Source organism: Bacillus cereus group sp. MYBK101-2 (assembly GCF_051918845.1).
In the GTDB taxonomy this organism is placed as follows: Bacteria; Bacillota; Bacilli; order Bacillales; family Bacillaceae_G; genus Bacillus_A; species Bacillus_A paranthracis.
Genome location: NZ_JBQAIE010000001.1, coordinates 346029 through 572360, shown reverse-complemented (window position 1 = coordinate 572360; position 226332 = coordinate 346029). Strand labels below are relative to the sequence as shown.

Below are 226332 nucleotides of genomic sequence, written 5' to 3'. Positions count from 1 at the left end.
ACTGCTAATGTGCCATTTTCATGCAGAAGCAGTAATACTTGTGTATGTGATGGCGGCATATGTCTTTGAGAAGAAAATTCTCCAGGAAGCATAAATTTGCGATAAAAAAGAGGCACTAGCGAAAGAAGATGATCAACAATACGTTCCCACTCGCGTGATTCCATATAAAGGCCCCCTTCCACTCTCATTGTAACAAAAAAGACATGTTATAAAAATAGAATTGTTTCATGCGAATTTTAATATTTGTAGGCCAACACTTTTTTTGTAAAGGAATCGGCAATAATAGAATAGCCTTTATCATTTGGGTGTACTTGGTCAAAGAGTAAATCTTTCTTATCATTCGATATTAATTTGCGGATTGGTAAAACGATAGATGGTTGATTTGCTTTTGCAATGGAATAAACGGATTCATTCCATCCGTCTAAAAACATATCTGCATAACTTGCGATGGAGTCATCGAGTTGTAACGGGTTATAGAGTTCAGAAAGAATGAGTAAAGCATCCGGATTTTGATCTCGGACTGTCTTTACAATATTTTTTACATCCGCTTCAAAATGAGCTTTTTCTTTATTTAACATTTTAATACCGTCTATAACACCGACATCACGATTTAAGCGAAACAAATTATTTCCCCCAATGTTAATTGTAATAATATTGGCTGCTCTAATTTTTTGCTTTACATCTTCTGAGTCAACCTTTTTAGCGAGACGATCGGTTGTAAGACCGTTTATCCCAAGGTTTTCTACAGTAATTGGTTTATGAATTTGTGCCTCTATTTGTTTAGAGGCTAATTCAGCAAATCCACCTTGTGTCGATCCATATCCTTTGGCGAGCGAATCACCTAGTACGAGATGATAAAAGGAATCGTTTGTTTGCTTATCAATCCAACTTGGAGTAGATGTTTTTTCTGTTTTTTCTTCGGGTTCATTTTGTTTTGTCTCATCGTTCTTTTCAAAATAAGAATAAGAAATGATTAGAAGGAGGAGACAAACAATTGTTAAGATGACTTTTTTCATAAATTCATCCTCCTTGTAATTGGTAATTGTATCATATTCAGCAGTATTAACAATGTAAGGGCATATTATATGTTTATGAAAAGTTTACAATAACTTTACAGAAAATTTGTAGAAGTATGTCAAAAAATATTGACGATATGAAAGTACATTATATATGATAATGTCAGATAAGGTGAAATTTTAATTAGTAGGGCTTTATTTCCCGATGAGTAAAATCTCACCAATCGAGCGTTTAAGAGGACTACTCATTAACGCAGGATGAAATGAAAATCTTATCTCCAATAGAAGAAAAAAGGTATGTGATTAGAGACAGATTCATTTCATTATTTTTGGTAATTGTATAAGGGGGATTTTTTGTGAAAAAGTCAAAAAAAATGCTAGCTGGAGCAACTCTTGCTATTGGTGTTATAGCGCCGCAAGTATTGCCAGCAACAGCTCATGCGGATGAGCAAACTGGGGAGAGTACGGTTAACTTACGAATTCTAGAAACATCAGATATTCACGTTAACTTAATGAATTACGATTATTATCAAACGAAAACCGATAATAAAGTAGGTCTCGTACAAACTGCAACACTTGTGAATAAAGCACGTGAAGAAGCGAAGAACTCTGTCCTGTTTGATGATGGGGATGCATTACAAGGGACACCGCTTGGAGATTATGTAGCGAATAAAATAAATGATCCGAAGAAGCCTGTGGATCCTAGTTATACGCACCCATTATATCGTTTAATGAATTTAATGAAGTATGACGTCATCTCTCTTGGGAATCATGAATTTAACTACGGTTTAGATTATTTAAACAAAGTAATTAGTAAAACAGAATTCCCGGTTATTAACTCGAACGTCTATAAAGATGATAAAGATAATAATGAAGAGAATGATCAAAATTACTTTAAACCATATCATGTTTTTGAAAAAGAAGTAGAAGATGAATCAGGTCAAAAACAAAAAGTGAAAATTGGCGTAATGGGATTTGTTCCACCTCAAGTTATGAACTGGGATAAAGCAAATCTAGAAGGAAAAGTGAAAGCAAAAGATATAGTTGAAACTGCGAAAAAAATGGTGCCAAAAATGAAAGCAGAAGGTGCCGATGTTATCGTTGCACTAGCGCATTCAGGTGTTGATAAGAGTGGATACAACGTTGGCATGGAAAACGCATCGTATTATTTAACAGAAGTTCCTGGTGTAGATGCAGTATTAATGGGACATTCACATACTGAAGTGAAGGATGTATTTAATGGTGTTCCAGTTGTAATGCCTGGTGTCTTTGGAAGTAACTTAGGTATTATTGATATGCAATTGAAAAAAGTAAATGGAAAATGGGAAGTACAAAAAGAGCAATCGAAGCCGCAACTTCGTCCGATTGCTGATAGTAAAGGAAACCCACTCGTACAATCTGATCAAAATTTAGTTAATGAAATTAAAGATGATCATCAAGCGACAATTGATTATGTGAATACAGCTGTAGGAAAAACGACAGCGCCAATTAATAGTTATTTCTCATTAGTACAAGATGATCCTTCTGTACAACTTGTGACAAATGCACAGAAATGGTATGTAGAAAAGTTATTTTCTGAAAATGGGCAGTACAGCAAATATAAAGGAATTCCAGTTTTATCTGCAGGAGCACCATTTAAAGCAGGTGGCCGAAACGGTGCTACATATTATACCGATATTCCAGCTGGAACGTTAGCAATTAAAAACGTGGCAGATTTATATGTATATCCAAATACGTTATATGCTGTAAAAGTAAATGGGGCACAAGTAAAAGAATGGCTTGAAATGTCTGCAGGTCAGTTTAATCAAATTGATCCAAAGAAAACAGAAGAACAGCCGTTAGTAAATATAGGTTATCCTACATATAACTTCGATATTTTAGATGGCTTAAAATACGAAATTGATGTAACACAACCGGCGAAATACGATAAAGATGGAAAAGTTGTAAATGCAAATACGAATCGTATTGTAAATATGACATATGAAGGGAAGCCAGTAGCTGACAATCAAGAATTCATCGTCGCTACAAATAACTATCGCGGAAGCAGCCAAACGTTCCCGGGTGTAAGCAAAGGGGAGGTTGTATACCAATCACAAGATGAAACGCGTCAAATCATTGTGAAGTATATGCAAGAAACGCCAGTTATTGATCCAGCAGCAGATAAAAATTGGACGTTTAAACCGATTGTTGCCGATAAATTACATACAACATTCGATTCTTCACCAAATGCACAAAAGTATATAAAGAAAGATGGAAACATATCATATGTTGGACCATCTGAAAATGAATTCGCTAAATATGCAATTGATATAACGAAGAAGAAGAACGATGATGATAAGGAAACTGGTGGAGAGAACCCGACAACACCGCCAACAGGTGAAGGAAATAATGGAGAAAATCCAACGACACCACCAACAAGTGAAGGAAATAATGGAGAAAATCCAACGACACCACCAACAGGTGAAGGAAATAATGGAGAAAATCCAACGACACCACCAATAGATGAAGGTAATAATACAGGATCTGGACAAACTACAACGGATAATCAAAACGCAAAAGAAACAACAACTGTAAGTGAAAAGAAAGAAGAACGTGATTTACCGAAAACAGGTACAAGTGTTGTTTCTACAATTGGAGCAGGTTTGGCGTTTGTTGGAGCAGGATTCCTTCTGTTATTTAGAAGAAAGAAAGCAAATAGATAGTGGAGAAATATAAAAAGGATTACCGATTCAGGTAATCCTTTTTCGTATATTATGAAATTGTTACTGCTTTTTCTTTCTTCCATGAAAGGCCAAATCCTGTGAAACCAACAATAATTGTTAAGACTGGGCAAGCTAAACAGAAAATTGCGAATGGAAGGTAATCAAATGTCGGAACGCCAAGGACGTTCGATAAGAATACACCACTTACTCCCCATGGTACGAGCGGGTTAATAACTGTACCTGCATCTTCTAGTACGCGTGATAAATTACGACGTTCTAAACCGACTTCATCGTATTTATTAGCAAATGCTTGTCCCGTTAAAACGATGGATAAGTATTGCTCCCCAAGTAAGAAGTTTACACCAATTGCAGTTGAAGCAGTAGAAATAATTAAGCGTGTGCTATTTTTAACGAAGCTAGAGATGATATTCATTAGCTGCGTAATAATACCCATTCCTTGTAATAATCCTCCCATACAAAGAGCTAGGAAAATAAGGGCAATCGACATCATCATACTTTGTAGACCACCGCGAGATAGTAAACTATCAATGTCTTTAATACCAGTTTTAGAAACGTATCCGTCTTGCATAATTTTCATTAAATCAGCTAAAGAAGTGCTAGGTTTAAAAATAAAGAGAATAATAATTCCTACCACGATTCCTGCAAGCAATGTTGGTACTGCTGGGACTTTTTTAAATGCGAATAGGAACAGTAATAAAATTGGGATTAGTGTAACGATAGAAATCGTTGTATTTTTCTCTAATGTACTAATAAAGTTTGTGAAGTCAACGTCTCCACTCGTACCTCCTCCTAAAATGAAAAAGGCGATAAAAGCAATAATGAATGCTGGAACTGTTGTCCAAAGCATGTTACGAATATGCTCAAATAGATCTACACCTGTTACAGCAGGAGCTAAGTTTGTTGTATCAGATAAAGGAGACATTTTATCTCCAAAGAATGCACCAGAAATAATTGCGCCAGCGATTAGAGCTGGATCGTATCCGAGAGCACTACCCATACCCATAAAGGCAAGTCCTACAGTTGCGGCAGTTGTAAAAGCACTACCGATACTCGTTCCAACAATTGCACAAACAACGAAAACAGTTGGAATGAAAATTTTAGGAGATACAAGTTGGAAGCCGTATACCATTAAAGTTGGGATTGTTCCAGCGGCGATCCAAACACTAATTAATACGCCTACAAGTAAGAAAATAAAAATAGATGGAATACCAGCTGAAATACTACTAATCATCCCTTTTTCCATCGTAGACCAAGAGATTTTTTTTATAAATCCAAATGCTAATAAAAGCACGATACCAAATAAAATTGGGATGTGTGGTGAAACTTCTAATTTGATAACACTAAAGCCAATGCAGAAAAAGATAAAAAATGTTAATAGAACAGATTCAATTTTTGAAACCATTGTTTTTCCCTCCTAAGTAATCTAAAATAGCTCTTTTTTATATAAAATTCGCCAATATTGTTTATTTCCTTCTAAAATTTAGAATTTTGTGACAAATTACCGGTAATTGTTAATCCTTCAATATGATACGGAAATGTTTGGATAAAAAAACGTCCCTGCATATAAATATGCAGGGACGAAGAAATCGCGGTACCACCCTAGCTTGTGAAATGAATGTATCACAAAATAAAGGGTCGTATGATATGCGCTAATAAAATAAAAACGCCCCTGCAATATATGCAGGGACGAAAAGTTCGCGGTACCACCCTAAATTGTGAAACAGTATCGTTTCACCACTCTTTAGATATAACGGTCTATAACCGTCTTTCACTACTCCTTACGTTTCGCAAAAGAAGCTCCAGGGGGTAATTCATATTCGCTCTGTACTGGTTCGCACCGACCACCAGCTCTCTGAAATCAGAAATCGAAATACTACTAAATCCTATCAATGCCGATTCATATGATGTTAGTTAAATTTTTATCATATATTCATCATACATGTCAATGAAAATGTGTAATATTTTTTTAGGGAAATAAAGGAGATAGGTTTTAACACCGAAAAATGTGCGTTATAATGAATTTGAAAGGGGAGGAAAGAGTGAAGAAAAAAATAATTCTTTTTACCACCTTACTAGTCATTGGCGGAAGTGCTGGAATTTACACAGCTTTTGCAGCTGAATCAGAGCAGGCGAAGCAAAAGCAAATGCAGCAGTCAGAAGTGAAGAAAGCGAAAGAAACTGAAGAGAAGAAGTCGATGGAGAAAGCAGCTACGAAACTAGGAGTTTCTACTGATGGAAAAACAAAAGAAGAAATCACGAAAGAAGTAAATAAGGCTAGATTTGAGCAGCGTCATGATTTATTAATTGAGCATGCGAAGCAACTTGGAATTGATACAGAAGGAAAAAAGGATGAAGAGATTATTTTAGAAATCGGAAAGATACAACATGGAAAGTAGAACAACTTATCGTATGATAAGTTGTTCTTTTTTAAGAACTATTTGATTTAAAAATAATTGACAGTCATATAAATTTAATGTTAACTATATTTATAAACTAGTTAACATTAGGGGTGACAATTGTGACTTTTAGTAAGAGTACGACTGACAAACCATCTTATACATATGAAGAATTATCGGAGAAAAACAAAGCCTACGTATGGCACCCATTTACACAAATGAAGGATTATTTAGAAGAAGATCCTGTCATTATTGAACGTGGAGAGGGAAGAAAGCTATACGATGTAAATGGAAATGAATATTGGGACGGTGTTTCGTCTATTTGGTTAAATGTTCATGGGCATCAAGTGCCGGAACTAGATGAGGCAATTCGTAAACAATTAAATAAAATTGCCCATTCTACTATGCTAGGACTTGCTAACGTTCCATCTATTTTATTAGCAGAAAAAATAATTGAAGTTGTACCAGAAGGTTTGAAGAAAGTATTCTATTCCGACTCCGGTTCTAGCGCTGTTGAAATTGCAATTAAGATGGCATTTCAATATTGGCAGCATAAAGGAAAACCGAAGAAACAAAGATTTGTAACATTAAAAGAAGCGTATCACGGTGATACAATTGGGGCTGTTTCAGTAGGAGCAATAGACTTGTTTCACCAAGTGTATAGTTCACTTTTATTTGAGGCAATTAAAATGCCTTATCCATATACATATCGTTCTCCTTATGGAAATAATAAGGAGGAAATTGTAAAAAAACATTTAGAAGAAATGGAAGAGCTGCTGAAAGACAAACATGAAGAAATTGCAGCGATAATTGTAGAACCTTTAATGCAAGGTGCTGGCGGTATGATTACAATGCCAAAAGGATACTTAAAAGGGCTACGTAATTTATGTACAAAATATAACGTTTTATTTATTACAGATGAGGTAGCGACTGGATTTGGGCGTACCGGGAAAATGTTTGCATGTGAACATGAAAATGTAACGCCGGACATTTTAACAGCCGGAAAAGGTTTAACGGGCGGATATTTACCAGTTGCAATCACCGTAACGACAGATGAAATTTATAATGCCTTTTTAGGAGGCTACGAAGCACAAAAAACGTTTTTCCACGGTCATAGTTATACAGGGAATCCGTTAGGGTGTGCGGTAGCAATTGCAAATTTAGAACTATATGAGAAAACAAATTTAATAGAAGAGGTGGCACGTAAAACAGAATATGTGGCGACGCAATTAGAAGAACTCTTTGCATATAAACATGTAGGGGATATTCGTCAGTGCGGGTTAATGGTTGGAATTGAACTTGTGAAGGATAAGGAAACGAAAGAAGCGTTTGAATGGACAGAGAGAGTCGGTGTTCAAGTATGTAAACGCTCAAGAGAACTAGGCATGATTATCCGACCGCTCGGTAATACGATTGTCTTTATGCCACCTCTTGCTTCTACAATTGATGAGATTGATGATATGTTACGTATTTTGTATAAAGCAATCTCGGATGTTACGGAGGGAGAATAATGAGCGGTTTTTTTATAACAGCAACGGATACTGAAGTGGGAAAAACTGTCGTTGCCGGTGCATTAGCAGGTGTATTTAGAGAATTGGAATATAACATCGGGGTATATAAACCGTTGCAAAGTGGACATGTTGCATCAAATCCAGAGGGAGATGCAGCAAGGTTAAAGGCATTATCAGGTGTACCGACAAAAGAAGATGAAATTTGCCCATATTCTATTGAAGAGCCGCTTGCTCCGAGACTTGCTATGAAAAGAGCTGGAAGGACAGTAACGTTAAAAGACATTATTCATCACTATAATGAACGATTGAAAGAGTTTAATAGTCTGCTTGTAGAAGGAGCAGGTGGATTAGCTGTTCCGTATACAGAGGACGCTTTAGTAATTGATTTCGCAAAAGAATTACAACTTCCACTTATTGTAGTAGCACGCCCTACATTAGGAACAGTAAATCATACAGTTTTAACGATTGCTTATGCAAAGGCACATGGTTTAACAGTAGCAGGTGTAATTTTATCTGGCTGCAAAGAATGCGAAATAGAAAGAGTGCAAGAAAATAAAGAAATGATTGAAGAGCTAAGTGGGGTACCGGTTTTAGGTTTATTACCATTCTTAGCAGGTGAGTTTACAAGAGAAGAAGTCTTGGAATCTGCTAAAGAATATATAATGATTTCAAAATTAGAGGAGCTTATCCGAAATGAATCAAACGTGGCGCACACATCTTCAATCTAAATTGCAACAATTACATGAGCGAGAGCAGTATCGTAATTTGCATGTAACAGAACAAGCAGAAGAGACATGGCTTATTCGAGATGAGAAAAGGATGCTAAATTTAGCATCAAATAATTATTTAGGGTTAGCTGGAGATGAAAGGTTAAAAGAAGCTGCTATCGCATGTACAAGAAAATATGGAACTGGGGCGACAGCATCAAGGCTCGTGGTAGGAAACTATTCACTGTATGAAGAGGTTGAGAGAAGTATATGCGATTGGAAAGGCACTGAAAAGGCCTTAGTTGTGAATAGTGGATATACCGCAAATATTGGAGTGATCTCTTCATTAGTGAGTCGTCACGATATTGTGTTTAGTGACAAATTAAATCACGCAAGCATTGTTGATGGAATTATATTAAGTGGGGCAGAGCATAAAAGGTATCGTCATAATGATTTCAATCATCTGGAGACGTTGTTAAAAACAGCATCTCCTGAAAAGCGGAAATTAATCGTAACAGATACTGTTTTTAGTATGGATGGTGATACTGCGTATTTGAGGGAGTTAGTGGAGCTGAAAGAGAAATACGGGGCAATTATTGTAGTGGATGAAGCGCATGCGAGTGGAATATATGGAATTGATGGAGCAGGGTTGTCCCATATAGAAAAAGATCTTTCTCAAAAAATTGATATACATATGGGGACGTTTAGCAAGGCTTTAGGGTGTTATGGTGCGTATTTGACAGGTGATGCAATTTATATAGAGTATTTACAAAACATGATGAGAAGCTTTATTTTTACTACTGCTTTACCACCAAGTACGTTAGGAGCAGTGCAAAAAGCAATTGAAATTGTACAAGAAGATCATAAGAGAAGAGAAAACCTTATAGCAAATGGGGAATACTTCAGAAGCAAATTACGAGACGCCGGATTTAATATAGGGAATAGTTCAACTCATATTGTACCGATTGTAGTCGGTTCAAATGAAAATGCTTTACGGTTTAGCAAAAGGTTACAAGAGGCAGGTATTGCAGCTATTGCAATTCGTCCGCCCACTGTACCGGTCCATAGTTCTCGAATTCGCTTTGCAGTTACATCTGAACATACAATAGCTGATTTAAAATGGGCTATTGACCGAATTACCCACATTGCGAAAGAAGAGGAGCTTTTCGTATGAAAGAGCTGAAGATCATTTTTATCCCTGGATGGGGAATGGAAGAAAATATTTGGGATTTAGTACTTCCGCATTTTAAAGGATATTTTGTTCAATGCATTGATTGGCGTAACGTGAAAGAACAAAGTGAATTTGCAGGGCGAATAATAGATGTAGCAAAGGATGAAAATGTAATTTTAGTTGGATGGTCACTAGGAGCGTTAGCGGCAATTCAAGCTTATAAAAAAATTAAGGCAAAGGGTATCGTACTAATTGGTGGTACTGCTAAATTTACAAATGCAAGTGACTATAGTAATGGTTGGAATGCTTTGCATGTAGAACGGCTGAAAAGAAATTTGGCGAGAAGGAAAGAAGATACGCTCAAGCGATTCTATGAAAATATGTTTACGAAAGATGAGTTGAAAGAAAATAAAAGTTTTGAAGACATCGTAAAACATTTTAAAGGTGATTCTATTCAGTCTTTACAATTCGGTTTGGATTATTTAATAGAAACAGATATGAGAGAAGAATTGAAAGAAATAAAAGTACCTATACTGCTTATTCATGGAGAGCAGGATGTAATATGTCCATTGTCTGCAGCGCGTAGTATGGCTGAGAATGAGACTGCTACGCTCAAGGTAGTAAACGAGGCTGGGCACGCATTATGCGTAACGAATTTTGAATATTGTGTAAATGAGATAATTCAATTTGTAGAGGGGATACGACATGATCAACAAAACGTTACTACAAAAACGGTTTAATGTAGCAGCTGTATCCTACGATCAATATGCAAATGTACAAAAAAAGATGGCACATTCATTACTTTCTACATTGAATCGGCGATATAGTGTAAATGCATCGATACGTATTTTAGAACTTGGATGCGGGACAGGATATGTTACAGAGCAATTATCAAACTTATTTCCGAAAGCACATATTACAGCTATTGATTTTGCTGAAAGTATGATCACAGTTGCCAAAACTAGACAAAATGTAAACAATGTAACATTTTATTGTGAGGATATCGAAAGATTACGACTAGAAGAAACGTATGATGTCATTATTTCAAATGCCACATTTCAATGGCTAAATGATTTAAAACAAGTGATAAGAAATTTATTTCATCATTTGTCTATAGATGGGATATTACTCTTTTCAACATTTGGACAGGAAACATTTCAAGAATTGCATGCTTCGTTCCAGCGGGCGAAAGAAGAAAAAAATATACAAAATGAAACATCGATTGGGCAACGTTTTTATTCGAAAAATCAGTTGCGCCATATATGTGAGATAGAAACAGGGGATGTACATGTTTCTGAAACGTGTTACATAGAGAGATTTACAGAAGTTAGGGAGTTTCTACATTCTATTCGTAAAGTAGGAGCGACCAATAGTAATGAAGAATCATATTGTCAAAGTCCCTCACTCTTTCGTGCGATGCTTCGCATATACGAAAGAGACTTCACGGGAAATGAAGGGATAATGGCAACGTATCATGCTTTATTTGTGCATATAACAAAAGAGGGGAAGAGATGAAATGAAACAAGTACAAACAAAAAGGGATTGGAAAAAACTTGCATACGACGTCGTAGAAGAGAAAGTGATTACGAAAGAAGATGCAATAGCGATATTAGAGGCTGACGATACAGAGATTTTAGAAATTATGAATGCTGCGTATATCATTCGCCACCATCACTTTGGTAAGAAAGTAAAATTAAATATGATTATTAATACGAAGTCTGGATTATGCCCTGAAGATTGCGGATATTGTTCACAGTCTATTATTTCAGAAGCACCGATTGATAAATATGCATGGCTAACGCAGGAAAAGATTGTAGAAGGAGCACACGAAGCAATTCGCCGTAAAGCGGGTACGTATTGTATTGTGGCATCTGGTCGTCGTCCGACTGATAAAGAGGTAAATCACGTAATTGGAGCCGTTAAGGAGATTCGTGAAACGACAGATTTAAAGATTTGTTGTTGTTTAGGTTTCTTAAACGAAGATCAAGCAGGACGTTTAGCGGAAGCGGGTGTACACCGTTATAACCACAACTTAAATACACATGCGAATAATTACGAAAGTATTTGCTCCACTCATACGTATGACGATCGTGTTGATACAGTTCAAAAAGCGAAACAAGCGGGTATTTCACCATGTTCTGGGGCAATCTTTGGAATGGGAGAGACAATAGAAGAACGCGCTGAAATTGCATTCGAATTACAACGTATAGATGCCGATTCCATTCCATGTAATTTCCTTGTTGCTGTGAAGGGTACGCCGCTTGAAGGGCAAAAGGAGTTAACGCCAGTAGAATGTTTAAAAGTGCTGGCAATGATGCGTTTTGTAAACCCAACAAAAGAAATTCGTATTTCAGGAGGGCGTGAAATCAATTTACGTTCTGTACAGCCAATCGGTTTATTTGCAGCGAACTCTATTTTTGTTGGAGACTACTTAACGACAGCTGGACAAGAACCGACTGCAGACTGGGGTATGATTGAAGATTTAGGGTTTGAGATTGAGGAATGTGCATTATAAGATGGAAAAAAGCAAACTTGTAAAAGAGTTTGCTTTTTTTGTAAATAAAATGTAATAAATAGTTGTGAACGCTTGATACTAGTGACTTTTGAGCGAAAAAAAGAATTTTGGTGGACGAATTTTCCAAGCACCAATTGTACATAGTAAATATGTAATTTATCCGACTTTAATGGGCAGTAAGACCCACACCTCAAAAAGCAGCGAAAGCAAAGAAGTTAGGTGGGGGATCAACTGCCCATAAAAGTCCGATTGGTTCAACTAATAATCAGTGGGGGATGAAGCCCCCCCACTGATTAAAGTTTCACTTTATATTGGGTTGGAGGATTTTACATGCACAAATATATATTAGCGATTATGACTTGTCTCATTTTACTAAAAGCAATAAGTGCTGATCCAGTTAAGGCCGCCGAAAATCCTGAACAAAAAGAGATGCAACAACGAATTGAACAACATTTTCGAACGAAAGCTGAACATTTTGGATTGAAAACAGAAGGGAAAGATTTAAAGGAAGTACGAAAAGAAATTACTATTATAGAAGAAGCGAAGAAAAGAGAGAATGTATGGAGAACAGCACAAACACTTCGTATACAAACAGAAGGAAAAACAATGGATGAATTAATAAAAGATGTACGGAAAAAAGTAAAAAAATAAAAAGAGGCCGCAGCCTCTTTTTTTTATGCCCATTGTTTTGATAAGTGAGCCATTTCGATTGCAGCAACGGCGGATTCATAACCTTTATTACCAGCTTTCGTGCCCGCGCGTTCAATCGCTTGCTCGATCGTTTCAGTCGTCAATACACCGAAAATAACGGGGATGTCTGTTTGTAGTGATAAAGATGCAACACCTTTTGCTACTTCATTACAAACGTAATCGTAATGTGTTGTAGCACCACGAATGACAGTGCCTAACGTAATAACAGCATCATATTTCCCGCTATTCGCCATCTTTTTAGCGATTAAAGGAATTTCGAATGCGCCAGGCACCCAAGCAACATCAATATCAGTTTCTTCTACACCGTGACGCTTTAATCCGTCTAAAGCTCCGCCAAGTAACTTACTTGTAATAAATTCATTAAAACGTCCAACAACAACCCCAACTTTTAATCCTGTACCAACTAAATGACCTTCGAATACCATAATAAATCTCTCCTTTAATTATAAATTTAGTAAATGTCCTAATTTGTTTACTTTCGTTTGTAAATACGTTTTATTTTCTTCTTTTGTTGGCATTTGTAACGGTACACGCTCGATTACTTCTAAATCGTAACCTTGTAAGCCAGCAATTTTTCGTGGATTATTCGTTAATAATCGTAAATGTTGTAGACCTAAATCTTTCAAAATTTGAGCACCGATACCATAATCACGCAAATCCGCTGGGAATCCAAGCTTTTCATTTGCTTCTACAGTATCGAACCCTTCTTCTTGTAACTTATAAGCGCGAAGCTTATTTAGAAGCCCAATACCTCGTCCTTCTTGTCTCATATAAAGAAGAACGCCTTTTCCTTCACGCTCAATTTGAGCAAGGGCAGCATGGAGTTGTGGTCCGCAATCACAGCGGCACGAGCCAAATACATCTCCTGTTAAGCACTCTGAATGAACGCGTACAAGTACAGGCTCTCCTGTTGAAATATCACCTTTTACGAGTGCGATATGCTCTTTCGAGTCTAATGAATTAGAATAGCCAATTGCATGGAAAGTACCGAAATCTGTAGGTAATGTAATTTCCACTTCTCGCGTCACTAATGTTTCATGGTGGCGGCGATAAGCAATTAAATCTTCTATTGTAATCATTTTTATATCAAATTGTTTTGCACACTGTAGTAAATCAGGTACGCGTGCCATCGTACCGTCCTCATTAATAATTTCACAAATGACGCCAGCTGGTTCTGCCCCGCAAAGCTGTGCTAAATCGACAGCAGCTTCTGTATGACCAGCACGGCGCAGGACACCGCCTTCTTTCGCAATTAATGGAAAGATATGTCCAGGACGATTGAAATCAGCACCTTTTGATGCAGGATTTAACAACTCTCGTATCGTAGTTGCACGTTCGTGAGCACTAATCCCAGTTGTTGTAGAAACGTGATCAATGCTCACTGTAAATGCAGTATGATGCGAATCTGTATTATGAGCTACCATTGGTTCTAATTGTAGACGTTCTGCGTACTCTTCCGTAATTGGTACACAAACGAGGCCGCGCCCATGTGTAATCATAAAGTTAATTGTTTCTGGCGTAATATACTCTGCTAAAGCGATAAAATCGCCTTCATTTTCACGGTTTTCATCATCACATACGATAACGACTTTTCCTTGTTTTAAATCTTCTAGAGCTTCTTCAATACGATGAAACATCATGCTTCCCCCTTATAGAAATCCGTTTTCTTGTAAAAAGCTTTCGGTCATTGAATTTGTTCGTTTTACAGGTTTAGAAATAAAGCGTTCAATATATTTACCAATCATGTCACACTCAATGTTTACGATGTCACCGGCATTCTTTTCTCCGATAACAGATTCACTTACTGTGTGCGGGATGAGTGAGGTTGTAATGGAAGATTCGTCTATATCAAATATTGTTAAACTCGTTCCATCAACAGCAACGGATCCTTTATGCAAACAATAGCGCAATAATTCATCAGCGATAGCTATTTTGTAATAGACGGCATTATAGTGTTGTTTTTTACTTACTATCGTTCCGATGCCATCAATATGTCCTGAAACGAAATGTCCACCGAATCGTCCGTTTGCAGCCATTGCACGTTCTAAATTTACTTTACAGTGCGGTTTAAGCATGCGAAGTGACGTAGATTGCATCGTTTCAGGCATTGCATCCACGGTGAATGAAGTTGTTGTGAAACTCGTTACAGTTAAGCAAATACCGTTAACCGCGATACTATCACCTAAGTGAACATCGGATAAAATTGTATTTGCATGGATCGTTAACTTCATCGCTTCTCCGCTTTGTTGCATGTTTGCAATCGTTCCTAATTCTTCTACAATTCCTGTAAACATTCCGTCACCTCATTTCGGGCATGCGCAACAATTTTTATATCATCGCCAATTTGTTTCATCTCTTGAATTTCCAAGGAAAGCGCATCTTGTAATGTTGAAAAACCATTTCCGCCAAATAAAGTAGGGGCCTTACTTCCACCAATTAATTTTGGACTTATATAAGTTACAATTTCATTGAAATACTTTGTTTGTAAGAAGCTTGCATGAACTGTTTGCCCACCTTCAACGAAAAGAGACAGGATTTGTTTTTCGCCGAGTAAATCTAAAATATCTTGTATTTCAATTTGTTTCGTTTTCATTTGGAATATCACTATATTTTCAGATTCATAAGAAGCTATTTTCTCTTTATTTACATCCTTACCGACAAAAATCCATGTCGGTGCTAAACCATCTGTTATGACATGAGAAGATGGTGGCGTTCGTAAATGAGTATCTAAAATAACGCGTATAGGATGTTTACCCCCGTTAGGAATTCTTGTTGTTAAATGTGGATTATCAGCTATAACTGTATTCACTCCAACGAGAATTGCATCATGTGTATGGCGGTATTGGTGAACATCAGCTCGTGCTTCTTCACCTGTAATCCACTTACTTTCACCAGTGACAGTCGCTGTTTTTCCGTCTAAGCTCATCGCTGTTTTTATTGTTACAAATGGACGTTTCGTTTTCATGTAGTGAAAAAAGTAGCGATTTAATAAAACTGCTTCCGCTTCAAGAACACCAGTCGTTACTTCGATGCCAGCTTCTTCTAATCTCCTTTTTCCATTACCAGAAACGAGCGGATTACAATCAAGAGTAGCAATTACAACGCGCTTAACTTCTTTTTTGATGAGCGATTCACAGCAAGGTGGTGTTTTTCCAAAATGGCTACATGGTTCAAGTGTTACATACACGGTAGCTCCTTTTGCTTTTTCACCAGCCATATGAAGAGCATGAACTTCTGCGTGTTCTTCACCAGCACGTAAATGAGCCCCCATACCGACGATGTTTCCGTCTTTTACAACAACAGCACCAACCATAGGATTTGGACTTGTTTGTCCAGATGTTCCTTCTGCTAACTGCAGGGCAATCCTCATATATTCTTGATCTGTCATTCTTTTCACCTCTCCTGAAAAAATCAAAAAACCTCAAGGACTTAATATCCTTGAGGTTTGGGAGACGTGATTTCTAGAAATATAGTTCGAATACGAAAGCATAGGAAAGAAACCTAACGATGATTGATATTTTTGCATAAGGAAAAATATCAAATTTTTCAAGCGCTAGTCGTCTCTTTTTATTCCAGTATAGAAAGAAAAGTATACAAAATAAAACATATATATAGATTTGAATTGAATCTATAAAAATATGCATACTGAAATAAAAGTGTATTCGCTATATAAAATTACTAGAAAACATATCCTTCTCCCATCCAGACTATACTGTCGGCCCTAGAGTTTCACTAGATCCACCGTTTTCGAGTTGAAAACGGGTCACGGACTTAGAAGTTTGCACTTCATCACCGCCGGTTGGGAATTTCACCCGACCCCGAAGGATGTTGTTTGCTCAAATTATAGCACAAAAAAAATAAAAGGCTAGTAAAAAGTATTAGAATGTGAAGAATTGTGTGAAAATATATGTAGGCTGAGATGGAGACAAAAGTATGAAAAATGTTGTAAGGAGAAGGGATATAACGGAGTTGCTAAAAAGAAAAAACATGCACAAAAAAATGTGCATGTCACATGTGAAATTATTCTGCCTCTGGTGCTCTAACAACAGATTCGAATTTACCTTTATGCGAAGCATCGCAATAAGGCATATTTTTTGATAAACCACAACGGCATAAAGAAAATGCCGGTTTTGCTGGGAATACATTCCCTTGTGAATCAACTAATTCCACGTCCCCTGTAACGCGAAAAGAGCCATTATCATTTACTTTAATTTGTACTTTAGCCAACGCTATCCCTCCTTCCCAAACGCTTAATTTCATCATATAATCAAGAGAAGTACTTGACAATATGAAAAGAGCACTTTCTTTGGAAGAGAAGAGAGTGTTATAATGTTTTTTATAACTGACTAGAGTAAGGTGACGAAAGATGGATAAACAATTACGTACATTACGAAATATTGCAAATGAGCGCACGTGGGCATCATTTTTGAATGATAATCATCCATATAGTTTGTTACACTGGTCCATTGCTGGTGTAGGACAAGAGTCAAAGGATGTTTGGTTACTGCAAGATGAGGTAACATTTCAAACGACAGAATTTCCAACGTTAGATGATGCAATAAAGTGGATTTCTGAAAACATGGAACAAGTTACAGACGTTTTAGCGCAATAAAAAAACAGGCTTATGCAAGCCTGTTTTTTGTTTCTTTTACATATGAGTTTAAAAATTGATCAACTGCTGCTTCATACTCTTCTTTATTTTCGTTATAAGAGCAAGCGTGTGCGCCGTGTTCTGCAATATAAAGTTGTTTATTATTCTCTTTTGCTTCATATAACGCTTTTGTCATATCAGCTAAAATATAATCGTCATCTTTACTATGAATAAAGAGAACGGGATTGTTAATGTTTTTTATACAATCGATTGGTGAAACTTCGCGAATCGTATAACCGTCACGCACTTTTAAGAAAGCATTTGCTAAAGGTAATAAAGGCCATTTCGGTAAATGGAATTCAACCTTTAAACGGTGCTGTAATTGTCCGTAGAAATCAGAGAAAGGACAATCTGCAATATAGAAGTCAGCACCATCTTCTACAAGTCCTGCGTACTGAAGAAGTGTTGCAGCGCCCATCGATTCACCATGAATACCGAGTGTTATATTTGTTCCAAAACGATCTTTTAGCCAGTCAACTACAGATTTTAAATCATGCTTTTCATAGTATCCATAGCTTGTTGTTTTTCCGCCAGTTTTACCATGACGACGATGATCATAAATAACGACATTATATCCTCTGTTTAAAAATAACCTTGCATATTTTACAGAGTTCATTTTATTTACAGTTACGCCGTGACAGAAAATCATAAACTTATTGGAATGACCAGCAGGAATGTAATATCCGTGAAGATCATATCCGAATTGCGAAGGAATATGAATTTCTTCTTTATGAAGAGCTTCAAAATCCTCTATACGAAAATGTTTTTTCGTTTCTCTTTCGAGTATTTCTTCCTCTGTTTTTTTCTTTAAGTACATCACCTTATTTGTAAAGAAAATCCCAAGGGCAGTTATCGCACCTAGTATAGTAAACAATGCTGCAAAAAAACGTTTCATACTTTACCTCATCCTCCAAATACCGTTACATGTGATACACTTATATTGTATCACAAGGATAGAAAAGGGGAGAAATAGGAAATGGTGCATATACAAAAAATTACGCCAGCGATGAAAGAAACAATTCGAATGTTCATGTGTGAGAACTGGGGGAGTTCATTGATGGTTTCACGTGGTAAGGGACATCAGTTAGAAGAGTTGCCAGGATTTGTTGCACTCTCAGAAGACAGAATAATCGGAATTGTAACGTATGAATTGATCAGAAATATGTGCGAAATTGTATCGTTAGATAGCTTTGAAGAAAGAAAAGGAATAGGGACAAAACTTGTGGATTGTGTATTACGAGTTGCAGAAGAAGAACGGTGCAGGAAGGTTTGGCTTATAACAACAAATGATAATATAAATGCGTTACGTTTTTACCAAAAACGTAATTTTTTGATGACGAATTTATATGTAAATGCGGTGGAAGAGGCACGAAAAATAAAGAAAGAAATTCCGCGCATTGGGTATGATAATATCCCGATTTTACATGAAATTCAATTAGAATATAGTTTAGTGTAATGATGTAACAATTTTCAGAAATATAAATTATTAACCTTGACGAATATTGTAATTTAGGTTACCGTAAAATTGTAATCTATTACCATATTAAGGGGTGACGATGTGGCAACTATACGTGATGTTGCAAAATTGGCAGGTGTTTCAGTCGCAACCGTTTCACGAGTTATAAATGAAAAAGGATACGTTCATGAGGACACAGTAAAACAAGTAAAGGAAGCAATTGAGGAATTACGTTATAGGCCAAATAGTGTAGCAAAGCCACTATTTAAAGAGAATTCAACGATAATTGCATTACTTGTAGATAATCTATATGACCCATCAAACATCACTTTGCTACATTGTATTGAGGAAATAGCGTATAAAGAAGGATATCAAATTATTGTTTGTAATATAGAGAATAAAGATAGATACATACATATGTTGAAGGAAAATAACGTTGCAGGTGTTATTTTGACAAGATCCGTTTTTAAAAGTATAGGAGAAATCCCACTTCCGTTTGTTGTGATTGATGAAAAAAAATCTCATGCAAATTATTATGAAAGTGGCCAAAGAGCGGTCTCTTTATTAAAAGAAAAAGGTTGTCACTTTCTTGCTTATTTCGGTGAGGGCGAAGATAGTGAAGAAATGGAAGAGTACATATCAGGATTTTTAGACGCTGTTTGGGAGGAAGGAATCTCTTATCGAGAAGAATGTGTACAAGGGTATACGAATAAACAGTTTGTTACATTATTGCAAACTTATCCGTATATAGATGGAATTGTAACTTCAAGTGATAAGATTACCTTTGAGTTAATTCGAGCAGCAAAAAAATTAAATATCCGTATACCGGATAAATTGAAAATTATTGGACTGAACGGGAGTATAGACAGTGAGTGGGCAGGTCCGTCATTTATGCAAATGGAAAGTTGTATCGAAGAAAATGGGAAAATAGCATTGCAACAATTAAAGGGAAAAATAAAAAAGTAAAAGGTGCGTATAAAACGCACCTTTTATAATGTAATTGCGGCAATAAAGCCGAATATAAGTAACGGTATATTGTAATGTAAAAAAGTTGGTACACACGTATCCCATATATGATGGTGTTGACCATCAGCATTTAAACCGGATGTTGGTCCAAGTGTACTATCTGATGCTGGAGATCCTGCGTCTCCTAGCGCTCCGGCTGTACCGATAATTGCAATGGTGGCCATTGGACTAAATCCAAGCTGAATACAAAGAGGTACAAAAATTGTTGTTAAAATAGGGATGGTTGAAAAAGATGATCCAATCCCCATCGTAACGAGCAGTCCAATTACAAGCATAAGAAATGCAGCGAGTGGTTTGTTATTCCCAATTATATGTGCACTCGTTTGTACAAGAGATTCAACATGTCCTGTTTTTCGAAGAACAGCTCCGAACCCAGCGGCAGAAATCATAACAAATCCGATAAAGGACATCATACGCATTCCGCTTGTTAAAATTGCATCAGCTTCTTTAAGAGGTAGACTACCACTAACTGATAAAACGATAATCCCCGCTAGAGCGCCGAAAATCATTGATTCTGTTGCTAATTGAACAGTTAATGTAGCTAAGATAGATACTAGCCCGAAAGTAATGCTTCGTTTTGTATAGGGAACGATTTCATTTTCAGTAGTATGAATTTGTTCTGTTTCATACGTACGAGGTTTTCGGTATGTAATAAATACTGCCACACATAATCCGATAATCATACCGATTGCTGGAATGGTCATTGCTTTTGGAATAAGTGCGACATCAAATGTAAGACCGCTTTGCGCAGCATTTGTTTGTAATACGTCATGATAAATTTTTCCGAATCCTGCTGGAATCCACATATAAGGAGTAATCAATCCGAATGTAATAATACATGTAACAAGTCTGCGATCCACTTTCAGCTCATTTAATACTTTTAAAAGTGCTGGAATTAAGATGGGGATGAAAGCGATGTGAACAGGAATCACATTTTGTGAGAAACAAGCCATCGTTAAAATGATAAATAGAATAAGTATTTTAGAGTAAACTTGTTTTTTCGTGTCTTGTTCATTGCCAATCCACTTTAATGCAGTTTGAATCATAGCATCTGGAAGTCCGGTTTTGGAAAGAGAAATAGCGAAACCACCAAGCATTGCATAACTTAAAGCGATTGGAGCACTGTTTCCAAGACCAGTTGTAAAAGTGTTAATCGTTTCTGAAATACCGAGTCCACCGATAAGTCCGCCTGTTAAAGCTCCAACAATGATGGCGACAATGACCTGGACACGTAACAAACTAAGCAATAGCATAACTGCTACTGCAATGAGTACAGCATTCATAATAAATGTAATCTCCCCAAAATTTTATTGTGTTAAGGCAAGGAAATATGAATCACCTTGCTAGATTTATACATAGTTGCGACATATTATTATAAATTGTTTTTTATGAAATGTAAAAGAGCCTTTTGTTACTAATGGTGAAAAGCTAGCTCTTGTTTAATGGATTGTAAAGAACGAGCGAATAATTCTGGCTCTTCTAAATCGGGAGAATGTGCTGAATTTGGGAACCAAATCATCTTTTTTATCGGTGCTTCTATTACATCACAATATTCCTGAACGAGTGCATAAGGAGTTTGATAATCATAGCGACCAGAACAAAAATAAACTGGAATAGATAAACTCGTAATAGAAGAAAAGAAATCGACTGTCAACATTTCTTCCCATAAAACGCCAGATTTTAAATTTCCTGCGAGAAACTTGAACCAATCTAATAGTGTATATTCGGGAGAAAAGAAGCCTTTTCGTATGAAAGAAAAGGAAGATCCGTTTTGGATTGCACCTCCGAATGTGCCAAGCCATTTTCTTTGAATAATAAGGCGTCTCGTATCTAAAAATGGCGGTTTTCCTAATTTTAAAAGGGACGCTAATGCTTTTTTATGATTATATTTTTTTGCAGAACGAATTAAATGCTGATATAGTAATTCCTCGTTTTGTTTCATATGTACAATTTGCCCAATACCGATATAAGCCTCGATATATTGTGGATAATAGTGTGCTATGTTAAGCCCGATAATACTTCCCCAAGAATGACCAGCGAGAAATAGTTTCTGTTTATTGAATTTTTTAAGTACATATTGAATCACTTCTTTTGCATCGGAAATGAATTGTTCGATTGTAAAATTTGCTCCGAAATCTTTCATTGAAAAGGATTTACCTGCCCCGCGCTGATCCCAATTAATTACGATGAAGTGTTTCTCCAATTCTTTTTGAAAATGACGAATAAATCCGATTTGTGCCATGCCTGGTCCACCGTGACAGCATAATAAAATAGGCTGCTCTACGTTTTGCCCGCGCATAAGGAGAGTTTGTTTTCGGTTGTTAATCATAACGCTTTCCATCGTAGCGATACTATTAGGAATGAGTTTTTTATTTTCATTATAGAACTGCGGGGTATTGCTACGAAAAAGCATATTGAAAACCTCCTTTTCTAAAATCGTATGAATCGCACAGGCTATTCGTTTTGCATATACTGTTAGAAAATCATTGTAACATACCATACTAGTGTCATTTCAATATGGGAGGAGGGAAATTGTGACGATTGGAGAAATTGTCGATTGTTTAAATAGGCGTGAATCCATCGCTATTATAGCAAAACGCCTTGAAATAAGCCCGTATACATTATCGAAGAAATTAAGGTTGATTGGATACGAATATGATGGAGAACAGAAAAAGCGTATTTTTGTAGGAGATGGAGAAGAACCGCGTCACTTACAACTCCAAGAAGCGACAGCCCTTCAATATGCGAAAACGGATTATCAACTATTAATTTATGAACAATTACAAAGTATTTATGAGTTATTAAGAAAGAAAGAAGAAGTAATTGCGCCCATGATGAATATAAGTACAGAAAAAAAGAAACGTACCTTTTCTATTAATAAAGAAATATTAGCAAAACTAGACGTTATATCAGAATCGAAAGGAATTCAAAAATCTAAACTTGTAGAAGAGGCGTTACAACAATTTTTACAACAATATGATTTTAACAACACATCACATATTGATAAATAAAGAAAAGGATACTATGTTCATTGTAAGAACGAGTATCCTTTTTAGGTTTCACATATATGACGGATAAAAGGTTTATGTGTATCTTTTACGATGAAAAATTAAGATTGTTTATTATGAGTGTACTTAATTTGTTTTTTGAATTCTACCATCGATAATTGGCTGAATAGGTTCTTTTAATTGTTTTACGTAATCGACTAGCGCTTCAAAGTCGTTTGGACCAGTCTCTGGATTTTTACCATTTTTAAATGATACAAATCCATCACCGCCAGAAGCTAAAAAGGCATTTGCCACTACGCTATACGTTTTAGATGGAGATAATTCTTCACCGTTTGTTAAACGTATATTTGTAACTTTTTGACCGTTTGGTTTATTTGCATCCCACGTATATTGAATACCTGAAATTTGAAGCATTCTCGTCGTTCCTTTTTGCCATTGTTGATTTAAAATGTCGCGAATATCTTGACCTGTTAAATCTACTTTAATTAATTGGTTTCCAAAAGGCTGAATGCCGTATAATTCGCCCCATGTAATATCGCCAGCATCTAAGTCATTACGAATGCCGCCCGGATTCATAAGTGCGATTTGAGTTTGCATCGTTTGGCGCTGGGCATCGGCAACTAAATTTCCAAGAGTGGACTCACCAGCATCATTTTGTTTACGGTCGATAGGTGCTGTAGATTTTCCGACAACTTCATTTACAAGCGGTGCAATTTTTTCTTTATATTGATCTAGTTTTTTCTTTACTTGTTTATCAGGTTCTACACCTTCATGGTATGTTGTAACAACTTCAGCTTTTTTCTTTACAATATCTTTTGTTTTACGATCAATTGTTACATCTACATCTGAGAAAGCCATTCCGTAAGAGTTCGCTTGGACGATTAGTTTATTATTTACAGTACCATTTATATACGTGTGACTATGCCCACCAAAAATAACATCAACTTCCGAATCTGTTTCATTTGCAATTCGAGTAAGGTCTCCATTTGTCACACCAGACTCATCTGTTGTTCCACCGACATGAGCAAGGACGACAATGGATTTAACGCCAAGACGCTTTAATTGCTGCGTTGATTTATTAATTGCTTCTACTTCGTCAGTGATTTCTACATTTTTAAGCATAGTAGGCATCACGACATTTGGTGTATCAGTTGTAACTACGCCAATGAATCCTACAGGCACACCATTTACCATTTTTACAGTAAATGGCGGTAAAAATAAGCGGCCAGTGGATTTATTATAGAAGTTTGCAGCGACATAAGGGAAATTTGCACCTTTGAAATTCCCTGTTTTTTCGTGATAGCCACCGTAAATGAGACGTTTCATTTCATCAATACCTTCATCAAATTCGTGGTTTCCGATTGTACCAACATCAAATTTTAAGTCATTTAAAAATTCAATCGTTGGTTCGTCTTGTAACAATGCTGAAACTGGTGGACTAGCTCCGACAATATCGCCAGCGTGTACGAGAAGTGTATTCGGGTTTTGCTTTTTACGTTCTTTTAAATAAGTAGCTAAGTAATCAGCGCCACCAGCTTCTTTGTTATTAATTTTTTTAACAGTATCTAGTTGTCCATGGAAATCATTAATACCAAGCATTTGTACGTCTATGTAGCGGTTTTGTTCAGCTGGAGTCTGGGATGGGGGAGCAGCAAATACGGTTGAAAAAGTAATGGTGCTTAAAACGGCAACAGCAGGAATGATTTTTTTCCACATAATCTAATTCTCCTTTTTTTATAATCTGACATCATACGACATAATTTTAATAGATTCATAGGATTATATCTAGACAAAAAAATGGTTTTTTCGAAAAATTAACATATTTACAAAAAGTGAATAATAGAGTAAAGGACCTTTTTTATTGTCGAGTTCATTGTGTATCTACTATAATGGAGAAAAAAGTAAAAGGTGAGTAGTATGAAGAAAAAGAAACAAAGACAAATGCAAAGACAAGCGCAAGTGAATCAACAAAAGAAAGAGTCGCTTACATTAGGTGATCAATTAAATGATTCACTCATGCAGCAATTAAAGAATAAGAAGAAAGAGTTGCAAGTGAGAGAAGAGGAAAAAGTGGCAGCTGAACAGGAAAGAAAGCGCCAAGAACAAAAAGAACGTGAAAAGAATAAATCATTTGAAGAACTGTTAAGTGAAAGTAACCTTACTTGGAAAGACTTTAAATAATAACGAAAATGATCAGTGAATAACGCTGATCATTTTTTTGACGAGCTTGTAAGAAAAGGGGAGTTAGAATGAGAAAAATTGTAGTTGTTCCGCATGAAAATCATTGGGGTGAAAAATTTCAAATGGAGGCTGAAAGATTAAAAGCGGCGATGCCAGAAAAGGTGAAGGTCCATCATATTGGAAGTACGTCGGTGCCAGGACTGGCAGCGAAACCAATTATAGATATGATTATGGAAGTAGAGAGTATCGACAGAGTAGATAGGTGGAATGAACGTTTTGAAGAGCTTGGCTATATCGTAAAAGGGGAGAATGGTATTTCAAGACGCCGTTATTTTATTCATGGAACGGAGGAAAAACGCTCGTATCACCTACACGTGTTTGAAAAAGGAAACCCTGAGATAGTAAGGCATTTAGCATTTCGTGATTATATGATGGCTCATTGTGAAGAAGCTGAAGCATATGCAACTTTAAAGAAAGAATTAGCTGAAAAGTATACATATGATGGTGAGTTATATTCGGAAGGGAAAACTGAGTTTGTACGTAATGTTGATGAAAAAGCGAAGAAATGGATGGAAAATAATGTGAATGAATGAGTTCGCATTATTTTAGAAAGTATATAAGTTTATTATGTAAACTGTACATATGTTTTGACTTTTTGGTTGAATCTTGTTCAAATAAAGTGGTGGCTTATAAAAAAATGTAATGATGAAAGGGAGACGACTGTGCACATTCCAACAACTACACTTCATAATGGCGTAAAAATGCCGATGATTGGTTTAGGCGTTTATAAAGCGAAAGAAGGCGACGAAGTAAAACAAGCAGTAAAAACAGCGTTAGAAGTTGGATACCGTTCGATTGATACAGCAACTGTATATGAAAATGAAAGCGGTGTCGGAGAAGCAGTTCGTGAATCAGGGATTCCGAGAGAAGACATCTTTATTACAACAAAAGTTTGGAACGATGATCAAGGATACGAGGAAACGCTTGAGGCGTTTGAGAAAAGCTTAAAAAAATTACAAATGGACTATGTAGATTTATATTTAATACATTGGCCAATAAGAGGGAAGTATGTTGATACGTACCGAGCATTAGAAAAACTGTATGAAGAAGGTAAAGTGCGCGCGATTGGTGTTTCTAACTTCCATAAACATCATTTAGAACTGCTATTACCAAATTGCAAAGTAAAGCCGATGGTAAACCAAGTGGAACTTCATCCCATGTTAACACAATTTGAATTGCGTGATTTCTGTCAAGGTGAGCAAATTCAAATGGAAGCATGGAGTCCATTAATGAGGGGCGGAGAAGTATTTCAACACCCGATTATTCAGGCCATTGCTACTAAATATGAAAAAACACCTGCGCAAGTTATATTAAGGTGGGATATTCAAAGCGGGATTGTGACGATTCCTAAGTCTGTTACACCATCTCGCATTCAGGAGAATTTTTCTATCTTTGACTTTTCATTAACAGAAGAAGAGATGACTCAAATTAATACGTTAAATCGTAATTTACATGTAGGAACGAATCCTGATAAATATGATACGTTATAAAAAGACGCTACCAGTATGGTAGCGTCTTTTTATCGGTGTAATGCGTACGTATTACATTTCACGATTTGCTGAAGCTGGATATATTCTTCTGTTGTTAACTGTGTTTGTTTACTAGCTTGTACATTTTCTCGTAATTGCCCAATAGAGCTTGCACCAGGTATAACAGCTGCAACAGTTTCGTTATGTAAGCAATATTGAATAGCTGTTCCAGTTAAGGAGTTTTCTCCAATTATTTCTTTTACATTCGCAAGCGTCGCATATAATTCATCGTAAGAATAAGAAAGGTAATCTTTTTCTTTTACTCTTTCTATCTTTCTTGTATTGTTATCAGTTAATATTCCTTTCGCAAGTGGTCCGCGAGCAATAACGCTAATTTGATGTTCATTAAGAAGCTGGAACCATTCTTCAGGGCGACGATTCAAAAGGCTATATTCCATTAGAACACTAACGATATTTGAACGCTGTGCATATTCACGGATGACATTTGGACGTATAGAAGAAATACCGTAATGGCGAATGATACCTTCTTTTTTCAATTCTTCAAAGGCTTCAATTACTTCATCTATAGGATCTTCAATCGTCCCGCCGTGAAGTTGATAAAGATCAATATAATCAGTTTGAAGTCTACGTAAACTTTCTTTCACTTCAGCCTTTATGTAATTTTTAGAAGGATCCCAAGACCAGCCGTTTTTTTCTTCTGTCCATCGATTCCCAACCTTCGTTGTAAGGATAATTTGGTCTCGTTTTCCTTTTAAGGCTTTTCCAACAAATTCTTCGTTTAATCCATAATCATATAAATCCGCTGTATCAAAAAAATTGATTCCTAAATCGATTGCTTCATGAATAATACGCAGGGCTTCTTTCTCAGATGTACCGAGGGACATACAGCCAAGTCCCATTTCTGTCACAAATAAATCTGAGTTTCCTAATTGACGTTTTTTCATAGTTCAACCTCCTTCTCCTTATTCTTATTGTACGCAAGGGAAAAGAGGTTGACAAACGTTTACTTTTTAGTTGCTGTAATCCACTCTTGTACAGTTGTATACTCTTTGCCATATTGTTTTAGCTTATGGCGAATTTGCCATGCTTTTCCGACTAAAGTGACGCGATTTGGTAAAATATAAACTTTCATTTCTATCACGCTCCTTTCAATGTGGTAAAATGTATGAGGAAAGAATAGGAAATAGAACAGGGAGATGAAGTAGTATGAGTAATCTTGCAGAGAGAACAGTAAAAACTGAGCCGATTTTTGATGGTAGAGTTATAAAAGTTCGTGTTGATGATGTAGTATTACCAAATGGAGCAATGAGTAAACGTGAAATTGTAAATCACCCTGGTGCAGTTGCTATTATTGCTATTACTGATGAGGGGAAAATTGTGCTTGTTGAGCAGTATCGTAAAGCGCTTGAAAAGGCGATTATAGAAATTCCAGCTGGCAAGTTAGAGCCAGGTGAAAAACCTGAGGTGACAGCAGTTCGTGAATTAGAAGAGGAAACAGGTTATGTATGTGAAAATATGGAGCTTATTACTTCTTTCTATACATCTCCAGGATTTGCAGATGAAATTTTATATGTATATAAAGCGACAGGTTTGACGAAAAAAGAAAATAAAGCTGCGTTAGATGAAGATGAGTTTGTGGAATTAATGGAAGTATCATTAGAAGAAGCAACTACTCTTATGAAAGATCTTCGTATTCACGATGCGAAGACGATGTTTGCAGTACAATATTTACAACTACAAAAATAAACACTCGCCAAAGGCGAGTGTTTTTAATTAATTTTTGCATATACGCGTGCATCACGTAAGCTACCATCTGGTGCTATGAAATCATTTTCCATTGTACCTTCTAGAATAAATTCTAAACGTTCTGCTAAGTTACATGCATTTGTATTTGTTGCATCAATACGAATTTCAATTCTTCGAGCGCTTAGCTTATCAAAGGCAAATTGAATGGCACCTTTCACAGCTTCGGTCATATAGCCTTGTTTTGTATAAGCGCTATGTAGCCAGAAGTGAAGTGAAAACTTTGGAATATCCCAGTTTTCAGGCTTGAGCGTTATAGCTCCGATGAATGTACCAGATACTTTATCGTATAAGTGAAAATCAAGTGTTTCACGAAGTAAAAACTGTCCGTGAGCGTTACGAACGATTTCTTCAGCACTTTCTTCTGTTTCAGCGTTAATTGGCATCCACGGTACTAAGTCTTCTAGAGAAGCTTGTATTGCTTCATACACTTCTGCACCATCACCTGGAAATGGCTTACGAACCTGTAAGCGTTCAGTTTGAAATAATGTTGGAAAATCTAATAATAATGGTTTCAAGAGAAATCCCTCCTATTCTCTACTTTTTAGTTTAGCAAAGTAGAGCGGAATTTCAATGTTAATTCGTCATACTTTTTTCTTTCTTTCATACATTTTTAGTAAGAGTGTGAACGGAGGGAAGAAAAATGTGGAGAAAAACTTGGCAAGACCGTGTAATGTCTCACATACAGGAAAACTCTTCATTATATATATTTAACGCTGTTTTGTTATTGATGGGAGTAATATTTGGAGCGATTCTTGTAAATAGTTTACAATTAAATCAAAAACAAGATTTATCATTTTATTTGCAACGTTTTTTTGGACAAGTTTCTAAAGGAGAATTTGCTATTGCAGGCGAAATGTTTCGAGAAAGTTACTTTTCACAATTAAAATACATTGGATTTATTTGGATTTTAGGGATTTCAATTATTGGATTGCCACTCATTTTTATTTTATTATTTGCAAAAGGAGTAGTTGTCGGATTTACAGTAGGTTTTTTAGTAAGTCAGCATGGATGGAATGGATTATTATTAGCATTCGTTTCTGTATTGCCACAAAATCTCATTATCATCCCAGTATTTCTCGTTATGACAACAATTGCCGCAAGTTTTTCCTTACGCATGATTAGGCATCAATTTATCCGAAAAATAACTGAGCCGCTATTACCATTATTGATCCGTTATACATGCTTCTTTCTTGTAATTGGAGCGGTGTTAGCTCTTGCTTCAAGTGTAGAGGCTTATGCATCACCAGTTTTAATGAAAGAAGTCATTGAGGCTATTAATAAACAATAAATACTTTATGAGAATAATTATCAATTTGTTTTTATTGTTTTTCTTTTGACAGAAGCCCTTCTTCTGATATAATGGTGTAAGAGTGGCGAGGAGGGAGTAGTACCGAATGGAAGAAAGAATTGAACGAATTAAGAAGCAATTACATGCAGCGAGCTACAAATTAACACCGCAACGTGAAGCAACAGTTCGTGTGCTGCTAGAAAATGAAGAAGATCATTTAAGCGCAGAAGATGTTTACCTCCTTGTAAAAGAAAAGTCGCCAGAGATCGGATTAGCAACCGTCTATCGAACTTTAGAACTATTATCTGAGTTAAAAGTTGTCGATAAGATTAACTTCGGAGACGGTGTTTCACGCTATGACTTACGCCAAGAAGGTGCGCAGCGTTTCCACCATCATTTGATTTGTACACAATGTGGTGCTGTACAAGAAATACAAGAAGATTTACTTGGTGAAGTGGAAAGGAAAGTAGAACATGACTGGAGCTTTAAGGTGAAGGATCATCGTTTAACATTCCATGGGATTTGTAAAAATTGTCAAGAAAATGAAACGGATGAAAAATAACCTTTTCCTATTTAACTAGGAAGAGGTTTTTTATTTGAATAAGGTATAAATTGGTGAAAGCTTGGCATATGTTGTAATAACTTATATTTTGGAGGAATTTACAATGCGCCGAGCTTTAAAATTAACTTTTGATGGGATAAAAGTATTTTTATTATTTACAAGTTGTACGATTTTGTTTTATTTCGCTATACTATGGATAAATGAAGAATATGAAAGCTATCATCGTTATGAAAAGCCAAAAGAAGAGACTGTAGAAAAAGTATCAGGGAATGAAGAGCCGGCAAAGGATGCTTTCGTAAATAGAATGATGTTTTTCTATGAAAATGGGGAGTAGTGTAGATTGGAAGATCAATTAAAAGATTTTATTCATTATATGGTTGTTGAAAAAGGACTAGCGAAAAATACAGTAGTATCTTATGAACGTGATTTGAAAAGTTATGTAAAGTATTTGCAAAATGTAGAACAAGCGAAAAGCTTTCACGAAGTGACACGCTTGCACATTGTTAACTTTCTGCAGCACTTAAAAGAAAACGGAAAATCTTCGAAAACATTAGCACGTCATATTGCATCGATTCGTTCGTTTCACCAATTTTTACTTCGTGAACGAGCGGTAGAGCACGATCCATCCGTACATATTGAAACGCCGCAAGGAGAACGGAAATTACCGAAAGTATTGTCAGTTGATGAAGTAGAGGCGTTACTGCAGACACCAAAAATGACGAGCGCTTTTGGGGTTCGTGATAAAGCGATGCTAGAGTTATTGTATGCAACAGGACTTCGTGTTTCGGAATTAATTGCATTAAATTTAGAAGATGTACATTTAACGATGGGATTTGTTCGATGCATAGGGAAAGGGAATAAAGAAAGAATTATTCCACTAGGAAGTTTAGCGACGGAAGCGATTCAAAAGTATATTGAAAAGGGAAGAAGAGAATTGATGGGGAAAAAAGTAGTAGATGCACTCTTTTTAAACCATCATGGCAATCGATTATCAAGACAAGGATTTTGGAAAATTTTAAAACGATTAGCGAAAGAAGCAAATATTGAAAAAGAGCTTACACCTCATACATTGCGTCATTCTTTTGCTACGCATTTATTAGAAAATGGAGCAGACTTACGTGCTGTGCAAGAAATGCTTGGACATGCAGATATTTCAACGACACAAATTTATACGCATGTTTCAAAAACTAGATTAAAAGATGTATATAAACAGTTTCATCCGAGAGCATAGGTACTATGCTCTTTTTTCATAGATTCAAAAGGCTATAGCACTTCACAGAAACTTCACAAACATTTCGTACATTGTTTTCAGCAGAAGACTAGAATATTACAATGTATTTCCTCTATACTAAATAAAGTATGAAGGAGGAAATGATGATGAAAAAACTTATTATGACTTTATTTATCGCGATGCTAGCATTGGCTGGCTGTAATACAAACAAAGAAGAACCGAAAAAAGAACAGAAACTAGAAGCTGTAAAAGTAGCAGTTCAAACAAATCCGAAAGAAATTAAACCTGGTGAAAAAACAGAAGTACAAGCACTTGTTACACAAGGAAAAGAAAAGGTAACAGATGCTGATGATGTAAAGTTTGAAATTTGGAAAGCTGGCGACGAAAAGCACGAGATGCTAGAAGGTAAGCATAAAGGAAAAGGTGTTTATGCTGTAGAGAAAACGTTCGAAACGGATGGAGTATACCACATTATTGCTCACACAAATGCACGTGAAATGCATGTTATGCCAGAAGTAAAAGTGGCTGTAGGAAATGCGAAAGTAGAAGATGCGAAAAAAGAAAATAGTGATCATGGTGCAGGACATGGCGATCATAAAAGCGATACAATGATCCACCTTATGGCTGGTGACATAAAAGCAAATGCTGAATCAACAATGAAAGTTCATTTAAAACAAAAAGAAGAAGCTTTAACTGGTGCTGAAGTACAACTTGAGATTTGGAAAGATGGTGTGGAAAAACACGAATTCATTCCAGCAAAAGAAGGAAATAAAGGGGAGTATGAAACGAAACATACTTTCAAAGAAAAGGGTTCTTACAAAGTGAAAGTTCATGTTAAAAAAGGCGAATTGCATGAACATAAAGAAGAAACAGTAGAAGTAAAATAAAAAGGTAGCTCTTTAGAGCTGCTTTTTTTATTTTTGCTCTGAAAATGATTAGTGGGAAAGAAAAAAACCGCCACTGATTAAAATTTCACTTTATATGAAGAAGTAAATCATAAAATGATTAGCACTTCTGTGCATAATGGATTACAATAGAAGTGTGAAGAAAATGAGAAATTCTACGAAAATGTATTAAAAAGAAAGCGTAAACATGTTATGATATCAGTATCAGATGTCTGACATCTGACTTAGAAAAAACTAGAAATGTTTTTGCGTCGTTTCAAGGTAAACGAAATAGGTTAGAGAATGATTTAAAGAAGTACTGTTTGATAATGAGAACGAAAGATAATTCTTATGGAGAACAGTTTCACTTTATAGCGTTTTGAACATACTACAAGAAGTAGAACTGAACTTATAGGAGGTCGCAGTTATGAATAAATATAAACGTATATTCCTAGTCGTAATGGACTCTGTTGGAATCGGTGAAGCACCAGATGCTGAACAATTTGGTGATTTAGGATCTGACACAATTGGTCACATTGCTGAACATATGAATGGGTTACAAATGCCTAACATGGTGAAATTAGGTCTTGGTAACATTCGTGAAATGAAAGGCATCTCTAAAGTAGAAAAACCACTTGGATATTATACAAAAATGCAAGAAAAATCTACTGGTAAAGATACAATGACAGGCCACTGGGAAATCATGGGTCTTTACATTGATACACCATTCCAAGTGTTCCCAGAAGGATTCCCAAAAGAATTACTTGATGAATTAGAAGAAAAAACAGGCCGTAAAATCATCGGTAATAAACCAGCTTCTGGAACTGAAATTCTTGATGAACTTGGTCAAGAACAAATGGAAACAGGCTCTTTAATTGTTTACACTTCTGCTGATAGCGTACTACAAATCGCAGCACACGAAGAAGTAGTGCCGCTTGATGAGTTATATAAAATTTGTAAAATTGCACGTGAATTAACGTTAGATGAGAAGTACATGGTAGGCCGTGTTATTGCTCGTCCATTCGTTGGTGAGCCTGGAAACTTTACACGTACACCGAACCGTCATGACTATGCATTAAAACCATTCGGCCGTACAGTAATGAATGAATTAAAAGATAGTGATTATGATGTGATTGCTATCGGTAAAATCTCTGACATCTATGATGGTGAAGGGGTAACTGAATCACTTCGTACGAAGTCTAACATGGATGGAATGGATAAGCTTGTAGATACATTAAATATGGACTTTACAGGTCTTAGCTTCTTAAACTTAGTTGACTTTGATGCATTATTCGGTCACCGTCGTGATCCACAAGGATACGGAGAAGCTCTGCAAGAATATGATGCACGTCTTCCAGAAGTATTCGAAAAACTAAAAGAAGATGATCTATTATTAATTACAGCAGACCACGGTAATGACCCAGTGCATCATGGTACTGATCATACACGTGAATATGTACCGTTATTAGCATATAGCCCAAGCATGAAAGAAGGCGGAAAAGAGTTACCACTTCGTCAAACATTTGCTGATATTGGTGCAACTGTAGCAGAAAACTTCGGTGTGAAAATGCCAGAATACGGAACAAGCTTCTTAAACGAGCTAAAGAAATAGGGGGATAAACAAATGAATCGTGAACTTATTACAAAATCAGCTTCATATTTAAAAGAGAAATTTCAAGAGACACCACAAGTAGGACTAATCCTTGGATCTGGACTAGGTGTATTAGCAGATGAAATCGAGAATGCAGTAACAGTACCTTACAGTGAAATCCCTGAATTCCCAGTTTCCACTGTAGAAGGCCATGCAGGTCAACTAGTATTCGGTACACTTCAAGGTGTAACGGTAGTAGCAATGCAAGGACGTTTCCACTTCTATGAAGGATATGATATGCAAAAAGTAACATTCCCAGTTCGTGTTATGAAAGAACTAGGGGTAGAAACAGTTGTTGTAACAAATGCAGCTGGTGGTGTAAATACATCATTCGAACCAGGCGATCTTATGTTAATTTCAGATCACATTAACTTCATGGGTACAAATCCATTAATCGGACCAAATGATTCTGAAATGGGTGTACGTTTCCCTGATATGTCTACATCATATACAGTAGAGCTTCGCGAAATGGCGAAACAAGTTGCAGCAGACTTAAATATTAAAGTACAAGAAGGGGTATACGTTGGAATGACAGGTCCTGTATATGAAACACCTGCTGAAATTCGTATGCTTCGTACACTTGGTGGAGATGCAGTTGGTATGTCAACAGTACCTGAAGTAATTGTAGCGCGTCACGCTGGTATGAAAGTACTTGGTATTTCTTGTATTTCAAATATGGCAGCTGGTATTTTAGATCAGCCACTTCACCACGATGAAGTAATCGAAACGACAGAACGTGTTAAAGCTAACTTCTTAGCATTAGTAAAAGCAATCGTAAAACAAATGAAGGGGTGACCTCACAATGAGAATGGTGGACCTAATTGCAAAAAAACGTGACGGACATGCATTAACGACAGAAGAAATTAACTTTATTGTTGAAGGATATACAAATGGTGATATTCCTGATTATCAAGTAAGTTCACTTGCAATGGCAATTTTCTTCCAAGATATGAACGATCAAGAACGTGCAGATTTAACGATGGCAATGGTAAATAGCGGTGATACAATCGACTTATCAGCTATTGAAGGAGTAAAAGTAGATAAGCACTCGACAGGTGGCGTTGGTGATACAACAACACTTGTATTAGGTCCATTAGTAGCCGCTTTAGGTGTACCGGTTGCAAAAATGTCTGGACGTGGTCTAGGACATACTGGTGGTACAATTGATAAATTAGAAGCAGTTCCAGGATTCCATGTTGAAATCGAAAATGATGAATTCATGCGTCTTGTAAATGAAAATAAAATCGCAGTTATTGGTCAAAGTGGAAACTTAACACCTGCGGATAAAAAATTGTATGCACTTCGTGATGTAACGGCAACAGTAAACTCAATTCCGCTTATTGCAAGCTCAATTATGAGTAAAAAAATTGCTGCTGGTGCAGATGCAATTGTTCTTGATGTAAAAACTGGAGCAGGTGCATTTATGAAAACAGATGAAGATGCAAAACGTTTAGCAGAAGCAATGGTGCGCATTGGTAATAACGTTGGTCGTAATACGATGGCTGTTATTTCTGATATGAGTCAACCACTTGGTGAGGCGATTGGTAACGCACTTGAAGTACAAGAAGCAATTGATACATTACAAGGTAAAGGACCGAAAGATTTAGAAGAGTTATGTTTAACGCTTGGAAGTCAAATGGTATACCTTGCTGGACAAGCTTCATCTCTAGAAGATGCACGTGAGAAATTAATTGAAGTAATGAACAACGGTAAGGCACTAGAATCATTTAAAACGTTCTTATCAGCGCAAGGCGGCGATGCATCTGTTGTTGATGATCCTTCTAAATTACCACAAGCACAATTTAAAATTGAAGTGGAAGCGAAGGAAGACGGTTATGTATCAGAAATCGTTGCAGATGAAATCGGAACAGCAGCAATGCTTTTAGGAGCAGGACGTGCGACGAAGGAATCTGAAATTGATTTAGCAGTTGGCTTAATGCTTCGTAAAAAAGTAGGGGACAGCGTGAAAAAAGGTGAATCACTTGTTACCATTTACGCAAACCGTGAAAATGTAGAAGACGTAAAAGCAAAAATTTATGAGAACATGAAGATCTCTAAAGAGCATGTAGATGCACCAACATTAGTGCACGGCATCGTTACTGAATAATAAAGAAGGGCCAGGGAGTATTTCTCCTTGGCTTTTTTTACTATTTTTTGTTTATAATAATAATGGGTGAAAATATGATTAGAATTTGTGCAATAACAAAAACAGATGAAGTATTATATGATGTTTCGCTAGAGGAAACAAAGAAAGACCATATTGTATGGTATTGGCTAGATTTATATAAGCCAACGAAAGAAGAGTATACATACATTTTGCAAGATCATTTTAAGTTCCATCCCCTTGCAATTGAAGACTGCATAGAATATGTACAAAGGCCAAAAGTTGATTTTTATGATGGATATAACTTTTTAGTTCTTCATGCATTTGGTGAGGATGGATTAGAACCGCACGAGATTGATTTATTTATTAGTGATCGTTATATTGTTTCTTTCCACTTTTCTCATAACAATGCAATTGAAAGAGTATGGAAAACGCTTGGAGAAAAGAAGCGTATTAAAAATAGTCCCCTGCACGTAGCACATACAATTATCGATCAAATTGTAGATGACTATTTTGCGCCTGTATATTACATTGAGGATCATTTAAATGCAATTGATGATAATTTAACGGGTGAAACGGCAGGAAGTGTACTAGAAGAAGTATTTGATATACGTGCAGATTTATCGAAGTTAAGACGTACAATTATTCCGATGCGTGATTTATTGTATCGTATTTTAAATTCGACTCGTTTTTACGGTATAAGTGATCATGAAATTTATTTTAAAGATATACATGATCATTTGCTTAAACTGACCGAAATGATTGAAGCAAGCCGGGAGTTAACAGCAGATATTCGAGATAGCTATTTTTCATTAAACTCGCATCATATGAATAACATTATGAAAACATTAACTGTATTCTCGACTATTTTCATGCCATTAACATTTATTGCGGGAGTATATGGAATGAACTTTACGCATATGCCAGAGCTCGGTGGACAATATAGTTATTTTATTTGTTTACTTATTATGGCACTAATTGGCGGCGGCATGATGGCTTGGTTTTATAAAAAAGGATGGTTTAAGTAAAAAACACCGAGGGAAAATTCCTCGGTGTTTTTACTTAACCAATAGCATGTAATACGAACATGGCTAAGAATAAGCATGTAATGATATACATAGACGGTGCGACTTCTTTACGCTTTCCAAGAGCAACTTTTAAGATAGGATAAGCAATAAATCCGAACGCAATGCCATCAGCGATACTATATGTGAGCGGGATCATGACGATAATTAAGAACGCTGGAAATCCTTCTGAAAAATCGTTCAGAGGAATTTGTTGAATGCTTGTAATCATCAGGCCGCCAATAATAATTAAGATTGGTGCAATGGCACTATCAGGAATTAGTTTGACAAACGGAAGTGCAAACAGTGATGCAAAGAATAACAACCCTGTAACGATAGACGTCAGACCTGTCTTTCCGCCTGCAGTAATACCTGCGGCACTCTCTACTGTTGATACGGTAGGGCTTGTGCCAAATAGACCACATGTCATTGCTGAAATTGCATTGGCTTGGTAAGCACGTGGGAATTTACGGTCATCTTCTAATAAACCGTGCAGAAGTCCCATGTTCTCAAAAATAAGCACCATGCTTAAGGAGAATGTTGCAATCCAAAATGGTAAGGAAGAAAGTTTGCCAAATGACATAGCCCCAAACACATCGCCGTAATTAGCGAATGAGAATGAACTATTTCCGATTTGACTTGTATCAACAAGGCCAAACAGCCATGCAATACCAGTTCCTATTGCAATCGTCCATAAAAAGTTTCCACGTACGTTACGAATAAATAATACGAGTGCAACGATAAGAGTAAGCACGGTCGCAAGAACGACAGGGCTACTTAATTTACCCATTGCAACAGCAGTATTTGGATTCGAAACGACTAAACCACCTTTTTGCAATCCGATAAATGCTAAAAATAATCCGATGCCGACAGTGATAGCTTCCTTTAGTGATTTTGGAATCGATACTGAAAGCACGCGAGCGATTGGTGTAAACGCAGCAATTGCAAAAATAATACCAGAGATGAAGACAGCTGCTAATGCTTCCTGCCAAGTTAATCCGAGCGTATGCACAGCAGTGTACGTGAAGAATGCATTTACACCCATACCAGGGACAAGAATAGCAGGTGCATTTGCCCAAAATGCCATGAGCAGACATCCGACAAATGAACTGAAAACAGTTGCTAAAATTCCAGCTTCAAGAGGAATGCCAGCATCGGATAAAATGGATGCATTTACAATCATAATATATACGATCGTAAAAAATGACGTAACTCCAGCTAAAACTTCTTGTTTTGGTGATGTTTCGTGTAAACCTAATTTAAATGTTCTTTCAAGTATTCCTTTCATGTTAAACCTTCTTTTTCATATCCCTCTCCCACCCGTGATATCTCTTTCGTAAGAGCTCACCGTCCTTTATTATATCAGAACATCATGTTTTTACAACAAGGAAAATGATAACGTTTACTTATAAATGAAATTATTTATAAATACGTAAAGATCGCCCTTATTGTAGAAATGATTTCTAGTTCTCCCGATTGAATGGGAGGAGCTGCTTGTGCATGTAAAGTAGCATAGGACGCAACTTCCCGTGGTAATTGAGCAGATTCTTCAACGAATGAGAGTGGAACAGGATTAATGTTTAAATTGTATGTACTCGCAATAGCACGAGCTTTTTCTACCGCTTGTTGCAGAGCTTGAATGAGAGCTTGCTCATAATATTTATTTGGGTGAGATATTCGAAAACGTAATCCTTTTGCTACGTTTGCTCCATTTGAAACGGCTATATCATATACTTCCCCTGCTTTTTGTACATTTAAAACGGTAATTTCATACAAATGTTCCACACGATATCCTTGTAGTAATGCTTTATCATTTACATACTCGTATTGAGGAGTGATCGTATAAGAAATCGTTTCTATATCTTTATCAGCGATACCAAGCTGTTTAAGTGCATCCAGCAATTGTTTTGATTGTACTGCATTTTCTTCTTGCGCTTGTTTCACATTTTTACTATCAGTTCGAATGCCAAGTGTTAGTATAACGACATTTGGTTTCGCTTTAACAACACCTTCACCTTGTACAGTAATAGTCGCTTCTTTACCAGTATTAGCTGTGCGTACATTGTGTAAATAAGGATTCATTCCACCCTGCATTTTCCATCACCATCCTTTTTATATGTATATGTGTGAACAAAAAAGAAATTTGTATGAAAAAAGTTACATAAATGAGAATGTTGAGGAAAGAAAGGATATACAACAAGGGTATTTATAGATTATAATATGTGTAAATATGATAAAAAAGGGACGAGGCTAGTGAACGAAAAAAGAGAAACACTGATTTTAGAGTTATCCGGATCATTTCGAAAGATGATACGTTTATTACAAAATGATATTAATACACGTTTTGCAGAACATATGCCATATAATGAATTTTCTGTATTACGCGCGTTATTTTTAAACAGTCCACAGATGGCTTCGCAAATTGCGAGTGAAGTAAACGTAACCTCCAGTCATATTACAGCTGTTACAGATCGTCTTGTAAGAAAAGGATTAGTAGAAAGAAAACGTTCCAATTCAGATCGTCGTATCGTGTACTTAGAAATTACAGAACACGGAAGAGAAGTAACTGAAAAACTAGAAGCTGTACGAAAAGAATATTATAAAGAGAAATTTAAAGGTTGGAGCGACCAAGAAATAGAAATGGTGTTAGAGCTATTTGGCCGCGTATTATAATAAATGAGGATAGGGAGCGACAGCTTTCCTATCCTTTTTCTTTTGAATAAAAACATTTTGAAACTCCGATACTTTAATTAAAAGATCGGAGGAAAGATTATGAAATATATTGCTGCACTTACCATTTTATTTGGTGGTTTTTTCTATTTTCAAACATTCACGTACGCAGATACGCCTATCCAAGTGGTGCGAAAAGAAGTGAAGTACATTGAAAACGATAATACAGTCTTATATTCAAAATTATGGGTTCGTTCTATGCAAAACACAGTATTATTCCACCATAGCGATAATATTCGTAATCAGGACACATTACGTAATGTAACAAGTTCATCGCTTGTTAAAGCGAAGCAACTATCTTTTCAGAAAGCAGCACTCTATATACCGAGACTATCGCAATACGTATCAAAAATAGGAAAAGAAAATATTCAAGTGTACTACATTGCGATTCACTATAATGTGAAAAAAGAAAATGCATATCAATTAGATGGCATGAACTATTTTCTACAAGTATTTGTGAAAGAGCGTGGGGAATGGAAAATTGCTGAAAGTGTAGTTGCACCGACAGAGCAGATTGTGCAAAATGGTGATGGATTTGGGATGAAAGAAGAGATGGTGTATGGGGATAGGAGAGAGAATGTGAAATAACCTCCTCAATAAGAGGAGGCTATTTTATTTAAAATTCCAAGAGACTTTCCATTTTAATATTTTAGGTAGGAAGAAATACGTAATGAAACTAGTTACTAAAAATCCGATGTAAAAGCTGGACAATGAGTGCGCTCGACTTAGTATTAAACCTCCAACGATCCCACCAAAGAAAATAGCGCATGCCATTACTAACTTTTGTAACTTTGGATATAATAGATAGTTACCATTTCGCTCATTGATTGAACGAGCATATAAATATATACCGAGTGGTAATAAAAGAATAATATGTGCAATAGGTCCAATCAATGTTTTTGCCGGTGGAATTTTTGTAAAGTTTGGTTCGTTATGACGTACTCCATTTTGATCAGTATAAGCGCTCTGTGGATCATAATTAAAGTAAATACGAAAATCTTCTGCTGGGCTAGAGATACGTATGTTTTCCATCACATCATGTATAAGACTGTTGTCTTCATGAAATTCAGTGTTTGAGTGAACAGCAATGACTCCGGAGATAAGTGATGGAAGTAAAGCTGGAAAGATTAATATAGCTGTAGTGAGAAATCCTTGCGATATAATATTCCCTGTCATTGTACCTACACATAAGGTAATTGTATAAATAGCGATTAATACAATTAACATGTATATAAAATAACTATGAAAGGGAGAGAATACTTGATATTTATTATGAAAAGTTAACTTTTTCATAATAGCAAATAGCCCCCAGTTTAAAATGACAACTGCGACGATATTACAGATTCCAAATAACCACTTTGTTATATAAAGGTGCGAACGTTTAAAGGGCATGGACCATAACAAGTCGCTAGCGTTATTTTGTCTTTCCCATCCAATTAACGTACAAGCTAGAACGATAAGTACACTACCTAACAGCAGAACAGGATCTAGAAGTGTTAAATCAAAATGGTAATGATATACATAGTTCCACTTTTTATTGTCATTTAGAAATTGTTGCTCTTGAATAGAAGTCATATAGTATTGATATGACAAAGTATAGAAGCTGACGAGCCAAAATAACCATACAACATATTTACTTTGTTGATACGTTCTTAGCCACAGTGCTTTTTGAAACATAGGATCTCTCCTTTAAAAAACTTTATAATTTGTTAGGCGTGATAATATAACATAAGTAATGATTCCGGTTAGAAACAAACCGATATAGTAACTAGGTAAGAAATTAAAATGGTTTATTTTATAGCCGCCTAGTAATGCAAAGTAAATGGTTGAGCCCCATATCCATATCGGTAAACTCTTTTGGAACATAAATATCTTCTGAGTGTTTTCATTTGGTGATCTTGTATATAAATATGTTCCAAGTAGTAAGTAAACTAATGTATAAAAAATCGGGACTAACATTGATTTGGCTGAATAATATATATGAGATGCTGGATCTCTTAAAGCAGTTGGATTGTTCTCGATCTCACGGGATTCCGGATTATAGTAATAATTGATAGAAAAATGACTAATTGGTGCAGCTGTATTTGTTTTTTGATTGATTTCATAAAGTTGTCGATATAAGTTTTCATTTTTAATATTTGCAGCGTATAAATGGTTAGTTGTAAAAGTGTATAGTAATGTAATAAATGTAACCCCTGCTAGTAACCATGGAATACAAAAAATAATCTGCGAAACGATGCTTCCAGTAAAAGTACCGATACATAAGGCAGCTGTATAGACTGCAACATAAGAAACTATCGCATAAAGAAAGTATCGATGAAACGGACTAAAAGATTGATAATCAAAATGAATAGTGGTTCTATAAATAACATACATAAGAACCCAATTGAAAAGTAATGAGCCCACAATACAAAATGAACCGAAAGCCCATTTAGATAAGAAAACATCTTTTCTTTTAAATGGCATTGTCATAAGTAGTGTATTAGATTGGTAGCTGCGTTCCCATCCTATCAATAAGCAGGCTAAAGCGATAATAAGAACAGTTAACCAAAAACTATTACTTTCTCCTGAAGAAAAAATATAAAAATAATAATACTGTTTCCCTTTTTCTTGTAATTCATAATACGCATCAAGTTGTTGCTGAGCACTTCTATAGTAGCCAAAAGGTAACAAGTAAAGCGAACTAAAGAAGAATAGTAACACAGCATATTTCCCGCGTTTCCAATTCCACATCCACAATGCCTTATGAAACATACCCATCCTCCTCCAGTGTCGTAACGAAGACATCTTCAAGTGACATTGTTAATTCTTCAATGAGTATAGGTTGTTCTTTATAAAACTTCTCCAGTGTTGTAGCCACATTTCCTTCAATTAAGATGGTATATACTTTTCCTGTTTGATTTAATATTTTAATATTGCTCAAGTTTTCTAGTTTTTGAGGTAGTGAACGTTCGTAAGCAACTTGTATTTTAGCAAATCGTGATTTTGCATCGTCTAGTGATGTAATCGACGAGATAGTATGGCCTTTTAATATAATAATTGTATCTGCAATTTGTTCCACTTCATCTAAATGGTGAGTTGAGATGAAAATGGTAATCTCTTTTTCTGCAACTTCTCCAACGAGAAACTGTAAAATCTGTCTTTTTACGATAGGATCAAGTCCATTTGTCGGTTCATCTAAAATAATATATTCTGCCTTTGTAGAAACGGCTAAAATGATAGCAAGCAGTGCTTTCATTCCTTTTGAATAGCTACGAATTCTTTTGTTTGGTAAGTTAAAACGTTCCAACAGTTCATAGAAATATGCTTCATCAAATACGGTATAAACTGCTTTATAAAACTTTACAATTTCTTTTACCGCATAGCCGTTCAGTATGTTAGTAGAATCCGGAACATATACGATTTTTTGCTTTACTTCAGGACACTGATGAATGTTTGTATCTTCATATGTAACAGTCCCTGCATCAGGGTCTAAAATACCGACCATCGTTCGTAATAAAGTTGTTTTCCCCGCACCGTTTCTTCCGAGTAGTCCGGTAATACTTCCTCTTTGTAATGTAAAAGAAACATCATCTAAAATCGTTTGATTATCAATCGTTTTCTTGAGGCTTGTCACTTTCAGCATCCGCATTTCCTCCAATCTCTTTGTAGTATGAATCTATCCAATCATGAATTTTATCTTTCGTAACACCAAGATAAGAGGCTTCTAATAGTAATTGATGAAATTGCTTTTCAACCATAGCGATTTTCCTTTCGTCTAATGTTGGGGTGATCGATTGGGATACAAATGTTCCTTTTCCTCGTAATGTTTCAATAATCCCTTGTCGCTCTAATTCTTGATACGCTTTACTCACTGTATTTGGATTTATAACGAGTAAAGAAGCGAGTTCGCGTACAGAAGGTAGTTTGTCACTTGGAGCTAACATGTTTTTCAATACGAGTTCTTTTATATTTTGAACAATTTGTTCCCATATCGGAGTGTTGCTTCTTGGATCAAGTTGAATGTGCAAGAGCAATGTCTCCTTTCTGGCTTGTATTAAGTGTACTACTATGTGTAATACACTTAATACAATAAAGGTGAGTAATGTATTTGTCAACTGAAAATGTTAGAAAAATATGGTATTAAAAAACGGTGAATTGGAAAAAATAGGTTTGATATAGAATGGAGGGTTAGTCATGAAGCGAGTTTTTGGAATACTTGTTTGTTTCATGTTATTGCTTTCTGGTACTTCAGTTAGTTTCGCACAATCTGAGAAGACGAAGCAGGAGAAAACAGAAGAAACAACGCCGAAGTTAGCGGAACAAGCGTCATCAGCAATTGTAATTGAACAAGATACAGGTAAAGTTTTGTTTGATAAAAATCCAAATGAGAAGTTACCACCTGCTAGTATGACGAAGATTATGACAATGCTATTAATTATGGAACAAGTTGAAAAAGGAAAACTAAAACTGACCGATAAAGTGAGAGCAAGTGAGCATGCAGCTTCAATGGGTGGATCACAAATCTTTTTAGAGCCTGGAGAAGAGATGACCGTAAATGAAATGCTAAAGGGTATTGCAATTGCATCTGGAAATGATGCGTCTGTTGCAGTAGCGGAGCATATCGCTGGTTCAGAAGAAGGTTTTGTAAATATGATGAACAAAAAAGCGAAAGATTTAGGACTGAAAAATACTCATTTTCAAAATCCAACAGGTCTTCCGGCTAAAGACCATTATTCCACAGCAAATGATATGGCTATAATGGCGAAAGAATTGATGAAGTACCCACTTATTCGCAAATACACAGGAAAATACGAAGACTATTTACGTGAAGATACGGATAAGAAGTTTTGGCTCGTTAATACGAATAAGTTAGTGCGTTTTTATCCTGGAGTAGATGGTGTAAAAACGGGCTTTACGACAGAAGCAAAATATTGTTTAACAGCGTCGGCTGAAAAGAATGGGATGCGTGTTATTTCAGTTGTTATGGGAGCACCTACATCAAAAGAACGGAACAATCAAGTAACGAAGCTTCTTGACTACGCATTTGGTCAATATATGACAAAGAAATTGTATACACGAGGCGAAAAAATTAAGACTGTCCAAGTAGGAAAAGGGAAGAAAGAAAAAATAGATTTAGTTGCGTCAGACAATGTATCTCTTCTTATGAAGAAGGGCGAAAATATGGACAAGGTAAAGCAAGAAGTAATTGCTGAAAAGAAAGTGAAAGCGCCGATTAAAAAGGGCGATGCGCTTGGTACACTTGTTATAAAAAAAGATCAAGATGTTTTATTAAAACAAACAATTGTAGCAAAAGAAGATGTTGCTGCAGCGAGCTGGTGGGAGTTATTTAAAAGAAGTTTTGGGATGTTTTCAACATCAAAATAGCGGCAAACATTTTGCCGCTTTTCTATTCGTATGTAAGTAAATAATTGCTGAATGGTTTCACTTTATGGCGAAATAGTTCTTCTTTTGTCAGTAGGAAGGATTCTTATGTTGTATCACGAAAATCTTTATGTATGTAAATGAGTAAAGTTTGAGCATAAGGAGGAAATCGTGTGAGTCTTTCCATGCAATTAGAAGTAAAACGTGACGTCCTATGTGTGAGGCTAGCGGGTGAATTAGATCATCATACTGCTGAAGAGTTGCGAACGAAAGTAACAGATATGATTGAGACACATGGTGTTCATCATATTGTTTTGAGCCTAGAGAACTTATCGTTTATGGATAGTTCTGGTTTAGGTGTTATATTAGGCCGATATAAGCATGTAAAGGGATTAGGTGGAGAAATGGTTGTTTGTGCAATTTCACCGCCTGTTAAACGTTTATTTGAAATGTCGGGCTTATTTAAAATTGTTCGCTTAGAAGAAAGTGAAGCGCATGCGCTCGCGACGTTGGGGGTGGCATAAATGAGAAATGAAATGAACCTTCAATTTTCAGCATTAAGTCAAAATGAATCGTTCGCTCGCGTTACAGTAGCTGCTTTCATTGCACAACTAGATCCTACGATGGAAGAACTTACAGAGATTAAAACAGTTGTGTCAGAAGCGGTTACGAATGCAATTATTCATGGGTACGAAGGAAATGCAGAAGGTGTTGTTTATATTTCTGTAATTTTGGAAGAAGCAATGGTGAAACTCACGATTCGAGATGAAGGGATTGGCATCTTTAATTTAGATGAAGCGAGACAACCCCTTTTTACAACTAAACCTGAATTAGAGCGTTCCGGAATGGGATTTACTATCATGGAAAATTTTATGGATGAAGTAGAAGTTATTTCAAACGAATCTTTCGGGACAACAATCCATTTGACAAAATACTTATCAAATAGTAACGCTCTATGCAATTAAGGAGAATAGCCTATGGACATAGAGGTCAAAAATGAGAAGAAGAAACCTCAGTTAAAGGACCACGAGCTAAAAGCGTTAATTCAAAAAAGTCAAGATGGAGATCAACAAGCAAGAGATACAATTGTTCAAAGTAATATGCGTCTCGTATGGTCGGTTGTGCAACGTTTTCTTAATCGCGGATACGAACCAGACGATTTGTTTCAAATTGGATGTATTGGACTCTTAAAATCGGTAGATAAATTTGATTTATCTTTCGACGTGAAATTTTCAACATATGCAGTTCCCATGATTATTGGCGAAATACAACGATTTTTACGTGATGATGGATCAGTGAAAGTAAGTAGGTCTTTAAAAGAAACAGGAAACAAAATTCGAAAGATGAGAGATGAGCTTTCGAAAGAATTCGGAAGGGCTCCAACGATTAATGAAGTAGCTGAAGCGTTAGAACTAACGCCAGAGGAAGTGGTTCTGGCGCAAGAAGCGAGTCGTGCCCCTTCATCCATACATGAAACGGTGTATGAAAACGACGGAGATCCAATTACTATTTTAGATCAAATTGCAGATCAATCTGAAACGAAATGGTTTGATAAAATTGCTTTAAAAGAAGCAATTAGAGAATTAGATGAGAGAGAGCGTTTAATTGTATATTTACGCTATTATAAAGACCAAACTCAATCAGAAGTAGCAGAGCGAATAGGGATTTCTCAAGTGCAAGTTTCAAGACTTGAAAAGAAAATATTAAAACAGATGAAAGATCGAATAGATGAATAGTTATCTATTCGATCTTTTTTTATGACTTTAATAGGAGGAGATTGTAAACTTTCTTAAAATTAACAGAATTTATTGATAATTTAGTAAATTTAAAATATAATCCAATTATGAACTTGTCACAAAGGGGGAAGGAAATATGGAAACGAGGCAACAATGGGGAACGAGGGCTGGATTCATTTTTGCAGCGGTCGGCTCTGCCGTTGGATTAGGAAACATATGGCGTTTTCCTTATACGGCGTATGAAAATGGAGGAGGCGCATTCTTTTTACCGTACTTATTCGCATTATTAACGACTGGTATTTCATTATTGGCGTTTGAATTTGCTCTTGGGCATCGTCACCGTGGTTCAGCGCCACTTACGTTCTTTCGTATTCATCCGCGTGCTGAATTCATCGGATGGTGGCAAATGTGTGTAACGTTTATCGTTTCAACATATTATGCAGTAATTATTGCTTGGTCTATTTCTTATACGTATTTTGCAATTACTGGCGCATGGGGGAAAGACACGGAATCATTTTTATTTAAAGAGTATTTACATGTTGCAGATAAACCGGGACAGTTTGGAGGGCTCGTACCGGAAGTATTAATTCCACTAGCTCTCGTTTGGATTATTGTGCTTGGTGTTGCTTTTAAAGGAGTTAAAAAAGGAATCGAAGTTGTGAACCGTATTTTCATCCCTTTACTAGTTGTTATGTTCCTTATTATCGTAGTTCGTGCAGTGACGATGGAAGGTGCGATGCAAGGATTAGATGCATTCTTTAAACCAGATTGGAGTCGTATTTTTGACGGAAAAGTATGGCTTGCTGCTTACGGTCAAATCTTCTTTAGCTTATCTTTAGCATTTGGAATTATGATTACGTATTCTAGTTATTTACCGAAAAACTCAGATACAACAAATAACGCTTTTATTACTGGATTTGCAAACTCAGGATTTGAATTATTAGCAGGGATTGGGGTCTTTGCGGCTCTTGGATTTATGGCAAATAATATGGGAGTACCAGTTGATAAAGTGGCAAGTGCTGGTGTAGGGCTTGCGTTCGTAGTATTCCCGCAAATTATTAATGAATTACCGATGTCACCTTTATTTGGCGTATTATTTTTCTTATCATTAACGGTTGCCGGAATTACATCCCTCATCTCGCTTGCGGAAGTATGTTTTGCTGCTGTATCTGAAAAGTTCAGCTTAAGTCGCCAGAAAACAATTGGAATTATGGGGACGCTTCTCGTACTCGTTTCTCTCGTTTTTGCGACACGTGGCGGGCTTATGTTCCTAGATGTTGTGGATTACTTCGCTAATAACTTCGGATTAATTACGATTGCTCTAGCGGAAGTAGTTACGATAGGACTCATTTTACGTCGTTTACCAGTTTATCAAAATCACGCAAACTTCGTATCTGATATTAAGTTAGGGACGTTTTGGAGGGTGAGTTTACTCGTTATTACTCCGCTTATGTTAGGGTACATGTTAATTGATGGTACAATCCAAAATATTAAAAAGAACTATGGAGGTTACTCAACGGAGTTTGTCGTAACATATGGTTGGTCAATTGCAGCAGCGTTCCTTATCATTGCGCTAATCATTAGTTTAAAGAAATGGAATGCACAAATACATTCAGATTCTGCTAAGCTTGAAAAAGAATGGAAAGATCGAGGTGTTTCATAATGAGTGGATCAGCGATTATGATGATGGTTATTGGAATAGTAGTCATTTGGGGAGGGCTCGCATTAAGCATTGCAAATTTATTTAAGAAAAAAGCATAAACTAAAAAACATCTGTACCGAAATGGTACAGATGTTTTTTTATGAAAAAATTGTATTAGAAAAAAATTGAATAACCATACTACAACTACGAGGAAGAGTGAAGAGGTGAATGGAAATTGGAACAAACAATTTATATTAAAATGCGTAATCGATTAAAAGTTTCTCCTACGTATGAAGTAAAGCTGGGAGATGTTGCTCAACTTGCCGGAGATGCTGCAGTAGTTCAGTCGTTACAGGATGAGGTAATTTATAAAATTACAGCGCGTGATAAAACGCATGTTGTAATTGATGTTATGAAAATAATTGAGATTATTAGGCGAAAAACCGCTCATATACAAATTAATTTACTCGGTTCTGGACAAACTCTTGTTGAAATTATATATGAAAAAAAGAAAGTACATCCGATTTTTTTCGGACTTGTATGGTTGTTACTTTTCATTGGAGCAGCCCTTGCCATTATATATTTTCATGAAGATGTAAGCATGCAACAAGTGCACCAACGGTTATATTACATGATTACGGGAGAATTTAAGGCGCAACCACTTTTATTTCAAATTCCTTATTCATTAGGTCTTGGGCTAGGCATGGTTTTATTTTTTAATCATGTATTTCAAAAGCGTATTAATGAAGAGCCGAGTCCGTTAGAAGTGGAGATGTTCCAATACCAGCAATCACTTGACCAATATGTAATTGTTCATGAAAACAAGGATAATATGAAACAACTTACCGATGATTGAGTCTGGATTCGTTATTTTAATTGCTTTAGCAGGAGGAATTGCTGTAGGTAGCGGATATGTTGCGTTTTTAGCTGTACTTGGTATAATCCCTCGTCTAGCTCAATTAACGAGAAGTGGAAAGCACATTCAATATTTTGAGTGGGCAGTTATTGCAGGTACATTAACAGGAGCTTGGTGTAGTTTGAAAAATATTACATTTCAAACATCGCAATATTGGCTTGTTATATTAGGAATATTTTGTGGCACATTCATTGGAATGCTCGCTGCCGCATTAACGGAAGTGTTAAATGTTCTACCTATTTTAGCGAAACGAGTAGGGGTAGAGGGGAAGATTGTTGTTTTACTCGTTGCTCTTGTACTTGGAAAAGTAATAGGCTCGTTGTTTCACTGGATTTATTTCGTAAAGTAGGAGGCAATATATAAATGACAGGGCGAAAACTAAAGGACGATTACGTAAATAAAGTGAAGGAGTACCATCCGAAGCCAAATTATTTTATAAATTGTGTTAAGGCATTTTTTGTAGGTGGATTCATTTGTACAATCGGAGAAGTATTGATGAAATTTTATATACATTATTTTCATTTTAGTGAACAAGAGGCAGGAAATCCAACAGTCGCAACTCTTGTACTATTATCGGCGATTTTAACAGGTTGTGGTGTATATGATAAAATCGGTCAATTTGCTGGAGCAGGTTCGGCCGTACCTGTTACGGGATTTGCGAATTCTATGGCAAGTGCTGCGCTAGAGCATAAGAGTGAAGGAATTGTACTTGGGGTTGCTACAAACATGTTTAAGCTAGCGGGAAGTGTAATCGTTTTTGGTGTTGTCGGGGCGTACATTATTGGGTTAATAAGATATACTTTTAAAATTTTTATGTCTTAAAGGAGGGGCTAGTATGAGGTTGACAGGAAAACAAACGTGGGTATTTCAAAATGATATTTATGTGAATGCAACCGGTACTGCCGTCGGTCCAAAAGAAGCTGAAGGCCCTCTTGGAAAGGAATTTGATATTTCATATGATGATTTACATTGCGGAGAGGAAAACTGGGAGCTTGCGGAACGAAGATTAATGTCAGATTCTATTCAACAAGTCATGCAAAAAGCAAATGTAGAAACATCACAAATTGATTTCTTTTTAGCGGGTGACTTATTAAATCAAACAGTAACAGCAAATTACGTTGCGCGTAAGTGGGGAATTCCCTTTTTAGGCATGTTTAGTGCTTGTGCGACCTCGATGGAGACTTTAGCGGTCGGATCAGCCTTTATAGATGGTGGATTCGCAAATCGTGTTTTAGCGACGGTAAGTAGTCATAATGCAACAGCTGAAAGACAGTTTCGTTATCCAACAGAGTATGGGGGACAAAAACCAGGAACAGCAAATTCCACTGTTACAGGTGCGGGATCCATATTAATTAGTAAAGAAAAAAGTGCCATTAAAATTACGTCGGCTACGATTGGAAAAGTACAAGATTTAGGAATTGCGAACCCTTTAGATATGGGATCGGCGATGGCGCCGGCTGCAGCTCATACAATTCAGCAGCATTTTGAAGATTTGAAGAGAAGTGCCAATGATTATGATGTGATTGTTACCGGTGATTTATCTGCTATTGGGACACCGATCGCGAAACAACTGTTACTGGAAGAAGGTTATGATATTGGGCATATATATAATGATTGCGGATTAATGATTTATGATTCGGGTCAAGAAGAAGTATTTGCAGGTGGTAGTGGTTGTGCTTGTTCAGCTGTTGTCACATATGGTCATTTATTAAGCGAGATGCAAAAAGGGAATTTACAACGAATTTTTGTCGTTGCTACTGGCGCGTTATTAAGCCCGATGATGATGCAGCAGAAAGAAACAATTCCAACAATTGCACATGGTGTCGTATTTGAGAGAGTGAAGGGAGAGTGAATTGTGGATTTTATATATGCATTTCTTGTAGGAGGCGCTATTTGTCTAGTTGGACAAGTATTGTTAGATTTTGCAAAGTTAACACCAGCTCATTTAATGGCTACCTTTGTGGTGATAGGAGCAGTTTTAGATGGATTTGGATTGTACGATAAGCTTATAAAGTTTGCTGGTGCTGGGGCGACAGTTCCTATTACAAGTTTTGGACATTCCCTATTACACGGGGCAATGCATGCGGCAGAAAAACATGGATATATAGGGATTGGTATGGGTATGTTTAGTTTAACATCTGCAGGTATTTCTGCAGCAATATTATTTTCATTTTTTATAGCACTTATATGTAAACCGAAAGGATAAATCAAATGAGACGAAGGGTTGTTTTGGTCACAGATGGAGATGAATATGCAAAGCGAACAATTGAGCTTTTAACGAAGGAATTTGGGGGAAGGTGTATTTCAGCATCACAAAGCAATCCAACCAAATTGACAGGGAAGAAAGTTGTTGAGCTTATTATGCAAACGCCATATGACCCTGTATTTGTCATGTTTGATGACAGTGGATTTATTGGAGAAGGATCTGGTGAAAAAGCTTTAAAATATGTAGCCACGCATAAACAAATTGATGTACTTGGGATTTTAGCGGTAGCGTCTAATACACATCATTGGGAATGGGCACGTGTAGATGTAAGCGTGGATCGAAACGGGAATTTAACGGAATATGGCGTTGATAAGTTTGGACTCCCAGATGGTGAAATTGGCAGAATTAGTGGAGATACAATTTATTGTTTAGATGATTTGAATGTTCCTGTCATTGTTGGAATTGGTGATATTGGTAAGATGTGTGGAAATGATGAATGGGAGAGAGGCTCACCAATTACGAAAAAAGCAATTCAGTTAATTTTGGAAAGGAGTGGGTTTTATGACGAAGCCTAAAAAAATAGATATCCCTATTTCAACTTTCATAAGTGACAATGAAAATTATTTAAAACAAACGGTTGGATTAGGCGTTACATTTGATGTTGGTATTCGTAAATTTCAAATTTTGAATAAAGAAATTGCTGTGTTATTCGTAAATGGACTTTGTGATACGAATTATATTATTCCTATTTTAGAAGAAGCTGTGGATACGAATGAAATAAGGGATGTTGAAGAAGATACAGTAAAGCTTTTAGAGAATCGTTTAATTCATCAGCAAGTAAGTAAAGTGAAAACGATGGATGAAGTAATGGTTCAAGCGTTATCAGGGCTTATTATTATATTTGTGGAAGGCGAAACAGAAGCGTTTGCGATAGATGTTCGTAGCTACCCAGGACGAACACCGACAGAGCCAGATACTGAAAAAGTAGTACGCGGTGCGAGAGATGGATTTGTTGAAAATATCGTTGTAAATACAGCGTTAATTCGTAGAAGAATTCGAGATCCACGTCTTCGAAATGAAATTATTCGAGTAGGGGATCGATCGCAAACGGATATTTGTATTACATATGTACAAGATGTGGCAAATCCAGATTTAGTAAAGATTATAAAACAAGAATTAAATAACATCGATGTCGATGGCATTACGATGGCGGATAAAACAGTGGAAGAATTTGTTGTAAAGCAAAGCTATAACCCATTCCCGCTTATTCGATATACAGAAAGACCGGATGTAGCAGCAAATCATTTATTAGAAGGACATGTTCTAGTACTAGTTGATACATCACCGAGTGCTATGATTACGCCAACAACATATTTTCATCATTTACAGCATGCAGAAGAGTTTAGACAAAATCCAGCTGTCGGAACATTTTTACGTTGGGTACGCTTTTTAGGTGTCTTATTCTCCTTGTTTTTACTACCGTTTTGGTTAGTGTTTGTATTTGATCCAACTCTTTTACCAGAAAATCTTGCTTTTATTGGACCGACTAAGATGACACATTTACCAATTTTATTACAGGTGATAATGGCAGAAGTAGGGCTTGAATTTTTAAGGATGGCAGCCATTCATACTCCAACGCCGTTATCGTCTGCAGCAGGATTAATTTCTGCCATATTAATTGGTCAAATAGCAATTGATGTAGGTTTGTTTGTACCAGAAGTTATTTTGTATGTAGCAGTTTCTATGATCGGGGCATATGCAACACCGAGTTATGAATTAGGACTTGGAAATAAGGTTGGAAAATTGTTTGTTATTATTTTGACAGGTCTCTTTCATGAGATGGGATTTGTAATTGGTATGACGATATTGATTTTATTTTTAACGTCTATAAAAAGTTTGCAAACCCCTTATTTATGGCCGTTTTTACCATTTGATTGGGGCGCATTAACAAAAATTCTACTCCGTCCGACGATGTCTAGTTTAAAAGTACGACCAAGTATTGTAAGACCTCAAAATGTAAAAAGACAAAAATAAACGGGATTATACACCCGTTTATTTTTTTAGCAAAAATTTATTGTTTTTTAACAAAAATCAAACATTTTTTGTGTACACTTAGAGTAGATATTGTGTATGGAAGGGGAAGAGGACATGATTAAATTATTTGTAAGTGATTTAGACGACACGCTCGTTTACAATGTAAATCATATGCAAAAAGAAGATGAACGTGCAATTTGTTGGTTAGCTGAAAAAGGGACAAATATTTGTTTTGCCTCAGGCCGCTTTACTCATCGAATTGATGAAGTCGTAAATAGGTTTGCATTCCCATATTACACAACTGGCTTAAATGGAGCGACAATGTTACTTCCGGATGGGAATTTATTTTATGAATCGAGTTTTGAAAATACGGTTGCCCAGGAAATATATCGATATATACATAAAAAAGGACTAGCGGATATTGTTTGTGCAAATGAGCAGCGATATACAAAAAGGAAGAATGAACATCACCATAATTTTGAAGTGTATATGGGCGTGCATATCGCTGAAATTGAAGCGTTAGAAGAGGAATTTGGTAAAACTGTACATCCTGCGAAATTGTTTGTTTTTGGGGAAGAAGAGACAATTGAAGCATTAGATCAAGAATTACGAGATACATTTCAGAACGAAGCGGAAGTTTTTATGTCTGGTAAACGCTATGTTGACATTATGCCAAGGGGAGTAAGTAAAGGGAGTGCTTTAAGACGACTAATGGAACATTTGCAAATTGAAGCAAATGAAGTTGCATGCATTGGAGATTCTTTCAATGATATTTCTATGTTTGAAGTAACCCCGCATTCATTTACTCTGCACCATGCTCATCCATATGTGAAGGAGAAAGCGAATCATATTGTTCGTTCGGTTGAAGAAGCTATTATGAAATTGCCGTTACTTGTATAAAAAAGAAGCTCGCTACTAGCGAGCTTCTTTTTACTTGAATAACGATTTAACAAAATCAATGATACTTGAGAAGAAATCTTTCACTTTATCTAGGAAACTTTGCCCTTCTTCAGATCCTAAAAAGGCAGAAACGTGTTCTTTTGCTTTATTTAACTGACTGCCAACTTGATTCCAATCAATGTTAAGATTTTTCATTTTATCAAATAGAGCAACTAAGTTATCTAACTGTTCATCCGTTAATGTAATACCAAGTTGATCCGCAATTTTTTTAATTAATGAACGTAAATCTTCAGTCGTTTTTGGCTGCTCTTTGGCAATTTCTTCTTTAATTTTCGCAACAAGTTGAACTGCTTTTTCTTCACCAATTTTATCGCCGAGCTGGGATGTTTGCACCATTTCTTCATTGGCTACTTTTTTTACTTCCTCAGGAATTGCTTTGTTTGATGTTGTTTCATAGGCTTTCATTAAACCAGTTAAAGCAGCAGTTCCAGAAACTTTAAATGGTGCAGTAATTTGAATTTCTGCATCTTTCACACCTGCTGTAATAAGTGCGTTTGTGTACATTGCATCTGTTATTGAATTAATGTTTTTTGAACGTACAATGAGACCAGAACCTGGCTTTGTGTATGTGATCATAGAAGAGGAAATTGCTCTCGTACCAATTTGCGCTTTTGGAACAATCCCTTCTAGAAATTTATGTTCTTCCGCATTAGACACAGTAATAATTGTAGCATCTTTTGGTGCTTTCATTTCTTTTAACAGATCTTGTTTTTGTTGTTCAGACAAGTTTTCTCCTAGTGTAACAATTGATTCTCCTTCGATGATGTCTGCAAACGAAGCTGTTGGCATAATAAATACTGCTACAGCTAATAGCAGAGCTAGTAATTTCGTTTTCACGAAAAATCGCTCCCTTTCTCTTTCTAAAATTTTCGGGCAACACAGTTATTATAGTATATATTTCTTATTTGTCACCTAGCTTTTTCCACATTTCAAAAAAGAAGTATGTAGATTGTCGGATTCTTTTTGTTTCTAGTCATGAATGTGGTAATATAGTGCTGAGATAGTTGAAAGGAGACATATACGTATGAAAACTTTAGGATACATAGTAATGGAAAATGGTGAAAAAATCGATTTGGAATTTTTCCCAGAAGAGGCACCAAAAACAGTAGAAAACTTTAAAAAACTAGCAGAGCAAGGATTTTATGATGGTGTGACATTCCACCGCGTTATTCCTGGCTTCGTAAGCCAAGGTGGAGACCCAACAGGAACAGGTGCGGGTGGCCCAGGTTACTCTATCCCATGTGAAACTGATGGAAATCCTCATAGACACCTTGTAGGATCACTTTCTATGGCTCATGCTGGCCGTAACACAGGCGGTAGCCAATTCTTTATCGTTCATGAGCCACAGCCACACTTAGATGGTGTACATACTGTATTCGGTAAAGTAACAAGCGGTATTGAAACAGTATTAAACATGCGTCAAGGTGATGTAATGAAAGAAGTTAAAGTTTGGGAAGAATAAGTGAATGAGAAAAGAGAGCTATTGCTCTCTTTTTTTAATAGGAATGGGTATTTCGTTTACGGTACATGATACAAGTAGTAATGTGATTGTAGTGAAAATAAGTCGCTTATGAGAACAAAATATTAACAAATTACATAGAATACATTAGATTACACATTTCAATAAAAGTTGTTTATTACATTCATTTTGCTAGAATTCATCTGCTCTAAGGTGATGAATAGTGAAGTGATAATGAGCGGTGGATGTTTCTTTTCACTTTCATATAACAGTGTTTCTTCTTTTATCTACTTAACAAAAATAGTAATGAAACGTATATTTGACTTTCTTCTTTTCGCTTTGTATGATTATCAAGTTGTTTTAAGCTCTTCTCACTCTGTTGAAAATATTGTAAAATGAATGTGATATGAAAAGAGTGATTGAGGGGATTTAATAGTTTGTAACTTTTGTAAGAAGGGATAAGGGTTATGTTAATTCGTTTTAAAAAAAGTTATGAAAAGATTGCAATGGGGCTTCTTTCATTTATGCCAACTGAAAAAGATGTGAAAACATTACAATTGACTATGAAAGATTATGAAGCAAAGGATGATTGGCAATTGTATTTGTGGAAACAAAACGAAGATTTTGTTGGGATAATGGGGATTGTAAAAAAAGAGAATCAAGTTTTGGAAATTCAGCATTTGAGTGTGAATCCATCTCACCGTCATATGGGTATTGGGACGAAGATGGTTCAAGAGTTAAAGAGTAAATTTCTTGAATTTACAATTTGCGGAAATGAGCAAACAGCAAGTTTTTGCAAAAAGTGTAAAGAGCTTGAACAAAATATACATTCGTGAAAGCAGAGATAAGTAGTTTATTATCTCTGCTTTCTTTTTTGTAATTGTTCGTTTCGTTCAGCGATGACTTCTGTTCGATCACGTAATGTGTGCTTATGTATTATAAATTCATTAGAAGTAGCATTCACGTCTTTCCAAGGAAGGTTTTGTTTCTGACATAATTCTATGCAGTACTTTTCTAATGTTGTATCCGACAATGGTAAAAATAACGGTGTAAAACTTTCTTTTTTCTGGATAGATTGCAATTTATCTTTGAGTAAGAACAGAAGTTGTGCCTCATTTATTCCTAAACGAAGTAAATGTGCACTGTTTTTTTCTAAAATCATTATGGCGCTTTTCATCATCTTCTCTGCGCCATTCCAGTTAGAGCGTCTGTGATGGTATAAAGAAACTGCAATTTGAATGAGGCCGACTAAATAATGATCCCGATTTCCTCTCGGTTTTATTTTCCAATATTCTTCCAGTATTTCGTGGCATTCAAAATAATCATAATCTCCGTGAAAATGAATTAAAAACTGTATGTATTCCGTAGGATACATTTTCTTCGCCCCTATCTAACGGTTATAAGTATAAGTTTATCATAGAAATATGAACAATAAACGACTAGGGAATTTCTCCCTAGTCGTTATTGTTCATATTAGCAGAAGCAAGCTGCCCCTACAATAATGAGTAAAATAAACAATACAACAAGTAATGCGAACCCACCGCTAAAACCACAATCAACGTGACCCATAGTTTTTTGACCTCCTACATTGTTCTTACTACACTGTTATCATATGAAGTGGTGGGCATGATGCCATAGGCATAGGTCTATTTTTAATTAAATTTCTTAAAAAGGTTGGATAGAACATGAGTATGCTCTATACTTATGTTGTTATAGAAAAAATGTGGTGGGATGCTTTGTGCAGTATAATTTTAAAGTAGAGGCTTTTGAAGGGCCTTTAGATTTATTGTTACATTTAATACATCGTTATGAAATTGATATATATAATATTCCTGTAGCGGAAATTACAGAGCAATATTTATCTTATGTTCATACGATGAAAGAACTACAATTAGATGTTGCAAGTGAGTATTTAGTAATGGCTGCAACGTTATTACAAATTAAAAGTAAAATGTTGTTGCCGAAACATGAAGAAGATGTACTTGATAACGGTGATGACTTTATAGATGATCCTCGTCAAGAATTGATGGAGAGGTTAATTGAATATAAGAAATATAAGCAAGTTGCTACTGAACTAAAAGAAAGAGAACAAGAAAGAGCACAGCTATATACACGTCCGCCAATTGATTTTACATCGTTGCAACAAGAAGAGGAGACAAGCTTGCCTCTTGATGTTACGTTATATGATATGCTAGCGGCATTTCAAAAATTAATGCGCCGTAAAAAAGCAAAGAAACCTGTGACAACACGTATTACTCGTCAAGAAATACCAATTGAACAGCGTATGACGGATATTTTAAAGCTGTTAGAACTACAAGGTGGTCGTCAAAGTTTTTATGATTTGTTTGTTGATGATGAACGGGAAATCATGGTTGTAACATTTTTAGCGGTTCTTGAGCTTATGAAAAATCAACAAATCGTAATTGAACAAGAACATAATTTTGATGAAATTTTCGTATCAAGCTATACTAAATCTGCATAGAGTTAGTATGGAAAATGGGATAGAAATAGTATATCTCATGCTAGGTTTGAATGTATCGTTTGGAACAAGAGAAAAAATATTGAACCGAACGCATTGATTGTGATTCGGTTTTTTGATGTGTATTTTTATGGAGAAAATAGGAGGAAGGAGCTCGTAAGATGGATAGAACAGAACAGAAATCAATCATTGAAGGGCTTTTATTTGTTTCTGGTGATGAAGGGATTTCTCCTGAACAAATAGCAAAAGTCCTTGAAATTGAAGGAAACGAAGTAATCGATATTTTAGAAGAAATGCAAAAAGAATGTGAAGGTGCACACCGAGGTTTGCAAATTGTACAGTATGCAAAAGTATATCGTTTTGCTACAAAGAAAGAACATGCGTCGTACTATCAAAAACTAATAGATATCCCAACAGCTGCTTCACTCTCTCAGGCTGCGCTAGAAACGTTAGCAATTGTTGCATATCGTCAACCCATTACAAGAACAGAAATGGAAGAGATTAGAGGGGTAAAAACCGATAAGGCGTTACAAACGTTAGTATCACACTTACTTATAAAAGAAATGGGAAGAGCAGAAGGACCTGGGCGTCCGATTTTATATGGAACGACAAAAGAATTTTTAGACACATTTGGATTAAAAACATTAGATGATTTACCTCCGCTTTCTGAAGAAAACGAACAAATGAATGAAGCGGATTTATTCTTCGGTTCTTTACAAGAGATATCGAAATAAAAGCTTAGCATTTTGCTAAGCTTTTTTGTATATCAATTATATACCGTGCCATACTAATTGAAAAAAGGAGACGAGTTATGAGAGGTATACGAAGTGTTTTATTATTAGTTTCTGTTTTGTTATGCTTTTCTTTAAATAGTGCATCTGCCAAAAGGTATATGATGTCTATTCATACCGCGTCTCCTTTACATATGCAGCGGCAACATTTTGGTAAAATGAAAGTGAGTTTCTTAAAAGTTGGACAAGGTGATGCAACACTTATTATATTGCCAAATGGACAAACGATGTTAATTGATGGAGGGCCTTATGAAGCTGGTGAGGTTGTTATCCAAAAACTAATTGAAAAAGGAATTAACCATTTAGATGCTATCGTCAGTACTCATCCGGATATGGATCACATTGGAGGACTCATTCCGATTGTAGAGCAGATGCCGGTATCACTTATATTAGATAGTGGAAAAACATATAGTTCTCTTACTTATCATACGTATCGAAATCATATAAAGAAAAGGGGAATCCCTTTCATTTCAGTAAAAGAGGGACAATACATACCGCTAGATCCGCATGTTTCCATACAAGTATTAAACAATGGGAAGTCCAAAGATGAAAATAATGAATCTTCAATTGTATTAAAGATTCGGTATGGTAAGGCAGATTTTTTACTAATGGGTGATGCTGATGTGCGAACGGAAACTGAAATATTAAAGCAATTTGATGTACATGCAGATGTGTTAAAGGTGGGACATCATGGCTCGTACACTTCAACAAGTGAAAGGTTTATAAAGAAGGTAGAACCACAGTTCGCGATTCTTTCTTATGGTAGCAGAAATCCGTATGGACATCCGCATCAAAGTGTAGTGAGACGATTAAAACAGCATGGTATAATGATGTATGGAACAAATAAGCGTACAGTAGAAATGGAAACAGACGGCGAACATATTACAATTGGGTCTAGCGGATTAATGCCATTACTTAAGTGATTCATACAATAGATGATATTGTTCCTTTTTGGAAAAAATGAATAACATATATTATAATTGCGAGAGACGTACTAAGTTTCCTTTTTGTTAAACAAAGAGGAAATTTCATTAGAATGTATAGACAACTACTCGTGCATATATTAAGATGGAATTAGGCGAATAAGGTAATAATAACAAGTAGGTATTTCATGGGAAAGGATCGATGAAAATGAAAACGCAAGTTGTCATCAATGCCAAAATTTATACAGGTCAAGAAGTAGTGGAAAACGGATTTATTCGTTACACAGAAACAATTAAAGAAATTGGTTTGATGGCTCAATATGTATCACAAGAAAATGAAGCGGTTTTAGATGCGGCAGGGAAAATTGTGATTCCAGGTATGATTGATGTTCATATTCATGGTGGATACGATATTGATGCGATGGATGCAAATAGCGATGGGTTAGTAACTCTAGGTAAAGAAATGTTAAAAGAAGGAGTTACAACTTACTTCCCAACAACAATGACACAAGCTCCAGAAGCAATCGAAGCAGCACTACATGCTGCGAAGGAAGCGAAAGAAAAAGGAGCACATTTCGAATATATTCACTTAGAAGGACCGTATGTTTCAAAGAAACGTGCAGGTGCACAACCACTTGAACATATTGTTCCTGCGAATATTGAACAATTTAAACAATGGCAGGAAGCAAGCGGAAATTTAATTAAATTAGTAACATATGCACCTGAAGAAGAAGGTGCGTTACAGTTTGAGCAATATCTTGCTGAAACTGGTGTTGTTGGCACAATGGGACATACCGATGCAATTGATGCGCAACTAAAAAATAGAAACATTACACATGCAACGCATTTATACAATCAAATGCGTGGATTACATCACCGTGAACCAGGAGTTGTTGGTCATGTGTTATTAAATCCAGATGTAATGGTTGAAGTAATTACAGATGGTATTCACATTCACCCGGATATGGTGAAATTAGCATATAAATTAAAAGGGCCGAAAAAAGTAAGTGTTATTACTGATGCAATGCGTGCAAAAGGTCTTGAAGATGGATTATATGAGCTTGGCGGACAGCCAGTACATGTAAAAGATGGTAGTGCTCGATTAGAAGATGGAACGTTAGCTGGTAGTATTCTAAAAATGGATCAAGCTTTCCGAAATGTAATTGAATTTACAGGTTGTTCAATCGAAGATGCAGTACTAATGACATCAGTGAACCAAGCAGAAGAGTTTGGATTAAATAATAAAGGTGCATTAGCGGTAGGAAAAGATGCAGACTTTGTTGTGATGAATGAAGATTTACATGTATATGATACGGTTCGTTTAGGAATTCATATGAAGGAAGGGAAGTAATGAAATGAATATTCTTGTTGTAAAAACTCCAGAAGAACTAGCAGAAGCAGGTTATAAATTAATTGAAGAAGTTGTAAAAACAAAAGAAAATCCAACATTAGGAATGGCTACAGGAAGCTCTCCATTAGGTATTTATGCAGAAATGCGAAAAAATAAACTTGATACAAGCCGTGTAACCACTGTAAACTTAGATGAGTACGTAAATTTACCACATGAAGATAAAAACAGCTATCACTATTTCATGCAAGAACAGTTGTTTGATCATCTTCCATTTAAACAAACTTATGTACCAAACGGGATGGCAAGTGATTTAGAGGAAGAGTGCAAACGTTACGAGGGCATTCTAGCTGCTAACCCAGTTGACCTACAGATTCTTGGAATCGGTGAAAACGGTCACATCGGATTTAACGAACCAGGAACACCGTTTAATTCTCCAACAAACATTGTTGAATTAACAGAATCTACACGCCAAGCAAACCTTCGCTTCTTCGAAAAAGAAGAAGATGTGCCAACTCATGCAATTACAATGGGAATTGGAAGCATTATGAAAGCGAAACAAATTCTACTTGTTGCTATGGGTTCTAAAAAGGCAGAAGCTGTTAAAGAATTATTGCAAGGTGCATATAGTGAAGCGTGTCCTGCTACAGTTTTACAACGTCATCCGAATGTAACCGTAATCGCTGATCAAGAAGCTCTATCTTTATGCAGTGAGGCGATTGCTGATGAACATCGACAAGTATTCACCATTTCCGATCTATTATCAGATTCAAGAGTGGGTGAAACAGCTAATTGAGGACGGCGAATGGAAGCCGGGAGATAAAATCCCATCTGAGAATGAACTTTGCGATAAGTTCGAAGTGAGTCGTATGACAATCAGACAGGCGATTAATAATTTAGTGGAACAAGGTTATTTATATCGGAAACGTGGAATCGGTACGTTTGTCCAACTTCCGAAAGTGGAACAAAAATTGCAAGGAATGACAGGATTCACGGAAGATATGATTTCTCGTGGGATGAACCCAAGTAGTCAATTATTAAGTTTCCGCCTAGTTCCAGCTACTGCGAAAATAGCAGACCGGCTGAGAATACAGGAGGGAGAGTCGGTTTATGAAGTGAGGCGTATTCGCTTAGCTGACGATGAACCGATTGCTTTTGAGACGACATATTTGTCGCCAGCTCTTGTAAAAGATATTAACGAAGAAATATTGCAACAATCTTTATATGAACATTTAGAGAAAAAACTGGGCTTCAAACTTGTTAGCGCTACTCAATCAATCGAAGCTTCAATTGCAACGGATAATGAAGCGGAACATCTGCATATTCCTAAAAAGGCGCCAGTGCTTGTAATGCGTCAATGGTCATATTCAGAAGGTGAAGTACCGTTAGAGTATGTGAAATGTATTTATCGTGGAGATCGTTATAAGTTTATTACAAACATCGCACGTAACAAATAATATATTTCAGTTTGTGAAGTACAGTAAATGTCAAATTGTTTAACATGTAAAGAAAAAATACGACTCATCCTTACAAGGAGTGAGTCGTATTTTTATTATGAGCAATTACGTGGTTAACAGCATCTTTAACTGTATTTACCACATAGTGAGCGTGTTCTTTTACTGCGTCATCTGCTTGAGCCATAGCAAAACTGTGAGGAGTTAAAGCAAACATTGGAATATCATTATAAGAATCCCCTATGCAAGCAACTTCCTCTGGTTGTAATTGAAACTCTTTTAATAAAACAGAAATAGCAGAACCTTTACTAATATTAGGTGGCATTACATCTAAGCATTGTTCTGCTGAAATGAACGTACTAACTTTTCCATGAAATTTTTCATCAATTTTTTTCTGAAGGAGTTGCAAGCTCTCCTTTGTTCCACCGACAGAAATTTTATTCGGGAAAATTGTATCATCTATTTTCTGTAATAAATTTGGTTCTTCGACAGAAGTCATCGTTACTTGTTGCTCAAGTTCGTGAATAAACGGTGTTTTTTCTTCAATGTAGTAATTATGTTCATCACTAACATAACGGAAATAAGGATCTTCATTCGTCATGTGTAACAATTCAGGAAGAATGCTGGAATCAAAAGTTGCAGATAATAGCTGCTTATTTTCATTTGTATATACAAAAACACCATTCACACTAATGCGGTGGAAATTTGTATTTACAGCTTTCATTAAGTCTGCAATTTCATTATCAAGTCGGCCAGAAGCGAAACAAAGAATCACATTTTGTTCAGCAAGACTACGAAGTGCTACAATATCTTGTTCGTCAATTAAACCTCCGTGTTGCATCATTGTACCGTCGATATCACTTACAAACATTTTAATCATGTTGTTATCTCCTTTCTATGTACAGTTGCTCTTACATTATACGCATCATATATAAACATGTCTAAAAAATGAATTTTTATGAAATGGTAGATGTTTTACATTGACGACAAAGAAGAATGTTCTGTAACATAAAAGCAGGCTATTTAAGTACGAGGGTGGTGTTATATGAGTAATTATCTAGAAATTAAAAAAGTTTTAAATAATAATGTCATCATTGCTAGCCATCCTGAACATGAGGAAGTAGTAGTGATTGGTAAAGGAATTGGATTTGGGAAAAAAGCGAAAGATGTATTGGAGCAAGAACAAATTGAAAAAATGTTTGTTCTAAAAAATGAACGTGATCGTGAACAATACAAACTGCTAGTTCCACATGTGAGTGAAAAATTAATTGAATTAATGAATGATATTATGTTCTATATTCAAGAAAAAGCAAAATCTCCATTGAATGAACATATTCATATCGCTTTAACAGATCATATTTCTTTTGCAATTAAGCGTTTAAAACAAGGGTTTACAATTGATAATCCTTTTTTAGTTGAAACGAAAATGCTCTATCCAGAGGAATATAAAATTGCTGAAGGTGTTGTAAACCTTTTAAATTCTCGTTTGCAAATTACATTGCCAGAAGGAGAAATCGGGTTTATTGCACTCCATATTTACAGTTCACTTACAAATTCAGATTTATCTTCAGTTAATCAAAACTCCCGTCTCATTGCACAGCTTGTATCTTTAATTGAGACGAACTTACAAATTACATTAGACCAAGAAAGTATTCACTATTTACGCCTTATTCGTCATCTTCAATATGCTATTGAGAGGGTGAAAAAAGGAGAAAAAGTAGAGGAATCGCAAAGTTTTGCTGATTTATTAAAGGCGGAATATCCTGTCTGTTATAATTTAGCTTGGAAGCTAGTTAAGGTTATGCAAAAAGAATTGCAACTTCCTGTTTATGAAGCAGAGAGTATATATTTAACGATGCACCTGCAGCGCTTAGTGAAGGCAGAGCATGTGTAAAAAGACATATATTTTTGTCGAAAATGAAAACGTTAAAAAAAATCATTGAATCGCTTACAATAGTTATGTATAATAACTATTGCAAAGTTATACAAATTTCGACAAACACATTAAGGTATAAAACGAAAACGTTTGCCTTAATTATAGTGAACTTATACGTAAACCTATTTTTGACACGTGTTACTGATTCGATCAGGCATGAGTGGAGAAAAGTAAGGAATGTAAGCTAGAGAAAGGGATATACTACCCTTTGTATAGCTATCGTTCTATCTTTTTTTCCTCATGTCTTTTTGGCGTTTGTCGGAAGGTATCAATATAGATAAGAGAGGAAGGGTTTCCATGTTTAAGAAGATCTTTGGTGTTCTTCAAAAAGTCGGAAAAGCGTTAATGCTTCCAGTTGCGATTTTACCGGCAGCAGGTATTTTACTTGGATTTGGTAATGCATTTCAAAATCCACAGTTAACAAATGTTATTCCTGCATTAAAAGCAGATTGGTTCGTAATGGTAGCAAAAATTATGGAACAATCTGGTGATATTATTTTCGCTAACCTTGCATTATTATTTGCAGTTGGGGTAGCAATTGGTTTAGCTGGTGGAGACGGAGTAGCTGGTTTAGCAGCGTTCGTTGGCTACTTAATTATGAACAAAACGATGAGTGTGTTCTTAGAAGTAGATAAGCTAGTGAAAGTAACAAGTTCTGGAGCAGACCCAGTAAAAATTGGATTTGCAGATCCAGCGTATGCAAACGTATTAGGAATTCCAACGCTACAAACTGGAGTGTTTGGTGGTATTATCGTCGGGATAGTAGCGGCATATTGCTATAATAAATACTTCAACATTGAATTACCATCATACTTAGGTTTCTTTGCAGGTAAGCGTTTCGTACCGATCGCAACTGCAACATTCTCTTTAATAGTAGGTATTATCATGTGCTTCGTTTGGCCATACATTCAAGGTGGCTTAAACACGTTCTCACATCAAATGATTGATGCAAATAGAACGTTAGCAGCATTTATTTTCGGTTTAATTGAACGTTCATTAATTCCATTTGGATTACATCACATTTTCTATTCACCGTTCTGGTTCGAATTCGGTCAGTATACAAATGCGGCTGGCGAATTAATTCGTGGTGACCAAAAAATCTTTATGGCACAGTTAAAAGACGGTGTAGAATTAACAGCAGGTACATTTACAACTGGTAAGTATCCGTTCATGATGTTCGGTCTTCCAGCAGCAGCTTTAGCAATGTACCATGAAGCACGTCCAGAAAATAAAAAATTAGCAGCTGGTATTTTAGGTTCTGCTGCATTAACATCTTTCTTAACAGGTATTACAGAGCCACTTGAATTTTCATTCTTATTCGTAGCACCAGTATTATTCGGAATTCACGCTGTATTCGCTGGTCTATCATTTATGACAATGCAAATTTTAGGTGTTAAAATTGGTATGACATTCTCTGGTGGTTTAATCGACTTCCTATTATTCGGTGTACTACCAGGCCGTACGGCATGGTGGTGGGTAATTATTGTTGGTCTTGTACTAGCAGTTATTTACTACTTCGGATTCCGATTTGCAATCCGTAAATGGGATTTAAAAACACCTGGCCGTGAAGTTGCAAATGCGAATGAAGGTGCAGGAAAAGCAGAAGCTGGTGAACTTCCTCGTGAAGTATTAGTAGCACTTGGTGGTAAAGAAAACATTGCTTCTTTAGACGCTTGTATTACTCGTTTACGTGTTCAAGTTAACGAACAAAAGAATGTAAACAAAGATCGTTTAAAAGAGCTTGGAGCAGCTGGTGTACTTGAAGTTGGAAATAACATTCAAGCTATTTTTGGACCGAAATCTGACACATTAAAATCACAAATTCATGATATTATGTCAGGTCGTACACCTCATGTTGAAAAAGCAGAACCTGTAAAAGTAGAAGAAGCTCCTCAGAAAGTTGATGAAAACGAAACAATCGTTTCACCAATTGAAGGGAAAATCCTACCAATTACAGAAGTGCCGGATCAAGTATTCTCAGGAAAAATGATGGGAGATGGATTTGCAATTGAGCCAACAGAAGGAACAGTAGTTTCTCCAGTTAACGGTGAAATTGTCAACGTATTCCCTACAAAACATGCAATTGGTATTCAATCTGAAGGCGGAAAAGAAATTTTAATCCACTTCGGTATTGATACTGTAAAATTAAATGGTGAAGGTTTTGAAGCACTTGTAGCGCAAGGTGACAAAGTGAAACAAGGACAGCCATTATTAAAAGTAGATCTTGCATTTGTAAAAGAAAATGCACCATCTATCATTACACCAATTGTATTTACGAATTTACAACAAGGGCAACAAGTCGAATTGAAAAAAGATGGAAATGTTAAGAAGGGCGAAAACGCTATTATTGACATTCAGTAGGAATTTGACGCAAAATGTTTATAATTATAATAGGCGATGTGGTTGACCGAACATCGCCTATTATATACAATAGATGATGTAGTACTCACGTCTATACAACTAAAAAATACTGTAATTTAAAGGAGATAAATTATCATGGAAAAAATCTTTAAAGTAACTAGCGACTCAGGAATTCATGCTCGTCCAGCAACTCTACTTGTAAACACTGCAAGCAAATTTGGTTCTGACATTAACTTAGAGTATAACGGAAAGAACGTTAACTTAAAATCAATCATGGGCGTTATGTCTTTAGGTATTCAACAAGGCGCAGAAATTAAAATCACTGCAAATGGTGATGATGCAGCTCAAGCACTAGCAGCTATCGAAGAAACTATGAAAAACGAAGGATTAGGAGAATAATGACTCTTAACATTCAAGGGATCGCTGCATCAAGTGGGATTGCTATTGCAAAGGCTTTCAGACTTGAAAATCCTGAATTTAACATCGAAAAGAAATCAATTACAAACGAAGCTGCAGAAATTGCACGCTTAGAAGCTGCGCTTGAGAAAGCAAAAACTGAATTAGAAGCTATTAAGGACCACGCTTTTGCTGAGCTAGGTGCTGACAAAGCTGCGATCTTTGAAGCACATTTATTAGTGTTAAATGATCCAGAACTAGTAAACCCAGTAAAAGATAAAGTAAATAGTGAAAAAGTAAATGCTGAATTTGCAATGGATGAAGTTGCATCAATGTTTATTTCTATGTTTGAAAACATGGATAACGAATATATGAAAGAACGTGCTGCGGACATTCGTGACGTAACAAAACGTGTTCTTGCACATTTACTAGGCATTAACTTCTCAAATCCTGGTACAATTTCTGAAGAAGTAATCATTATTGCTGAAGATTTAACACCATCTGATACAGCTCAGTTAAACCGTAAGTATGCAAAAGGTTTTACAACTGATATCGGTGGACGTACATCTCACTCTGCAATTATGGCTCGCTCTATGGAAATTCCAGCTGTTGTTGGTGCGAAAGTTGTTATGGAGAAAATCCAAAACGGCGATATCGTAATCATCGATGGTTTAGATGGAGAAGTAATTGTTAATCCATCAGAAGAAACTCTTCGCTCGTTTGAAGAAAAGAAAGCGAAATTTGAAGAGCAAAAAGCTGAATGGGCAAAATTAAAAGACCAAGCTACTGTAACAAGTGATGGACATCACGTTGAGCTTGTTGCAAATATCGGAACACCAAATGATGTACAAGGTATTATCGATAATGGCGGAGAAGGCGTTGGTTTATACCGTACAGAATTCTTATACATGGGCCGTGATAATCTTCCAACAGAAGAAGAGCAGTTCGAAGCGTATAAAGCAGTTCTTGAAGGTGTAAAAGAAGGTCAACCTGTTGTTGTTCGTACACTTGATATCGGTGGAGATAAAGAGCTTCCATACTTACATTTACCAAAAGAAATGAACCCATTCTTAGGATACCGTGCAATTCGCTTATGTCTTGATGAGCAAGATGTGTTCCGTACACAACTTCGTGCATTACTTCGTGCTAGCGTATACGGTAACTTAAAAATTATGTTCCCAATGATTGCAACTCTTGATGAGTTCCGTCAAGCGAAAGCGATCTTATTAGAAGAGAAAGCAAAACTTGTAGAAGCGGGTACAACTGTTTCTGATTCTATTGAAGTTGGTATGATGGTTGAAATCCCAGCTTCAGCAGTATTAGCAGATCAATTCGCAAAAGAAGTTGATTTCTTCTCTATCGGAACAAACGACTTAATTCAATACACAATGGCTGCAGACCGTATGAACGAACAAGTATCTTACTTATACCAACCATATAACCCATCTATTTTACGTCTTGTAAAAATGGTTATCGATGCTGCTCATAAAGAAGGCAAATGGGCTGGTATGTGTGGTGAGATGGCGGGCGATTCACTTGCTATCCCATTATTATTAGGATTAGGTTTAGATGAGTTCAGTATGAGTGCAACATCTATTCTTCCTGCAAGAACACAACTAAGCAAGTTGTCAAAAGCAGAAATGGAAACATTAGCAGAAAAAGCATTAATGATGTCAACTGCTGAAGAAGTTGTTGAACTAGTTAAAAGTATATAATCAATAAAAAAACCTGAGTCGATTTGAAATCGGTCTCAGGTTTTTTCTATGAGAAAAGTAAAACTTATTTTCTTACTCTTGAAGATAAGGAACAAAATTAGATAGCGACAGCAACGATATCAGCTGGGCATACACGTAAAATACCAGTAAAAGTATTTCGGTTTTGATTGTGCTTATCGTCTTTATTGTTATCTTTGTTATCTTTGTCATTACGAGCTAAAGCAGAGAAAAGAGCAACACCGTTACAGAAACCTTCAAAAATTACATTGTTGAAAGATCCAACACCTTTAACGCTTAATAGAGAAAGCTCTGTTCCAACTGAAATGCTAGCAAGTACGTTACATACAGCTGGTTGTTGTGGTCTAACTACTTCTCTCTCTTTCTCTTTCTCATGATGTCTGCACTCTCTTTCATGATGATGACAGTCTCTAAAGTTATCACAGCATCCAAATGATCCAAACATAATCCTCATCACCCCCTTCACACTTATAATCTATGTAAGTTCGGTAGTGAGTGACTGGACAGAGAGTGGAATTTTTTCTAGGGGAATTTCTCATTTTAAAAGACTAGCTGGGTGTTTATTACGGAATGATGTTTAAAATAGGATAGATATCACAAAAAAGTGTAAAGACCACCGAAATGAATGAAATAGGTAGCCTTTACACTTTTTTGCTTTTATATAAAACGATGATATATACAGGAAGAGCTAACAGTAGCGGTACAATGGATCGTGCAGTATGTTTTTCTGATTCTAATTGGAATGCTTCTTCTTTTGGAAATTGTAAAACTGAAATATTTGCAGCATCGCCAATAAAATATAGAAGCAGTACAGTTACTATGTAACATAAAAGTGCAATAAAGCTTCCGTATGAACTCAATGAAAATCCCTCTCTTGTTATCTATTTGTTATCATTGTATCATAATTGTAACAAAAACACACGGTTATATTTCGATACTTTAACAAAATTCGACACGAAACGTCATTTATATGTATGCGAATAGCATGAAATTTACTGTTTTTTATGTGTGGATGTCGAATCATACATTTTAGTATTACGGATGTGTGACAGAATAAAAAAAGAAACGAAGGTAATGAAATTACCTTCGTTTCTTTTTTATTCGTATGAAAGGGCAGTAAGACCCTCACACTGATTCAAGTTTCACTTTATTATTTTGCCCATTCACTCACTTGTTCTACGCTCATTCGTGGTGCAGGATGGCCTTTTAAAGTTGATTCCCCAATTGTAATAAGCATAATTGGTACGTAGCGAGATGAAACATTGAATTCTTCTGTAAGTGCTTGTGGGTTGAAACCACCAATCGCACAAGTATCCCAGCCAGTTGCTTTAGCTGCAAGCATAAGTTGCATTGCTGCTAAAGATGCATTTGAAAAGGCTGCATCTCTTGGGAATTGCTCACGGGCATATGCAGACTCAATATTTTTAGCTAAGCGTTCTTTTGCTTCTTCTTTCATAAATCCTTGTTCTACAATTGGACCATAAACGGGTTCAACGTTTTTATAAGCTTCTAAATCACCTAAAATAGCGACTACAGCAGAAGCATCAAGAATTTGTTGTTGGTTATAAGCAATTGGATGTAATCGTTTCTGTACATCTTCACCTTGGAATACAAGGAATTTCCAATGCTGTAAATTCCAAGCAGAAGGTGCTTGAGCAGCTCCCTTTAAAATCTCGTGTAACTCTGTAGATGAAATTTCTTTCTCTGGGTTGAATGCACGTGTAGATGTGCGTTCATATAAAACATTAAAAAAGTTTTCGTTTGTCATTATATATCCTCCAAATTACATATCAAATTATGAAAAAAATACATGTAATATATTCTACTTACATTTTGTAAGTTGTCGAATTTAAGAATATAATATCTTTATTTTAATTGTCAAGTTTTCAAGCGGAAGCTAGGGCATTCATACAAACGATACAATTCCTATAATCATACACTAAAAAAGGAATTTATAGAGTGAAAAAGCAAAGATAACATTCTCAATTAGCTTGTTAACATGTATCCCTCACTCATTAAAGTTTTTAGAGAACAGTTTTTTATAAAATGTTTGTGAGGAATTCTGTAGAACAAGATATATGAAGTGAGTGAAGACTAGTGATGAACATACTACATTTTTTATTAGAGAATACGGTTTTCCAAAATGTATTACAAGATCTTCAGTTAAATGTCCTTTATATAGAAAATGGATGCACACATCAACAAACGATAGAAAATATCCATCCAAAATGTATGTTTATAGCAAATAGTTTTGAAGAAGGAGAAGTATTATTTCAGAGGACTAAACCACATATTGTAATTATGTATGTAACAGATTTTTCTCAAATAAAATATATAAAGAATATGTATAATCCACAGAGTACATTTATTGTCATTTGGGATCAACAAATAACAAGCGAGTTTGCAGAGGTGCTTACGTTAGGAATACGTAATATTGTGATAGCCCCTGTGACTCCGCAAATGGTGTTAGAGGAAGTAAATAAAAGTTTATATCAGCTTTCTTTAGTGCGGCAAGTAAGTTTGCAACAAGAACTACTTCAAACGATGTTTGATTTTCGAAATGATCTATTATTTATAGTAGAAGACGATGAGATTGTTGATTGTAATACAAATTTTTTAGAGTTTTTCGGATATGAAAATTTGTTTGCTTATCGTGAGCAACATTTAGTATTTGCTGAACATCTTATTAGAGAAAATGGATACTATTCAACAACTCATGATATAACATGGTTAGATGATACATTATCATATGATAGACGAATTAAGATGTCCAACTATGAAGGGGAAGTGTCAACTTTTTTATTGCGTGCGACACCATTGCCAGAAGATTTATCAAGATTTATTGTGAAGTGTACAGAGATTACCGAATTAGATGAAATCTATCAAGAACAAGAAAGACTTGCTATGATAGATTCGTTAACAGAGATTTATAATCGTTTGAAATTCCAACAAATACTCGAGGCAGAATGGGATAATGCGATGCGTAATAATGAAAACATAGCACTTATTTTATTTGATATAGATAATTTTAAAGCAGTAAATGACACGTATGGCCATGATTTTGGTGACTTAGCATTAATTGAGCTTGCAGAGCTCATGAAATCTAAAGTGGAGCAGCAACATGTATTTGCTAGGTGGGGAGGAGAAGAATTTATTATTTTAGTAACGAATACAGTAGAAAAAGAAGCATTTCAAGTTGCGGAATCATTACGATTTTTCATTGAAACAAAGCAATTCTCAGGAATTTCGAAATTAACAGCGAGCTTTGGAGTTGCATTATATGAAAAAGGGATTACAAGAGAAGAATTAATGCAACGAGCGGATATTGCATTATATGAAGCGAAAAAAAATGGGAAAAATCAAGTGTGTGTATATAGAAAAGAAAAAAAGTGATTTTTCGCAACAAATTGTTGCGATTTTTTTTTATTACTTGATAATAGAGTGTAGGGGGGATTTTGAACGAAGGAATTATGGAGGAACAAAATGATAAAAAAAATAATGATGATAGTTTCAATATGTGCAGTAGTTTGTGGAGGAGTATACTATTTTCTCTATAATTCTAATATAAAGGAAAATAAAGAATTAACAACTAAGGTGAATCCTGCTGTTGAATCAGAAGTACAAGAGAATATAGAAGAAGAAAAAAAAGAAAAGCAAATTGATTACGCTAGCATATCTCAAAAATTAGATCAATATTTAGTCGGAAAGCAATTCAATGGAACAGTTTTGGTAACAGACAAAGAGCATGTTATATTGAATAAAGGATATGGGTATGCTGATGTTCAAAATAAAATAGAAAATACGCCTCACACAAAATATCGTATCGGTTCTATTACGAAAACAGTTGTGGCTACATCTATTTTACAACTGCAGGATCAAGGTAAGCTAAATATTCAAGATAATGTAAATAAATATATTCCTTCATTTCCGGAGAATAAAAATATTACGTTATATCATTTATTAACGCATACCTCTGGTTTACCTGAACACGCAAAAGGCAATGTTAATGCTGCTTCCCGTTTACAGTTAATGAATTGGATTGGACGTCAAAATTTAGAATTTCCTGCAGGAACAGGTTGGAGATATACAGATTATAATTATATGGTGCTTGCCTATATAATAGAACATATATCGAAAAAACCTTTAGGAGATTATATAAAAGAAAATATATTTACAAAAGCAGATATGCATGAATCTGGTATGGGAAATATGGTACCTGGAGATAAAAATTTTACAAAGGGTTATGTGAAAAAAAATCAAGAGCTTGTACCAGCGCAGAAGGTAGGCATGGATTGGCTATATGGTTGTGGTGAGATGTATACGACAGTTGGAGATATGAAGAAATTAGACGAAGCAATTATAAATGGAAAACTTCTTTCTGAACAAAGTATACAAGCGATGTTTTCACCTTCAACAGAACGAAAATATGCATTTAGTTTTTACATATATCCGGATTATTTTCATAATCATGGTGTACTATCTGGTTGGAACACTTTCAATAATTTTAATAAAGAAAAAGGGATTTTTGTTATTTTATTTTCAAATGTGAAAAATAGTATGGATGATGACTTCAATAAAGATTTTCGAAAGATGGTAAGTGATTTATTAGAACAAAGGGGATGAGAAAATGAAACATAAAAATGTATCAATTGGTTTCATTGGTATTGGTGTAATGGGAAAAAGTATGGTGCGTCATTTCATGCAAGACGGTCATACAGTATATATATATAATAGAACAAAATCGAAAACAGACTCTTTAGTGCAAGATGGTGCAAATTGGTGTGATACACCGAAAGAGTTAGTAAAGCAAGTTGATGTTGTAATGACTATGGTTGGGTATCCACATGATGTAGAAGAAGTGTACTTTGGGATAGATGGAATTTTGGAGAATGCAAATGAAGGCACGATTGCAATTGATTTCACGACATCTACACCAACATTGGCAAAACGTATTAATGAAACTGGTAAAAGTAAGAATGTATATACGTTAGATGCACCTGTATCTGGAGGAGACGTTGGTGCGAAAGAAGCAAGACTCGCAATTATGGTCGGTGGAGAGAAAGAAATATATGATAGATGTTTACCGTTATTTGAAAAACTAGGAACAAATATTCAGTTGCAAGGGCCTGCTGGAAGTGGACAACATACAAAAATGTGCAATCAAATTGCGATTGCTTCTAATATGATTGGAGTATGTGAAGCTGTTGCTTATGCGAAAAAGGCTGGATTAGATCCTGATAAAGTATTGGAGAGTATTTCAACGGGAGCAGCAGGTAGCTGGTCATTAAGTAATTTAGCTCCTCGAATGTTAAAGGGAGATTTTGAACCAGGTTTTTATGTAAAGCATTTTATGAAAGATATGAAGATCGCGTTAGATGAGGCTGAAAGATTACAATTGCCAGTACCAGGTTTAAGTTTGGCGAAGGAATTGTATGAAGAGCTAATAAAAGATGGGGAAGAAAATAGCGGAACACAAGTGTTATACAAAAAATATGTAAGGGGGTAAATGAGATGGATCTTCAAAAATTTGATGAGATGATTGATACTGTACAAAGAGCAACATGTATACAAATTAATGAAAAACAAAAAGAAGCTTTTAAACAAAAATATGATTTTGAACCGAATTTCGAATATGGAAGAGATGAGAAAGGGCATTATGTTATTCGAACTTCAAAAAAGATGCTAGAAGAAATGGAATTTTATTTGGCATTGAAATATGATCGAGATGGAGTTGACCTTTACATGGAAGCGGAGATTGATGGTATATATCATGTATCTGTTAGCTATAGTGAAGACGCTTTGCACCTACAAGAATTGTTTCAATTTCTAGAAGAAAAAAAATAAAAGTCCTCATTTGAGGACTTTTATTTTTAATTTTGTAATTATAAGCTAGAAGCCCGGCGGCATCGTTCAATTGGGAATGGAATAACTTGCGCGATGTGATTAGGACCGAATTGTTTTGTACGAGCATGGCGTACTATATAAAATGCACAGAGAATTGAAACAGGAATAGCACCGAATAAACCAAAAAGTAAAGCGCTTACACAAGATGCAACAAAACCTAAAACACCAACTTCTAACTCTTCCATAATAGCTCCTAGAATAATAGGAAGTGCTCCACACGTAACCCCTAGTATAAGTGCGATAAGTAAACTCATGATTCTCCCCCTCTGTTTGCGATTTTCTTTTCCTTCTTAGTTAATTGTAGTATATCATACATAAAACAGAATTTTCAGAAAAAGTTCAAAAAAAGTTCAATAAATGTTCAAAAAGTCTTAATAAATATACTTGAAAAATTGAAGGGAGAGATTGTACTGAAAAGAAGGAATAATACGGTTAGAACCATAAAAAATCAGGCTTATTTCAAAATGAAATAAGCCTGTTCCATAGGAGGATGTATATATGTAGAGTGAATAAAAGGTTGGAAAAGGGGGTCCAAGGCCTTTTATTCAACTAACTACCTTAATAGATTGGAACCCAGCCTTCAGTTGTAACAAAAATACGAATAGCTACAACTTGACGATCATCTTGCAAGGTAAAATAATGTCTTGCATTTTCAGGAACAGATATGAGATCGCCTGGCTCAAGTTCAACGTCAAAGAATGTCCCATCTTTTCCTTCAATGGCAAAGATGCCATGACCACTAACAATAAAGCGAACTTCATCATCAGTATGATGGTGTTCTTTTTGGAAATTAATTAATAGTTCGTCAAGGTTAGGTGTGCTATTTGAAAGTGAAATTACATCATGTGCTTTATAACCTCGGCGTGATGAAACATCAGCAATTTCTTTTGAAAACACAGCTAATATTTCAGCTTTGTTTTCATCTGTTAATGAGTAATTTTCTTTTAAATGAGTAGGAAGTTTGGAAATATTCCATTTCTCATATAAAACGCCTTCCTCTTGTAGAAATTTTGATACTTCCACTTCATTTTCAATGCGAGTATTTATTTCATGAATACGAATTTGCGCCATTAGAAACGCCTCCTTGAATTGATAATAGTTTTATATGAAATTGGAATAAAAACTCATAAGCTTCTAATCTTTTCTTTGCATCAAAGCTATCTCGGCCCCATACGGTAATACCATGGTTACGGATTAATACTGCCCCCGAATCTCCTTGTATATGCTTGCGGAAGTTTTCTCCAAGCGTTGGGATATGGGCATGGTTTTCGATAATAGGAATGTTTATTGTTGCACCTTCTTCCCAAATATCGAGAGCTTTAATAATTTCTTGATTTTGAAGTGTGACTGCATCACTATATAAATTTGTGATAACATTGTTATCGGTTGTATGAACATGAAGGACGCATCCAGCATTCGTATTATTATAAATATGTGTATGCAAGATTGTTTCTGCTGAAGGACGTAATTCAGTTTCTAATACGGGAACCCCTAGATGATCTACTAATAGAAAATCATCTGGAGTCGTTTTTGTTTTATCTTTACCACTTGCTGTAATGAGCAAAGTGAGTGGTTCATGACTAACCTTTATAGAAATATTACCACTCGTTGCTGGAAACCAATTTCGTGTTGTTAATTCTTTTTTTATCTCGCTTAAGTCATACCATTGACGAAAAAGTTGTTTCATAATTTCACCTCCAACAAATGTTTTAATTCGTTTTGAATATCGTGAAACGATTCAAATGGTGTATAAGAAATATGATTTTCTTCACATTTTGTAATAAGGAAGTCACGAGCGAACACTTTATCCGCTTGTTTCGCAGCTTGTAAATCAGTAATTGAATCTCCGATTACAATATGGAAGTCATTTGTATTACTTAATTTACGGATGAGTGATGATTTACATAATCCGCAATGATTTTGACAATGATGATCACAAGGATGAGGCCAATTCACCGTAATGTATTCATTTGAAAAATCTGTTTCATTACAGTAAATTTGCTCTTTCGGAATGAGTCCTTGTAAGAGTGGATAGACGAAGAAATCCATTCCACCTGATATAACATAAAAGGAAATATTATTTTTATTTACAAATTGTATAAATTCATGAAAACCATTACGGATTTCAGCAGTCTCTATTAAAAATTGAATAATTTCATCGTGCAGATTAGTAGGTATGAATTGAAATAATTGAGAAACACCTTCTTGAATAGATAGCTCTTGTGATAAAATTCTATTCTTTACTTCTTCAGCTTCTGGTGGTGCAAATTTTTCCATAATGGACATAATGTTATCATTATTTGTAATCGTGCCATCGAAATCACAAAATATTTGAATACTCATAATTTCACCTCATGAGAGGGATTTCCCCATATTTGTAGTGCGCTATGCAAATTTATGTCATCTACTTCATGGAGTGGTTTATTTTGCAAAGTAGCATCAATTGCAGCACGGAAAGCTTTACCGCCGCCATGCGCCCCATTTGGATGTCCATGTATTCCGCCACCAGCATTAATCACAACATCTTTACCGAAATCTCGTACAATAAAGGGAACGAAACCAGGGTGAATACCAGCAGACGGAACAGAAAAGCTCTTCTTGAAACATGCATCGTCTTCAGTTAAATATTTTGAGATAGCAAGAGCTTCCTCTTTTTCTAGCGCAACACTTCCGTATGGAGATGGGAATAATGAAAAGTCAGCCCCAGCATAACGGAGTAGCTTTCCGAGTAATAATGGAGATGAAACTCCATATAACTTAGATGCAGAATAAGCACCACTTACAGCAGGATGTGCCATAATAGGAACTGGGATTTCATCATCTTCTGCAAGTGATTGTAGTACATCTAGTCCGTAAGAGAATACGTTAAATAATAGAATATCGGCTCCAGCTTGCACTGCACGTTTCGCATTTTCTTTTAAATCAAAAGTTCGTCCTGTTAAATTTACGGCATATAACGTTTTATGTCCGTACGTTTCATATACGGATTGTAAAACTTCTTTTCCAGATACGATGCGTTTCGTAAGTGGTGTTAATGCATTTTCGAATAATATCTCATCATCTTTTACGATATCTACACCACCAATTGCTTGATCGCGTAATTGCGTTTTTAAATACCCAATATTTCGTCCAATCATTCCTTTAAAAATACTCATTAAAAGGGGACGATCATGTACTTGTAAAAGATTTCGAATACCATCTATCCCGAATTTTGGACCAGGAAACTGTTTTTTTAATTCGTCTGAAAAAGTTAAGTCAATTAATTTTACTTCGCCATCAAGTGATAGCTTTCCAAATGTAGTCGTTAAAATTGCTGGTAAATCCGGACTGAAATTTAATAACGGATATTCGATTTTAATAATTCCGCGTTTCACTTTTTTACGTAAATACGAATTGGTATGTTCATGTGCAGCTAATTCCTCAACATGAATGACGTTGCCTTTATGTTGTTTTAATTGATCTTGCAATAAATGTGGCAAATGTGTCCAAGAGCCAATGGTTAAACCGAGTGCAATTTGCTCAGCTTTTTTTTCTAAGTTATGTGAATCATCATGGATTAAATATGTCGCTATAATTCCGCTCATTGTTATAACCTCCTAGTTAAATAAAAAAACCTCTCAGCTAAGGAGAGGTTTTTTTACAACCAGCTCCTTATCTGTCAGCGTAATGCTGCGAGAATTAGCACCGTGTCTACAATTGTAGATCGGTTGCCGGGTTTCGTCGGGCTCGTCCCTCCACCTGCTCTTGATAAGAAGTATTTAGAAATGTTTAAATTTTTAAGATAACTGAATTTTGTCAGATATTTTTCATGTTGTCAATTACTTTTTGAAAAAATTTAATTTATCAATTCGATGAATGGCTTCTCTTAACCTATCTTCTGTATGTAAGAGACCAACACGGACATACCCTTCGCCATGCTCACCAAATCCAACACCAGGAGCAACTGCGACATGTGCTTTTTCTAGTAAAATATTAGAAAATTGCTCAGAAGTATATCCTTTTGGAACAGGAAGCCATGCAAAAAATGATCCTGTTGGAATGTCTACATTCCAACCAATTGAGTGACAAGCTGAAATAAGAGCGTTTCGTCGAGCTTCGTAACTATTTACAAGGTCTATTACGCAAGACTGTGAACTTAATAGTGCTTCGCGGGCGGCATCTTGAACTGCACCAAAAATACTAACATACATATGATCTTGTAATAAGTTAATGGTTTCAATGACACTTTCATTCCCTACTGCAAAAGCGATACGCCACCCAGCCATATTGAAAGTTTTCGATAGAGTATAAATTTCAATTCCTGTATCTTTAGCACCGTCTGCTTGTAAGAAACTAACTGGCTTTTGACCATCGAACCCTATAGCACCATAGGCAAAATCATGAACAACCAATATATTGTGTTTATTAGCAAATTGAATCGTTTCATCAAAAAAATCTTTTGATGCAGTAGCACCTGTAGGGTTATTTGGGTAGTTTAAAAACATTAATTTTGCACGCTCGGCAATAGAGTCATCAATTTTTGTATAATCTGGTAAAAATTTATTTTCTGCAATAAGCGGCATTGTTTCAAATTGTGCTTTCGCTAAAGCGACACCTGATAAATAATCTGGATAGCCTGGATCGGGAACGAGAATTGTATCACCAGGGTTTGTAAAGCAAACTGGTAATTCTACTAATCCAGCCTTTCCACCAAACAATATAGCAACTTCAGTTTTCGGATTTACTACTACATCATATTCACGTTGATAGAATGTTGCCACGGCTTCTTTTAAGCTTTCATGTCCGCGAAATGGCGGATATTTATGATGAATGGTCTTTTCAGCAGCATCTTGCAAAGCTTTTACGATATGCTGCGGTGTTGGTTGATCTGGATTACCTTGACCTAGATTAATAACATCGTGACCAGCTGCAACGACTTTGTTAACTTTTGCAACAAGTGAAGCGAAAAATTGTGTTGGCAATGATGTTACTATCTCAGAAGGTTGAAATGATTTCATACTTTCCACCTCTTTTGAAAATTGTTACAATTCTAGTGACAAATGATATAATCTTTCCAGTATTTTGTAAAGAAAAAAATGAGAATGGGGCTGAAAAAATGAAAGTCGCATGTATTCAGATGGATATTGTCTTTGGAGATGTAGAAAAAAATATTGAGAATGCTAAAAATAAAATAAGCGAAGCGATGAAGGAAAGACCAGATGTTATCGTCTTACCAGAACTATGGACAACAGGTTATGATTTAACGAGACTCTCTGAAATTGCAGATAGGGATGGATTGGAAACGAAAGAAAAGTTGATAGAATGGTCGAAACAATATGGTGTACATATTGTTGGTGGTTCTATAGCAAAGCAAACGGAACAAGGTGTTACAAATACAATGTATGTTGTAACGAATAAAGGAGAACTAGTCAATGAATATAGTAAAGTGCATTTATTTCAGCTTATGGATGAACATAAATATTTAATCGCTGGAAATCGTACTGGTGAATTTAAGTTAGATGATGTAGAGTGCGCCGGCACCATTTGCTATGATATTCGTTTTCCGGAGTGGATGCGCGTTCATACTGCTAAAGGTGCAAAAGTTTTATTTGTTGTAGCTGAATGGCCATTAGTTCGTTTAGCGCATTGGCGTTTACTATTACAAGCAAGAGCAGTTGAAAATCAGTGTTATGTTGTAGCATGTAATAGGGCAGGGAAGGATCCAAATAATGAGTTTGCTGGCCATTCTTTAATTGTCGATCCTTGGGGTGAAGTTGTTGTAGAAGCGAATGAAGAAGAATCAATTCTATTTGGAGAGCTTACATTCGAGAAAATTAAAGAAGTACGTAAAGGAATTCCAGTTTTTGCAGATCGACGTCCAGAATTATACAAATAAAATGTTGACAAGTGATTTTTATTCTTGGTATAGTCTTCAACATAAAGTTAAAAATTCTAAAAAATTATACAACTCTTATCAAGAGCAGGTGGAGGGATTTGGCCCGATGAAGCCCAGCAACCGACCGTAATACCATTGTGAAATGGGGCGTTTATGACGCCAAAAGGCACGGTGCTAATTCCAGCAGAAAGTAAAACTTTCTGGCAGATAAGAGGGGAGAAGATAAACTTCAAACCTCTTTCTTAGTGGAAAGAGGTTTTTCTGTGTTAGAAAAACCTCTGAATTAAAAAAAGGGGGAGAAGACGATGGGATATTATTCATTAACAGAAGTAACCGCTGTACAATATGCGAAAGAACATGGCTATTTTGAAAAGAAAGCAAATGTAGTTTGTCATGAAATTGGAGATGGAAATTTAAATTACGTGTTCAAATTAGATGATGGAGAGAAGTCTATTATAATAAAACAAGCACTACCATATGCGAAAGTAGTTGGTGAGAGCTGGCCGTTGTCTATAAAAAGAGCGACGATTGAAAGTAAGGCGCTGCAAATTTTTGCAAAGTATGTGCCGGAATATGTGCCGGTAGTGTATAGTCATGATGAAGAATTAGCGGTAACAATCATAGAAGACTTATCAAAATTAACTATTACAAGAAAAGGATTAATAGATGGAGAAGAGTATCCACTTCTATCCCAGCATATCGGTCGTTTTCTAGCGAATGTTTTATTTTATACTTCAGATTTTGGTTTACAGTCAGAAGAGAAAAGGGTACTAGAAGGTACATTTGTAAATCCAGACCTTTGCAAAATTACAGAAGATTTAGTGTTTACAGATCCGTTTGGGCATTACGATACGAATGATTATGAGTCGGAGTTACAATTGGCTGTAGATGAACTATGGAGTGATAAAACTTTAAAACTAAAAGTAGCGCAATATAAATATAAATTTTTAACGAGAAAAGAGGCACTCATTCATGGAGATTTACATACTGGAAGTATTTTTTCATCACCTTCTGAAACGAAAGTGATTGACCCAGAATTTGCAACGTACGGTCCATTTGGATTTGACATCGGGCAATTTATTGCAAATCTATTATTAAATGCTCTATCTAGAGAGGAAGAACAGAGAAGTGTGCTATTTTTCCATATTGAGAAAACATGGAGCTATTTCGTAGACACTTTTACGAAATTATGGATTGGAGAAGGTGTAGAAGCATATACGAAAGAGAAACAATGGTTGCCGATTATTTTGCAAAATATTTTTACGGATGTGGTCGGATTTGCTGGATGTGAGCTTATCCGAAGAACAATTGGCTTAGCACATGTAGCTGATTTAGATGAAATAGCAAATAAAGAAAAGAGAATTCAAGCCAAGAAACAAGCTTTATCCTTAGGTAAAGAACTAATAAAATATGAATCTAAAAACGCTGATATTCAACTGTTCCGAACATTATTTCAACAGAAAGTTTCTGGAGGGGTAAAAGCATGAGTACAGTTGTTACGATTCCGAGGTCTGTCAGTTGGAAAGGTGATGCCATTGCAGTATTAAATCAAACAAAGCTGCCGCATAGCACAGAATATAAAACATTAACGACGATTGAAGAGGTATGGAAAAGTATTGTCATGCTAGAAGTAAGAGGAGCACCTGCAATTGGAATTGTAGCTGCATTTGGATTGGCGCTTGCATCAAAAAAATATACTACTTTACATATTGAAGAATTTCAAAAGAAGTTTAATAGAGATTGTAATTATTTAGGGACGTCACGCCCGACAGCAGTCAATTTATTTTGGGCAATCGATCGTATGAGAGAATCTATTCAAGAAATTACTACAATAAAAGAAGCGCAAAAAATATTAGAAGAAGAAGCGCTTCGTATTCAGCAAAAAGATGAAGCGGTATGCCGAAGTATTGGAGAACATGCATTAACATGCTTTAAAGACGGTGATAACATTTTAACAATTTGTAACGCTGGCAGTATTGCAACTGCTAGATATGGTACTGCATTAGCACCGTTTTATATTGGGAAAGAAAAAGGTGTACATTTACATGCATATGCATGTGAAACGAGACCGATTTTACAAGGCGGTCGCTTAACGACCTGGGAATTAAAACAGGCAGGTATCGATGTAACACTTATTACAGATAATACGGCAGCTCATGCTATTCAAACGAAAGAAATCAACGCAATTATTGTAGGAGCGGACCGAATTGTCGCAAATGGGGATACAGCAAATAAAATCGGAACGATGAATTTAGCTATATTAGCAAAGTATTTCGATATCCCGTTCTACGTTGCAGCTCCACTATCTACATTTGATATTACGAAACAAACAGGTGCAGAAATTATTATTGAAGAAAGAGATGAAACAGAAGTTACGAAAATTTTTGGGAAACAAGTGGCACCAGTTGGAACTACTGTTTATAATCCTGCATTTGATGTAACACCGAATGAATTAATTACAGGTATTATTACTGAGCAAGGTATTATACGCGGGGATTATAAACGGGAAATTGCATCATTATTTGAAAAACAAGCTAATACATAATAGCTTGTTTTTCTATGCCTAAATGTGTTCTTTTTTCTTATTTATATAATGAAAGGAGGAGAAAAAGATGGAAGAGTGGATCAAGATGATAGGTAATGTAGGGTTTCCAATTGTTGTAACATTATATTTACTCCACCGTATTGAAAGTAAATTAGATGGGGTAATTGTTGCAATAGAGAAGTTGCCACGGCAATTACTACAGTATGATGATCCTCGCAATAAAAAATAAAGTTTGCTCTTCGTGAGCAAACTTTATTTTTTATTGAGCAGTATAACCACCATCGATAACGACAGCTTGACCAGTTATACCTTTTGCTTTTTCGCTCGCTAAAAACATCGCATAATCAGCAATCTCTTGTACTTGTAATAAGCGTTTTTGTGGGACAAGTGGATAAATGACATCCTCTAACACATTTTCAAGTGGTACATTTCGTGTCGTAGCTAAATCTTGTAGTTGATTGCGTACAAGAGGTGTATCGACATAGCCTGGACAAAGCGCGTTAACGGTAATTCCATGAGTAGCGCCTTCTAAAGCGGCAACTTTTGTTAATCCAATTACGCCATGTTTCGCGCTATTGTAGGCGGATTTCCCTGCAAATCCAACGAGGCCATTAATGGATGCGACATTAATAATACGACCATACTTTTGCTTTTTCATGATTGGGAAGGCATGCTTTATTGCTATAAAAGGAGCGATTTGCATAATTTTAATTAGTAGCTCGAATTTTTCGGTCGGAAAATCTTCAATTGGTGAAACGTGTTGCATGCCTGCGTTATTAATTAATATGTCTAATGAACCGAAATGAGTAACAGTTTGAGAAATGGATGCTTCTATTTCTTCTTCGGATGTAACATCACATTTTAAGCCGATAGCTTGAAAGCCCTCTTTTTGTAGTTGTTCAGCAGCCTCTTTTGCACGTTCTTCAAGACGATCGGTAATAACGACTTTTGCACCTTCTTTTGCAAAAGCTTTTCCCATTTCATAACCAATACCACTTGCAGCACCTGTTAAAAAAACAACTCGATTTGTAACCATGATGAAAAACATCCCTTCGTAATAAAGTTCTCATATTGCTCTATTTAGAGAGTGGGTAATGAAAATCCTGCAAAGATTTGGAAAAATATTGTTAGCTATCTTGTTTTGCAAAATAGTCTCTGCTATACTATTTTGTAAAGCAAGATACTTACGCTTATCTATCTTGTAAAACAAGATAGTAGGAGGATTTGAATTATGTCGACAAGTCAAATGCTGAAAGGGATTTTAGAAGGATGCTTACTTGCTATTATTTCTGAAGGTGAAATATACGGTTATGAAATGAGTGAGAAGCTAGCAAAGTATGGCTTTACAATGGCGAGTGAGGGAAGTATTTATCCGTTATTAATACGAATGCAAAAGGAAGGATTCATAAAAAGTGTAATGAAGGAATCCCCATCTGGTCCAAAACGGAAGTATTACACGTTAACAGAAGATGGCGAAGATGCACTGGATGAATTTATGGATCGCTGGGAAGCGATGCAAAGTAGTGTGGAACGTCTACTTGAAGGGAAGGAGAGAAGAAGATAATGTTATCAAATGAAGCACGAAAATTTTTATTAGATATGAGATTGTTTTTGGCTACAAAGAGTGTGAAAGAAAGCGATATGGAAAGCTTTATTGAAGACGCAGAACTTCATTTAATAGAAGGTGAGAGTGATGGGAAAAGTGTAGAAGAAATTTTCGGAAGCTCACCGAAAGAATATGCAAATGAACTTGTAAAAGTGATGGAAAGGGATAGACAGGAAACGTGGAAGCAAATTGGTTTTACAGTAATGAATATCGTATCGTTTTGGATTATTGCTTCTATCCTAATAGTGAATAACGGATTATTACAGATGTCACTTATTCAGGGCGTGGGGTATAGTTTGTCATTGATTTTAGTTGTGATAGGTCCTAATTTTCTACTGCGCAAAATGACCTTTGTAACAAGTTTTACAAAAACTTGGTTTGCTATGTGGTCGTTAGTCATAATCGCACCAATGTTTCTAATAGGGGCTGTAACGATATTAGATGTGATTTATCCTACAAAAATGTTTATATTCACCCAAATGCAAAGTTATATATTAGCTGGTAGTATTTTCATCATTACAGTTGCAATAAATATATATTTTAATGGATGGTTTAAAAACTTATATTTAATCATCCCGCTTTCTATTATGTTAGTGTTTAAAACATTTACATCAGAAGACCTTGTTCCAATGCTATTTCAGATTATATGTTTATACGGAAGTTTATTTATTTTAATTTTCCTTGAAATTATGATGAAGACGAATAGAAGAGAAACGGTTTAATAAGGGAGGGGTTATTATGAAGATTTCTAAAGAAGGAGAAAAGTTTTTAATCGATACGAAAGTATATTTAATAACAAAAGGAATTAAAGAAGAAGATGTGGACGCTTTTTTAGAAGATGCAGAGCTTCATTTAATTGAAGGTGAGAAAGAGGGAAAGACGGTAAGTGATATATTTGGTGATTCACCAAAAGAGTATGCGGAAGAATTAGCGAAAGAGATGGAGAAGGATAAAGGCGGAAGTATAAAGACTATTTTAGGAATGATAATTGGAATAGGGGGATATTGGTTACTTACAAATATTTTATTTGAAAGCCCAAATCATGAATTTACATTAACGAATGTACAATTAATTGGATACCCAATTGTTTTAATGATTACTATTGTAGGAATTATATTTGCTTTTAAAATGTCATCATTTAAGAATAAAATAAAAGAATTTAGCATTATTTATGTAGCAGCATTGCTACCGATTTTATTACTAGTATTATTAATGTTTATGAATAAATGGTATGGGACACCTGTATTACAATTAACGACTATACAAAGTTATATACTAGCTGGAGTTATCTTGCTAGTACTGTTAATTGGAGAAGCATACATACTTGGCTGGATTGGGATATTAACTGTTATTGTCCCGCTATTCATTATGTTTGTATTTAAAGAATTAGGGAAGAACAACCCATATTGGGGAATGCTAGAGCCGTTACTTCTGTACGGAAGTTTATATGTATTAATGAGATGGTCTTTGAAAATTGAGGAGAAAAAAACTGTAAGCTAGCTTTATATTAATAGCGAACGAACTGAATTTTTTATTAAGAGGAGAACAAATATGCAAAGTATATTTCTAGGTATATTGTCTATTACATTTTTAGGTTTAACGATTTTTGGGCTATATACTACCTTTTCGAAAAAGGTACACGATGACTATTTCGATACTTTATTAGATGACACATCAGGTTATGTTTTGTTCTTCGGTTTAATAGGTAAAGGGCTGCTCTGGATATGCAAAAAATTATTTCCAAAGAAATATTATATAGAGATTTTTAGAGTAATTGTATTTATGTTTAGTTGTATATTTGCATCCGTTGCAGCCGAAATTTGGTTTATTGATTGGAATCTATTGTTTTAAACAGTAACAAAATCGTTACTGTTTTTTTCTTTGCAATAAAGAGCTTTGTAAAGAGAGAGCTTTTTGTTCGTTCGTTAATAGAGACTGAATATGGACATTTTCAGGGCGAGGGACGATCGGATACATAAGATTTGTTGGAGAAGGATGGTGCTCCGAGCCAGTTGGGGAATGAGGATCTGCGTGAGTAAGTTTTCCATGAACACGTCTTGTAAATAAAATATGACCAATTTCATGAGCGAGCGTATATATATTTTTCATAGGAGCAGCCGAGTTTGTTAAAACGATATACCCTGTAAGTTGCTGTTGTTTTGCTAAAGAGTAGGCACAGGCAATTACTGCTGTTTCTTTGAAATAATCACTGCCAATATAACAAATGTAAAGGTCGCATTCAGGAGCTTCATTTACACAAGTTTGAAAAAAGGATGCTAATTTTTCCTGACTTTGAATAGAATCTTTATAACTAATTTCACGGTCAGAAAAACGGAAGAGTTCATTTAAAACAATTACTTCTTGAATTTGAAATGTAATCGGGTGCCAAATTGACTCTGCAACTGCTAAATCTTTTGCAATACGGTCATCAGAAATATCGGCGCCTGGCGTAATGCAAATACATATATTGACGTATGGATCCATAAGGAACACCTCAACTGAAAAAATTCTTTCTATAATATATGTTGGGAAAAGATCCTATGTATGGATAAACGCCTTGTTTATTACAAGTCGAAAAAATTTCATAGTTCTATAACATGGTTTGGCTGTCTTTTTGATATAGTAAAGGAAAGGGGGAGAATATATGTATACATTAAAAATCGTTTCAGACAGAGAAGCACTGTATCAATTTGCAAGTTATGTAAGAGTTGTACAAGGGGTGGAAGATGTATATGTAGAGGTGGGAGAACCTTTATATGAACATCCTTTAATGAAATTTTATGTACATATTAAGCTTGAGGAAACATATGAGCAACATAAAGCGTTACAAGAAATAGCAAGATTAGTAGAATTAGGGCGTTTTACATATGTCCATTATCGTAATGATGAAATAGAAGAAGCTTTTGAAGCTGTAAAATATGAAAGTTTTAAGAAATAAAGGTGAAAAAAGGGAGCGAAAGCTTCCTTTTTTTCTTTAAAATTACATCAACAAAAGGAGAAAAATTTTGTTATGATAAGGGAGGGTGAGGAAAGGAGAGTTTACATATTGGGGTATATTGAAGAGTTACGCAAAGTCGTTGGTACAAGGCCGCTTATTCTAGTAGGATCAGCAATTATTATCTTAAATGATAATCAAGAAGTATTGCTTCAATATCGTTCAGATACATATGATTGGGGTGTACCTGGTGGAGCGATGGAGCTAGGAGAAACGACAGAAGAAACTGCTCGTAGAGAACTATTTGAAGAGACGGGACTAAATGCGAAAATTATGCAATTTATCGGGGTTCTTTCGGGAAAAGAAGTGTACTTCCAATATCCAAATGGAGATGAAATTTTTAATGTCATTCATCTGTATCAGGGACATCATGTGAGCGGGGAATTAAGGCTTGACCATGAAGGATTACAGCTTCAATATTTTCCAGTAGATAAGTTACCGAATTTGAATAAAACAACAGAGAAAATTTTACAAAAATTTCTATATGCATTAACAGAATAGAAGGTTAATTCCTTCTATTTTTATTATATTAAATATTTTGATTTTTTAGTATGTTTATAGTATGATAGGTGTAGACATACATCTTATGGAATTTCACCTAAAAACTGACTAGGGTACATAAGAGAGGGGCAAGTGCAAAATGCATAATGTTGTTATTACAGCTGCAGTTCGTTCGCCAATTGGAACTTTTGGGGGAGCGCTAAAAAATGTAACGCCAGTAGAATTAGCTGTTCCTGTACTTCAGGAAGCTGTAAAACGAGGCGGGGTAGAACCACACGAAGTTGATGAAGTGATTTTAGGTCATTGTATTCAAAGAACTGATGAAGCAAATACGGCGAGAACGGCTGCATTAGCGGCAGGGTTTCCTGACACAGTTACAGGTTATACAATCCAACGCCAATGTTCTTCAGGTATGCAAGCAATTATGTCGGCTGCAATGCAAATTCAATTAGGTGTAAGTGAAGTTGTCGTTGCAGGTGGAGTAGAAGCAATGAGTTCAAGCCCTTATGCATTAAAACAACACCGCTGGGGACAACGCCTACAACACGGAGAAATTCGTGATACGGTGTGGGAAGTATTAGAAGATCCAATTCATCATATTATGATGGGGGAAACAGCGGAAAATTTAGTTGAACAATATGAAATTACAAGAGAGGAACAAGATGAAGTTGCGCTTCGCAGTCATACATTGGCGCTGAAGGCAATCGAGTCTGGATATTTTGACGATCAAATTGTTCCTATTACAATAAAAGAACGTAGAAAAGAAGTAGTATTTTCGAAGGATGAACATCCACGTGCTGACATTACAGCAGAAAAATTAGCAGGATTAAAACCAGCTTTCCGTAAAGGCGGATCTGTAACGGCAGGGAATGCATCTGGTCTGAATGACGGAAGCGCGGTTCTAGTATTAATGAGCGAAGAAAAAGCGAAAGAAAAAGGCTTACAACCGTTAGCTAGAATTGTTGGATATTCAGTAGCTGGAGTAGATCCAAAAATTATGGGGATTGGACCAGCACCAGCAATTCGTAAAGGATTAGAAAAAGTAGATTGGTCATTAGAAGATGCAGATTTACTGGAAATTAATGAAGCTTTCGCTGCGCAATACTTAGCTGTAGAGAAAGAACTAGGTTTAGATCGTGAAAAAGTGAATGTAAACGGTAGTGGTGTAGGACTTGGACATCCAATCGGTTGTACAGGAGCTCGTATTACTGTAAGTTTAATTCATGAATTGAAGAGACGCGGGTTAGAAAAAGGAATTGCCTCTCTATGCGTCGGCGGCGGTATTGGGGTAGCATTATTTATAGAAGCACTATAAAAAGAAGCAGCAATCGCTGCTTCTTTTTATTAAGAATCAAATAAATGATGAAATAATCGATCACGATTTTCAAAGAAAAGTTTCGTCGTTTGGTAATGCTCGGTGTCTTCTAAGGCGGACTCGTGAATTCCTTCTTGTGTTAAAGAGTATATGGTGGATTCAGGATAAGCCATTAAAATTGGAGAATGCGTTGCGATAACAAATTGTGAACCTTGTTCCGCTAGTTCATGCATTCGAATGAGCATAGAAAGTTGTCTCATTGGTGATAGAGCGGCCTCGGGCTCATCTAAAATGTATAAGCCTTGTCCTGAAAAACGATTCATAAATAAGGAGAAAAATGACTCACCGTGTGATTGGGCGTGTAGTGAAGTACCACCATATGAGTCAATAATTGGATTTCCACGTGCTTCTGAATCGGCATCCATTTCATCAATATAAGAAGCAACGTTATAAAATGATTCGGCACGAAGAAAGAAACCGTCATTTGGTGTATTGAAACTTTTGGAAATTCGAAGGTATTCATGTAAAGATGAATGGGAATCGTTTGTACTAAAACGGAAGTTTTTCGTTCCACCTTCTGCATTAAATCCTAAAGCAATTGCAATCGCTTCGAGTAATGTTGACTTCCCCGTTCCATTTTCTCCAATAATGAATGTTACATTTGGATGGAAAGCTAGTGATTGTAATGTTCGAATAGCGGGTAAACAGTAAGGGTATGCGGAGAAACTAGGGATATTTTCTTTTTTTAATGTGACATTTTGTAAAAAGGGTACATCAATCAATATAGAAACCTCAATTCATAACGGATTTTGATTCTAAAAAAGCAGCAAATACAAGGGTAAGACAACTTGCAAATAGTATTGTATATTGAAGTGCGCCAAAGCCAAGACCTTCCCAGCTGAAAATCATTCTCTTCCATATGAAAATAAAAAGAGTGCTTATAAAACCAACGAGAGCAGGTATATATTTTATAATTTTGTAGTGCTTCCATAGATAGAAGCCAATGTATGTACTTAAAAACAAGGTAAACAGAACAAGAAAAAAGACAAGTGTTAATGACACGTGAACTCCCTCCTTATTTTCTGAATATTTATGTGGATTATATCATTTAAACTATCATATTCCAATGTGAAAATAAATATTGCATGGAGATTATTCATGTCGTTATGATAGATAGTATGTAATCTATTGTAATTCTGAAAAGGAGCTAAAACATGCCGTTTACATTTGCACATCCAGCAGCAGTTCTTCCTTTTGCAAAAAAGTATTCTCAACATATTTCAGTAACGGCTCTTATATTAGGTAGTATGGCGCCTGACTTTGAATATTTCCTACACTTTAGACCGTATGGTGTAATTGGGCATACGTGGCTTGGATTCTTATATTTTAATTTACCACTCGTATTTTTATTAGCATACATATATCATTACATTTTAAAAAAGCCGTTTATAACACATTTACCTAAACCATTTGCTGGCTACTATACATATGCAGTAGATGAGAGGTGGGGGCTTTACACAAGGAAAGATTTCTTTGTATTTTGTTATTCAGCATTATTCGGTATGTTAACGCATGTTGTTTGGGATGCATTCACTCATAAGACAGGCTATTTTGTTATGAAAATACCATTATTGCAAAGAGAATGGTACGGTATCTCTGTTTATAAATATATGCAACATGGAAGTACATGTATTGGTTTTCTGTTATTAGTATACGTTTTATGGAAGTGTAGAAATGAAATGGGTAAAGACCTTATTTTAGCTTCGGAAAAAATAAAATATTGGATTTCGATAATTGTTGTGGCAGCTATTATATTTATCGTGCACGCGTTCGTAGATCCCTATTTTCATATTTTCCAAATAGGGGGTATAATAGTATCTGGACTGACAAGTTCGTTTTGTGGACTTCTTATTGTTTCTATAGTTTACAAAGCAAGGGACTAATTTTATATTCATGAATGATAGTGTTAGGAGAAATTAAATGATGAAAGCATGGAAAAGTATTTTTATTTTATGTAGTTTTCTTCTTATGTTAAGTGGTTGCTTCCATCAAGAAGAAAAGAAAGTTGAACCGAAGAAGAAAGAATCTATTCCTGAAACAAAAGAATATGGTGGACGTGAGCTGAAAAAAGTAGGACAAAAAGTGAAAGAAACTGGATGGGGTACTTTTAAGTTAGAGCAGATTCATTCAGTAAATCAAACATTTGAAGTAGCACCAATGAAAATTCACGTACAAGATGTGAAAGTAATCTCTTTATCACAGATGAGTAAAGATGCAAAAAATACATTAAAAGTATATACGGCATTAACTCCTGAAGAAGTAAAGCGTAGATTAGGAGATAAAGTAAGTCAAGAAGATGCAGAGTTATATGCATCGCTAAGTGGAACAGAGATTAGTGATACGATTCGTTACGTTGAAATTACATATAAGGTGGAAAATAGCGGGAATAAAAATATACAATTTTTCTCTATGAATGATGTTGCGATTAATGATAAACAACATTTTAAAGTAGCAACGCAAAACTTTTTATATGATGAAGATACGCTCGTTGGTACAAAAAATGTATCAAGGGAAGACTATAAGCCTGGTGAAACAAGAGATGGTATTATCGGCCTAATACTTGATGATGGAAAAGAAAAGGTAAAGGATATTAAATTTACAACAGATAATGTAATCGCAGCAAATACAGAAACGCAAGATGTTGTAAAAGAGCCACAAACTTTTAACATCTCACTTTCTGAGTAAGTTGTTTTTAAATATATGCAAGAAAAAACAGTCAGCGCTCAAACTATTATGCTGACTGTTTTTTCTGTTCTTCTATGTATGAATCTACACTTTGAAAAGGTACCTTAATTTTAAACGCATCTTTTTGTTCATGAAATTGTTTTTCATTATAGGGGCCAAAACGTTTATTATGCTTTACGTCAATAATCCAATAATGCTCGCTTTTTTTATTTGCAATTGCTGCGTCAGGATTATTAGGATCTGACTTTTCCTCAGTTTGTTTTGCAATAATGTATTTATCATCCCAGGCTATGTCTGTAATTTTTGCAGGAATGTATTGTGTGGCATATACAGCATCTTGCGTGGGGAAAAGTTCAAATGCATTTCCAGAAGTACGTATGAGTTCGTATTCATCGTTAATCGTATATGTTATATGATTTGTATTTCCAGCACAACCGGCTAATAGGAATGCGACGAATAGGATTATCCATTTTTTCAATATGGGAACCTCCTTTACAATGCTGTTGTAACACATTGTACAAGAAAAGTAAGAGAAACGCTAGTTTACAATGTTTTTTAGAAGTGGTACGATGAGACGGGTAAAGAAGGATATGAAGGAGTCGACATAAAAATGAAGTTAAAGATGCATCGTCCAGCGCTTGTAATGAACCGCATAGGTGCTTCCCTAATTGACATGTTTTTAATCTCGGTTATGTATGGTGCAGTAGTAGCTGTTATGACTGGAAATTATAGTGCTATTTTTAATCGCTTTAATATTAGTTTTGGCGATTATAGATATGATCTTGCAGTAGTTTTTATATTAATGGCGATATATTTTATTTTGCTACCCTTTATTTGGAACGGTGTAACACTTGGTAAAAAGGTAACGAGAATAAAATTAATTTCATTGAAGAGTGAAAAGTTAACATTACAAACATTAACGATTCGATTTTTTGTATTGTTATTACCGAACATATTACTGCTTGGAATTCCGATATTATGTAACGTATATATGATGTTATTCCGCAAAGATAATTGTGGTTTTCAGGATTTAATTACAAAAACGAAAGTGATAAGTCTTGTATAACAAAAAGAGACCTTTTTATATAAAAAGGTCTCTTTTTGTTATACAAATATATTTTAATGGATATATAATAGGGAAAAAGTTAATCTATATCATTTTCGAATTTAATAGATTGAAAATTAAGAAAATGTTATGATGATGAAAATAATATGTTTATATAATAAGGGGGAAATTGAAATGACTGGAGGTAGCGTAATCTTTTGGGGGATTTTAATTTTCATCGGTTTAGTTTTCGATCAGCGTAATAGTAAGAAAAAAGAAGGAATAAAAAAGTAACCGTTTACAAATGAATAAGTAACTTTTCTTGCTTGCAGACTAATCTCATAAAGGAGTATACTGAATGACGGTAAGACTTATAGAAGGGGTAATGAAAATGAAGCTTGCAGGAAAAGTTGCTATCGTAACTGGCGGTGGCATCGGTATTGGACGTAATACAGCTCTTTTGTTGGCTAAACAAGGCGCAAAAGTAATTGTGACGGACATTGATCAAGAAAGTGGACAAGCAACAGTGGAGGAAATTACGAATCTAGGCGGAGAAGCACTTTTTGTATCCTATAATATGGAAAAACAAGGAGATTGGCAACGCGTAATCAGCATTACTTTGAATGCATTCAGTCGCATTGATATGCTTTTTCAAAATGCTGGTTTATATAAAATAGATTCTATATTTTCACGCCAACAAGAGAACGATTCCAATGTACTTTGTATTAATGACGTATGGATAGAGATAAAACAATTAACGTCATCTTTTATGAAACAGCAAGAAGAAGTGGTGCTAAGTGACTTACCGATTTTCGGTATTATTAGCACGAAAGGACAATCATTTCATACAGTAGAAGCCCTCGTATAATAGTGAAAACCGCCCTCAATATATGTGGACGGTTTTTTTGTATGAAAATTATTTTTTAACGAATGCGTTGTTCGTTTTGACTATCAAAGAAATGCGCTTTATTCATATCAAATGCTAGTTTAATTTGGTCACCAGGTGAAAATGTATGTCTTGCATCAACACGTGCTGCAAAATCTTGATTTCCAAGTTTCATATATAAAATAGATTCAGCACCTAATAACTCAGCAACTTCAATTTTTGTTGTGAAGGCAGTAGATTGTGAAGCTTCTAAAAATAATAGTTCATCATGAATGTCCTCAGGACGAATACCTAAAACAATGTCTTTATTTACATAGCCTTGTTCACGTAATATCTTCATTTTTCCTTCAGTTACTTTAATTTTTGCAGCATTGTCTATAACGAAATCGGTTTCAGTTAATTTACCACGGAAGAAATTCATCGCTGGAGAGCCGATAAATCCACCAACAAAAATGTTTTCAGGTGTTTCATATACTTCTTTTGGAGTACCGATTTGTTGAATTTTTCCGTCTTTCATAACAACAAGACGAGAAGCCATTGTCATCGCTTCAGTTTGATCATGCGTTACATAAATTGTTGTCGTACCAAGGCGGTGGTGTAACTTAGAAATTTCTGAGCGCATTGCAACACGTAATTTAGCGTCTAAGTTAGATAATGGCTCATCCATTAAGAACACTTTCGCGTCTCGAACGATTGCTCTCCCTAACGCAACACGTTGACGTTGTCCACCAGATAATGCTTTCGGTTTTCTATCTAAATATTGTTCCAGTCCTAAAATTTTTGCTGCATCTTTTACACGACGATCAATTTCATCTTTTGGTATTTTTCTAAGTTTTAATCCAAATGCCATATTATCATACACACTCATATGTGGATATAGGGCATAGTTTTGGAAGACCATTGCGATATCACGGTCTTTTGGAGGGACATCATTCATTAGCTTACCATCAATTGAAAACTCTCCTTTTGAAATATCTTCAAGTCCAGCCACCATTCGTAATGTTGTAGATTTTCCGCATCCAGAAGGACCGACAAATACGATAAATTCTTTATCTTGAATGTGTAAATTGAAGTCTGTTACAGCTGTTACGTTATTATCATATATTTTATAAATGTTTTCTAATTTCAGTTCTGCCATGGTATTTCCCCCTAGAAATAATTATGCAAACGTTTTCTTTGAGTTCATTATAAACGAATAGATTCAAAAAATAAACAAAAAAATAAAACGTTTTCATGAATTGGAAGAATATTAGTAAATTTCGTATGTTTTCTTAGAAAAATAAGAATAAAAGTTGTAAGCGCTATTTTAAATTAAGATGGAATCTGTTATCATTCATTAATGAAAACGTTTGCGCCTTGGAAAAAGAGAAAATTGAATTATGAATGAAATGGGGTAGCATAATGGAAAAACAGTGGTGGAAAGAAAGCGTAGTATATCAAATTTATCCTCGTAGCTTTATGGATAGCAACGGTGATGGCATCGGGGATCTTCGCGGTATTATTTCAAAGTTAGATTACTTAAAAGAATTAGGGATTGATGTAATTTGGTTATCACCAGTCTATGAATCTCCAAATGATGATAATGGTTATGATATAAGTGATTATTGTAAAATTATGAATGAGTTCGGCACAATGGAAGATTGGGATGAGCTATTACATGAAATGCATGAACGTAATATGAAACTTATGATGGACTTAGTTGTTAATCATACTTCTGATGAACATAATTGGTTTATTGAATCACGTAAATCAAAAGATAATAAATATAGAGATTACTATATATGGCGTCCTGGAAAAGAAGGAAAAGAGCCGAATAACTGGGGAGCAGCGTTTAGCGGATCTGCATGGCAGTATGATGAAATGACAGATGAATATTATTTACATCTGTTTTCTAAAAAACAGCCAGATTTAAATTGGGATAATGAAAAGGTAAGACAAGATGTTTATGAAATGATGAAGTTTTGGTTAGAAAAAGGAATTGATGGCTTCCGTATGGATGTTATTAATTTTATTTCTAAAGAAGAGGGATTACCAGCTGTTGAAACAGAAGAAGAGGGGTATGTTTCAGGTCATAAGTATTTTATGAACGGTCCAAACATTCATAAATATTTACATGAAATGAATGAAGAAGTATTGTCTCATTATGATATTATGACGGTTGGTGAAATGCCTGGTGTAACGACAGAAGAAGCGAAATTGTATACCGGGGAAGAACGAAAAGAACTGCAGATGGTATTCCAATTTGAACATATGGATTTAGACTCAGGAGAAGGCGGAAAATGGGATGTAAAACCATGTTCACTTCTTACTTTAAAAGAGAATTTAACGAAGTGGCAAAAAGCATTAGAACATACAGGCTGGAATAGTCTGTATTGGAATAACCATGATCAGCCTCGTGTTGTATCTCGTTTTGGTAATGATGGAATGTATCGCATTGAATCTGCGAAAATGTTAGCGACGGTGCTTCATATGATGAAAGGAACACCTTATATTTATCAAGGCGAAGAAATCGGAATGACAAATGTTCGATTTGAATCGATTGATGAATATCGAGATATTGAAACATTAAATATGTATAAGGAAAAAGTGATAGAGCGCGGTGAAAATATAGATAAAGTGATGCAGTCTATTTATATAAAAGGCAGAGATAATGCTAGAACACCGATGCAGTGGGATGATAAAGATCATGCTGGATTCACAACAGGTGAGCCCTGGATTACGGTAAACCCTAACTATAAAGAAATCAATGTGAAACAAGCGATCCAAAATAAAGATTCAATTTTTTATTATTATAAAAAATTAATTGAGTTACGCAAAAATAACGAAATAGTTGTGTATGGATCATATGATTTAATATTGGAGAATAATCCATCTATTTTTGCATACGTAAGAACGTATGGAGAAGAAAAACTTCTTGTTATTGCAAACTTTACTGCGGAAGAATGTGTATTTGAATTGCCTGAGGACATTAGTTATAGTGAAGCAGAGTTATTTATACACAATTACGACGTAGAGAATGGACCGATAGATAACATGACATTACGTCCGTATGAAGCAATCGTGTTCAAATTGAAATAAGAAAAATCCTTATACCACTTTGGTATAAGGATTTTTTTGGTTACCATTTTAATATGGAGAATCCATATGGAGGAAGTGTAACTTGTAATACACTTGCTTCCGCTGAAAATTCTTCGTTTGTATAAATATTAATGATTTTCTTTCCAGTAACATGGAGAGGCAGTGAAGCTGTAATATCACTATTAGTCGGATTTAAAACGAAAAAGATAGTTTCATCTTCATATGTTTTTGTGTAAGAAATATAATTATGTTCATCATTTGCTTCAATAAATTGGAAAGTACCATGTCCTCCAAATGCTTTATATTGCTTTCGTAACGAAATTAATGTTTGTACATGTGTAAATAATAGATGATCTTGTTCTTTCGTACCCCAAACCATACATTTGCGGCAATCAGGGTCCATACCGCCATCCATACCAATTTCGTCTCCATAATAAATACAAGGAGAGCCGATGAAAGAAAGGTGGAATACATAAAGTAACTTTAACTTATTTTTATCTCCGTTACATGTTGTCAATATTCTTGGTGTATCATGGCTGTCTAATAAATGAAATGCTGCTTCATTTACATTCATAGAGTAGGAATGTAGAGATTCTATAATTTGTTTCATAAATTCATTTGCCTTAATGGAATTGTTAGCAAAGTAAGACAGTAGAGCGTTTGTAACAGGGTAGCTCATTACAGCATCAAATTGATCCCCTTGTAGCCAAGGAAGTGCATCATGCCAAATTTCACCTAAAATATATACTTCAGGATTTAATGCTTTTATCTCACTTCGGAATTCTCTCCAAAAGTTATGGTCGACTTCATTTGCTACATCAAGGCGCCAACCGTCTATATTGAATTCTTTTACCCAATAACGCCCTACTTCAAGTAAGTATTCTTTTACATCCGGGTGTGCTGTGTTTAATTTCGGCATATACGGTGTAAACGCGAAAGTATCATAATTCGGGAGTGGCTCAGTTCTAATTGGGAACTCATGAATATGGAACCAATCTTTATATGCTGACTGTTCACCATTTTCTAGTACGTCTTGAAATTTATCGAAAAAGTATCCGCTGTGATTGAATACGGCATCGAGCATTACTTTTATACCGTGTGTATGACATGCCTCAACGAGTTCTTTGAATGTTTCTTTTGTGCCAAATTGAGGATCGATTTCCATGTAGTCAATTGTGTCATATTTATGGTTTGAATGTGCTTTGAAAATAGGTGTGAAATATATTCCCGAAATTCCAAGCTTAACAAGGTAATCGAGGTTTTGTATAATACCAGCAAAATCTCCGCCGAAAAAATTAGTTGGAGTTGGTTCAGCGCTTCCCCAAGGAAGGGTGTTTTCTGGATTCAACGTATGATCTCCATTAGCGAACCGTTCTGGGAAAATTTGATACCAAACAGTATCTTTAATCCAGGAAGGTGCTTTGAATACATCATTTGCATGAATAAATGGAAAACAGAAAAAGTTACCAACGTCATCATTTGGAATGCTAGAAAAAAATCCACGTTCTGCATAAATAAGCGTTTCTGTCTCTGCTTTTAATTCAAATCCATAACGTAAGCGCTTAAATTTTGGCTCGATGGAAATGGACCAATAATCAAATAATGCAGTAGAACCAGTTTTTTTCATCGGTGCACTTGAAGAAATCCACTTCCCGTCTGTCCATTCATAAGGATCACCATAAATAAGATTGGTGCTTTGAACATCGTCTCTTTTCGTACGTATTCGGATATGAATCGTTTTTTCATCGTAAGCGTATGCGTAATTATCTTTTGGCCTATGATAGATGGCGTCTTTAAGCATATAAAAAATCCCCCTTTACTATCTCTATGCATATTGTTCCCTTAAGTATAATAATAAAGCATATGTTGCAAACGATTGCTTTTTGCATAGCTTTAATATTGCTTATAAGAGTAGTATTCATTTCATATAAAGTCAATCTATAAAGAGTGTAGTAATAATATTTTAAAAATTAATATTTGCAAAATGAATAAAAGAATGTATAATGATAGACAAATAGCGCAAACGTTTTCATAGATTGAGATATCGTTTGCGCTTCTATTAAACTATTCAATGCAAACGTTTTCAATTAGTAAGGTACATATACAATTCAGGGAGGTTTTTGGGATGAAGAAAGCATTATCATTATTAACGGTTTCAGCATTATCAATTGGTATGTTATCTGCATGTGGACCGAAAGATTCAGGGAAAAAAGAAGAAAGTAAAGCAAAGAAAGATTACGATCTACTCGTTTGGGAAGATGATAAAAAAGGTGTTGGTTTAGAACCAGCAGTGAAAAGCTTTGAGGAAAAATATAAAGTAAAAGTAAAAGTTGTTGAAATGCAAATGACAGATCAAGTGAAGAAGTTACGCCTTGATGGACCAGCGGGGACGGGACCAGATGTTGTAACATTGCCACATGATCAAATCGGAAATGCAGTAACAGAAGGTTTACTTTCTGAAGTGAAAGCTGATGATGCTGTAAAGAGTAAATTTACTGATTCATCAATAGAAGCACAGACATATAACGGAAAATTATATGGTTTACCAAAAGCAATTGAGACACCAGTCTTTATTTACAATAAAAAACTAATGCCAAAAGCGCCAGAAACGATGGACGAGCTGTTTAACTTCTCAAAAGAATTTACGAAAGATGGCAAGTACGGATTTTTAGCATTAGGAGATAACTTCTACTTTGCTAATGCATTCATGGCAGGTATGGGTGGTTATGTGTTTGGTGAAAAAGATGGAAAGCCAAATGCAAGTGATGTTGGATTAAATAATAGCGGAGCAGTACAAGGTGCTGAGTATCTTCAAAAATGGTACAAAGAAAAGTTATTCCCGAAAGGTATTATCGGTGAATCTGGTGGACCTGCTGCTGATGGGCTATTTAATGAAGGAAAAGCAGCATCTATCATGAACGGCCCTTGGGCGTTCCAAGCAATGGAAAAGAACGGAATTGATTATGGCGTTGCTCCAATGCCGAAATTACCAAATGGTCAACCAATGAAAACGTTTGTTGGGGTTAAAGGATGGCATGTAACAAGTTTCTCTAAACAAAATGATTTAGCTACAAAGTTCACTGAATGGGTAACGAATGAAGAAAACGCAAAAATTCGATTTGAGAAGACGAAAGAAATTCCTCCAGTAAAAGCAGTAATGGAAGATCCAATTATTAAAGATAACGAAGCTGCAAAAGCAGTTGCAACACAATCTGAAAATGGAATTCCAATGCCAAACATTCCAGAAATGCAAGAAGTATGGAAACCAGCTGGAGATGCGCTTCAATTAGTTGTTACGGATAAAGAGGCACCAAAAGCAGCACTTGATAATGCAGTGAAGCAAATTAAAGGTAATATTGAGGCAAATCATAGTAAGAAAAAATAAGGTGAAATTCGTGCCTCTAATATGAGGGGCACGAATTCTCTCCCAGGAAAAAAGGGGGAAGGAACATGCAAACATCTATGGAACCAGCAAACGGCTTAAACGGTTCAAAACATAGGAAAATGGCAACCATGTTATCAATCATTCCAGGCGTGGGCCAAATGTATAATAAACAATTTGTAAAAGGTCTTATTTTTCTAGTATTAACAGGTTCATTTATTGTAGCCTTTGCTGATTTATTAAATATGGGATTATGGGGAATTGTAACGCTTGGTACAGAAGTTCCACGTGACCATTCTGTCTTTCTATTAGTAGAAGGAATCTTGGCACTCATTGTCATCGTGTTTGGACTCGGAATATATGCATTTAATTTATATGATGCATACCAAAACGGAAAGAAACGGGATATAGGAACACCGTTAAACTCTGTAAAAGAGCAATACCGTAATTTACTAGACCAAGGTTTTCCGTATTTAATGGTTTCACCAGGGTTTTTATTACTTATCTTTGTCGTTGTATTTCCAATCATTTTCGTAATTTTAATTGGATTTACGAACTATGATTTATATCATTCTCCTCCAGCTAAATTAGTAGATTGGGTAGGGTTTAAAAACTTTATTGATATCTTTACATTACCGATGTGGAGAGAAACGTTTTTAAGTGTATTTTCTTGGACTGTCATCTGGACATTCGTTGCAACGACATTACAAGTTGCGCTTGGTATTTTCTTAGCGATTATCGTAAATCAGCCTGGTATTAAAGGGAAGGCGATTATTCGAACAATCTTCATTTTACCGTGGGCGGTCCCAGCATTCGTATCTATTCTTGTTTTCTCTGGTATGTTTAATGAAACATTTGGAGCGATTAACAATCAAGTATTAGCTTTATTCGGAATTGAAAAGATTGCTTGGATGACAGATCCATTTTGGGCGAAGATTGCTTTAATTATGATTCAAACGTGGCTTGGATTCCCGTTCGTCTTTGCAATGACAACAGGTATACTGCAATCGATTCCAGGAGAATTATACGAAGCGGCTACAGTAGATGGAGCTACAGCGTGGCAACAGTTTCGTAAAATTACATTGCCACTTGTTCTATATGCAACAGCACCAATATTAATTACGCAATATACGTTTAACTTTAATAACTTTAGTATCATCTATCTATTTAACGGCGGAGGTCCTGCTGTAGCTGGACAAGACGCAGGTGGAACAGATATTTTAATTTCATGGATTTATAAGTTAACGATGACTTCCGCGCAGTACGGAAAAGCAGCAGCTCTTACAATGATCTTATCGTTAATCGTTATTACAGTTGCGTTATGGCAATTTAAGAGAACAAAATCATTCCAAGAAGAGGATATGATGTAAATGAATATTAAAAGACAAAAGATGTTACGTCTCTCATTAAGTTATCTCGTTATTTTCGTAATGTGTGCCATCATTTTCTATCCATTATTATGGATTATTGGCTCATCGTTTAATCCGGGTGATAGTTTATCTGGATCAAGTATTATTCCGCAAAATGCAACGCTAGATCATTATCGTAAGTTATTAGATTTAGAGAATAGTAATTATTTACTATGGTATAAAAACACATTAAAAGTAAGTGTTTTAACGATGATTTTTTCAGTGTTAGCAATTAGTTTTACTGCTTATGCATTTTCGAGATACCGTTTTGTTGGAAGAAAAAATGGTTTATTAACATTTTTAATTTTGCAAATGATTCCAAACTTTGCAGCGTTAATCGCTTTATACGTATTAGCACAGTTAACAGGATTAATTGATACGCACCTTGCATTAATTTTAATTTATGTAGGCGGGGCAATTCCAATGAATACATGGCTTATGAAAGGGTATTTTGATACGATCCCGAAAGAATTGGATGAGTCAGCTCGTATGGATGGAGCAGGACATTTTCGTATTTTTTGGCAAATCATTATGCCACTTGCAAAGCCAATCGTAGCGGTTGTAGCGTTATTTACTTTCATCGGCCCATTTACAGATTTTATTTTAGCGAGTATTATTTTGCGCACACCAGAAAATTATACGTTAGCAGTTGGATTATATGAAATGGTGGCGAAGAAATTTGGGAATGAATTTACAACGTTCGCAGCGGGTTCCGTATTGATTGCAATCCCAATTTCAATTTTATTCCTATCACTACAAAAATACTTTATCTCTGGTTTAACTGCTGGAGGTACGAAAGGATGAAAAATGGGACATTATGTCCCATTTTTCTTTTCATCTTCCTATAAAACATTTTATAGGGAGATGAAAAGAGATTTGACATCCCATATGAAAAGAAGTGAAATAAATAGTATATTATAGTATAGGAAAAAAGAGCTCTATCCCTTACAATACATGGAGAGGGAGAATATGATAGGTTTTACAAGATAGAATCAATGAAAGTTTATGACTTCCCCTATTACTTGCAACGGGTGCAAGATGAAAATATATAAAATGGCAGAGAAGTGAAAGGAGGGGGATTTTTATGACAGTTACAATTAAAGATGTGGCGAAGAAGGCGAATGTAGCACCATCTACCGTTTCTCGTGTAATTGCTGATAATCCAAGTATAAGTGAAAAAACAAAGCGTCGTGTTCGGAAAGTAATGAGTGAACTAGGGTATCATCCTAATTTAAACGCAAGAAACCTAGCTAACCAAACAACAAAAACACTTGGCCTTGTTATGCCAAGTTCTGCAAGTAAAGCTTTTCAAAATCCGTTTTTCCCAGAAGTTATAAGAGGGATTAGTTCGTTTGCACATGTGGAAGGGTATGCGCTTTATATGTCGACAGGTGAAACGGAAGATGAAATTTTTAATGGTGTTGTAAAAATGGTGCAAGGGCGCCAAATTGGTGGCATTATTCTTTTATATTCAAGAGAGAATGATCGGATTATTCAATATTTACATAAACAAAATTTCCCGTTCGTATTAATCGGGAAACCATATGATCGTAAAGAAGAAATTACATATGTAGATAATGACAATTATACAGCTGCAAGAGAAGTAGCAGAATATTTGATTTCATTAGGTCATAAACAAATCGCGTTCATCGGCGGTGGATCAGATTTACTTGTGACGAGAGATCGTTTGGCTGGTATGAGTGATGCTTTAAAATTAGCAGACATTGTATTGCCGAAAGAGTATATTTTACATTTTGATTTTTCAAGAGAAAGTGGTCAACAAGCCGTGGAGGAATTAATGGGGCTAAAGCAACCACCGACAGCAATTATGGCAACGGATGACTTGATTGGACTTGGTGTGCTAAGTGCACTTTCTAAAAAAGGATTCGTTGTACCGAAGGATGTTTCAATTGTAAGCTTTAATAATGCTTTATTATCAGAAATTGCGAGTCCTCCGCTTTCAACAGTTGACGTGAATATATATCAGCTAGGATATGAGGCAGCAAAAGCTTTAGTTGATAAAGTAGAGAATGCGGAGTCTACTGCAAAGTGTATCATTATTCCGCATAAATTACTGAAGCGTCAAACTTGCGATCATTATGCATAAAAAAAGCTAAGAGTTTAACTCTTAGCTTTTTTGTTGTAGAAAGGCTTCTAAACGGTCACAGCCTTCTTTTAAAGTTTCAATACTATATGCATAGGATAAGCGAAGGTAGCCTTCACCATATTCAGAGAATGCTGTTCCAGGAACGACGGCAAGTCCAGCTTCTTTCACAAGATCAAGTGCAAAATCAAATGATGAAGATGTTAAATGGCCAACATATGGGAATAAGTAAAATGCACCTGTTGGCTTTTCAACTGTTAAGCCCATTTGAATGAGTCTATTATATACGTAATCACGTCGTTTTTTGTATTGATGACGCATCATTTTTGGTGCATCTTTAGCAGCTGTTAAAGCTTCAATTGCAGCATATTGAGCGATTGAAGTAGCGCACGTTACATTGTATTGATGAACTTTTAATATATGCCCAGCTAAATATCTTGGTGCGAATAATAGACCGATACGCCAGCCGGTCATAGAATGTGATTTTGATAAACCGTTAATGACGATAGACTTTTCACGCATTTCTGGGAAATGAGCGATCGATGTATGTGTCTGTTCATATACAAGTTCGCTATAAATTTCATCAGAAAGAACGAAAATATTTTTATCTTTTAAAACATCTACAATATCCTGTAGTTCTTCTTTTGATAAAGTTACACCAGTTGGATTAGAAGGATACGGCAGTACGACGCATCTTGTTTTTTCTGTAATGGCCTTTTCCAGTGCTTCGGCTGTTAAACGGAAGCCAGTTTCACGAACATCGATAAAAATAGGTGTTGCGCCGCATAATCGAATAATCGGTTCGTACCCTGGATAAATAGGGGCAGGTAAAATGACTTCTGTTCCTGGCTCTAAAATCGTTCGAAATGCAACATCAATTGCTTCACTAGCACCGATTGTAACGATGGTTTCGTTTTCAGGTGAATAATGTAAATCATAGTTATCTTTTACAAAGTTACAAGCTGCCTTGCGTAACTCTAGTAAACCAGCGTTATGTGTATAGCTTGTATAATTTTCTGTAATAGCCCGTTTTGCCGCTTCTTTTACGAGAGAAGGTGTAGGAAAATCAGGTTGTCCAATTGTTAAAGAGATAAGATTATCATAGTTTTGAATCATGTTAGAGAATTGACGGATTCCAGAAATTTGGATGTCCTTTACTCTAGGGTTAATGAATTGTTCCATTGTATCTCCCTTTCTTCCGTTTGAAAATTAAGTTCATTTTAACATATTTTCTATCATTTCGCTTGCGTATATGGTATGTAGAAAGAGAGGAATAATAGAAAAAAAGCCGCTGTAAGCGACTTTTTAATATCCGTATTCCCAATCTATTTCATCTTCATTCCAAAGTACAGAGGATACTTTGCCAAGGTGAACAACTGATTCATTCACAGCGCATGTGCAATTTTCTTCTCCTGTTTTATGTTGTAACTCTTCATACACTGATTTTTCAACATTTTCTAGAACGACCAAATTTTCTTCTTTTAAAACAAGCGTAGTACCCGCCATATTTATCTTCCTCCTACTAAAATAATGATCACTTATTTGTAAACATAGATAGTATGGATTATATGCTGTATTTTGCTATAGTTGTCCGTCTTATGAAGTATTTTTTATTTTCTTTGTAATCCGTATTCATTGTATACTGTCGGGCAGAAATTTGGTACAGGGTTTACATTCATTTCGAAAATCTGTAACAATTATTATGTGTTGTTAACAAAGAATTAACAAATATGTTAAGAAAAATCAAAATTTTAAAACAAACAAACCTGTAAAATGATATAATCATATCAAAATACATATAGGGGATGAGAGGCTATGGAGCTTATCCGTGATTTAATGATCCAAATTGCCATCATTATTTTGCCACTATTTTTATACGAAGCGATTCGTTTAAATCGTTATCAAGAAATGCCTCCGAAGCCGAACCGCTACTTTATTATGTTTTTATCTAGCATTACACTCGTTCTCTCTATGACATATTCTATTTGTTTTGGGGACGTTTGCGGGTATAACTTTCACCCAATCCCAATTGTTAGTGGTTTTTTATATGGTGGGATTGTTGGTTTAATCCCGGCCGTTATTTTTGTTGTCTATGAATGGGCGCTAAAGGGCATAAACCTTCTTCCAGTCATAGAAGTAATATTTCTATTGATAGTTCCATTATTTTTATCAAAGAAATGGTCTCTATTTTCAAGGGATAAGAAGCTAATTTTAGCATTTATGATTTCATCATTGTACGTACTTGTTTCTTTAGTGATTGGTATGATTAACGTTCTGTTAGAAACGGGGTTTACACCATATGTTTCGCACTTATATAGCGGATATATATTTGCTTCGCTTATTATGGTTATGACAATGGTATTTCAGGTGTACTTAACAGAATATTTAAATGAAAATGCAATACTACGTACAGAGATGCAAAAGTCAGAGAAACTTAATATTGTAAGTGAGTTAGCAGCAAGTGTTGCACATGAGGTTCGAAATCCGCTCACTGTTGTTCGTGGTTTTATTCAATTGCTAGAAAGTACGGAAGATGTGAAGAACAAGGATTATATGCGTCTCGTATTAGCTGAATTGGACCGGGCAGAACAAATTATTTCAGATTATTTAAATTTAGCAAGACCACAAATTGAGAAAAAAGAACATATTTGCTTATCCGCTCAATTAATAGAAATGACAACTCTTATGTCATCATTTGCAGCGATGCAAGGTGTATATTTGCAAGTTGAGATTTCTGAAAGTCTTTATACGATCGGTGATAAAACGAAATTGAAGCAAGCTATTATGAATGTTGTTAAAAATGGTATTGAAGCAATTCAAGGAAATAAAGGATATTTAAAAGTAACAGCTATGCAAAAAGATGAAACGATTGTAATAAGAGTTAAAGATAGTGGTGTTGGGATGACGAAAGAACAATTAGCAAGGCTCGGACAACCGTATTATTCTTTAAAAGAAAAAGGGACAGGATTAGGACTAATGGTAACATTTAGTATTTTACAAGCGCATAATGGTACGCTGGAATATAAAAGCGAAAGTGGGAAAGGAACTGAAGCGATTATTATATTGCCAGCTGTAAGAAATAAGGAATAAAAGTTACCGATAGAAGGTAACTTTTTATTTTATATTAGAAAAAATATATTATGCTATTCAGTTGTTTTTTCTTGTTTTGTTCGGCTAAATAAACTTCTAAATGATTGGAAAAAGCTTTGTTCTTTTGAGGCGGCGACTAATCTTTTTGTTTCTTGAATTTCGCGAATTACTTGCATAAGTTGTGCATCACGGTTGCTATCTTTATTATAAATTTGATTTACGAGTTTATTCATTTTTTCTTCTTGTTTAGATTCTCGTTTATACATATGATTCATTAATAAGTCCATCTTTTCTTTTTGCAGAGCATCTGTTTGAGCGGCATGATCCACTAACTCTTGTAGCATTTTTTCCTGAGATCCTTCTTTTACATAAACTTGTTGCATCAACTCATCTAGCTTTTCATCTTTTAAACGATTTTGGGTAATAAGGGTAGAATTTTGATGAATAATGGCTTCATTTAGTTGAGCGAGCATTTCAAGTTTTAACATGAACTCCTCGAAGTTACGCCCATCTTCTTTTTCTTTCGGTTGTATTTCTTGCGTATTTTGTATAACTGGTACAGGTGGGGCCTCTTTTTCTTTTAAAATAATTGATATCGTTTCTGAAATATCTTCCTGCAATGTAGCAGCTCTTTCATGTATAGATTTCAATAGTTTTAAATCATCAAGTTTATAAATACGAGCATCAGCTGTTTTGGAAATTATATAACCATGTTCCTCTAACAGTTGACTATATTTGCGGACTATATGTTTTGGGATGCCTGTTTTATTCGTCACATCTTTCGTTTTATAGGTAGCTTCCATAATATTTCCTCCCCAAAAAGTATCGTATATATCATTTCAATCTTTTATGAGGACTTCCTTTGAAAAAGAATGTCGGAAGGTTATTAGTTTTCTACAGCATTAGTGAAAAGATGAAGAAAAATGAGAGTTTTTGGCGGAATGGCGAAGAAGAGCTGAAATAATGTCTGAAAACATAGACAGGAGAAGTTTGTTATAATAACTGAGGAAAAGAAACTGGTAGAATCATGGAGGTATACATGAAGCAATTAAAGGGTATTATCATTTCAATTATTGCAATTCTTTCTATTGTAGTAGCGGTGTATGAAGTGCTTGTTCCAGAGGAAACAAGTATTAAAAAAACAAATGCGTATGATCAAGTTCTAGAATTTCCGAAAGATCGATATCCAGAGACAGGGAAACATATTACGGATGCTATAAAAGAAGGACATTCAGAAGTGTGTACAATCGACCGTGGTGGCGCTGCGGATAGAAGAAAATTATCGTTAGCTCCATACCCATCAAAAAAAGGGTATGATCGTGATGAATGGCCAATGGCGATGTGTAAAGAAGGCGGAAAAGGAGCACATATTGAATATATAAGTCCAGCCGATAACCGCGGAGCAGGCTCTTGGGTAGGAAATAAGTTAGATAAATACCCAGATGGTACGCGTGTGAAATTTGACGTAAAGTAGTAGTAGTTGCATATTTCATAATGAAGGAGAAGGGAACGATGGAGTTAACAATTTCGTATTCGCAATTAATGTTGATGAACTATGACGGTGATCAGCCTTACGTTGATTGGACGGATGAAGATTTTGAAAGAGGTTATGCGAAGGCGGATGGAACTGTTATTTTTGAAGCACTTTCTGATTATACTTGTGAAGTAAAAGTGACCCCAGGGAAACATATTGAGAAAGAAGAAGTAATTAGAACGGTTACAGTTCCTTTTACAGTTGAAAATGAATGTATCGTTGTAACAAGTATTCTTTCAAATAAATTTCAAATTCCTATTCCAAATGGTGAGTATACGGTTGTATTACAAGCAACACCTCTTGAAGAACCAACGGATGATGAATTATATAAAATACAATATGAATTCTTTTTTGAAAGTAAAGAATAAAAAAGTGGGGTATCCTCAAAAAGGATACCCCACTTTTATTATGCGTTTGTTTTTAGCAAGGAACGAGCGTCTTTTGCCGCTTGCACCATGTGCTCTAAAGCTGGAATAACTTCTTCTGTTCTTCTCGTTTTTAAACCACAATCAGGATTAATCCAGAAATATTTAGGATCGCATACTTTTAAAGATTGTTCTACGATTTTATACATTTCATCTTTACTTGGTACACGTGGGCTATGAATATCATATACGCCTAGACCGATGCCTTTTTCATATGTTGTATGTTTTAATGTATCAATAAATTCACCGTGACTTCTTGATGTTTCGATAGAAATCACATCTGCATCTAATGCGCGAATCGCATCAACGATATCTTCGAAGTTACTGTAACACATATGAGTATGAATTTGTGTTTCATTTGCTACAGAAGAAGTTGCTAAAAGGAAGGATTGTACTGCCCATGTAATATAAGCGTCCCAATCTTTTTCTTTTAGTGGCATACCTTCACGAAGTGCTGGTTCATCGACTTGAATTACTCGAATTCCAGAAGATTCAAGTAGTTCAATTTCATGACGAAGAGCTAATGCAATTTGATATGAAACTTCTTTTCTTGGAATGTCATTTCGAACGAAGGACCAATTTAAAATCGTAACAGGTCCAGTTAACATTCCTTTTACAACTTTCTCTGTTAAGCTTTGTGCATAAACAGTTTCCTTAATAGTCATTCCGTTAATAAAGGCTACATCACCATAAATAACAGGTGGTTTTACGCAGCGGGAACCGTATGATTGTACCCAACCGTTTTTAGTGAATGAGAAACCAGCAAGGCGCTCACCAAAATATTCAACCATGTCAGTTCTTTCAAATTCACCATGTACAAGAACATCGAGACCGATTTCTTCTTGGTAACGAATCCATTTTTCTGTCTCTTTTTCAATAAATTGTTCATATTGTTCATTTGAAATAACACCGTTACGCCATTCTTTTCGCGTTTGGCGAACTTCAGTTGTTTGCGGGAAGCTACCGATAGTCGTTGTTGGTAACAACGGTAACTTCAGAGCAATTTGTTGTAATTCATATCGTTTTTCAAATGGAAGAGGACGTGAAAAATCTTCTTCTTTTAGTGCTGTTCGTGCTGCTTTGACATCTTCTCGGTTACGTGCAGCAGATGAACGAATTGTATGATGTACGTTTCGATATGTTTCCAGCTCATTACGAATACTTTCTGTACCTTGAGTTAGAGCGGAATGAATAAGAACTAACTCTTCTAATTTTTGATTTGCAAATGCCAACGCATCAAATAGCTCAGTCGATAAGTGAGTTTCTTCTGTTTTATCGATTGGCGTATGCAATAAGCTACAAGAAGGCTGAACGATGAAATCTTTCGTTTGGACTTGTTTTTGTAACGTTGTAAATAACGTAAGAACTTCATCAAGATTGGCTCTCCAAATGTTACGGCCATCTATACAACCAACAGCTAAAGTTTTATCAGCTGGGAATCCATATTTTGAAATAGCATGTAGATTACCTTCTTTACCATGAATGAAATCTAATCCAATACTTGATACTGGGAATGTAATGATTTCTTCATAGTTTTCTTCTACACTATCAAAATATGTTTGTAAAAGAAGATTCGCATTTGGAACTTCTTTACGAATAGCTTCATAAATTTCTTTTGCTTGTTGAACTTCTTCTTTCGTTAAAGAAGCGAAAATCGGTTCATCAACTTGAATGATTTGTGCACCAGCTGCATGTAGTTCTGAAAGCAGTTGTACGTAAGGTGCAACTAACTGTTTTAAAATAGTAGCAAATTGCTCTTGTGTATAGCCTTTAGCTAATTTCAAGAAAGTATATGGTCCTAAAATAACAGGTTTTCCATCTACTCCTAATTCTTGTTTTGCCTCTTCGTATAAGCGAAGTGGACGATTATCTTTTAAAGAGATTTGTAATCCCTCTTCATATTCAGGAACGATATAATGATAGTTTGTGTTAAACCATTTTGTCATTTCGGAAGCTACGTGATCTTTAGAGCCACGCGCCATTGCGAAATATACATCAAGGTAAGATGTAAACTGAGAAAAACGTGAGGGGATAAATCCTAGCATATAAGCAGTATCCAAAACGTGATCGTAATATGTAAAGTCGCCAATTGGAATAAGTTCAATCCCTTTTTCTTGCTGTGCTTTAACGTGTTGAAGACGAATTTCTTTCATTGTTGTTAAAAATTGTTCTTCATCGATTTTATTAGACCAAAAAGCTTCCAATGTTTTTTTCCACTCTCGTTGTAGTCCGATACGTGGATAACCTAAGTTACTTGTTTGAATTGCCATTTCAAATTCCTCCCTAATTGAAAGTAAGCATTTCCGTTTACTAGGAAATACCTATAACAAAAAGCATATAGGCATAGAAAATAAGCCTTCCTTTTTGTTTTAACACCTCATCATCATCCGTGAATCTATCAGTGTTGTTAAAACAGGCAGGTCTCCTGACTTATGCTTCATATGATTTCTTTCACCTTCCCGTTTTCACAGTGGCATTAAAAAGAAATCTCAGCATTTACAGTGGCGGGACCGTGTTGGAGTTTCACCAAGCTTCCCTTTTAAACACGAAACAAACTGTTCGTGTACCCATTTTCCTTTTGAAAGGAATTTAACAAGCGATATGATATTGAAACAAATTCTAACACAATTTTTGGAATTTTGTCTACTGTTTTGAAATAAGAAAATTCTAAAGTTTTTTATTTTAATTATTTGTATTTTTCTGATTTTTTAGGGTGAAGAAACATGAGGAGAATTGAAATAAAGTGCGATTAAATTTATAAAGAAATGGGTACCTATACATACATACATACATACATACATACATACATACATACATAAGATGCCAGTTATGTTATTAAATAATTGGTTTATCTTATATAGAAAATTAAACAAGCATAACCCCAACCTAAATTAGAATGGGGTTATACTTGTTTTAGACTTTGAAATAAAATAACTATATTGTCATTTTACAGTTTCTATTTTAAAAGTTTAATCCGTATCCGTATCTATATCAATTTCTGAAAGTCGCCCGGCAACAGCATCTGTAAGAAGGGTGTTTAACCATTGTAATTCAACTGTAATATGTTCAATAACGCTTTGTAAAATATATAGTTGTGCACGTGGGATTTTGCCTTTGCTACAATCATAAATAGTTTGCATATTATGTAAATATTGAATAGTATCATTTTTCTTCTTTTCTAAAATAGGAACTAACTCTTGGTCATCACCAAAATGAGCGAAAGAGAGTGCCGAATAAATCGGTTTATATATTTGATTTTTTGCCTCGAATTGTTTTAATAGTAATTTGTGAAATAATTGTTTACCTTCTTCTGTTATATGAAAGATTGTTTTATCTGGTCTATTCGTATCTCGAACAATCGTGGTAATACAAATTGCACCTTGCTTTTCTAATTGCTCGAAGGCGTAGTAAAGTGAACCTTTTGCATATTTAATATAACAATCCATTTGTCTTTCTTTCATAATGTGTTGCACTTCATATGGATGTTTATCCCCTTCGAGTAGCAAACCGAGAATGACTAATTTCATGCTCATTCTGTTGTCTCAACTCCTGTATATAGAAACTTTATCCCGATTGGTGAGGGATAATAACCAGTGGGAATGGTTCCTTACTGATTAAAGATTTACTTTATATATTATAAACGGCATACCCTTTTTCATAAAGGGTATGCCGTTTCTTTTTTCTATACTAACTTACTTGCTTTTGTCTTTGTTTCGTTTTTGGACCTGTAAATAGTCGTTCATTTCCCATAAGTAAAATACAAATAATACTTAGCACAGCCGGGATAAGTGCCCAGAAGAATGTGCTGGCAATAGATGTAGCGAGAGCCTCTTTAATACCAGTTAATATTTCAGGTGGCATCTTCTCGGTAGCACCTTGTGATAATAAGAAACTTGTGTCTCCGCCCTTTGGAGCTAATTTAGCTAGTTCAGGAGGGAACACCGTACTTAATTTATTAGTAAAAATATGATTTTGAATGGTACCGAAAATTGTTACACCAAGAGTCATACCGAGTGAACGGAAGAATGAGTTTGTTGATGTAGCAGAACCACGGTCTCGCATTTCTAACTTGTGAATAGAAGACATACTTAAAACTGAGAACGAGAAACCAACCCCAAGTCCAGTGAGAACCATAAATAGTGTTACAAGTAGACGAGGTGTATCCATCGTTAAAGTGCTTAATAAATAAATACCAATTACAAAGAAAACGCCAGATACGATCATGATGTTACGATAACTTGTTCGTGAAGCTAACTGTCCACCTGTTTGACTTCCAATTACAGAGCCAACCATCATAGGTGTTAAAATTAATCCAGCATTAGAGGCTGAACCGCCGAGAACACCTTGAACGAAGATTGGAATATAAACTGTACAGATAATAAAAGCGGCACCATAGAAAAAGGCAACGCCTTGGCTAGCTGCGAATAAAGGTTTTTTAAAGAGATGGAAAGAAATGATAGGCTCCGTTGCTTTTCGTTCTACGAAGAAGAAAATAATAAGCATAATAACAACTGTTGTAAATAAACCGATAATTACAGTGGAATTCCATGCATATTCTTTACCACCAAGTTCTAAGGCGAACATTAAACAAACGATACTAATAACAAGTGTAATAGCGCCAGCCCAATCAATTTTTTGTTTTCTAAATTCTAGAGATTCACTGTAGTATTTAGTAATGAAGAAGAAGGAGATAAGCCCTAATGGAATATTAATATAGAAGACCCAGTGCCAACTTATATAGTCTGTAATATAAGCGCCTAATAAAGGACCGAACACACTAGATGTCCCGAAAACGGCACCGAATAGTCCTGTCATTTTTCCGCGTTTTTCTGGTGGGAATATATCGTACATAATTGTGAAGGCAATAGGCATAAGAGCGCCCCCACCAATCCCTTGAATTGCTCTATAAATACTTAACTGTTCAATACTAGATGCTGTTCCGCAAAGTGCAGAACCGAATAAGAAAAGAATGAGGCCACCGATATAAAAACGTTTCCGTCCGTACATATCAGAAAGTTTTCCGAATATAGGCATACCTGCCATTGTTGCTACCATATATGCAGATGTGACCCAAACGAACTTGTCAAATCCTCCTAAGTCTCCAACGATCGTTGCCATTGCTGTTGCAACAATTGTATTATCCATTGCCGCCATTAAAATACCAAGTAGTAAACCAGCAACAACAAATTTTGTCTTGTTGGAGTCTTTTTTTGATAATTGAGATTTCAAATATAACCCTCCTTTAAAAATAAGTAAACTATATTAAGTTTTGAGTGCAGCGCATAAAAATGTAAAGGACAGTTCTTTCAAATCAATTTACACAAGTGCACAAGCCATAAAGAATATTATAGTCAAATTTGACTAAAAGGCAAATATTTTCATTCGTCAAAATATTCTGTTGTATAGACTGCGAAAGAGTGAGTAATACTTAATATTGGTATAAAGTCAATGAAGGAAATTGTAAAAAAATATTTCAGCAAGAATACCTTCAGTTAACAGAGGAAAAATGGTTTTTTCTTTATATTGTCGAATAGGATAAAAGGAAGAGTAATAACTATATATCGTTTGTATTGTGCAGAGAGGCAGAATAAGGTCGTATGAATGATGCATCTGAAATGGGGTGAATATTATTATGAAAATATGGAAACGAATTTCGGATCAAGGAAGGCGTTCAATACCGCTACAACCGGTATTATGGATTGATGGATCAAAAAAGGAAAACGAATGTCCCAATGTAGCAGTTACATTGCAAATCCGTAGTATGTATAAAGAAAAATTTTCATATGAACTGACCTATGATGTAAACGACATACTTATTATTCGAATTGAAGTTGAAAATAAAGGAATAGAAATGATTTCACGAGTTGTAGTAAGTCATATGATTCGCGATTATTTTGCATATATCCCTAATTCATTAAAGGTAGATAAGGGGATAAGTGAGTTTCTATTCCAACTTGTAAGGTGGCGAATCGATAATTTATTACCGAATGAAAAGGTAGAATTAATTTGTAAAATAAAAGCAAATAAAGATAAAGCACTCAAAAACGCATTATTTCAGGCTACATATACATTTCAATATAACGGAGTATCATATGGTCCACTGCAAACAAATGAAGTTGTAGTGCGGCAATGATAAAAAGGAACCTGTATGGAAGGTTCCTTTTTTAGTGAAGGTTATGCTTTTTGAGTATTTTCTTTTGTTCTATTCCTTTTTTCCCTACATAGTTATTTTTGAAGCCAAAGTATAGAATAAATAAAAATGAAGCAACATTAACAATAGCATCGATTTGATCGTTTGTAATAAAGTTTATTCCGAAAGAATTGAATAGTAATTTTAAGGATAATAGAAAGCCCGCTAGTAAACGTATAATATCTGATAGATTTTCTTTTTGTAGCATATAGGTCACTCCTTTCTAAAAACGATATATAGTATATATATGAAATGAAGTAGAAAAGGTAGACAAGTTTAAGCGGAAATGTACACTCAATATGTACATTTTTTATTTTGTAGAAAAACATAATTGTTATAGAAACATATATTGGTATAGAAGGGAGGTGAAGTATGAAACATAAAGGGAAAATTAGTGGATTATTACTTGGGAATACAGTGGCAGTTACAGAATGGATTGCGCTTCAGGATGTAATTACAAAACTGGATTCGCGATCATTTTATACCGTCTTTATTATTTATATATTGCAAATGATACTCAGCTATTATTTTGGACATTGGTATGATAAAAGAGCGAGTGGGCGTATGGATACGGAAGTAGGGGGAATGGAAAGTAATGATTTTGTAGTTGATTTTTTTGAGAAAGTAGCTGCTTTATCAGAACGAGATTCTCATAATATTACAGTGTACATTCTTTCTGTGAAAGAATGGAAAGGACTAAAAGAAACAGTGCAAGAAAAAAAATTGGAGGTGTTAGTACAAAAATTGGAGAGCACGATTGTAAAGACAATTCGTAAAGGCGATGTCGTTACGAAGTGGGATGAAAATAAGTATGTGATTGTGGCGATTGATAAAGGACATGAAAAGTCGACAATAACAAACCGATTAATGAAAAATATTGAAAGTGAAATAGAAAATGGTTTGTTAAGTATGACTCTATTATTTGGGGCTGCTAGTTATCCTATAGAAGGAAAAACGTTTGAAGAATTGTTAAGAAAGGCACAAAATCAATTGTACCAACATAGAAATTTGTAAAAAAATAAGTGAAATTTTGATTTGAAGAAATATGATATGAAGAAGTTTTGATTGTAACATTTTTTTGACTTTTATTACAAAAAGAACTTTTTTTGTAATAAAAGTCTTTAAAAATATATGAAATAGGCATATAATTATGATGGATGTGTCAATGCATTTTGCACAATGTGTTTCATTTTAAAAGTGTAGAGGAAAGCATACTCTACACTTTTCCTTTTTAGGGAATGGCAAGAATAATTGTAAGTTGTTGCAAGATAGCATTTATACTGTGTAAAATGAACGAAGAGATTATTTGATAGAAAGCGGGAAAGGGAATGATAGAATGATAGACGTGTGAGAACAACGAACATCTTTTATCAGGTGAATAATTACTGTTGTTCTTCAAATTATTATGGTTGTGATGAATTCCGTTGTACTTTTATGTAATACATAGTATGAATAGGTTTTAAAAAGTTCCAAGTAAAAGATGGATATGAAACTGCTATTTAGTTCGAAAACGGAAAATGTAATTTCAAGTAATACAATTTGTACAAGCATTATAAACAATATGAATGATTTTCGTGAAAAAGGTGCGAGTGTGGAGTTTATAGAAGGTTATATAATTTCATAGCTTTTTACACGATGATCGTATATAAGTAGGAGGAAAAAGATGTTGAAATATAGTAAATTAGCAATTGTAACTGCATTATCAATGACTTTACTAGCGGGTTGTTTCGGGCCGAAACCAGAAGAGGAATTATATGTTGCATTTGAAAATGCTGCAAAGCAAGAAAAAACAATGTTTGAAGATGCAAAAAAACTTGAAACTTTAGAGAAAGAGGGACAAGAATTATATAACCAGATTGTTCAAGAAGGAAAAGATAATAATCAAACTGTTAAGGAAAAACTAAACCAAGCAGTGAAAAATACAGATGAACGAGAAAAAGTGCTTAAAAAAGAAAAAGAATCTTTAAATAAGGCACAAGAAGAAGTGAAATCGGCAGATAAATATGTGAAGAAAATTGAAGATAAGAAATTGAAAGATCAAGCGGATAAAGTGAAAAGCACATATGAGAAACGACATGATTCATTTAACAAAATGTATGATAGCTATAATAAATCGTTAAAACAAGAAAAAGAATTATATACAATGTTACAAGATAAAGGTACGAAATTAAAAGATATTAGTGAAAAAGTAAAAGTAGTAAATCAGTCTTATAAAGATATTGAATCAGAAAAAGACAAGTTTAATGAATTTACGAAGTCTTATAATACAGAAAAAATTGCTTTTTATAAACAGGCAAATATTAAAATTAAAGAAGAGAAAAAATAAAACAGTTTGGCCTACAATTGGCCAAACTGTTTTATTTTTTTGTATAGGTACGACTATACCATGGGACAGGTTCACTTAATTTTTTTTCTTGTTTTAGCGCTTCAGGACCAATATAATCTTGAAGTGTTTTTTTTGCTACTGTTAAAGATAAGGTTGTTTTCGGATTTCGATAGGAGGATTCAAGATGACCGAGATGTGGTAGGATTCGAAAATCTTCTTTTGTAGGAGGAATATGGAAAAAGTAATCACCTAAACGTATAAGAACATCAGATTGTTGTTGGCTAAAACGTGGATTTCTAGAGAAATGTAATCCTTCTTTAATAGCTTTTTTTTCAGTAATTAAGCGTTCTAAAGCTGTCTTTTTTAACCAGTATAAATACTTCGGATTAGTTGCAGCTTTAGCATGACGATTCACAACAAAAATAGATTGAGCTAGTCGATTAATAGAATGTTGGTTTTGTAATTGAGATTGTGGTTGTGAAGGTTTCATATTAAATCTCCTTTCAATTTTTCATTATTATACCATAAGTAAAAGCGATTTTTATTATATGCAAAAAGTGATTGTATATATTTTCAATATTAAAGCAATATTGTTACAAAAAACAACTATTTTGTATAATAGTAATAGAATGTGTTTTAGAAATTTGATAATGAAAGAGTGAGAAGTTTGAAAGAAATATTAAAACAGCAATATGCCATTATAGATATTGGATCTAATACAATGCGTTTAGTTATTTATGAAAAGCAAAACGGAGGTTTTTATAAAGAGATTGAAAATACGAAAGTGGTTGCAAGGTTAAGGAATTACTTAGTCGATGGTGTGTTGATTGAAGAAGGAGTAGAGGTATTGTTACAAACATTATTTCAATTTCAAGAAAGTACACGATTCCATCAGTTGCGCCATGTACTTTGTGTTGCAACAGCAACAATTAGGCAGGCTGAGAATCAAGAGGAAATTAAAAAACTTGTTGAAGGACAAACAGACTTTACTCTTAGAGTATTATCAGAATATGAAGAAGCGCGTTACGGCTATTTAGCGGTTATGAATTCAACTTCGTTCTCGGAAGGGATTACAGTAGATATTGGTGGAGGAAGTACGGAAGTTACATACTTTCGAAATAGAGAGATTTTAGAGTATCATAGCTTTCCTTTTGGGGCACTTTCTTTAAAGCAACAATTTATTAAAGGGGACATACCTACTGAAGAAGAGTTGGAAAAGCTTCAAACGTACTTGGAATATCAATTTCGAACATTACCATGGTTAATTGATAAGAAATTACCCCTTATTGCAATTGGTGGTAGTGCGAGGAACTTAGTGAAAATTCATCAAAATTTAATTTGTTATCCTATAGCAGGAGTACATTTATACAAGATGAAAGAAGAAGATATTAAAAATGTGAAAGAAGAATTGGAAGGCTTGTCGTTCATAGAACTTCAAAAATTGGAAGGATTGGCAAAAGATCGAGCGGATACAATTGTTCCCGCAGTCGAAGTATTTCATACGCTTGTTCATGTTATAGAGGCACCAGCATTTGTATTAAGTAGAAAAGGATTAAGAGAAGGTGTTTTCTATGAAGAGTTGACAAAAGATTTGGGGATTTCATATTATCCGAACGTGGTCGAAGAAAGTTTGTATTTATTATCACATGAATATGAAATGGACATGGAATTTGTAATACAGCTTATTAAACATGGAAGATTAATTTGTCAACAGCTTGAAGAAACAGGGCTGATTTCTATGTCAGTAAAAGACTGGGAAGTGTTCCATCAAGCAGCGAAAGTATTTAATATAGGCAAATATATAGACGAAGAAGCGAGCCGTTTACATACGTTTTATTTATTAGCAAATAAAACAATTGATGGTATGATGCATAAAGAGCGAGTTAGATTAGCGCTTATTGCGTCTTATAAATCAAAAATGTTATTCAAACAACATCTGTCTCCGTTTGAAGGATGGTTTGATAAAAACGAACAAAAAAAAATTCGCCTATTAGGGGCTGTTTTACAATTTTCAGCAGCTCTAAATATAAGACAAAGATCGCTTGTTGAATCGATATCTATAACAGAAAGTAAAGAAGGATTAACATTTAAAATTGTATGTGAGCAATCGGCATTAGCGGAAAAAGTGCAAGCTGAAAAACAAAAAAAGCAGCTGGAAAGAGTATTGAAAACGAATATTAACTTATTCTTCGAATCAAAACACTAAGTTGTACGGATGTCTTTACAAAAAATTAACACTTTGGAATATTGTAATTTGTTAAAATGAAAGTAACTAAATTATAGTAAAAAAGTTTCAAGGGAAGTGTGAAGAGGATGGAAATGTTGAAGGGGAATATAGTCAATTTAAATGATACAGCTTATTACAACAATAGAGAACTAAGTTGGTTAGCATTTAATGAACGTGTACTACAAGAAGCACAGGATGAAATGAATCCGCTTTTAGAAAGATTAAAGTTTATTAGCATTTTTAGCTCCAATTTAGATGAATTCTTTATGGTACGTGTAGCAGGATTGAAGGATCAAGTGAGCGCTGGGTTTAACCAACCAGAAAATAAGGCCGGCTTAACACCAAAAAAGCAATTAAATAAAATTGCGATAAAGGCCCATGAATTAATGACTGTACAATATGATACGTTTAAAAATTATGTGTTGCCAGCGTTGGAGCTAGAGGGGATTGAGCGTTTAACATTCCATGATTTGACGAAAGAACAAAGAGAATTTATAGAAGAGTATTTTGATGAGCAAATTTTCCCAGTTTTAACACCTGTAGCTATCGATGCGTATCGTCCATTTCCTATGTTATTAAATAAAAGTTTGAATTTAGCTACTCTTTTATATGATGAGAAACAAGTGGAGGAAGAAAACCGCACGAAGTTAGGGATTGTACAAGTTCCTTCATTACTTGAACGTTTCATATTTTTACCGAGTGAAGGGCAAAAGCATAAATTTATTTTATTAGAAGATGTAATTAGTGGTTTTACTCATAAATTATTCACTGGATATAAAGTATCATCTGTTACTCGTTTCCGTATTACACGCAATGCGGATTTAACGATTCATGAAGAAGGTGCGAGAGATTTATTAAAAGTAATTGAAAAAGAATTAAAAAAGCGTAAGTGGGGAGCTGCTGTACGTTTAGAAGTTGGCAAAGAACACATTGATGAAAGAGTATTAGCGTTATTATATGAAGTGTTGGAAGTAAAAGATGAAGATGTGTATATAATGGATGGACCGTTAGATTTAACATGTCTATTTTCTTTATATAAAAAACTATCGCCTTTATATGAACATTTAGTATATCCGGCTCTTATTCCACAACGACCTCAAGATTTAGGGGATGCCGAAGATGTATTTGAAAAAGCAATTGAGCATGATATTTTATTACATCATCCGTTTGAATCGTTTCAGCCAGTAGTTGATTTTGTTCGTGATGCAGCAGACGACCCGAATGTACTTGCGATTAAACAAACATTATATCGAGTAAGTGGTGATTCTCCAATTATTCAGGCGCTAAAGGTAGCGGCTGAAAAAGGGAAACAAGTGACGGTATTAGTTGAGTTAAAGGCAAGGTTTGATGAAGAAAATAATGTGCATTGGGCTAAAGAATTAGAACAGGCGGGTTGTCATGTTATTTACGGTGTAAGTCATTTGAAAACACATAGTAAAATTACGCTAGTTGTAAGAAGAAAAAACGGAAAAATTGAAAGGTTCGTACATCTTGGAACCGGAAATTACAATGATGCAACCGCAAAGCTATATACTGATTTTGGTTATATTACATCACGAAAAGACTTTGGGGTCGATGCAACAAATTTCTTTAATTATTTGAGTGGTTATACAACAAAGCCGCATTTTCATCATTTATCGGTTGCACCATTTGATATAAGAGAGCAATTTAGCGATTTAATAGATGAAGAAATTCGTTATCATAGGCAATATGGAAATGGATATATCATTGCTAAAATGAATTCATTAACTGATAAACCACTTATTAAAAAAATGTATGAAGCATCACAAGCTGGAGTAAAGGTAGAGCTCATCGTTCGAGGAACATGCTGCCTACGACCTGGTATTCCAAATGTAAGTGAAAATATTCGGGTAGTTAGTGTTGTCGGGAGATATTTAGAACATAGCCGTATTTATTATTTCCATCATAATGGAGAAGAGAAAATATATTTATCTTCAGCTGACTGGATGACAAGAAATATGGAGAAACGTGTAGAAATATCTTTCCCGATATTAGATATTGAAATGAAGGCACGAATTAAGGCGATTTTACAGCTTACTTTAGCTGATAATGTGAAAACACGTGAACAAAATAAAGACGGTGACTATTATTATGTTATTAATAATGGGGCAGAAGAGATTGATAGCCAAGTGAAGTTATTTAAGATGGCGTATCAAAACACAGATGCCGAATAATGAGAACAAAGTAAAAAACCTCTTTTTTAAGAGGTTTTTTACTTTGTTCTCTACTTATTATAAAGGATGCGTAGAGAGAATACTTTTTATTATAAGCATGTTAATGGATTATGAATCGGTTAAGAAAGGAAATAACATTAGTAGAATTGTTGCGGTACATTAATAATAGAATGGTTGTTGACAAGGTCCGCCATAACAAGGATAAGGTGTCGGCGGTGGGAAAGGTGGTGGATATGGTGGGTAATACGGTCTAGGACCGAAAGCTAATGCTCCGCCAAGCAGTCCACCAGCAATACCAGCTAGAAATGGGACGCCAAAAAACGGAAAGAAGCGTGAGTCGCCTACTGGACCAATAGGTGCTGAACGGACTGGGATTGGTTGATAATATGGATACATGAACAAACCTCCTTTATTGGACTCACTTTTATCATATGGTAAATGAAACATGGATGAGCGCGTACAAGAAAGGATATGTAAGAAAATAGGCGAATGATTACGAATGTTGGAGTGTAAAAATTGTTATCTCAGGTTTTGCCATAAATCGGAATGGGACACGTGTTCTGCCAAGGCCGCGATTGACATAGAGAGCTAAATCTTGGATCGTATAGAAACCTTCTACATAGTTTTTAGCAAGTGCTGGGGTAATAATAGCGCCTAAAAAAGGGATTTGTACTTGTCCGCCATGGCTATGACCAGAAAGTTGTAAGTTAACTGGATATGTAGCAATTTGCGGTGCAATATCTGGTTCGTGAACAAGAACAATGTTATAAATGTTTTTCCGAGCGCGCTGTAGTGTCTCCTTTATTTTGGGTTTGCCTAATAGTATATCATCAAGACCGAAAATTGAAATTTCACTATTATCCAGTAGACGGATTCTCTTTTCACTGTTTAGTAACAGTTCAAATCCAGATTCACGCATGATGTGTTCGTAGTATTCCGTTCCATATCCGCCGTGATCATGGTTACCATAAATAGAAAATTTACCGAAGGGTGCTTGTATATTTTTTAAAATAGATGCAACGAAAGGAGTGTCAGTATACGTTTGATAATTATCAATGAGATCACCAGTAAAAAGAACAATGTCGGGTTTTACAGCATTAATTTTAGAGACGATTTGAGATAAATGTTGGAGAGAGAAATAGTATCCGAGATGTAAATCGCTAAATTGAAGAATCTTCATACCGTGAAAGCTTTTTGGGATGAGTTGTGATTTCAGTGTATGTTCTGTAAAAGAGAGCAGATGAGGCTCAATATATTTAGCATAATAGTATCCGATACTAGTCGTTATAAATGAATATAGGCAAGTACGCATTCCAGTTTTTAAAAAATCTCTTCTTGTAATTTTCTTCATAAAAATATGAGTATACCTATTTGGCTTATATTACATGTGTTCGTTACATTTACAGGTTACTCAAATCTCCTTTCGTTTTTTTAAAATATATTTTAAATCATGTAAAAGTAGTATAGATAACGAAAAAGTGAATAAAAAGAAATCTCTTTACGTTAAAATATCAGAAAAGTTTAAAAATATAAAGATTTCTATTAAATAAAATGATAAAATGAATGTGTATTCATTTTTGGAGGGGATATAATATGAAAGAAAAAGTAGTTATTGTAACAGGTGGATCGAGCGGAATGGGAAAAGGAATGGCGACCCGTTTTGCAAAAGAAGGGGCACGAGTTGTTATTACAGGACGTACAAAGGAAAAACTAGAGGAAACAAAATTGGAAATTGAACAATTTCCAGGACAAATATTACCGGTACAAATGGATGTAAGAAATACGGATGATATTCAGAAAATGATTGAACAGATTGATGAGAAGTTTGGACGAATTGATATTTTAATAAATAATGCAGCTGGAAACTTTATTTGTCCAGCGGAAGATTTATCCGTGAACGGCTGGAATTCGGTTATTAATATTGTGTTAAACGGTACATTTTACTGTAGCCAGGCTGTCGGAAAATATTGGATTGAAAAAGGTATAAAAGGAAATATCATTAACATGGTAGCAACATATGCGTGGGATGCAGGTCCGGGAGTTATTCATTCGGCTGCAGCGAAGGCTGGAGTATTAGCAATGACGAAGACACTCGCTGTTGAGTGGGGACGTAAATATGGAATCCGAGTTAACGCTATTGCGCCAGGACCAATTGAACGTACGGGCGGTGCTGATAAATTATGGATTTCAGAAGAAATGGCTAAGCGTACGATACAAAGTGTTCCGCTTGGAAGACTGGGTACGCCAGAAGAAATTGCAGGTCTAGCTTATTATTTATGTTCAGATGAAGCTGCGTACATAAATGGAACTTGTATGACAATGGATGGAGGACAACATTTACATCAATATCCATTTTAAAAGGGATAAGAAAAATGTGACGGAATTGTGACATGTGAAAGAAAAGTGTTTACAAGAGGTCATATATACGTTATATTTAAGACCTCTTTTTTCTTCATAGTAGAATTGCTAATTCCCCTTAGCATTTTACCCCTCTAATCCCTTCAGGAAAACTGAAGGGATTTTTTATTATTTTTCCGTAAATATCATGTTATAATTTTTGAAAAGTAAAGGGAGGGAAGCACGTTGATAGATGCATTAGATGTAATGAGTAACTTGGATAAAGTCCTTCCTTATTATCAAGCAATTTTTAGTGCTGATGAACATACTGTAATTGGATATGAAGTAGTAGGGCGTATTCAAACAGAAGAGGGCATACAAAGTTTAGCTTCTTTCTTTCATGATGACTCTATTCCAAGTGAGTTTCAACTAGAAGCGGATAACATTATAGTAGAAAAGGCTTTAAATCGTTATTTAGAAAGTGATCAAAAACTATTATTATTTATACATCGGAATGCTAACGTATTAATGAACGATGATGATGAAAGTTTGCTTCAACTTTTATTGATGTATGAAAAACAAGGTTTAAATTTGAAAAACATTGTTTTAGAGATTACAGAACATGAATGTAAAGAAGATATAGAGCAATTTAATCATTTGCTTATGTATTATCGTACATATGGTATTCAAATTTCGATTAATAAAGTCGGAACAGGTACAAGTAATTTAGAACGTATTAGCGTGTTAGCACCTGACATTTTAAAAGTAGATTTAACAAATTTAAGGCAAACTGCACTTTTACAATCTTATCAAGATATTTTATATTCTTTATCATTACTTGCTAGAAGAATTGGTGCGACATTGTTATATGAAGAAATAGATGCTTTTTATCAATTACAATATGCATGGAAAAACGGTGGTAGGTACTATCAAGGGAATTATTTAAAAGAATGCTTACCTGATTTTATTGAAACGAACGTTTTGAAAGAACGACTTGGTAATGAGTGTCATCAATTTATTCAACATGAGAAGAAAAAACTACAAAAGATTTATAATTTAACAGAAATGTTACGTGATCGAATTGGCGATGTTTTAGCGAAACAGAAAAAGAATGAAGATATAAATGATTGGTTATTACAATTTAGCCAAAGTGTATCACAATGTAGTTTTCGTATATTTATTTGTAACGAAGATGGTTTCCAACAATCAGGAAACGTTATGAAAAAAGATGGGGAATGGATTGTGATGCCTGAGTATTATATGAAGAACTGGAGTTGGCGCCCGTATTTTCTAGAGAATATTATGAAAATGCGTTTTGAGAATAAGGCAAGACTTTCAGATTTATATGCTGATATTGAAACCGGTGAGATGGTACGAACATTTTCTTTCCCGATTGATGATGAGAACTTTTTATTTATAGATTTATCGTATGAATATTTATATGAAGAAGATGTTTTATTTTAATGCACGAAGAGATTCGTGCATTTTTTGTTTGTTTTTATCATAAATTGGTAATAGTGAAAATGGTGCCGAAAATGCTGTCTATCGTTGTAAAGATTTTACGAACGAAACCAGCCCTTTCTTTGCATAATCATTGTTACAATGAATACTACAAAGACAAGTTTTCTTAAAAGGAAGGTGAAAAAATGAGAAAATATGGAATATGGTTAGTTCTATTTGTATGCGTTGCCTTTCTAGTTGGTTATAGTGTTACAACTGTTTTAGGAAAAGAGGAAGTGAAAGTCGATCGGAAAGAAGTGTTTGTAACGATACAAAAAGGCTATGAAAGCCAATTTTCAATTCGTGGGAAGCGTTTGCCGATGAATAAGATGATAGAAACGTTATCACCATATTTTACAGAGAATTTCCTTCAAGTATTTACAGATGAAAATAGTAGAAGTGATAAACAAAGTGGTGAATATTTACTTCCAGCAAAAGAAGCGCCATTTTCTTTTAATTCAGAAACGAAAATGTCATATGATGAAGAGCATAAAATTTTATATGTTTATGAGCGGGCGAAAAGTGGACAATATCAAATTATAACATTGCAAAGAGATCAAGGGAAATGGAAATTGGCTGGATATCATGAAAGTCAAGAACTTTTAACTGAAATAAAAAGGTTACAACAATTATAAAGTGAAACTTTAATCAGGGGCATATCCCGTTTAATATGAACTTGCCACAATCAGATGCATACTTCCAAAATATATCGGGATAAAAATAGGAATAGGTCTTTACCTATTCCTATTCTATATTAAGAAGTTGTTGTAATTTTTCAATTTGAAAACCAGCAACAACTTCTCCATCAATTACAACCGTCGGAGTTGAATAAGAGTCATAGTCATATAAAAGACGATTGCGAGCAGCGGCGTCTTTTTTTACGTCAAACTCTTCGTATACAACGTTATTATGCTTTAAAAATTCTTTCACAATAACACATGGCGGACAATCAGGTTGTGTGTAAACCTCAATTTTTTTCATTGCAATTCCTCCTTTTTACTGTTTTTTATTATATTCTTCCAGTATAAAAATCGCAATAAAGAAGGGAAAAGATGTTCTTTCTGTTTTTTCCTTCGTATTTCGACAAATTTTTAGTTGAGTTTCTGGCCAATAACCTTTATCCTAGAGTGTGGAACATTTTTTCTGTTATGACGGATAGAATGAGTATAGCTGTAAAACCTATTGGTAGGAAGATCAGAGAAAGGAGAGATTTCATGTCTCTACTCCAAGGAATTTTAACTCGACTTGTTAGTCTACAAGAACAAGCTGAAAGCGGTGAAGTAGCACAACGCTATTTTGAAGTGAACGGTGAGCGCAAATGTAGCGTGAAATTTTTCGATAAAAGTGAAATGTATGAGTTAGAAGTGTATCAACAAGGTGAAAAACCTCAAGTGTATCAATTCGATAATATCGACATGGTTGCAATTGAGATTTACGATATCATTTCTTGATACATATAAAAAAGGTGTTGCCATAGGGCAGCACCTTTTTTAGTTCTATTACTTTTAGTATATATGTATAAGGATTTTTCATTTTTCCTACAATGGTAATAAAGTGAAAGTGTAATTAGTAGGGTTTCTTCGTCATATTATACAGCTTATTATCCATCACCAATTGAGGACGGGTAGTAAATAGCGGGATGAAAATAGTGAGGAGGTGTGTTATATGGAACGTTTACCAGTTGTGATTTGTCCTAATTGTCACAATTCTGCTGAGATTATTCATGTACTAACGGCTCAATCGAATCAAAACGTAATTTATACGTGCCAAGTTTGCCATTATGTAATTCGGAATATTGAAACGAATAAAGGGTAGGGAGTTATAATTTTTGTTTTTGTCCCATACAATGAGAATACGAAAAGTCTGTCTAATTGAAAGGACGTGACTATGTGGCCGGTGAACATAAATTTTATAATGTTTCAGAGAGACATTTAAATTTTGATATGGTCTTTACCCGTATTTGTAATTTCATTAAAAAGGATCCGCGAAATTTATATCGTTTATCCATTGGGACAGACTCACAAGCACATCAAAAGGATACGAGGTTTATTACGGCAATTCATATTCATCGCGTTGGAAAAGGAGCCTGGGGGTGTTTACACCATCAATCAGTAAAAGATAAGCCAGAAACTTTACGTGAGAAAATATATTTAGAGACGCAGTTTAGTCAAGAAATTGCATGCCTATTTACTCCTAATCATATACAAACAATATGGGATTTATTGCATCCATATGCTCAAGATGGGGCTGGTTTTATAATGGAGATTCACTTAGATATCGGAAATGATGGTTTAACAAAAGAATTTATTCTAGATATGACAGCGAAAATTCAAGCGATGGGATTAACTGCAAAAATTAAGCCAGATGCTTATGCGGCGTTTAGTTATGCAAATCGATATACGAAATAAAAACAATTTATATATTTCTTTCACTAAAAACTGAATATTACATCTATTAAATAGGCTGAAAATTTTATATAATAATGGTAACGATGCGAGTATAAGGAGAGGGGTATATGAAAAGGGAATTTGTTTTAACAGAAGAAGAGGAAAGTTTGTTACTAGATATTTTATTTCAGCAAAATTATGCGAGTGAAATTTTAGCTGTGGAACTTACAGATATCGAGAATGGTTTAAAAAAGACAGACGTGATGCAATATAAAAAAATCACAAGGTTATTTTACAGATTAAAAAATAAAGGGTATTAAGCGCTACCGGAATGGTAGTCTTTTTTTTGTGTTATATGCTAAAATAGCTGTGTAATTTTGTTTTTTACTGAAAGAATGTAAGGACAAAATAATAATATGAAAACGCTGTCATAAAATGTGAATAGAGCCGGTAATTATAAGCAGGAAAAAGGGAAAATGGGGGATGTAATATGATTAGTATTCCAAAAGACGAGTTTCAACAAATTTTTGTAAAAGATTTAATGATTTCATCAGAAAAAGTAGCACATGTCCAAATAGGGAATGGTTTAGAGCATGCTTTACTCGTACTTGTGAAATCTGGATATTCGGCGATACCTGTTTTGGACCCGATGTACAAATTGCATGGGTTAATTAGTACTGCTATGATTTTAGACGGTATGTTAGGGCTAGAACGCATTGAGTTTGAAAGACTTGACGAAATGAAAGTAGAGCAAGTAATGAAGAAAGATATCCCGGTTCTTAAGTTAGAAGATTCGTTTGCAAAAGCATTAGAAATGACTATTGATCATCCATTTATTTGCGCTGTCAATGAAGATGGGTATTTTGAGGGGATTTTAACACGTCGAGCGATTTTAAAATTGTTGAATAAAAAAGTAAGGCAACATAATCGATAATGTGAGAAAAGTGACTTCATAGAACCGAAGAAGTCACTTTTTTTTCGTGCATATCAGTTGTGTATGTATTATATTTAAAAAGATAAAAAATATAAGCGTATGTAGTTAAATTACGGATGAAAAGCTTATTGAGATAAGGTGTATGGAAGCTAAGGAAAGAGGGAGAAAGTTGCAAATTGATGATTTTCAAATGATGGTTGTGTTAGCACAGGAATCAAATATGAGAAAAGCGGCGGAACGTTTATTTGTTTCACAACCTGCGCTTAGTCAACGATTACAATCTATGGAGAAACAATGGGGAATGAAGTTTTTTATTCGCTCTCAAAAAGGATTGACAATTACACCTGAAGGGGAAAAAGTTGCAAATTACGCAAAAGAAATGCTACAAAGGGAAGAGGATATTAAAAGTGAACTAGCTGTTTTTAGAACAGAAACTCATGGGACGTTAAAAATAGCTGTCGCATCAGTTATTGGTCAATATTGGCTTCCTCCTGTTTTGAAGAAGTTTGTACATAAATATCCTTCTGTAAAAATATCGCTGTTTACTGGCTGGAGTAGTGAGGTGCAAAAGCAATTTTATGAAGGAGACGTGCATGTTGCTATATTGAGAGGAACACAAGAATATAAAGGCCAGAAGCAACAATTATTTGAAGATGAACTTTATTTAGTGGATAAAGAAATAAAAGATATTTCGATGTTAAAAGAAACAAATAGACCATTTATTCAATTTAAAAGTGATTCGACTTATTATGGACAGATACAAAATTGGTGGTATGGTTTATTTTCTAATCCACCTAAGAGAACAATTGTCGTTGATCAAATTGAGACTTGCAAACAACTCGTTTTAAATGGTATAGGTTATGCTCTTTTACCTTCTACTGTTTTAAAAGAAGTACAGGAAAATATGTATAAAACACCTGTTCAATTAACGAGAGAAACATGGTTATTGACGAGTGAATCAGCTAGACAATTGAAGCAAGTACAAGCATTTTTAGAAATTATAGAGGAAATTCAAATGGAAAAATAGGATTATTATCTTGCTACTCGCCCTATCGTTTGGTAGAGTAACATTATAAATGGATTTAGGAGGCAACAAGAATGAAAATGATGGACGCTAACGAAATTATTTCGTTTATTCAAAAAAGTGAAAAGAAAACTCCTGTAAAGGTATACATAAAAGGGGATTTAAAAGAAGTAACATTCCCTGAAACGGTACAAGCATTTGTAAATAAAAAGTCTGGTGTATTATTTGGAGAATGGTCTGAAATTAAGACAATTCTAGATGAAAATAGCAAGTACATTGTTGATTACGTAGTTGAAAATGACCGTCGTAATTCTGCAATTCCAATGCTTGATTTAAAAGGTATTAAAGCTCGTATTGAGCCAGGTGCGATTATTCGTGACCACGTTGAAATCGGCGACAACGCTGTTATTATGATGAATGCAACAATTAATATCGGTGCTGTAATTGGTGAAGGGTCTATGATCGACATGAACGCGGTACTTGGTGGACGTGCAACTGTTGGTAAGAACTGTCACGTAGGTGCAGGCGCAGTACTTGCAGGTGTTATTGAGCCACCTTCAGCAAAACCAGTTATCGTTGAAGACGATGTTGTTATTGGTGCTAACGTAGTTGTGTTAGAGGGAGTTACAGTAGGTAAAGGTGCAGTTGTAGCAGCAGGAGCTGTTGTAACAGAAGATGTACCTCCATATACAGTTGTTGCAGGTACTCCAGCACGTGTAATTAAAGAGATTGATGAGAAGACAAAAGCAAAAACTGAAATTAAACAAGAGCTTCGTCAATTAAACCCAGAGAAATAAAAACAAAAAAGCGTAAGAGCATAAACAGGCTCTTACGCTTTTTATAGATAGAGGTGCAAAAATGGCAGTAAGCAAATTCGTTCAAATTCGTAGAGACTTACATAAAATACCGGAAATTGGATTTAAAGAGTGGAAAACACAACAGTATATTTTAGATTACATAGGAACGCTTTCGAATGAACATGTGGAAGTGAAAGTGTGGAGAACGGGTGTTATTGTTAAAGTAAAGGGAAGGAATCCAGAAAAAGTTATAGGTTATCGCGCAGATATAGACGGTTTACCAATTACAGAGGAAACTGGATATGAGTTCGCTTCTGTTCATGAAGGAATGATGCATGCATGTGGACATGACTTACATACGACAATCGGTTTAGGCCTCCTAACAGCAGCTGTAACAGAAAGAATAGATGATGACCTTGTATTTCTATTCCAACCAGCTGAAGAAGGGCCTGGAGGGGCTCTTCCTATGTTAGAGAGTGAAGAGTTAAAAGAATGGAAGCCGAATATTATTCTCGGCCTTCATATTGCACCTGAATACCCTGTAGGGACAATTGCTACAAAAGAGGGGCTATTATTTGCAAATACATCAGAGTTATATGTTGATTTAAAGGGGAAAGGTGGACATGCAGCTTATCCTCATACTGCAAATGATATGATTGTCGCAGCTAGTCACCTTGTTACACAGCTTCAGTCTGTTATTAGTCGTAATGTAAACCCACTTGATAGTGCAGTAATTACAATCGGAAAAATAACAGGCGGTACAGTTCAAAATATCATAGCAGAAAAGTCTCGGTTAGAAGGAACGATTCGAACGTTATCAGTGGAATCAATGAGTCGTGTTAAAAGTAGAATTGAGGCAATTGTTGCAGGTATAGAAGCTTCCTTCCAATGTGAAGCGGTTATTGACTACGGAGCGATGTATCACCAAGTATACAACCATGAAGCATTAACGAGAGAGTTTATGCAATTTGTAAGTGAACAAACTGATATGAAAGTAATTACGTGTACTGAGGCAATGACAGGTGAAGATTTTGGTTATATGCTTCAAGAGATTCCTGGATTTATGTTTTGGCTTGGGGTAAATTCAGAATATGGTTTACATCATGCAAAATTAAAGCCAGATGAAGAGGCTATTGAGAAAGCTATCGTATTTTTAGATCAATATGTAAAGTGGAAGGGAACTAGAAAGTAAATTTGCTCGCCAACTTGGTGGGTATTTGTTAGTTCCAAGGTGAAAACATCTTTTATATTTGTTTTGAATACACATCGGCATACAAATGGATAAAATAATGAGCAGTGGTTTTGAGCCGCTGCTCATTATTCGTTATCGCTTATTGAGAAGATGATTAGTTAACTAGCTTATATATGTTTACAATTCGTGTGGAAAGTGTGTAAAATCAAGGTGAAACGTAGAAAAAAGGGTGGGGAATTACGTGCAGATCAGCAGTGCGATTTTATGTTTTGTTTTATATACATATGTTATTATTGCGGCGGTTTATTTTGGGATAAGTTTTTATGCCTACCGTTTAGCGAATAATAATGAATATGAAGAGACATACAACTGGGTGAAAAGGTATTTATCACCTGTACTAGAAATTATGAATGGGTTTGTTCTTTTTTTATTTATTGGATTAATTGCTTTTTCAACGAGCTTAGTAGGAAATAAAACTACATTATTTGTACTAGGTATCATTATTTTTATGCTATTAGGAATTCGTATTGGTAATACGGTATTTTGGAATGAGAGAAAAGTAGATGGTTGGACGGGAATGCTAATACCGTGTATGCTAGCTGCTATCGTGACGAATATAGAACATGAATATTATCAGTTGCATTTTTGGCTCATAATTGTTTTAACAATTCTCTCTGTGTTGTATATAAGTACTGTCGTGCTAACATACATTGCAAATGAAAAGGGAGATGTAAAAGGTACGCATTTCTTTAGAGGGCGTGCATTGTTATGGAGTGTGCCAACGATGGCGGTTATAGCAATTATTGCGATATTAGTAAATGGATATCAATTTACGAATTGGCAACTGTTTTTAGAAAATTGGTGGATTTTCATTCTTTCGTTTATCGCTTTTTTAGGTGCAACGCATTATTTATTCCATCAACACCATTATATATTGGCATTGCTATTCGCATTTACACAACTATTATTTGCTTTCTTCGGACAAGAAACGTTATTATTCGTTTTTGAAACGTTTAGTTCATTTGGAAACATATTTGTATTTGGTATGTTAATTTTCAGTATCGCATTTTATTTACAACAGTATTTTTATATGCAAAAACAAAAATAAGAATGATATACAGGTTTTTGTAGCAAATCTAAAGTATGTTACAATAAAAATACATAGTATTCGATGTTATTGGAGGAATTCTTGTGGGTGAAAAAGAGAAAGAATTTGCTGTCATTGGGCTTGGGCGTTTTGGTGGAAGTATTTGTCGGGAACTTGCTCAATTAGGTATGGAAGTAATGGCAATTGACTCAGATGAGGATAAAATTAATGAGTTTGCAAATATAGCTTCACATGCTGTAATTGCAGATTCAACAGATGAGATGGTATTAAAAAGTCTTGGTATTCGTAATTTTGATCATGTAGTCGTTGCGATTGGAGACAATTTAAATTCAAGTATTTTAACAACATTAATTCTGAAAGAGTTAGGTGTAAAAAATATTACTGTAAAAGCTCAAAATGATTACCATGAAAAAGTATTAAGTAAAATAGGAGCAGATCACATTGTGCACCCAGAGCGTGATATGGGAAAAAGGATTGCAAATAATATTGCATCAAGTAATGTGTTAGACTATCTTGAGCTTTCAGATGAGCATAGCATTGTAGAGATTATTGCAAATAAAAAAATTGATGGTCATTCTTTAATCGAATTAGATATTCGTGCGAAGTTTGGATTGAATATTGTAGCGATTAAACGTGGTAAAGAAGTTATTGTATCCCCTCGAGCTACGGAAAACATTCAAGCGGGAGATATATTAATTGTAATTGGTCATGACGATGAAGTAGATCGTTTCAAGCACTTTTTAAGATAAGAGAAAAGGACAATACCATAAAGGTATTGTCCTTTTTCTTATATCTCCATAATGATTGGTAAAATCATTGGGCGACGTTTCGTTTTCTCATATAGGAATGGTGCTAATGTATCTGTAATTTCATTTTTAATTTCAGACCATTGTGTTGTTTTACGTTCCATTACTTTTTCTAAATGAGTTGTAATTAATGTTTGAGCATCATTAATTAAATCACTACTTTCGCGCATATAAACGAAACCACGTGAGATAATATCAGGCCCTGCTGCAACTTTAAATTCTTTCATATCAATGCTTACAACGACAATGACAAGTCCTTCTTCAGAAAGGATACGACGATCGCGTAATACGATATTACCGATATCTCCAATACCATTTCCGTCAATATAAACAGATCCAGATGGTATTTTACCAGCTACACTTGCTTCATCTGAACGTAAGGCAAGAACATCACCATTATCCATAATGAAACAGTTTTCTTCTGGAATACCACAATCATTTGCTAATTTCATATGCATACGTTGCATACGATATTCACCATGAATTGGCATGAAATACTTCGGTTTAATTAGACGAAGCATTAGTTTTTGTTCTTCTTGTCCACCGTGTCCACTCGTATGAATGTTTGACAGTTTTCCGTGGATTACATCAGCACCAGCACGGTACAACATATTAATTGTACGGCTTACACTAATTGTATTACCAGGGATTGGTGAAGAAGAGAACACAACTGTGTCGCCAGGAATAATTTGAATTTGACGATGGGTACCATTAGCAATACGTGAAAGTGCTGCCATTGGCTCCCCTTGACTACCTGTACATAAAATAACAACTTTATTAGCCGGTAGACGATTTAATTGAGATGCATCTATGAATGTATCTTTCGGACAGCGAATATAACCGAGGTTTTGTCCGATTTCAATCGCTGCCTCCATACTTCGGCCAAATACAGCCACTTTACGATTGTTTTCAACAGCCGCTTCAACGACTTGTTGCAAGCGATGGATATTTGATGCAAAGGTTGCGAAGATAATACGACCTTCTACTTTGCGGAAAATATCTTGAATACTATCACCAACACGGCGCTCAGACATTGTAAAGTTTGGAACTTCACTGTTTGTACTGTCAGATAAGAGACAAAGTACACCGTCTTTTCCGATTTCAGCCATTTTTGTTAAGTCCGCTGGTTCACCAACCGGTGTGAAGTCAAATTTGAAATCTCCAGTATGAACCACTTGTCCTTGAGGTGTTTTCACAACAACTCCGTATGAATCTGGGATACTGTGAGTTGTACGGAAGAAGGAAACAGATGTCTTTTTAAATTTAATAACATCATCTTCTTGAATTTCATAAAGCTTGGCTTTACGAAGTAATCCGTGCTCTTCTAATTTGTTTTTGATTAGTGCAATTGCTAATTTTCCGCCATAAATCGGAATGTTCACTTGACGTAATAAGTAAGGAATTCCACCGATATGATCTTCGTGACCATGTGTAATGAATAGCCCTTTAATTTTATCTTCGTTTCGCACAAAATAAGTGTAATCTGGTATTACATAATCGATTCCGAGGAGTTCGTCTTCTGGAAACTTAATTCCAGCGTCAATTATAATAATTTCATCTTGAAATTGAACAGCATATGTATTTTTACCGATTTCACCAAGACCACCTAAAGCAAAAACGGCTGCTTGATCATTCTTTAGAAATTTCATATGGCTATACGATTTCCGCTAATGTTAAATCAGCGTTTTCTTTTTCATATTCAAGATGATTGCCAGTCACAGACTGAACGAATTCGATATTATATGCGAACTTATTTAATTTTGTACGAACATCCTTCTCAGACGTAGCCTCTAAATATAAAACTTTTGTATTTTCACGTACTGGAACCTCAGTCATTTTTTCTTGATAAAATACTTTAAAAATCATTTGGAAAACCTCTCCTTGTCTATGTTTTGCATTATCTGTTACTTATTATAAAGCAAACAGTCACGATTTTCATGTTTTTTCGAATGAGAATGAAGAAAAAGCCCGAAATGGGCACAATTTAAGCGATCGTCTTTTTACGGACTAGATCTTTTAAATAACGCTTCAGCTTTTTCTTCAGCTTCTTCAGCATGATTACTCCTTCCTTTCCTTATTTTAAACATGCATATTACTAGTGAAAACGCCGTCTCTGATATAAGAAAGAGGATAAAAGTGAATGTTGAATCTTGTCTTTTCTCATACAGAGAAAGTTATTCTATAGTAACGATTAGTAGCCGTTAGTTATAGCTATAGTATGAGAAAGAATAGAAAAGAAAATTCATACGAACAAGTATCCACATTTTTTACTAATATATATATGCAGGTTTCATAAATAAGGTCAGAAAGTGAACGCTTTCTTCACAGATGTTTAATATGTTATACTTTTTTTTAGCATTTGAAAAGCGATAATCAAAATAGGAATATAGAGTAACAGAAAGGATTTTGACAAATGAATGATAAAATTGTCTTTTTTGATATTGATGGAACATTATTAGATCATGATAAGAAGATTCCGCAATCTACGCGAGACGCAGTAAGGCAGTTACAAGAAAAAGGCGTGCATGTAGCAATTGCGACAGGACGTGCGCCATTTATGTTCGAAGATATTCGTAAGGAACTTAATATCCACAATTATGTTAGCTTTAATGGACAGTACGTTGTATTTGAAGATGAGGTAGTATTTAATAACCCATTACATCCAGCTGCTCTACATAAGTTTACTCAGTTTGCAAAACAAGAAGGATATCCACTTGTATATCTTGATCATCAACAAATGAGAGCATCAGTGGAATATCATGATTATGTGAAAGAAGGTTTTGGAAGTTTACATTTTGAGCATCCGGCATATGAACCTGATTTTTATGAGAAGCGTAATATTTATCAAACACTTCTTTTCTGTGAAGTAAATGAAGAAGAAAAGTTTATAAATCAGTACCCAGACTTTCATTTTATTCGTTGGCATGCGTATTCAATGGATATTATTCCAAATGGTGGTTCTAAGGCAAAAGGGATTGAGAAATTCATTGAAAAGCTAGGATTTAACCGTGAACAAGTGTATGCATTTGGGGATGGCTTAAATGATTTAGAAATGATTGAAGCAGTTGGGACAGGTATTGTGATGGGGAATGGGCATGAAGACTTGAAAAAACTTGCAAATCATGTGACAAAGGATGTTAGTGAAGACGGTATATATCACGGTTTAAAATGGGCTGGATTGCTATAAGTGAATATGGAATCTATTTCATATAGTAAAAAGGCGGAAGAGTATATTCCGCCTTTTTTACTATCGCTCCAGAGGTTTTGAATCGTCAGGAGCGGCAAATGGATTTTCTTTATTAATATGGTCATAGAACATAACACCATTTAAATGGTCAATTTCATGTTGAAATACAATTGCTGGTAACCCTTTTAAACGTAATTTTACTTCTTCGCCGTTAATAGAAGTTGCTTTCACTGTAATTCTTGTATAACGAGGGACATAACCAGGTACTTCACGGTCTACTGATAGACAGCCTTCACCACTTTGTAAATATGTACGTTCAACAGAATGGCTAATGATTTTTGGATTGAATAATGCATGACTATATAACGTACCGTCCGTATCTGTTACATGAACCGCAATCATTCTTTTTGAAATACCGATTTGCGGAGCCGCTAATCCGATTCCAGGGCGTAAACTATATTTTTCAGCCATTTCAGGATCTTGGCTATTTATTACAAATTCAATCATTTCTTTAAGAGTATTTGTATCTTCTTCGCTCGCTGGTAGTACTACCTCTTCTGCAACGTTTCGCAAAATAGGATCGCCTTCGCGAATTACATCTTTCATTGTAAGCATATGTAATCTCTCCTTTCCCTTTTAGTCTACCAAAGGAGATGGAAAAAGTCATCGGCAAGTAAGGGGAAGATAGATCGGTTATGTAGGAATAAAAAGAAAGAGACGGCAGAGCCGTCTCTTTCTTTCCATAGTTGTTTCATTTTTACATTAGCGAATGCAAGCAGCACCAACGATAATTAAAAGAATAAACAACACAACGATTAAGGCGAAGCCGCGTCCAGACCCACCACAAGAACCGCCATAACCGTAGGAAGGATATGAACAAGTTGGATAGCAATATGAATATCCGTACATGAGATGACCTCCTTTATCATTTCCCGCTAATACTGCGGTTACTATAATGTATGGAGGGAAGAGTAGAAATGTATGGGTAATTACCTATAAAAGGAAGAAGAGTTTGTATATTTTTGCTAAGAAGAGAGAAAAACTAAAGGGAATTAAATCGTTTACATATTATTCTAAGAGAAAAAACAAGTTAAAAAGGGAATAATATAACAGTAGGTTAATGCTTACTAATACAGATGTGAAAAATAAAAACACGTTTGTGTGGGAGAAACCTGCAGATTATTTATAAAAAAACGTATTCAAAGTAATTGACATCGTAATTAGAATAGTTGTAAACTAAAAAACGTGATCAAGATTGTATTAATATGTTTCTGAAAAAACATTAGTACAGATTGTTAGGTACACAAAATTATTCTCAACCGACAAATAAATTTGTTGGTTTACATTGTTGCGGTTTCCATCTAGCTAATAGGTAGTGAAAGCGTTTCAGAATATGGTTCAAGAGAGGAAGAGGTGAACGGAATGGGTACTAAAACAAAAAAGACCCTATTTAATGTTGATGAGCAAATGAAAGCTATCGCAGCTCAATTTGAAACATTACAAATTTTAAATGAAAAAGGCGAAGTTGTGAATGAAGCAGCTATGCCTGAATTATCTGATGATCAATTAAAAGAATTAATGCGCCGTATGGTGTATACTCGCGTACTAGATCAACGTTCTATTTCTTTAAACCGTCAAGGACGTTTAGGTTTCTACGCACCAACAGCTGGACAAGAGGCTTCTCAATTAGCAAGTCATTTCGCACTTGAAGCAGAAGATTTCATCTTACCAGGATATCGTGATGTGCCACAATTAGTATGGCACGGTTTACCATTATACCAAGCATTCTTATTCTCTCGTGGACATTTCATGGGTAACCAAATGCCTGAGAACGTAAATGCACTTGCTCCACAAATCATCATCGGTGCGCAAATCATCCAAACTGCTGGTGTTGCGTTAGGTATGAAATTACGTGGTAAAAAATCTGTTGCAATTACTTACACTGGTGACGGTGGTGCTTCACAAGGTGACTTCTATGAAGGTATGAACTTTGCGGGCGCATTCAAAGCTCCAGCAATCTTCGTTGTACAAAACAACCGTTATGCAATCTCTACTCCAGTAGAAAAGCAATCTGCAGCTAAAACTGTAGCACAAAAAGCAGTAGCAGCAGGTATTTACGGAATTCAAGTAGACGGTATGGATCCATTAGCTGTATACGCAGCAACTGCTTTCGCTCGTGAGCGTGCAGTAAATGGCGAAGGTCCTACTTTAATCGAGACTTTAACATTCCGTTACGGTCCACATACAATGGCTGGTGATGATCCAACTCGTTACCGTACAAAAGATATCGAGAACGAATGGGAACAAAAAGATCCAATCGTACGCTTCCGTGCATTCTTAGAAAACAAAGGCCTATGGTCACAAGAAGTTGAAGAGAAAGTAATCGAAGAAGCAAAAGAAGATATCAAACAAGCAATTGCTAAGGCTGACCAAGCTCCAAAACAAAAAGTTACTGATTTAATGGAAATCATGTACGAAAAAATGCCTTACAACTTAGCTGAACAATATGAAATTTACAAAGAAAAGGAGTCGAAGTAAGCCATGGCTCAAATGACAATGATTCAAGCAATCACTGATGCTTTACGCGTTGAAATGAAAAATGACCCTAACGTACTTGTGTTTGGTGAAGACGTTGGTGTAAACGGCGGTGTATTCCGTGCTACTGAAGGTTTACAAGCTGAATTCGGTGAAGACCGTGTAATGGATACTCCACTTGCAGAGTCTGGTATTGGTGGACTTGCAGTTGGACTTGCACTTGAAGGATTCCGTCCAGTTCCAGAAATCCAATTCTTCGGTTTCGTTTATGAAGTAATGGATTCAATTTCTGGTCAATTAGCTCGTATGCGTTACCGTTCTGGTGGACGTTGGACTGCTCCAGTAACAGTTCGTTCTCCATTCGGTGGTGGTGTTCATACTCCTGAACTACATGCTGATAGCTTAGAAGGTTTAGTGGCTCAACAACCTGGTCTAAAAGTTGTTATTCCATCTACTCCATACGATGCAAAAGGTCTTTTAATCTCTGCGATTCGTGACAACGATCCAGTTATCTACTTAGAGCATATGAAATTGTACCGTTCATTCCGTCAAGATGTACCAGAAGGCGAATACACAATTGATTTAGGCAAAGCTGACATCAAACGTGAAGGTACAGATGTATCTGTTATCGCTTACGGTGCTATGGTTCACGCTGCATTAAAAGCTGCTGAAGAACTTGAAAAAGAAGGTATCTCTTTAGAAGTTGTTGACTTACGTACAGTTCAACCATTAGATATCGAAACAATCATCGCTTCTGTTGAAAAAACAGGCCGCGTAGTTGTAGTTCAAGAAGCTCAAAAACAAGCTGGTATTGCAGCTAACGTTGTAGCGGAAATTAACGACCGTGCAATTTTAAACTTAGAAGCTCCAGTTGTACGTGTTGCAGCTGCTGATACAGTATTCCCATTCTCTCAAGCTGAGAGCGTATGGTTACCAAACCACAAAGATATTGTTGAAGCTGTTAACAAAGTAATGAACTTCTAATTTTTACTTATTCATGTGCAAAAGAAATCAGCACATGCTGATTTCTTTTGCCATATTCCATAATAAAGAAATGAATCAGGGGGCTGAATTCCGTGGCATTTGAATTTAAACTACCAGATATCGGTGAAGGTATCCACGAAGGTGAAATCGTAAAATGGTTTATTAAACCAGGCGACGAAGTAAACGAAGACGACGTACTTCTTGAAGTACAAAATGATAAAGCAGTAGTAGAAATTCCTTCTCCTGTTAAAGGTAAAGTACTTGAAGTACTTGTAGAAGAAGGTACGGTTGCAGTAGTTGGAGATACATTAATTAAATTTGATGCTCCTGGATACGAAAACCTTAAATTTAAAGGCGACGATCATGACGAAGCTCCTAAAGCTGAAGAAGCAAAAGAAGAAGCTCCTAAAGCTGAAGCTACTCCAGCAGCAACTGCAGAAGTAGTAAATGAGCGCGTAATCGCTATGCCATCTGTTCGTAAATATGCTCGTGAAAACGGCGTAGACATTCATAAAGTAGCTGGTTCTGGTAAGAACGGTCGTATCGTAAAAGCTGACATCGATGCATTTGCAAATGGTGGACAAGCGGTAGCAGCAACTGAGGCTCCAGCAGCAGTAGAAGCTACTCCAGCAGCAGCGAAAGAAGAAGCACCAAAAGCACAACCAATCCCAGCTGGTGAATATCCAGAAACTCGTGAGAAAATGAGTGGTATCCGTAAAGCAATTGCGAAAGCAATGGTTAACTCTAAACATACAGCTCCTCACGTAACATTAATGGATGAAGTAGATGTAACTGAACTTGTTGCTCACCGTAAGAAGTTCAAAGCTGTTGCAGCTGACAAAGGTATTAAATTAACTTACCTTCCATACGTTGTTAAAGCTTTAACATCTGCATTACGTGAATATCCAATGTTAAACACTTCTTTAGATGATGCTTCTCAAGAAGTAGTTCATAAACATTACTTCAACATCGGTATCGCAGCTGATACAGACAAAGGTCTATTAGTACCAGTTGTTAAAGATACAGATCGCAAGTCTATCTTCACAATTTCTAACGAGATCAATGATCTTGCTGGTAAAGCACGTGAAGGTCGTTTAGCTCCTGCTGAAATGAAAGGCGCTTCTTGCACAATTACAAACATTGGTTCTGCAGGTGGACAATGGTTCACTCCAGTTATCAATCACCCAGAAGTAGCAATCCTTGGTATCGGCCGTATCGCTGAGAAACCAGTTGTGAAAAACGGTGAGATCGTTGCAGCTCCAGTATTAGCATTATCTCTAAGCTTTGACCATCGTTTAATTGACGGCGCAACTGCTCAAAAAGCATTAAACCAAATTAAACGTCTATTGAATGACCCACAATTATTAGTAATGGAGGCGTAATAACAATGGTAGTAGGAGATTTCCCAATTGAATTAGATACAGTCGTTGTTGGTGCAGGTCCTGGTGGATACGTTGCGGCAATTCGTGCAGCACAATTAGGTCAAAAGGTAGCGATCATTGAAAAAGCTAACCTTGGTGGCGTATGCTTAAACGTTGGATGTATTCCTTCAAAAGCGTTAATCAATGCAGGTCATCGTTATGAGAATGCAATGCATTCTGATGACATGGGTATCACTGCAGAGAACGTAAAAGTTGACTTTACAAAAGTTCAAGAATGGAAAAACGGCGTAGTTAAGAAATTAACTGGCGGTGTTGAAGGCCTTCTTAAAGGTAACAAAGTTGAAATCATTCGCGGTGAAGCTTACTTCGTAGATGCTAACACATTACGCGTAATGACTGAAGATGCAGCTCAAACTTATACGTTTAAAAATGCTGTTCTTGCAACTGGTTCTACACCAATCGAAATTCCAGGATTCAAATACTCTAAACGTGTTATCAACTCTACAGGTGCTTTAAGCTTACCTGAAATTCCTAAAAAACTTGTTGTAATCGGCGGCGGTTACATCGGTATGGAATTAGGTACTGCATATGCTAACTTCGGTACAGAAGTTACTGTAGTAGAAGCTGGCGACGAAATCTTAGCTGGTTTCGAAAAAGCTATGAGCTCTGTTGTTAAACGTGCTCTACAGAAAAAAGGTAACGTAACAATCCATACAAAAGCTATGGCTAAAGGCGTTGAAGAAACAGAAACTGGCGTAAAAGTTAGCTTCGAAGTTAAAGGTGAAATCCAAACTGTAGAAGCAGATTACGTATTAGTAACTGTAGGTCGTCGTCCAAACACTCAAGAAATCGGTCTTGAGCAAGTTGGAGTTAAAATGACTGACCGTGGCATCATCGAAATCGATGAGCAATGTCGTACAAATGTACCAAACATCTATGCAATCGGTGATATCGTTCCTGGACCACCATTAGCTCACAAAGCTTCTTACGAAGGTAAAGTAGCTGTAGAAGCAATTAGTGGCCATGCGTCAGCTATCGATTACATCGGAATTCCTGCAGTATGCTTCACTGATCCAGAATTAGCATCTGTTGGTTACACTAAGAAACAAGCTGAAGAAGCTGGAATGACTGTAACTGTATCTAAGTTCCCATTCGCTGCTAACGGTCGTGCATTATCATTAAACAGCACTGACGGTTTCTTACAACTTGTAACACGTAAAGAAGATGGTCTTCTTGTAGGTGCTCAAGTTGCAGGTGCAGGCGCTTCTGATATTATTTCTGAGATTGGTTTAGCTATCGAAGCTGGAATGACAGCAGAAGATATCGCTCAAACAATCCACGCTCACCCAACATTAGGTGAAATCACAATGGAAGCAGCTGAAGTTGCTCTTGGAATGCCAATTCACATTGTAAAATAATTTAAGTAATGAAAATAGCCCATCTCTTATTTAAAGAGATGGGCTATTTTTTATTTTATAATAAAAGTGGCTTGCAAGGTCTTTATACGTACTTGTCGAATGAATATATAATAATTTAATTGAATTGTTAGAACATATATAAATCCAAAAGCCATATATATGCTTTCGTGTAATATGTAATTGATTCAAACTTAATCCCATATAGTAATAAAATAGAGCATGTCAAAGGAGAAGGTTCCATGAGAATATTACATGTTATATTTTATCATTTTTTATTATGGAGTGGTTTTTCCGTTGTATTATCATTGTCAAATGGTGATAAGTTGCATTATAAAGTTATTCTATTTTTTGTATTTCTTTATTTAGCATATGTGATCGCATATTTTGTATTGCAAATTAGAAAGCAGGCATTATTCCTTACGTGTTCAAATTGCATACTTTTCTTAATTATATTTTCTATTTTTTAAATTAACGTTTATAGAAATACATTGTTCTTCCATTAAATAATTTTAACTCTCCTTCTAATTTCTTCGCTAGAAAACGGCAAAATTCATTTGCTTTTCCTTTATCACCAAATGTTGCATTAGGTGGTAAAGAAACTTGAATATAAGTTTGTTCCTTTTCTATACCGACACCAACATAAATGGAGTCATATCGATCGTGAGTAGATTGTAGTTTGAATGTTGTTGCTGATGTATCTAAAATTTCATACGGAAAAGCGGTATTTGTATAAGCGTAATTAATTTGAACACCAGTTTTGGAAGTAACTGTTTTATAATAATGAAAAAGTTGTTTTATATCATCTATTGAAACAGATTGTTGGTTGGATTTAGGTACAAGCGTAATAAAGGCATGTTGCATATAAGTTCCCCCTAACTTAGTAGAATACTCTCATTCTACATCCTGCTGAATTTTTTGACAATTAAAAGGAGTATTCCTTTTTTTGTTTAATATACTAATGAAAGGTGATGTAGAAAGGTGGAAACCGATGTTTGAAAAATTGTATGATGAGCATGAAAGTGTGAAGGTACGATTTTTGGGGTTTATGACACATGATACTCGTTATGATTTTGGTGTTATTTATACAAATATGTTTTTTGGAAAGCCACTTATTGTTTGCATGCAAACAGGAAGGTCTACTTTACTTGGACGAGATGATGTAGAGAATGTTCAACATTTGCAGGAAGTGTTCAAATTAGGTTCAGAAGAGGAAGCAGCTGAGTTAGCTCAGTTCTTCTCATTTCTAGTTCCATCTACATCTTTGCATGCGGAATACGAAGAATAAATAATGTAAAACAGTCGTACGTATAAATATGGCTGTTTTTTTGTTTAAATATCGCATACTAATTTAAAATTAAAATATTTAATGTGTTATACTAAAAACCTATTGACGCAAAAAGTATAACATATTAAAATAAAGACAGAAAGTTAAGCGGTTACAAAAAGTTTTTGGGATTATAAACTTAGGGGGAAATGAAAAATGGGAACAATCGTATGTCAAGATTGTGAAGGTACAATTGCACACTTCGAGGATGAGAAAGTAACGGTACTTTACGGGAAATGTGGATCTTGCGGATGTGATCACATAGAGCATACAAAAGCCCAATAATTGATAGGAAATGGACAGCTGAAAGTTTTTAGGACCATAAACTTAGGGGGAAATGAAAAATGGGAACAATCGTATGCCAAGTATGTGAAGGAACAATCGGACATTTTGAAGATGAAAAAACGACAGTGCTTTACGGAAAATGCGGAACAAATTGTGACTGTGCTAGTAGGGATAATGCGAAAGCTTAATGATAAATAAATAGATTACTATTAAAACTCAGGGGGAAATGAAAAATGGGAACAATCGTATGCCAAGTATGTGAAGGAACAATCGGACATTTTGAAGATGAAAAATCAACAGTACTATACGGGAAATGTGGATCTCATTGCGACTGTGACCATAAAGAACATTCAAAAGCTTAAATAAAAAAAGCGCCTACATATGTAGGTGCTTTTTTTAATAAACTGTAGTTGTGTTGCCAACTGTTGCAACAATTGCATCATCTCTAATCGGAATAAATCCTATGGATGTCTGTGGTGTGCTAGGAGAAGCGTGGTAGCTCATAAGACGGCTATCGATACGGGTAATAGTATCGGTTAAGAAAGCGGAAATAAAAGCGTAAGGGACTCGTCGTTCATTTAACGCGTATATAATTTCTTCTTTTGTTTTTACACCTACGCCATGCCCATAAAAAAAGAAATTTCCTAGATAGATTGTATTTTCTCCTTGCCACTCGATTGTAGCTGGGTTCACTTGTGGATTTTTAAAGTAAACGAGATCACCTGGGACAAGATCGCCACCCGTCTTTGTTATGAGCTTTAAATCTTGATCGTAGTCCCACGTATAAAGTAAAAGGTTTGCAAAGAGACGGTTGAAGGTTTCTTCGTCATACAATGATAGTAAAGCTTTGTAAAAAATAATAATCATTGCGGTGGCACATTCAGTTCCATATAGTTTTCCGTTTTTGAAAATATCTTGTATGGCAATGGAAGGGGGTATGTTTGGAAGGAGCTCGAATCCTCCAAGGGACGTTCTTTTCCAATACTGAGGGTTGCAAAAAGATTGTTGAAATGTGCGAAACTGAAATCCACTTTGAAAAAGTTCTAATGCAGAAGTAATAATATTAACGCGCAAGTTTAAATCAAAGCTGAGTTCATCAGATGTTCGGAAGGAATAGATTTCTTGATTTCCTGCCATGATAGATAAAATTTGTTGTTTCTCATTTGCAAATGGCTCATATTCATTTGTGATATAAGGATGTACAATAGAACGGCCTATTACAATCATAATAGTATCCCCACCTATACGTTACATTACATAATATCGTATGATAAAAGGCCAAAAGGGTGAAAGAAAAGCCTATCAACTGATAGGCTTGTACTCTTTAATCACGCGTAATGTTTGTAATGTCATATCTTCAGGACCTTGTACAGGTAAACCTGCTTCTAAGTTTTTACGAATATACTCTAAGTTATCTTGTGTAATAATTTCCCCCGGAGTAAAGATTGGAATCCCTGGCGGATAAACCATAACGAAATCAGCTATAATACGACCTGCTGCATTTTCAAATGGGATGACTTCTGTTTCCGAATAAAAAGCATCTCGAGGAGAAAGTGCTAAAACAGGTATTTCTGGAATTTCTACTTGCACTTGAACACCTTTATCAGCTTTATTTTTAAATGTTGCTGATAAATCTTGTAATGCTGCAATAAGTGTATTTGTCTCACTTTCTGTATCCCCAAAAGTGACAAGACATAGTATGTTGTATAAATCTGAGAGCTCTACTTCAATGTTATATTGCTCTCTAAGCCATACTTCAGCCTGATGGCCTGTAATACCTAAATCTTTTACAGATACAATTATCTTTGTAGGATCATAGTTAAAAGTAGCATCCGTACCTAGCATTTCTTTCCCTGGACAGTAAAGATGTTCGATATCATTTATAGCATCACGAACTTGTTCCGCTAATTGTATTGTTTGTTCTATGAGTACCGTTCCTTCTGTAGCAAGACGTTTTCTAGCGACATCTAGGGAGGCTAACAAGATGTAAGACGTTGATGTAGTCGTAAGCATGCTAATAATAGATTGAACATGTTTTACGTTCACAAGGCCTTCTTTTACATTAAGAATAGAACTTTGCGTTAAAGACCCACCTAATTTGTGAACACTTGTTGCTGCCATATCTGCACCGGCTTGCATCGCTGACATCGGCAGTTCATCGTGAAAATGAATATGAACACCATGAGCCTCATCAACGAGTACAGGGATATCGTAAGAATGTGCTAATTGTACAATCTGTTCTAAGTCCGCAGCAAAGCCAAAGTATGTTGGGTTAATAACAAGTAGGCCTTTCGCATCTGAGTGCTCTTCAAGTGCCTTTTTGACAGATTGAATTGTGATTCCATGTGAAATACCAAGTTTTGGATCAATTTCAGGATGCATGAAAATAGGTTTTGCACCTGAGAAAATAATAGCTGACATTACTGATTTATGCACGTTTCGTGGTACTAGTATTTTGTCACCAGGACCGCAAACGCTCATCACCATTGTCATAATTGCGCCACTTGTACCTTGAATAGAAAAGAAAGTATGATCCGCACCAAATGCAGCGGCTGCTAAATCCTGTGCTTCTTTAATCATACCTTTTGGATGATGTAAATCATCGAGCGGCGCAATATTAATTAAATCAATTGCTAATGCATTATGCCCAATAAATTCGCGAAATTCAGGATCCATGCCCTGTCCTTTTTTATGCCCTGGAATATGGAATTGAATTGGATTTCGCTTACTGTGCTCAACTAAAGCGGTAAACAATGGTGTTTCGTATTGGGACAATCTATACACCCCTTCTTTTTTTAATATTTATTAGAGTTTGTTTTATATAATCTTGTTCTAAAAAAGTTACGTTCTTTTTTAGAATGAGACTTGTTTTTCTGCCATTCACAAAAGCTTTTTTGAGATGGGAGCTTCACTTTATTTTCTATAAAACAAAAGCATTATATCACCAATAATTATAGATGTATAGAAAAAATATTTTTACAGTGCGTATGTTAAATAGTTATTTCCAATTAACTTATAGAGGAAGACAATTCCTTCATAAGGAATAAATAGTGTATAATGCAAAGTGGCTATAGTGAAGAGGAAAAAAAACCTTAAGATAGCATATTGAAATAAGAAGAAATGATAAATGAGGTGCAAAATGGAATATCAATATCCGTTAGATTATGATTGGTCAAATGAGGAAATGGTTACAATTGTGAAGTTTTATGAAGCGATTGAGAAAGCATATGAAAAAGGAATTATAAGAGAAGAATTAATGGGGTTATATCGTCGTTTTAAAGAGATTGTTCCATCGAAAGCAGAAGAAAAGAAAATTGATAAAGAGTTTCAAGAAGTAAGTGGATATTCTATATACCGTGCGATTCAGAAGGCTAAAGAAATTGAAGAAGAAAAGCTTGTGAAAATGTAAAAAATATTTTGAAAAATAAAAACTGAAGTGATATAATGTGATAACAACTAAAAACGGACAATATAAATTGTCCGTTTTCTACTATCGATTACAAAGTGCATATAAAGGAAGGAGTGATTGCATCGTAGATTCAATCTTAGCAAGGAATTGTTCGTTGGTCATTGCTGAAAACTCCTCTGGTGATATATGAATACCAACTAATAATTCTGCTTTTTTTACAGTAGCTAGACGTTCAATCATCTTTTGTAAATCATTTGTTTCAAGTGTTTTATGTAATTTTACACTTGGTTTAGTATGGTCAATGGACCAAACGAAGTCATTTGGAATATTTGTTTTTAAATCATTTATATGTTCTAAGAAGGCGTGAGCCGTCTCCACTTTTTGTGGACACTCATAGATTAAACCAAAGTATATGAAGGCATGAGTACCCCATAATCCAATTTGGAAATGTGGTAGCATTTTATATCCGCGTTTATTTGTTGAAAAAGCAACCCAAGTATCGTTTGGTGGATTGACTTGGCGACGTGCGTGTTTTGCTACATGATAAAAAAAGTTCTCATCAGTTTGTTTGGATAAATAAGCTGCAAACTGTTCCCCTAAAGCTTCTAGCTTAGGATGAATGTTCGTTTTAATTGCACTCATTCGTTCTTCGAGACCATCAACTGTAAAGACCTCAAAATCAGTTGATTTGAATGTTTGTAGTGTCATGATTGTTCCTCCAACTCCTATTTTGCTTTTATTTTAGCATAGCTTGTACTATTCATAAAAAAAACAGCACAAAAAAATTTAAATAAAAAAATATAATTTTGTTGCATAGATGATTTATCCAACATAGTATAGTATAAAACAAAAAATCAGAAAATTGAATCAATTCTAGTCCGAGGGCAGACGAATATTGGGAGGAGGCAAATAATATGAGACAGGTGATTAATGCGTTAAAGAGAACAGATGCTGAAAAGAGAATACCGGTGCTACGTTTGGAGCTAGATTATGAATTAGCAACTTTATATGATGCGATGATGGAAGATGATAAACAGAAAAAAGAAGAGTGTGTACAAAAGTTAGAAGTGTTAAGACTTGAAATGATTCGTTTAGAAGCGTAATAATAGTATATGTATAAAAAATTAGTTGGTGCGAACCTTATAAAGGGTTCGTTTTTTCTGTGAACAGTATAGATCGGAGTGTTTAAACATGCAAGAAGTATGGAAAGACATCGATGCACACGCCAAACAGTGGATTCGGGATGCGGGAGAGCATTTAATGGCATCAATGAAAAAAGCACTTATTATAGAAACAAAATCAAATGCAGCTGATTTAGTAACAAATATGGACCGAGAAATAGAACAGTTTTTAATTGGGAAAATTAAAGAAACATTCCCACATCATCATATTTTAGGTGAAGAGGGCTATGGAGACGAGGTAACTTCTTCTGACGGGGTTGTTTGGTTAATTGATCCAATTGACGGCACGATGAACTTTGTTCACCAAAAAAGAAATTTTGCAATTTCAATTGGAATTTATGAGAACGGTATCGGAAAGATTGGACTTATTTATGATCCAGTTCATGATGAATTATATCATGCGTTAAAAGGGGCTGGAGCATTTTGTAATGAAGTACCGATACCTTTATTAGAAAAAGGTACTGTAGAGCAAGGTATTGTAGCTTTAAATGCGATATGGCTTACCGACAATCCATTGCTTAATATGGAAAGTATGATGGCACTTGTTAAGAAAGCAAGAGGCACGAGATCATATGGCTGTGCAGCATTAGAGATGGTATACGTTGCAACTGGAAGAATCGATGCATATGTAACGCCTAGATTATCACCATGGGACTTTGGTGGGGGACAGATAATTGTAGAGGAAGTTGGAGGCAAGGTAACAACATTCTCCGGAGTGCCACTTTCTATCGTAGAGAAGAGTAGCGTATTAGTTGCGAAGCCAGGGGTGTATGAAGAAGTGTTATCGTTTATCCCGATTGGTGAGGGCTGATAATCAGTGGGGGATGAAGAAAAACCCCACTGATTAAAGTTTCACTTTATATCCAAGTAACAAAAAAAGTAAGAGGCTGTATACAGGCTTCTTACTTTTTGACGTTATTGCGATTTACGCATTTTTCTTTTTGTTACAAAACCGTATCCAACTGTAACAAATGTGCCGATAATGCAAATAATAATACCGATTGGACTATTTTCAGCAATCATAATGCCGATACCAATTAAGAAAATAACACCGATAATTGCAGTTAACAAAAAGCGATATTGAATGTGTTCCATTTCTTCACCCTCCAATCTCATTTTACTTTCACAAAAGTAAGAATACAACTATATTTTCATTCTTGATTTTATTTTAATTGCTATTGTATCCCCTTCGCTCTTATAATAGAGAAGGATTAAAAAGACATTAGGAGTTGGACATGTTGAAAAAACGACAAGATTTACGTAATATAGCAATTATTGCCCACGTTGACCATGGTAAAACAACACTTGTTGACCAGTTATTACGTCAAGCGGGGACTTTCCGTGCGAACGAACACGTTGAAGAGCGCGCAATGGATTCAAATGATCTAGAAAGAGAGCGCGGTATTACAATTTTAGCGAAAAATACTGCGATTCACTATGAAGATAAAAGAATTAACATTTTAGATACACCAGGTCACGCTGACTTCGGTGGAGAAGTAGAACGTATTATGAAAATGGTTGATGGTGTTTTACTTGTTGTTGATGCATATGAAGGTTGTATGCCACAAACACGATTTGTTTTAAAGAAAGCTCTTGAGCAAAACTTAACTCCAATCGTAGTAGTAAACAAAATTGACCGTGACTTCGCTCGCCCTGATGAAGTAGTTGATGAAGTAATCGACTTATTCATCGAACTTGGTGCAAACGAAGATCAATTAGAGTTCCCAGTTGTATTTGCATCAGCAATGAACGGAACAGCAAGCTTAGATTCAAACCCAGCAAATCAAGAAGAGAATATGAAATCATTATTTGATACAATTATTGAACATATTCCTGCACCAATTGATAACAGCGAAGAGCCACTTCAATTCCAAGTAGCACTTCTTGATTACAACGACTATGTTGGACGTATTGGAGTTGGACGCGTATTCCGCGGTACAATGAAGGTTGGACAACAAGTTGCTTTAATGAAAGTAGACGGAAGCGTAAAACAATTCCGCGTAACAAAATTATTTGGTTACATGGGATTAAAACGTCAAGAAATTGAAGAAGCAAAAGCTGGAGACTTAGTAGCTGTTTCTGGTATGGAAGACATTAACGTTGGTGAAACAGTATGTCCAGTTGAACATCAAGATGCGTTACCATTATTACGTATTGATGAGCCAACACTACAAATGACGTTCCTTGTAAATAACAGTCCATTTGCAGGTCGTGAAGGTAAATACATTACATCTCGTAAAATTGAAGAGCGTCTTCGTTCACAATTAGAAACAGATGTAAGTTTACGTGTAGATAATACAGAGTCTCCTGATGCATGGATCGTATCTGGACGTGGGGAACTACATTTATCTATCTTAATTGAAAACATGCGTCGTGAAGGTTATGAACTACAAGTATCTAAGCCAGAAGTAATTATTAAAGAAGTTGATGGCGTAAGATGTGAGCCTGTAGAGCGTGTACAAATCGATGTACCTGAAGAATACACTGGTTCTATTATGGAATCTATGGGTGCACGTAAAGGTGAAATGTTAGATATGGTGAATAACGGAAACGGTCAAGTTCGCCTTACTTTCATGGTTCCAGCACGTGGTTTAATTGGTTACACAACAGAATTCTTAACATTAACTCGTGGTTACGGTATTTTAAACCATACATTCGATTGCTACCAACCAGTACACGCTGGACAAGTTGGTGGACGTCGTCAAGGTGTTCTAGTTTCACTTGAAACAGGAAAAGCATCACAATACGGTATTATGCAAGTTGAAGATCGTGGTGTAATCTTCGTTGAACCAGGTACAGAAGTATATGCTGGTATGATTGTCGGAGAACACACTCGTGAGAATGACTTAACAGTTAACGTTGTGAAAATGAAACAACAAACTAACATTCGTTCTGCGACGAAAGATCAAACTTCAACAATGAAAAAACCACGCTTAATGACTTTAGAAGAATCATTAGAGTACTTAAACGATGACGAGTTCTGTGAAGTAACTCCAGAATCAATTCGTTTACGTAAAAAGATTCTTGATAAGAGCGAACGTGAAAGAGCTGCTAAGAAAAAGAAATCTGTAGAAGCGTAAAATAGTAAAACAGCTACCTTTAATTAAGGTAGCTGTTTTTTTATGTTTATTTTTTAGAATATTTACTCTTTTTGTGGACAGTATTTTTTTCACAGGTTACTCTTGTATTAAGTACATAAAGAAAAATGGTTTGATTTATGAGGAAGGGGGATAAATGGTGTTAGAAAGAATGTCGTTTTTTGCGAAGTTATGTAAAGTTGATGAAAATCCAGAGCTAGGGATGTGGTTACTGTATGGCGTCATTATTATATTAAGTGCACTTGTGTATAATTTAGGTTTTGCAAGAAAACTATCTATAATAAAAAATATAGTGATATATATATCGTTAGCGATTGGGTGTACAGTGTTAACTTTCTTTGCAGTTTTCTTACCTGTTGGAGAGGGGCTTGTTGTAGCAGCAATTGTACTTGGGATTTATAGGTTGCGATTACGTCAAGCAAGACAACAAAAAGCAGGATGAGGGGGGAGTTTTATGCGTTCCGTACAAGATGCGTTATATAATTGGTTAACAATTAAAACAGTTGCCGAAGCACGTCCGGATGATAGTGCTGCAAAAGAAACGTATTTGTTATTTCAAAATATGATATATGAAGAACATAAATTGAGAAATGTGGAAGTTAAGAAGAACGAGGAAATGTATTTAGTTACATATGAAATAAATGGAGAAAGAAAATCTGCAAGGTTTCCATTAGAAGCTATTGATTGTTTTTTGGATCAAATGAATCGCGAACCTGAAAAATATAAATAAGTCCTTTATCAATATTGATAAAGGACTTATTTATATTTTACCAATCGTCTTCGACTTTTTTATCACGATATAATCGGAAATTACCACTTGCATGACGTTCCATCGTACGTTCAGCAATTCGTTCCGAACATTCCATGCACATATATGTATGAATAGGGCGATTACGCAGTTTTTTTGCCATAGGATTTTCATCATCTAACATATCTTTTTTATCACAAATCATACATTTGACTCTCATTTCGTCACCTCAATACGAATTCTATCAGTATAAGTATATCATGGAAGTGTAATGTTTTTGAATAATAGTGGGAAAAAATAATATTTTCGCAATTCAAAAAATAGGTTATGATAAGGATATATGAAGTATATTTGGAGGTGGAAATATGGCGAATGTAGTAGAGCCCACATTAACAGATGATTTAGTACAAACGTTACGTAAAGAGTGTATTGTTATGGTAGCAACAACAGATTTTGAAAAACAAGTTCCTAACGTAAGTGCTATTTCTTGGGTGTATGCAGTGAGTAAAACTAGTATTCGATTTGCAGTAGATCAACGTTCACGTATTGTGGAAAATATAAGACATAGTACTGGAGTGGTATTGACTATAATGGCGAATGAATCCGTATTTTCCATAAGTGGTGTAGGTGAAATTTTGACTGATAGAATGGAAGACATTCCTCTAAAATTAACTGTAATAGAAGTAAATGTACAAGAAGTACGTGATGTTATGTTTTATGGTGCAAAACTTGCAATTGAGCCAACATATGAAAAAACGTATGATCTTCGTGCAGCTAAAAAGCTCGATAACCAAGTGTTAGCAGGAATGAAAGAATTATAAATGTGATAAATAAGAAAGTCAGTTATTAACTTTTGTAATTACTTATTGTGATTTTATGTTAATAATTATAATTAAAAGTAATATATTGAATAGAAATGAATAAAAAATAAATAAAAGGTTTAATGGCTATAAATTTCGATTCTACCTCGTTTATACGGTACATATAATTATAACAATGGTTCGTCCATATTTTATGGATGAAACCCTTGTTCTACAAATTTAAAAGTGGAGTCAGGGGGTAACAGGTTGGATAAAATTTATGTGTTAGATACGAATGTACTTTTGCAGGATCCTTTATCTATTTTTTCATTTGAAACCAATGAAGTAGTGATTCCAGCAGTTGTATTAGAAGAGGTTGATTCGAAAAAACGTTATATGGATGAAGTAGGACGAAACGCTCGTTATGTATCTAAGTTAATAGACAAATTTCGTGAAATAGGAAAACTGCATGAAAGTATTCCGCTAGAAAACGGCGGTACATTTCGTATTGAATTAAATCATCGTTCGTTTGTCCAACTACAAGATATTTTTGTAGAAAAAACAAATGATAATCGAATTTTAGCTGTAGCAAAAAATCTATCTTTAGAAGAACAAGAAAAAGAGGACGGGAAGTCTGTTATTTTAGTAAGTAAAGACGTGCTCGTAAGGGTAAAAGCAGATGCAATAGGTTTAAAGGCGGAAGATTATTTAAGTGATCGGGTTATTGAAGTGGAAAATATATATTCAGGATTTTTAGAAGGATATATATCAAAAGAACAATTGGATTATTTTTATGAAAAAGGCGAATTGCCTTTATCCGAAATTGCAAATCATCCTTTTTATCCAAATCAGTTTGTAGTAATGAAAGATGCGTTAGGTGGATCTAGTTCAGCACTAGGTATTGTGGATCATTTAGGTAAGAAGGTAAAGAAACTTATTTTTCCCAATGAACAAGTATGGGGAATACGACCACGAAATGTGCAGCAAATTATGGGATTAGAATTGTTGCTTCGTGAAGATATTCCACTAGTTACGCTAACAGGGAAAGCTGGTACAGGAAAGACATTACTAGCTTTAGCTTCGGGGCTCATGCAAACGGAAGATTTAGGGTTATATAAAAAACTACTCGTTGCACGGCCAATTGTTCCAGTTGGGAAAGATATCGGTTATTTACCGGGAGAAAAAGAAGAAAAGTTAAGACCGTGGATGCAACCGATTTTTGATAATCTAGAGTATTTATTTAATACGAAAAAACCAGGAGAGTTAGATGCTATTTTAGCTGGAATGGGTTCGATAGAAGTAGAAGCTCTTACGTATATACGCGGGAGAAGTATTCCAGATCAATTCATTATAATTGACGAAGCACAAAATTTAACGAAGCATGAAGTGAAAACGATACTAACGAGGGTAGGAGAAAAAAGTAAAATCGTATTAATGGGAGATCCTCAGCAAATTGATCATCCGTATTTGGATGAATATAATAACGGTTTAACATACGTTGTAGAGAAGTTTAAAGAGCAACGTATTAGTGGTCATGTAAAGTTTGTTAAAGGGGAGCGATCTAATTTAGCTCAACTAGCCGCAGATTTACTATAAAAAGGAGTGAGCAAAAGCTCACTCCTTTTCTTTAAATAATTGTAAATTTGCGGATGTTACGGATTGGATTTTGTCTATTAGATCCATCATTGTAATATAAATGAACAGGTCCATCTTCTTTTAATGGTTTTCCTTCTTTTGAAAAACCAAGAATAGCATGTTTGACAGTTTCTAATGGAAGCGTTATTGTATCATCTACTGTTTCGATCTCGACTTGCGTAGCGTCATCTGAAATTTCGGCATTAGCAAGAAAAGGTTGAAATGGTATACCAAACGTTCCAGTAATTAGCTGTTCTTTTTTAAATTTCTTTACACTTTGTTGTATCGGCGGGAAAGCAGCACCATCACGGATTTCGCGATCCCAATGTTCCGAAGTGTTTTTTAAATAAGCTTCTAGTTCTGAAGTGTTTTCTCTCGTTTCATCAAAGTAAGTTGTCAAATCTACTTTTCGATCATCAAAGATCCAAACGGTTGGATCGATAGTGATTGGAAAACGAACTTTTCCATTAATAAATAAAATTTCGCTCATTGTTGTTCCCCCATTTGTGTTATACTCCCACTTTTCAGTATAATAGTATTAGACACTATTGTCACAAAAAATGTTTCTATTGCAATTTATTAAAACTATCGCTAATATTAATAGATAGGAGAGAGTAGGACGGAAACGGAGGGAATCAATTTGGCGTCTGAGACAGTATCAAATCATCAGGAAAAGGCACTAGCCCTTCTACAAGCGGATGCGGAGAAGATTTTAAGACTTATTAAGGTGCAAATGGACCATCTTACAATGCCGCAATGTCCATTATATGAAGAAGTGTTAGACACACAAATGTTTGGACTATCCCGCGAAGTCGATTTTGCAGTTCGCCTTGGTCTTATTGCAGAAGAACAAGGGAAAGCAATGTTAGGAGAGCTTGAACGTGAGTTATCTGCACTTCATGAAGCATTTACAAACAAACAACAATAACGGGTTCAAATAAGGGGGCTCAAACTGAAAAAGTTTGGGCTTTTTATTTGTATAATAAAGCAGGAAGAACCAATGTACATATGGAATACAACAATAATTAAATTGAAACAGAGAGAGGAAATGAAATGAAAAGAGTATGGAAATCAATGGATTATTCATTATTACTTCCTCTTGTTATCTTATGTGTGCTGGGAGTTATAATGGTATATAGTTCTAGTTCCATTGTTGCGATTTCGAGGTTTGATAAACCAGCAAATTTCTTTTTTAAAAGACAATTAATTACTTTAGCTGCTGGGACAATAGTATTAATAATTCTTGTTATTATCCCATATAAAGTGTGGAGAAAACGAATCTTTTTATTGGGGAGTTATGGAATTAGTGTAGCATTATTAGCAGCAGCTGCCTTCTTTGCTAAAGCGGTAAATGGTGCAAATGGATGGATATTTGGAATACAGCCTGCGGAATTTGTTAAGATAACAGTTATTCTCGTATTGGCCCATTTCTTTGCGAAAAGGCAAGAAACGAATACGTCTGTTTTTAAAGGATCAGGACCAGTACTTTTAGGTGTTGGTTTAATCATGTTTTTAATTTTAAAGCAAAATGACTTAGGTACCGATATGTTAATTGCGGGAACAGTAGGAATTATGTTTCTTTGTTCAGGAGTTAATGTGAATTTATGGATAAAGAGATTCTTGTTAACATCTATAGTATGGGCTCCGGCGTTGTATTTTCTTGGGAGTTATAAATTAAGTCAATACCAAAAAGCACGGTTTTCTGTTTTTCTTGATCCATTTAGCGATCCGCAAAAGGATGGATTTCAATTAATAAATTCGTTTATTGGAATTGCTTCGGGAGGGCTAAATGGTAGAGGATTAGGAAATAGTGTACAAAAGTATGGTTACTTACCAGAACCACAAACGGATTTTATAATGGCAATTATATCTGAAGAACTTGGTTTTATAGGTGTGGCTATTATTTTAATCTGTTTATTACTTATAATTATTCGGGCCTTTAGAGTTGCACAAAAGTGTAAAGATCCATTTGGAAGTTTAATAGCTATCGGAATTGCAAGTTTGTTTGGAGTCCAAACATTTGTTAATGTTGGTGGTATGTCTGGATTAATACCACTTACAGGAGTTCCTTTACCGTTTGTTAGTTATGGCGGGAGTTCCTTATTAGCTAATCTACTCGCGATGGGGATATTACTCAATATTGCTAGTCATGTAAAACGACAAGAGAAACAACAGAACGAGACAGTTAAAGAAAGAGAACAAGGTGGACCACATCTTGTAGTTGTAAAATAAAACACATTGTGCTTTAGAGCATGATGTGTTTTTTATTTTTAAGTAGTTTTAAATATGATGTATTAATTTATCTTTAAGATAAATTGTATATCACATTAATAAAAAAGTGATATACAATTAAGTTGTTAGAAAAGGAAGAGGTATGCTATACTATTTTTGTGAGACAAATTGCTCAGAAAACTTATCATTTGTTAAAAAATAAGGTATGATGGATAAAAATAAAGTGAAGCTTTCTAAGTATAATATAATGTAGAAAGTGAAGAACTTCACGCTCTTTATGGTGTGTATATATTTTATCTCTAGAGTGGTAGGAAAGTAGAGGGGGAAAATCATGACAAAGCTGCAACGTATTCAAAAAGTATTGGTAGCTAACCGTGGAGAGATTGCAATTCGTGTGTTTCGAGCTTGTTCGGAACTGGGATTAAAAACAGTTGCAATCTATTCTAAAGAGGATAATGGTTCTTATCATCGTTATAAAGCCGATGAATCCTATTTAGTTGGGGAAGGAAAAAAGCCAATTGATGCTTATCTAGATATTGAGGGCATTATTGAGATTGCGAAAAGTAATCATGTAGATGCAATCCACCCTGGATATGGTTTCTTGTCAGAAAATATTCAATTCGCAAAACGTTGTGAAGAAGAAGGGATTATCTTTATCGGTCCAAAAAGTAAGCATTTAGATATGTTTGGAGATAAAGTAAAAGCAAGAACACAAGCGCAGCTAGCACAAATTCCAGTTATTCCTGGTAGTGATGGGCCAGTAGATTCATTAGAAGAAGTCGAAAAATTTGCTGAAAAGTATGATTACCCGATTATTATTAAAGCTTCCCTTGGCGGGGGCGGTCGTGGTATGCGTATTGTACGTACTAGTGAAGAATTAAGAGAATCGTATAATCGAGCAAAGTCAGAAGCAAAAGCAGCCTTTGGTAATGATGAAGTATACGTAGAAAAATTCGTTGAAAAACCTAAACATATAGAAGTTCAAATTTTAGCAGATGAAGAGGGCAATGTTGTTCATTTATACGAGCGAGACTGTTCTGTACAACGTCGTCATCAAAAAGTAGTAGAAATTGCACCTAGTGTGTCGCTTTCAGATGATTTGCGTCAGCGTATTTGTGATGCTGCTGTAAAGTTAACGAAAAATGTAAATTATTTAAACGCAGGAACAGTTGAATTTCTTGTAAAAGATGATAATTTCTATTTCATTGAAGTGAATCCGCGTGTTCAAGTAGAACATACAATTACAGAAATGATTACAGGAGTCGATATCGTTCAATCACAAATTTTAATAGCTGATGGACATGCATTACATAGTAAAATGGTAGGTGTTCCAAAGCAAGAGGAAGTTGTTGTACATGGATTTGCAATACAATCTCGTGTAACGACTGAGGATCCACTAAATAATTTCATGCCGGATACAGGAAAAATTATGGCATATCGATCAGGTGGTGGATTTGGGGTTCGTCTTGATACAGGTAATAGTTTCCAAGGTGCTGTTATTACACCGTACTATGATTCTTTACTCGTAAAAGTTACAACATGGGCGCTTACTTTTGAACAAGCTGCTGCAAAAATGGAACGTAACTTAAAAGAATTCCGTATCCGTGGTATTAAAACGAATATTCCATTCCTAGAGAATGTAGTAAAACATAAAAACTTCTTATCAGGGGAATATGACACTTCATTTATTGATGCGTCACCTGAACTATTCTTGTTCCCGAAACGTAAAGACCGCGGAACGAAAATGTTAAATTACATCGGGACAGTAACAGTAAATGGCTTCCCGGGGGTAGGGAAAAAAGAGAAACCAATTTTCCCAGATGCTCGTATACCGAATGTATTACACTCAGAGCCAATCCAAAATGGAACGAAACAAATTTTGGATGAGCGTGGAGCAGACGGATTAGTAAAATGGGTACAAGATCAAAAACGTGTACTTTTAACGGATACAACATTCCGTGATGCGCATCAGTCATTACTTGCAACGCGTATTCGCACAAAAGATTTACACCAAATTGCAGAGCCGACAGCGAGAATGTTACCGAACTTATTCTCAGCAGAAATGTGGGGCGGTGCAACGTTTGATGTTGCATATCGTTTCTTAAAAGAAGATCCGTGGGAACGATTACTAGATCTTCGTGAAAAAATGCCAAATGTTTTATTCCAAATGTTACTTCGTTCTTCAAACGCGGTTGGTTACAAAAACTATCCGGATAATTTAATTCAAAAGTTTGTGGAGTGTTCTGCCCAAGCTGGAATTGATGTGTTCCGTATTTTTGATAGCTTAAACTGGGTAGAAGGTATGAGAGTTGCGATTGATGCTGTACGAGATACTGGTAAAATTGCAGAAGCAACGATGTGTTACACAGGGGATATTCATGATCCACTGCGTAGTAAATATGATTTAAATTACTATAAAAATTTAGCAAAAGAATTAGAAGCATCAGGAGCTCACATTTTAGGTATTAAAGATATGGCGGGCTTACTAAAACCAAATGCAGCATATGATTTAGTTTCAGCATTAAAAGAGACGGTATCGATTCCGATTCACCTGCACACACACGATACGAGTGGAAATGGTATATTAACGTATACGAAGGCAATTGAAGCAGGTGTTGACATTGTCGATGTAGCAGTAAGTTCTATGGCTGGTCAAACGTCACAACCAAGTGCGAACACGCTATACTATGCGTTAGGTGGAAACGAAAGACAGCCAGATGTTAATATAGATTCATTAGAAAAATTATCTCATTACTGGGAAGATGTACGTAAATACTACGCACCGTTTGAAAGTGGTATGAATGCTCCTCATACAGAGGTATATATGCACGAAATGCCAGGCGGACAGTATAGTAATTTACAACAACAAGCGAAAGCGGTTGGCTTAGGCGATCGTTTCGATGAAGTGAAAGTAATGTACCGCCGTGTGAATGACATGTTTGGTGATATTGTTAAAGTAACACCATCATCTAAAGTTGTTGGTGATATGGCATTATTCATGGTTCAAAATCACTTAACAGAACAAGATGTTTTAGAGCGTGGACATTCTATGGACTTCCCAGGATCTGTTGTTGAAATGTTCTCTGGAGATTTAGGACAACCATATGGTGGTTTCCCGAAAAAGTTACAAGAAATTATTTTAAAAGGGAAAGAACCATTAACAGTAAGACCAGGTGAATTATTAGAACCAGTAGATTTCGACGCGTTAAAAGAAGAGCTATTCCATAAACTTGGACGCGAAGTGACGATGTTTGATGTAGTTGCATATGCATTATATCCAAAAGTATTTATGGATTACGAAAAAGTTGCTGAGATTTATGGAAATGTATCTGTGCTTGATACACCGACATTCTTCTATGGTATGAGACTTGGTGAAGAAATCGATGTGGAAATTGAACAAGGTAAAACATTGATGGTTAAACTAGTATCAATTGGAGAGCCTCAGCCAGATGGAAATCGTGTGCTTTACTTGGAGTTTAACGGTCAACCACGTGAGATTGTTGTGAAAGACGAAAGTGTGAAAGCGACAGTTGCACAACGTGTGAAAGGAAACCGTGAAAATCCAAACCACATTAGCGCAACAATGCCAGGAACGGTTATTAAAGTAGTTGTAAAAGAAGGCGATGAAGTGAAAAAAGGCGAATCTATGGCAATTACAGAAGCGATGAAAATGGAAACGACAGTTCAAGCGCCGTTTAATGGTAAAGTGAAAAAAGTATATGTTAACGATGGAGATGCAATTCAAACGGGTGACTTACTCATTGAATTAGATCACTAAAATAAAAAAGAGTTGTGGAAACACAGCTCTTTTTTATTACGAAAAAATACCTTGCCAATTCGGGCAAGGTATTTTCATTTATTTTGTTTGTTTAGAAATTGATGCAGCTTCTTTTGCATTCACTTTACTTCTTGTACCTAACATAACTAAATAGCATAGTACAGCAAACAAGCAAGAAATGAATAGGGAATGTAATAATGCCATTGATAAACTAGCATTTGTAAATACGACTAAAATTCCTACGATAGCTTGAAGTGTAACAAGGATAAATGAGATGATCCATCCCCAGTATACGACAGGCTGCTGTTTGTAATGGCGGATAGCGAGAATCATCGCGTATAGTATCCAAGCGAAAATTAACATCGCTGCAACTCTATGTCCCATTTGAACCCATTCATGTAATTGAGTTGGCATAGGTCTATTTTTGCTACATAAAGGAAAGTCTGGACAGGCTAAGCTAGCTCGTTCGTGACGTACTAAAGCCCCTGTGTAGACGACAATATAACTGTAAATTGTTACACCATAAATATGAAATTTCATTTTTTTGTCCATAATAAGTGAACGTGCATCAAATTTTTGGTCAATTTCAAAGATAAGACACGTTAATAAAATGACAGAAGCAAATGAAATTAAGGAAATACCGAAATGGATAGCAAGTACAGCTGGCATTTGCCCCCAAACAACCGCTGCGGCTCCCATTAATGCTTGTGCAACTAAAAATACGAAGGATAAAATTGCTAACGTTTTTGTTTCGCGCACATGTTTATAATATTTCCAGGACAAAATACAAAGGAGAGTAACAAGAATTCCTGCTGATCCTGATGTAAGGCGATGACTTAGTTCAATAATAGTTTCCATTGATAAATTAGATGGAACAAATTCACCGTTACAAAGTGGCCATGATTTACCGCATCCTTGGCCAGAGCCTGTTTTTGTAACTAAGGCGCCTCCTAATAAAACTATTAATAAATCAAGACTCGTAATGACTGCTAACCATTTAATAAAGCGTTGCAATCTCTTTCACCATCTTTCTGCTATGAAGTTATTGCGAAATATTTTCATTCCATTATGTATAGAATAAAACGCGCTAGTTCCTATGATATATAAAAAATAATAAAATAGCAAAGAAATGGAGGGGGAAGACAGGGAAGAGAAAACGGGTGTGGAAATAAGGTTTATAAGGAAATTTTTAGGTGAAAAATAGGCTATTTTGAAAAGAAATGGGGAGAATACGTGTTAAATATGACAAAAAAGTTTATTATAGAAGGTAACATCATGTTATGATATGGATAAGTAACAATTAAGTTTTTTATGTTCGACACAAAAAGTTCATGTTTTCTTCACAAAATGTTCGGGAAATATGATTTAATATATTGGAGTATGGGCGTAGATTAGTAGTAGAATGGGTTAACAATGTTTCTACTGTAATAATATTGCTATATAGAAGCGAAATATTTCAATTTGAAATAGGCGCAAAAAGAAAGATGAAAGTTTTAAGAGGGGGTTAAAGTGATGAACCATGCAACAAGTGAGCTGCATGATGAGTCTGCTGTTACAAGCGTACCGGAAACAACTCGGTTACAAGATTTAAAAGCGCTCGTTAAAATGGGGATTGTAAATTCAAATACACTTACTGTATTTACAGGATTTTGGTTGGCATTACACTTTAATGGATTAAGTGTAATGGACAATCTGGATAAGTTATTCTTTACAATCGTTGGTTCTGGATTAGTTATGGCAGGGGTATGTTGTTTAAACAACTACATTGATCGAGACATCGATCCATTAATGGAAAGAACAAAGACCCGTCCAACGGTTACTGGAAAGTATAAACCAGGATTTGCACTTACATTTGGACTAGTTATATTACTTCTTGGTTTTGTATTTTTATTATTAACAACACCAATGGCAGTCTTAATGGGATTTATTGGTGCTTTCACATATGTTGTTCTATATAGTTTATGGACAAAGAGAAAGTATACACTAAATACTGTTGTAGGTAGTATATCTGGTGCAGTTCCACCTTTAATTGGATGGGCAGCAATCGATCCATCTTTAGGCCATCCAATTGCTTGGATGTTATTTTTAATTATGTTTATTTGGCAAATCCCACATTTCCTTGCATTAGCAATGAAACGTGTTGATGAATATCGAAACGCAGGAATTCCAATGCTTCCTGTAGTTCATGGATTTGAAATTACGAAACGCCAAATTATGATTTGGACAGTATGTTTATTACCACTACCATTTTATATGAGTGGACTAGGGATAACATTTATGGTAATTGCAACACTGCTTAACATCGGATGGATCGTTTTAGGTTTTTATGGCTTCCGTAAGAAAGATGACATCAAATGGTCTGTGCAAATGTTTGTTTATTCCCTAAATTATTTAACAATCTTATTTGTATCAATGATTGTAGTTACATTCTTCTAAGACAACGACATAATTGGATTTCTTTACGTTGAGATTTACTTTACTTAACTATAAAGTACAATCTAATTCACAAGGAAAGTGGGGGTTGTTTGTATGAAGAAACAGTGGCGACTGCTTTCGTTCGTTTCACTGCTGGCTTTACTGTTAGGGGGATGCGGTAAAGCCTTTCAATCTACTTTAATTCCGCAAGGAGAAGTAGCAAAAATGCAATATGATCTGCTCTTACTAGCAAGTGCGATCATGGTAGGAGTAGTACTAGTAGTTACTATTATTTTCTTATATGTAATTGTGCGTTTCCGACAAAAGAAAGGTCAGGAAGATTATATTCCGGAGCAAGTTGAAGGGAATCATAAACTAGAAATTATATGGACAGTTATTCCGATTATTCTTTTGCTAATCTTAGCTGTTCCGACGGTTACATATACATTCAAACTTGCTGATGTAAGTGCGATGGAGAAAAAGAATATTGATAAAGATACTATCGTTGTTGATGTAACAGCGAATCTTTATTGGTGGGAATTTTCTTATAAATCAGAAAAGATAGTAACTTCTCAAGATTTAGTCATCCCCACAGGTAAGAAAGTGTATTTGAATTTGAAGGGTGCCGATATTAAACATTCGTTTTGGGTTCCATCTTTAGCTGGGAAAATGGATACAAATACAGATAATGTGAACAAAATGTGGTTAAAGGCAGATAAATCGGGCACTTATAATGGTTTTTGTACAGAATTTTGCGGCCCATCACATTCTTTAATGCAATTCAAAGTGAAAGCTTTAGATGAAAGCGAGTACAAAAAGTGGCTTGCTGATATGAAGAAAATTGATGGGAAGAAAGAAGTAGCTTCAACAAAGGCGCAAGAAGGCCAAGAAATATTTAATAAAAGCTGTATTGGTTGTCACGCAGTTGGATCTAATGATAGTAGACCACCTTCCGCTCGTATCGCACCAAACTTAGCAAACTTTGCGGATCGCGATACAGTTGCCGGCATTGCTGAAAACAATGAAGAAAACTTAAAAAAATGGCTGAAAGATCCTGAAAATATGAAACCAGGAAATAAAATGACTGGTAAATATGGCAACTTAACAGACGATCAAATTGATGCACTAAATGCATACTTACAAACGTTAAAAGTTGAAAAGTAAAGAGGGATTATTCGCGAAGGGGAGGTTGAAAACGTGAGTTCTGTAGCAAAAAAACAGGGGATGGGTGCTGTCATATGGGATTATTTAACGACAGTAGACCATAAAAAGATTGCCATTCTCTATTTAATTGCAGGTGGATTGTTTTTTATAATAGGCGGAATAGAAGCTCTATTTATTCGCCTTCAATTAGCGATTCCTAACAACGCTTTTCTTGTTGGGGATGCTTATAATCAAGTATTAACTATGCACGGTACAACAATGATTTTCCTCGCAGCTATGCCACTCGTGTTTGCATTTATGAACGCCGCTGTACCACTTCAAATTGGTGCACGTGATGTAGCGTTCCCGTTTTTGAATTCACTCGGATTTTGGTTATTTTTCTTTGGTGGAGTATTTTTAAATTTAAGTTGGTTTTTAGGTGGAGCGCCTGATGCAGGATGGACATCTTATGCATCTTTAGCTTTAGCCTCTAAAGGCCATGGTGTTGATTTTTATGTGCTTGGCTTGCAAATCTCCGGTATAGGTACATTAATTGGAGGTATTAACTTCCTTGTAACCATTATTAATATGCGTGCGCCAGGGATGACGTATATGCGTATGCCGATGTTTACGTGGACGACATTTGTAACATCTTCATTAATATTATTTGCTTTTCCGCCGTTAACTGTAGGATTAGGACTTTTAATGTTAGACCGCTTATTTGGAACAAGTTTCTTTAATCCAGCACTGGGCGGGAATACAATTATATGGGAGCACTTATTCTGGATTTTCGGTCATCCAGAAGTATACATTCTTATACTCCCAGCTTTCGGAATATTCTCAGAAATCTTTGCGACGTTTTCGAAAAAACGATTATTTGGTTATTCATCGATGGTGTTTGCGACAGTATTAATTGGATTTTTAGGGTTTATGGTATGGGCGCATCATATGTTTACTGTTGGGCTTGGTCCAGTTGCAAATGCTATTTTCTCAGTTGCAACAATGGCGATTGCGGTTCCGACCGGTATTAAAATATTCAACTGGCTCTTTACAATGTGGGGCGGAAGTATTCGTTTTACGACACCGATGATGTGGGCAGTAGCCTTCATTCCATCATTCGTAATGGGAGGAGTTACAGGTGTTATGCTAGCATCTGCACCAGCTGATTATCAATTTCATGATAACTATTTCGTAGTAGCTCACTTTCATTATGTAATTGTCGGTGGTGTTGTATTTGGTTTACTTGCAGGAGCCCATTATTATTGGCCGCTGATGTTTAATAAAGTATTGAATGAAACGTTAGGAAAGATAACATTTTGGTTATTCTTTATCGGTTTCCATTTAACGTTCTTCATTCAGCATTTCCTTGGCTTAATTGGTATGCCACGTCGTTACTACACATATCTTGAAGGTCAAGGGTTGGAAATGGGCAATATGATTAGTTCTATTGGAGCGGTATTTATGGCTCTTGGAACGATTGTTCTTCTATTCAATGTAATTAAAACAACAGTATCAAAAGAAAAGGCTGGTCGTGATCCGTGGGATGGACGTACATTAGAATGGACAATGCCAGCACCTACACCAGAATATAACTTTAAACAATTACCATTTGTTCGCGGGTTAGATCCGTTTTGGATTGAAAAACGTGAAGGGAATAAAGAGATGACAGCGGCGGAACCAGTCGGTGATATTCATATGCCAAATCCATCATTTTCACCATTTATCATTTCTTTAGGATTGTTTATAGCGGCATTCGGTGCAATGTATATGCAGGGTGGAAAAGATAAGTTTTGGTTATTAGTAGCAATTATTGGTTTAATCATTACGTTTGGTGCAATGTTCCTACGTTCAGTAATTGATGATCATGGATATCATATTCATAAGGAAGATTTAGAAGATAAGGGGGGCAAGGCGTAATGCATGTAGATGAAAAATTAACGAATGAAACATTTCCAGCAGAGCCTGAAAAAGCAACCCTTGAGGGGAAAAATAAGTTTGTCGGTTTTTGGTTATTTCTTGGAGGCGAAACAGTATTGTTCGCTTCCTTATTTGGCACATATTTAGCGTTAAAGAATTCTACAAATGGCGGACCAACATCTCAAGAGATGTTCCAAATGCCACTCGTTTTCATTATGACGATGCTTTTATTAACGAGTAGCTTAACGAGCGTATATGCGATGTATCATATGAAAAACTTTAATTTTAAGAAAATGCAACTTTGGCTACTAGTAACAGTGCTGCTAGGTTTAGGGTTTTTAGGATTTGAGATATATGAGTTTTATCATTATACGCATGAATTTAAGCATACTATGAGAAGTAGTGCGTTTGGTTCCGCGTTTTATGCTCTTGTTGGTACACATGGACTCCACGTATTGTTTGGGTTGTGTTGGATTTTAACATTAATCTTTAGAAATGCGAAGAGAGGTCTAAATTTATACAATGCACCGAAGTTTTATGTTGCATCGATTTATTGGCACTTTATTGACGTAGTTTGGGTGTTTATTTTCACTGTAGTATATTTAATGGGAATGGTGGGATAAACAATGGCGATAAAGCAAACGAATAATCCTAAAGTTGATCTTGTTTATCGGAAAAGAAAAAGTGCGGAGGAAATGAAGCATCAAGTTATTACATTTGCATTAATGATTTTTTTAACATTAGTTGCATTTGCGGCGGTAGCATATCCGAAAACTTTTAGTCCGACTTTTTCAGTACCATTTATTTTACTATTAGCGGTGGTACAAGTAATTTTTCAATTGTATTATTTTATGCATATGAGTCATAAAGGACATGAAGCGGCAAGTTTCTTTCTTTATTCTGGTCTGCTGATCGGATTAATTACAATTTTAGCTTTTATGACAATTGTGTGGATTTGAAAAGTGAAGAATAAGGGAGCTTGTGTTGACACAGCTCCCTCTTCATGTTATGTGAACGGATAACCTTAAGAAGGTAGGTGTGAAAATGAGTAACTTGTGGATATTTGGTTTTCAAGCGCTATGGAGTCCAATCTTTTTATTATTTATGCTTTCGATCCTCATTGGATATTTTTTAATTATTGGGCCGTATAGAATGCGATTTGAACATGCGACAAAGGTAAGTAAGAAGCAAGTTTTTTATTTTACGACTGGAATTGTTCTTTTGTATTTTGTAAAGGGAGGGCCTATTGATTTAATTGGTCATATTATATTTAGTGCACATATGTTTGAAATGGCAGTTATGTATATTGCCGTTCCGCCTTTGTTGTTGCTTGGTATACCAGTTTGGTTATATCGTTATATTACTTCTTTTAAGTTCGTTCAAATTATATTAAAGATATTTGCTAAGCCACTTATTGCATTGTTTGTATTTAATGGCCTGTTTTCTTTTTATCATTTACCAGTTGTTTTTGATGCAGTAAAACAAAGTCAAATTGCTCATCCTATCTGTCTCGCTATATTGTTCTTTACGGCAATCATGATGTGGTGGCCGATGCTAAATCCATTACCAGAATATCAAACGTTAAGTGATATAAAGAAACTTGGTTATATGTTTGCTAACGGTATATTATTAACGCCAGCTTGCGCGTTAATTATTTTTGCAACGGCGCCGTTGTTTGCAACGTATACGGATTCGGCTGCTTGGATGAAGGCGATGGAACTATGTGTACCAGCGGGAACTTTATCTGATTTAAATATAACTGGACCAGAATTTTTACACTGGATGCCGATCGTACAAGACCAACAAACAGGCGGCATCATTATGAAAATTGTCCAGGAAATAGTGTACGGTACAATTATTGGTTATGTGTTCTTTCGATGGGCGCGTCGAGAGCGTGAAAAGGATAAAGAGCAGTTACAACAATTGCCGCCGTATTTACAAACGAAGTAAAAAAGTGTATGGGTTTCCATACACTTTTTTAGTTTTACTAAACTTTAATAGATTGAATTTTCTAATTATTTATGTTAAGTTAGTGTAGGCATGTACTAAAAGTGGATATAAGATTTACTACTAGCTTTAATGCATAATAATTCCATGTGTAGTACAAGTTTTTTAGAGAGTTACAAATTTATATTGTTATCTTTAATAAAACAAGGACTATTTTAAGGGGGAATTTAAATGGGTAGTAGTGGAAGTATGGTAAAGCCAATTAGTGGTTTTTTAGCAGCATTAATACAATATCCAGTACCGGTAGTAGAGTCACGTGCAGACATTGATAAACAAATTAAACAGATCATAAAAACAATTCATTCAACTAAAGCAGGGTATCCTGGATTGGAATTGATAGTATTTCCAGAATATAGTACCCAAGGGCTTAATACAAAAAAATGGACTACAGAAGAGTTTTTATGTACGGTCCCTGGGCCAGAAACAGACTTGTTTGCTGAGGCATGTAAAGAGTCTGAAGTATATGGTGTTTTTTCTATAATGGAAAGAAATCCTGATGGTGGAGAACCGTATAATACAGCAATAATTATTGATCCACAAGGTGAAATGATTTTGAAGTATCGTAAGCTAAATCCTTGGGTGCCAGTTGAACCTTGGAAGGCTGGAGATTTAGGTTTACCTGTTTGTGATGGACCAGGAGGAAGTAAATTAGCTGTTTGTATTTGTCATGATGGTATGTTTCCTGAAGTAGCTCGTGAAGCAGCTTATAAAGGTGCAAATGTCTTGATTCGTATTTCTGGATATAGCACACAAGTTAGTGAACAATGGATGTTAACTAATCGTTCGAATGCATGGCAAAATTTAATGTATACATTGTCGGTGAACTTAGCCGGTTATGATGGTGTATTTTATTATTTTGGTGAAGGACAAGTATGTAATTTTGATGGGACTACTTTAGTGCAGGGACACCGAAATCCTTGGGAGATTGTTACTGCTGAAGTATATCCAGATCTAGCAGATCAAGCTAGATTAGGATGGGGTCTCGAAAATAATATATATAATCTAGGTTCAAGGGGATATGTAGCGACTCCTGGTGGGGTGAAAGAAAACCCATATACGTTTGTAAAAGATTTAGCTGAAGGTAAATATAAGGTTCCTTGGGAAGATGAGATTAAAGTAAAGGATGGAACTATTTATGGGTATCCAGTCAAAAAGACGATTCATTCTTAAGTAAGATAAATAGAACAAGCGCATCATATTGATGCGCTTGTTCTATTTACTCAATGATTTGGAATTCTTTTAACTCTTTTTCGATATTTTGTAGGAGTTGTTCGCTTTTTTGAATGACATTCGTTGGGAAAGTTTCACCATCACCATATTCAACGCCGTGAGGATAATAATGTTTACCTAATAAGGGAGGGAGTAGCTTTATTTCAGCGTGTCTGCTGCCAATGTCACCTTCAACAGCTAAACCTTGTACACGTAAATAATAAACATCATTTAATATTTCGAATTTATAATCGTATGTAACTCGTTCATAATCCCACTGTCCAGCAAGTACAAAATGGTTCTTTTCCATAATCTCTGTTAATAGTGTTAAATCAACGACTGCCCCATTAAATTTCATATTTGTAAATTGCATAAAATACCTCCTTTTTTAATGTTACACCATTATTTTTATAATAGTATGAATAATAAGAAAGTGCAATTCATATTGAGAGAAAAGGGATAATCCAGACTTTTTTTGCGAAAATATGATATAGTGAAAAGAGTACGGTACACACAAAAAAAGGAAAGAAAAGGATTTGTGTATATCTCAATTTTATGTTTTTTGCAGGAGGTATATCGATTGAAGAAATTATTGCGTATCGTAATGATTACAATTTTAATTTTAGCTGTTGATTTATACGGGAAATTACTCGTTTCACAATATATATTAACCCCATCTCAATCAAAGCAAGAAAATAAAATTGTGAAAAAGAAAAAACAAGTAAATGAAGACTCTTCTGATACGGTTTTAAATATGATTGGTGGGGACTCTGAAAATTTATTAGCAAAATGGGGCGAACCTTCTCGAATAGAACCATCTGCTTACGGATATGAATGGTGGGTATACAATCAAGATTTAGCTCAGTATGTTCAATTTGGGGTTGCTGAACGTAAAATTGTAACGGCGTATGTCGCTGGTGAGCAAGTTAAGGTGCCACCTTATTATATAAATGAAAAGTATGAAGATGTGTATAAAAAGAATCCACTTTCTCATGAGATTTCGTTAAAAAGAGGAAAGAATAGTTATCAATTTGAGTTATCTGATACCGAAGTGATGGAACAACCATTAGTACCAGTAGAAGATGGTTGGGCACAATTATATTTTGATCATTTTACGCATGAGCTTGTCGGTGTTCGTTATATGGATGACGAAACGTTATTACGTCAAAGACCGTATCAGCTCGTTTATTCGGGTGAATTATTAGCAGAACAACCATTAACTCCAGATAAAATGAAACAAATAGAGAATGGGAATATGCAACAAATTTTTGATTTAACAAATATTATTCGAAGCCGTCATAATTTACCGTTATTAGCGTGGGACCAACAAACGGCAGAGGTGGCAATCGGTCATAGTAAAGATATGAAGGATAATAATTACTTTTCACACGATTCACCTACATTAGGTACGTTAGGAGATCGTTTACAGCGCGGGAAAGTAGGATTTCAACTTGCCGGTGAGAACATAGCGGCGCAACATAGTGATGGGGTTGCGGCATTGCAAGGTTGGTTAAATAGTGAGGGACATCGAAAAAATTTATTGAATGAACAATTTACAGGATTAGGTGTTGGTGTATACGATAAGTTTTATACACAAAATTTTATTCGGAAATAAAATGAAACTGTAAATTGTGGATGGGAATCTTCCCCTATGCAAATAGTAGGATAAAAAGGTGCATGAATCGTCTAAAAATAGGCGAACCATGCGCCTTTTTTTTTCTTATTATATAGTAGATATACATGAAGAGGTGAGGATTATGCCGACAACAAAAGGACCGTTACATCCATCGGTTCAACAGTTTAAAGAGTTTGTAAACCATCACCCTAAAATGGTTCATGAAGTTCGAAGTGGTCATAAAACTTGGCAACAGTTTTATGAGGAATGGTACTTACTTGGTGAAGAAGATCCAATATGGGCAACTTTTAGACCGGATGGAGCGCCTGCTTTTTCTTCGGTAAAAGAAAAGAAAAAAGAAAAAGGAAAAGAAAAGGATACTCGAACTGAAGAGGAAAAAACTGCTGATGTGATGGGACAAATGCTTTCTTTCTTTAAAAAGTTAGACGTGGAACAAATGCAACATCATTTAGCCAATGTGACGAGTGCTATTGGGAGTGTGCAACAAGTTTTTCAACAATTTCAAGGAAAACGCACGCAGCAAGAAGAGAGTACTTCAGAAAATAATCCATTTTTCTTTCAGAAGGATTAGGAGGAAAGCGGATGAGAGCAGAAATTATGGAGTTTATAAAGGCTGATGAGGATTTATCTCGCTATATTAGGGAGCAACCTTACTGGTATAGAAAACTAACGCGAAACCCTGAAGAAAAAGAGGCATTTGAGTTAGCAGCTATGCAACATTTCAAAAAAACGATACCAGATAAAGTTGAGAAATTTCAAAATCAATTGGCAGTTGCTTCCATTATGATTGATATGTTTCAGTATATGAAGCAGCAAAATGCAACATAATTGGAAGGGAAAACTATGTCCGTCATGCAGAACTTTTGATACAATAGAAGCGGATTATTTAAAAAGGAGTTGCAGCATGAGCATGACGGAAATTTGTTTAGTACGACATGGACAAACTGATTGGAATTTTCAAGAGATTATTCAGGGACGTGAAGATATTCCGCTTAATGAAGTGGGGAAGAAGCAAGCGAGTCAAAGTGCAGCTGCTTTGCAAGCGGAGGCATGGGATATAATTATAAGTAGCCCATTAATTAGAGCGCAAGAAACAGCTAAGGAAATTGCAGAGGCAACTGGATTACAATCAATTTTATTAGATGAGCGATTTGTTGAACGTAATTTTGGTGAAGCTTCTGGGAAGCCAGTTGCGACTGTTAGGGAATTAATTGCAGAAGGTAAAGTAGAAGGTATGGAGCAAGATGAAGAAATTGTAGCTCGTTGTTTTGCTGCGGTAAAAGATGTTGCAGAAACTCATTCTGGCAAACGTATTATTATTGTAGCCCATTCTCATGCGATAAAAGCAATTTTACATGCAATTGCTCCGGAAGATATTTCGTTTAAGACACCGTTAAAAAACGCATGTATTAGTTATGTGAATGAAAATAGTGGGAAGTGGGATGTTGTTAAATACAACATCGCGGAACATATTAATGTATAAATGTGTACTGAAATTATTAAAAAATAGTTAGAATGATATCTTTCTGTTTAGTGAGACACTTCAATTAGTAGTTCTATTCTAAATGTGGTATGATAAATACTCGGAGGTGTCTCTCATGATTGTAGCGACGCTAGAAAGCGTATTAATATTAGATAAGGCAGAGCAGCTTGCAAAAGCGATCATCTGTTCAGATATAGCAGAAGATTACCGTAAATATTATAAAGACTTGCATGAAGATATGGAAGTTCAGACGTTAATTCAGCAATTTACAGCGATGAAAGAACGATATGAGGAAGTGCAACGTTTCGGTAAATATCATCCTGACTATACTTTCGTTTCGACGAAAATGAGGGAATTGAAGCGTTCTGTAGATTTACATGATAAGATTGCAGCTTTTAAACGAGTAGAAACGGCTTTACAAAAGTTGTTAGATGAAGTGAGTGTAGCAATCGGTTCTGAGGTGTCCTCTTCCATCAAAGTTCCAACAGGAAATCCATTTTTTGATGCTGGTGGCTGTGGTGGCGGTTGTGGTACCGGCGGAGGTTGCGGTTGTAAAAAAACGGGGTAAATCACCCCGTTTTTTAGAAGATAGAAGAAAACGTATACAGAGTTTGTCCTGTAATGTCATAAATTTCTGATTGGTTTTCATAAAATATAAAATATATGTTTTTAAAAGGAGAAGATGGAGAAGATTATGTTCGGGCAACGACAAAGTATGATTGTTTATTTACATTCATTGAAACATGCCAAGATTTTAAGAAAATATGGTAACATACATTACATATCAAAACGTTTAAAATATGCAGTAGTATATTGTGATATGGAACAAATTGAGCATATGATGCAAAAGTTGAACAAACTTCCTTTTGTGAAAAAGATAGAACAGTCGTACCGCCCGTATTTAAAAACGGAATTTGAAAATTCACGTCCTGATCGGGCAAAAGAATACGATTATAGCTAATAGAAAAAATCCCCTGCTAATTTTAACAGGGGATTTTTTATTTGAAATAACACATTATTTCATTGGAGGAATAAAATTATTCATTCGTAAAATACCAATTAAATGATTGAAAAACAGTTCTTTTTCTGGGAAAGTTGTGGACGGTTTTACCGTAAAGGTAGTCACTTTTTTTCCAAGTTGTTCTGCCGTTTCTTCAAATAAAATGACGCGTTTACTTTTTTTATTTTCAAGTACAGGAATGCCTTCACGACATATGTATAATGGTTGGAAATCACCAGTAGTAGTTGGTTTTAATATTACAACAAGTGAGCACACTTTTTTTTCATTTTTAATTGTTTCAAATTGTAACATATGTGTTATACGTTCTTGATTTGCTTTGGCAATTTCAAGTAATTCATATAAATCAGAGTAGCCCTCTCCGAGTTCTATAAAGCGTTGAATCATATCTTTTCCTCCTCTTTCTTTTACTGTACCATCTCACTTTTTAAATGAAAAGTAGACAAAGAAAAAAAACCCTGCAAAGCAGGGCCCTTCTTATACTAGCATGTACTAGTAAGAAGGCAAAGGGAGAGGAGAAACCGGAGGAAGAACTTATGGGGAAACGTAAGTCTTCTCCGCGGTTGGCAACAACATCGAAGGTGATGTTGTTATAGTTATTTATGTCCAATCTAAATGAAGATATACATGATGAAATTAAATTTTATGTTGGGCTTTTTATTTTTCTTTTTTTTATTTTATGATAGGATAAAAAAGATAAAGTGAAACGAATAGTTCGTGTTAGCGAATGGTGAGATGAATACATAAAAATGCAGAGCGGTTATTTTAAGCTAAGTTCTTCTAGTCTTCGTTGGAAGATGAATGGAATCGTAAAGTTTGGTAGCGGTTACCGAATGGAGAAAGGCTTTCTATAATTGCTCGATAGATTGAAATAAAGGTAGTGACAACAGATGAGAGTAGTTTCAGGAAAATGTAAAGGACACCCACTTAAAGCGGTGCCAGGTAATACAACGCGTCCAACGACTGATAAAGTAAAAGAATCCATTTTTAATATGATAGGCCCTTATTTTGATGGGGGTGTCGCTCTTGATTTATTTGGTGGTAGCGGTGGTCTTGGAATCGAAGCTATAAGTAGAGGGATTGATAAAGCAATTTTTGTTGATCGAGACAATAAAGCGATAAAGGTAATCCATCAAAATTTAGAAAGTTGTAGAATACAGGAACAAGCTGAAGTATATCGGAATGATGCAGAACGTGCGATAAAAGCACTTATAAAACGTGAAATATCATTTGATCTTATATTAATTGATCCTCCATATAAAGATCAAAAAATTGTATCTTTAATTAGTGTAATGGATCAACATGGATTACTACATAACGATGGTTTAATTATGGCGGAGCATGGTAATGATGTAGTTTTACCTGAGGCTATAGGAAGACTTGTAAAAGTGCGAGCTGAAAATTATGGCATTACAGCGATATCGATTTATAAGTATGAAGGTGAGGGGACGGAATGACAAGTATAGCTATTTCTTCGGGAAGTTTTGATCCAATTACCCTTGGGCATCTGGATATTATTAAAAGGGGAGCAAAAGTATTTGACGAGGTATACGTAGTAGTTTTAAACAACTCGTCAAAAAAACCGTTCTTTTCAGTGGAAGAGCGTTTAGATTTAATTCGAGAAGCAACAAAGGATATTCCTAATGTCAAAGTAGATTCACATAGTGGACTACTAGTTGAGTATGCAAAAATGCGTAATGCGAACGCGATTTTACGTGGATTACGAGCAGTTTCTGATTTTGAATATGAGATGCAAATTACTTCTATGAATCGAAAGTTAGATGAAAACATTGAAACCTTTTTTATTATGACAAACAATCAATACTCATTTTTAAGCTCGAGCATTGTGAAAGAAGTTGCGAGATATGGAGGAAGTGTAGTAGATCTTGTACCTCCTGTTGTAGAACGTGCTTTAAAAGAAAAGTTTCAAACCCCGTTAAAGTGAACGGGGTTTTTCTTTGTTGCTCCGAAAAAATAATAAGATGACATATACATATAAGCAAAATAATGTAAATATCGGTCCGTAGTGTATAAAAGATGTCCAAATTTCATGCAGAATAGAAGAATGATTCGATAAAAAGACAGGGATATCTTTTTGCATAGGTGAAAAAGAGCTTACTTTTTCATAAAATGGTTTCCAAAATATAAAAGTAAAAATAGGGGCAAGAATACTTTGGATAATTCGTGCGAAAAAATAGGGCTTAAATCTAATGTCTGTTTCAGCTAATATGCTAGCGACTTGTGCCTGAATAGAAAGGCCGCTAAATGCTAAAATAAAGCTTGTTACCATAGCTTGCTGCAGGAGGGGTGTTTCAGTTATTTGACTAATCATTTGGCTTCCAAGTGTCATTTCAAACATGCCAGATAATATGGGGATACTAAATTCAGTAGTTAGTTGGAAGAATGATAAAATATGTTGCATAATAAAAGAAAGGGCTGCTGTAATATGAAATACAGTAATCATTTTATTTAAAACAGAGAATAAAATAATAAATCCACCAATCATAAGTAGCGTTTGAATAGAAGAAACGATAGCGTCCCCAAGTAATTTTCCTATTGGTCTTTTTTCTTGCATACGTGTCTCGTGTAGAATTGAAAAAGGGTTTTGAAAAGGGTGTTTTTTAGTAACATGTTTATCATGCGTGGAACTGTTGTTATTGCCATAAAAACGCATCAGTAACCCGACAGCAAAATTACTTACATAATGTGCAGCAGCTAATACGATTCCTAATTTCGGATTATTGAAAAAACCGATAGAAACAGCGCCAAAAATAAAAAGTGGATTGGATGAGTTTGTAAAAGATACGAGGCGCTCTGCTTCAATTTGTGTTAGCTGATTGCTTTTGCGCAGTCTAGCGCTTAATTTGGCGCCAGCGGGAAAGCCTGAAGCCATTCCCATTGCCCAAACAAATCCGCCTATTCCTGGAACGCGGAAAAGTGGTCGCATAAGTGGTTCTAATATAACGCCTATAAATTTTACAACACCAATACTAATGAGAAGTTCGGCAATGATGAAAAACGGTAAAAGTGAAGGGAATACAACTTCCCACCATATATTTAACCCTCGAATGGAAGCTTGTAAAGCAGCTTGGGGGTGGAGTACAAGAGAAAAGGTTAAAAAAAGTGTTGATATGGTAAGGAAAGCCGTTTTCCATTTTTCATACATGTAAGTAAATCCCCCTTTGTCCCAAAAAACGTTCATTTCAGTATACGTGGATACGTAGTGAATTTAGACCATAAGTATGAAAAAGGAACGAAAAAAATTAAAGGGTGAGAAAAGTGAAAAAACCGAAAATTGGCTTAGCTCTTGGATCTGGGGGCGCAAAAGGTTTTGCTCATATTGGTGTTATAAAGGTTTTAAGGGAAAATGATATACCGATTCATATGATTGCAGGAAGTAGTATGGGGGCTTTAGTAGGTACATTTTATGCGGCTAGTTCAAACGTTGAAAGACTGTATAAACTGGCAAATGTTTTTAAGAGGAAATATTATTTAGATTTTACGGTTCCGAAAATGGGATTTATTTCTGGAAAACGTGTCAAAGATATGATTAAAATGTTTACATATAATAAAAATTTAGAAGAATTAGATATCCCGACGGCTGTTGTGGCTACTGATATCTTAAAGGGGGAAAAAGTAGTTTTTACAAGTGGTCCAGTTGCAGAGGCGGTGAGAGCAAGTATTTCTGTACCTGGAGTGTTTGTGCCAGAGAAAATAGATGGACGATTATTGGTAGATGGCGGAGTAATTGATCGCATCCCAGTATCGGTTGTGAAAGAGTTAGGTGCCGATATTGTCATTGCTGTTGATGTATCCCCGATTAAAGTAAATGGAGAGGTTACGTCTATTTATGATGTAATTATGCAGAGTATTGAAATTATGCAACATGAGCTTGTGATAAATCGGCAAATTGCATCTGATTTAATGATGCGACCAGCTGTAGAACAATTTAGTTCCCGGGCTTTTACAAACATTGAAGACATTATTCGAGTTGGAGAGGTAGAAGCGGAAAAGCATGTTGCAAATATTCATTTATTAATTGAGCAGTGGAAGGAGAAACATAATGTTTAAGCGTTTTCGGTTTATATATGCAATTTTAATAGGGGTTATATTGGCAATGTTACTTGTTTATGTACGTCTGCCGTATTATGTAACGAAACCAGGAATGGCTGCCAAATTAGAGCCTTACGTTCAAGTCGAAGGGGGAACAAAAGAATCAGGTGATTTTATGCTTGTTACGGTTTCAATGGGACCGGCAAATGTAGTGAATTTAATAGCGGCACAGTTTAATAAATATACACATATTTCAAAAGCGGAAGAAATATTGCAAAAGGGTGAAAGTGATGAAGAATATCAATTTCGCCAAAATTATGCGATGAAAGATTCGCAAAATGCAGCGATTTATAATGCTTATAAACGTGCAAATCGTACTGTTTCTTTTGAAAATAAAGGTGTGTTGGTTGCTGGTGTAGCGAAAGGGATGCCTTCAGAAGGAAAGCTTAAACTTGGAGATGTTATCATTGCCGTCGATGGAAAAACATTTGAAAAGACAGAACAATTTATTGAATATATGACAGGGAAAAAAGAAGGAGATACAGTAAATATTGAGTACAAGAGGGATGGGAAACAGTTAAAAGAAAATTTAAATGTAAAGACTATTCCGAATGGAAATGGACGTGTTGGTATAGGTGTTTCTATCGTTACGGAAAGAGAACTAGTGGTAGATCCGAAAGTGAAAATTGACTCTCATGAAATAGGCGGACCATCGGCAGGCCTAATGTTTACATTAGAAATATATAATCAACTGGTGGAAGATGATTTAACAAGAGGGCATGAAATAGCTGGAACAGGGACGATCAATGAAAAGGGAGAAGTTGGCCCGATTGGTGGTATTCAGCAAAAAGTGGTTGCTGCAAGTGATGCTGGTGCTGAAGTGTTCTTTGCACCAAATGAAAAAGGTGCGGAGAAATCGAATTATAAAGATGCACTTGAGGCTGCGAAAGATATTAAAACGAAAATGAAAGTTGTGCCAGTTGATACGTTGGATGATGCATTAATGTATTTGGAAAAAATGGGCAAGAAATAAAAAAATCTCTCTGAAAAGAGAGATTTTTTTATAGGAATTTTGCAGTTGTTTCATCGTAACGAATTGGGTGATGTGTTGCATCTTGTTTTAGTAGTTGTGTTCGTAATGGTTCTTGTATGATGGAGAAATATACAGAATTGGCTTTTCGATCTATGTGTAAAGTAGGGTGGTCAAATGTTTTTGTATGGGTAAGGATTGGAAGCTCTATTTTTTTCTTGTTTTTTGAAAGGTACGTTTGTCCTTTTTGTGACATGCCTAATAGACGAATGTATGGTGCATGTTGCTCTATATTTGCGCAATGTATTTCTTCTTTTGTTGTATTTGTTAAAATATGTGTACAAGCTCTTTGTAATCTAGTCCACGTATAACGTTTCGTTTTTAATGCTTCCATGAATGAATGGAAGGAGGAACTGGTTTGTATTTTTGATAAAATACGATGCTCTAAACCTTCCTCAATTTCATATATATGTCGTAAGTCTTCTGGAGACATTGTCATAAGTTTGTATTTAAAAAATGAAAAGTATTGTTCCCAATTATGTAATGTCCCGTAGTTTTGTTTATAACTTGCTAAAAGAGAAGCAGTCGCTTTTGGGATGAAAGGCTCAATTTCTGTAAAGGAACTATTTTCATTAAAAAGTTGTTTGCGAATACTTGTTGCGCTTGCAATATGTTGGTCGTTAAATGTTTCATCATGATAATGAGATGCGAACCTTTTTATCGTTTGTGCTTGCATAGAACTATTTTGCATTAGAATTGCTTTTATGTATTGGAAGCCTAAAATGTTATTTGGTTGTGACATGTCTATATTTTTTTCAGAAGATAAAATGTGTAGGAAAGCTTCAGATGTAGCTTTTGCGTAACTATTACCTGCGTTCATAAATTGCTTTACAAGACGATTAAAAGTCTCTTCTTCATTTTTCTGCACAGAGATGGTGTTATAAAAATTTTCGATTTGTCCATCTTCACTGCCGAAACAAATTTCAGAAACGTGTAGGGCGTTTAAAATAGAAATAGCGCCATTTGCAAAGGTTTCGGCCTTTTGCGTTGAAAAGGCATAAGGAAGCTCTACAACGAGGTCTACACCGCATGCTAAGGCCATTTTGGTACGATACCATTTGGATACGAGTGCTGGCTCACCACGTTGTAAAAAAGGGCCACTCATAACAGCGATTGTAATATCAGAGTGTGTTAACTTTTTTGTTTGTTGCACATGATAAGCATGACCGTTATGAAAAGGGTTATATTCAACAACAATACCACTGGCTTTTATGGTAATCTCTCCTTTCGATGTAGCATCTTTTTGAAAAACGTGATACTCTATATATTATTTACTATGATGACTTCATTATAGTGTAAAGAAAAAACTTACACTATAAACGCATTATACCACTTGTTATACGGGTTTTAATCCTCTTCATTTTCAATGATGACCACATTTTGACCACTTCGACCACTTTTTAATACATTTCCTAGCATTTCAGTTACTTCAATTTGACGCTCTTCATAAACATCAGTATAAATATTTAAAGTTGTAGAAACATTTGTATGACCAAGCAATTTTGAAACAACCTTTGCATTTGCGCCAGAATCGATTAAAATAGTTGTAAACGTTCTTCGGATATCGTGGAATCTAATATACGGTACGTCAATTGCTTCGCACAAAGCTTTCATTTGGTAGCGTATCGTATATGGATGCACGATTTTTTTATTTCTTGTGCAAATTAACAAGTTGAAAGAGTTCTCCTTCTTATGACTTTGATATTCTAACAACTCTCCCATTAATTCTTCTGTCATGGGGATTATACGATTAGATGCTTCAGTCTTTGTCTCACCTAATTCATACTTTCCATCAACAAGCGTTAATGTTCTTTGTACATGAATAGTCTTGTTTTTGAAATTAATATCATCCCACTGTAAAGCTAATACTTCTCCGATCCGCATGCCTGTATGCAAAGCTAAAACAAACGCAATATAATAGCTTCCTTGTATTTTTGCATACTCCATAAACTTCATGGCTTGTTCAACTGTCCAACTAGCTTGCGACTTCTTTTTAACTTTAGGTCGCTTAGCTTTCTTAGCAGGATTAGAGTTAATCATTTCTAGTTCTACGCCTTTATCGAGGATTTGTTTTAACATAACATCAACAGATGAAATGTATTTCGTAGTTAGACCCTCTTTAAGTAGCTTCTGGTGAAAATTATGAACGGTCAATGGTTTTATATCTGATAACCTCTTCTCACCAAATTCAGGCATAACACGTGAGCGTAGAATGCGTTTGTATTGATACAACGTTGATGGTCTACATGATGATTCTTTCTCTTGCATCCAGATTTCTACGAGCTGAGAAAAGCGAATATCACTATTCTCGTAATCCCCATTTGCTAAATCATTTGTGACTCTAGCCACTTCTTCTTGAGCAGCTTTCTTTGTTTTAAAACCACCTTTAGTGATTTGTTTCCGTTTACCTGTGATAGGGTCTTTGCCGACATCCATGGTAAAAGACCACTTCTCACCACGTTTACGAAAGTATGCCATGATTTTTCACCTCGTCATAGTCGTTTTCTAGATACAAGCTGTGATATGTGGTAGTGGTATATGAATAATAACATGAGATAATAAATTATGTAAAAAAATGATGAACATGTGCAAAAGAAATGATAAATATGTGAAAAAATTCTACATAAGAAGTAAAAAAGAGCTATAATTAGGAAGTAAAGTGGGAATATGTTTTTTGTCAGATCAATTGTCTTTAAAGATGTGGATATAGATATAAACAACAAAATGCGGTTTTGAATTTCTTGGATAAGGAGTATGTAAATGCAATATATTATTTACTGTGATGAATCAGAAAAGAATGGCAAGTTTTTTGGGAATTTTTACGGTGGAGCACTTGTAAGATCTATTCATTTCCATGAAGTAAAAGATGCTTTAGCGGCAAAGAAGGCTGAGCTTGGTTTTTCTGGAGAGGTAAAGTGGCAAAAAGTTACTGCAAATTATCTTGAAAAGTATATGGAGCTTATGAAATGTTTTTTCGATTTTATAAAGCAAGATAAAGTAAAGATAAGGATCATGTTTACTCATAACAAAAACCTCGCTACCAATCTTACAAAAGAACAACGTGACAAGGAGTATTTCTTGTTGTATTATCAGTTTTTCAAGCATGCTTTTGGTTTTCAATATTCAAATAACACAAGAAATTCTATTTCTTTGTACACATATTTTGACCAATTGCCTGATACCAAAGAAAAAAACCGTGAGTTTATAGATTACATCTACAAGCTTCAGTATATGGAGGAGTTTAAGAAAGCGAACTTATTCTTCAATAGTAAGGATGATATCGCTGAAGCAAAATCTCATAACCATGATATACTTCAATGCTTAGATGTAATTTTAGGAGCCATGGAATTTAGGCTGAACGAAAAACACAAAGCTAAACCAGAAGGTCAAAGAACACGTGGAAAAAGAACTATTGCCAAGGAAAAATTATATAAGTTCATTAATCAAAATATCCGTGAAATATATCCGAATTTCAATATTGGAGAAAGCACAGGTAAATCTAGTATTGGGGATAAATGGTTACATCCATACAGACATTGGAAGTTCACACCATCTGTTGGAAAAGTGGACAAGCATTATGTAGGAAAAAAGAAAAGATGAGCCCCACTCAATCTAGTAAGTAGCCCACGTGGAACGTAAGCCTTCGATTAGAGTCAAGCTCATCTTCTGCTTTTCTAATGCTAGTATATCCTGTTTAATTATTAATTACAATCATTTTTAATAATTTTGTTTAGTGTTTTTTGTATTCTATTGCAGTATTTACTAGCACTGTGTGTAAAATAGTGTAATTTATTGTTCTTAAAATCATTTGAGTGCAATGGTAATTTTCACTTCCAAATACATAACAGTTTGAAAAAAAGAGCTAAAAAGCTCTTTTTTTGTTTTAGTAAATTTACAGATATAAAAGAAGTGAGTTACAATATTTGTATATTAAATAAAGGAGGGGAAAAGTATGAGGGAGTTTACAAAGGATCCTGGTGGTCACAAAGTAGCTGATCCTGGTGTAGGTTGGCATAACGAGCCAGGCGGTGGTGGTTTGAAATGCAATGAAGACCCCGGAACAGGTTGGAAGACAATTACTGAACCAGGTTTATAAGAAAAGGGGGATTGCGAAATGGAAAGGTACATAAAAGATCCAGGTGGTTCAAAGGTGATTTCCGATCCAGGTACAGGGATAGGGATTTTCAATCCAGGACCTGGTGGCGGGTATACAACTGATCCAGGTGGAGGATGGAGAAAAGAACCAGGAGGTTTAAGAAAATGAGAAGGGATAACTTTGATCCAGGTGGTTTAGGCGGAAGTCAATTGAAGTATGATCCGAATCCAGGTGGAGGATATCGAAAAGATCCAGGTGGCGGAATGGGTATGTATGATCATGGAGCAGGTGGAGGATACATAAAAGATCCAGGCACAGGAATATAAAAAAGAGAGCTAAGTGCTCTCTTTTTTTGTTGATAAAAATCTGTTAATTTTTACCGTTGCGATTGGAAATGTTTTCTACTACAATCGACTCATAACAGCTCGTTATGAGTTTTAAGGAACTTTGCATATAAAACGAGTTGTTTACAGAATTGTTCTCGTTGAGATTCATCCAGGCCTGCGAAAACCGTTTGAATTTCATCGAGGGCATTTGCTATGTTCTTTTCATGTGGTGTACTCGTTCTACCCATTAACGCATCAACAGAAACACCTAAATACGTTGCAATACGATCGAGGGTGTCGAGATCAGGTTGATTATAGTTAGTTTCTAAATTGCCAACTTGACTACGACTTAATTGTACTTTTTCGCCAAACTCTGATTGAGTAAGGGAACGACTTGCTCTAAACTTTTTTAAATTTTCTCCAAATGTATTCATAGTTTTAGTATAAATACATGAGAATTTTTAGACTATACATGTCACGAAATCTGTCTGTATAATAGTAAATGTCACATAAATTGACAATTAGCTCAAAAATATATAGAACAAATGTTCTTTTGGTGGTAAAATATTCTTAGTGAAAAAATAGATTTTTTGAAAAAACTTTCTCAACATGATTTGACTATAAATGGAATGAAGATTCTAAATCTTGTGATAAACTGATTTTAAAGAATAAATTAGAACAAAAAAGACCCATAGCGCAGCAAAAGTAGTGTGCAGCCACTCTTATGCTGTTCCCCTAATACGGTAGGGAAAACACTTGCCATGAGTCAGCACAAGTATAACATATTAAATTCAAAAAAACTTAAATGGTATAGTTTTTCTATTGAGAAAATTCAGGGAAGGTGTCTCGCGTTCAAAGGAGGCTTCATTATGAATAAAGTATCTAGTTTAAGCGGTATTATTTTAGAGGATGAATTAAATTCATTAAAGCTTTCAAAAATAACAAATTTATCGCAATCAAATTTATGGAAAACACTGAATGGAAAAGTACCTATGACTTTTGCAAAATTAGTTAAGATATTAAATGGTCTTGATTCTGAAGAACAGAAGATGGAAGTAGTTAAAGAATTTTTAAAGTGTACTGATAAAGAGGCAGATATAAGAACTGCAATGTATTATTTATATTTGTCAGGTTATACAGAGTTACTTCAAGACCTCGTGAAGAAAGAATATAAACAATCAGTAACTAATAATTACAGAGATGTATTCCGTGTTTGTTTAGATAGACAAACACATTCATTAAGAGCAGGAGCATTTCTTAAAGAAATTGAAATATTACGTACAAAGGTAAATCTAAATAAAACAGGTGTGAATATTCTTGTGAACACCTTAAGTGTATATGGCTATTTTGATTTAGGAGCATATAATGTATTAACAGTTATACAAGGAATGATACAAGAGAAAATTAATGGAATGCCAAAAGGTTTGGAAAAGACATTAAATGAAGTTGAATTAAATATAATTTGTGCATATGCATATTTAATGCAAGACGAAGTAAAAACAGCAAGGGAATTGTTACATAATGTGCTAGAAAAACAAGAGATTCCACGTTTAATGAAAGCTACAGCACTAAGTATATTTGCTGAAAGTTATATTTTTTGTGATCCTGATAAAGCATTGCATTTTTTTGAACTATCACTTTCAGAATTAAGAAAAATAAAAAATAACAAATCATTACTAAAAAGAAAGTTAGTGGAAAATACGTCTGCTTTTTGTTGTATTATTCATAATATTCATATAAAATCAGAATATATACATGATAATGCTGAAATTGCGTTACAGTATATCCGTCAAAACAAGAAAAGCGAAGCTTGTGAAATATTAAATCGGATTAGTAATCGAACTGCAATCCAAGATTTTTATTTATCTGTTGCAACGAATGATGAAGAACTGCGCAGAAAAGCATATCATCGGTTTTTAAAGGACGGAAACTTATTCTACATAAAAATTTTTGATATTTTAAAGTGAGGGATAGTGACAATGAAAAAAATAATTGCTGGTGTAGTTATTGCATGTACGCTCGCATTATCAGTGATATCGATTGGTTCGGTACCAAATAAAGATGATCAAGCTGCAGGAAAAGTAAAAGAAACACAATTAATGAAAATGGATCCGGGTACTTTAGGATAATAAATAAATGAAAATGCCATTGCATCTAAGGGTGCAATGGCATTTCGTACGTTTAAGGGGTTATTCATTTTCTACATTTTGATATTTTTGAATAATTAAGATGATGGGGGGACCGACGATGGAAAATGTACTAGAGAGCACATTATGGGAAATGTTAAAATTAGGAGTATTAACTACAGATGAGAATGAAAAAAAATTGGTAGAGAACATAAAAAATATAGTTAAAAAAGAAAAAAATGATTGTTAGCTCAATTGCTGACAATCATTTTTTGTTATGGCCTACAGCAGCCTTCATCATATCTAGTAACATATCTTGTTTTTCTTTTGGCATTTTTTCTAACATGTCAATTAGCTCGTTAAATTCTTTTCTTAATTCAGTGAACTGAACTGCATTTAATTCTGGATCATCAGATCGACCTAATAAATAATCGACAGATACGTTTAATACATCTGAAATGATAACTAAAGTTTCGTTAGATGGCGAACTATAGCCTGTTTCATAATTAGAAATTGTAGTTTTTGTTACTTTAGTTTCTGTATCCATCTTTTCTTTTATCTTTAATGCTAATGTATCTTGTGTTAATCCACGTTTTTTTCTAGAAAGTTTTATCCTTTGCCCTAAAATAGTCATAAATTCACCCCATATATATTATATCCAAAACTGTAAACTGTTTTTCTAATTTGAAAGTACAACTAAATTGTACTTTGTTTGTAAAAGTTTTGCATTAGTTTTTTGAAACTTTGTTTAAAAATCCAAAAAACTCAAATATTATTATTGACAGTACAAAAAACTTGGATATATAATGAGTGTAATAAGTTCAAGAAAGTTGGATTTTAGGAGGTGTCATCATGGGAAAGAAACGACATAATTTAATTAAAGCTCGCAAACGTAAAAATTTTACCCAGGAACAACTAGGGGCATTGATAAATAAACAGAAAACGGTAATCAGTAATTGGGAAACTGGCTACGCAACTCCAACATTAGATGATGCAATGCAAATAGCGCAAATATTAGAAGAAGACATATATAATCTTTTTTTAGGTGCTGAAGTTCAAGAAAGTCAAACTTCATTTTAAAAAGTTCAATTGTAGGATGAATTAAATAAAAAATGAAAAGGAGCTAAAAACATGTACCAAATAAAACAATTACCGTTCTCACTGAAAGCAGAGGATGTACAAGAATTCTTAAATATTTCTCGATCAGCCGCATATGCACTTATGAAGAGAAAGGACTTCCCAACGATCGTAATTGGAAAAAGTAAACGTGTTAAAGCGGAAGACTTTCTTAAATGGGTAGAAGCACAAAAGGTGGGAACAAATGCTAGTTAAAACAGAATTTCAGGTGTTTAACAAAATTAACGTTTGATAAATAAGGAGGTGATTTAGTGGAAGATACAACATCGTTAGTAGTATTCGCAATGTTTATCGCATGCAGTGTATGGTTGCTTTACATTACTTACGAACCGATAAAACGATGGGCTTGGAGTGATGGAAAACAAAATAAAAAGACCCATGGCAGTGGGTCCTTTGAAAAAAATAAGTTGTTATAAGTATATCACGGAAAGTAGGGAAATAGTACATGGATTTAATTGAATATCAAGTGCTATTACCTAGTAAGTTCTGGGACTTAGCAAGCAGCGAAGATGGATTAAAAGAAATGATTCAAAAGTATTTCAAGATTGGTTATCCGCATTATGAAATACAGCGTATTATCCAAAGCGGACAAGCATATGTGGCGATTTGTACGAGGAGGTAAAACAATGGGGATTTTTAGAGTTAAGAAAGATGTTAATTATTCAGTTATTCATAATACACCATTACGCGATGAGAAATTAAGCTGGAGAGCAAAAGGGTTATTAGCATATATGCTTTCTTTACCAGATGATTGGACGTTTCATGCAACTGAACTCAGCCAACACGCCAAAGACGGAAAAGAAATAACCACCAAAACTATACAAGAATTAAAAAAAGCAGGGTATTTAAAAAGGTATCCTGTTCAAGATCCAAAAACAGGGAAAATATCACATTGGGAAACAGCAGTTTACGAAGTCCCATCCACAGAGCCGGAAAACCAGTCAGTGGAAAAACCAGTCAGTGGAAAAACCAATCAATGGGAATCCAATGATAGGGAAACCAGTGATATGGAAAACCAGTCAGTGGAAAAACAGTCACTACTAAGTACTGATAATTTACCAAGTACTAATAAACAAAATACTAATATACAAAGTAGTAGTAGCATCTTCTCTTTCTACGAAAATAATTTTGGGATTTTAAATTCGTTCATAGCCGAAAGTATTTCGCAATGGGTAAATGATACAAGTGAAGAACTTGTACAAGCAGCTATGGAACGTGCTTTGAAACAGCAGAAGAAATGGAATTATGCTGAGGGCATTTTAAAACAGTGGGTCAACAAAAATATTCGCACTTTAGCTGACGTGAATGCAGCAGAAATAGAGTTTAAAAACAAAGGTAAAAAAGGAGAGAAAAACAATGCAAGCGTTAGGAAAAACAGTAGCTTCATCGAAAAATACGATTTTGAGTAATTTTACTCAAAGATACGTGTTATCTCCTAATAGATGTACAAATGTTTTCTTGGTCGGGAAAGACAAAATTAAAGATGTTTGTAATAAACGATTACTTATAGATACAGAAACAAGTGAAGAGTTTTGTCCGCAATGCAGATCGGTAGAGCAAGAAGACCAACAACTTGCAAAAGAAACATTAGCTATCAAGAAGAAAAACGAAATTATTCATTTATACGATTCGTTTTCAGATAACAGTCTTATAAATCCTAAGTTAAAAAAAGCTACTTTCGATAGCTATATACCACCTACACCGGAATTAGCCAATGCTAAAGATGTAATGATGGATTTTGCTAAAAATTTTGACCCTAATAATCCTAATAGCATTGTAATTACAGGTAGCTATAGGGTCGGAAAAAGTCATTTATGTGTAGCGGCTACAAAAGAAATTATGAGAAAAGGTTATAGTGCAATGTTCATTGAAATGAATGCACTTTTTACAAAAATTACGTCTACATGGAATAAAAATAGTGAACTAACAGAGGACAAGTTAATGTCTATTATTGCAAATGTGGATGTACTTGTACTAGATGATTTTGGAGCTGAGTTTACTGAAAAAGATGCTGAGGGAGTAACTTGGAAGAAAACGAAAACAAAGGACATTCTGGAACGCAGGTTAGGCAGAACAAACTTATTTACGACAAACTTTGGAGTTATGGAGTTAGCTGAAATGTACGGAGAACGTGAATTTAGTCGGATTATGGAAGATACTCAAGTATTGAAAATGTACGGTGAAAATTACAGTTTACGAAACTTTAAAAAGGAGGAATAAACATGTGCGCATTATGCCATGATACAGGAATTATTTGCAAAGAGATTTACCCAGGTGTAATTGAACGAAATGGTTGTAACTGTGAAGTAGCAATAAAGCAGCAAGAAGAAAATGATAAGCGTTGGAAAGCGTATTTAATTAAATTCGAGTCAATGAAACAAGAATTACGACGTAAACAGCAACAAAAAGTTAGCTAACAAGAAAAAGGGGGATTTCAGTCGTATGAAGTCTACGAAAGTCGAAATCGATGTTACTGATAATAAAATTTATGTGGTCAAAAATGGCGAAGTTACGCCACTGAATCCTCCAGTAACAGGGTTCGGGGAGCAAGTAATCACTTGGCAAGGTGGAAAAGTTGATCGTGTATCAACTACAATCACAGAAAAAATCAAATAACTGGGGATGCGATTATGAAGCAATTAACAATTGACGATGTTATGGGTAGTTTCGACTATAACGCGATAAGTACCAGTGAAAAGTTTTTGAATCCAAGCTATGAAGTGCATTTCTACGATAAAGAGGAACGACAAAAAATGGATTGTTTTGATGCCAAAACTGAGACCGACGCTTGGAATGCAACAATAGAAGAGCATGGGGAAGGTATTCAGAAGATTAGGATAACTCATTCGAATCGTACCAGAGCTGAATTTTTGGCATTGGATTAGGAGGGAGAAGGAATGACCTTAAATCGTTGGTTAACAAATAAAGAGTATTGGATAGCTCATTCTAATGGTATTAGCAGAAGAACGCTTTATATGAGGGTTTACAAATACGGATGGGAATTACAAGAAGCATTAACAATACCACCAAGAACATACTGGCATATTGGAGAAGGGAAATTTAACAAGCTATTAAAAGTAGCGAAAGAAAACGGAATTATTCCAAGTACATTTTATGGAAGAGTCAATAGCGGATGGGACCCACAAGATGCAGCAACTATTCCTGTTCGTAAATTAAATGAAAGAAAAGGTTTGGCTAAGGTAGCGGAAGAAAACGGGATTAGCGCTAGCACATTTAGATCAAGGGTAGCTACTTATGGATGGGATCCAGAGAAAGCAGCTACAACACCAGCTAGGAGAAAAAAAGCAAAGAAAAACATTAGTTAAAAGGAGTAGATGAAAATGAAAACAATGGAAAACGGTGTATTTGGAGTAACAAAATTAATCAGTAAATCAAAGGAAGGACAAGCTGTGATGAATATTAACCAAATTTGTGAATTAGATCAATATCAAGAAGCAGCATTACGTACATGGAATACAAATAATGATTTCGGTGGACGTATTTTAAATGCAGCATTAGGTCTTACGGGGGAAGCTGGTGAGGTTGCTGATATTGTAAAAAAAGCTATTTTCCATGGTCATGGATTTGATCCGGCTCATTGTTTAGGAGAAGAGAACGGGAATACTCATAAGTTGGCTTTAGAGTTGGGTGACATTATGTATTATATCTCCATTATGGCTCATGAGATGGGGTATACCTTAGAAGATATTGCTCAAATGAATATATCGAAATTAGCAACAAGGTATCCAGAAGGGTTTAGTCGAGAAGCAAGTCAAGCACGTGTCGATGTAAAGTAAGACCAAATTTGAATTTTATTAAAAAGGGAGATGAAGAAAATGACTGTAAAAACCATTACTGTTCCTAATAGAGATTTACAAGGATGGTTACATGGAACGAAAAATGTAACCGTTGAATGGAGTTGTCCAACTTGCGGGAAAGAAATGGGGAAACCGAAATTGGAAAACTTTTGTGAAGATGGAGTATGGTATGTCGTTCATAAATGGGATAACGATTGTGGTCATATTGCTAAGTATACAGATTTAAAAGAAGTTTAATCAAAGCGTTATTTTAGCTAAAAGAGTATCTAACATAAGTTAAATACTCTTTGACTTAAAATAAATCTTTAGATATATCTCTAATTGAATAGTTCTCGCTAAAATTTACAATAGCTGAAATCTTGTGTTGTTTATCGTCAGCAACGTGTCCGGATAGGTAAACTTCATGTGTTCTATATTCTTTAGGCGGCTCAATTTTTTCAATTACAATATCAAGGTGCTTAGTCTTTTTAAAGTAACCGATAGTTACTAGTTCAGCAGTTTCTTTTACCGCTGGCCATTCTTCACGATATTCTTTTGGAATAAATTGAGACGATACCAAATGTATAAATACAATCGGAATAGTAAGAAAAGTTATACTTAAAATTCCGTAGCGTAATAATTTTCTTTCCATTAAGTGTCACCTACTGATGATGTTTTATTTAGTCAATCTCACAATCTGTTATGTTAAACCAGTATTAACCAATTAACTATCTATTTAGGTGACAATAGTATTACAAATTTGTAAGGTTTATAAGAAAAATAGAACAATGAAATTTAATAAAATAGTTATTTTAATTGGTTTACCCCATTGGGGTGCGCTCCAATGGGTAAAAGTCGATCACTCACTAAGGAGTATCTATAGCATTGTAACATATTACCAATTATGTTGGCGATTTAGATATATAGATTAAAAATTTAATAAAAACTAGTGATTAGTTTTTACACTCACTAACATTAAAAAACATAACATATTTTGTAGTAAATTAAGGGGAAGTGAGTTGAATAATGATGTTCTATTCATATTTTAATAATCAAGCTAGACTGCGCCCATATGCCACTGGAGGTATTACGTATGGTGCAGCGCAAAGTACAATTCAAGCTGTTCAACAAGCATGGCAAACACAACAGCAAGCGCAACAGCAAGCGCAACAGCAAGCGCAACAGCAAATGCAACAAGGTATACAACCGTATTACTCATCTATGGATTATTGTTACCCAATGTATAATATTACACCATCAGGAATTTCTTTTTCAACGATTGCATATGGGACTGTATATAATTTGTAGATACACAAAGCGTAATAAAGTTGAATATTTAAATAAGGGTGCAAGTAGCGCTCTTATTTAAATAATTTGTCTCTAATGAAGTAGTATCTAATACATGATTTCTAGTTTTTAATATATGGTAAATATCCGAAAAGAATTTGTATAAATAAAGAAACTAAAAAAGAGCACCATTAGGGCATATGGTACTCTTTGACCAAGAACTATATTGTGTATTTTTTATAGTCCATATAAGTATATGGACGTTGAAAATAAAGAGTGAATCAAATTTTATGAAAAATCTTATTGTATGAGAAAAAATAAAAGAATCCGTTTGCTATAAACGGATTCTTCTCTCAAGGGCTGCAAGAAATTCAAGGTAACTGGACCAGAGCACCATATTGAATTCCTTGTGATATTAATGTATTCAAAGAAATCTAAAAGATGAATGGGAATTAAATAAAATCCTTATTGGATAAAAAAGGCTAGGACTTCTCCTAGCACTCAATAAAAGGTTATGTCGCATGAAAAACAAGATAATAAGCGAATGTAACTGCCTATTTCAAATGTATTATATAACGATTTCTGTACCAATGGCTAGAATAACCGTAATGTTTACAAATACTTAACGTAGGTATGAAAAATTTTATAAATAATAAAATCTTCATTTGAGAGAAAGGAAGAATTTGAATGAAGGAAATTGAGGAATTAAAAGATCGTCTTAGAAATGAAATGGTAACTCGTATGGATGATTCGGACATAGTTGATATATTAACTGTTTTGCAAAGGGCAGAAGAAGAAATTGACGATTGGAAACAAAGTCACGACAAGGTAGCAAGAGCATTAGAAAAAAGTGAATGTGAGCATAAAGAAACCATGCAAGTTCTACATGCATTGCATGGCAGATACAATAAGCAAATTAAAGTGAGTCTAGCTGATTTAGAACCAGGAAAATTATTTAGATTTGGAAATACTATTGGTTTCAAATCCGAATATCAAACAGGTAGAGCAATTGAAGCCTTTATAGTCGGTAGTGGAGAAATGTTTTGGGGTGGTACAAACACAGCGAATGAGCAAAGAGAGTTAATGGTATGTCCTATTAATTAGAAAATTTTAGAGTGAAGCTGAACAAAAACGCTATTTGAATAAAAAGAAGTTAGATAGGGATGAGAATAGTCATCTCTTATGCTGGGGAGGTTAACGGATATCTAATTTAATTAAGGGTGAGTATATATTGAAAAGTAAAGTGATTAGTTTGTTTTTTGGAATTATAATGGTGGTTTCATTTTTAAATCCGTTAGATACCAAAGCAGTTAATATTGATGATCAAGATTTTTATGATTCTTATAATACTTTATTAGCACCATATGCAAGTCAAGTTATCAGAAATAGGCTGGGACCAGATCATCAGTACAGTTTAACAGACACAAAAATTATAAAAATTGAACGATTCCCAAAAGAAAATTTCAATTTTATTGTTACAGTTCAATATGAAACTTATACAGGGGCTCATAACCCTCCGAATGGCATAGAAACCATTACTTTTAATATAAATCCAAGTGGAGTAAAGGTTGTAAATTTTATTCATAAAAATGCTTAAAGAAAAAGTGATATTCTTCATACATTGATGAGAAGAATATTTAAATTAATAAATGTTTTGTAAGGAATGAAAAAGAGCACTGTGAAAGTGCTCTTAGAGAGGTAGGGTCAATCTACTATTGGCCGTTGTTCACAGTTAATATATGAACGTTTGCCTAAAAAGTGACAACTAACAAAAGAACAGTTAGAAAAAATCTAACTGTTCCATTGCAACTTTTAAAAAATAATGTGGGAGTTTCAAAAATGAAACTATCTGTAGTTTATACAAGTAAAACAGAATTATACAGCATGAAAAGGAGCACTACATAAGTGAGTGCTCATCGATAAGGAGGTAACTTTTTCTAGATAAACACCCTTAGGTAAAAAATATGCTGGAGGAGTGGGAAATAAAACAAAAAGTTTATTGAAGTGAAAATAAACAAAAAAGAGTGCCTAACTTACAGAAACTAAGTATGTTATGAGTGGCAATCTATAGGGAGATGGGAATTTTTTATTTAAATAATAAAGCAGCTAGCTCAATGAACTAACTGCTTTATTGTCCAACAAGAACAATACCACAATGCAATGTAACTTAAGGTTACAACTATAGTATGAGTAGAAGCAAAAATATTATGCAAGAAAGTTAAAAAATCATTAAGCACAACAAGCAGCTAGTTAATAAAACTAACTGCTTGTTGTACAAAAGAAAATTAGTCCCTACAAGTAGATGATATGTAACTTTAGGTTACAGCTATATTATAAGCAGAATTAAAAATATTATATGGAAGTGAAAATGAGTTAAAGAAAAATTTCATTTTATAGAAATAAGGAAACTAAAAAAGAGCACTATGCATCAGTGCTCTTTAAGATAGGAGGTAACACTTTGAGCTGGATGGTTAGGTTAAAAGTATATGATGTAGAAAGGGAATAAGACCTAAATTTTATTATTAACTCAATATAAAAGAGCAGTTAACAAAAGCTAACTGCTCATCCCTTAGAGAAAGGGAAAGAACATTACAGAGGTCACTGTGAATTCAAGCTGTATCAGCCTATTTATAGTATGCGACATAATATTGATTTTTATTCAAGGAGGTAGAGAGAAATGAATAATATTAGTCTGCTACTACTTGATCTTGGTCTGCAACATCAGCATCGAATGTATTTGTCGCACTAACACCGCTAAAATTATTGCCAATAAAGGCATTATTCGATGAACCTGAACCATTATAAGATTTTGTATTTTCTTTTGGAGAAACGTTATAAAAATCACCTAAGTTGAAAGAACCGTTACTGTTTTGTACGACAAGGTTTCCAAGAATAGCTGGCATAGCTTTCACCTACTTTCTTAGGGAGTATTTAAATTAGTATATGGTGTATGTGTCTAGAGGTTCATTTAAGTTTGAAAATTCCAAGATATAGCTTATGAAAAATTTAATAGAATAATCCTTTGAATAGAAAGTGAGAAAAACATGTTACCAAATAACAAGATTTATAAACATTTATTCTCGTTACTTATCGCACTTAATGTGGGATTAGCAATTATAGCAGTGATACAGCAGAAATGGTGGGATGTAGCAGACACGTTAGGTGGAGCGACACTTTTGATAGCTATTGTACTTGTAATTGATAATGGTCAAGTTAATAAATGGTCAGCAATGCTGTTCACGATAACAGCTATCGAGAATGGATTAGAGGTTGCAAATCAGTTTTTATTACAAAATTATTTAGATTCACTTTGGGATATAGCTGCCATAATACTGTGTGTGTATTGGATGAGGCAGTATTACGTTGAAGAATAGAAAGTGAGGTTAGGAGAATGAAAGCTTTGAAGAAAAGAAAAATCAGAAAAGCAATTGCTCGTCGTGCAAAAGATGTGGAGAAGTATCAAGTTAATAAGGCATGGAGAAACATCTTTGTACAAGCTGGTATTTTAAAATAAAGAACTTAAATAAAGGAGATTGTGAATATGATTGGTTTAGAACCTTATAATTGTGATATTTGTGGTGAAGATGAGTCAGTTAAGGTTGAAATTGATGATATAACTTTAGAAAGACGAGAAGTTTGTGATGAATGCGGATTTATACATGAAGGGTTAGCGGAATGGGAATTTGAAAGTAATGAAAAGATTGTAAAAATGATTGAGGAATCCAAGAAATAAAAGATATTGTCCGGCTAGAAAACTAGAGGACACCAATTCTTTAAAGCAGCAATTAAAGCTGTTTTAGGAATAGGTGTCCTTTTTATTTTGAAAAAGGAGATGGGAAAATATGAAGGCACTAAAAGACCAATTACGTGAGTGGAAAAAGCAATCGAATCACACAAAAAAGAAAACTAAGAAAAAACGAAAAGAGAAATTAAGCACTCGTGATATTGAAAGTTTAATGGGAATTCATGGGCCACGTTATGAACGTAGACGCGGAGCTTTAAGACAAAAGTAATTTAAAAATAAAAAGGAGTGGTCTTACATGACTAAACAATTATCTTTCTTGCCCAAAATCGATAGAGTAGCAACGCAGAAAAAATTAGAAGGTGTTCTGGAAAGCGTACGTTTATATAGACAGTTTGGAATGATGCGTGAAGAAATGAAAGTCACTCCTTCTTATGAAATTAGATATCACGGACCTACAAATGATGTGGGAAAGCCATTAGAAGATGTAGCGATGGCTAATATACAGCAAAGTAAACGAGAAGAGTGGATTAAGCAAACATCATTTCGCATTGACCAGTTTCTTAGTCGTTTAGGAAATGGGCGTGCTGGAAAGGACCAAAGAAACATTATTATTAAGCGTTATTTAGAAGATGAAGATGTATGCGATTATATGGTGTATAACGAACTTGGCATGAGTGAGCGTACTTATCGACGAGTTAAGGCTAGAGTGTTTTATAAACTTGCTTTTGCTCTTAGATTAGAAGTGTATGAGACTGAAGAAACTGGAGGTAATGAATAATGAATTTTGTTCAGCCGATACGTGATCCAGAGCAAATACAGCAGTTAAAAGAATATTTTAAGGAAAAGAGTTTACGTAATTACATTCTCTTCATTATGGGAATCAATACAGGCCTGAGAATCTCGGATATTTTGAAACTGAAGGTAGGAGATGTTAAAGGCAGTCATATATCCATGAGGGAAAAGAAAACGGGGAAGCAGAAACGAATACAAATTACCGCATCTCTTAAAAGGGAGCTTAAATGGTTTATTGAAGAAAGAGAAGATCATGAGTATTTATTACAAAGTAGACAGGGGAAGAATCGTCCTATTGGGCGCAGCATGGCATATAAGATATTAAGTGGAGCAGCGGCAGAGTTTGGTTTAGATGAAATAGGGACACATACGCTGAGAAAGACATATGGGTATCATATGTACATGCAAACAAAAAACATAGCATTACTCATGGAGATATTCAATCACTCGTCAGAGAAGGTAACATTACGTTATATAGGGGTAAACCAAGATGCAATGGATAAAGCAATGACTAGGTTTAAAATCTAAGCATTGCTTTTTCTTTTTGAATCTATACAGTTATCCATAAATTTTGTACTGTGTAACTCAAAAGGGAAAGTTTAATTAAGTCAATGATACCAAGGGATTTGGCGAAGGGGTCAGTTACACACAATATAAGATATGGGTAAGTCATATGTTAATATTACTTAAGGGAGTGTGATACACATGGAGCTAATTAAATTCTATAAGTTTATGAAAACTGAGCCGTGCCCATGCGGCAGTGGGAAAAAGTACAGAGCCTGTTGTATGAATAAAAAAGATCAAGAATTACCGTTTGAAAAAGTACCTTATAAAAACAGAGAGGGAGCATTTAAAAATTATGCATATAAGTTAGATAAAGAATTGAAAATCAAAGAATGTTTATATCCAAATTCTGAACAATGTGAAGGTAAAATAAAGAGTGCTCATTCACTACAAAATAATGGTGTCTTGTCAAAAATATCAGAGAATGGTCATGTAGTAATCCCGAATACAGACTACGGAAAAGATGATTTAATTTATGATGTTAAAGACGTGAGTAAAAACAAAGCAACAACTTTTACTGGTTTTTGTGATAAACACGACACCTTAGTTTTTAAAGATATAGAAACTAAAGAAATAGATGTTACTTCCAATAAACAATGCTTTTTATTTGCATATAGAGCATTCGCTTTAGAATTACATAAGAAGAAAGAGGCACTGAAATCTAGACAACAATTATTCGAAGTAAGACCAACCTTGTCGAAAGAAATAGAGTTCATAGCGCAGTACAGATATGCAGAGTTAGCTCTAAATGATTTATCAGTGTACAAGAAGTTCTTTGATAAAGCTTTAATTAATGAGAACTATGATCTGATTCAATCCACAACATTTACGTTCGACTATGAGGTAAGTATGGCGGCTTGTGGAGGATTTACGTTAACTTATGATATTAAAGGGAATAAAATGAATGATATACATTCTATGGAAGATGAAAGATTAAAGACATTATTCTTCACCATTATTCCTAATAACGGGAAAACATATTTCATTTTTAGCTGGATAAAGTATGATAATGTCTTTTTCAAGGATTACATTCAACAATTAGAAGATTTAACAGAAGAGCAATTTAAAACATATATTAATAATTTTTTGCCAAGTTACACAGAAAACTTAGTGATAGCACCTAGTTTGTGGAGTAGTTTTACAAAACATCAAAAGGATGCATTCTTTAAGTTGTTTTCTGCTGATGTTGAGACAAACGACAACAGATTAAAAGCAAATCTATTGAGAAGTACATCATACGATTTGCTTGTAAACCATGTGAGGGAAGAAAAAGTGGCAGAGTCGTGACCGCTTTTTGGCAGGAAATGTGCCGGTTGTTTTGGAATTCACGTGATATATTTGTATTGTGAGAAGTGGCGGAAAACATTTTTCACATTCCTTTATAACTCAAATGGATCGTTAGGCTATGGGTGATGGTTAAGGATTGAATGAAATGTTATTTCTTGTTTTCAATTCCAAATTCAAAATCTGTTGTTTAGACGAGGAAGGGCTTTTGCTCTTCTTCCAGTTCCTTAATATTGTTGATGCATATCAGTGGTTCATCATTAGGTGACTGGAAGAAGAATAAAACTTCACGTACCGCAATTAAAGTACAAATTAATAATCTGTAAAAAAGCATCCATTCGGGTGCTTTTTATTTTGTTAAGGAGTGAAATAAATGAAACTAACTAAACAAGAACAGGCGGTTATAATCAGTACATTCATTTCGATGTTAGGAACAGATCTTGTAAATGAGCGTATCGATAAACAAAAATTAGAGAGTGTGCTTCCTATCTTTAATGAGATGGAAGATAATACAACGCCAAAGCAAAGAAGAGAAGCGATGATTAGTTTGCTTGGTAAGACGGTAGATGAATTCTTAAAGCAATAGCCATAAAAAAAGGAAAAGCAACTCGCATGGGGGCGAATCACTTTTCCTGATGGCAATGTTAATTTCATTATAGCAATTTGTATTTATTTGTAAATATATAATTTGAATATTCTTTAAAAAGAGGTGGGGGTAGGTGCAAGTCTATTGTTCGAACTGTAATAAAGATTACGACATGCAACCACAAGTAACACAACTTCCTAATCGTATTGAGAAGTGTTTCTTTATTTGTCCTCATTGTGGCCATGAACATGTTGCTGCATATGTGAACGATAAGATTCGTAAGCATCAAGCTGACATTGCAAAGTGTCATGAGCGTATTAACAAGAAGAACCTTGCTATCGAGGATGAAATGAAACGGTTAAGAAAGAGAATGGAAGGTGCCAAGTAAACCATTTAAGCCGTGCAAGTCGTTAGGTTGCAACGAACTAACACGGGATAAGTATTGCGCTAAGCATATCGAAAAGGAAAAAGAAACAGTAAGATATTACGACAAACATATTCGAAACAAAAACTCACGTTCATTCTACAACTCAAGACTGTGGAAGGATATGCGTGAGCTTATTTATCGTAGAGATCATGGTCTATGTGTTCAGTGTAGGAGCAAGGACATCATTAAGATAGGTGATGTAGTTGATCACATCGTACCTATTCGTGTTGATTGGTCAAAACGATTAGAACCATCTAATTTACAAACGCTTTGCCATGCTTGTCATAACAAGAAAACAAAAGAAGACGAAAAGAAAAACAAAAAATAATTCAAAAGAAAAAATTCATAAACAACCCCCCACCATGAAAAAGCAAAAGGCGACTCTCTGGAGACCGCCGCCTAGCTTTCCGTGCAAAAAGTTCGTTTTATTCTACAAAAGGGGGTTCAGCCAAGGGAGGTGGTTCTCATAGGAAGAAAAGCGAAGCCGATTCATTTGCATTTATTAGAAGGTAATACAAATCGATTGACAAAAGATGAAATTGAACAACGATTAAAAGCTGAAAAACAGTTGCAAGCAAAAAAAGACAAGGTAAAGCCACCAACGTGGTTAGATTCAGTTGCAAAGAAAGAGTTTAGGAGAATTGCTGGTGAATTACTAGAGCTAGACGTTATCACAAACATAGATGTAAATGCATTAGCAACGTATTGCGATGCTTATTCTGACTATGTTGAATGCACCAAAATTATCCGAGAAGAAGGACTTCTTGTTGAATATACCAATAAGGCAGCTGAAACCAATAAAGTTCCACATCCATTACTTACAAAGAAAAAGCAATTGCATGAACAAATGAAGGCTTTGGCTGTTGAGTTTGGTCTTACACCGAGTGCAAGAGCCAAAATTGTCATTCCAAATATAAAACAAGGTCCGAAAACAAATGTAGAAAAGGAGTTTGACGTATAACATGATCAGACAATGGATGCTGGACTACTGTGATGACGTACTAAATGATGAAGTTGTTGCTTGTCAGAAGCATAAACAGGCTTGTAAACGATTTTTAAGAGATATTGAGCGTGAAGGGTCTGAAGATTTCCCATATGTTTTTAAGGAAGAAAAAGCACTTCGTTTCCTAAAGTGGATGTCTCTGTTTAAACATACAAAAGGAAAATTAGCAGGTCAGAGAATTGAACCACATTCGATACAAATCTTTGTATTTAGCAATATTTACGGATGGGTTCATCGTAATACGGGATTAAGGCGATTCAAAAAGGCATATTGGCAAGTTGGACGTAAAAACGCAAAGTCTCAATCTTTAGCATGTGTAGGTTCATATGAAGCGATGGCATTTGGTGAAAATATGTCGGAAGTATACATTGGAGCAACGAAAACGGAACAAAGTAAAATTGTTTGGAATGAAATTAAAGCGCAAATGAATGGATGTGAAGATTTAAAAGGAAAGTTCAATATTGCGTATGGGAAAATTGAACACCTTAAAACTGATTCTTTTATTTCAGCGCTATCAAAAGATGCAGGTAAATCTGGTGATGGACTGAATGTTCAGTGCGGAATTATTGATGAATATCATGCACATCCTACTTCTGAAATTTATGATGTTCTGGTGTCAGGTTCGGGTGCTCGTCCGAATCCGCTTATGATGATTATAACGACAGCTGGTTTTAATTTAAGTCATCCTTGCTATCGTGTAGAGTATCAATATGTTTCTAAAATTTTGGATCCTAATATTGATATTGAAAACGAAGAATATTTTGTCATGGTTAATGAATTAGATAAAGATGATGAGATTACGAATGCAGAAGTGTGGGAGAAAGCAAATCCAATTCTATGTAGTTATGAAGAAGGACGTACTTTCTTAAAAGGAGAACTCCAATCAGCCCTTGATGTACCTGAGAAAATGCGTAATTATCTCACGAAAAACATGAATAGATGGGTGGATATGAAAGAAAATGGCTACATGGATATGCAAAAATGGAAGGATTGCAAGGAAACGGTGGAATTATCCGAATTAAAAGGGTTGGAATGCACAGTAGGTGTCGATTTATCAGCAAAAATTGACTTAACAAGTGTAGATTTTGAATTTAAAAAGGATGATACGTATATTGTGATTAGTCATAGTTTTATGCCGGAAGATACCTTGCATGAGAAAAGAAAAACAGATAAAGTTCCGTATGATCTTTGGATACAGCAAGGGTGGATTACAACAACACCTGGTGCGGTAGTTGATTATGAATATATAAAAAAACATATTAAAACTATGGAAAAAGAGAATAAATTCAAAATAAAAGAAATATGCGCTGACCCTTGGAATGCTACGCAATTCATGCAAGACATGGAAGCAGAAGGGTATACAGTGGTGGAAATACGTCAAGGAATGGCGACTTTATCAGGTCCTACAAAGGATTTTCGTGAACAAGTTTATCAGAAAAAAGTCATCCATAATAACAATCCTGTATTAAATTGGGCTGTTAGCAATGCTATAACAAAACAGGATGCCAACGAAAACATCATGTTGGACAAGTCAAAAGCAACAGAGAGAATCGACCCGATAGCGGCTGTAATTAACTCGCATGTTCGATGCATGCTTAATTCTGGTGAGATGGACTTAAATTCCTATATTTTAAGTCAAGATTTCTCATTCTAGGAGGAATCACATGCGATTCTTATTATTTTTTATAAGTATTTTAGAAGATATTCTATTGATTTCAGGGTTGTCCATTATTGTAGGGACGACTTTTTTTGTTAATCCGATTTATGGATGGTATCTATTAGGGATTATTCTCACAATGCTGGGGGTGGTAATGATAAGAAGATAGAAAGGAGGTGAAACATTTGATTTTTCGGCGGTTATTTAGAAATCAGGATACGACAAATTTAAAAAATCCTTCTCCTTGGTTTAAAAGTTTATTTGGATATCAAGCCGCAAGCGGTGAAAAGGTAACTGTTGAGTCCTCTTTAGGTGTTCCGACGGTTTATCGGTGCATTAACATCCTTGCGAATAGTGTTGCGATGCTTCCTTTTCAAACGTTTAAAAAGACAGCGAAGGGAAGGGAACGGGATAAGGTACATCAAGTGTCTTTTGTTCTAGAAAGAAGACCAAATCCTTATCAAAGTCCATTCAAATTCAAACATTTAATTGAAACGCACCGTAATACATGGGGAAATGCTTATATAAATATTCATTGGGGTTTGGATGGAAGACCAAAAGAATTATGGGTACTGAATCCAGCTGTTACAACGCCCACAGTGGATCTAAAGACCAATAAGCTATGGTATTTCACTAGTTTGCCAGACGGCACACCTATAAAAATACCTGATGATGACATTATACATCTTACTACATTGTCTACTGATGGTTTAAAAGGGAAACCACCTATTCAAATTGCAAGGGAGTCTATAGGCAGCTCACAAGCGGCACAGAAGTTTAAAGGCAAGTTTTTTACAAACGGTGCAGCGCATAGTGGAATATTAAAAACGCAACAAGCACTAGGTAAAGAGGCGAAAGAAGTACTTCGTGATGCATGGGAAGAGGCAAATACAGGATTAAATAATGCTCAAAGGATTGCCATTTTAGATGCTGGTTTAGAATTTGAAAAGGTTGGGATGCCTTTAAAAGATGCTCAATTTATTGAAGGTATGAAATTTGATAAAGGCGAGATTGCAAATATCTTTAATATTCCTTTGCATATGATTAATGAGTTAGATCGTGCTACTTTCTCCAATATTGAGCAACAAGCGTTGGATTTTATTCAAAATACATTGAGCCCAATTCTTATTCAGTATGAGGAAGAGTTTTCTTATAAAACATTTTCATTTCATGAGCAAAAACGATATTACTTGAAGTTTAACCTAACAAGCTTATTACGTGCTGATTCTAAATCACGAGCAGAATTCTACAAAATCATGTTAGATGCTGGTGCTTTTTCGATTAATAAGGTGCTGGAACTAGAAGACATGGACGGGATTGGGGAATACGGTGATAAACACCGCGTTGACTTAAACCATGTATCTATTGAAATTGCCGATGAATACCAATTAGCAAAAGCTAATGGAGGGGCACTACAGAAGGGAGGTGAGGACAATTAAGGACGTATTTACTATTAAAAATCAAACAGAATCGTCAGCAGATCTATTTATCTATGGTGACATCATAAATAATACAGGTTGGAAATGGGATGATTCTGATATTATGCCGGATGATGTAAAAAATATTTTAGGCCAATTAGATGATAAAAGTAACCTTAATATTTATGTAAATAGTGGCGGTGGTTCTGTATTTGCTGGTTTAGCCATTTATAACATGCTAAAGCGCAATAAAGCGCAAAAAACTGTTTATGTGGACGGTGTTGCAGCTTCTATTGCCTCAGTAATTGCCTTAGCTGGTGATCGTGTCGTCGTTCCTTCTAACGCATTCTTAATGATTCATAAACCTTGGACATTTGCAGTCGGAAATGCAATTGATTTCCGAAAAGCAGCAGAGGACCTTGATAACATTGAATCAGGAATCATGAATGTATACAAAGAGAACTTAAAAGAAGGTGTTGAAATTGAAGAGATTCAACAATTAGTAGATGCTGAGACCTGGTTAAGTGGTGAAGAAGCTGAAAAATACTTCAATATAGAAGTTGTGGAGGCAAAAGAAGTCGCAGCTTGTAGTAGTGATTACTTTGATAAATATCAAAAAACACCAAATAAGATTGTAGCAAAAGCTCCTTCTATTCCAAAGAAGGACAATAATGAACAATTAAAAATACAAAATGCACTAGACCTGTTAGAACTATAGGTCTATTTTTTGTGCCAATATAAGGAGGACATACCGAATGGATAAACGTGAACAAGAATTACGTCAAAAAGTTGCTGATTTAAAAGCGAAAGCAGAAGAATTTAACAATAGCGGTAAATATGAAGATGCAAAGGCAAAAATTGAGGAAGCGAAAAACGCGAAAAATGAACTGGATAACTATCTAGCGATGATGCAAATCCAAGTTTCTGACCCAGTAAATTCACAAGCAGGAGTTTTGCCTCCAGCATCAGTTAAAAATGAAGATCCATCGTATAAAGAAGTATTTATGAAAGCTATCCGTGGTCAAAATTTAAGCCATGAAGAAGCATGCGTTATGCAGGAATACAAAGCGGCCTTATCTGAGAATTCAGGTAAAGATGGCGGCTATATTGTTCCAGAAGATATTACGACAACAATTAATCAATTAAAACAAACGGTTGATAGCTTAGAACAATATGTAAATGTACAACCTGTATCAACAAACAAGGGAGCCCGTACGCTAGAGAAACGTGCAGCATCTACACCTTTTGCGCCATTATCTGAGTATGGTAAGCCAAATGCAATGCAAGAAATTGCTTCTCCTGAATTCGATCGTTTATCGTATGCTATTGAAGATTATGCAGGCTTCTTACCGGTGCCAAATGATTTATTAGATGATACAGATCAAGCTTTAGAAGAATATTTACGTCAATGGATTGCGAAAAAATCTATTGCGACTCGAAACTATCTGATTTTACAAGAAATCAATAAACTAACAAAAGTTGATTTAAAGGATTATAACGGCCTTAAAACAACATTAAATGTTACACTAGATCCAATGTTTGCAGCAGTAGCGAACATTTTTACAAACCAAGATGGATTTAATTACTTAGATCAATTAGAAGATAAAAATGGTCGTCCACTACTTCAACCAGATCCAACAAATCCAACTCGTAAGTTATTTTCCGGTAAGCCCGTTATTGTGTTGTCCAATAAAACAATTGCTACAGATAAAGACGGAAAAGCACCTTTCATTGTTGGGGATTTAAAAGAGGCAGTTATTCTTTGGGATAGAAAACAATTATCTATTGATATGACCAAAGAAGGCGGAAATGCTTGGAGAACAAATACTTCTGAATTCCGAGCAATCGAACGTGAAGATGTCACATTATGGGACCAAGAAGCAGTTGTGTATGGGCAAATTACGGTTGCGCCTAAAACTGGAGCTTAATAAGCTAGGGGGTGTCCTTCTTGGTACTAACATTAGAGGAAGCTAAAAAGTATCTTCGCGTGGATGGTGATGAGGAGGACGATCTCATTACATCTTTCGTAATAGCAGCTGAAATCTATATTAAAAATGCTACAAGTAAAAATGTGGACTTAAAAAGCGAGCTTGCTAAATTGGCGGCTCGTATTTTAATTTCCCATTGGCATGAAAATCGGGAAGCAGTTGGAAAAGCAGAACAATTAGCATTTAGTTTGCAATCGATATTAGTTCAGTTGCAGTATTCTGGTGGTGATTCAAGTGAATCCAGGTAAATTAGATAAACGTCTTACATTTCAAGTGAAAGATGATGAAGCAAAGAGCCCAGACGGTGATCCAATAGAAAGATATAAGGATTCTTTTACTGTATGGGGCTCTTTTATTTTTTTAAAGGGAAGAAAATACTTTGAAGCAGCCGCAGCTAACAGCGAAGTGCAGGGTGAAACAGAAATCCGATTTCGCGCAGATGTGAATGCTGACATGAAAATCAAGTATAAGAATACGATTTATGACATTCTTTCGGTTATTCCAACTGAAAAACACACATTATCAATCATGTGGAAGCGTGGTGGAATGAATGGCTGATGGTGTAGATTTGTTAGGTTTTGATCGTTTGGTTACTGAATTAAATCAAATGGGGTTACGTGGAGAGGAAATAGAAGATAAAGCTCTTGCAGCCGGTGGTGAACAAATTCGAAAAGCTATTGCAGAAAGAAGTGAACCGAGGAGTTCAAGTCCTAAGAAACCTTCCAAAAGTGAACCTTGGCGTACGGGCCAACATTTGCTGGATAATATACGAGTTACGAAGGCACGAATGGAAAATGGTGTGAAAACGATCAAGATTGGAATAGACAAAGCGGACCGTTCTCCATATTTCTATGGAAAGTTTTTAGAGTGGGGTACTTCTAAAATGCCAGCACATCCATTTATAGAACCAGGTTTTAACGCTTCTAAAGCCGATGCGGTACGTGCTATGACGGATATCTTGAAAAATGAAATGGGGCTGAATTTATGATAAATTTACGCCCTGAAATTGTGCAAGCTCTTGGAAATAATCAGGAGCTTGTTTCTTTATTAGGCGGAAAACGTGTTTATTATCGTAAAGCCAAAAATGCTGAAGAGTTTCCACGGATTACGTTTTTTGAATTAGATAATCGACCAGATGGATTTGCAGATAATGATGAAAGCGAAAGTGAAATCACATTCCAAATCGATATTTGGTCAAAGGGTAGTACAACAGCAATTCATCAAAAAGTGAATGAAGTCATGAAAAGTATTGGCTTCTCACGTTATGCGGTTGCTGATTTATATGAAGATGATACAGAAATATTTCATTACGCGATGCGATTCGCAAAAGGAGTGGAGTTATAGATGGCTGGAGAAGTGATTAAAATTAGTTCGACTGTCGGTGTAGATAGCCTTGTTTACGCCAAGTTATTGAAAGATGATGCAACAGGTGTTGAATACAGTGCAGTAAAAGAAATGGAAGGTGCTGTAAAGATTAAAACATCCAAAAAGGTAGCTTCGGAGATTATGTGGAGTGACAATAAAAAATCGGAAATCGCTGAGTCGGATGGAGAAGTAGAAGTGGAAATCGAGCTTCGTAACATCTCGTTAACAACAAAAGCAGATATTGAAGGGTATCCAGAAGTTAAAGACGGTGTGTTAGATGAGAGACGCGAAGGTGAAAAGCCGTATCTAGCAATCGGATGGCGTTTCTTAAAGGCTAATGGAAAATATCGATATGTTTGGTTATTAAAAGGGAAGCTTTCACAAGAGGAAGAAGAAGGCGAAACTAAGAAGGATAAACCAAACTTCCAAACAACGAAACTGAAAGGTTCATTTATTGAGCGCGATTTTGATGATAGACCCAAATTTACAGCAGATGCCGACGAACCTACATTTACCAAAGCGGTAGGAGATAACTGGTTTAAAAAGGTATATGAGAAGCCTGTGGCACAACCGCCAGCAGGAAAGTAAGAGGGAGCAAAAGCTCTCTCTTTTTTATTAAATTTAGGAGGGAAAAACTATGAAATTAACTTTAATGATTAATAAAGAAAAACAAACTTTTAATATGCCAGAATTTATTCCAGCCCGTCTTATCCGTCAGGCTCCTGAGTTGGCTGAAATTCCAAACAATCCTGGTCCAGAAGATATGGATAAAATGGTTAAATTCGTGGTGAAGGTGTACGATGATCAATTTACATTAGACCAATATTGGGATGGGATTGATGCTCGTAAATTTTTATCAACAACTTCAGACGTAATTAATGCAATTATAAATGAAACTGTGGAAGCAGCTGGTGGTAATCCTGTATCTGGAGAAGAAGAAAACCCAAACGCGTAGAGGGAGGAGGGCTAACGTTCAGTGAGTTTATGGACGAGCTCTACCTCTCTTTATTACGTCAAGGGTATAAACATCATCATATCGATAATGAAATGGATATTTGGCATTATTTAAAGCTGAATCAAAAGAGTCGTGAACAAGGTGATTCAAATAGTGAAAATGCAAGCTCTAATGAAATAGAAGTTCCGGCAGAAAACATTATTTAATGAGGGGGTGAGACTATGGCAAATGAAATGAATAATTTGGTCGTTAGGCTTTCCCTTGATAATGTAAACTTCCGACAAGGTATCGCGAATTCAGGGCGTGCAGTCAGAACATTACAGAACGAATTAAAATCTGTGAGTACAGGTATGGGTGGTTTTGCTAACGCTAGTCAACAAACGCAAGCGAAAATGAATACACTCAGTAGGCTCATTGATGCGCAAAAAGAGAAAGTTAAAGCGTTACGACAAGCCTATGATCAAAATAAGGCTAAATTAGGTGAAAATGATGCAGCAACTCAACGATATGCTTCTCAAGTTAATAAAGCAGTTGCTGATTTAAATAGATTTGAAAATGAACTCAAACAAGTGAATCGTCAGGCACAACAAACAGCACTGGATAAATTAAATAATTCATTGAAGTCTTTACAAGCTGAATTCCAAGCGGTTACAACAGGAATGCATGGATATACCAATGCTACTGAACAAACTCGAGCAAAAATTGATGTACTTTCTCGTATGGTAGATAAGCAAAAGGAGAAAATCAGGGAGCTTCAGTCCGCTTACAATCGTGCTAAAACAGAAGAAGGTGCAGCAAGTCAATCAGCTCAACATTATGCTGAACAAATTCATCGAGCTACCGCTGAACTTAATCGATTCGAAACTGAATTACGTCAGTCAAATCATGAACTAGAACAACAAGGTAATCGTCTTCTCAATTTCGGAAACCGTATGGAAACATTGGGAAATCATTTGCAAAATGCAGGAATGCAAATTGGTATGGTGTTTGGCGGAATGACTTACGCTATAGGGCGTGGTTTAAAATCAGCGGTTACTGAATCAATGAACTTTGAACAACAGATGGCTAACATTAAAGCAGTATCTGGTTCTACTGGCGAAGAAATGAAAAAGTTGAGTGAACTGGCTGTTAATATGGGTGAAACAACAAAGTATTCTTCTGTAGAAGCAGGAAAAGGTATTGAAGAATTAATAAAAGCTGGTGTCAGTTTAACAGATATTATTAATGGAGGTCTATCAGGTGCTCTGAACTTAGCAACGGCTGGAGAATTAGATTTAGGTGAAGCGGCAGAAATTGCATCAACAGCGTTAAATGCCTTCAAAGCGGATCATCTTTCAGTAGCAGATGCAGCTAACATATTATCAGGAGCGGCAAACGCATCGGCAACTGATGTACGTGAATTAAAATATGGTCTTGCTGCCTCTTCAGCAGTAGCGGCAGGAGCAGGGATGACGTTTAAAGATACCGCGACAACTTTAGCAGTATTCGCTCAAAATGGTTTAAAAGGTTCAGATGCAGGGACATCCTTAAAAACGATGCTTATGAGGTTAAATCCATCTACTAAAGAAGCATATAACAAAATGCGTGATTTAGGTCTTATCACATATAACGCTCAAGCAGGGTTTGATTTCCTGGTAAAAAATGGAGTTACTCCAGCATCTAGAAGTGTGGGAGATATCGAAGTTGCATTAGAAAAATATGTAATGAAAACTGAAGGAGTTACAAAGTGGAACGATAAATGTGATACAACATTCCGTGAGTTAGCAACAAGTTCCGCATTCTTATCATCAAAATTTTACGATCAACAGGGACATATTCAAAGTCTAGAAAATATTTCAGGAACACTTCATGAGTCTATGAAAGATTTAACAGATCAACAAAGAAGTATGGCGTTAGAAACATTATTTGGTTCTGATGCCGTTCGTGGTGCGACTATTCTCTTTAAAGAAGGAGCAAAAGGGGTTAATGAAATGTGGGATGCAATGTCCAAAGTTACGGCTGCCGATGTTGCAAAAACAAAGATTGATACCCTCCAAGGAAGAATCGTTTTATTAGATTCAGCGTTTTCTACTATGAAAAAGACAATTGGTGATGCACTTGCTCCTGTGGTGAGTGTGTTTGTTGCTGGTTTACAAAAACTTGTTGACGGATTCAACTCTTTACCTGGACCAGTACAAAAGGCCATTGCAATTACAGGTGGTATTGTTCTGGCGCTAACAGCTGTGGCTACAGCAATAGGTGTGGTTTTAGCAGCATTTGGAATGATTGCTTCAGGAATTGGTTCTTTATCTGTTGCATTAGCATCAGTCGGTGGGATTGCTGGAATTGCGGCTGGAGCAGTTGGATTCTTAGGAAGTGCGCTTGCCGTTTTAACAGGACCAATTGGTCTAGTAGCAGCCGCTCTTATCGGAACTGGAGTTGTTGCGTATAAAGCATATCAAAAAGCAACTGAAGACAGTATTGCTTCAGTTGATCGCTTTGCTACAAACACAGAAGGGAAAGTAAGCTCCTCGACAAAGAAAGTTCTTGGTGAGTATTTCAAACTGTCTGATGGTATTAGACAAAAGTTAACTGAAATTAGATTGAATCATGAGGTAATAACAGAAGAACAGTCGCAGAAGTTGATTGGTCAATATGACAAATTGGCTAATACAATTATTGAAAAAACCAACGCAAGGCAGCAAAAAGAAATTGAAGGACTTAAAAAGTTTTTTGCTGATTCGTATGTATTAAGCGCTGAAGAAGAGAACAAACGAATCGAGCAGTTAAATCAGCACTATGAACAAGAAAAGCTAAAAACACAAGAAAAGGAAAATAAAATTAAAGAAATCCTGCAAACAGCCGCTAGGGAAAATAGGGAATTAACAACATCTGAACGTATCTCATTACAAGCATTGCAGGATGAAATGGACAGAGTTGCTGTTGAGCATATGTCTAAAAATCAAATGGAGCAGAAGGTTATTCTTGAAAATATGCGTGTGCAGGCTAGTGAAATTTCAGCTAGACAGGCAGCGGAAGTTGTAGAGAATAGCGCCAAAGCAAGAGATAAAGTTATTGAAGATGCAAAAAAGACTCGTGATGAAAAAATTGCAGAGGCGATTCGCCAACGTGATGAAAATAAAACAATCACTGCTGATGAAGCGAACGCAATCATTGCAGAGGCAAAACGTCAGTATGATAGTACAGTTTCTACAGCTCGAGATAAGCATAAAGAAATTGTGAGTGAAGCAAAAGCGCAAGCTGGTGAACATGCAAATCAGGTAGATTGGGAAACTGGCCAAGTAAAATCGAAATATCAAGTTATGAAAGATGATGTTGTCCGAAAAATGAAAGAAATGTGGTCAGATGTTACCAACAAATATGAAGATATGAAAAACTCTGCAAGTAACAAGGTAGAGGAAATAAAAAATACAGTTTCGAGAAAATTTGGTGAAAAAGTCCAAGCTGTAAAAGATAAGATGAACGAAGTGAAAAGCGGTATCGAAGAAAAATGGAATACAGTTGAAAAATTTTTCAGTTCTATAAATTTACGTTCCATTGGTAAATCAATTATAGAGGGTCTTGGAAGAGGGATAGATGATGCTTCAGGAGGTCTATTTAGTAAGGCTGCTGGAATTGCAAACGATATTAAAAAGACTATTTCCGGAGCACTTGAAATTAATAGTCCATCTAAGGTTATGATTCCAATTGGTAGTGCGGTTCCAGAAGGTGTTGGAGTTGGTATGGATAAGGGGAAACGGTTTGTTGTGGATGCAGCAAAAAATGTAGTCGGAACCGTTAAGAAACAGATGGGGAATATGCCATCTGTTTTTGATTTTGGATTCCAAACGAATCAATATAGTATCCCACGCAATACATTTAGCGATTTTAACGGATATGCACAACCGCAATTAGCTTATAACAATTTACCTACTGCAAAAACAATATTCCCGAATAGATCGGGTGGAGAACAGGAACTGAATTTAACTGTAAACATGACCAATGTTTTAGATGGAAAAGAACTTGCAAATGGAAGTTATACCTATACTACAAAGCTTCAAGATCGTGAACAAAAAAGAAGAGCGGAATTTTAAGGGTGGTGAGCACGTTGGGGAAACTTAGTTTTACTTTTAATAATATTAGAAAAGATTATATTCAAATGCTAGTTGGAAGAAAACGTCCTTCATGGGCTCCAGTAAAAAGAAGATTAGTAAGAGTCCCTCATCGCGCAGGGGCTCTTTTACTTAATACAGAAACGGAGGAACGTCGTATTGACGTTCCTCTTGTTATTAAAGCGAAAAAAGATATGGCGGATTTACAAAAGTTAAAAGAAGATTTAGCGGATTGGTTATATACAGAACAACCTGCTGAACTTATTTTTGATGATGAGTTAGACAGGACTTATTTAGCATTAATTGATGGTTCTGTTGATTTGGACGAAATAGTCAATAGAGGTAGAGGTGTTATTACTTTTGTTTGTCCAATGCCGTATAAATTAGGGAAAAGCAATACTCACAAATTTACACAAGAGTGGTCTACAGAAACAACTTCTTATTTTACTAATAAAGGAAATGTAGAAGCTCCAGCATTAATTGAAATGACGGTAAAAAAACCAAGTACCTTTTTAGATGTATGGTTTGGAGAGTATCCGCATAATCGTGATTATTTCAGAATAGGCTACCCTCTGACTGTGGAGCAAACCACGGTACAAGAACGAGAAAGAGTCATGTGGGATGAAATGGCTACTCCTGTAGGATGGACACCTGTTACAGGACAAGTTGAAGAAATGAAGGGTACAGGTAGTTTTAAATCAAGAGATGGTTACGCATTATATTGCGAAGATTATGGGCAAGAGAAAGGTTTCCACGGAGCAATAGCTAAGAAAAACATTCCAGGTGGCCCTATTCAAGATTTCGAAATGGAAGCATGGGTGCGTTTGAAATCTAAAAGTATTGGAGAAATGGGGCGTGTTGAGGTATTGCTTTTGGATGATACAAGTAATATTGTTGCGCGAATCAACATGAACGATTTATATTGGGATGCTGAAATCACAAAAGCATACATGCGTATTGGGAATGCCGGAACACCTAACAGTATAAGAAAATTAGTAGATACAAATGGAGCACATCCTAATACATTCAATCAATTTTACGGTAGGTTACGTATAGCAAGACGAGGTAAAGAGTGGTCTGTTTATGTAGCGCGTTTCAGAGATGGTACTGAAATCGATGATGCATCACTTCCAGTGAAGTGGGTTGATGAAGTAGGAAATCCAATGACAGAACGAAAAATTGCACAAGTTATGATTGCGATATGTAAGTGGGATAATAACCAACCTGTTGATGTAATACAAATCGATGATTTAAAGATTTGGAAAGTAAACAAAGTCCCATCTAATGCACAACCATATATCTTTGACACTGGAGATAAAATTGTTATCGATACTGAGCAAAGTCTTGTCACGATCAACGGGAAAAATGCAATCAATTTAAAAGAAATCTTTAGTAATTTTCCTATCGTAATACGTGGTGAAAATCGTATCGATATCATGCCACCTGATGTAAATGCAACAATTAGTTATAGGGAGAGATATAGATGAGAACACCAAGCGGAATTTTGCATGTTGTGGATTTTAAAACGGATCAAATTGTTGCAGCTATCCAGCCAGAAGACTATTGGGATGACAAACGGCATTGGGAACTTAAAAATAATGTTGATATGTTGGATTTCACCGCTTTCGATGGAACAGACCATGCAGTTGCGTTACAACAACAAAATCTCGTTTTAAAAGAAGTTCGCGATGGAAGAATCGTACCATATGTTATTACAGAGACTGAAAAAAATTCTGATAATCGATCCATTACCACATATGCTTCAGGAGCTTGGGTTCAAATTGCAAAATCAGGAGTTATAAAACCACAACGTATAGAGAGTAAAACAGTAAATGAATTTATCGATATGGCTCTTATAGGTATGAAGTGGGAACGTGGTCAAACAGATTATGCAGGATTCCACACAATGACAATAGATGAGTTTCTGGATCCCCTTACTTTTTTAAAGAAAATTGCGTCACTGTTTAAATTAGAAATTCAATATCGCGTAGAAGTTAAGGGGTCACAAATCATCGGTTGGTATGTGGATATGATTCAAAAGCGTGGGCGTGACACAGGTAAAGAAATAGAATTGGGAAAAGATTTAATTGGTGTAACGCGTATTGAGCATACACGTGATATTTGCACTGCTTTAGTTGGATTTGTAAAAGGTGAAGGCGACAAGGTAATCACTATTGAAAGTATTAATAACGGTCTACCTTATATCGTAGATGCAGATGCGTTTCAAAGATGGAATGAGCACGGACAACATAAATTCGGTTTTTATACACCAGAAACAGAAGAATTAGACATGACTCCAAAACGTTTACTAACGCTTATGGAAATAGAATTGAAAAAGCGTGTCAATTCCTCAATCTCATATGAAGTGGAAGCACAATCAATTGGTCGTATTTTCGGTCTAGAACATGAATTAATCAATGAAGGCGACACAATCAAAATTAAAGATACAGGGTTTACACCAGCATTATATCTTGAAGCGAGAGTAATAGCTGGAGATGAATCTTTTACAGACCCAACACAGGATAAATATGAATTCGGGGATTATCGCGAGATAGTTAATCAAAATGAGGAATTAAGAAAGATTTATAACCGTATCCTCAGTTCATTAGGCAATAAACAAGAAATGATTGATCAGCTAGATAAATTGGTTCAAGATGCTAATGAAACAGCTAGTAATGCAAAAAAGGAGTCAGAAGCAGCAAAAACACTAGCTGAAAAAGTACAAGAGAATATTAAAAATAATACGGTTGAAATTATAGAATCCAAGAATCCGCCAACAACAGGTCTTAAACCTTTTAAAACGCTTTGGCGAGATATTAGTAAAGGAAAGCCCGGCATTTTAAAAATATGGACAGGTACAGCGTGGGAATCGGTTGTACCCGATGTTGAATCTGTAAAAAAAGAAACATTAGATCAGGTTAATAAAGATATTGAGTCCACAAAAACAGAGTTAAACCAAAAGGTTCAAGAAGCGCAGAATCAAGCTACAGGACAATTCAATGAAGTACAGGAAGGTTTACAGGGTGTCAGTCGTACAATTTCTAATATCGAAAATAAACAGGGTGAAATTGACAAGAAAGTAACTCAGTTTGAACAGGATTCTAATGGATTTAAAACTTCTATCGAAACGTTAACGAAAAAAGATACTGAAATAAGCAGTAAATTAAATACAGTAGAGCAAACCGTAGAAGGCACAAAAAAGACGATATCTGATGTACAGCAAAAAACAAGTGAACTAAAGAAAACAACTACTGAAATAGAAGAAAAAGCTGGGAAAATCAGTGAGAAGTTGACGAGTGTAGAAACAAAGGTTAATAGCGATAAAGCTGGTGGACGTAACCTTTTATTAGGTTCAAATGTTAAATATGAAAAAACAGACTATCTAATCAATCAATATACTCTAACTGAAAATTTCTTTGCGGGTGAAGAGTATACCTTTGTAATTAAAGGGAGTGTCCCACAAGGACAAAAATTTGGAATTTGGCAGAATGGTGGGTCTAGCAATGTTGGATATGCAACAAGTGTTTACGCGAATGGAATAACTTATGTAACCTTCAAAGCAGTTGCAGCTACAAGTGGAAATGAACGAAAGTTAAGCTTATATAACTATCCGAGTAGCACTACGAAATCTATTGTGGAATGGGTCGCCTTGTATAAAGGGAATAAGCCGCAAGATTGGACAGCGCCGCCTGAAGAACAGGTAACAACGGATGAGTTCACTCAGAAAACAACTGAAATTGCAAAAAGCGTGGATGGAATTAAAGAAACAATTACAAAAGTGGAAAACAATCAAAGTGGATTTGATAAGCGTGTTGCAACTGTAGAAAAGGATGCAAATACCATTAAACAAAATGTCTCTTTAATACAAAATACGCAGACAGAACAAGGGAGACAATTACAAGAGGCGAAAGCTGGTTGGGAAAATACTGCGAAAGCACTTGAAGGTAAAGTTGAGCTTAAACAAGTAGAGGATTATGTTGCTGGATTTAAGATTCCTGAGTTGAAGCAAACAGTCAATCAAAATAAACAAGATTTATTAGATGAATTAGCTAATAAACTTGCAACTGAGCAATTTAATCAAAAAATGACTTTGATTGATAATCGCTTTTCTATCAATGAACAGGGTATCAATGCTTCTGCTAAAAAGACAGAGGTATATACAAAAGAGCAAGCAAATGGGCAATTTGCTACATCATCTTATGTAAGAGATATGGAAACCCGTCTTCAGTTAACTGAAAAGGGCGTTAGCATATCTGTAAAGGAAAATGATGTAATCGCAGCATTCAATATGAGTAAAGAAAACATTAAGTTAAATGCAGCACGAATAGATTTAGTTGGTAAAGTTAATGCTGAGTGGATTAAAGCTGGATTGCTGAGCGGTTGTCAAATTAGAACATCAAACACTAATAACTATGTTAGTTTAGATGATCAATTTGTACGTTTATATGAAAGCGGAGTTGCTAGAGCATTTCTTGGTTATTATCGTAGACAAGATGGTGCAGTGCAACCGACTTTCATCTTAGGTTCAGATGAAAGGACTAATGCTCCAGAAGGCACTTTGTTTATGTCTCAAGCAGGTGCAGGATGGCCAGGGGCTTATGCGAGCATTGGTATTAGTGATGGTATAGTTGATGGCTCAGTTCAAAAGTCTGTGTATTGGGAGTTGCAAAGGAACGGAATAAGTGTTCTAAATGCTAATGATTACCAAGCGTTTTATACAGGGAATGGGAATTGGTATTTTAGACGAGGAAAACCGGGGTTATATCAAACTTCGTTAGTCCTTGAAGATAACGGTTCAGATGCAGATTTAAGGTTGCCAAACATTACATTACGTAATAGCCGTGTGGCTGGATATACAGGTATTATTCAAGTAAAGTCATCTGTTACTCAAAATGGCTGGGGATCTGTTCAAGGTAATTTCATGAGCCCTTCATTACGAGAATATAAATCTAACATTCGTGATGTTTCTTTTTCCGCCTTAGAAAAAATTAGAAGCCTTAAAATTAGACAATTTAATTATAAGAATGCTGTAAACGAACTATACCGGATGAGAGAAGAGAAAAGTCCCAATGATCCACCATTGACAACAGAAGATATTAAAACATACTACGGAGCAATTGTAGATGAATGTGATGAAGCGTTTATCGATGAAAGTGGTAAAGGAATTCATTTGTATTCATTCGCATCCATTGGAATTAAAGGGTTACAAGAAGTTGATACAACAGTACAGGAACAAGAGGTAGAAATAGCAAATCTAAAATCACAAGTAGCTAATCAAGAAAATCGGATAGTCCGATTAGAAGAATTATTACAACAATTAATCGATGAGAAACCAGAGCAGCAGTTATAAGCTGGTCTTTTTTTTATTGCCTAGAAAGGGGTGGTTAAGGTGGAAGGGTTACAAGAAGTAAGAAGTGATGTTCAAGAAATCAAGCAAGAAATTAAAGAAATAAGATTAGAAGTGAAAAGCTTAGAAATACGAACAACAGGTAACGAAAAAGACATTATTAATATCAATAAGCAGTTAGATAAAATCAGCGCCAATACTACCTGGATTTTACGACTTATAGTTGGTGGAATTATTGGTGGTATTCTCACTTTCTTAATGAAAGGGGGTGGTATGTAATGGTTAGTTTAGCTGTAATGATTGGAATTGTAGTTGGTCTCTCACAAATCGTAAAAACAATTGGATTACAAACAAAATATGTTCCGTTATTAAATTTAACGCTTGGCATTGTGCTAGGCGTTTTATTTTTGGACGGAGATATCAAAACAAAGGTATTTCAAGGAATCATCATTGGTCTATCAGCAAGTGGATTATTTGACCACACAAAAATTATGAAAAAGGATGCTGATATAAAATGAAAAAAACATTAAAACATATTCCTTCTGTACTCTTTGCTGTTATTTTAGCTTTATCCGTTGCAACAAGTGCTTTTGCTGATAGAACACTGATTATTCCTGATTTACCTAAACAATCATACCGTTATGGTGTAGGTGCTTATGAGGGCGTTGTAGCACATTCTACAGCAACACCAGAAGCACCAGCTATTAATATTCAAAAATATGAGTCTCGTACATGGCGTTCGGCATTCGTACATTATGCAGTTGATTGGAATGAAACAATCCAAATTGCTGATACGAAATACATTGCTTACGGTGCAGGACCAGGAGCAAATAAACGATTTGTTCACGTAGAATTATGCGAAACAAGAGATTATGAAAAATTCAAACGAAGCTATGATAAGTACGTTAAGTTATTGGCTAAAATCCTTCGTGACCGTGGAATATCAGTAGAAAAAGGATTGTGGACTCACTACGATGTGACGAAATATCTTGGTGGTACAGATCATGAAGATCCACTTGATTACTTAAAGTCTCATGGCGTTTCAGAAGCTCAATTCCGCGCTGATGTACAACGCGCATATAATAACTCTAGTGTGGAAGTTTCCGTTCCTGATAAGCCGTCTAAACCAGCAGAAGTTCCAACGGCTGTAACAGATGGTATTGCTTATATTGAAGGTTACAATGTTAACTTACGTAAAGGACCTGGTACAAGTTATTCTAAGATTCGACAGCTAAATAAACCGGAATCTTATGTTGTATGGGGTGAAAAGGATGGTTGGTTAAATCTTGGTAGAGAGCAATGGATTAAGAACGATCCATCTTATGTGAAGTTTAGTAAGAAAAGCACAGTAGATTCATCAATTGTAGGTAAGCGTGTTGTTTCTAAAGTTAATAATTTACGATTCTATGATGCTCCATCTTGGCAGGAAAAAGATGTTGCTGGTTCTGTAGATGCAGGATTAGGTTTTACAATTGATGCAAAAATAAACGTCAATGGATCCCCGCAATACAAAGTGCACAATAGTAAAGGTAAAACATACTATGTCACAGCAAGTGAAGCCTATGTGTATGTGAAGTAAAAAGACAAGAGCCGTCCTGTTGGGCGGCTTTTTATACTTTATTTTTTAGAAGCTCTATATCCAGCAGCTTTTGCATCAGCTTCAGAACAGAACGTTTCTTCAGCATTTGTTTTATCATAGAACTGTTGACCAGGCATATGGTAAATTTTCTCGCCTCTACTATTTTTATTACCTTTAATAGTGCAAGTTCCATTTTGTTCTGTTACTTGATTTGTTTTGGGTGGAGTAGCAACTTCTTGTTTCTTTTGTTGCTCTTGTTGTTTCTTGAATTCTTTTTGTTTTTGCTGTTCTTCTCTTTGTTTTTGAAGTTCCTGTTGTCTTTTTTGTTCAGCTTCTTGCTTTTTTAATTCTTCTTGTTGCTTCTGAAGATCTTGTTGTTTTTTTTCCTCTTCTTTTACTTCCTCAGATTGTTTTGATTCCTCTTGCTTAATAACAGTAGAGGCTTTTTCGGATTTATCACTATCCGAACTTTTTGTACAAGAGCCTATTAAAATAATTAATAAAATGATGATACCTAAACAACCTAAACATCCACACCCTCGGCGTTTTTTTTCTTCTTTTTCATTTGTTGCTTTTTCCATTTCTATCCCCCTAAATATTGAAAATTTCAATATTTAGTATAACAGATATCGAAAGGGGATTATTGAAAAGTTTTTATTGAATGCATAACTTTTTAATAATTTGAAATTGAAAAGTGGTATTGTAAATTCACAATAATGATACTTGATTACAAAAAAAGTTGTTTTAATTATAATAAGGTGGTTAAGAACTTTAAAAAGGTAGAGGACAATGTTGAAACGGGTAATAGTAAAAAACTTTGTCATTTATCAAAATTTTTTCAGAAGGTATCGGTATATTTTCAAAATCTATCAATATTAAAAACACCCGACATCTTTCAATCAACAAAAATCGGGAAAGATATTTTTATTTTGTCCATAATGTGTTTGAAAGGAAGGATTTAGAATGGATTGGTTAGAGAGAATGAATCGCTCGATGAATTATATTGAGCAAAATTTATCGAATGAAATAGATGCAAAAGAAGTAGCGAGGTTAGCTTGTTGTTCAGAGTATCATTTTCCTAGAATGTTTTCGTCTATTACAGGTTTTACTTTGTCGGAATATATAAGGCGTAGACGTTTATCACAAGCTGCATTTGAACTTCAAAATGATAATTTCATTCGAATTATTGATCTTGCGCTGAAGTATGGATATGATTCACCGGACGCATTTAGTCGGGCTTTTAAAAGCCTTCATGGGGTGACTCCAACAGAAGCGAGACGTAAAGGGGTTGAATTAAAAGCCTTTCCGAGAATTTCCTTTCAAATCACGATTAAAGGGGATGTGGAGATGGAGTATAGAATTGAAGTGCTAGATTGTAAGGTTGAAATTGTAGGAGTGAAAGAAAAAGTCATAACTGAGGCTGCCTTTCGTATGATTCCGACATTATGGGAGGAAGCAACAAAAAGTGGATTATTGAAACGACTTATAGATATGTCATGGGAAAATCCGCAATGTAAATTAGAAGGTCTTTTAGGTGTATGTGGAAAGCAAGCTGCTATAACAGATGAAACATTTGAGTATATGATGGGATGCCGTTACCAAAGCGAATATACTATTGGCATGGAGAAGATTGTAATCCCTAAAAGTACTTGGGCTGTTTTTCCAAATGTCTCTGATGCATGGAAACGCCTCTATACAGAATGGCTACCTACCTCTGGATATGAGTTGGTAGATCTTCCTTGTATTGAAAATTATTTAGCACCTGATCGAAATCCGAGTAGTGAACTTTGGGTTCCAGTTATTCAAAAATAATGATAATGTGTGATGAGATATGGTTGATGAATGCTCAACTAGATGATAAATGGTGGTATGAAGTTAAATAAAACAAAAGAATAGTTTGATGAACAAAAATAAGAGCCGTCCTGTTGGGCGGCTTTTTTTATTGCTCAATTACTGTTGCACTAATTTTAGGCATTCCTGTTTTATCTTTTTCGTCGTAGGCACCATAGATTGTTACTATTGATCCTTTAGATATTTTTAATCCGTTTTTAAGTGTTATTTCATTTTCGTTCGTTTGCACTCCACTTTGGACAATTTGAATAGTGTACATGCCTTTGCCGTTATTTTCGTTTGTACTTATGACAAATGAGGGTAATGCTGAAGACTTAAGTAATAAATCTACCGTTCCGGTGGCTTTAAGCCTTTTTCCTTTTTCGTATTGATCTCCATTTGCCTTAACAAAACTAACTTCTTCAGCATCTTGCTTTATCTTCTTATTTAACTCATCTTGAGATGTTAAATCTTTTTTAGTTTCTGGTTGCGATTTGACGTTCGTTTTTTCGCTTGATTCACTTTGTTTAGAAGAATCACAAGCTGTTAGGCCTAATAATAAGGTACTTCCAATGCAAATACTTATAAGTTTTTTATACATTTTCATTCTCCTCCTCTATCCAAATTTCTTCCATGTGCAATTTTAATTCCTTTGCAATTTTATAGGCTGTAAGAAAGGTAGGTAGCGTCGTGTTATTAACAAGTGAACTCATTGTAGTTTGACTAATTCCAATAAGTTTTGAAAATTCCTTTTGACGTATTTCTCTTTCAGCAAAAATAACACGAAGTTTACATTTTAATCGCACAATATCACCTCTTTAATTATATACAATTCGCATATGGAAATGTGTCCTCCTTTAATTTAATTAACGAACATTTAGAAAAGTTTAAATGGACAGGCAATATAACTCTTTCTAAGTCATATACCTATATCAAGACCACGAGGAATACCAAGTGGAACTAAGGACATCAAGAGGGGAGAGGATTACATGCGTTGGCAGTATAATCACTTGAATACAACTCCATATCTTCATCCGTCCAAAGAATTACGTTCAATGTACAATGGATCAAGATCAAGAGCAGAGACAGAATCAATTTTAAATCACATGAAAAACCATGAAGTTTATGATCGAAAAGAATATAAAGGATATTTCAGTTTGTCGCAGGTATTAGAAGAAGATCTATATGGCGAGGAAGAAGATGTTTTAAACTGGGAAATTCTAATGGATTGTTATGATGTGGTCCTTACAAGAAAAGGTATTGCCTTTCGCGAAAAGGAAGAGGAGGAGTAATCCATGACACTTGCAGGGGAAGCGGTAATTATTTGGACAGCGACAGGGTTGTCAGTAATTGCTATGAAGACAGCAGAAAAAATGGGGAAAAGTGTTCCATATTGGCTTCCACGTGTAACCTTGTACACAACACTTACAGGCTCGTTTCTATACCTTCTACGTTATGTTCTAGTTGCATTTCTATGAAGGAATACAATGTGGAAGGTCAGGACAACAGGAAGGGTATAAGAAAAGGTCCGTTCCGTTATATTCCAAAAGAGTGCAATGATATCCTTATAGGATATCTAAGGGGGAAATGTTTATGTTCGAGTTACTAATAGTTCCTACAGCAGCATTAACATACGCATTAGTAAATGATAAATTCAAACGAAAAGATGAGGATAAAAAGAAGATTCAAGTCTTTTTTGAGGTGAGTGGAATCGCAATCAAAAGAGAAGATAAGCTACATTATCCCAAGTTTCAAAATCAAGTGGATGATGATCGTAGCACAACATATGTTTACACATTACCTGTAGGTATGCCGAGTAAAATTATTCAGAAGGTCGAGGATGTTGTAAGTGAGGGGTTAAATAAACCTGTTCGGATTCATTATGATAACTATAAATTAAGTATTCGAGTATTTCATAAAGACATACCTAATAAGTGGGAATGGTCAAAAACATTAGTTGAACAAGGAAAATGGCTTGTACCTATAGGGCAAAGCTTAGAAGAAACAATTTATCATGATTTTGATAAAACACCACACATGACTTTAGGTGGTTTAACACGTATGGGGAAAACCGTATTTTTAAAGAATGTAATGACATCTCTTATTACAGCACAACCGGATCATACGCATTTATACATCGTCGATTTAAAAGGAGGTTTAGAATTCGGGCCATATCAAAATTTAAAACAAGTTGAATCTATAGCAGAAAAGCCAATTCAAGCATTTCAAGTTTTAAATACCATTATTGAGAAAATGGAAGAGAAAATGTTCCATATGAAGGAAAGACATTATACAAACGTTGTAGAAACAAATATAAAAGAACGTCATTTCATTATAGTTGATGAAGGGGCTGAACTTTGTCCTGATAAAAGTATGGGGAAAGAGCAGCAAAAATTATTAGTAGCTTGTCAGAGAATGCTTTCTTATATAGCAAGGATTGGTGGGGCGCTTGGCTTCAGGTTGATTTTTTGTACACAATATCCGACTGGAGATACATTGCCACGACAAGTTAAACAAAATTCAGATGCAAAGCTTGGATTTAGATTGCCGACACAAACGGCTTCTCAAGTGGTTATAGATGAATGTGGATTGGAATCGATTAAAAGTATACCTGGACGCGCTTTGTTTAAAACGGATAGGTTAACAGAAATTCAAGTACCTTATATTTCTAATGAAATGATGTGGAATGTACTAAAACAATATGAGGTGGAGAAACATGAAAATACAAACACACATCAAATTGAATCGTCAGATGATGATTCTGACCTCGATTAGAAAGCTGAAATTTGCTACACGTAGGCATTTAATGGCTATCCATGATTTAGGTGGTATAAGAAATGCAAACCGTATATTAAAGGATTTAGGTACATTTGTTAACAGTACCGTGTACAAAAAAGAATATGTATATTACTTAAATAAAAAAGGGCGCGCACTATTCGATGATACAGAAAAAATAGTACCGACAATTCGATTAGCACACAGCCTTATGAGAAATGAGGCGTGGCTCTATCTGTTTTGTCCGGACGACTGGCAGATAGAAACACCTATACGTTATAAAATAGATGATAACAAGAAGACAATTATTCCAGATGTTAAATTCCGAGATGAAGAAGGGATTTTAAATGCTGTAGAAATAGATCGGACGCAGATGATGAATGTAAATAGTGAGAAGCTGAAAAGGTATGGAGAATTTACTATGTATTATAAAAATAAATATAACGGAAAAGTACCAATTATTCATTTTTTTACAGTTACCAAATACAGAGAAAAGAAACTGGAAGAGTTAGCAGCTAAATATGATATTTTTGTAAAGGTTTATGTAATAGAAGAATTTTAATCACAAAATTAATTATGGGCATATATATTAAGAAGAGAGCGGCGCATAAAACGACCACTCTCTTTTGACCACGTAGACCACATTGACCACAACTTGTACCACATTTATTATTTACTTTATGTCCATTTTGTCTAAAATAGAAAATATAGCTGGACAAGAATACACGTTTTATCACATAATGGACACAATGCATCTTTAGAGGTGTAAAGAAAAAACATTGACAAATATAAAATGGCTAGCTATAATTTTGTTTGTTGCCTTGAGGTGATATGATATGAAATGGTCCATCCATCAATTGAATAAATTGAGAAATAAAGGATTGACATTGGATGAGATGGTAGATGTAAGTGAGCTAAAAGAGGTCGAGAAAGATATTCGTGAAATTAATCCTGTTCACGTAACAGGAAGAGTTGATTTTGGCTCCGGTAAGTTTACGTTCCATCTACATATAACTGGAAGCATGGTTTTACCATGTTCTCGCTCTTT

The 226332-nt window shown here is 35.3% G+C and carries 271 protein-coding genes, 4 riboswitches and 1 other annotated feature (2 of these 276 running past the window's edge); of the genes, 195 read left to right on the top strand and 76 right to left on the bottom strand.

The window, feature by feature from the left end:
• Together ACTFSI_RS02995 and ACTFSI_RS02990 are read right to left on the bottom strand one after the other, a co-directional pair.
• Nucleotides 1–164, bottom strand: partial view of a MarR family winged helix-turn-helix transcriptional regulator gene (locus ACTFSI_RS02995; RefSeq protein ID WP_000445817.1) — the start only. It extends 283 nt beyond the left edge of the window; the window shows 164 of its 447 coding nt (coding positions 1–164); the start codon lies at nucleotides 162–164; its stop codon lies beyond the left edge, outside the window.
• Between the two features lie 72 nt (nucleotides 165–236).
• Nucleotides 237–1016, bottom strand: a complete 780-nt coding sequence (locus ACTFSI_RS02990; protein ID WP_044793842.1) for a GDSL-type esterase/lipase family protein — start codon at nucleotides 1014–1016, stop codon at nucleotides 237–239.
• Nucleotides 1017–1372: 356 nt separating this feature from the next.
• Between ACTFSI_RS02990 and cpdB the strand changes: the two genes are divergently transcribed.
• Nucleotides 1373–3718 carry a bifunctional 2',3'-cyclic-nucleotide 2'-phosphodiesterase/3'-nucleotidase gene (gene cpdB / locus ACTFSI_RS02985; RefSeq protein ID WP_440045226.1) on the top strand — a complete coding sequence of 782 codons (2346 nt, stop codon included), beginning with the start codon at nucleotides 1373–1375 and terminating at the stop codon, nucleotides 3716–3718.
• A 49-nt stretch (nucleotides 3719–3767) separates the two neighbouring features.
• Here the strand turns inward: cpdB and nhaC are convergent, their stop codons facing one another.
• Nucleotides 3768–5141: a Na+/H+ antiporter NhaC gene (gene nhaC / locus ACTFSI_RS02980; RefSeq protein WP_000253714.1), complete on the bottom strand. Its 1374-nt coding sequence runs from the start codon at nucleotides 5139–5141 to the stop codon at nucleotides 3768–3770.
• 277 nt (nucleotides 5142–5418) lie between these two features.
• Nucleotides 5419–5638: a binding site (T-box leader), on the bottom strand.
• Nucleotides 5639–5778: 140 nt separating this feature from the next.
• On the opposite strand from nhaC, the gene ACTFSI_RS02975 reads away from it, so the two are divergent.
• From ACTFSI_RS02975 to ACTFSI_RS02940, 8 genes are all read left to right on the top strand, one after another.
• Nucleotides 5779–6135, top strand: a complete 357-nt coding sequence (locus ACTFSI_RS02975) for a hypothetical protein (protein WP_000726895.1) — start codon at nucleotides 5779–5781, stop codon at nucleotides 6133–6135.
• Nucleotides 6136–6257: 122 nt separating this feature from the next.
• Nucleotides 6258–7646, top strand: coding sequence for an adenosylmethionine--8-amino-7-oxononanoate transaminase (bioA, locus tag ACTFSI_RS02970; RefSeq protein WP_139895870.1), 1389 nt, complete (start codon nucleotides 6258–6260; stop codon nucleotides 7644–7646).
• Nucleotides 7646–8374, top strand: a complete 729-nt coding sequence (bioD, locus tag ACTFSI_RS02965) for an ATP-dependent dethiobiotin synthetase BioD (RefSeq protein ID WP_242260454.1) — start codon at nucleotides 7646–7648, stop codon at nucleotides 8372–8374. The genes bioA and bioD overlap by 1 nt, the downstream gene beginning before the upstream one ends.
• Nucleotides 8340–9527, top strand: a complete 1188-nt coding sequence (gene bioF, locus ACTFSI_RS02960) for an 8-amino-7-oxononanoate synthase (protein WP_265153107.1) — start codon at nucleotides 8340–8342, stop codon at nucleotides 9525–9527. The genes bioD and bioF overlap by 35 nt, the downstream gene beginning before the upstream one ends.
• Complete coding sequence (locus tag ACTFSI_RS02955) at nucleotides 9524–10264, top strand: alpha/beta fold hydrolase (RefSeq protein WP_000661274.1); 741 nt, start codon at nucleotides 9524–9526, stop codon at nucleotides 10262–10264. Before bioF ends, ACTFSI_RS02955 begins: the two co-directional genes overlap by 4 nt.
• The gene (gene bioC / locus ACTFSI_RS02950) at nucleotides 10230–11039 is read left to right on the top strand and encodes a malonyl-ACP O-methyltransferase BioC (protein ID WP_000608938.1); all 810 of its coding nucleotides are present in this window, start codon (nucleotides 10230–10232) and stop codon (nucleotides 11037–11039) included. The genes ACTFSI_RS02955 and bioC overlap by 35 nt, the downstream gene beginning before the upstream one ends.
• 1 nt (nucleotide 11040) lies before the next feature.
• Nucleotides 11041–12039 carry a biotin synthase gene (gene bioB, locus ACTFSI_RS02945; RefSeq protein WP_000815866.1) on the top strand — a complete coding sequence of 333 codons (999 nt, stop codon included), beginning with the start codon at nucleotides 11041–11043 and terminating at the stop codon, nucleotides 12037–12039.
• A gap of 330 nt (nucleotides 12040–12369) precedes the next feature.
• Entirely contained in the window at nucleotides 12370–12690 is a 321-nt protein-coding gene (locus tag ACTFSI_RS02940) for a hypothetical protein (RefSeq protein WP_000549778.1), read from the top strand.
• A gap of 23 nt (nucleotides 12691–12713) precedes the next feature.
• Here ACTFSI_RS02940 and ribH read toward each other — a convergent pair whose 3' ends face one another.
• The 5 genes from ribH to ACTFSI_RS02915 all read right to left on the bottom strand — a co-directional run bounded on the left by ribH (nucleotide 12714) and on the right by ACTFSI_RS02915 (nucleotide 16977).
• Nucleotides 12714–13175: a 6,7-dimethyl-8-ribityllumazine synthase gene (ribH, locus tag ACTFSI_RS02935; RefSeq protein ID WP_000230900.1), complete on the bottom strand. Its 462-nt coding sequence runs from the start codon at nucleotides 13173–13175 to the stop codon at nucleotides 12714–12716.
• A gap of 18 nt (nucleotides 13176–13193) precedes the next feature.
• On the bottom strand, nucleotides 13194–14387 hold the full coding sequence (ribBA, locus tag ACTFSI_RS02930) for a bifunctional 3,4-dihydroxy-2-butanone 4-phosphate synthase/GTP cyclohydrolase II (RefSeq protein WP_000468988.1): 1194 nt from the start codon (nucleotides 14385–14387) through the stop codon (nucleotides 13194–13196).
• A gap of 12 nt (nucleotides 14388–14399) precedes the next feature.
• Nucleotides 14400–15044 carry a riboflavin synthase gene (gene ribE, locus ACTFSI_RS02925; protein ID WP_440045225.1) on the bottom strand — a complete coding sequence of 215 codons (645 nt, stop codon included), beginning with the start codon at nucleotides 15042–15044 and terminating at the stop codon, nucleotides 14400–14402.
• Entirely contained in the window at nucleotides 15026–16138 is a 1113-nt protein-coding gene (gene ribD / locus ACTFSI_RS02920) for a bifunctional diaminohydroxyphosphoribosylaminopyrimidine deaminase/5-amino-6-(5-phosphoribosylamino)uracil reductase RibD (RefSeq protein ID WP_440045224.1), read from the bottom strand. Before ribD ends, ribE begins: the two co-directional genes overlap by 19 nt.
• Before the next feature lie 298 nt (nucleotides 16139–16436).
• Nucleotides 16437–16580, bottom strand: a riboswitch (FMN riboswitch).
• Nucleotides 16581–16770: 190 nt separating this feature from the next.
• The gene (locus ACTFSI_RS02915) at nucleotides 16771–16977 is read right to left on the bottom strand and encodes a CDGSH iron-sulfur domain-containing protein (protein ID WP_001151582.1); all 207 of its coding nucleotides are present in this window, start codon (nucleotides 16975–16977) and stop codon (nucleotides 16771–16773) included.
• 139 nt (nucleotides 16978–17116) lie between these two features.
• Between ACTFSI_RS02915 and ACTFSI_RS02910 the strand changes: the two genes are divergently transcribed.
• The gene (locus tag ACTFSI_RS02910; RefSeq protein ID WP_000360809.1) at nucleotides 17117–17362 is read left to right on the top strand and encodes a YqkC family protein; all 246 of its coding nucleotides are present in this window, start codon (nucleotides 17117–17119) and stop codon (nucleotides 17360–17362) included.
• Between the two features lie 10 nt (nucleotides 17363–17372).
• On the opposite strand, the gene ACTFSI_RS02905 is transcribed toward ACTFSI_RS02910, so the two are convergent.
• Nucleotides 17373–18296 (bottom strand): alpha/beta hydrolase, encoded by a 924-nt coding sequence (locus ACTFSI_RS02905; protein WP_440045223.1) that lies wholly within the window; start codon nucleotides 18294–18296, stop codon nucleotides 17373–17375.
• An 81-nt stretch (nucleotides 18297–18377) separates the two neighbouring features.
• Between ACTFSI_RS02905 and ACTFSI_RS02900 the strand changes: the two genes are divergently transcribed.
• The gene (locus ACTFSI_RS02900) at nucleotides 18378–18857 is read left to right on the top strand and encodes a GNAT family N-acetyltransferase (RefSeq protein ID WP_139895865.1); all 480 of its coding nucleotides are present in this window, start codon (nucleotides 18378–18380) and stop codon (nucleotides 18855–18857) included.
• A gap of 102 nt (nucleotides 18858–18959) precedes the next feature.
• Nucleotides 18960–19823: a LacI family DNA-binding transcriptional regulator gene (locus ACTFSI_RS02895; protein ID WP_000201366.1), complete on the top strand. Its 864-nt coding sequence runs from the start codon at nucleotides 18960–18962 to the stop codon at nucleotides 19821–19823.
• 23 nt (nucleotides 19824–19846) lie between these two features.
• Here ACTFSI_RS02895 and ACTFSI_RS02890 read toward each other — a convergent pair whose 3' ends face one another.
• Together ACTFSI_RS02890 and ACTFSI_RS02885 are read right to left on the bottom strand one after the other, a co-directional pair.
• Nucleotides 19847–21166 (bottom strand): Na+/H+ antiporter family protein, encoded by a 1320-nt coding sequence (locus ACTFSI_RS02890; protein ID WP_000994774.1) that lies wholly within the window; start codon nucleotides 21164–21166, stop codon nucleotides 19847–19849.
• 131 nt (nucleotides 21167–21297) lie between these two features.
• Nucleotides 21298–22296 carry an alpha/beta fold hydrolase gene (locus ACTFSI_RS02885; protein WP_000898954.1) on the bottom strand — a complete coding sequence of 333 codons (999 nt, stop codon included), beginning with the start codon at nucleotides 22294–22296 and terminating at the stop codon, nucleotides 21298–21300.
• A 121-nt stretch (nucleotides 22297–22417) separates the two neighbouring features.
• Between ACTFSI_RS02885 and ACTFSI_RS02880 the strand changes: the two genes are divergently transcribed.
• Nucleotides 22418–22894 (top strand): ribbon-helix-helix domain-containing protein, encoded by a 477-nt coding sequence (locus ACTFSI_RS02880; RefSeq protein ID WP_070806790.1) that lies wholly within the window; start codon nucleotides 22418–22420, stop codon nucleotides 22892–22894.
• Nucleotides 22895–23017: 123 nt separating this feature from the next.
• Here the strand turns inward: ACTFSI_RS02880 and ACTFSI_RS02875 are convergent, their stop codons facing one another.
• Complete coding sequence (locus ACTFSI_RS02875; RefSeq protein ID WP_440045222.1) at nucleotides 23018–24607, bottom strand: bifunctional metallophosphatase/5'-nucleotidase; 1590 nt, start codon at nucleotides 24605–24607, stop codon at nucleotides 23018–23020.
• A 201-nt stretch (nucleotides 24608–24808) separates the two neighbouring features.
• Between ACTFSI_RS02875 and ACTFSI_RS02870 the strand changes: the two genes are divergently transcribed.
• The 3 genes from ACTFSI_RS02870 to ACTFSI_RS02860 all read left to right on the top strand — a co-directional run bounded on the left by ACTFSI_RS02870 (nucleotide 24809) and on the right by ACTFSI_RS02860 (nucleotide 26622).
• Complete coding sequence (locus ACTFSI_RS02870) at nucleotides 24809–25072, top strand: YqkE family protein (protein WP_000727549.1); 264 nt, start codon at nucleotides 24809–24811, stop codon at nucleotides 25070–25072.
• A gap of 68 nt (nucleotides 25073–25140) precedes the next feature.
• Nucleotides 25141–25665: a GrpB family protein gene (locus ACTFSI_RS02865; RefSeq protein WP_001227172.1), complete on the top strand. Its 525-nt coding sequence runs from the start codon at nucleotides 25141–25143 to the stop codon at nucleotides 25663–25665.
• Nucleotides 25666–25794: 129 nt separating this feature from the next.
• Nucleotides 25795–26622 carry an aldo/keto reductase gene (locus ACTFSI_RS02860; RefSeq protein ID WP_138321151.1) on the top strand — a complete coding sequence of 276 codons (828 nt, stop codon included), beginning with the start codon at nucleotides 25795–25797 and terminating at the stop codon, nucleotides 26620–26622.
• A gap of 29 nt (nucleotides 26623–26651) precedes the next feature.
• On the opposite strand, the gene lolS is transcribed toward ACTFSI_RS02860, so the two are convergent.
• Together lolS and mciZ are read right to left on the bottom strand one after the other, a co-directional pair.
• Nucleotides 26652–27566: an aldo/keto reductase gene (gene lolS / locus ACTFSI_RS02855; RefSeq protein ID WP_000747195.1), complete on the bottom strand. Its 915-nt coding sequence runs from the start codon at nucleotides 27564–27566 to the stop codon at nucleotides 26652–26654.
• A gap of 59 nt (nucleotides 27567–27625) precedes the next feature.
• Complete coding sequence (gene mciZ, locus ACTFSI_RS02850; protein ID WP_000870299.1) at nucleotides 27626–27754, bottom strand: Z-ring formation inhibitor MciZ; 129 nt, start codon at nucleotides 27752–27754, stop codon at nucleotides 27626–27628.
• Between the two features lie 74 nt (nucleotides 27755–27828).
• Here mciZ and ACTFSI_RS02845 point away from each other — a divergent pair, with 74 nt between their 5' ends.
• Nucleotides 27829–28368 carry an NUDIX hydrolase gene (locus ACTFSI_RS02845; protein ID WP_000067038.1) on the top strand — a complete coding sequence of 180 codons (540 nt, stop codon included), beginning with the start codon at nucleotides 27829–27831 and terminating at the stop codon, nucleotides 28366–28368.
• A 23-nt stretch (nucleotides 28369–28391) separates the two neighbouring features.
• Here ACTFSI_RS02845 and ACTFSI_RS02840 read toward each other — a convergent pair whose 3' ends face one another.
• On the bottom strand, nucleotides 28392–28943 hold the full coding sequence (locus tag ACTFSI_RS02840; protein ID WP_000803491.1) for a GNAT family N-acetyltransferase: 552 nt from the start codon (nucleotides 28941–28943) through the stop codon (nucleotides 28392–28394).
• Nucleotides 28944–29098: 155 nt separating this feature from the next.
• Between ACTFSI_RS02840 and spoIIM the strand changes: the two genes are divergently transcribed.
• From spoIIM to corA, 9 genes are all read left to right on the top strand, one after another.
• Nucleotides 29099–29716: a stage II sporulation protein M gene (gene spoIIM, locus ACTFSI_RS02835; RefSeq protein ID WP_270362513.1), complete on the top strand. Its 618-nt coding sequence runs from the start codon at nucleotides 29099–29101 to the stop codon at nucleotides 29714–29716.
• Between the two features lie 106 nt (nucleotides 29717–29822).
• On the top strand, nucleotides 29823–30278 hold the full coding sequence (gene fur / locus ACTFSI_RS02830; protein ID WP_000392655.1) for a ferric iron uptake transcriptional regulator: 456 nt from the start codon (nucleotides 29823–29825) through the stop codon (nucleotides 30276–30278).
• Nucleotides 30279–30381: 103 nt separating this feature from the next.
• Nucleotides 30382–30612, top strand: coding sequence for a YqzK family protein (locus ACTFSI_RS02825; protein ID WP_001250432.1), 231 nt, complete (start codon nucleotides 30382–30384; stop codon nucleotides 30610–30612).
• A gap of 6 nt (nucleotides 30613–30618) precedes the next feature.
• Nucleotides 30619–31509: a site-specific tyrosine recombinase XerD gene (xerD, locus tag ACTFSI_RS02820; protein WP_000390084.1), complete on the top strand. Its 891-nt coding sequence runs from the start codon at nucleotides 30619–30621 to the stop codon at nucleotides 31507–31509.
• A 143-nt stretch (nucleotides 31510–31652) separates the two neighbouring features.
• Nucleotides 31653–32396: a FixH family protein gene (locus tag ACTFSI_RS02815; RefSeq protein ID WP_001993299.1), complete on the top strand. Its 744-nt coding sequence runs from the start codon at nucleotides 31653–31655 to the stop codon at nucleotides 32394–32396.
• Nucleotides 32397–32820: 424 nt separating this feature from the next.
• Nucleotides 32821–34005: a phosphopentomutase gene (gene deoB / locus ACTFSI_RS02810; RefSeq protein ID WP_001046082.1), complete on the top strand. Its 1185-nt coding sequence runs from the start codon at nucleotides 32821–32823 to the stop codon at nucleotides 34003–34005.
• A gap of 12 nt (nucleotides 34006–34017) precedes the next feature.
• Nucleotides 34018–34839 (top strand): purine-nucleoside phosphorylase, encoded by an 822-nt coding sequence (locus tag ACTFSI_RS02805; RefSeq protein ID WP_001078446.1) that lies wholly within the window; start codon nucleotides 34018–34020, stop codon nucleotides 34837–34839.
• Between the two features lie 7 nt (nucleotides 34840–34846).
• On the top strand, nucleotides 34847–36151 hold the full coding sequence (locus ACTFSI_RS02800; RefSeq protein ID WP_001243079.1) for a pyrimidine-nucleoside phosphorylase: 1305 nt from the start codon (nucleotides 34847–34849) through the stop codon (nucleotides 36149–36151).
• Between the two features lie 62 nt (nucleotides 36152–36213).
• Complete coding sequence (corA, locus tag ACTFSI_RS02795; protein WP_001998197.1) at nucleotides 36214–37176, top strand: magnesium/cobalt transporter CorA; 963 nt, start codon at nucleotides 36214–36216, stop codon at nucleotides 37174–37176.
• Nucleotides 37177–37210: 34 nt separating this feature from the next.
• Here corA and ACTFSI_RS02790 read toward each other — a convergent pair whose 3' ends face one another.
• On the bottom strand, nucleotides 37211–38500 hold the full coding sequence (locus ACTFSI_RS02790) for an NCS2 family permease (RefSeq protein ID WP_000676253.1): 1290 nt from the start codon (nucleotides 38498–38500) through the stop codon (nucleotides 37211–37213).
• A 134-nt stretch (nucleotides 38501–38634) separates the two neighbouring features.
• Nucleotides 38635–39306, bottom strand: coding sequence for an SIMPL domain-containing protein (locus ACTFSI_RS02785; RefSeq protein ID WP_001161454.1), 672 nt, complete (start codon nucleotides 39304–39306; stop codon nucleotides 38635–38637).
• Nucleotides 39307–39465: 159 nt separating this feature from the next.
• Between ACTFSI_RS02785 and ACTFSI_RS02780 the strand changes: the two genes are divergently transcribed.
• Nucleotides 39466–39885: a MarR family winged helix-turn-helix transcriptional regulator gene (locus ACTFSI_RS02780; protein WP_001003314.1), complete on the top strand. Its 420-nt coding sequence runs from the start codon at nucleotides 39466–39468 to the stop codon at nucleotides 39883–39885.
• Nucleotides 39886–39984: 99 nt separating this feature from the next.
• Entirely contained in the window at nucleotides 39985–40530 is a 546-nt protein-coding gene (locus ACTFSI_RS02775; protein ID WP_000873780.1) for a hypothetical protein, read from the top strand.
• Nucleotides 40531–40554: 24 nt separating this feature from the next.
• Here ACTFSI_RS02775 and ACTFSI_RS02770 read toward each other — a convergent pair whose 3' ends face one another.
• The 4 genes from ACTFSI_RS02770 to ACTFSI_RS02755 are packed head-to-tail and all read right to left on the bottom strand — an operon-like array spanning nucleotide 40555 to nucleotide 43952.
• Nucleotides 40555–41619, bottom strand: a complete 1065-nt coding sequence (locus ACTFSI_RS02770) for an ABC-2 transporter permease (protein WP_000486549.1) — start codon at nucleotides 41617–41619, stop codon at nucleotides 40555–40557.
• Nucleotides 41620–41631: 12 nt separating this feature from the next.
• On the bottom strand, nucleotides 41632–42696 hold the full coding sequence (locus tag ACTFSI_RS02765; RefSeq protein WP_044793856.1) for an ABC transporter permease subunit: 1065 nt from the start codon (nucleotides 42694–42696) through the stop codon (nucleotides 41632–41634).
• Complete coding sequence (locus ACTFSI_RS02760; RefSeq protein ID WP_138321166.1) at nucleotides 42686–43567, bottom strand: ABC transporter ATP-binding protein; 882 nt, start codon at nucleotides 43565–43567, stop codon at nucleotides 42686–42688. The genes ACTFSI_RS02765 and ACTFSI_RS02760 overlap by 11 nt, the downstream gene beginning before the upstream one ends.
• Nucleotides 43533–43952: a GntR family transcriptional regulator gene (locus tag ACTFSI_RS02755; RefSeq protein ID WP_138321168.1), complete on the bottom strand. Its 420-nt coding sequence runs from the start codon at nucleotides 43950–43952 to the stop codon at nucleotides 43533–43535. Before ACTFSI_RS02755 ends, ACTFSI_RS02760 begins: the two co-directional genes overlap by 35 nt.
• A 166-nt stretch (nucleotides 43953–44118) precedes the next feature.
• Here ACTFSI_RS02755 and dacF point away from each other — a divergent pair, with 166 nt between their 5' ends.
• From dacF to ACTFSI_RS02685, 14 genes are all read left to right on the top strand, one after another.
• Nucleotides 44119–45309 (top strand): serine-type D-Ala-D-Ala carboxypeptidase DacF, encoded by a 1191-nt coding sequence (gene dacF / locus ACTFSI_RS02750; protein ID WP_139895627.1) that lies wholly within the window; start codon nucleotides 44119–44121, stop codon nucleotides 45307–45309.
• A 170-nt stretch (nucleotides 45310–45479) separates the two neighbouring features.
• Nucleotides 45480–45830 (top strand): anti-sigma F factor antagonist, encoded by a 351-nt coding sequence (gene spoIIAA, locus ACTFSI_RS02745; RefSeq protein ID WP_000059133.1) that lies wholly within the window; start codon nucleotides 45480–45482, stop codon nucleotides 45828–45830.
• Nucleotides 45831–46271: an anti-sigma F factor gene (gene spoIIAB / locus ACTFSI_RS02740; RefSeq protein WP_001243400.1), complete on the top strand. Its 441-nt coding sequence runs from the start codon at nucleotides 45831–45833 to the stop codon at nucleotides 46269–46271.
• Between the two features lie 12 nt (nucleotides 46272–46283).
• Entirely contained in the window at nucleotides 46284–47042 is a 759-nt protein-coding gene (gene sigF, locus ACTFSI_RS02735) for an RNA polymerase sporulation sigma factor SigF (RefSeq protein ID WP_000350729.1), read from the top strand.
• 136 nt (nucleotides 47043–47178) lie between these two features.
• Nucleotides 47179–48705 (top strand): sodium-dependent transporter, encoded by a 1527-nt coding sequence (locus tag ACTFSI_RS02730; protein WP_000450065.1) that lies wholly within the window; start codon nucleotides 47179–47181, stop codon nucleotides 48703–48705.
• Nucleotides 48705–48803, top strand: coding sequence for a methionine/alanine import family NSS transporter small subunit (locus ACTFSI_RS02725; RefSeq protein WP_000016826.1), 99 nt, complete (start codon nucleotides 48705–48707; stop codon nucleotides 48801–48803). The genes ACTFSI_RS02730 and ACTFSI_RS02725 overlap by 1 nt, the downstream gene beginning before the upstream one ends.
• Nucleotides 48804–48919: 116 nt before the next feature.
• A complete protein-coding gene (spoVAA, locus tag ACTFSI_RS02720; RefSeq protein WP_000438355.1) occupies nucleotides 48920–49540 on the top strand; it encodes a stage V sporulation protein SpoVAA in 621 nt (206 codons plus the stop codon).
• Complete coding sequence (gene spoVAB / locus ACTFSI_RS02715) at nucleotides 49533–49949, top strand: stage V sporulation protein SpoVAB (protein ID WP_000572932.1); 417 nt, start codon at nucleotides 49533–49535, stop codon at nucleotides 49947–49949. The genes spoVAA and spoVAB overlap by 8 nt, the downstream gene beginning before the upstream one ends.
• A 14-nt stretch (nucleotides 49950–49963) precedes the next feature.
• The gene (spoVAC, locus tag ACTFSI_RS02710) at nucleotides 49964–50422 is read left to right on the top strand and encodes a stage V sporulation protein AC (protein WP_000147735.1); all 459 of its coding nucleotides are present in this window, start codon (nucleotides 49964–49966) and stop codon (nucleotides 50420–50422) included.
• A 13-nt stretch (nucleotides 50423–50435) separates the two neighbouring features.
• The gene (gene spoVAD / locus ACTFSI_RS02705; protein ID WP_001241152.1) at nucleotides 50436–51452 is read left to right on the top strand and encodes a stage V sporulation protein AD; all 1017 of its coding nucleotides are present in this window, start codon (nucleotides 50436–50438) and stop codon (nucleotides 51450–51452) included.
• Nucleotides 51453–51455: 3 nt separating this feature from the next.
• Nucleotides 51456–51806, top strand: coding sequence for a stage V sporulation protein AE (gene spoVAE / locus ACTFSI_RS02700; RefSeq protein WP_000345905.1), 351 nt, complete (start codon nucleotides 51456–51458; stop codon nucleotides 51804–51806).
• A gap of 5 nt (nucleotides 51807–51811) precedes the next feature.
• On the top strand, nucleotides 51812–52381 hold the full coding sequence (locus ACTFSI_RS02695) for a stage V sporulation protein AE (protein WP_001254414.1): 570 nt from the start codon (nucleotides 51812–51814) through the stop codon (nucleotides 52379–52381).
• Complete coding sequence (gene spoVAF, locus ACTFSI_RS02690) at nucleotides 52368–53840, top strand: spore germination protein SpoVAF (protein WP_000165587.1); 1473 nt, start codon at nucleotides 52368–52370, stop codon at nucleotides 53838–53840. Before ACTFSI_RS02695 ends, spoVAF begins: the two co-directional genes overlap by 14 nt.
• A gap of 96 nt (nucleotides 53841–53936) precedes the next feature.
• Nucleotides 53937–54740, top strand: a complete 804-nt coding sequence (locus ACTFSI_RS02685) for a Cof-type HAD-IIB family hydrolase (RefSeq protein WP_014481751.1) — start codon at nucleotides 53937–53939, stop codon at nucleotides 54738–54740.
• Nucleotides 54741–54770: 30 nt separating this feature from the next.
• Here ACTFSI_RS02685 and ACTFSI_RS02680 read toward each other — a convergent pair whose 3' ends face one another.
• Complete coding sequence (locus tag ACTFSI_RS02680; protein ID WP_000850502.1) at nucleotides 54771–55637, bottom strand: DUF1002 domain-containing protein; 867 nt, start codon at nucleotides 55635–55637, stop codon at nucleotides 54771–54773.
• Between the two features lie 187 nt (nucleotides 55638–55824).
• Between ACTFSI_RS02680 and ACTFSI_RS02675 the strand changes: the two genes are divergently transcribed.
• The 3 genes from ACTFSI_RS02675 to ribT all read left to right on the top strand — a co-directional run bounded on the left by ACTFSI_RS02675 (nucleotide 55825) and on the right by ribT (nucleotide 57095).
• Nucleotides 55825–56262 (top strand): peptidylprolyl isomerase, encoded by a 438-nt coding sequence (locus tag ACTFSI_RS02675; RefSeq protein WP_000853792.1) that lies wholly within the window; start codon nucleotides 55825–55827, stop codon nucleotides 56260–56262.
• A 213-nt stretch (nucleotides 56263–56475) separates the two neighbouring features.
• On the top strand, nucleotides 56476–56658 hold the full coding sequence (locus ACTFSI_RS02670; RefSeq protein ID WP_041184137.1) for a hypothetical protein: 183 nt from the start codon (nucleotides 56476–56478) through the stop codon (nucleotides 56656–56658).
• A 68-nt stretch (nucleotides 56659–56726) separates the two neighbouring features.
• The gene (gene ribT, locus ACTFSI_RS02665; RefSeq protein WP_000908396.1) at nucleotides 56727–57095 is read left to right on the top strand and encodes a GNAT family N-acetyltransferase RibT; all 369 of its coding nucleotides are present in this window, start codon (nucleotides 56727–56729) and stop codon (nucleotides 57093–57095) included.
• Nucleotides 57096–57115: 20 nt separating this feature from the next.
• On the opposite strand, the gene ACTFSI_RS02660 is transcribed toward ribT, so the two are convergent.
• Both ACTFSI_RS02660 and ACTFSI_RS02655 read right to left on the bottom strand, forming a co-directional pair.
• A complete protein-coding gene (locus ACTFSI_RS02660) occupies nucleotides 57116–57634 on the bottom strand; it encodes a DUF309 domain-containing protein (RefSeq protein ID WP_000283575.1) in 519 nt (172 codons plus the stop codon).
• A gap of 98 nt (nucleotides 57635–57732) precedes the next feature.
• Nucleotides 57733–57828, bottom strand: a complete 96-nt coding sequence (locus tag ACTFSI_RS02655; protein WP_000510194.1) for a YjcZ family sporulation protein — start codon at nucleotides 57826–57828, stop codon at nucleotides 57733–57735.
• A gap of 169 nt (nucleotides 57829–57997) precedes the next feature.
• Here ACTFSI_RS02655 and scpA point away from each other — a divergent pair, with 169 nt between their 5' ends.
• From scpA to phnF, 6 genes are all read left to right on the top strand, one after another.
• Entirely contained in the window at nucleotides 57998–58741 is a 744-nt protein-coding gene (scpA, locus tag ACTFSI_RS02650; RefSeq protein WP_001199761.1) for a segregation/condensation protein A, read from the top strand.
• Between the two features lie 158 nt (nucleotides 58742–58899).
• Nucleotides 58900–59472: a segregation/condensation protein ScpB gene (scpB, locus tag ACTFSI_RS02645; RefSeq protein ID WP_000376222.1), complete on the top strand. Its 573-nt coding sequence runs from the start codon at nucleotides 58900–58902 to the stop codon at nucleotides 59470–59472.
• A gap of 77 nt (nucleotides 59473–59549) precedes the next feature.
• Nucleotides 59550–60452 carry a ComEC/Rec2 family competence protein gene (locus ACTFSI_RS02640; protein ID WP_001214100.1) on the top strand — a complete coding sequence of 301 codons (903 nt, stop codon included), beginning with the start codon at nucleotides 59550–59552 and terminating at the stop codon, nucleotides 60450–60452.
• A gap of 208 nt (nucleotides 60453–60660) precedes the next feature.
• Nucleotides 60661–61803 carry an N-acetylglucosamine-6-phosphate deacetylase gene (gene nagA / locus ACTFSI_RS02635; protein WP_041184248.1) on the top strand — a complete coding sequence of 381 codons (1143 nt, stop codon included), beginning with the start codon at nucleotides 60661–60663 and terminating at the stop codon, nucleotides 61801–61803.
• Between the two features lie 4 nt (nucleotides 61804–61807).
• A complete protein-coding gene (gene nagB / locus ACTFSI_RS02630) occupies nucleotides 61808–62596 on the top strand; it encodes a glucosamine-6-phosphate deaminase (protein ID WP_001024206.1) in 789 nt (262 codons plus the stop codon).
• Entirely contained in the window at nucleotides 62526–63257 is a 732-nt protein-coding gene (gene phnF / locus ACTFSI_RS02625) for a phosphonate metabolism transcriptional regulator PhnF (protein ID WP_002194085.1), read from the top strand. Before nagB ends, phnF begins: the two co-directional genes overlap by 71 nt.
• Nucleotides 63258–63327: 70 nt before the next feature.
• Here the strand turns inward: phnF and ACTFSI_RS02620 are convergent, their stop codons facing one another.
• Nucleotides 63328–64134: a Cof-type HAD-IIB family hydrolase gene (locus ACTFSI_RS02620; RefSeq protein WP_000594235.1), complete on the bottom strand. Its 807-nt coding sequence runs from the start codon at nucleotides 64132–64134 to the stop codon at nucleotides 63328–63330.
• Between the two features lie 165 nt (nucleotides 64135–64299).
• Between ACTFSI_RS02620 and glcT the strand changes: the two genes are divergently transcribed.
• From glcT to ptsP, 4 genes are all read left to right on the top strand, one after another.
• Complete coding sequence (gene glcT / locus ACTFSI_RS02615) at nucleotides 64300–65148, top strand: glucose PTS transporter transcription antiterminator GlcT (protein ID WP_000073863.1); 849 nt, start codon at nucleotides 64300–64302, stop codon at nucleotides 65146–65148.
• A gap of 339 nt (nucleotides 65149–65487) precedes the next feature.
• Nucleotides 65488–67551, top strand: a complete 2064-nt coding sequence (gene ptsG / locus ACTFSI_RS02610) for a PTS glucose transporter subunit IIABC (RefSeq protein WP_044793864.1) — start codon at nucleotides 65488–65490, stop codon at nucleotides 67549–67551.
• A 135-nt stretch (nucleotides 67552–67686) separates the two neighbouring features.
• A complete protein-coding gene (gene ptsH, locus ACTFSI_RS02605; RefSeq protein ID WP_000411079.1) occupies nucleotides 67687–67950 on the top strand; it encodes a phosphocarrier protein HPr in 264 nt (87 codons plus the stop codon).
• On the top strand, nucleotides 67950–69662 hold the full coding sequence (gene ptsP / locus ACTFSI_RS02600) for a phosphoenolpyruvate--protein phosphotransferase (protein ID WP_070806782.1): 1713 nt from the start codon (nucleotides 67950–67952) through the stop codon (nucleotides 69660–69662). Before ptsH ends, ptsP begins: the two co-directional genes overlap by 1 nt.
• 97 nt (nucleotides 69663–69759) lie before the next feature.
• On the opposite strand, the gene ACTFSI_RS02595 is transcribed toward ptsP, so the two are convergent.
• From ACTFSI_RS02595 to ACTFSI_RS02585, 3 genes are all read right to left on the bottom strand, one after another.
• Nucleotides 69760–70125, bottom strand: a complete 366-nt coding sequence (locus ACTFSI_RS02595; protein ID WP_000468018.1) for a DUF3915 family protein — start codon at nucleotides 70123–70125, stop codon at nucleotides 69760–69762.
• A gap of 196 nt (nucleotides 70126–70321) precedes the next feature.
• Entirely contained in the window at nucleotides 70322–70540 is a 219-nt protein-coding gene (locus ACTFSI_RS02590; protein ID WP_000100487.1) for a hypothetical protein, read from the bottom strand.
• Nucleotides 70541–70830: 290 nt separating this feature from the next.
• Nucleotides 70831–71448, bottom strand: coding sequence for a nitroreductase family protein (locus ACTFSI_RS02585; RefSeq protein ID WP_000180604.1), 618 nt, complete (start codon nucleotides 71446–71448; stop codon nucleotides 70831–70833).
• Nucleotides 71449–71780: 332 nt separating this feature from the next.
• Here ACTFSI_RS02585 and ACTFSI_RS02580 point away from each other — a divergent pair, with 332 nt between their 5' ends.
• The 4 genes from ACTFSI_RS02580 (at nucleotide 71781) to ACTFSI_RS02565 (ending at nucleotide 75524) form a co-directional block, all read left to right on the top strand.
• Nucleotides 71781–73073 carry a GGDEF domain-containing protein gene (locus tag ACTFSI_RS02580; protein WP_001023204.1) on the top strand — a complete coding sequence of 431 codons (1293 nt, stop codon included), beginning with the start codon at nucleotides 71781–71783 and terminating at the stop codon, nucleotides 73071–73073.
• 90 nt (nucleotides 73074–73163) lie between these two features.
• On the top strand, nucleotides 73164–74303 hold the full coding sequence (locus tag ACTFSI_RS02575; protein WP_000591952.1) for a serine hydrolase domain-containing protein: 1140 nt from the start codon (nucleotides 73164–73166) through the stop codon (nucleotides 74301–74303).
• A 4-nt stretch (nucleotides 74304–74307) separates the two neighbouring features.
• Nucleotides 74308–75186: an NAD(P)-dependent oxidoreductase gene (locus ACTFSI_RS02570; protein ID WP_000681093.1), complete on the top strand. Its 879-nt coding sequence runs from the start codon at nucleotides 74308–74310 to the stop codon at nucleotides 75184–75186.
• Between the two features lie 5 nt (nucleotides 75187–75191).
• On the top strand, nucleotides 75192–75524 hold the full coding sequence (locus ACTFSI_RS02565; RefSeq protein WP_000365613.1) for a DUF3909 family protein: 333 nt from the start codon (nucleotides 75192–75194) through the stop codon (nucleotides 75522–75524).
• Between the two features lie 38 nt (nucleotides 75525–75562).
• Here the strand turns inward: ACTFSI_RS02565 and ACTFSI_RS02560 are convergent, their stop codons facing one another.
• From ACTFSI_RS02560 to ACTFSI_RS02535, 6 genes are all read right to left on the bottom strand, one after another.
• Nucleotides 75563–75838 carry a hypothetical protein gene (locus tag ACTFSI_RS02560; protein WP_000054670.1) on the bottom strand — a complete coding sequence of 92 codons (276 nt, stop codon included), beginning with the start codon at nucleotides 75836–75838 and terminating at the stop codon, nucleotides 75563–75565.
• Nucleotides 75839–76142: 304 nt separating this feature from the next.
• Complete coding sequence (locus ACTFSI_RS02555; protein ID WP_000057307.1) at nucleotides 76143–76655, bottom strand: 1,2-dihydroxy-3-keto-5-methylthiopentene dioxygenase; 513 nt, start codon at nucleotides 76653–76655, stop codon at nucleotides 76143–76145.
• Nucleotides 76633–77271 carry a methylthioribulose 1-phosphate dehydratase gene (locus tag ACTFSI_RS02550; protein ID WP_000811346.1) on the bottom strand — a complete coding sequence of 213 codons (639 nt, stop codon included), beginning with the start codon at nucleotides 77269–77271 and terminating at the stop codon, nucleotides 76633–76635. Before ACTFSI_RS02550 ends, ACTFSI_RS02555 begins: the two co-directional genes overlap by 23 nt.
• The gene (mtnX, locus tag ACTFSI_RS02545; RefSeq protein ID WP_000027071.1) at nucleotides 77268–77927 is read right to left on the bottom strand and encodes a 2-hydroxy-3-keto-5-methylthiopentenyl-1-phosphate phosphatase; all 660 of its coding nucleotides are present in this window, start codon (nucleotides 77925–77927) and stop codon (nucleotides 77268–77270) included. Before mtnX ends, ACTFSI_RS02550 begins: the two co-directional genes overlap by 4 nt.
• Complete coding sequence (gene mtnW / locus ACTFSI_RS02540; RefSeq protein WP_440045221.1) at nucleotides 77924–79168, bottom strand: 2,3-diketo-5-methylthiopentyl-1-phosphate enolase; 1245 nt, start codon at nucleotides 79166–79168, stop codon at nucleotides 77924–77926. Before mtnW ends, mtnX begins: the two co-directional genes overlap by 4 nt.
• Nucleotides 79169–79232: 64 nt before the next feature.
• Nucleotides 79233–79338, bottom strand: a riboswitch (SAM riboswitch).
• A gap of 64 nt (nucleotides 79339–79402) precedes the next feature.
• Nucleotides 79403–80581 (bottom strand): pyridoxal phosphate-dependent aminotransferase, encoded by a 1179-nt coding sequence (locus ACTFSI_RS02535; RefSeq protein ID WP_044793867.1) that lies wholly within the window; start codon nucleotides 80579–80581, stop codon nucleotides 79403–79405.
• A 14-nt stretch (nucleotides 80582–80595) separates the two neighbouring features.
• On the opposite strand from ACTFSI_RS02535, the gene ACTFSI_RS02530 reads away from it, so the two are divergent.
• The 4 genes from ACTFSI_RS02530 to ACTFSI_RS02515 all read left to right on the top strand — a co-directional run bounded on the left by ACTFSI_RS02530 (nucleotide 80596) and on the right by ACTFSI_RS02515 (nucleotide 84233).
• Complete coding sequence (locus tag ACTFSI_RS02530) at nucleotides 80596–81459, top strand: carbon-nitrogen family hydrolase (RefSeq protein ID WP_440045257.1); 864 nt, start codon at nucleotides 80596–80598, stop codon at nucleotides 81457–81459.
• A 72-nt stretch (nucleotides 81460–81531) separates the two neighbouring features.
• A riboswitch (SAM riboswitch) is annotated at nucleotides 81532–81673 on the top strand.
• A gap of 91 nt (nucleotides 81674–81764) precedes the next feature.
• Entirely contained in the window at nucleotides 81765–82946 is a 1182-nt protein-coding gene (gene mtnK / locus ACTFSI_RS02525; protein WP_275893716.1) for an S-methyl-5-thioribose kinase, read from the top strand.
• Entirely contained in the window at nucleotides 82943–84004 is a 1062-nt protein-coding gene (gene mtnA, locus ACTFSI_RS02520; RefSeq protein WP_275893715.1) for an S-methyl-5-thioribose-1-phosphate isomerase, read from the top strand. Before mtnK ends, mtnA begins: the two co-directional genes overlap by 4 nt.
• A 67-nt stretch (nucleotides 84005–84071) precedes the next feature.
• Complete coding sequence (locus ACTFSI_RS02515) at nucleotides 84072–84233, top strand: YvrJ family protein (protein ID WP_000393333.1); 162 nt, start codon at nucleotides 84072–84074, stop codon at nucleotides 84231–84233.
• A 30-nt stretch (nucleotides 84234–84263) separates the two neighbouring features.
• Here the strand turns inward: ACTFSI_RS02515 and ACTFSI_RS02510 are convergent, their stop codons facing one another.
• Complete coding sequence (locus ACTFSI_RS02510; RefSeq protein WP_070806777.1) at nucleotides 84264–85040, bottom strand: 3-hydroxybutyrate dehydrogenase; 777 nt, start codon at nucleotides 85038–85040, stop codon at nucleotides 84264–84266.
• Nucleotides 85041–85235: 195 nt separating this feature from the next.
• Here ACTFSI_RS02510 and ACTFSI_RS02505 point away from each other — a divergent pair, with 195 nt between their 5' ends.
• The 4 genes from ACTFSI_RS02505 to ACTFSI_RS02490 are packed head-to-tail and all read left to right on the top strand — an operon-like array spanning nucleotide 85236 to nucleotide 87461.
• The gene (locus tag ACTFSI_RS02505) at nucleotides 85236–85568 is read left to right on the top strand and encodes a PadR family transcriptional regulator (protein ID WP_070806776.1); all 333 of its coding nucleotides are present in this window, start codon (nucleotides 85236–85238) and stop codon (nucleotides 85566–85568) included.
• Complete coding sequence (locus tag ACTFSI_RS02500) at nucleotides 85568–86332, top strand: DUF1129 domain-containing protein (RefSeq protein ID WP_000950437.1); 765 nt, start codon at nucleotides 85568–85570, stop codon at nucleotides 86330–86332. Before ACTFSI_RS02505 ends, ACTFSI_RS02500 begins: the two co-directional genes overlap by 1 nt.
• Before the next feature lie 16 nt (nucleotides 86333–86348).
• A complete protein-coding gene (locus ACTFSI_RS02495; RefSeq protein ID WP_000703256.1) occupies nucleotides 86349–87110 on the top strand; it encodes a DUF1129 domain-containing protein in 762 nt (253 codons plus the stop codon).
• Nucleotides 87111–87161: 51 nt separating this feature from the next.
• A complete protein-coding gene (locus ACTFSI_RS02490; RefSeq protein WP_001190634.1) occupies nucleotides 87162–87461 on the top strand; it encodes a hypothetical protein in 300 nt (99 codons plus the stop codon).
• A 15-nt stretch (nucleotides 87462–87476) separates the two neighbouring features.
• Here ACTFSI_RS02490 and ACTFSI_RS02485 read toward each other — a convergent pair whose 3' ends face one another.
• Complete coding sequence (locus ACTFSI_RS02485; protein ID WP_000371612.1) at nucleotides 87477–88094, bottom strand: ImmA/IrrE family metallo-endopeptidase; 618 nt, start codon at nucleotides 88092–88094, stop codon at nucleotides 87477–87479.
• Between the two features lie 160 nt (nucleotides 88095–88254).
• Between ACTFSI_RS02485 and ACTFSI_RS02480 the strand changes: the two genes are divergently transcribed.
• The 3 genes from ACTFSI_RS02480 to ACTFSI_RS02470 all read left to right on the top strand — a co-directional run bounded on the left by ACTFSI_RS02480 (nucleotide 88255) and on the right by ACTFSI_RS02470 (nucleotide 90421).
• Nucleotides 88255–88548: a DUF3928 family protein gene (locus tag ACTFSI_RS02480; protein ID WP_000288327.1), complete on the top strand. Its 294-nt coding sequence runs from the start codon at nucleotides 88255–88257 to the stop codon at nucleotides 88546–88548.
• Between the two features lie 108 nt (nucleotides 88549–88656).
• Entirely contained in the window at nucleotides 88657–89106 is a 450-nt protein-coding gene (locus ACTFSI_RS02475; protein WP_000540524.1) for an NUDIX hydrolase, read from the top strand.
• A gap of 139 nt (nucleotides 89107–89245) precedes the next feature.
• A complete protein-coding gene (locus tag ACTFSI_RS02470) occupies nucleotides 89246–90421 on the top strand; it encodes an acetyl-CoA C-acetyltransferase (RefSeq protein ID WP_000552088.1) in 1176 nt (391 codons plus the stop codon).
• A gap of 29 nt (nucleotides 90422–90450) precedes the next feature.
• Here the strand turns inward: ACTFSI_RS02470 and ACTFSI_RS02465 are convergent, their stop codons facing one another.
• The gene (locus ACTFSI_RS02465) at nucleotides 90451–91203 is read right to left on the bottom strand and encodes an AAA family ATPase (protein WP_000567995.1); all 753 of its coding nucleotides are present in this window, start codon (nucleotides 91201–91203) and stop codon (nucleotides 90451–90453) included.
• A gap of 10 nt (nucleotides 91204–91213) precedes the next feature.
• A complete protein-coding gene (locus ACTFSI_RS02460; RefSeq protein WP_000059971.1) occupies nucleotides 91214–91483 on the bottom strand; it encodes a hypothetical protein in 270 nt (89 codons plus the stop codon).
• 152 nt (nucleotides 91484–91635) lie between these two features.
• Between ACTFSI_RS02460 and ACTFSI_RS02455 the strand changes: the two genes are divergently transcribed.
• Nucleotides 91636–92364: a DUF4184 family protein gene (locus ACTFSI_RS02455; RefSeq protein WP_001116879.1), complete on the top strand. Its 729-nt coding sequence runs from the start codon at nucleotides 91636–91638 to the stop codon at nucleotides 92362–92364.
• Nucleotides 92365–92401: 37 nt separating this feature from the next.
• Nucleotides 92402–93166 (top strand): hypothetical protein, encoded by a 765-nt coding sequence (locus tag ACTFSI_RS02450; protein WP_000973883.1) that lies wholly within the window; start codon nucleotides 92402–92404, stop codon nucleotides 93164–93166.
• Nucleotides 93167–93212: 46 nt separating this feature from the next.
• Here the strand turns inward: ACTFSI_RS02450 and ACTFSI_RS02445 are convergent, their stop codons facing one another.
• Nucleotides 93213–93644 carry a DUF3997 domain-containing protein gene (locus ACTFSI_RS02445; protein WP_000758783.1) on the bottom strand — a complete coding sequence of 144 codons (432 nt, stop codon included), beginning with the start codon at nucleotides 93642–93644 and terminating at the stop codon, nucleotides 93213–93215.
• Nucleotides 93645–93776: 132 nt separating this feature from the next.
• On the opposite strand from ACTFSI_RS02445, the gene ACTFSI_RS02440 reads away from it, so the two are divergent.
• The 3 genes from ACTFSI_RS02440 (at nucleotide 93777) to ACTFSI_RS02430 (ending at nucleotide 95079) form a co-directional block, all read left to right on the top strand.
• Nucleotides 93777–94232, top strand: a complete 456-nt coding sequence (locus ACTFSI_RS02440; protein ID WP_000769088.1) for an RDD family protein — start codon at nucleotides 93777–93779, stop codon at nucleotides 94230–94232.
• Between the two features lie 174 nt (nucleotides 94233–94406).
• Nucleotides 94407–94505 carry a hypothetical protein gene (locus ACTFSI_RS02435; RefSeq protein WP_000145656.1) on the top strand — a complete coding sequence of 33 codons (99 nt, stop codon included), beginning with the start codon at nucleotides 94407–94409 and terminating at the stop codon, nucleotides 94503–94505.
• 64 nt (nucleotides 94506–94569) lie between these two features.
• The gene (locus ACTFSI_RS02430) at nucleotides 94570–95079 is read left to right on the top strand and encodes an SDR family NAD(P)-dependent oxidoreductase (protein ID WP_000218426.1); all 510 of its coding nucleotides are present in this window, start codon (nucleotides 94570–94572) and stop codon (nucleotides 95077–95079) included.
• A gap of 55 nt (nucleotides 95080–95134) precedes the next feature.
• Here ACTFSI_RS02430 and ACTFSI_RS02425 read toward each other — a convergent pair whose 3' ends face one another.
• Nucleotides 95135–96235, bottom strand: a complete 1101-nt coding sequence (locus tag ACTFSI_RS02425; protein ID WP_000818923.1) for an ABC transporter ATP-binding protein — start codon at nucleotides 96233–96235, stop codon at nucleotides 95135–95137.
• A 263-nt stretch (nucleotides 96236–96498) separates the two neighbouring features.
• Here ACTFSI_RS02425 and malL point away from each other — a divergent pair, with 263 nt between their 5' ends.
• On the top strand, nucleotides 96499–98175 hold the full coding sequence (gene malL / locus ACTFSI_RS02420) for an oligo-1,6-glucosidase (protein WP_000415194.1): 1677 nt from the start codon (nucleotides 96499–96501) through the stop codon (nucleotides 98173–98175).
• A gap of 40 nt (nucleotides 98176–98215) precedes the next feature.
• Here the strand turns inward: malL and ACTFSI_RS02415 are convergent, their stop codons facing one another.
• Entirely contained in the window at nucleotides 98216–99976 is a 1761-nt protein-coding gene (locus ACTFSI_RS02415) for an alpha-glycosidase (protein ID WP_440045220.1), read from the bottom strand.
• A gap of 324 nt (nucleotides 99977–100300) precedes the next feature.
• Here ACTFSI_RS02415 and ACTFSI_RS02410 point away from each other — a divergent pair, with 324 nt between their 5' ends.
• The 4 genes from ACTFSI_RS02410 (at nucleotide 100301) to malR (ending at nucleotide 105073) form a co-directional block, all read left to right on the top strand.
• Nucleotides 100301–101560 carry an extracellular solute-binding protein gene (locus ACTFSI_RS02410; RefSeq protein WP_000709918.1) on the top strand — a complete coding sequence of 420 codons (1260 nt, stop codon included), beginning with the start codon at nucleotides 100301–100303 and terminating at the stop codon, nucleotides 101558–101560.
• A 65-nt stretch (nucleotides 101561–101625) separates the two neighbouring features.
• Nucleotides 101626–102927 (top strand): maltosaccharide ABC transporter permease MalC, encoded by a 1302-nt coding sequence (gene malC / locus ACTFSI_RS02405; protein ID WP_001194989.1) that lies wholly within the window; start codon nucleotides 101626–101628, stop codon nucleotides 102925–102927.
• Nucleotides 102928–103770, top strand: a complete 843-nt coding sequence (malD, locus tag ACTFSI_RS02400) for a maltosaccharide ABC transporter permease MalD (protein ID WP_001022608.1) — start codon at nucleotides 102928–102930, stop codon at nucleotides 103768–103770.
• A 280-nt stretch (nucleotides 103771–104050) separates the two neighbouring features.
• Nucleotides 104051–105073 (top strand): maltose operon transcriptional repressor MalR, encoded by a 1023-nt coding sequence (malR, locus tag ACTFSI_RS02395; RefSeq protein WP_000219043.1) that lies wholly within the window; start codon nucleotides 104051–104053, stop codon nucleotides 105071–105073.
• A gap of 21 nt (nucleotides 105074–105094) precedes the next feature.
• On the opposite strand, the gene ACTFSI_RS02390 is transcribed toward malR, so the two are convergent.
• Together ACTFSI_RS02390 and ACTFSI_RS02385 are read right to left on the bottom strand one after the other, a co-directional pair.
• Nucleotides 105095–106252 (bottom strand): aminotransferase A, encoded by a 1158-nt coding sequence (locus ACTFSI_RS02390; protein ID WP_265153405.1) that lies wholly within the window; start codon nucleotides 106250–106252, stop codon nucleotides 105095–105097.
• 123 nt (nucleotides 106253–106375) lie between these two features.
• Nucleotides 106376–106576, bottom strand: coding sequence for a hypothetical protein (locus ACTFSI_RS02385; RefSeq protein WP_000929285.1), 201 nt, complete (start codon nucleotides 106574–106576; stop codon nucleotides 106376–106378).
• Nucleotides 106577–106885: 309 nt separating this feature from the next.
• On the opposite strand from ACTFSI_RS02385, the gene kinB reads away from it, so the two are divergent.
• On the top strand, nucleotides 106886–108160 hold the full coding sequence (kinB, locus tag ACTFSI_RS02380; RefSeq protein ID WP_000420387.1) for a sporulation sensor histidine kinase KinB: 1275 nt from the start codon (nucleotides 106886–106888) through the stop codon (nucleotides 108158–108160).
• A 53-nt stretch (nucleotides 108161–108213) separates the two neighbouring features.
• Here the strand turns inward: kinB and ACTFSI_RS02375 are convergent, their stop codons facing one another.
• On the bottom strand, nucleotides 108214–108963 hold the full coding sequence (locus ACTFSI_RS02375) for a DUF3967 domain-containing protein (RefSeq protein WP_139895616.1): 750 nt from the start codon (nucleotides 108961–108963) through the stop codon (nucleotides 108214–108216).
• Nucleotides 108964–109199: 236 nt separating this feature from the next.
• Between ACTFSI_RS02375 and nucA the strand changes: the two genes are divergently transcribed.
• Together nucA and comJ are read left to right on the top strand one after the other, a co-directional pair.
• Entirely contained in the window at nucleotides 109200–109634 is a 435-nt protein-coding gene (gene nucA, locus ACTFSI_RS02370; protein ID WP_000811499.1) for a DNA-entry nuclease, read from the top strand.
• Between the two features lie 38 nt (nucleotides 109635–109672).
• Nucleotides 109673–110062, top strand: a complete 390-nt coding sequence (comJ, locus tag ACTFSI_RS02365) for a competence protein ComJ (RefSeq protein ID WP_000424015.1) — start codon at nucleotides 109673–109675, stop codon at nucleotides 110060–110062.
• Between the two features lie 38 nt (nucleotides 110063–110100).
• On the opposite strand, the gene metE is transcribed toward comJ, so the two are convergent.
• From metE to ACTFSI_RS02350, 3 genes are all read right to left on the bottom strand, one after another.
• A complete protein-coding gene (gene metE / locus ACTFSI_RS02360) occupies nucleotides 110101–112389 on the bottom strand; it encodes a 5-methyltetrahydropteroyltriglutamate--homocysteine S-methyltransferase (protein ID WP_265153404.1) in 2289 nt (762 codons plus the stop codon).
• 128 nt (nucleotides 112390–112517) lie between these two features.
• Nucleotides 112518–112705, bottom strand: a riboswitch (cobalamin riboswitch).
• 383 nt (nucleotides 112706–113088) lie between these two features.
• Entirely contained in the window at nucleotides 113089–113652 is a 564-nt protein-coding gene (locus ACTFSI_RS02355; protein WP_000062057.1) for a PadR family transcriptional regulator, read from the bottom strand.
• Between the two features lie 154 nt (nucleotides 113653–113806).
• Nucleotides 113807–115348, bottom strand: coding sequence for an MDR family MFS transporter (locus tag ACTFSI_RS02350; protein ID WP_000842024.1), 1542 nt, complete (start codon nucleotides 115346–115348; stop codon nucleotides 113807–113809).
• Nucleotides 115349–115751: 403 nt separating this feature from the next.
• Here ACTFSI_RS02350 and ACTFSI_RS02345 point away from each other — a divergent pair, with 403 nt between their 5' ends.
• Complete coding sequence (locus ACTFSI_RS02345; RefSeq protein WP_000708181.1) at nucleotides 115752–116252, top strand: hypothetical protein; 501 nt, start codon at nucleotides 115752–115754, stop codon at nucleotides 116250–116252.
• Between the two features lie 31 nt (nucleotides 116253–116283).
• Here ACTFSI_RS02345 and ACTFSI_RS02340 read toward each other — a convergent pair whose 3' ends face one another.
• A complete protein-coding gene (locus ACTFSI_RS02340) occupies nucleotides 116284–116517 on the bottom strand; it encodes an SPP1 phage holin family protein (protein WP_101164644.1) in 234 nt (77 codons plus the stop codon).
• 164 nt (nucleotides 116518–116681) lie between these two features.
• Here ACTFSI_RS02340 and ACTFSI_RS02335 point away from each other — a divergent pair, with 164 nt between their 5' ends.
• Complete coding sequence (locus ACTFSI_RS02335; protein ID WP_440045219.1) at nucleotides 116682–117323, top strand: diguanylate cyclase domain-containing protein; 642 nt, start codon at nucleotides 116682–116684, stop codon at nucleotides 117321–117323.
• Between the two features lie 649 nt (nucleotides 117324–117972).
• The gene (locus ACTFSI_RS02330) at nucleotides 117973–118635 is read left to right on the top strand and encodes a YkyA family protein (RefSeq protein WP_000922491.1); all 663 of its coding nucleotides are present in this window, start codon (nucleotides 117973–117975) and stop codon (nucleotides 118633–118635) included.
• A gap of 31 nt (nucleotides 118636–118666) precedes the next feature.
• On the opposite strand, the gene ACTFSI_RS02325 is transcribed toward ACTFSI_RS02330, so the two are convergent.
• Nucleotides 118667–119125, bottom strand: a complete 459-nt coding sequence (locus ACTFSI_RS02325) for a YkyB family protein (RefSeq protein WP_000804868.1) — start codon at nucleotides 119123–119125, stop codon at nucleotides 118667–118669.
• 177 nt (nucleotides 119126–119302) lie between these two features.
• On the opposite strand from ACTFSI_RS02325, the gene ppx reads away from it, so the two are divergent.
• Together ppx and ACTFSI_RS02315 are read left to right on the top strand one after the other, a co-directional pair.
• Nucleotides 119303–120841 (top strand): exopolyphosphatase, encoded by a 1539-nt coding sequence (ppx, locus tag ACTFSI_RS02320; RefSeq protein WP_044790721.1) that lies wholly within the window; start codon nucleotides 119303–119305, stop codon nucleotides 120839–120841.
• A 107-nt stretch (nucleotides 120842–120948) separates the two neighbouring features.
• On the top strand, nucleotides 120949–123057 hold the full coding sequence (locus tag ACTFSI_RS02315; protein WP_138321190.1) for a polyphosphate kinase: 2109 nt from the start codon (nucleotides 120949–120951) through the stop codon (nucleotides 123055–123057).
• 159 nt (nucleotides 123058–123216) lie between these two features.
• Here the strand turns inward: ACTFSI_RS02315 and ACTFSI_RS02310 are convergent, their stop codons facing one another.
• Both ACTFSI_RS02310 and ACTFSI_RS02305 read right to left on the bottom strand, forming a co-directional pair.
• Complete coding sequence (locus ACTFSI_RS02310) at nucleotides 123217–123453, bottom strand: hypothetical protein (protein WP_000283744.1); 237 nt, start codon at nucleotides 123451–123453, stop codon at nucleotides 123217–123219.
• Nucleotides 123454–123550: 97 nt separating this feature from the next.
• Nucleotides 123551–124408, bottom strand: coding sequence for a metallophosphoesterase (locus ACTFSI_RS02305; protein ID WP_000724516.1), 858 nt, complete (start codon nucleotides 124406–124408; stop codon nucleotides 123551–123553).
• A gap of 242 nt (nucleotides 124409–124650) precedes the next feature.
• On the opposite strand from ACTFSI_RS02305, the gene fadH reads away from it, so the two are divergent.
• The 3 genes from fadH (at nucleotide 124651) to ACTFSI_RS02290 (ending at nucleotide 127529) form a co-directional block, all read left to right on the top strand.
• Nucleotides 124651–125415 carry a 2,4-dienoyl-CoA reductase gene (fadH, locus tag ACTFSI_RS02300; protein ID WP_000660918.1) on the top strand — a complete coding sequence of 255 codons (765 nt, stop codon included), beginning with the start codon at nucleotides 124651–124653 and terminating at the stop codon, nucleotides 125413–125415.
• A 225-nt stretch (nucleotides 125416–125640) separates the two neighbouring features.
• Nucleotides 125641–126858: an EAL domain-containing protein gene (locus tag ACTFSI_RS02295; protein WP_000564304.1), complete on the top strand. Its 1218-nt coding sequence runs from the start codon at nucleotides 125641–125643 to the stop codon at nucleotides 126856–126858.
• A gap of 182 nt (nucleotides 126859–127040) precedes the next feature.
• Nucleotides 127041–127529, top strand: coding sequence for a DUF3993 domain-containing protein (locus ACTFSI_RS02290; protein WP_001233819.1), 489 nt, complete (start codon nucleotides 127041–127043; stop codon nucleotides 127527–127529).
• Between the two features lie 109 nt (nucleotides 127530–127638).
• Here ACTFSI_RS02290 and ACTFSI_RS02285 read toward each other — a convergent pair whose 3' ends face one another.
• Nucleotides 127639–127875: a glutaredoxin family protein gene (locus tag ACTFSI_RS02285; RefSeq protein WP_000717880.1), complete on the bottom strand. Its 237-nt coding sequence runs from the start codon at nucleotides 127873–127875 to the stop codon at nucleotides 127639–127641.
• Nucleotides 127876–128108: 233 nt separating this feature from the next.
• On the opposite strand from ACTFSI_RS02285, the gene ACTFSI_RS02280 reads away from it, so the two are divergent.
• The 10 genes from ACTFSI_RS02280 (at nucleotide 128109) to ACTFSI_RS02235 (ending at nucleotide 135085) form a co-directional block, all read left to right on the top strand.
• Nucleotides 128109–128345, top strand: a complete 237-nt coding sequence (locus ACTFSI_RS02280; protein ID WP_000055151.1) for a YkuJ family protein — start codon at nucleotides 128109–128111, stop codon at nucleotides 128343–128345.
• Between the two features lie 214 nt (nucleotides 128346–128559).
• Complete coding sequence (locus ACTFSI_RS02275; RefSeq protein WP_000440537.1) at nucleotides 128560–128709, top strand: hypothetical protein; 150 nt, start codon at nucleotides 128560–128562, stop codon at nucleotides 128707–128709.
• A 74-nt stretch (nucleotides 128710–128783) separates the two neighbouring features.
• Nucleotides 128784–129302: a ribonuclease H-like YkuK family protein gene (locus ACTFSI_RS02270; RefSeq protein WP_000896652.1), complete on the top strand. Its 519-nt coding sequence runs from the start codon at nucleotides 128784–128786 to the stop codon at nucleotides 129300–129302.
• 107 nt (nucleotides 129303–129409) lie between these two features.
• Nucleotides 129410–129601, top strand: a complete 192-nt coding sequence (abbA, locus tag ACTFSI_RS02265) for an antirepressor AbbA (RefSeq protein ID WP_000817794.1) — start codon at nucleotides 129410–129412, stop codon at nucleotides 129599–129601.
• A gap of 170 nt (nucleotides 129602–129771) precedes the next feature.
• Complete coding sequence (cbpB, locus tag ACTFSI_RS02260; RefSeq protein WP_000623566.1) at nucleotides 129772–130215, top strand: cyclic-di-AMP-binding protein CbpB; 444 nt, start codon at nucleotides 129772–129774, stop codon at nucleotides 130213–130215.
• A gap of 142 nt (nucleotides 130216–130357) precedes the next feature.
• The gene (locus tag ACTFSI_RS02255; RefSeq protein ID WP_001984809.1) at nucleotides 130358–131242 is read left to right on the top strand and encodes a LysR family transcriptional regulator; all 885 of its coding nucleotides are present in this window, start codon (nucleotides 130358–130360) and stop codon (nucleotides 131240–131242) included.
• Between the two features lie 71 nt (nucleotides 131243–131313).
• The gene (gene dapD, locus ACTFSI_RS02250; RefSeq protein ID WP_000783248.1) at nucleotides 131314–132036 is read left to right on the top strand and encodes a 2,3,4,5-tetrahydropyridine-2,6-dicarboxylate N-acetyltransferase; all 723 of its coding nucleotides are present in this window, start codon (nucleotides 131314–131316) and stop codon (nucleotides 132034–132036) included.
• Nucleotides 132037–132097: 61 nt separating this feature from the next.
• Nucleotides 132098–133228 carry an N-acetyldiaminopimelate deacetylase gene (locus tag ACTFSI_RS02245; RefSeq protein ID WP_000301169.1) on the top strand — a complete coding sequence of 377 codons (1131 nt, stop codon included), beginning with the start codon at nucleotides 132098–132100 and terminating at the stop codon, nucleotides 133226–133228.
• A gap of 241 nt (nucleotides 133229–133469) precedes the next feature.
• A complete protein-coding gene (locus tag ACTFSI_RS02240) occupies nucleotides 133470–134336 on the top strand; it encodes a hypothetical protein (RefSeq protein ID WP_001167329.1) in 867 nt (288 codons plus the stop codon).
• An 83-nt stretch (nucleotides 134337–134419) separates the two neighbouring features.
• On the top strand, nucleotides 134420–135085 hold the full coding sequence (locus ACTFSI_RS02235; RefSeq protein WP_000504032.1) for a potassium channel family protein: 666 nt from the start codon (nucleotides 134420–134422) through the stop codon (nucleotides 135083–135085).
• 38 nt (nucleotides 135086–135123) lie between these two features.
• Here ACTFSI_RS02235 and rnjA read toward each other — a convergent pair whose 3' ends face one another.
• Together rnjA and ACTFSI_RS02225 are read right to left on the bottom strand one after the other, a co-directional pair.
• A complete protein-coding gene (gene rnjA, locus ACTFSI_RS02230; protein WP_000670368.1) occupies nucleotides 135124–136791 on the bottom strand; it encodes a ribonuclease J1 in 1668 nt (555 codons plus the stop codon).
• A 4-nt stretch (nucleotides 136792–136795) separates the two neighbouring features.
• The gene (locus tag ACTFSI_RS02225; protein ID WP_000576444.1) at nucleotides 136796–137008 is read right to left on the bottom strand and encodes a DNA-dependent RNA polymerase subunit epsilon; all 213 of its coding nucleotides are present in this window, start codon (nucleotides 137006–137008) and stop codon (nucleotides 136796–136798) included.
• 547 nt (nucleotides 137009–137555) lie between these two features.
• Between ACTFSI_RS02225 and ACTFSI_RS02220 the strand changes: the two genes are divergently transcribed.
• A complete protein-coding gene (locus ACTFSI_RS02220; RefSeq protein ID WP_000998290.1) occupies nucleotides 137556–138329 on the top strand; it encodes a Cof-type HAD-IIB family hydrolase in 774 nt (257 codons plus the stop codon).
• Nucleotides 138330–138389: 60 nt separating this feature from the next.
• Here the strand turns inward: ACTFSI_RS02220 and def are convergent, their stop codons facing one another.
• Together def and ACTFSI_RS02210 are read right to left on the bottom strand one after the other, a co-directional pair.
• Nucleotides 138390–138944, bottom strand: a complete 555-nt coding sequence (gene def, locus ACTFSI_RS02215) for a peptide deformylase (RefSeq protein ID WP_000957059.1) — start codon at nucleotides 138942–138944, stop codon at nucleotides 138390–138392.
• A 147-nt stretch (nucleotides 138945–139091) separates the two neighbouring features.
• Nucleotides 139092–139238, bottom strand: coding sequence for a YjcZ family sporulation protein (locus tag ACTFSI_RS02210; RefSeq protein WP_000274562.1), 147 nt, complete (start codon nucleotides 139236–139238; stop codon nucleotides 139092–139094).
• 513 nt (nucleotides 139239–139751) lie between these two features.
• On the opposite strand from ACTFSI_RS02210, the gene pdhA reads away from it, so the two are divergent.
• From pdhA to ACTFSI_RS02185, 5 genes are all read left to right on the top strand, one after another.
• Nucleotides 139752–140867 (top strand): pyruvate dehydrogenase E1 component subunit alpha, encoded by a 1116-nt coding sequence (pdhA, locus tag ACTFSI_RS02205; RefSeq protein ID WP_000536893.1) that lies wholly within the window; start codon nucleotides 139752–139754, stop codon nucleotides 140865–140867.
• Between the two features lie 3 nt (nucleotides 140868–140870).
• Nucleotides 140871–141848 (top strand): pyruvate dehydrogenase complex E1 component subunit beta, encoded by a 978-nt coding sequence (gene pdhB / locus ACTFSI_RS02200; protein ID WP_000068166.1) that lies wholly within the window; start codon nucleotides 140871–140873, stop codon nucleotides 141846–141848.
• Nucleotides 141849–141940: 92 nt separating this feature from the next.
• Nucleotides 141941–143230, top strand: coding sequence for a pyruvate dehydrogenase complex dihydrolipoyllysine-residue acetyltransferase (gene pdhC, locus ACTFSI_RS02195; protein ID WP_000863427.1), 1290 nt, complete (start codon nucleotides 141941–141943; stop codon nucleotides 143228–143230).
• A gap of 5 nt (nucleotides 143231–143235) precedes the next feature.
• Nucleotides 143236–144648: a dihydrolipoyl dehydrogenase gene (gene lpdA, locus ACTFSI_RS02190; RefSeq protein WP_000260111.1), complete on the top strand. Its 1413-nt coding sequence runs from the start codon at nucleotides 143236–143238 to the stop codon at nucleotides 144646–144648.
• Between the two features lie 239 nt (nucleotides 144649–144887).
• Nucleotides 144888–145115, top strand: a complete 228-nt coding sequence (locus ACTFSI_RS02185) for a hypothetical protein (protein WP_001221351.1) — start codon at nucleotides 144888–144890, stop codon at nucleotides 145113–145115.
• A gap of 1 nt (nucleotide 145116) precedes the next feature.
• Here the strand turns inward: ACTFSI_RS02185 and ACTFSI_RS02180 are convergent, their stop codons facing one another.
• Nucleotides 145117–145509, bottom strand: a complete 393-nt coding sequence (locus ACTFSI_RS02180) for a DUF1885 family protein (protein ID WP_001163309.1) — start codon at nucleotides 145507–145509, stop codon at nucleotides 145117–145119.
• Between the two features lie 127 nt (nucleotides 145510–145636).
• On the opposite strand from ACTFSI_RS02180, the gene ACTFSI_RS02175 reads away from it, so the two are divergent.
• From ACTFSI_RS02175 to ACTFSI_RS02160, 4 genes are all read left to right on the top strand, one after another.
• Nucleotides 145637–145933: a DUF3055 domain-containing protein gene (locus tag ACTFSI_RS02175; RefSeq protein WP_011040622.1), complete on the top strand. Its 297-nt coding sequence runs from the start codon at nucleotides 145637–145639 to the stop codon at nucleotides 145931–145933.
• 195 nt (nucleotides 145934–146128) lie between these two features.
• Nucleotides 146129–146257 carry a GapA-binding peptide SR1P gene (locus ACTFSI_RS02170; RefSeq protein WP_044790724.1) on the top strand — a complete coding sequence of 43 codons (129 nt, stop codon included), beginning with the start codon at nucleotides 146129–146131 and terminating at the stop codon, nucleotides 146255–146257.
• Nucleotides 146258–146316: 59 nt separating this feature from the next.
• The gene (locus tag ACTFSI_RS02165) at nucleotides 146317–146445 is read left to right on the top strand and encodes a GapA-binding peptide SR1P (RefSeq protein WP_000536805.1); all 129 of its coding nucleotides are present in this window, start codon (nucleotides 146317–146319) and stop codon (nucleotides 146443–146445) included.
• A 45-nt stretch (nucleotides 146446–146490) separates the two neighbouring features.
• Nucleotides 146491–146619, top strand: a complete 129-nt coding sequence (locus tag ACTFSI_RS02160) for a GapA-binding peptide SR1P (RefSeq protein WP_000536793.1) — start codon at nucleotides 146491–146493, stop codon at nucleotides 146617–146619.
• A 34-nt stretch (nucleotides 146620–146653) separates the two neighbouring features.
• On the opposite strand, the gene ACTFSI_RS02155 is transcribed toward ACTFSI_RS02160, so the two are convergent.
• The gene (locus ACTFSI_RS02155) at nucleotides 146654–147484 is read right to left on the bottom strand and encodes a protein-glutamine gamma-glutamyltransferase (protein ID WP_000635349.1); all 831 of its coding nucleotides are present in this window, start codon (nucleotides 147482–147484) and stop codon (nucleotides 146654–146656) included.
• Nucleotides 147485–147559: 75 nt separating this feature from the next.
• On the bottom strand, nucleotides 147560–149032 hold the full coding sequence (speA, locus tag ACTFSI_RS02150; RefSeq protein ID WP_000084888.1) for an arginine decarboxylase: 1473 nt from the start codon (nucleotides 149030–149032) through the stop codon (nucleotides 147560–147562).
• Between the two features lie 364 nt (nucleotides 149033–149396).
• Between speA and ACTFSI_RS02145 the strand changes: the two genes are divergently transcribed.
• Nucleotides 149397–149666 (top strand): UPF0223 family protein, encoded by a 270-nt coding sequence (locus ACTFSI_RS02145; RefSeq protein ID WP_000456550.1) that lies wholly within the window; start codon nucleotides 149397–149399, stop codon nucleotides 149664–149666.
• Nucleotides 149667–149747: 81 nt separating this feature from the next.
• On the opposite strand, the gene ACTFSI_RS02140 is transcribed toward ACTFSI_RS02145, so the two are convergent.
• Complete coding sequence (locus tag ACTFSI_RS02140) at nucleotides 149748–150374, bottom strand: YktB family protein (RefSeq protein WP_440045218.1); 627 nt, start codon at nucleotides 150372–150374, stop codon at nucleotides 149748–149750.
• A gap of 206 nt (nucleotides 150375–150580) precedes the next feature.
• Here ACTFSI_RS02140 and ACTFSI_RS02135 point away from each other — a divergent pair, with 206 nt between their 5' ends.
• Together ACTFSI_RS02135 and ACTFSI_RS02130 are read left to right on the top strand one after the other, a co-directional pair.
• Entirely contained in the window at nucleotides 150581–150769 is a 189-nt protein-coding gene (locus ACTFSI_RS02135; protein WP_001250164.1) for a hypothetical protein, read from the top strand.
• Nucleotides 150770–150857: 88 nt separating this feature from the next.
• Complete coding sequence (locus tag ACTFSI_RS02130) at nucleotides 150858–151658, top strand: inositol monophosphatase family protein (protein WP_001158694.1); 801 nt, start codon at nucleotides 150858–150860, stop codon at nucleotides 151656–151658.
• 104 nt (nucleotides 151659–151762) lie between these two features.
• On the opposite strand, the gene ACTFSI_RS02125 is transcribed toward ACTFSI_RS02130, so the two are convergent.
• The gene (locus ACTFSI_RS02125) at nucleotides 151763–151942 is read right to left on the bottom strand and encodes a DUF5325 family protein (protein ID WP_000400127.1); all 180 of its coding nucleotides are present in this window, start codon (nucleotides 151940–151942) and stop codon (nucleotides 151763–151765) included.
• 140 nt (nucleotides 151943–152082) lie between these two features.
• Here ACTFSI_RS02125 and typA point away from each other — a divergent pair, with 140 nt between their 5' ends.
• The 3 genes from typA to ACTFSI_RS02110 all read left to right on the top strand — a co-directional run bounded on the left by typA (nucleotide 152083) and on the right by ACTFSI_RS02110 (nucleotide 154675).
• A complete protein-coding gene (gene typA, locus ACTFSI_RS02120; protein WP_000914763.1) occupies nucleotides 152083–153927 on the top strand; it encodes a translational GTPase TypA in 1845 nt (614 codons plus the stop codon).
• A gap of 157 nt (nucleotides 153928–154084) precedes the next feature.
• On the top strand, nucleotides 154085–154387 hold the full coding sequence (locus ACTFSI_RS02115; RefSeq protein ID WP_000893666.1) for a YlaH-like family protein: 303 nt from the start codon (nucleotides 154085–154087) through the stop codon (nucleotides 154385–154387).
• Between the two features lie 12 nt (nucleotides 154388–154399).
• Nucleotides 154400–154675: a hypothetical protein gene (locus ACTFSI_RS02110; protein WP_001258148.1), complete on the top strand. Its 276-nt coding sequence runs from the start codon at nucleotides 154400–154402 to the stop codon at nucleotides 154673–154675.
• Between the two features lie 37 nt (nucleotides 154676–154712).
• On the opposite strand, the gene ACTFSI_RS02105 is transcribed toward ACTFSI_RS02110, so the two are convergent.
• On the bottom strand, nucleotides 154713–154913 hold the full coding sequence (locus ACTFSI_RS02105; protein WP_001995040.1) for a YlaI family protein: 201 nt from the start codon (nucleotides 154911–154913) through the stop codon (nucleotides 154713–154715).
• 145 nt (nucleotides 154914–155058) lie between these two features.
• On the opposite strand from ACTFSI_RS02105, the gene ACTFSI_RS02100 reads away from it, so the two are divergent.
• Nucleotides 155059–155514, top strand: a complete 456-nt coding sequence (locus ACTFSI_RS02100) for a pyridoxamine 5'-phosphate oxidase family protein (protein WP_000024590.1) — start codon at nucleotides 155059–155061, stop codon at nucleotides 155512–155514.
• 246 nt (nucleotides 155515–155760) lie between these two features.
• Nucleotides 155761–157089, top strand: a complete 1329-nt coding sequence (locus ACTFSI_RS02095; RefSeq protein ID WP_000358084.1) for a PhoH family protein — start codon at nucleotides 155761–155763, stop codon at nucleotides 157087–157089.
• A 31-nt stretch (nucleotides 157090–157120) separates the two neighbouring features.
• Here the strand turns inward: ACTFSI_RS02095 and ACTFSI_RS02090 are convergent, their stop codons facing one another.
• Nucleotides 157121–157618: a hypothetical protein gene (locus ACTFSI_RS02090; protein ID WP_001289788.1), complete on the bottom strand. Its 498-nt coding sequence runs from the start codon at nucleotides 157616–157618 to the stop codon at nucleotides 157121–157123.
• A gap of 150 nt (nucleotides 157619–157768) precedes the next feature.
• On the opposite strand from ACTFSI_RS02090, the gene ACTFSI_RS02085 reads away from it, so the two are divergent.
• The 3 genes from ACTFSI_RS02085 (at nucleotide 157769) to pyc (ending at nucleotide 163138) form a co-directional block, all read left to right on the top strand.
• On the top strand, nucleotides 157769–158056 hold the full coding sequence (locus tag ACTFSI_RS02085) for a YlaN family protein (protein WP_000135695.1): 288 nt from the start codon (nucleotides 157769–157771) through the stop codon (nucleotides 158054–158056).
• 125 nt (nucleotides 158057–158181) lie between these two features.
• On the top strand, nucleotides 158182–159360 hold the full coding sequence (locus ACTFSI_RS02080; protein ID WP_000832767.1) for an FtsW/RodA/SpoVE family cell cycle protein: 1179 nt from the start codon (nucleotides 158182–158184) through the stop codon (nucleotides 159358–159360).
• A 331-nt stretch (nucleotides 159361–159691) separates the two neighbouring features.
• Nucleotides 159692–163138 carry a pyruvate carboxylase gene (gene pyc / locus ACTFSI_RS02075; protein WP_440045217.1) on the top strand — a complete coding sequence of 1149 codons (3447 nt, stop codon included), beginning with the start codon at nucleotides 159692–159694 and terminating at the stop codon, nucleotides 163136–163138.
• A gap of 78 nt (nucleotides 163139–163216) precedes the next feature.
• On the opposite strand, the gene ctaA is transcribed toward pyc, so the two are convergent.
• Nucleotides 163217–164152 carry a heme A synthase gene (ctaA, locus tag ACTFSI_RS02070; protein WP_001188736.1) on the bottom strand — a complete coding sequence of 312 codons (936 nt, stop codon included), beginning with the start codon at nucleotides 164150–164152 and terminating at the stop codon, nucleotides 163217–163219.
• Nucleotides 164153–164650: 498 nt separating this feature from the next.
• Between ctaA and ctaB the strand changes: the two genes are divergently transcribed.
• The 7 genes from ctaB (at nucleotide 164651) to ACTFSI_RS02035 (ending at nucleotide 171790) form a co-directional block, all read left to right on the top strand.
• Nucleotides 164651–165574 carry a protoheme IX farnesyltransferase gene (gene ctaB / locus ACTFSI_RS02065; RefSeq protein WP_001015058.1) on the top strand — a complete coding sequence of 308 codons (924 nt, stop codon included), beginning with the start codon at nucleotides 164651–164653 and terminating at the stop codon, nucleotides 165572–165574.
• A gap of 93 nt (nucleotides 165575–165667) precedes the next feature.
• The gene (coxB, locus tag ACTFSI_RS02060; protein ID WP_000745271.1) at nucleotides 165668–166717 is read left to right on the top strand and encodes a cytochrome c oxidase subunit II; all 1050 of its coding nucleotides are present in this window, start codon (nucleotides 165668–165670) and stop codon (nucleotides 166715–166717) included.
• 60 nt (nucleotides 166718–166777) lie between these two features.
• Complete coding sequence (gene ctaD, locus ACTFSI_RS02055) at nucleotides 166778–168613, top strand: cytochrome c oxidase subunit I (RefSeq protein WP_170868994.1); 1836 nt, start codon at nucleotides 166778–166780, stop codon at nucleotides 168611–168613.
• Complete coding sequence (ctaE, locus tag ACTFSI_RS02050; protein WP_000557861.1) at nucleotides 168613–169236, top strand: cytochrome c oxidase subunit III; 624 nt, start codon at nucleotides 168613–168615, stop codon at nucleotides 169234–169236. The genes ctaD and ctaE overlap by 1 nt, the downstream gene beginning before the upstream one ends.
• A 3-nt stretch (nucleotides 169237–169239) precedes the next feature.
• Entirely contained in the window at nucleotides 169240–169572 is a 333-nt protein-coding gene (gene ctaF / locus ACTFSI_RS02045) for a cytochrome c oxidase subunit IVB (RefSeq protein ID WP_000985699.1), read from the top strand.
• An 85-nt stretch (nucleotides 169573–169657) separates the two neighbouring features.
• The gene (gene ctaG, locus ACTFSI_RS02040; RefSeq protein ID WP_044790728.1) at nucleotides 169658–170563 is read left to right on the top strand and encodes a cytochrome c oxidase assembly factor CtaG; all 906 of its coding nucleotides are present in this window, start codon (nucleotides 169658–169660) and stop codon (nucleotides 170561–170563) included.
• Between the two features lie 228 nt (nucleotides 170564–170791).
• Complete coding sequence (locus ACTFSI_RS02035; RefSeq protein WP_440045216.1) at nucleotides 170792–171790, top strand: formamidase; 999 nt, start codon at nucleotides 170792–170794, stop codon at nucleotides 171788–171790.
• 46 nt (nucleotides 171791–171836) lie between these two features.
• Here the strand turns inward: ACTFSI_RS02035 and ACTFSI_RS02030 are convergent, their stop codons facing one another.
• Nucleotides 171837–172202 carry a YugN family protein gene (locus tag ACTFSI_RS02030; RefSeq protein ID WP_440045215.1) on the bottom strand — a complete coding sequence of 122 codons (366 nt, stop codon included), beginning with the start codon at nucleotides 172200–172202 and terminating at the stop codon, nucleotides 171837–171839.
• A gap of 207 nt (nucleotides 172203–172409) precedes the next feature.
• Between ACTFSI_RS02030 and ACTFSI_RS02025 the strand changes: the two genes are divergently transcribed.
• From ACTFSI_RS02025 to ACTFSI_RS02000, 6 genes are all read left to right on the top strand, one after another.
• Nucleotides 172410–173444 (top strand): CAP domain-containing protein, encoded by a 1035-nt coding sequence (locus tag ACTFSI_RS02025; protein ID WP_000735391.1) that lies wholly within the window; start codon nucleotides 172410–172412, stop codon nucleotides 173442–173444.
• A gap of 142 nt (nucleotides 173445–173586) precedes the next feature.
• Complete coding sequence (locus ACTFSI_RS02020) at nucleotides 173587–174036, top strand: YlbD family protein (RefSeq protein ID WP_001143334.1); 450 nt, start codon at nucleotides 173587–173589, stop codon at nucleotides 174034–174036.
• 11 nt (nucleotides 174037–174047) lie between these two features.
• On the top strand, nucleotides 174048–174293 hold the full coding sequence (locus ACTFSI_RS02015) for a YlbE-like family protein (RefSeq protein WP_001200990.1): 246 nt from the start codon (nucleotides 174048–174050) through the stop codon (nucleotides 174291–174293).
• Nucleotides 174294–174375: 82 nt separating this feature from the next.
• Nucleotides 174376–174948 carry a histidine phosphatase family protein gene (locus tag ACTFSI_RS02010; RefSeq protein ID WP_001998138.1) on the top strand — a complete coding sequence of 191 codons (573 nt, stop codon included), beginning with the start codon at nucleotides 174376–174378 and terminating at the stop codon, nucleotides 174946–174948.
• A gap of 115 nt (nucleotides 174949–175063) precedes the next feature.
• Nucleotides 175064–175516 (top strand): YlbF family regulator, encoded by a 453-nt coding sequence (locus tag ACTFSI_RS02005; RefSeq protein ID WP_044791463.1) that lies wholly within the window; start codon nucleotides 175064–175066, stop codon nucleotides 175514–175516.
• Between the two features lie 126 nt (nucleotides 175517–175642).
• Nucleotides 175643–175909 carry a YlbG family protein gene (locus tag ACTFSI_RS02000; RefSeq protein ID WP_002080814.1) on the top strand — a complete coding sequence of 89 codons (267 nt, stop codon included), beginning with the start codon at nucleotides 175643–175645 and terminating at the stop codon, nucleotides 175907–175909.
• Between the two features lie 54 nt (nucleotides 175910–175963).
• Here ACTFSI_RS02000 and ACTFSI_RS01995 read toward each other — a convergent pair whose 3' ends face one another.
• Nucleotides 175964–176353: a DUF7147 family protein gene (locus ACTFSI_RS01995; protein ID WP_000616011.1), complete on the bottom strand. Its 390-nt coding sequence runs from the start codon at nucleotides 176351–176353 to the stop codon at nucleotides 175964–175966.
• Between the two features lie 503 nt (nucleotides 176354–176856).
• Here ACTFSI_RS01995 and rsmD point away from each other — a divergent pair.
• On the top strand, nucleotides 176857–177423 hold the full coding sequence (rsmD, locus tag ACTFSI_RS01990; protein WP_001266987.1) for a 16S rRNA (guanine(966)-N(2))-methyltransferase RsmD: 567 nt from the start codon (nucleotides 176857–176859) through the stop codon (nucleotides 177421–177423).
• Nucleotides 177420–177911, top strand: a complete 492-nt coding sequence (gene coaD, locus ACTFSI_RS01985) for a pantetheine-phosphate adenylyltransferase (protein WP_000200598.1) — start codon at nucleotides 177420–177422, stop codon at nucleotides 177909–177911. The genes rsmD and coaD overlap by 4 nt, the downstream gene beginning before the upstream one ends.
• On the opposite strand, the gene ylbJ is transcribed toward coaD, so the two are convergent.
• Entirely contained in the window at nucleotides 177903–179132 is a 1230-nt protein-coding gene (ylbJ, locus tag ACTFSI_RS01980; protein WP_000273105.1) for a sporulation integral membrane protein YlbJ, read from the bottom strand. The genes coaD and ylbJ overlap by 9 nt on opposite strands.
• Before the next feature lie 113 nt (nucleotides 179133–179245).
• On the opposite strand from ylbJ, the gene ACTFSI_RS01975 reads away from it, so the two are divergent.
• Together ACTFSI_RS01975 and ACTFSI_RS01970 are read left to right on the top strand one after the other, a co-directional pair.
• Nucleotides 179246–180037 carry a patatin-like phospholipase family protein gene (locus ACTFSI_RS01975; RefSeq protein ID WP_242260392.1) on the top strand — a complete coding sequence of 264 codons (792 nt, stop codon included), beginning with the start codon at nucleotides 179246–179248 and terminating at the stop codon, nucleotides 180035–180037.
• Nucleotides 180030–181052: a SepM family pheromone-processing serine protease gene (locus tag ACTFSI_RS01970; protein WP_000476306.1), complete on the top strand. Its 1023-nt coding sequence runs from the start codon at nucleotides 180030–180032 to the stop codon at nucleotides 181050–181052. The genes ACTFSI_RS01975 and ACTFSI_RS01970 overlap by 8 nt, the downstream gene beginning before the upstream one ends.
• 28 nt (nucleotides 181053–181080) lie before the next feature.
• Here the strand turns inward: ACTFSI_RS01970 and ACTFSI_RS01965 are convergent, their stop codons facing one another.
• Together ACTFSI_RS01965 and ACTFSI_RS01960 are read right to left on the bottom strand one after the other, a co-directional pair.
• Nucleotides 181081–182322, bottom strand: a complete 1242-nt coding sequence (locus tag ACTFSI_RS01965; RefSeq protein ID WP_165444550.1) for a nucleotidyltransferase — start codon at nucleotides 182320–182322, stop codon at nucleotides 181081–181083.
• Between the two features lie 134 nt (nucleotides 182323–182456).
• Nucleotides 182457–183587 carry a site-specific integrase gene (locus tag ACTFSI_RS01960; protein WP_044791467.1) on the bottom strand — a complete coding sequence of 377 codons (1131 nt, stop codon included), beginning with the start codon at nucleotides 183585–183587 and terminating at the stop codon, nucleotides 182457–182459.
• 282 nt (nucleotides 183588–183869) lie between these two features.
• Here ACTFSI_RS01960 and ACTFSI_RS01955 point away from each other — a divergent pair, with 282 nt between their 5' ends.
• From ACTFSI_RS01955 to ACTFSI_RS01940, 4 genes are all read left to right on the top strand, one after another.
• The gene (locus ACTFSI_RS01955; RefSeq protein WP_044791469.1) at nucleotides 183870–184709 is read left to right on the top strand and encodes a DUF3800 domain-containing protein; all 840 of its coding nucleotides are present in this window, start codon (nucleotides 183870–183872) and stop codon (nucleotides 184707–184709) included.
• A gap of 352 nt (nucleotides 184710–185061) precedes the next feature.
• Nucleotides 185062–185205, top strand: a complete 144-nt coding sequence (locus ACTFSI_RS01950; protein ID WP_044791471.1) for a hypothetical protein — start codon at nucleotides 185062–185064, stop codon at nucleotides 185203–185205.
• Between the two features lie 18 nt (nucleotides 185206–185223).
• On the top strand, nucleotides 185224–185373 hold the full coding sequence (locus ACTFSI_RS01945; protein ID WP_165444547.1) for a hypothetical protein: 150 nt from the start codon (nucleotides 185224–185226) through the stop codon (nucleotides 185371–185373).
• Nucleotides 185370–185531 carry a hypothetical protein gene (locus ACTFSI_RS01940; protein ID WP_165444548.1) on the top strand — a complete coding sequence of 54 codons (162 nt, stop codon included), beginning with the start codon at nucleotides 185370–185372 and terminating at the stop codon, nucleotides 185529–185531. The genes ACTFSI_RS01945 and ACTFSI_RS01940 overlap by 4 nt, the downstream gene beginning before the upstream one ends.
• Nucleotides 185532–185620: 89 nt before the next feature.
• Here the strand turns inward: ACTFSI_RS01940 and ACTFSI_RS01935 are convergent, their stop codons facing one another.
• Nucleotides 185621–185965: a helix-turn-helix domain-containing protein gene (locus tag ACTFSI_RS01935; RefSeq protein WP_044791473.1), complete on the bottom strand. Its 345-nt coding sequence runs from the start codon at nucleotides 185963–185965 to the stop codon at nucleotides 185621–185623.
• A gap of 435 nt (nucleotides 185966–186400) precedes the next feature.
• Between ACTFSI_RS01935 and ACTFSI_RS01930 the strand changes: the two genes are divergently transcribed.
• From ACTFSI_RS01930 to ACTFSI_RS01920, 3 genes are all read left to right on the top strand, one after another.
• Nucleotides 186401–187498, top strand: coding sequence for an AimR family lysis-lysogeny pheromone receptor (locus tag ACTFSI_RS01930; protein ID WP_440045214.1), 1098 nt, complete (start codon nucleotides 186401–186403; stop codon nucleotides 187496–187498).
• A 12-nt stretch (nucleotides 187499–187510) separates the two neighbouring features.
• Nucleotides 187511–187660 carry a hypothetical protein gene (locus ACTFSI_RS01925; RefSeq protein WP_080776444.1) on the top strand — a complete coding sequence of 50 codons (150 nt, stop codon included), beginning with the start codon at nucleotides 187511–187513 and terminating at the stop codon, nucleotides 187658–187660.
• Nucleotides 187661–187778: 118 nt separating this feature from the next.
• Nucleotides 187779–187907, top strand: a complete 129-nt coding sequence (locus ACTFSI_RS01920) for a hypothetical protein (RefSeq protein ID WP_000432513.1) — start codon at nucleotides 187779–187781, stop codon at nucleotides 187905–187907.
• A 15-nt stretch (nucleotides 187908–187922) separates the two neighbouring features.
• Here ACTFSI_RS01920 and ACTFSI_RS01915 read toward each other — a convergent pair whose 3' ends face one another.
• Nucleotides 187923–188291 (bottom strand): helix-turn-helix domain-containing protein, encoded by a 369-nt coding sequence (locus ACTFSI_RS01915; RefSeq protein WP_044791475.1) that lies wholly within the window; start codon nucleotides 188289–188291, stop codon nucleotides 187923–187925.
• Nucleotides 188292–188509: 218 nt separating this feature from the next.
• On the opposite strand from ACTFSI_RS01915, the gene ACTFSI_RS01910 reads away from it, so the two are divergent.
• Genes ACTFSI_RS01910 through ACTFSI_RS01855 form a run of 12 tightly spaced genes read left to right on the top strand, consistent with a single transcriptional unit; the run spans nucleotide 188510 to nucleotide 192849 of the window.
• Complete coding sequence (locus tag ACTFSI_RS01910) at nucleotides 188510–188737, top strand: helix-turn-helix transcriptional regulator (protein ID WP_044791477.1); 228 nt, start codon at nucleotides 188510–188512, stop codon at nucleotides 188735–188737.
• A gap of 51 nt (nucleotides 188738–188788) precedes the next feature.
• Nucleotides 188789–188989, top strand: a complete 201-nt coding sequence (locus ACTFSI_RS01905) for a helix-turn-helix domain-containing protein (RefSeq protein ID WP_000284333.1) — start codon at nucleotides 188789–188791, stop codon at nucleotides 188987–188989.
• A 56-nt stretch (nucleotides 188990–189045) separates the two neighbouring features.
• Nucleotides 189046–189210, top strand: a complete 165-nt coding sequence (locus ACTFSI_RS01900; protein ID WP_044791479.1) for a hypothetical protein — start codon at nucleotides 189046–189048, stop codon at nucleotides 189208–189210.
• 29 nt (nucleotides 189211–189239) lie between these two features.
• Nucleotides 189240–189416, top strand: a complete 177-nt coding sequence (locus ACTFSI_RS01895; RefSeq protein ID WP_044791481.1) for a hypothetical protein — start codon at nucleotides 189240–189242, stop codon at nucleotides 189414–189416.
• 4 nt (nucleotides 189417–189420) lie between these two features.
• Nucleotides 189421–190203 carry a DnaD domain-containing protein gene (locus ACTFSI_RS01890; protein WP_044791483.1) on the top strand — a complete coding sequence of 261 codons (783 nt, stop codon included), beginning with the start codon at nucleotides 189421–189423 and terminating at the stop codon, nucleotides 190201–190203.
• Complete coding sequence (locus ACTFSI_RS01885; RefSeq protein WP_044791487.1) at nucleotides 190151–191014, top strand: ATP-binding protein; 864 nt, start codon at nucleotides 190151–190153, stop codon at nucleotides 191012–191014. Before ACTFSI_RS01890 ends, ACTFSI_RS01885 begins: the two co-directional genes overlap by 53 nt.
• A gap of 2 nt (nucleotides 191015–191016) precedes the next feature.
• Nucleotides 191017–191211, top strand: coding sequence for a hypothetical protein (locus tag ACTFSI_RS01880; RefSeq protein ID WP_044791488.1), 195 nt, complete (start codon nucleotides 191017–191019; stop codon nucleotides 191209–191211).
• A 25-nt stretch (nucleotides 191212–191236) separates the two neighbouring features.
• On the top strand, nucleotides 191237–191410 hold the full coding sequence (locus ACTFSI_RS01875) for a DUF3954 domain-containing protein (protein ID WP_044791489.1): 174 nt from the start codon (nucleotides 191237–191239) through the stop codon (nucleotides 191408–191410).
• Nucleotides 191411–191424: 14 nt separating this feature from the next.
• Nucleotides 191425–191679 (top strand): hypothetical protein, encoded by a 255-nt coding sequence (locus tag ACTFSI_RS01870; RefSeq protein ID WP_044791490.1) that lies wholly within the window; start codon nucleotides 191425–191427, stop codon nucleotides 191677–191679.
• A 12-nt stretch (nucleotides 191680–191691) separates the two neighbouring features.
• Complete coding sequence (locus ACTFSI_RS01865; protein WP_044791491.1) at nucleotides 191692–192120, top strand: hypothetical protein; 429 nt, start codon at nucleotides 191692–191694, stop codon at nucleotides 192118–192120.
• A 15-nt stretch (nucleotides 192121–192135) separates the two neighbouring features.
• Complete coding sequence (locus ACTFSI_RS01860; protein ID WP_044791492.1) at nucleotides 192136–192591, top strand: nucleoside triphosphate pyrophosphohydrolase family protein; 456 nt, start codon at nucleotides 192136–192138, stop codon at nucleotides 192589–192591.
• A gap of 39 nt (nucleotides 192592–192630) precedes the next feature.
• Nucleotides 192631–192849, top strand: a complete 219-nt coding sequence (locus ACTFSI_RS01855; protein WP_284994816.1) for a hypothetical protein — start codon at nucleotides 192631–192633, stop codon at nucleotides 192847–192849.
• 55 nt (nucleotides 192850–192904) lie between these two features.
• On the opposite strand, the gene ACTFSI_RS01850 is transcribed toward ACTFSI_RS01855, so the two are convergent.
• Nucleotides 192905–193243 carry a phosphoglycolate phosphatase gene (locus tag ACTFSI_RS01850; RefSeq protein ID WP_284994818.1) on the bottom strand — a complete coding sequence of 113 codons (339 nt, stop codon included), beginning with the start codon at nucleotides 193241–193243 and terminating at the stop codon, nucleotides 192905–192907.
• Between the two features lie 377 nt (nucleotides 193244–193620).
• Between ACTFSI_RS01850 and ACTFSI_RS01845 the strand changes: the two genes are divergently transcribed.
• The 3 genes from ACTFSI_RS01845 (at nucleotide 193621) to ACTFSI_RS01835 (ending at nucleotide 195475) form a co-directional block, all read left to right on the top strand.
• Nucleotides 193621–193899, top strand: a complete 279-nt coding sequence (locus ACTFSI_RS01845) for a DUF3947 family protein (protein WP_440045256.1) — start codon at nucleotides 193621–193623, stop codon at nucleotides 193897–193899.
• Between the two features lie 666 nt (nucleotides 193900–194565).
• On the top strand, nucleotides 194566–194982 hold the full coding sequence (locus ACTFSI_RS01840) for a hypothetical protein (RefSeq protein WP_284994819.1): 417 nt from the start codon (nucleotides 194566–194568) through the stop codon (nucleotides 194980–194982).
• A gap of 124 nt (nucleotides 194983–195106) precedes the next feature.
• On the top strand, nucleotides 195107–195475 hold the full coding sequence (locus tag ACTFSI_RS01835) for a DUF3888 domain-containing protein (RefSeq protein ID WP_044791498.1): 369 nt from the start codon (nucleotides 195107–195109) through the stop codon (nucleotides 195473–195475).
• A gap of 1090 nt (nucleotides 195476–196565) precedes the next feature.
• Here the strand turns inward: ACTFSI_RS01835 and ACTFSI_RS01830 are convergent.
• Complete coding sequence (locus ACTFSI_RS01830; protein ID WP_044791500.1) at nucleotides 196566–196781, bottom strand: spore germination protein; 216 nt, start codon at nucleotides 196779–196781, stop codon at nucleotides 196566–196568.
• 141 nt (nucleotides 196782–196922) lie between these two features.
• On the opposite strand from ACTFSI_RS01830, the gene ACTFSI_RS01825 reads away from it, so the two are divergent.
• The 28 genes from ACTFSI_RS01825 (at nucleotide 196923) to ACTFSI_RS01690 (ending at nucleotide 220679) form a co-directional block, all read left to right on the top strand.
• Nucleotides 196923–197252, top strand: a complete 330-nt coding sequence (locus ACTFSI_RS01825; protein WP_000937293.1) for a hypothetical protein — start codon at nucleotides 196923–196925, stop codon at nucleotides 197250–197252.
• Between the two features lie 17 nt (nucleotides 197253–197269).
• The gene (locus ACTFSI_RS01820) at nucleotides 197270–197392 is read left to right on the top strand and encodes a DUF3983 domain-containing protein (RefSeq protein ID WP_000645582.1); all 123 of its coding nucleotides are present in this window, start codon (nucleotides 197270–197272) and stop codon (nucleotides 197390–197392) included.
• A 27-nt stretch (nucleotides 197393–197419) separates the two neighbouring features.
• On the top strand, nucleotides 197420–197611 hold the full coding sequence (locus tag ACTFSI_RS01815) for a hypothetical protein (RefSeq protein WP_000579651.1): 192 nt from the start codon (nucleotides 197420–197422) through the stop codon (nucleotides 197609–197611).
• 109 nt (nucleotides 197612–197720) lie between these two features.
• Nucleotides 197721–197891, top strand: a complete 171-nt coding sequence (locus tag ACTFSI_RS01810; RefSeq protein WP_044791502.1) for a hypothetical protein — start codon at nucleotides 197721–197723, stop codon at nucleotides 197889–197891.
• A 27-nt stretch (nucleotides 197892–197918) separates the two neighbouring features.
• Nucleotides 197919–198401: an ArpU family phage packaging/lysis transcriptional regulator gene (locus ACTFSI_RS01805; RefSeq protein ID WP_000166202.1), complete on the top strand. Its 483-nt coding sequence runs from the start codon at nucleotides 197919–197921 to the stop codon at nucleotides 198399–198401.
• Nucleotides 198401–198943, top strand: coding sequence for a site-specific integrase (locus ACTFSI_RS01800; RefSeq protein WP_001012162.1), 543 nt, complete (start codon nucleotides 198401–198403; stop codon nucleotides 198941–198943). The genes ACTFSI_RS01805 and ACTFSI_RS01800 overlap by 1 nt, the downstream gene beginning before the upstream one ends.
• Nucleotides 198944–199120: 177 nt before the next feature.
• A complete protein-coding gene (locus ACTFSI_RS01795; RefSeq protein ID WP_438877102.1) occupies nucleotides 199121–200266 on the top strand; it encodes an SEC-C domain-containing protein in 1146 nt (381 codons plus the stop codon).
• Nucleotides 200267–200636: 370 nt separating this feature from the next.
• Nucleotides 200637–200849, top strand: a complete 213-nt coding sequence (locus tag ACTFSI_RS01790) for a hypothetical protein (RefSeq protein ID WP_000778976.1) — start codon at nucleotides 200637–200639, stop codon at nucleotides 200847–200849.
• A 133-nt stretch (nucleotides 200850–200982) separates the two neighbouring features.
• Nucleotides 200983–201237, top strand: a complete 255-nt coding sequence (locus ACTFSI_RS01785) for a hypothetical protein (RefSeq protein WP_197225315.1) — start codon at nucleotides 200983–200985, stop codon at nucleotides 201235–201237.
• Nucleotides 201227–201604, top strand: coding sequence for an HNH endonuclease (locus ACTFSI_RS01780; protein ID WP_197225316.1), 378 nt, complete (start codon nucleotides 201227–201229; stop codon nucleotides 201602–201604). Before ACTFSI_RS01785 ends, ACTFSI_RS01780 begins: the two co-directional genes overlap by 11 nt.
• 129 nt (nucleotides 201605–201733) lie before the next feature.
• Nucleotides 201734–202237 carry a phage terminase small subunit P27 family gene (locus tag ACTFSI_RS01775; RefSeq protein WP_000242929.1) on the top strand — a complete coding sequence of 168 codons (504 nt, stop codon included), beginning with the start codon at nucleotides 201734–201736 and terminating at the stop codon, nucleotides 202235–202237.
• Nucleotide 202238: 1 nt separating this feature from the next.
• Complete coding sequence (locus ACTFSI_RS01770; protein ID WP_016718569.1) at nucleotides 202239–203933, top strand: terminase large subunit; 1695 nt, start codon at nucleotides 202239–202241, stop codon at nucleotides 203931–203933.
• Between the two features lie 188 nt (nucleotides 203934–204121).
• Nucleotides 204122–205375: a phage portal protein gene (locus tag ACTFSI_RS01765; RefSeq protein WP_197225318.1), complete on the top strand. Its 1254-nt coding sequence runs from the start codon at nucleotides 204122–204124 to the stop codon at nucleotides 205373–205375.
• Nucleotides 205362–206072: a head maturation protease, ClpP-related gene (locus tag ACTFSI_RS01760; RefSeq protein WP_001259163.1), complete on the top strand. Its 711-nt coding sequence runs from the start codon at nucleotides 205362–205364 to the stop codon at nucleotides 206070–206072. Before ACTFSI_RS01765 ends, ACTFSI_RS01760 begins: the two co-directional genes overlap by 14 nt.
• 37 nt (nucleotides 206073–206109) lie before the next feature.
• Nucleotides 206110–207282, top strand: a complete 1173-nt coding sequence (locus ACTFSI_RS01755) for a phage major capsid protein (RefSeq protein WP_197225320.1) — start codon at nucleotides 206110–206112, stop codon at nucleotides 207280–207282.
• A 20-nt stretch (nucleotides 207283–207302) separates the two neighbouring features.
• The gene (locus tag ACTFSI_RS01750) at nucleotides 207303–207590 is read left to right on the top strand and encodes a head-tail connector protein (RefSeq protein WP_000244593.1); all 288 of its coding nucleotides are present in this window, start codon (nucleotides 207303–207305) and stop codon (nucleotides 207588–207590) included.
• Complete coding sequence (locus tag ACTFSI_RS01745) at nucleotides 207577–207900, top strand: phage head closure protein (RefSeq protein ID WP_044821580.1); 324 nt, start codon at nucleotides 207577–207579, stop codon at nucleotides 207898–207900. The genes ACTFSI_RS01750 and ACTFSI_RS01745 overlap by 14 nt, the downstream gene beginning before the upstream one ends.
• Nucleotides 207893–208330 (top strand): HK97-gp10 family putative phage morphogenesis protein, encoded by a 438-nt coding sequence (locus ACTFSI_RS01740; protein ID WP_049108306.1) that lies wholly within the window; start codon nucleotides 207893–207895, stop codon nucleotides 208328–208330. Before ACTFSI_RS01745 ends, ACTFSI_RS01740 begins: the two co-directional genes overlap by 8 nt.
• A complete protein-coding gene (gp17, locus tag ACTFSI_RS01735) occupies nucleotides 208327–208686 on the top strand; it encodes a tail completion protein gp17 (protein WP_197225321.1) in 360 nt (119 codons plus the stop codon). The genes ACTFSI_RS01740 and gp17 overlap by 4 nt, the downstream gene beginning before the upstream one ends.
• Nucleotides 208687–209295, top strand: a complete 609-nt coding sequence (locus ACTFSI_RS01730) for a major tail protein (protein WP_098756342.1) — start codon at nucleotides 208687–208689, stop codon at nucleotides 209293–209295.
• Between the two features lie 49 nt (nucleotides 209296–209344).
• On the top strand, nucleotides 209345–209662 hold the full coding sequence (gene gpG, locus ACTFSI_RS01725) for a phage tail assembly chaperone G (RefSeq protein WP_000779128.1): 318 nt from the start codon (nucleotides 209345–209347) through the stop codon (nucleotides 209660–209662).
• 29 nt (nucleotides 209663–209691) lie between these two features.
• Nucleotides 209692–209868 (top strand): hypothetical protein, encoded by a 177-nt coding sequence (locus tag ACTFSI_RS01720; protein WP_000344046.1) that lies wholly within the window; start codon nucleotides 209692–209694, stop codon nucleotides 209866–209868.
• 15 nt (nucleotides 209869–209883) lie between these two features.
• Nucleotides 209884–213735 (top strand): phage tail tape measure protein, encoded by a 3852-nt coding sequence (locus ACTFSI_RS01715; protein WP_197225322.1) that lies wholly within the window; start codon nucleotides 209884–209886, stop codon nucleotides 213733–213735.
• Between the two features lie 14 nt (nucleotides 213736–213749).
• The gene (locus tag ACTFSI_RS01710) at nucleotides 213750–215240 is read left to right on the top strand and encodes a distal tail protein Dit (protein ID WP_197225323.1); all 1491 of its coding nucleotides are present in this window, start codon (nucleotides 213750–213752) and stop codon (nucleotides 215238–215240) included.
• Complete coding sequence (locus ACTFSI_RS01705; protein ID WP_197225324.1) at nucleotides 215237–219103, top strand: phage tail spike protein; 3867 nt, start codon at nucleotides 215237–215239, stop codon at nucleotides 219101–219103. The genes ACTFSI_RS01710 and ACTFSI_RS01705 overlap by 4 nt, the downstream gene beginning before the upstream one ends.
• Nucleotides 219104–219142: 39 nt before the next feature.
• A complete protein-coding gene (locus ACTFSI_RS01700) occupies nucleotides 219143–219379 on the top strand; it encodes a hemolysin XhlA family protein (RefSeq protein ID WP_000398745.1) in 237 nt (78 codons plus the stop codon).
• Nucleotides 219379–219618: a holin gene (locus tag ACTFSI_RS01695; RefSeq protein ID WP_438877100.1), complete on the top strand. Its 240-nt coding sequence runs from the start codon at nucleotides 219379–219381 to the stop codon at nucleotides 219616–219618. The genes ACTFSI_RS01700 and ACTFSI_RS01695 overlap by 1 nt, the downstream gene beginning before the upstream one ends.
• Complete coding sequence (locus ACTFSI_RS01690; RefSeq protein WP_197225326.1) at nucleotides 219615–220679, top strand: N-acetylmuramoyl-L-alanine amidase; 1065 nt, start codon at nucleotides 219615–219617, stop codon at nucleotides 220677–220679. The genes ACTFSI_RS01695 and ACTFSI_RS01690 overlap by 4 nt, the downstream gene beginning before the upstream one ends.
• A gap of 38 nt (nucleotides 220680–220717) precedes the next feature.
• On the opposite strand, the gene ACTFSI_RS01685 is transcribed toward ACTFSI_RS01690, so the two are convergent.
• Complete coding sequence (locus ACTFSI_RS01685) at nucleotides 220718–221260, bottom strand: sunset domain-containing protein (protein ID WP_000409542.1); 543 nt, start codon at nucleotides 221258–221260, stop codon at nucleotides 220718–220720.
• A gap of 382 nt (nucleotides 221261–221642) precedes the next feature.
• Between ACTFSI_RS01685 and ACTFSI_RS01680 the strand changes: the two genes are divergently transcribed.
• Complete coding sequence (locus ACTFSI_RS01680) at nucleotides 221643–222491, top strand: AraC family transcriptional regulator (protein ID WP_197225328.1); 849 nt, start codon at nucleotides 221643–221645, stop codon at nucleotides 222489–222491.
• A gap of 127 nt (nucleotides 222492–222618) precedes the next feature.
• Here the strand turns inward: ACTFSI_RS01680 and ACTFSI_RS01675 are convergent, their stop codons facing one another.
• Together ACTFSI_RS01675 and ACTFSI_RS01670 are read right to left on the bottom strand one after the other, a co-directional pair.
• Complete coding sequence (locus ACTFSI_RS01675) at nucleotides 222619–223110, bottom strand: hypothetical protein (protein WP_197225329.1); 492 nt, start codon at nucleotides 223108–223110, stop codon at nucleotides 222619–222621.
• Complete coding sequence (locus ACTFSI_RS01670; RefSeq protein WP_001237238.1) at nucleotides 223103–223315, bottom strand: helix-turn-helix transcriptional regulator; 213 nt, start codon at nucleotides 223313–223315, stop codon at nucleotides 223103–223105. The genes ACTFSI_RS01675 and ACTFSI_RS01670 overlap by 8 nt, the downstream gene beginning before the upstream one ends.
• 183 nt (nucleotides 223316–223498) lie before the next feature.
• Here ACTFSI_RS01670 and ACTFSI_RS01665 point away from each other — a divergent pair, with 183 nt between their 5' ends.
• The 5 genes from ACTFSI_RS01665 to ACTFSI_RS01645 all read left to right on the top strand — a co-directional run.
• Nucleotides 223499–223801, top strand: a complete 303-nt coding sequence (locus ACTFSI_RS01665) for a hypothetical protein (protein ID WP_284994828.1) — start codon at nucleotides 223499–223501, stop codon at nucleotides 223799–223801.
• Between the two features lie 3 nt (nucleotides 223802–223804).
• Nucleotides 223805–223987, top strand: a complete 183-nt coding sequence (locus ACTFSI_RS01660) for a hypothetical protein (protein ID WP_197225331.1) — start codon at nucleotides 223805–223807, stop codon at nucleotides 223985–223987.
• 115 nt (nucleotides 223988–224102) lie between these two features.
• On the top strand, nucleotides 224103–225284 hold the full coding sequence (locus tag ACTFSI_RS01655) for an FtsK/SpoIIIE domain-containing protein (RefSeq protein ID WP_197225332.1): 1182 nt from the start codon (nucleotides 224103–224105) through the stop codon (nucleotides 225282–225284).
• Nucleotides 225226–225846, top strand: coding sequence for a replication-relaxation family protein (locus ACTFSI_RS01650; protein ID WP_197225333.1), 621 nt, complete (start codon nucleotides 225226–225228; stop codon nucleotides 225844–225846). The genes ACTFSI_RS01655 and ACTFSI_RS01650 overlap by 59 nt, the downstream gene beginning before the upstream one ends.
• A 274-nt stretch (nucleotides 225847–226120) precedes the next feature.
• Nucleotides 226121–226332, top strand: the 5' portion of a protein-coding gene (locus tag ACTFSI_RS01645) for a YceD family protein (protein ID WP_000872145.1). The gene runs 289 nt beyond the window's last position; the window shows 212 of its 501 coding nt (coding positions 1–212); the start codon lies at nucleotides 226121–226123; its stop codon lies beyond the right edge, outside the window.

Coding starts and splice junctions, on each gene's coding strand:
- ACTFSI_RS02990 (WP_044793842.1), bottom strand. CDS start 1,016: ATGAAAAAAGTCATCTTAACAATTGTTTGTCTCCTCCTTCTAATCATT.
- nhaC (WP_000253714.1), bottom strand. CDS start 5,141: ATGGTTTCAAAAATTGAATCTGTTCTATTAACATTTTTTATCTTTTTC.
- bioD (WP_242260454.1), top strand. CDS start 7,646: ATGAGCGGTTTTTTTATAACAGCAACGGATACTGAAGTGGGAAAAACT.
- bioF (WP_265153107.1), top strand. CDS start 8,340: ATGAATCAAACGTGGCGCACACATCTTCAATCTAAATTGCAACAATTA.
- ACTFSI_RS02955 (WP_000661274.1), top strand. CDS start 9,524: ATGAAAGAGCTGAAGATCATTTTTATCCCTGGATGGGGAATGGAAGAA.
- bioC (WP_000608938.1), top strand. CDS start 10,230: ATGATCAACAAAACGTTACTACAAAAACGGTTTAATGTAGCAGCTGTA.
- bioB (WP_000815866.1), top strand. CDS start 11,041: ATGAAACAAGTACAAACAAAAAGGGATTGGAAAAAACTTGCATACGAC.
- ACTFSI_RS02940 (WP_000549778.1), top strand. CDS start 12,370: ATGCACAAATATATATTAGCGATTATGACTTGTCTCATTTTACTAAAA.
- ribH (WP_000230900.1), bottom strand. CDS start 13,175: ATGGTATTCGAAGGTCATTTAGTTGGTACAGGATTAAAAGTTGGGGTT.
- ribBA (WP_000468988.1), bottom strand. CDS start 14,387: ATGTTTCATCGTATTGAAGAAGCTCTAGAAGATTTAAAACAAGGAAAA.
- ribE (WP_440045225.1), bottom strand. CDS start 15,044: ATGTTTACAGGAATTGTAGAAGAATTAGGAACGATTGCAAACATGCAA.
- ribD (WP_440045224.1), bottom strand. CDS start 16,138: ATGACAGATCAAGAATATATGAGGATTGCCCTGCAGTTAGCAGAAGGA.
- ACTFSI_RS02910 (WP_000360809.1), top strand. CDS start 17,117: ATGGATAAACAATTACGTACATTACGAAATATTGCAAATGAGCGCACG.
- ACTFSI_RS02905 (WP_440045223.1), bottom strand. CDS start 18,296: ATGAAACGTTTTTTTGCAGCATTGTTTACTATACTAGGTGCGATAACT.
- ACTFSI_RS02900 (WP_139895865.1), top strand. CDS start 18,378: ATGGTGCATATACAAAAAATTACGCCAGCGATGAAAGAAACAATTCGA.
- ACTFSI_RS02890 (WP_000994774.1), bottom strand. CDS start 21,166: ATGAATGCTGTACTCATTGCAGTAGCAGTTATGCTATTGCTTAGTTTG.
- ACTFSI_RS02885 (WP_000898954.1), bottom strand. CDS start 22,296: ATGCTTTTTCGTAGCAATACCCCGCAGTTCTATAATGAAAATAAAAAA.
- ACTFSI_RS02875 (WP_440045222.1), bottom strand. CDS start 24,607: ATGTGGAAAAAAATCATTCCTGCTGTTGCCGTTTTAAGCACCATTACT.
- ACTFSI_RS02870 (WP_000727549.1), top strand. CDS start 24,809: ATGAAGAAAAAGAAACAAAGACAAATGCAAAGACAAGCGCAAGTGAAT.
- ACTFSI_RS02865 (WP_001227172.1), top strand. CDS start 25,141: ATGAGAAAAATTGTAGTTGTTCCGCATGAAAATCATTGGGGTGAAAAA.
- lolS (WP_000747195.1), bottom strand. CDS start 27,566: ATGAAAAAACGTCAATTAGGAAACTCAGATTTATTTGTGACAGAAATG.
- mciZ (WP_000870299.1), bottom strand. CDS start 27,754: ATGAAAGTTTATATTTTACCAAATCGCGTCACTTTAGTCGGAAAAGCA.
- ACTFSI_RS02845 (WP_000067038.1), top strand. CDS start 27,829: ATGAGTAATCTTGCAGAGAGAACAGTAAAAACTGAGCCGATTTTTGAT.
- spoIIM (WP_270362513.1), top strand. CDS start 29,099: ATGTCTCACATACAGGAAAACTCTTCATTATATATATTTAACGCTGTT.
- fur (WP_000392655.1), top strand. CDS start 29,823: ATGGAAGAAAGAATTGAACGAATTAAGAAGCAATTACATGCAGCGAGC.
- ACTFSI_RS02825 (WP_001250432.1), top strand. CDS start 30,382: ATGCGCCGAGCTTTAAAATTAACTTTTGATGGGATAAAAGTATTTTTA.
- ACTFSI_RS02815 (WP_001993299.1), top strand. CDS start 31,653: ATGATGAAAAAACTTATTATGACTTTATTTATCGCGATGCTAGCATTG.
- deoB (WP_001046082.1), top strand. CDS start 32,821: ATGAATAAATATAAACGTATATTCCTAGTCGTAATGGACTCTGTTGGA.
- ACTFSI_RS02805 (WP_001078446.1), top strand. CDS start 34,018: ATGAATCGTGAACTTATTACAAAATCAGCTTCATATTTAAAAGAGAAA.
- ACTFSI_RS02800 (WP_001243079.1), top strand. CDS start 34,847: ATGAGAATGGTGGACCTAATTGCAAAAAAACGTGACGGACATGCATTA.
- corA (WP_001998197.1), top strand. CDS start 36,214: ATGGGTGAAAATATGATTAGAATTTGTGCAATAACAAAAACAGATGAA.
- ACTFSI_RS02790 (WP_000676253.1), bottom strand. CDS start 38,500: ATGAAAGGAATACTTGAAAGAACATTTAAATTAGGTTTACACGAAACA.
- ACTFSI_RS02785 (WP_001161454.1), bottom strand. CDS start 39,306: ATGCAGGGTGGAATGAATCCTTATTTACACAATGTACGCACAGCTAAT.
- ACTFSI_RS02775 (WP_000873780.1), top strand. CDS start 39,985: ATGAAATATATTGCTGCACTTACCATTTTATTTGGTGGTTTTTTCTAT.
- ACTFSI_RS02770 (WP_000486549.1), bottom strand. CDS start 41,619: ATGTTTCAAAAAGCACTGTGGCTAAGAACGTATCAACAAAGTAAATAT.
- ACTFSI_RS02765 (WP_044793856.1), bottom strand. CDS start 42,696: ATGTTTCATAAGGCATTGTGGATGTGGAATTGGAAACGCGGGAAATAT.
- ACTFSI_RS02760 (WP_138321166.1), bottom strand. CDS start 43,567: ATGCTGAAAGTGACAAGCCTCAAGAAAACGATTGATAATCAAACGATT.
- dacF (WP_139895627.1), top strand. CDS start 44,119: ATGAAGCGAGTTTTTGGAATACTTGTTTGTTTCATGTTATTGCTTTCT.
- spoIIAB (WP_001243400.1), top strand. CDS start 45,831: ATGAGAAATGAAATGAACCTTCAATTTTCAGCATTAAGTCAAAATGAA.
- sigF (WP_000350729.1), top strand. CDS start 46,284: ATGGACATAGAGGTCAAAAATGAGAAGAAGAAACCTCAGTTAAAGGAC.
- ACTFSI_RS02730 (WP_000450065.1), top strand. CDS start 47,179: ATGGAAACGAGGCAACAATGGGGAACGAGGGCTGGATTCATTTTTGCA.
- ACTFSI_RS02725 (WP_000016826.1), top strand. CDS start 48,705: ATGAGTGGATCAGCGATTATGATGATGGTTATTGGAATAGTAGTCATT.
- spoVAB (WP_000572932.1), top strand. CDS start 49,533: ATGATTGAGTCTGGATTCGTTATTTTAATTGCTTTAGCAGGAGGAATT.
- spoVAC (WP_000147735.1), top strand. CDS start 49,964: ATGACAGGGCGAAAACTAAAGGACGATTACGTAAATAAAGTGAAGGAG.
- spoVAD (WP_001241152.1), top strand. CDS start 50,436: ATGAGGTTGACAGGAAAACAAACGTGGGTATTTCAAAATGATATTTAT.
- ACTFSI_RS02695 (WP_001254414.1), top strand. CDS start 51,812: ATGAGACGAAGGGTTGTTTTGGTCACAGATGGAGATGAATATGCAAAG.
- spoVAF (WP_000165587.1), top strand. CDS start 52,368: ATGACGAAGCCTAAAAAAATAGATATCCCTATTTCAACTTTCATAAGT.
- ACTFSI_RS02685 (WP_014481751.1), top strand. CDS start 53,937: ATGGAAGGGGAAGAGGACATGATTAAATTATTTGTAAGTGATTTAGAC.
- ACTFSI_RS02675 (WP_000853792.1), top strand. CDS start 55,825: ATGAAAACTTTAGGATACATAGTAATGGAAAATGGTGAAAAAATCGAT.
- ACTFSI_RS02670 (WP_041184137.1), top strand. CDS start 56,476: ATGAATAGTGAAGTGATAATGAGCGGTGGATGTTTCTTTTCACTTTCA.
- ribT (WP_000908396.1), top strand. CDS start 56,727: ATGTTAATTCGTTTTAAAAAAAGTTATGAAAAGATTGCAATGGGGCTT.
- ACTFSI_RS02660 (WP_000283575.1), bottom strand. CDS start 57,634: ATGTATCCTACGGAATACATACAGTTTTTAATTCATTTTCACGGAGAT.
- ACTFSI_RS02655 (WP_000510194.1), bottom strand. CDS start 57,828: ATGGGTCACGTTGATTGTGGTTTTAGCGGTGGGTTCGCATTACTTGTT.
- scpB (WP_000376222.1), top strand. CDS start 58,900: ATGGATAGAACAGAACAGAAATCAATCATTGAAGGGCTTTTATTTGTT.
- ACTFSI_RS02640 (WP_001214100.1), top strand. CDS start 59,550: ATGAGAGGTATACGAAGTGTTTTATTATTAGTTTCTGTTTTGTTATGC.
- nagA (WP_041184248.1), top strand. CDS start 60,661: ATGAAAACGCAAGTTGTCATCAATGCCAAAATTTATACAGGTCAAGAA.
- nagB (WP_001024206.1), top strand. CDS start 61,808: ATGAATATTCTTGTTGTAAAAACTCCAGAAGAACTAGCAGAAGCAGGT.
- phnF (WP_002194085.1), top strand. CDS start 62,526: ATGAACATCGACAAGTATTCACCATTTCCGATCTATTATCAGATTCAA.
- ACTFSI_RS02620 (WP_000594235.1), bottom strand. CDS start 64,134: ATGATTAAAATGTTTGTAAGTGATATCGACGGTACAATGATGCAACAC.
- glcT (WP_000073863.1), top strand. CDS start 64,300: ATGAGTAATTATCTAGAAATTAAAAAAGTTTTAAATAATAATGTCATC.
- ptsG (WP_044793864.1), top strand. CDS start 65,488: ATGTTTAAGAAGATCTTTGGTGTTCTTCAAAAAGTCGGAAAAGCGTTA.
- ptsH (WP_000411079.1), top strand. CDS start 67,687: ATGGAAAAAATCTTTAAAGTAACTAGCGACTCAGGAATTCATGCTCGT.
- ptsP (WP_070806782.1), top strand. CDS start 67,950: ATGACTCTTAACATTCAAGGGATCGCTGCATCAAGTGGGATTGCTATT.
- ACTFSI_RS02595 (WP_000468018.1), bottom strand. CDS start 70,125: ATGTTTGGATCATTTGGATGCTGTGATAACTTTAGAGACTGTCATCAT.
- ACTFSI_RS02585 (WP_000180604.1), bottom strand. CDS start 71,448: ATGACAAACGAAAACTTTTTTAATGTTTTATATGAACGCACATCTACA.
- ACTFSI_RS02580 (WP_001023204.1), top strand. CDS start 71,781: ATGAACATACTACATTTTTTATTAGAGAATACGGTTTTCCAAAATGTA.
- ACTFSI_RS02575 (WP_000591952.1), top strand. CDS start 73,164: ATGATAAAAAAAATAATGATGATAGTTTCAATATGTGCAGTAGTTTGT.
- ACTFSI_RS02570 (WP_000681093.1), top strand. CDS start 74,308: ATGAAACATAAAAATGTATCAATTGGTTTCATTGGTATTGGTGTAATG.
- ACTFSI_RS02565 (WP_000365613.1), top strand. CDS start 75,192: ATGGATCTTCAAAAATTTGATGAGATGATTGATACTGTACAAAGAGCA.
- ACTFSI_RS02560 (WP_000054670.1), bottom strand. CDS start 75,838: ATGAGTTTACTTATCGCACTTATACTAGGGGTTACGTGTGGAGCACTT.
- ACTFSI_RS02555 (WP_000057307.1), bottom strand. CDS start 76,655: ATGGCGCAAATTCGTATTCATGAAATAAATACTCGCATTGAAAATGAA.
- ACTFSI_RS02550 (WP_000811346.1), bottom strand. CDS start 77,271: ATGAAACAACTTTTTCGTCAATGGTATGACTTAAGCGAGATAAAAAAA.
- mtnX (WP_000027071.1), bottom strand. CDS start 77,927: ATGAGTATTCAAATATTTTGTGATTTCGATGGCACGATTACAAATAAT.
- mtnW (WP_440045221.1), bottom strand. CDS start 79,168: ATGAGCGGAATTATAGCGACATATTTAATCCATGATGATTCACATAAC.
- ACTFSI_RS02535 (WP_044793867.1), bottom strand. CDS start 80,581: ATGAAATCATTTCAACCTTCTGAGATAGTAACATCATTGCCAACACAA.
- mtnK (WP_275893716.1), top strand. CDS start 81,765: ATGGGATATTATTCATTAACAGAAGTAACCGCTGTACAATATGCGAAA.
- mtnA (WP_275893715.1), top strand. CDS start 82,943: ATGAGTACAGTTGTTACGATTCCGAGGTCTGTCAGTTGGAAAGGTGAT.
- ACTFSI_RS02515 (WP_000393333.1), top strand. CDS start 84,072: ATGGAAGAGTGGATCAAGATGATAGGTAATGTAGGGTTTCCAATTGTT.
- ACTFSI_RS02510 (WP_070806777.1), bottom strand. CDS start 85,040: ATGGTTACAAATCGAGTTGTTTTTTTAACAGGTGCTGCAAGTGGTATT.
- ACTFSI_RS02505 (WP_070806776.1), top strand. CDS start 85,236: ATGTCGACAAGTCAAATGCTGAAAGGGATTTTAGAAGGATGCTTACTT.
- ACTFSI_RS02500 (WP_000950437.1), top strand. CDS start 85,568: ATGTTATCAAATGAAGCACGAAAATTTTTATTAGATATGAGATTGTTT.
- ACTFSI_RS02495 (WP_000703256.1), top strand. CDS start 86,349: ATGAAGATTTCTAAAGAAGGAGAAAAGTTTTTAATCGATACGAAAGTA.
- ACTFSI_RS02490 (WP_001190634.1), top strand. CDS start 87,162: ATGCAAAGTATATTTCTAGGTATATTGTCTATTACATTTTTAGGTTTA.
- ACTFSI_RS02485 (WP_000371612.1), bottom strand. CDS start 88,094: ATGGATCCATACGTCAATATATGTATTTGCATTACGCCAGGCGCCGAT.
- ACTFSI_RS02480 (WP_000288327.1), top strand. CDS start 88,255: ATGTATACATTAAAAATCGTTTCAGACAGAGAAGCACTGTATCAATTT.
- ACTFSI_RS02470 (WP_000552088.1), top strand. CDS start 89,246: ATGCATAATGTTGTTATTACAGCTGCAGTTCGTTCGCCAATTGGAACT.
- ACTFSI_RS02455 (WP_001116879.1), top strand. CDS start 91,636: ATGCCGTTTACATTTGCACATCCAGCAGCAGTTCTTCCTTTTGCAAAA.
- ACTFSI_RS02450 (WP_000973883.1), top strand. CDS start 92,402: ATGATGAAAGCATGGAAAAGTATTTTTATTTTATGTAGTTTTCTTCTT.
- ACTFSI_RS02440 (WP_000769088.1), top strand. CDS start 93,777: ATGAAGTTAAAGATGCATCGTCCAGCGCTTGTAATGAACCGCATAGGT.
- ACTFSI_RS02435 (WP_000145656.1), top strand. CDS start 94,407: ATGACTGGAGGTAGCGTAATCTTTTGGGGGATTTTAATTTTCATCGGT.
- ACTFSI_RS02430 (WP_000218426.1), top strand. CDS start 94,570: ATGACGGTAAGACTTATAGAAGGGGTAATGAAAATGAAGCTTGCAGGA.
- ACTFSI_RS02425 (WP_000818923.1), bottom strand. CDS start 96,235: ATGGCAGAACTGAAATTAGAAAACATTTATAAAATATATGATAATAAC.
- malL (WP_000415194.1), top strand. CDS start 96,499: ATGGAAAAACAGTGGTGGAAAGAAAGCGTAGTATATCAAATTTATCCT.
- ACTFSI_RS02415 (WP_440045220.1), bottom strand. CDS start 99,976: ATGCTTAAAGACGCCATCTATCATAGGCCAAAAGATAATTACGCATAC.
- ACTFSI_RS02410 (WP_000709918.1), top strand. CDS start 100,301: ATGAAGAAAGCATTATCATTATTAACGGTTTCAGCATTATCAATTGGT.
- malC (WP_001194989.1), top strand. CDS start 101,626: ATGCAAACATCTATGGAACCAGCAAACGGCTTAAACGGTTCAAAACAT.
- malD (WP_001022608.1), top strand. CDS start 102,928: ATGAATATTAAAAGACAAAAGATGTTACGTCTCTCATTAAGTTATCTC.
- malR (WP_000219043.1), top strand. CDS start 104,051: ATGACAGTTACAATTAAAGATGTGGCGAAGAAGGCGAATGTAGCACCA.
- ACTFSI_RS02390 (WP_265153405.1), bottom strand. CDS start 106,252: ATGGAACAATTCATTAACCCTAGAGTAAAGGACATCCAAATTTCTGGA.
- ACTFSI_RS02385 (WP_000929285.1), bottom strand. CDS start 106,576: ATGGCGGGTACTACGCTTGTTTTAAAAGAAGAAAATTTGGTCGTTCTA.
- kinB (WP_000420387.1), top strand. CDS start 106,886: ATGGAGCTTATCCGTGATTTAATGATCCAAATTGCCATCATTATTTTG.
- ACTFSI_RS02375 (WP_139895616.1), bottom strand. CDS start 108,963: ATGGAAGCTACCTATAAAACGAAAGATGTGACGAATAAAACAGGCATC.
- nucA (WP_000811499.1), top strand. CDS start 109,200: ATGAAGCAATTAAAGGGTATTATCATTTCAATTATTGCAATTCTTTCT.
- comJ (WP_000424015.1), top strand. CDS start 109,673: ATGGAGTTAACAATTTCGTATTCGCAATTAATGTTGATGAACTATGAC.
- metE (WP_265153404.1), bottom strand. CDS start 112,389: ATGGCAATTCAAACAAGTAACTTAGGTTATCCACGTATCGGACTACAA.
- ACTFSI_RS02355 (WP_000062057.1), bottom strand. CDS start 113,652: ATGAGCATGAAATTAGTCATTCTCGGTTTGCTACTCGAAGGGGATAAA.
- ACTFSI_RS02345 (WP_000708181.1), top strand. CDS start 115,752: ATGAAAATATGGAAACGAATTTCGGATCAAGGAAGGCGTTCAATACCG.
- ACTFSI_RS02340 (WP_101164644.1), bottom strand. CDS start 116,517: ATGCTACAAAAAGAAAATCTATCAGATATTATACGTTTACTAGCGGGC.
- ACTFSI_RS02335 (WP_440045219.1), top strand. CDS start 116,682: ATGAAACATAAAGGGAAAATTAGTGGATTATTACTTGGGAATACAGTG.
- ACTFSI_RS02330 (WP_000922491.1), top strand. CDS start 117,973: ATGTTGAAATATAGTAAATTAGCAATTGTAACTGCATTATCAATGACT.
- ACTFSI_RS02325 (WP_000804868.1), bottom strand. CDS start 119,125: ATGAAACCTTCACAACCACAATCTCAATTACAAAACCAACATTCTATT.
- ACTFSI_RS02315 (WP_138321190.1), top strand. CDS start 120,949: ATGGAAATGTTGAAGGGGAATATAGTCAATTTAAATGATACAGCTTAT.
- ACTFSI_RS02310 (WP_000283744.1), bottom strand. CDS start 123,453: ATGTATCCATATTATCAACCAATCCCAGTCCGTTCAGCACCTATTGGT.
- ACTFSI_RS02305 (WP_000724516.1), bottom strand. CDS start 124,408: ATGAAGAAAATTACAAGAAGAGATTTTTTAAAAACTGGAATGCGTACT.
- fadH (WP_000660918.1), top strand. CDS start 124,651: ATGAAAGAAAAAGTAGTTATTGTAACAGGTGGATCGAGCGGAATGGGA.
- ACTFSI_RS02290 (WP_001233819.1), top strand. CDS start 127,041: ATGAGAAAATATGGAATATGGTTAGTTCTATTTGTATGCGTTGCCTTT.
- ACTFSI_RS02285 (WP_000717880.1), bottom strand. CDS start 127,875: ATGAAAAAAATTGAGGTTTACACACAACCTGATTGTCCGCCATGTGTT.
- ACTFSI_RS02280 (WP_000055151.1), top strand. CDS start 128,109: ATGTCTCTACTCCAAGGAATTTTAACTCGACTTGTTAGTCTACAAGAA.
- ACTFSI_RS02275 (WP_000440537.1), top strand. CDS start 128,560: ATGGAACGTTTACCAGTTGTGATTTGTCCTAATTGTCACAATTCTGCT.
- abbA (WP_000817794.1), top strand. CDS start 129,410: ATGAAAAGGGAATTTGTTTTAACAGAAGAAGAGGAAAGTTTGTTACTA.
- cbpB (WP_000623566.1), top strand. CDS start 129,772: ATGATTAGTATTCCAAAAGACGAGTTTCAACAAATTTTTGTAAAAGAT.
- ACTFSI_RS02255 (WP_001984809.1), top strand. CDS start 130,358: ATGGAAGCTAAGGAAAGAGGGAGAAAGTTGCAAATTGATGATTTTCAA.
- dapD (WP_000783248.1), top strand. CDS start 131,314: ATGAAAATGATGGACGCTAACGAAATTATTTCGTTTATTCAAAAAAGT.
- ACTFSI_RS02245 (WP_000301169.1), top strand. CDS start 132,098: ATGGCAGTAAGCAAATTCGTTCAAATTCGTAGAGACTTACATAAAATA.
- rnjA (WP_000670368.1), bottom strand. CDS start 136,791: ATGAAATTTCTAAAGAATGATCAAGCAGCCGTTTTTGCTTTAGGTGGT.
- ACTFSI_RS02225 (WP_000576444.1), bottom strand. CDS start 137,008: ATGATTTTTAAAGTATTTTATCAAGAAAAAATGACTGAGGTTCCAGTA.
- ACTFSI_RS02220 (WP_000998290.1), top strand. CDS start 137,556: ATGAATGATAAAATTGTCTTTTTTGATATTGATGGAACATTATTAGAT.
- def (WP_000957059.1), bottom strand. CDS start 138,944: ATGCTTACAATGAAAGATGTAATTCGCGAAGGCGATCCTATTTTGCGA.
- ACTFSI_RS02210 (WP_000274562.1), bottom strand. CDS start 139,238: ATGTACGGATATTCATATTGCTATCCAACTTGTTCATATCCTTCCTAC.
- pdhA (WP_000536893.1), top strand. CDS start 139,752: ATGGGTACTAAAACAAAAAAGACCCTATTTAATGTTGATGAGCAAATG.
- pdhB (WP_000068166.1), top strand. CDS start 140,871: ATGGCTCAAATGACAATGATTCAAGCAATCACTGATGCTTTACGCGTT.
- lpdA (WP_000260111.1), top strand. CDS start 143,236: ATGGTAGTAGGAGATTTCCCAATTGAATTAGATACAGTCGTTGTTGGT.
- ACTFSI_RS02185 (WP_001221351.1), top strand. CDS start 144,888: ATGAGAATATTACATGTTATATTTTATCATTTTTTATTATGGAGTGGT.
- ACTFSI_RS02180 (WP_001163309.1), bottom strand. CDS start 145,509: ATGCAACATGCCTTTATTACGCTTGTACCTAAATCCAACCAACAATCT.
- ACTFSI_RS02175 (WP_011040622.1), top strand. CDS start 145,637: ATGTTTGAAAAATTGTATGATGAGCATGAAAGTGTGAAGGTACGATTT.
- ACTFSI_RS02170 (WP_044790724.1), top strand. CDS start 146,129: ATGGGAACAATCGTATGTCAAGATTGTGAAGGTACAATTGCACACTTC.
- ACTFSI_RS02165 (WP_000536805.1), top strand. CDS start 146,317: ATGGGAACAATCGTATGCCAAGTATGTGAAGGAACAATCGGACATTTT.
- ACTFSI_RS02160 (WP_000536793.1), top strand. CDS start 146,491: ATGGGAACAATCGTATGCCAAGTATGTGAAGGAACAATCGGACATTTT.
- ACTFSI_RS02155 (WP_000635349.1), bottom strand. CDS start 147,484: ATGATTGTAATAGGCCGTTCTATTGTACATCCTTATATCACAAATGAA.
- ACTFSI_RS02145 (WP_000456550.1), top strand. CDS start 149,397: ATGGAATATCAATATCCGTTAGATTATGATTGGTCAAATGAGGAAATG.
- ACTFSI_RS02140 (WP_440045218.1), bottom strand. CDS start 150,374: ATGACACTACAAACATTCAAATCAACTGATTTTGAGGTCTTTACAGTT.
- ACTFSI_RS02135 (WP_001250164.1), top strand. CDS start 150,581: ATGAGACAGGTGATTAATGCGTTAAAGAGAACAGATGCTGAAAAGAGA.
- ACTFSI_RS02130 (WP_001158694.1), top strand. CDS start 150,858: ATGCAAGAAGTATGGAAAGACATCGATGCACACGCCAAACAGTGGATT.
- ACTFSI_RS02125 (WP_000400127.1), bottom strand. CDS start 151,942: ATGGAACACATTCAATATCGCTTTTTGTTAACTGCAATTATCGGTGTT.
- typA (WP_000914763.1), top strand. CDS start 152,083: ATGTTGAAAAAACGACAAGATTTACGTAATATAGCAATTATTGCCCAC.
- ACTFSI_RS02110 (WP_001258148.1), top strand. CDS start 154,400: ATGCGTTCCGTACAAGATGCGTTATATAATTGGTTAACAATTAAAACA.
- ACTFSI_RS02105 (WP_001995040.1), bottom strand. CDS start 154,913: ATGAGAGTCAAATGTATGATTTGTGATAAAAAAGATATGTTAGATGAT.
- ACTFSI_RS02100 (WP_000024590.1), top strand. CDS start 155,059: ATGGCGAATGTAGTAGAGCCCACATTAACAGATGATTTAGTACAAACG.
- ACTFSI_RS02090 (WP_001289788.1), bottom strand. CDS start 157,618: ATGAGCGAAATTTTATTTATTAATGGAAAAGTTCGTTTTCCAATCACT.
- ACTFSI_RS02080 (WP_000832767.1), top strand. CDS start 158,182: ATGAAAAGAGTATGGAAATCAATGGATTATTCATTATTACTTCCTCTT.
- pyc (WP_440045217.1), top strand. CDS start 159,692: ATGACAAAGCTGCAACGTATTCAAAAAGTATTGGTAGCTAACCGTGGA.
- ctaB (WP_001015058.1), top strand. CDS start 164,651: ATGAACCATGCAACAAGTGAGCTGCATGATGAGTCTGCTGTTACAAGC.
- coxB (WP_000745271.1), top strand. CDS start 165,668: ATGAAGAAACAGTGGCGACTGCTTTCGTTCGTTTCACTGCTGGCTTTA.
- ctaD (WP_170868994.1), top strand. CDS start 166,778: ATGGGTGCTGTCATATGGGATTATTTAACGACAGTAGACCATAAAAAG.
- ctaE (WP_000557861.1), top strand. CDS start 168,613: ATGCATGTAGATGAAAAATTAACGAATGAAACATTTCCAGCAGAGCCT.
- ctaF (WP_000985699.1), top strand. CDS start 169,240: ATGGCGATAAAGCAAACGAATAATCCTAAAGTTGATCTTGTTTATCGG.
- ctaG (WP_044790728.1), top strand. CDS start 169,658: ATGAGTAACTTGTGGATATTTGGTTTTCAAGCGCTATGGAGTCCAATC.
- ACTFSI_RS02035 (WP_440045216.1), top strand. CDS start 170,792: ATGGGTAGTAGTGGAAGTATGGTAAAGCCAATTAGTGGTTTTTTAGCA.
- ACTFSI_RS02030 (WP_440045215.1), bottom strand. CDS start 172,202: ATGCAATTTACAAATATGAAATTTAATGGGGCAGTCGTTGATTTAACA.
- ACTFSI_RS02020 (WP_001143334.1), top strand. CDS start 173,587: ATGCCGACAACAAAAGGACCGTTACATCCATCGGTTCAACAGTTTAAA.
- ACTFSI_RS02015 (WP_001200990.1), top strand. CDS start 174,048: ATGAGAGCAGAAATTATGGAGTTTATAAAGGCTGATGAGGATTTATCT.
- ACTFSI_RS02010 (WP_001998138.1), top strand. CDS start 174,376: ATGACGGAAATTTGTTTAGTACGACATGGACAAACTGATTGGAATTTT.
- ACTFSI_RS02005 (WP_044791463.1), top strand. CDS start 175,064: ATGATTGTAGCGACGCTAGAAAGCGTATTAATATTAGATAAGGCAGAG.
- ACTFSI_RS02000 (WP_002080814.1), top strand. CDS start 175,643: ATGTTCGGGCAACGACAAAGTATGATTGTTTATTTACATTCATTGAAA.
- ACTFSI_RS01995 (WP_000616011.1), bottom strand. CDS start 176,353: ATGATTCAACGCTTTATAGAACTCGGAGAGGGCTACTCTGATTTATAT.
- rsmD (WP_001266987.1), top strand. CDS start 176,857: ATGAGAGTAGTTTCAGGAAAATGTAAAGGACACCCACTTAAAGCGGTG.
- coaD (WP_000200598.1), top strand. CDS start 177,420: ATGACAAGTATAGCTATTTCTTCGGGAAGTTTTGATCCAATTACCCTT.
- ylbJ (WP_000273105.1), bottom strand. CDS start 179,132: ATGTATGAAAAATGGAAAACGGCTTTCCTTACCATATCAACACTTTTT.
- ACTFSI_RS01970 (WP_000476306.1), top strand. CDS start 180,030: ATGTTTAAGCGTTTTCGGTTTATATATGCAATTTTAATAGGGGTTATA.
- ACTFSI_RS01960 (WP_044791467.1), bottom strand. CDS start 183,587: ATGGCATACTTTCGTAAACGTGGTGAGAAGTGGTCTTTTACCATGGAT.
- ACTFSI_RS01955 (WP_044791469.1), top strand. CDS start 183,870: ATGCAATATATTATTTACTGTGATGAATCAGAAAAGAATGGCAAGTTT.
- ACTFSI_RS01950 (WP_044791471.1), top strand. CDS start 185,062: ATGAGGGAGTTTACAAAGGATCCTGGTGGTCACAAAGTAGCTGATCCT.
- ACTFSI_RS01945 (WP_165444547.1), top strand. CDS start 185,224: ATGGAAAGGTACATAAAAGATCCAGGTGGTTCAAAGGTGATTTCCGAT.
- ACTFSI_RS01940 (WP_165444548.1), top strand. CDS start 185,370: ATGAGAAGGGATAACTTTGATCCAGGTGGTTTAGGCGGAAGTCAATTG.
- ACTFSI_RS01935 (WP_044791473.1), bottom strand. CDS start 185,965: ATGAATACATTTGGAGAAAATTTAAAAAAGTTTAGAGCAAGTCGTTCC.
- ACTFSI_RS01930 (WP_440045214.1), top strand. CDS start 186,401: ATGAATAAAGTATCTAGTTTAAGCGGTATTATTTTAGAGGATGAATTA.
- ACTFSI_RS01925 (WP_080776444.1), top strand. CDS start 187,511: ATGAAAAAAATAATTGCTGGTGTAGTTATTGCATGTACGCTCGCATTA.
- ACTFSI_RS01920 (WP_000432513.1), top strand. CDS start 187,779: ATGGAAAATGTACTAGAGAGCACATTATGGGAAATGTTAAAATTAGGA.
- ACTFSI_RS01915 (WP_044791475.1), bottom strand. CDS start 188,291: ATGACTATTTTAGGGCAAAGGATAAAACTTTCTAGAAAAAAACGTGGA.
- ACTFSI_RS01910 (WP_044791477.1), top strand. CDS start 188,510: ATGGGAAAGAAACGACATAATTTAATTAAAGCTCGCAAACGTAAAAAT.
- ACTFSI_RS01905 (WP_000284333.1), top strand. CDS start 188,789: ATGTACCAAATAAAACAATTACCGTTCTCACTGAAAGCAGAGGATGTA.
- ACTFSI_RS01895 (WP_044791481.1), top strand. CDS start 189,240: ATGGATTTAATTGAATATCAAGTGCTATTACCTAGTAAGTTCTGGGAC.
- ACTFSI_RS01890 (WP_044791483.1), top strand. CDS start 189,421: ATGGGGATTTTTAGAGTTAAGAAAGATGTTAATTATTCAGTTATTCAT.
- ACTFSI_RS01885 (WP_044791487.1), top strand. CDS start 190,151: ATGCAAGCGTTAGGAAAAACAGTAGCTTCATCGAAAAATACGATTTTG.
- ACTFSI_RS01880 (WP_044791488.1), top strand. CDS start 191,017: ATGTGCGCATTATGCCATGATACAGGAATTATTTGCAAAGAGATTTAC.
- ACTFSI_RS01875 (WP_044791489.1), top strand. CDS start 191,237: ATGAAGTCTACGAAAGTCGAAATCGATGTTACTGATAATAAAATTTAT.
- ACTFSI_RS01870 (WP_044791490.1), top strand. CDS start 191,425: ATGAAGCAATTAACAATTGACGATGTTATGGGTAGTTTCGACTATAAC.
- ACTFSI_RS01865 (WP_044791491.1), top strand. CDS start 191,692: ATGACCTTAAATCGTTGGTTAACAAATAAAGAGTATTGGATAGCTCAT.
- ACTFSI_RS01860 (WP_044791492.1), top strand. CDS start 192,136: ATGAAAACAATGGAAAACGGTGTATTTGGAGTAACAAAATTAATCAGT.
- ACTFSI_RS01855 (WP_284994816.1), top strand. CDS start 192,631: ATGACTGTAAAAACCATTACTGTTCCTAATAGAGATTTACAAGGATGG.
- ACTFSI_RS01850 (WP_284994818.1), bottom strand. CDS start 193,243: ATGGAAAGAAAATTATTACGCTACGGAATTTTAAGTATAACTTTTCTT.
- ACTFSI_RS01845 (WP_440045256.1), top strand. CDS start 193,621: ATGTTCTATTCATATTTTAATAATCAAGCTAGACTGCGCCCATATGCC.
- ACTFSI_RS01840 (WP_284994819.1), top strand. CDS start 194,566: ATGAAGGAAATTGAGGAATTAAAAGATCGTCTTAGAAATGAAATGGTA.
- ACTFSI_RS01830 (WP_044791500.1), bottom strand. CDS start 196,781: ATGCCAGCTATTCTTGGAAACCTTGTCGTACAAAACAGTAACGGTTCT.
- ACTFSI_RS01825 (WP_000937293.1), top strand. CDS start 196,923: ATGTTACCAAATAACAAGATTTATAAACATTTATTCTCGTTACTTATC.
- ACTFSI_RS01820 (WP_000645582.1), top strand. CDS start 197,270: ATGAAAGCTTTGAAGAAAAGAAAAATCAGAAAAGCAATTGCTCGTCGT.
- ACTFSI_RS01815 (WP_000579651.1), top strand. CDS start 197,420: ATGATTGGTTTAGAACCTTATAATTGTGATATTTGTGGTGAAGATGAG.
- ACTFSI_RS01810 (WP_044791502.1), top strand. CDS start 197,721: ATGAAGGCACTAAAAGACCAATTACGTGAGTGGAAAAAGCAATCGAAT.
- ACTFSI_RS01805 (WP_000166202.1), top strand. CDS start 197,919: ATGACTAAACAATTATCTTTCTTGCCCAAAATCGATAGAGTAGCAACG.
- ACTFSI_RS01800 (WP_001012162.1), top strand. CDS start 198,401: ATGAATTTTGTTCAGCCGATACGTGATCCAGAGCAAATACAGCAGTTA.
- ACTFSI_RS01795 (WP_438877102.1), top strand. CDS start 199,121: ATGGAGCTAATTAAATTCTATAAGTTTATGAAAACTGAGCCGTGCCCA.
- ACTFSI_RS01790 (WP_000778976.1), top strand. CDS start 200,637: ATGAAACTAACTAAACAAGAACAGGCGGTTATAATCAGTACATTCATT.
- ACTFSI_RS01770 (WP_016718569.1), top strand. CDS start 202,239: ATGATCAGACAATGGATGCTGGACTACTGTGATGACGTACTAAATGAT.
- ACTFSI_RS01755 (WP_197225320.1), top strand. CDS start 206,110: ATGGATAAACGTGAACAAGAATTACGTCAAAAAGTTGCTGATTTAAAA.
- ACTFSI_RS01740 (WP_049108306.1), top strand. CDS start 207,893: ATGGCTGATGGTGTAGATTTGTTAGGTTTTGATCGTTTGGTTACTGAA.
- gp17 (WP_197225321.1), top strand. CDS start 208,327: ATGATAAATTTACGCCCTGAAATTGTGCAAGCTCTTGGAAATAATCAG.
- ACTFSI_RS01730 (WP_098756342.1), top strand. CDS start 208,687: ATGGCTGGAGAAGTGATTAAAATTAGTTCGACTGTCGGTGTAGATAGC.
- gpG (WP_000779128.1), top strand. CDS start 209,345: ATGAAATTAACTTTAATGATTAATAAAGAAAAACAAACTTTTAATATG.
- ACTFSI_RS01720 (WP_000344046.1), top strand. CDS start 209,692: ATGGACGAGCTCTACCTCTCTTTATTACGTCAAGGGTATAAACATCAT.
- ACTFSI_RS01715 (WP_197225322.1), top strand. CDS start 209,884: ATGGCAAATGAAATGAATAATTTGGTCGTTAGGCTTTCCCTTGATAAT.
- ACTFSI_RS01705 (WP_197225324.1), top strand. CDS start 215,237: ATGAGAACACCAAGCGGAATTTTGCATGTTGTGGATTTTAAAACGGAT.
- ACTFSI_RS01695 (WP_438877100.1), top strand. CDS start 219,379: ATGGTTAGTTTAGCTGTAATGATTGGAATTGTAGTTGGTCTCTCACAA.
- ACTFSI_RS01690 (WP_197225326.1), top strand. CDS start 219,615: ATGAAAAAAACATTAAAACATATTCCTTCTGTACTCTTTGCTGTTATT.
- ACTFSI_RS01685 (WP_000409542.1), bottom strand. CDS start 221,260: ATGGAAAAAGCAACAAATGAAAAAGAAGAAAAAAAACGCCGAGGGTGT.
- ACTFSI_RS01680 (WP_197225328.1), top strand. CDS start 221,643: ATGGATTGGTTAGAGAGAATGAATCGCTCGATGAATTATATTGAGCAA.
- ACTFSI_RS01675 (WP_197225329.1), bottom strand. CDS start 223,110: ATGTATAAAAAACTTATAAGTATTTGCATTGGAAGTACCTTATTATTA.
- ACTFSI_RS01665 (WP_284994828.1), top strand. CDS start 223,499: ATGCGTTGGCAGTATAATCACTTGAATACAACTCCATATCTTCATCCG.
- ACTFSI_RS01660 (WP_197225331.1), top strand. CDS start 223,805: ATGACACTTGCAGGGGAAGCGGTAATTATTTGGACAGCGACAGGGTTG.
- ACTFSI_RS01655 (WP_197225332.1), top strand. CDS start 224,103: ATGTTCGAGTTACTAATAGTTCCTACAGCAGCATTAACATACGCATTA.
- ACTFSI_RS01650 (WP_197225333.1), top strand. CDS start 225,226: ATGAAAATACAAACACACATCAAATTGAATCGTCAGATGATGATTCTG.